Source organism: Mycoplasma sp. 1578d (assembly GCF_024582695.1).
Classification (GTDB): Bacteria; Bacillota_I; Bacilli_A; order Mycoplasmatales; family Metamycoplasmataceae; genus Mycoplasmopsis.
In genome coordinates, this window is record NZ_CP102081.1 from 1 (window position 1) to 230,686 (window position 230,686).

Annotated in this window: 217 protein-coding genes, 16 tRNA genes, 3 rRNA genes, 1 other RNA gene and 3 pseudogenes (1 of these 240 cut by a window edge); 159 read left to right on the forward strand and 81 right to left on the reverse strand. The window is 28.9% G+C overall.

Annotated elements, in window-relative coordinates; all coding sequences use genetic code 4:
• The first annotated feature begins 27 nt into the window (after window positions 1-27).
• The 7 genes from NPA11_RS00005 to ftsH all read left to right on the forward strand — a co-directional run bounded on the left by NPA11_RS00005 (window position 28) and on the right by ftsH (window position 8,673).
• Window positions 28-1,302: a DnaA ATPase domain-containing protein gene (locus tag NPA11_RS00005; RefSeq protein ID WP_257043559.1), complete on the forward strand. Its 1,275-nt coding sequence runs from the start codon at window positions 28-30 to the stop codon at window positions 1,300-1,302.
• Between the two features lie 133 nt (window positions 1,303-1,435).
• A complete protein-coding gene (locus NPA11_RS00010; protein WP_257043560.1) occupies window positions 1,436-2,551 on the forward strand; it encodes a DNA polymerase III subunit beta in 1,116 nt (371 codons plus the stop codon).
• 8 nt (window positions 2,552-2,559) lie between these two features.
• A complete protein-coding gene (locus NPA11_RS00015; protein WP_257043561.1) occupies window positions 2,560-2,775 on the forward strand; it encodes an RNA-binding S4 domain-containing protein in 216 nt (71 codons plus the stop codon).
• 61 nt (window positions 2,776-2,836) lie between these two features.
• Entirely contained in the window at window positions 2,837-5,056 is a 2,220-nt protein-coding gene (locus tag NPA11_RS00020) for an ATP-dependent RecD-like DNA helicase (RefSeq protein ID WP_257043562.1), read from the forward strand.
• Window positions 5,056-5,619 (forward strand): aminoacyl-tRNA hydrolase, encoded by a 564-nt coding sequence (gene pth, locus NPA11_RS00025; protein ID WP_257043563.1) that lies wholly within the window; start codon window positions 5,056-5,058, stop codon window positions 5,617-5,619. The genes NPA11_RS00020 and pth overlap by 1 nt, the downstream gene beginning before the upstream one ends.
• Window positions 5,606-6,478: a tRNA lysidine(34) synthetase TilS gene (gene tilS / locus NPA11_RS00030; RefSeq protein WP_257043564.1), complete on the forward strand. Its 873-nt coding sequence runs from the start codon at window positions 5,606-5,608 to the stop codon at window positions 6,476-6,478. Before pth ends, tilS begins: the two co-directional genes overlap by 14 nt.
• Before the next feature lie 86 nt (window positions 6,479-6,564).
• On the forward strand, window positions 6,565-8,673 hold the full coding sequence (ftsH, locus tag NPA11_RS00035) for an ATP-dependent zinc metalloprotease FtsH (protein ID WP_257043565.1): 2,109 nt from the start codon (window positions 6,565-6,567) through the stop codon (window positions 8,671-8,673).
• Window positions 8,674-8,759: 86 nt separating this feature from the next.
• On the opposite strand, the gene NPA11_RS00040 is transcribed toward ftsH, so the two are convergent.
• Window positions 8,760-9,707 (reverse strand): L-lactate dehydrogenase, encoded by a 948-nt coding sequence (locus tag NPA11_RS00040; protein ID WP_257043567.1) that lies wholly within the window; start codon window positions 9,705-9,707, stop codon window positions 8,760-8,762.
• A 183-nt stretch (window positions 9,708-9,890) separates the two neighbouring features.
• Here NPA11_RS00040 and NPA11_RS00045 point away from each other — a divergent pair, with 183 nt between their 5' ends.
• The 7 genes from NPA11_RS00045 to NPA11_RS00075 all read left to right on the forward strand — a co-directional run bounded on the left by NPA11_RS00045 (window position 9,891) and on the right by NPA11_RS00075 (window position 22,238).
• Window positions 9,891-17,729 (forward strand): ABC transporter permease, encoded by a 7,839-nt coding sequence (locus NPA11_RS00045; protein WP_257043568.1) that lies wholly within the window; start codon window positions 9,891-9,893, stop codon window positions 17,727-17,729.
• On the forward strand, window positions 17,729-18,685 hold the full coding sequence (locus NPA11_RS00050; RefSeq protein ID WP_257043570.1) for an ABC transporter ATP-binding protein: 957 nt from the start codon (window positions 17,729-17,731) through the stop codon (window positions 18,683-18,685). Before NPA11_RS00045 ends, NPA11_RS00050 begins: the two co-directional genes overlap by 1 nt.
• 282 nt (window positions 18,686-18,967) lie before the next feature.
• Window positions 18,968-19,504 (forward strand): tRNA (cytidine(34)-2'-O)-methyltransferase, encoded by a 537-nt coding sequence (locus tag NPA11_RS00055; protein WP_257043571.1) that lies wholly within the window; start codon window positions 18,968-18,970, stop codon window positions 19,502-19,504.
• Window positions 19,485-20,210, forward strand: coding sequence for an RNA methyltransferase (locus NPA11_RS00060; RefSeq protein ID WP_257043572.1), 726 nt, complete (start codon window positions 19,485-19,487; stop codon window positions 20,208-20,210). Before NPA11_RS00055 ends, NPA11_RS00060 begins: the two co-directional genes overlap by 20 nt.
• Window positions 20,211-20,212: 2 nt before the next feature.
• Window positions 20,213-20,470: a DivIVA domain-containing protein gene (locus NPA11_RS00065; RefSeq protein WP_257043573.1), complete on the forward strand. Its 258-nt coding sequence runs from the start codon at window positions 20,213-20,215 to the stop codon at window positions 20,468-20,470.
• Entirely contained in the window at window positions 20,463-21,320 is an 858-nt protein-coding gene (gene ylqF, locus NPA11_RS00070; protein WP_257043575.1) for a ribosome biogenesis GTPase YlqF, read from the forward strand. The genes NPA11_RS00065 and ylqF overlap by 8 nt, the downstream gene beginning before the upstream one ends.
• 111 nt (window positions 21,321-21,431) lie before the next feature.
• Window positions 21,432-22,238, forward strand: coding sequence for an HAD-IIB family hydrolase (locus NPA11_RS00075; protein ID WP_257043577.1), 807 nt, complete (start codon window positions 21,432-21,434; stop codon window positions 22,236-22,238).
• A gap of 22 nt (window positions 22,239-22,260) precedes the next feature.
• Here NPA11_RS00075 and NPA11_RS00080 read toward each other — a convergent pair whose 3' ends face one another.
• The gene (locus tag NPA11_RS00080; protein WP_257043579.1) at window positions 22,261-22,473 is read right to left on the reverse strand and encodes a TM2 domain-containing protein; all 213 of its coding nucleotides are present in this window, start codon (window positions 22,471-22,473) and stop codon (window positions 22,261-22,263) included.
• Between the two features lie 57 nt (window positions 22,474-22,530).
• Window positions 22,531-24,459: a DNA topoisomerase IV subunit B gene (gene parE / locus NPA11_RS00085; RefSeq protein ID WP_257043581.1), complete on the reverse strand. Its 1,929-nt coding sequence runs from the start codon at window positions 24,457-24,459 to the stop codon at window positions 22,531-22,533.
• 141 nt (window positions 24,460-24,600) lie between these two features.
• Between parE and NPA11_RS00090 the strand changes: the two genes are divergently transcribed.
• Entirely contained in the window at window positions 24,601-24,798 is a 198-nt protein-coding gene (locus NPA11_RS00090) for a hypothetical protein (protein WP_257043582.1), read from the forward strand.
• Between the two features lie 102 nt (window positions 24,799-24,900).
• Here NPA11_RS00090 and rplA read toward each other — a convergent pair whose 3' ends face one another.
• Both rplA and rplK read right to left on the reverse strand, forming a co-directional pair.
• On the reverse strand, window positions 24,901-25,596 hold the full coding sequence (gene rplA / locus NPA11_RS00095; protein ID WP_257043583.1) for a 50S ribosomal protein L1: 696 nt from the start codon (window positions 25,594-25,596) through the stop codon (window positions 24,901-24,903).
• Window positions 25,596-26,189 (reverse strand): 50S ribosomal protein L11, encoded by a 594-nt coding sequence (rplK, locus tag NPA11_RS00100; RefSeq protein ID WP_257043585.1) that lies wholly within the window; start codon window positions 26,187-26,189, stop codon window positions 25,596-25,598. The genes rplA and rplK overlap by 1 nt, the downstream gene beginning before the upstream one ends.
• A 267-nt stretch (window positions 26,190-26,456) precedes the next feature.
• On the opposite strand from rplK, the gene NPA11_RS00105 reads away from it, so the two are divergent.
• The 10 genes from NPA11_RS00105 (at window position 26,457) to NPA11_RS00150 (ending at window position 36,409) form a co-directional block, all read left to right on the forward strand.
• The gene (locus NPA11_RS00105; protein WP_257043586.1) at window positions 26,457-28,577 is read left to right on the forward strand and encodes a HinT-interacting membrane complex protein P80; all 2,121 of its coding nucleotides are present in this window, start codon (window positions 26,457-26,459) and stop codon (window positions 28,575-28,577) included.
• A complete protein-coding gene (locus NPA11_RS00110) occupies window positions 28,577-29,806 on the forward strand; it encodes a HinT-interacting membrane complex lipoprotein P60 (RefSeq protein WP_257043587.1) in 1,230 nt (409 codons plus the stop codon). Before NPA11_RS00105 ends, NPA11_RS00110 begins: the two co-directional genes overlap by 1 nt.
• A gap of 134 nt (window positions 29,807-29,940) precedes the next feature.
• Entirely contained in the window at window positions 29,941-30,306 is a 366-nt protein-coding gene (hinT, locus tag NPA11_RS00115; RefSeq protein WP_257043588.1) for a histidine triad protein HinT, read from the forward strand.
• Between the two features lie 62 nt (window positions 30,307-30,368).
• Window positions 30,369-30,800: a hypothetical protein gene (locus NPA11_RS00120; RefSeq protein WP_257043589.1), complete on the forward strand. Its 432-nt coding sequence runs from the start codon at window positions 30,369-30,371 to the stop codon at window positions 30,798-30,800.
• Window positions 30,801-30,809: 9 nt separating this feature from the next.
• Window positions 30,810-32,453, forward strand: a complete 1,644-nt coding sequence (locus tag NPA11_RS00125) for a NusA N-terminal domain-containing protein (RefSeq protein ID WP_257043590.1) — start codon at window positions 30,810-30,812, stop codon at window positions 32,451-32,453.
• Window positions 32,431-32,736 (forward strand): YlxR family protein, encoded by a 306-nt coding sequence (locus tag NPA11_RS00130; RefSeq protein WP_257043591.1) that lies wholly within the window; start codon window positions 32,431-32,433, stop codon window positions 32,734-32,736. The genes NPA11_RS00125 and NPA11_RS00130 overlap by 23 nt, the downstream gene beginning before the upstream one ends.
• A complete protein-coding gene (gene infB, locus NPA11_RS00135) occupies window positions 32,711-34,513 on the forward strand; it encodes a translation initiation factor IF-2 (RefSeq protein ID WP_257043592.1) in 1,803 nt (600 codons plus the stop codon). Before NPA11_RS00130 ends, infB begins: the two co-directional genes overlap by 26 nt.
• 20 nt (window positions 34,514-34,533) lie before the next feature.
• The gene (locus NPA11_RS00140; RefSeq protein ID WP_257043593.1) at window positions 34,534-35,043 is read left to right on the forward strand and encodes an adenine phosphoribosyltransferase; all 510 of its coding nucleotides are present in this window, start codon (window positions 34,534-34,536) and stop codon (window positions 35,041-35,043) included.
• A gap of 47 nt (window positions 35,044-35,090) precedes the next feature.
• The gene (locus NPA11_RS00145; RefSeq protein ID WP_257043594.1) at window positions 35,091-35,666 is read left to right on the forward strand and encodes a chromate transporter; all 576 of its coding nucleotides are present in this window, start codon (window positions 35,091-35,093) and stop codon (window positions 35,664-35,666) included.
• A complete protein-coding gene (locus NPA11_RS00150; RefSeq protein WP_257043595.1) occupies window positions 35,666-36,409 on the forward strand; it encodes a chromate transporter in 744 nt (247 codons plus the stop codon). The genes NPA11_RS00145 and NPA11_RS00150 overlap by 1 nt, the downstream gene beginning before the upstream one ends.
• 28 nt (window positions 36,410-36,437) lie before the next feature.
• On the opposite strand, the gene frr is transcribed toward NPA11_RS00150, so the two are convergent.
• Together frr and pyrH are read right to left on the reverse strand one after the other, a co-directional pair.
• Window positions 36,438-36,989, reverse strand: a complete 552-nt coding sequence (gene frr / locus NPA11_RS00155; RefSeq protein ID WP_257043596.1) for a ribosome recycling factor — start codon at window positions 36,987-36,989, stop codon at window positions 36,438-36,440.
• Window positions 36,989-37,705 carry a UMP kinase gene (pyrH, locus tag NPA11_RS00160; RefSeq protein ID WP_373457095.1) on the reverse strand — a complete coding sequence of 239 codons (717 nt, stop codon included), beginning with the start codon at window positions 37,703-37,705 and terminating at the stop codon, window positions 36,989-36,991. Before pyrH ends, frr begins: the two co-directional genes overlap by 1 nt.
• 158 nt (window positions 37,706-37,863) lie before the next feature.
• On the opposite strand from pyrH, the gene NPA11_RS00165 reads away from it, so the two are divergent.
• The 3 genes from NPA11_RS00165 to NPA11_RS00175 all read left to right on the forward strand — a co-directional run bounded on the left by NPA11_RS00165 (window position 37,864) and on the right by NPA11_RS00175 (window position 39,600).
• Window positions 37,864-38,763 carry a Cof-type HAD-IIB family hydrolase gene (locus tag NPA11_RS00165; protein ID WP_257043597.1) on the forward strand — a complete coding sequence of 300 codons (900 nt, stop codon included), beginning with the start codon at window positions 37,864-37,866 and terminating at the stop codon, window positions 38,761-38,763.
• Window positions 38,763-39,467, forward strand: coding sequence for a ribonuclease HIII (locus NPA11_RS00170; RefSeq protein ID WP_257043598.1), 705 nt, complete (start codon window positions 38,763-38,765; stop codon window positions 39,465-39,467). Before NPA11_RS00165 ends, NPA11_RS00170 begins: the two co-directional genes overlap by 1 nt.
• A gap of 57 nt (window positions 39,468-39,524) precedes the next feature.
• Window positions 39,525-39,600: transfer RNA gene (locus tag NPA11_RS00175), tRNA-Thr, on the forward strand.
• 42 nt (window positions 39,601-39,642) lie between these two features.
• Here the strand turns inward: NPA11_RS00175 and NPA11_RS00180 are convergent.
• The 6 genes from NPA11_RS00180 to NPA11_RS00205 form a co-directional block, all read right to left on the reverse strand.
• The gene (locus NPA11_RS00180; protein WP_257043599.1) at window positions 39,643-40,191 is read right to left on the reverse strand and encodes a hypothetical protein; all 549 of its coding nucleotides are present in this window, start codon (window positions 40,189-40,191) and stop codon (window positions 39,643-39,645) included.
• A gap of 27 nt (window positions 40,192-40,218) precedes the next feature.
• A complete protein-coding gene (locus NPA11_RS00185) occupies window positions 40,219-41,130 on the reverse strand; it encodes an alpha/beta hydrolase (RefSeq protein ID WP_257043600.1) in 912 nt (303 codons plus the stop codon).
• 60 nt (window positions 41,131-41,190) lie between these two features.
• Window positions 41,191-42,234, reverse strand: a complete 1,044-nt coding sequence (locus tag NPA11_RS00190; RefSeq protein WP_257043602.1) for an aminopeptidase P family protein — start codon at window positions 42,232-42,234, stop codon at window positions 41,191-41,193.
• Window positions 42,235-42,297: 63 nt separating this feature from the next.
• Window positions 42,298-43,677 (reverse strand): M17 family metallopeptidase, encoded by a 1,380-nt coding sequence (locus tag NPA11_RS00195; protein WP_257043603.1) that lies wholly within the window; start codon window positions 43,675-43,677, stop codon window positions 42,298-42,300.
• A 60-nt stretch (window positions 43,678-43,737) separates the two neighbouring features.
• Window positions 43,738-45,093 carry a M17 family metallopeptidase gene (locus tag NPA11_RS00200; RefSeq protein WP_257043604.1) on the reverse strand — a complete coding sequence of 452 codons (1,356 nt, stop codon included), beginning with the start codon at window positions 45,091-45,093 and terminating at the stop codon, window positions 43,738-43,740.
• Complete coding sequence (locus NPA11_RS00205) at window positions 45,094-45,477, reverse strand: YigZ family protein (RefSeq protein WP_257043605.1); 384 nt, start codon at window positions 45,475-45,477, stop codon at window positions 45,094-45,096.
• Between the two features lie 101 nt (window positions 45,478-45,578).
• Here NPA11_RS00205 and NPA11_RS00210 point away from each other — a divergent pair, with 101 nt between their 5' ends.
• Window positions 45,579-47,060 carry a DUF2130 domain-containing protein gene (locus tag NPA11_RS00210; protein ID WP_257043606.1) on the forward strand — a complete coding sequence of 494 codons (1,482 nt, stop codon included), beginning with the start codon at window positions 45,579-45,581 and terminating at the stop codon, window positions 47,058-47,060.
• Here the strand turns inward: NPA11_RS00210 and rsmA are convergent.
• From rsmA to mnmE, 3 genes are read right to left on the reverse strand one after another with little or no spacing between them, the layout of a single operon-like run.
• Window positions 47,050-47,838, reverse strand: coding sequence for a 16S rRNA (adenine(1518)-N(6)/adenine(1519)-N(6))-dimethyltransferase RsmA (gene rsmA / locus NPA11_RS00215; protein WP_257043607.1), 789 nt, complete (start codon window positions 47,836-47,838; stop codon window positions 47,050-47,052). The genes NPA11_RS00210 and rsmA overlap by 11 nt on opposite strands.
• Before the next feature lies 1 nt (window position 47,839).
• Window positions 47,840-48,631, reverse strand: a complete 792-nt coding sequence (locus NPA11_RS00220) for a TatD family hydrolase (protein ID WP_257043608.1) — start codon at window positions 48,629-48,631, stop codon at window positions 47,840-47,842.
• Between the two features lies 1 nt (window position 48,632).
• Window positions 48,633-49,985, reverse strand: a complete 1,353-nt coding sequence (mnmE, locus tag NPA11_RS00225; protein WP_257043609.1) for a tRNA uridine-5-carboxymethylaminomethyl(34) synthesis GTPase MnmE — start codon at window positions 49,983-49,985, stop codon at window positions 48,633-48,635.
• A gap of 211 nt (window positions 49,986-50,196) precedes the next feature.
• Between mnmE and NPA11_RS00230 the strand changes: the two genes are divergently transcribed.
• Window positions 50,197-50,742 carry a PQ-loop domain-containing transporter gene (locus NPA11_RS00230; protein WP_257043611.1) on the forward strand — a complete coding sequence of 182 codons (546 nt, stop codon included), beginning with the start codon at window positions 50,197-50,199 and terminating at the stop codon, window positions 50,740-50,742.
• A 133-nt stretch (window positions 50,743-50,875) separates the two neighbouring features.
• A tRNA-His gene (locus tag NPA11_RS00235) sits at window positions 50,876-50,951 on the forward strand.
• A gap of 29 nt (window positions 50,952-50,980) precedes the next feature.
• Here NPA11_RS00235 and NPA11_RS00240 read toward each other — a convergent pair.
• The 4 genes from NPA11_RS00240 to NPA11_RS00255 form a co-directional block, all read right to left on the reverse strand.
• The gene (locus NPA11_RS00240; RefSeq protein WP_257043613.1) at window positions 50,981-53,575 is read right to left on the reverse strand and encodes a DNA topoisomerase IV subunit A; all 2,595 of its coding nucleotides are present in this window, start codon (window positions 53,573-53,575) and stop codon (window positions 50,981-50,983) included.
• A 325-nt stretch (window positions 53,576-53,900) separates the two neighbouring features.
• Window positions 53,901-54,911 carry a hypothetical protein gene (locus NPA11_RS00245; RefSeq protein WP_257043614.1) on the reverse strand — a complete coding sequence of 337 codons (1,011 nt, stop codon included), beginning with the start codon at window positions 54,909-54,911 and terminating at the stop codon, window positions 53,901-53,903.
• A gap of 272 nt (window positions 54,912-55,183) precedes the next feature.
• Window positions 55,184-55,702: a hypothetical protein gene (locus NPA11_RS00250; protein ID WP_257043616.1), complete on the reverse strand. Its 519-nt coding sequence runs from the start codon at window positions 55,700-55,702 to the stop codon at window positions 55,184-55,186.
• 150 nt (window positions 55,703-55,852) lie between these two features.
• Window positions 55,853-56,284, reverse strand: a complete 432-nt coding sequence (locus NPA11_RS00255; RefSeq protein WP_257043617.1) for a hypothetical protein — start codon at window positions 56,282-56,284, stop codon at window positions 55,853-55,855.
• Window positions 56,285-56,669: 385 nt separating this feature from the next.
• Between NPA11_RS00255 and NPA11_RS00260 the strand changes: the two genes are divergently transcribed.
• Window positions 56,670-56,969: an HU family DNA-binding protein gene (locus tag NPA11_RS00260; protein WP_257043618.1), complete on the forward strand. Its 300-nt coding sequence runs from the start codon at window positions 56,670-56,672 to the stop codon at window positions 56,967-56,969.
• Here the strand turns inward: NPA11_RS00260 and recU are convergent.
• Window positions 56,966-57,451, reverse strand: coding sequence for a Holliday junction resolvase RecU (gene recU, locus NPA11_RS00265; RefSeq protein ID WP_257043620.1), 486 nt, complete (start codon window positions 57,449-57,451; stop codon window positions 56,966-56,968). The two genes, NPA11_RS00260 and recU, sit on opposite strands and share 4 nt — an antisense overlap.
• 50 nt (window positions 57,452-57,501) lie before the next feature.
• A complete protein-coding gene (serS, locus tag NPA11_RS00270; RefSeq protein WP_257043621.1) occupies window positions 57,502-58,767 on the reverse strand; it encodes a serine--tRNA ligase in 1,266 nt (421 codons plus the stop codon).
• A 195-nt stretch (window positions 58,768-58,962) separates the two neighbouring features.
• Here serS and rpmH point away from each other — a divergent pair, with 195 nt between their 5' ends.
• Genes rpmH through yidC form a run of 3 tightly spaced genes read left to right on the forward strand, consistent with a single transcriptional unit; the run spans window position 58,963 to window position 61,488 of the window.
• Window positions 58,963-59,109 (forward strand): 50S ribosomal protein L34, encoded by a 147-nt coding sequence (gene rpmH / locus NPA11_RS00275; RefSeq protein ID WP_036464075.1) that lies wholly within the window; start codon window positions 58,963-58,965, stop codon window positions 59,107-59,109.
• A gap of 5 nt (window positions 59,110-59,114) precedes the next feature.
• A complete protein-coding gene (gene rnpA, locus NPA11_RS00280) occupies window positions 59,115-59,447 on the forward strand; it encodes a ribonuclease P protein component (RefSeq protein WP_257043622.1) in 333 nt (110 codons plus the stop codon).
• Window positions 59,431-61,488 (forward strand): membrane protein insertase YidC, encoded by a 2,058-nt coding sequence (gene yidC, locus NPA11_RS00285; RefSeq protein WP_257043623.1) that lies wholly within the window; start codon window positions 59,431-59,433, stop codon window positions 61,486-61,488. The genes rnpA and yidC overlap by 17 nt, the downstream gene beginning before the upstream one ends.
• 47 nt (window positions 61,489-61,535) lie before the next feature.
• Here yidC and rrf read toward each other — a convergent pair.
• Window positions 61,536-61,641: ribosomal RNA gene (gene rrf / locus NPA11_RS00290) — 5S ribosomal RNA — on the reverse strand.
• Window positions 61,642-61,745: 104 nt separating this feature from the next.
• On the opposite strand from rrf, the gene NPA11_RS00295 reads away from it, so the two are divergent.
• The 3 genes from NPA11_RS00295 (at window position 61,746) to rpmG (ending at window position 64,359) form a co-directional block, all read left to right on the forward strand.
• A complete protein-coding gene (locus NPA11_RS00295) occupies window positions 61,746-62,387 on the forward strand; it encodes a DUF402 domain-containing protein (RefSeq protein WP_257043624.1) in 642 nt (213 codons plus the stop codon).
• A gap of 292 nt (window positions 62,388-62,679) precedes the next feature.
• Window positions 62,680-64,065 carry a hypothetical protein gene (locus tag NPA11_RS00300; protein ID WP_257043625.1) on the forward strand — a complete coding sequence of 462 codons (1,386 nt, stop codon included), beginning with the start codon at window positions 62,680-62,682 and terminating at the stop codon, window positions 64,063-64,065.
• A gap of 141 nt (window positions 64,066-64,206) precedes the next feature.
• Window positions 64,207-64,359, forward strand: coding sequence for a 50S ribosomal protein L33 (gene rpmG, locus NPA11_RS00305; RefSeq protein WP_257043626.1), 153 nt, complete (start codon window positions 64,207-64,209; stop codon window positions 64,357-64,359).
• Window positions 64,360-64,373: 14 nt separating this feature from the next.
• Here the strand turns inward: rpmG and NPA11_RS00310 are convergent, their stop codons facing one another.
• Window positions 64,374-65,186: a type III pantothenate kinase gene (locus NPA11_RS00310; RefSeq protein WP_257043627.1), complete on the reverse strand. Its 813-nt coding sequence runs from the start codon at window positions 65,184-65,186 to the stop codon at window positions 64,374-64,376.
• Window positions 65,174-66,307 carry a bifunctional phosphopantothenoylcysteine decarboxylase/phosphopantothenate--cysteine ligase CoaBC gene (coaBC, locus tag NPA11_RS00315; RefSeq protein ID WP_257043628.1) on the reverse strand — a complete coding sequence of 378 codons (1,134 nt, stop codon included), beginning with the start codon at window positions 66,305-66,307 and terminating at the stop codon, window positions 65,174-65,176. Before coaBC ends, NPA11_RS00310 begins: the two co-directional genes overlap by 13 nt.
• A gap of 228 nt (window positions 66,308-66,535) precedes the next feature.
• On the opposite strand from coaBC, the gene NPA11_RS00320 reads away from it, so the two are divergent.
• The 16 genes from NPA11_RS00320 to NPA11_RS00395 all read left to right on the forward strand — a co-directional run bounded on the left by NPA11_RS00320 (window position 66,536) and on the right by NPA11_RS00395 (window position 82,989).
• Window positions 66,536-67,018, forward strand: a complete 483-nt coding sequence (locus tag NPA11_RS00320; RefSeq protein ID WP_257043629.1) for a hypothetical protein — start codon at window positions 66,536-66,538, stop codon at window positions 67,016-67,018.
• A gap of 127 nt (window positions 67,019-67,145) precedes the next feature.
• Complete coding sequence (locus tag NPA11_RS00325; RefSeq protein ID WP_257043630.1) at window positions 67,146-67,289, forward strand: hypothetical protein; 144 nt, start codon at window positions 67,146-67,148, stop codon at window positions 67,287-67,289.
• Between the two features lie 30 nt (window positions 67,290-67,319).
• On the forward strand, window positions 67,320-68,999 hold the full coding sequence (locus tag NPA11_RS00330) for a class I SAM-dependent DNA methyltransferase (protein WP_257043632.1): 1,680 nt from the start codon (window positions 67,320-67,322) through the stop codon (window positions 68,997-68,999).
• Entirely contained in the window at window positions 68,980-69,507 is a 528-nt protein-coding gene (locus NPA11_RS00335) for a restriction endonuclease subunit S (RefSeq protein WP_257043633.1), read from the forward strand. The genes NPA11_RS00330 and NPA11_RS00335 overlap by 20 nt, the downstream gene beginning before the upstream one ends.
• 89 nt (window positions 69,508-69,596) lie before the next feature.
• Window positions 69,597-71,561, forward strand: a complete 1,965-nt coding sequence (locus NPA11_RS00340; RefSeq protein ID WP_373457099.1) for a DNA topoisomerase subunit B — start codon at window positions 69,597-69,599, stop codon at window positions 71,559-71,561.
• A gap of 235 nt (window positions 71,562-71,796) precedes the next feature.
• On the forward strand, window positions 71,797-72,678 hold the full coding sequence (locus NPA11_RS00345; protein WP_257043636.1) for a hypothetical protein: 882 nt from the start codon (window positions 71,797-71,799) through the stop codon (window positions 72,676-72,678).
• 164 nt (window positions 72,679-72,842) lie between these two features.
• Window positions 72,843-73,562: a S8 family serine peptidase gene (locus NPA11_RS00350; RefSeq protein WP_257043637.1), complete on the forward strand. Its 720-nt coding sequence runs from the start codon at window positions 72,843-72,845 to the stop codon at window positions 73,560-73,562.
• A complete protein-coding gene (locus NPA11_RS00355; protein WP_257043638.1) occupies window positions 73,555-73,698 on the forward strand; it encodes a hypothetical protein in 144 nt (47 codons plus the stop codon). The genes NPA11_RS00350 and NPA11_RS00355 overlap by 8 nt, the downstream gene beginning before the upstream one ends.
• Before the next feature lie 26 nt (window positions 73,699-73,724).
• On the forward strand, window positions 73,725-74,294 hold the full coding sequence (locus NPA11_RS00360; protein ID WP_257043640.1) for a hypothetical protein: 570 nt from the start codon (window positions 73,725-73,727) through the stop codon (window positions 74,292-74,294).
• A gap of 149 nt (window positions 74,295-74,443) precedes the next feature.
• Window positions 74,444-74,818, forward strand: coding sequence for a hypothetical protein (locus NPA11_RS00365; protein WP_257043641.1), 375 nt, complete (start codon window positions 74,444-74,446; stop codon window positions 74,816-74,818).
• Complete coding sequence (locus NPA11_RS00370) at window positions 74,745-75,338, forward strand: hypothetical protein (RefSeq protein ID WP_257043642.1); 594 nt, start codon at window positions 74,745-74,747, stop codon at window positions 75,336-75,338. The genes NPA11_RS00365 and NPA11_RS00370 overlap by 74 nt, the downstream gene beginning before the upstream one ends.
• Before the next feature lie 465 nt (window positions 75,339-75,803).
• A complete protein-coding gene (locus tag NPA11_RS00375; protein ID WP_257043644.1) occupies window positions 75,804-77,531 on the forward strand; it encodes a S8 family serine peptidase in 1,728 nt (575 codons plus the stop codon).
• Window positions 77,532-77,557: 26 nt separating this feature from the next.
• Window positions 77,558-77,683: a hypothetical protein gene (locus tag NPA11_RS00380; RefSeq protein WP_257043646.1), complete on the forward strand. Its 126-nt coding sequence runs from the start codon at window positions 77,558-77,560 to the stop codon at window positions 77,681-77,683.
• A gap of 113 nt (window positions 77,684-77,796) precedes the next feature.
• Entirely contained in the window at window positions 77,797-79,146 is a 1,350-nt protein-coding gene (locus NPA11_RS00385; protein WP_257043647.1) for a hypothetical protein, read from the forward strand.
• Between the two features lie 467 nt (window positions 79,147-79,613).
• A complete protein-coding gene (locus NPA11_RS00390; RefSeq protein WP_257043648.1) occupies window positions 79,614-81,620 on the forward strand; it encodes a S8 family serine peptidase in 2,007 nt (668 codons plus the stop codon).
• The gene (locus NPA11_RS00395) at window positions 81,607-82,989 is read left to right on the forward strand and encodes a hypothetical protein (protein WP_257043649.1); all 1,383 of its coding nucleotides are present in this window, start codon (window positions 81,607-81,609) and stop codon (window positions 82,987-82,989) included. Before NPA11_RS00390 ends, NPA11_RS00395 begins: the two co-directional genes overlap by 14 nt.
• Window positions 82,990-83,134: 145 nt before the next feature.
• Here the strand turns inward: NPA11_RS00395 and plsY are convergent, their stop codons facing one another.
• From plsY to NPA11_RS00415, 4 genes are all read right to left on the reverse strand, one after another.
• Window positions 83,135-83,812, reverse strand: a complete 678-nt coding sequence (gene plsY / locus NPA11_RS00400) for a glycerol-3-phosphate 1-O-acyltransferase PlsY (RefSeq protein ID WP_257043650.1) — start codon at window positions 83,810-83,812, stop codon at window positions 83,135-83,137.
• A gap of 38 nt (window positions 83,813-83,850) precedes the next feature.
• Entirely contained in the window at window positions 83,851-85,368 is a 1,518-nt protein-coding gene (gene gpmI / locus NPA11_RS00405; RefSeq protein ID WP_257043652.1) for a 2,3-bisphosphoglycerate-independent phosphoglycerate mutase, read from the reverse strand.
• An 87-nt stretch (window positions 85,369-85,455) separates the two neighbouring features.
• A complete protein-coding gene (rsmG, locus tag NPA11_RS00410) occupies window positions 85,456-86,142 on the reverse strand; it encodes a 16S rRNA (guanine(527)-N(7))-methyltransferase RsmG (RefSeq protein WP_257043653.1) in 687 nt (228 codons plus the stop codon).
• Complete coding sequence (locus tag NPA11_RS00415; protein WP_257043654.1) at window positions 86,132-87,106, reverse strand: ribose-phosphate pyrophosphokinase; 975 nt, start codon at window positions 87,104-87,106, stop codon at window positions 86,132-86,134. Before NPA11_RS00415 ends, rsmG begins: the two co-directional genes overlap by 11 nt.
• 132 nt (window positions 87,107-87,238) lie before the next feature.
• On the opposite strand from NPA11_RS00415, the gene NPA11_RS00420 reads away from it, so the two are divergent.
• Window positions 87,239-87,315: transfer RNA gene (locus NPA11_RS00420), tRNA-Arg, on the forward strand.
• Window positions 87,316-87,379: 64 nt separating this feature from the next.
• Here the strand turns inward: NPA11_RS00420 and NPA11_RS00425 are convergent.
• Window positions 87,380-87,853: a hypothetical protein gene (locus NPA11_RS00425; RefSeq protein WP_257043655.1), complete on the reverse strand. Its 474-nt coding sequence runs from the start codon at window positions 87,851-87,853 to the stop codon at window positions 87,380-87,382.
• Window positions 87,854-87,863: 10 nt separating this feature from the next.
• Window positions 87,864-88,247 (reverse strand): hypothetical protein, encoded by a 384-nt coding sequence (locus NPA11_RS00430; protein WP_257043656.1) that lies wholly within the window; start codon window positions 88,245-88,247, stop codon window positions 87,864-87,866.
• A gap of 217 nt (window positions 88,248-88,464) precedes the next feature.
• On the opposite strand from NPA11_RS00430, the gene NPA11_RS00435 reads away from it, so the two are divergent.
• From NPA11_RS00435 to NPA11_RS00460, 6 genes are all read left to right on the forward strand, one after another.
• The gene (locus NPA11_RS00435; RefSeq protein WP_257043657.1) at window positions 88,465-89,301 is read left to right on the forward strand and encodes a MurR/RpiR family transcriptional regulator; all 837 of its coding nucleotides are present in this window, start codon (window positions 88,465-88,467) and stop codon (window positions 89,299-89,301) included.
• 77 nt (window positions 89,302-89,378) lie between these two features.
• The gene (locus NPA11_RS00440; RefSeq protein WP_257043658.1) at window positions 89,379-91,391 is read left to right on the forward strand and encodes a fructose-specific PTS transporter subunit EIIC; all 2,013 of its coding nucleotides are present in this window, start codon (window positions 89,379-89,381) and stop codon (window positions 91,389-91,391) included.
• The gene (locus tag NPA11_RS00445; RefSeq protein WP_257043660.1) at window positions 91,369-91,647 is read left to right on the forward strand and encodes a hypothetical protein; all 279 of its coding nucleotides are present in this window, start codon (window positions 91,369-91,371) and stop codon (window positions 91,645-91,647) included. The genes NPA11_RS00440 and NPA11_RS00445 overlap by 23 nt, the downstream gene beginning before the upstream one ends.
• On the forward strand, window positions 91,640-92,545 hold the full coding sequence (locus NPA11_RS00450; RefSeq protein ID WP_257043661.1) for a type I phosphomannose isomerase catalytic subunit: 906 nt from the start codon (window positions 91,640-91,642) through the stop codon (window positions 92,543-92,545). Before NPA11_RS00445 ends, NPA11_RS00450 begins: the two co-directional genes overlap by 8 nt.
• Before the next feature lie 166 nt (window positions 92,546-92,711).
• A complete protein-coding gene (locus NPA11_RS00455; protein ID WP_257043662.1) occupies window positions 92,712-94,604 on the forward strand; it encodes a P68 family surface lipoprotein in 1,893 nt (630 codons plus the stop codon).
• A gap of 399 nt (window positions 94,605-95,003) precedes the next feature.
• The gene (locus tag NPA11_RS00460; RefSeq protein WP_257043663.1) at window positions 95,004-96,863 is read left to right on the forward strand and encodes a P68 family surface lipoprotein; all 1,860 of its coding nucleotides are present in this window, start codon (window positions 95,004-95,006) and stop codon (window positions 96,861-96,863) included.
• Window positions 96,864-96,922: 59 nt separating this feature from the next.
• Here the strand turns inward: NPA11_RS00460 and NPA11_RS00465 are convergent, their stop codons facing one another.
• The 7 genes from NPA11_RS00465 to rpsP form a co-directional block, all read right to left on the reverse strand.
• Window positions 96,923-97,735, reverse strand: a complete 813-nt coding sequence (locus NPA11_RS00465; RefSeq protein ID WP_257043664.1) for a glycerol transporter subunit C — start codon at window positions 97,733-97,735, stop codon at window positions 96,923-96,925.
• Window position 97,736: 1 nt separating this feature from the next.
• Window positions 97,737-98,684, reverse strand: coding sequence for a sugar ABC transporter permease (locus NPA11_RS00470; protein WP_257043665.1), 948 nt, complete (start codon window positions 98,682-98,684; stop codon window positions 97,737-97,739).
• On the reverse strand, window positions 98,665-99,843 hold the full coding sequence (locus NPA11_RS00475) for an ABC transporter ATP-binding protein (protein ID WP_257043666.1): 1,179 nt from the start codon (window positions 99,841-99,843) through the stop codon (window positions 98,665-98,667). The genes NPA11_RS00470 and NPA11_RS00475 overlap by 20 nt, the downstream gene beginning before the upstream one ends.
• Window positions 99,844-100,004: 161 nt before the next feature.
• Complete coding sequence (locus tag NPA11_RS00480; RefSeq protein ID WP_257043667.1) at window positions 100,005-101,063, reverse strand: hypothetical protein; 1,059 nt, start codon at window positions 101,061-101,063, stop codon at window positions 100,005-100,007.
• A 170-nt stretch (window positions 101,064-101,233) separates the two neighbouring features.
• Window positions 101,234-101,584 carry a 50S ribosomal protein L19 gene (rplS, locus tag NPA11_RS00485; RefSeq protein ID WP_257043668.1) on the reverse strand — a complete coding sequence of 117 codons (351 nt, stop codon included), beginning with the start codon at window positions 101,582-101,584 and terminating at the stop codon, window positions 101,234-101,236.
• Window positions 101,574-102,257 carry a tRNA (guanosine(37)-N1)-methyltransferase TrmD gene (gene trmD / locus NPA11_RS00490; RefSeq protein WP_257043669.1) on the reverse strand — a complete coding sequence of 228 codons (684 nt, stop codon included), beginning with the start codon at window positions 102,255-102,257 and terminating at the stop codon, window positions 101,574-101,576. The genes rplS and trmD overlap by 11 nt, the downstream gene beginning before the upstream one ends.
• A 3-nt stretch (window positions 102,258-102,260) precedes the next feature.
• Window positions 102,261-102,509 carry a 30S ribosomal protein S16 gene (rpsP, locus tag NPA11_RS00495; protein WP_257043670.1) on the reverse strand — a complete coding sequence of 83 codons (249 nt, stop codon included), beginning with the start codon at window positions 102,507-102,509 and terminating at the stop codon, window positions 102,261-102,263.
• A 106-nt stretch (window positions 102,510-102,615) separates the two neighbouring features.
• On the opposite strand from rpsP, the gene ffs reads away from it, so the two are divergent.
• The 4 genes from ffs to tsaD all read left to right on the forward strand — a co-directional run bounded on the left by ffs (window position 102,616) and on the right by tsaD (window position 104,666).
• Window positions 102,616-102,711, forward strand: an RNA gene (gene ffs / locus NPA11_RS00500) — signal recognition particle sRNA small type.
• A 53-nt stretch (window positions 102,712-102,764) separates the two neighbouring features.
• Window positions 102,765-103,169, forward strand: coding sequence for a tRNA (adenosine(37)-N6)-threonylcarbamoyltransferase complex ATPase subunit type 1 TsaE (gene tsaE, locus NPA11_RS00505; RefSeq protein WP_373457096.1), 405 nt, complete (start codon window positions 102,765-102,767; stop codon window positions 103,167-103,169).
• On the forward strand, window positions 103,169-103,729 hold the full coding sequence (tsaB, locus tag NPA11_RS00510; RefSeq protein ID WP_257043671.1) for a tRNA (adenosine(37)-N6)-threonylcarbamoyltransferase complex dimerization subunit type 1 TsaB: 561 nt from the start codon (window positions 103,169-103,171) through the stop codon (window positions 103,727-103,729). The genes tsaE and tsaB overlap by 1 nt, the downstream gene beginning before the upstream one ends.
• A 1-nt stretch (window position 103,730) precedes the next feature.
• Window positions 103,731-104,666, forward strand: coding sequence for a tRNA (adenosine(37)-N6)-threonylcarbamoyltransferase complex transferase subunit TsaD (gene tsaD, locus NPA11_RS00515; protein ID WP_257043672.1), 936 nt, complete (start codon window positions 103,731-103,733; stop codon window positions 104,664-104,666).
• A gap of 3 nt (window positions 104,667-104,669) precedes the next feature.
• Here the strand turns inward: tsaD and NPA11_RS00520 are convergent, their stop codons facing one another.
• The 3 genes from NPA11_RS00520 to NPA11_RS00530 form a co-directional block, all read right to left on the reverse strand.
• Window positions 104,670-105,470: an alpha/beta fold hydrolase gene (locus NPA11_RS00520; RefSeq protein WP_257043674.1), complete on the reverse strand. Its 801-nt coding sequence runs from the start codon at window positions 105,468-105,470 to the stop codon at window positions 104,670-104,672.
• A 1-nt stretch (window position 105,471) separates the two neighbouring features.
• Window positions 105,472-106,452 carry a lipoate--protein ligase gene (locus tag NPA11_RS00525; RefSeq protein ID WP_257043676.1) on the reverse strand — a complete coding sequence of 327 codons (981 nt, stop codon included), beginning with the start codon at window positions 106,450-106,452 and terminating at the stop codon, window positions 105,472-105,474.
• A 164-nt stretch (window positions 106,453-106,616) separates the two neighbouring features.
• A complete protein-coding gene (locus NPA11_RS00530; RefSeq protein WP_257043677.1) occupies window positions 106,617-107,597 on the reverse strand; it encodes a lipoate--protein ligase in 981 nt (326 codons plus the stop codon).
• 78 nt (window positions 107,598-107,675) lie between these two features.
• Between NPA11_RS00530 and dnaJ the strand changes: the two genes are divergently transcribed.
• The 3 genes from dnaJ to NPA11_RS00545 all read left to right on the forward strand — a co-directional run bounded on the left by dnaJ (window position 107,676) and on the right by NPA11_RS00545 (window position 110,079).
• A complete protein-coding gene (dnaJ, locus tag NPA11_RS00535) occupies window positions 107,676-108,788 on the forward strand; it encodes a molecular chaperone DnaJ (protein WP_257043678.1) in 1,113 nt (370 codons plus the stop codon).
• 60 nt (window positions 108,789-108,848) lie between these two features.
• Window positions 108,849-109,580 carry a triose-phosphate isomerase gene (gene tpiA, locus NPA11_RS00540; protein WP_257043679.1) on the forward strand — a complete coding sequence of 244 codons (732 nt, stop codon included), beginning with the start codon at window positions 108,849-108,851 and terminating at the stop codon, window positions 109,578-109,580.
• A gap of 328 nt (window positions 109,581-109,908) precedes the next feature.
• Window positions 109,909-110,079 carry a hypothetical protein gene (locus NPA11_RS00545; RefSeq protein ID WP_257043681.1) on the forward strand — a complete coding sequence of 57 codons (171 nt, stop codon included), beginning with the start codon at window positions 109,909-109,911 and terminating at the stop codon, window positions 110,077-110,079.
• 109 nt (window positions 110,080-110,188) lie between these two features.
• Here the strand turns inward: NPA11_RS00545 and NPA11_RS00550 are convergent, their stop codons facing one another.
• From NPA11_RS00550 to NPA11_RS00585, 8 genes are all read right to left on the reverse strand, one after another.
• Window positions 110,189-110,872, reverse strand: coding sequence for a GntR family transcriptional regulator (locus NPA11_RS00550; protein ID WP_257043684.1), 684 nt, complete (start codon window positions 110,870-110,872; stop codon window positions 110,189-110,191).
• Between the two features lie 72 nt (window positions 110,873-110,944).
• Window positions 110,945-111,145 (reverse strand): hypothetical protein, encoded by a 201-nt coding sequence (locus NPA11_RS00555; RefSeq protein WP_257043685.1) that lies wholly within the window; start codon window positions 111,143-111,145, stop codon window positions 110,945-110,947.
• A gap of 534 nt (window positions 111,146-111,679) precedes the next feature.
• Window positions 111,680-112,453 (reverse strand): hypothetical protein, encoded by a 774-nt coding sequence (locus NPA11_RS00560; protein ID WP_257043687.1) that lies wholly within the window; start codon window positions 112,451-112,453, stop codon window positions 111,680-111,682.
• 327 nt (window positions 112,454-112,780) lie between these two features.
• Window positions 112,781-113,335 carry a hypothetical protein gene (locus tag NPA11_RS00565; RefSeq protein ID WP_257043689.1) on the reverse strand — a complete coding sequence of 185 codons (555 nt, stop codon included), beginning with the start codon at window positions 113,333-113,335 and terminating at the stop codon, window positions 112,781-112,783.
• A gap of 221 nt (window positions 113,336-113,556) precedes the next feature.
• The gene (locus tag NPA11_RS00570; RefSeq protein ID WP_257043691.1) at window positions 113,557-114,423 is read right to left on the reverse strand and encodes an ROK family protein; all 867 of its coding nucleotides are present in this window, start codon (window positions 114,421-114,423) and stop codon (window positions 113,557-113,559) included.
• A 165-nt stretch (window positions 114,424-114,588) separates the two neighbouring features.
• Complete coding sequence (locus NPA11_RS00575) at window positions 114,589-115,263, reverse strand: hypothetical protein (protein WP_257043693.1); 675 nt, start codon at window positions 115,261-115,263, stop codon at window positions 114,589-114,591.
• Window positions 115,264-115,364: 101 nt separating this feature from the next.
• On the reverse strand, window positions 115,365-115,949 hold the full coding sequence (locus NPA11_RS00580) for a hypothetical protein (RefSeq protein WP_257043694.1): 585 nt from the start codon (window positions 115,947-115,949) through the stop codon (window positions 115,365-115,367).
• Window positions 115,950-116,103: 154 nt separating this feature from the next.
• The gene (locus tag NPA11_RS00585) at window positions 116,104-117,504 is read right to left on the reverse strand and encodes a hypothetical protein (protein ID WP_257043695.1); all 1,401 of its coding nucleotides are present in this window, start codon (window positions 117,502-117,504) and stop codon (window positions 116,104-116,106) included.
• Window positions 117,505-117,727: 223 nt separating this feature from the next.
• Between NPA11_RS00585 and NPA11_RS00590 the strand changes: the two genes are divergently transcribed.
• The 10 genes from NPA11_RS00590 (at window position 117,728) to NPA11_RS00635 (ending at window position 129,871) form a co-directional block, all read left to right on the forward strand.
• On the forward strand, window positions 117,728-118,684 hold the full coding sequence (locus NPA11_RS00590; protein WP_257043696.1) for a phosphate acetyltransferase: 957 nt from the start codon (window positions 117,728-117,730) through the stop codon (window positions 118,682-118,684).
• A 2-nt stretch (window positions 118,685-118,686) separates the two neighbouring features.
• Window positions 118,687-119,874, forward strand: a complete 1,188-nt coding sequence (locus NPA11_RS00595; protein ID WP_257043697.1) for an acetate/propionate family kinase — start codon at window positions 118,687-118,689, stop codon at window positions 119,872-119,874.
• The gene (gene coaD / locus NPA11_RS00600) at window positions 119,864-120,301 is read left to right on the forward strand and encodes a pantetheine-phosphate adenylyltransferase (RefSeq protein WP_257043698.1); all 438 of its coding nucleotides are present in this window, start codon (window positions 119,864-119,866) and stop codon (window positions 120,299-120,301) included. The genes NPA11_RS00595 and coaD overlap by 11 nt, the downstream gene beginning before the upstream one ends.
• Window positions 120,294-120,890, forward strand: a complete 597-nt coding sequence (gene yihA, locus NPA11_RS00605) for a ribosome biogenesis GTP-binding protein YihA/YsxC (RefSeq protein WP_257043700.1) — start codon at window positions 120,294-120,296, stop codon at window positions 120,888-120,890. Before coaD ends, yihA begins: the two co-directional genes overlap by 8 nt.
• Window positions 120,871-121,992 (forward strand): MAG1430 family protein, encoded by a 1,122-nt coding sequence (locus NPA11_RS00610; RefSeq protein WP_257043702.1) that lies wholly within the window; start codon window positions 120,871-120,873, stop codon window positions 121,990-121,992. Before yihA ends, NPA11_RS00610 begins: the two co-directional genes overlap by 20 nt.
• Before the next feature lie 161 nt (window positions 121,993-122,153).
• Entirely contained in the window at window positions 122,154-123,584 is a 1,431-nt protein-coding gene (gene pyk, locus NPA11_RS00615; RefSeq protein WP_257043703.1) for a pyruvate kinase, read from the forward strand.
• A 117-nt stretch (window positions 123,585-123,701) separates the two neighbouring features.
• Entirely contained in the window at window positions 123,702-125,204 is a 1,503-nt protein-coding gene (locus tag NPA11_RS00620; RefSeq protein ID WP_257043704.1) for a hypothetical protein, read from the forward strand.
• 180 nt (window positions 125,205-125,384) lie between these two features.
• Complete coding sequence (locus NPA11_RS00625) at window positions 125,385-126,764, forward strand: hypothetical protein (protein WP_257043705.1); 1,380 nt, start codon at window positions 125,385-125,387, stop codon at window positions 126,762-126,764.
• Between the two features lie 723 nt (window positions 126,765-127,487).
• Window positions 127,488-128,390, forward strand: coding sequence for a PT domain-containing protein (locus NPA11_RS00630; protein WP_257043706.1), 903 nt, complete (start codon window positions 127,488-127,490; stop codon window positions 128,388-128,390).
• A 377-nt stretch (window positions 128,391-128,767) separates the two neighbouring features.
• Complete coding sequence (locus NPA11_RS00635; RefSeq protein ID WP_257043707.1) at window positions 128,768-129,871, forward strand: hypothetical protein; 1,104 nt, start codon at window positions 128,768-128,770, stop codon at window positions 129,869-129,871.
• Between the two features lie 57 nt (window positions 129,872-129,928).
• On the opposite strand, the gene tig is transcribed toward NPA11_RS00635, so the two are convergent.
• From tig to gltX, 12 genes are all read right to left on the reverse strand, one after another.
• Window positions 129,929-131,254, reverse strand: coding sequence for a trigger factor (gene tig / locus NPA11_RS00640; RefSeq protein WP_257043708.1), 1,326 nt, complete (start codon window positions 131,252-131,254; stop codon window positions 129,929-129,931).
• Between the two features lie 79 nt (window positions 131,255-131,333).
• Window positions 131,334-132,479 carry a YihY/virulence factor BrkB family protein gene (locus tag NPA11_RS00645; RefSeq protein ID WP_257043709.1) on the reverse strand — a complete coding sequence of 382 codons (1,146 nt, stop codon included), beginning with the start codon at window positions 132,477-132,479 and terminating at the stop codon, window positions 131,334-131,336.
• Window positions 132,460-133,887 carry an Asp-tRNA(Asn)/Glu-tRNA(Gln) amidotransferase subunit GatB gene (gene gatB / locus NPA11_RS00650; RefSeq protein ID WP_257043710.1) on the reverse strand — a complete coding sequence of 476 codons (1,428 nt, stop codon included), beginning with the start codon at window positions 133,885-133,887 and terminating at the stop codon, window positions 132,460-132,462. Before gatB ends, NPA11_RS00645 begins: the two co-directional genes overlap by 20 nt.
• Window positions 133,880-135,199: an amidase family protein gene (locus NPA11_RS00655; protein WP_257043711.1), complete on the reverse strand. Its 1,320-nt coding sequence runs from the start codon at window positions 135,197-135,199 to the stop codon at window positions 133,880-133,882. Before NPA11_RS00655 ends, gatB begins: the two co-directional genes overlap by 8 nt.
• Window positions 135,199-135,501 carry an aspartyl/glutamyl-tRNA amidotransferase subunit C gene (locus NPA11_RS00660; protein ID WP_257043714.1) on the reverse strand — a complete coding sequence of 101 codons (303 nt, stop codon included), beginning with the start codon at window positions 135,499-135,501 and terminating at the stop codon, window positions 135,199-135,201. Before NPA11_RS00660 ends, NPA11_RS00655 begins: the two co-directional genes overlap by 1 nt.
• Window positions 135,502-135,508: 7 nt before the next feature.
• Window positions 135,509-136,357: an RluA family pseudouridine synthase gene (locus tag NPA11_RS00665; protein ID WP_257043715.1), complete on the reverse strand. Its 849-nt coding sequence runs from the start codon at window positions 136,355-136,357 to the stop codon at window positions 135,509-135,511.
• A 45-nt stretch (window positions 136,358-136,402) separates the two neighbouring features.
• Window positions 136,403-136,975, reverse strand: coding sequence for an SMC-Scp complex subunit ScpB (scpB, locus tag NPA11_RS00670; protein WP_257043716.1), 573 nt, complete (start codon window positions 136,973-136,975; stop codon window positions 136,403-136,405).
• The gene (locus NPA11_RS00675; RefSeq protein WP_257043717.1) at window positions 136,965-137,711 is read right to left on the reverse strand and encodes a segregation/condensation protein A; all 747 of its coding nucleotides are present in this window, start codon (window positions 137,709-137,711) and stop codon (window positions 136,965-136,967) included. Before NPA11_RS00675 ends, scpB begins: the two co-directional genes overlap by 11 nt.
• On the reverse strand, window positions 137,704-138,468 hold the full coding sequence (locus NPA11_RS00680; protein ID WP_257043718.1) for a 1-acyl-sn-glycerol-3-phosphate acyltransferase: 765 nt from the start codon (window positions 138,466-138,468) through the stop codon (window positions 137,704-137,706). Before NPA11_RS00680 ends, NPA11_RS00675 begins: the two co-directional genes overlap by 8 nt.
• Window positions 138,449-138,781 (reverse strand): holo-ACP synthase, encoded by a 333-nt coding sequence (locus NPA11_RS00685; protein WP_257043719.1) that lies wholly within the window; start codon window positions 138,779-138,781, stop codon window positions 138,449-138,451. The genes NPA11_RS00680 and NPA11_RS00685 overlap by 20 nt, the downstream gene beginning before the upstream one ends.
• Window positions 138,782-138,849: 68 nt before the next feature.
• Entirely contained in the window at window positions 138,850-139,257 is a 408-nt protein-coding gene (locus NPA11_RS00690) for a DUF1934 family protein (protein WP_257043720.1), read from the reverse strand.
• Entirely contained in the window at window positions 139,247-140,653 is a 1,407-nt protein-coding gene (gltX, locus tag NPA11_RS00695; protein ID WP_257043722.1) for a glutamate--tRNA ligase, read from the reverse strand. Before gltX ends, NPA11_RS00690 begins: the two co-directional genes overlap by 11 nt.
• Before the next feature lie 185 nt (window positions 140,654-140,838).
• Between gltX and NPA11_RS00700 the strand changes: the two genes are divergently transcribed.
• Window positions 140,839-142,179 carry a DUF2179 domain-containing protein gene (locus tag NPA11_RS00700; protein ID WP_257043723.1) on the forward strand — a complete coding sequence of 447 codons (1,341 nt, stop codon included), beginning with the start codon at window positions 140,839-140,841 and terminating at the stop codon, window positions 142,177-142,179.
• Window positions 142,180-142,203: 24 nt separating this feature from the next.
• Here NPA11_RS00700 and NPA11_RS00705 read toward each other — a convergent pair whose 3' ends face one another.
• The 6 genes from NPA11_RS00705 to NPA11_RS00730 all read right to left on the reverse strand — a co-directional run bounded on the left by NPA11_RS00705 (window position 142,204) and on the right by NPA11_RS00730 (window position 144,364).
• Entirely contained in the window at window positions 142,204-143,835 is a 1,632-nt protein-coding gene (locus NPA11_RS00705) for an MAG3240 family lipoprotein (protein WP_257043724.1), read from the reverse strand.
• A 78-nt stretch (window positions 143,836-143,913) separates the two neighbouring features.
• Window positions 143,914-143,997: transfer RNA gene (locus NPA11_RS00710), tRNA-Leu, on the reverse strand.
• A 54-nt stretch (window positions 143,998-144,051) separates the two neighbouring features.
• Window positions 144,052-144,127, reverse strand: a tRNA-Thr gene (locus NPA11_RS00715).
• Between the two features lies 1 nt (window position 144,128).
• A tRNA-Val gene (locus NPA11_RS00720) sits at window positions 144,129-144,204 on the reverse strand.
• A gap of 5 nt (window positions 144,205-144,209) precedes the next feature.
• Window positions 144,210-144,285: transfer RNA gene (locus NPA11_RS00725), tRNA-Glu, on the reverse strand.
• Window positions 144,286-144,289: 4 nt separating this feature from the next.
• A tRNA-Asn gene (locus NPA11_RS00730) sits at window positions 144,290-144,364 on the reverse strand.
• Between the two features lie 242 nt (window positions 144,365-144,606).
• Here NPA11_RS00730 and ptsP point away from each other — a divergent pair.
• The 3 genes from ptsP to NPA11_RS00745 all read left to right on the forward strand — a co-directional run bounded on the left by ptsP (window position 144,607) and on the right by NPA11_RS00745 (window position 147,668).
• Complete coding sequence (gene ptsP / locus NPA11_RS00735; protein ID WP_257043725.1) at window positions 144,607-146,310, forward strand: phosphoenolpyruvate--protein phosphotransferase; 1,704 nt, start codon at window positions 144,607-144,609, stop codon at window positions 146,308-146,310.
• 33 nt (window positions 146,311-146,343) lie between these two features.
• The gene (whiA, locus tag NPA11_RS00740) at window positions 146,344-147,240 is read left to right on the forward strand and encodes a DNA-binding protein WhiA (protein WP_257043727.1); all 897 of its coding nucleotides are present in this window, start codon (window positions 146,344-146,346) and stop codon (window positions 147,238-147,240) included.
• An 83-nt stretch (window positions 147,241-147,323) separates the two neighbouring features.
• Window positions 147,324-147,668: a hypothetical protein gene (locus tag NPA11_RS00745; protein WP_257043728.1), complete on the forward strand. Its 345-nt coding sequence runs from the start codon at window positions 147,324-147,326 to the stop codon at window positions 147,666-147,668.
• 105 nt (window positions 147,669-147,773) lie between these two features.
• Here NPA11_RS00745 and rpmB read toward each other — a convergent pair whose 3' ends face one another.
• Window positions 147,774-147,965 carry a 50S ribosomal protein L28 gene (gene rpmB, locus NPA11_RS00750; protein WP_257043729.1) on the reverse strand — a complete coding sequence of 64 codons (192 nt, stop codon included), beginning with the start codon at window positions 147,963-147,965 and terminating at the stop codon, window positions 147,774-147,776.
• A 226-nt stretch (window positions 147,966-148,191) separates the two neighbouring features.
• On the opposite strand from rpmB, the gene NPA11_RS00755 reads away from it, so the two are divergent.
• The 23 genes and pseudogenes from NPA11_RS00755 to rplO all read left to right on the forward strand — a co-directional run bounded on the left by NPA11_RS00755 (window position 148,192) and on the right by rplO (window position 160,731).
• Window positions 148,192-149,844: a ribonuclease J gene (locus NPA11_RS00755; protein ID WP_257043730.1), complete on the forward strand. Its 1,653-nt coding sequence runs from the start codon at window positions 148,192-148,194 to the stop codon at window positions 149,842-149,844.
• Window positions 149,845-149,855: 11 nt separating this feature from the next.
• Entirely contained in the window at window positions 149,856-150,923 is a 1,068-nt protein-coding gene (locus NPA11_RS00760) for a hypothetical protein (protein ID WP_257043731.1), read from the forward strand.
• Between the two features lie 9 nt (window positions 150,924-150,932).
• Window positions 150,933-151,280 (forward strand): thioredoxin family protein, encoded by a 348-nt coding sequence (locus tag NPA11_RS00765; RefSeq protein ID WP_257043733.1) that lies wholly within the window; start codon window positions 150,933-150,935, stop codon window positions 151,278-151,280.
• 223 nt (window positions 151,281-151,503) lie between these two features.
• Window positions 151,504-151,812 (forward strand): 30S ribosomal protein S10, encoded by a 309-nt coding sequence (gene rpsJ / locus NPA11_RS00770; RefSeq protein ID WP_257043735.1) that lies wholly within the window; start codon window positions 151,504-151,506, stop codon window positions 151,810-151,812.
• Window positions 151,813-151,831: 19 nt separating this feature from the next.
• A pseudogene (gene rplC, locus NPA11_RS00775) lies at window positions 151,832-152,455 on the forward strand (50S ribosomal protein L3); the annotation flags it as partial.
• A gap of 175 nt (window positions 152,456-152,630) precedes the next feature.
• Window positions 152,631-153,296 (forward strand): 50S ribosomal protein L4, encoded by a 666-nt coding sequence (rplD, locus tag NPA11_RS00780; RefSeq protein ID WP_257043737.1) that lies wholly within the window; start codon window positions 152,631-152,633, stop codon window positions 153,294-153,296.
• A complete protein-coding gene (gene rplW, locus NPA11_RS00785; protein ID WP_257043738.1) occupies window positions 153,296-153,760 on the forward strand; it encodes a 50S ribosomal protein L23 in 465 nt (154 codons plus the stop codon). The genes rplD and rplW overlap by 1 nt, the downstream gene beginning before the upstream one ends.
• Before the next feature lie 102 nt (window positions 153,761-153,862).
• The gene (gene rplB / locus NPA11_RS00790; protein ID WP_257043739.1) at window positions 153,863-154,708 is read left to right on the forward strand and encodes a 50S ribosomal protein L2; all 846 of its coding nucleotides are present in this window, start codon (window positions 153,863-153,865) and stop codon (window positions 154,706-154,708) included.
• Window positions 154,708-154,986 carry a 30S ribosomal protein S19 gene (rpsS, locus tag NPA11_RS00795; RefSeq protein WP_257043741.1) on the forward strand — a complete coding sequence of 93 codons (279 nt, stop codon included), beginning with the start codon at window positions 154,708-154,710 and terminating at the stop codon, window positions 154,984-154,986. Before rplB ends, rpsS begins: the two co-directional genes overlap by 1 nt.
• Window positions 154,986-155,324 carry a 50S ribosomal protein L22 gene (gene rplV, locus NPA11_RS00800; protein ID WP_257043742.1) on the forward strand — a complete coding sequence of 113 codons (339 nt, stop codon included), beginning with the start codon at window positions 154,986-154,988 and terminating at the stop codon, window positions 155,322-155,324. Before rpsS ends, rplV begins: the two co-directional genes overlap by 1 nt.
• Window positions 155,324-155,974: a 30S ribosomal protein S3 gene (rpsC, locus tag NPA11_RS00805; RefSeq protein WP_257043743.1), complete on the forward strand. Its 651-nt coding sequence runs from the start codon at window positions 155,324-155,326 to the stop codon at window positions 155,972-155,974. Before rplV ends, rpsC begins: the two co-directional genes overlap by 1 nt.
• Before the next feature lies 1 nt (window position 155,975).
• Window positions 155,976-156,401 carry a 50S ribosomal protein L16 gene (gene rplP / locus NPA11_RS00810; RefSeq protein WP_257043744.1) on the forward strand — a complete coding sequence of 142 codons (426 nt, stop codon included), beginning with the start codon at window positions 155,976-155,978 and terminating at the stop codon, window positions 156,399-156,401.
• Entirely contained in the window at window positions 156,401-156,592 is a 192-nt protein-coding gene (rpmC, locus tag NPA11_RS00815; RefSeq protein ID WP_257043745.1) for a 50S ribosomal protein L29, read from the forward strand. The genes rplP and rpmC overlap by 1 nt, the downstream gene beginning before the upstream one ends.
• The gene (gene rpsQ / locus NPA11_RS00820; protein ID WP_257043746.1) at window positions 156,592-156,861 is read left to right on the forward strand and encodes a 30S ribosomal protein S17; all 270 of its coding nucleotides are present in this window, start codon (window positions 156,592-156,594) and stop codon (window positions 156,859-156,861) included. Before rpmC ends, rpsQ begins: the two co-directional genes overlap by 1 nt.
• Entirely contained in the window at window positions 156,861-157,223 is a 363-nt protein-coding gene (rplN, locus tag NPA11_RS00825; RefSeq protein WP_257043748.1) for a 50S ribosomal protein L14, read from the forward strand. The genes rpsQ and rplN overlap by 1 nt, the downstream gene beginning before the upstream one ends.
• Before the next feature lie 13 nt (window positions 157,224-157,236).
• On the forward strand, window positions 157,237-157,566 hold the full coding sequence (gene rplX, locus NPA11_RS00830) for a 50S ribosomal protein L24 (RefSeq protein WP_257043749.1): 330 nt from the start codon (window positions 157,237-157,239) through the stop codon (window positions 157,564-157,566).
• A 2-nt stretch (window positions 157,567-157,568) separates the two neighbouring features.
• Window positions 157,569-158,114 (forward strand): 50S ribosomal protein L5, encoded by a 546-nt coding sequence (gene rplE / locus NPA11_RS00835; protein WP_257043750.1) that lies wholly within the window; start codon window positions 157,569-157,571, stop codon window positions 158,112-158,114.
• Entirely contained in the window at window positions 158,114-158,299 is a 186-nt protein-coding gene (locus NPA11_RS00840; protein WP_257043751.1) for a type Z 30S ribosomal protein S14, read from the forward strand. The genes rplE and NPA11_RS00840 overlap by 1 nt, the downstream gene beginning before the upstream one ends.
• 2 nt (window positions 158,300-158,301) lie before the next feature.
• Complete coding sequence (rpsH, locus tag NPA11_RS00845) at window positions 158,302-158,697, forward strand: 30S ribosomal protein S8 (protein WP_257043752.1); 396 nt, start codon at window positions 158,302-158,304, stop codon at window positions 158,695-158,697.
• Between the two features lie 12 nt (window positions 158,698-158,709).
• Window positions 158,710-159,249, forward strand: a complete 540-nt coding sequence (rplF, locus tag NPA11_RS00850; RefSeq protein WP_257043753.1) for a 50S ribosomal protein L6 — start codon at window positions 158,710-158,712, stop codon at window positions 159,247-159,249.
• A gap of 21 nt (window positions 159,250-159,270) precedes the next feature.
• On the forward strand, window positions 159,271-159,621 hold the full coding sequence (gene rplR / locus NPA11_RS00855) for a 50S ribosomal protein L18 (RefSeq protein ID WP_257043754.1): 351 nt from the start codon (window positions 159,271-159,273) through the stop codon (window positions 159,619-159,621).
• Between the two features lie 179 nt (window positions 159,622-159,800).
• A pseudogene (gene rpsE / locus NPA11_RS00860) lies at window positions 159,801-160,289 on the forward strand (30S ribosomal protein S5); the annotation flags it as partial.
• Window positions 160,290-160,296: 7 nt separating this feature from the next.
• Window positions 160,297-160,731 (forward strand): 50S ribosomal protein L15, encoded by a 435-nt coding sequence (gene rplO, locus NPA11_RS00865; RefSeq protein WP_373457101.1) that lies wholly within the window; start codon window positions 160,297-160,299, stop codon window positions 160,729-160,731.
• 100 nt (window positions 160,732-160,831) lie between these two features.
• Here the strand turns inward: rplO and NPA11_RS00870 are convergent, their stop codons facing one another.
• Window positions 160,832-161,734 (reverse strand): hypothetical protein, encoded by a 903-nt coding sequence (locus NPA11_RS00870; protein ID WP_257043757.1) that lies wholly within the window; start codon window positions 161,732-161,734, stop codon window positions 160,832-160,834.
• A gap of 8 nt (window positions 161,735-161,742) precedes the next feature.
• A complete protein-coding gene (locus NPA11_RS00875; RefSeq protein WP_257043758.1) occupies window positions 161,743-162,654 on the reverse strand; it encodes an RluA family pseudouridine synthase in 912 nt (303 codons plus the stop codon).
• Between the two features lie 209 nt (window positions 162,655-162,863).
• Between NPA11_RS00875 and NPA11_RS00880 the strand changes: the two genes are divergently transcribed.
• From NPA11_RS00880 to NPA11_RS00895, 4 genes are all read left to right on the forward strand, one after another.
• A complete protein-coding gene (locus tag NPA11_RS00880; protein WP_257043760.1) occupies window positions 162,864-167,597 on the forward strand; it encodes a DUF4011 domain-containing protein in 4,734 nt (1,577 codons plus the stop codon).
• Between the two features lie 166 nt (window positions 167,598-167,763).
• The gene (locus NPA11_RS00885) at window positions 167,764-168,735 is read left to right on the forward strand and encodes a bifunctional oligoribonuclease/PAP phosphatase NrnA (RefSeq protein ID WP_257043762.1); all 972 of its coding nucleotides are present in this window, start codon (window positions 167,764-167,766) and stop codon (window positions 168,733-168,735) included.
• Window positions 168,735-169,712: a bifunctional oligoribonuclease/PAP phosphatase NrnA gene (locus NPA11_RS00890; protein ID WP_257043763.1), complete on the forward strand. Its 978-nt coding sequence runs from the start codon at window positions 168,735-168,737 to the stop codon at window positions 169,710-169,712. The genes NPA11_RS00885 and NPA11_RS00890 overlap by 1 nt, the downstream gene beginning before the upstream one ends.
• Window positions 169,713-169,716: 4 nt before the next feature.
• Window positions 169,717-170,268 (forward strand): thymidine kinase, encoded by a 552-nt coding sequence (locus NPA11_RS00895; RefSeq protein ID WP_257043764.1) that lies wholly within the window; start codon window positions 169,717-169,719, stop codon window positions 170,266-170,268.
• Between the two features lie 44 nt (window positions 170,269-170,312).
• Here the strand turns inward: NPA11_RS00895 and era are convergent, their stop codons facing one another.
• The 5 genes from era to NPA11_RS00920 are packed head-to-tail and all read right to left on the reverse strand — an operon-like array spanning window position 170,313 to window position 174,449.
• Window positions 170,313-171,188 carry a GTPase Era gene (gene era, locus NPA11_RS00900; RefSeq protein WP_257043765.1) on the reverse strand — a complete coding sequence of 292 codons (876 nt, stop codon included), beginning with the start codon at window positions 171,186-171,188 and terminating at the stop codon, window positions 170,313-170,315.
• Complete coding sequence (cdd, locus tag NPA11_RS00905) at window positions 171,188-171,580, reverse strand: cytidine deaminase (protein WP_257043767.1); 393 nt, start codon at window positions 171,578-171,580, stop codon at window positions 171,188-171,190. Before cdd ends, era begins: the two co-directional genes overlap by 1 nt.
• A 2-nt stretch (window positions 171,581-171,582) precedes the next feature.
• The gene (ybeY, locus tag NPA11_RS00910) at window positions 171,583-172,047 is read right to left on the reverse strand and encodes an rRNA maturation RNase YbeY (protein ID WP_257043768.1); all 465 of its coding nucleotides are present in this window, start codon (window positions 172,045-172,047) and stop codon (window positions 171,583-171,585) included.
• A gap of 16 nt (window positions 172,048-172,063) precedes the next feature.
• Complete coding sequence (locus NPA11_RS00915) at window positions 172,064-172,408, reverse strand: MAG1140 family protein (RefSeq protein WP_257043770.1); 345 nt, start codon at window positions 172,406-172,408, stop codon at window positions 172,064-172,066.
• A 16-nt stretch (window positions 172,409-172,424) separates the two neighbouring features.
• Complete coding sequence (locus NPA11_RS00920) at window positions 172,425-174,449, reverse strand: Mbov_0121 family peptidase domain-containing ABC transporter (protein ID WP_257043772.1); 2,025 nt, start codon at window positions 174,447-174,449, stop codon at window positions 172,425-172,427.
• Window positions 174,450-174,571: 122 nt separating this feature from the next.
• Between NPA11_RS00920 and NPA11_RS00925 the strand changes: the two genes are divergently transcribed.
• Window positions 174,572-175,009: an RpiB/LacA/LacB family sugar-phosphate isomerase gene (locus NPA11_RS00925; RefSeq protein WP_257043773.1), complete on the forward strand. Its 438-nt coding sequence runs from the start codon at window positions 174,572-174,574 to the stop codon at window positions 175,007-175,009.
• Between the two features lie 96 nt (window positions 175,010-175,105).
• Window positions 175,106-175,591, forward strand: a complete 486-nt coding sequence (locus NPA11_RS00930; protein WP_257043774.1) for a hypothetical protein — start codon at window positions 175,106-175,108, stop codon at window positions 175,589-175,591.
• Between the two features lie 58 nt (window positions 175,592-175,649).
• On the opposite strand, the gene NPA11_RS00935 is transcribed toward NPA11_RS00930, so the two are convergent.
• Window positions 175,650-176,837, reverse strand: coding sequence for a phosphopentomutase (locus tag NPA11_RS00935; RefSeq protein ID WP_257043775.1), 1,188 nt, complete (start codon window positions 176,835-176,837; stop codon window positions 175,650-175,652).
• A 374-nt stretch (window positions 176,838-177,211) separates the two neighbouring features.
• Window positions 177,212-178,081 carry a DegV family protein gene (locus tag NPA11_RS00940; protein WP_257043776.1) on the reverse strand — a complete coding sequence of 290 codons (870 nt, stop codon included), beginning with the start codon at window positions 178,079-178,081 and terminating at the stop codon, window positions 177,212-177,214.
• 42 nt (window positions 178,082-178,123) lie between these two features.
• On the opposite strand from NPA11_RS00940, the gene tapR reads away from it, so the two are divergent.
• From tapR to tuf, 5 genes are all read left to right on the forward strand, one after another.
• Complete coding sequence (gene tapR / locus NPA11_RS00945; protein WP_257043777.1) at window positions 178,124-178,699, forward strand: TyrS-associated PheT N-terminal domain-related protein TapR; 576 nt, start codon at window positions 178,124-178,126, stop codon at window positions 178,697-178,699.
• Window position 178,700: 1 nt separating this feature from the next.
• Window positions 178,701-179,936, forward strand: a complete 1,236-nt coding sequence (gene tyrS, locus NPA11_RS00950; RefSeq protein WP_257043778.1) for a tyrosine--tRNA ligase — start codon at window positions 178,701-178,703, stop codon at window positions 179,934-179,936.
• Between the two features lie 88 nt (window positions 179,937-180,024).
• Window positions 180,025-181,386 carry a hypothetical protein gene (locus NPA11_RS00955; protein WP_257043779.1) on the forward strand — a complete coding sequence of 454 codons (1,362 nt, stop codon included), beginning with the start codon at window positions 180,025-180,027 and terminating at the stop codon, window positions 181,384-181,386.
• A 354-nt stretch (window positions 181,387-181,740) separates the two neighbouring features.
• Window positions 181,741-183,360 carry a CTP synthase gene (locus NPA11_RS00960; RefSeq protein WP_257043780.1) on the forward strand — a complete coding sequence of 540 codons (1,620 nt, stop codon included), beginning with the start codon at window positions 181,741-181,743 and terminating at the stop codon, window positions 183,358-183,360.
• Window positions 183,361-183,820: 460 nt separating this feature from the next.
• Entirely contained in the window at window positions 183,821-185,008 is a 1,188-nt protein-coding gene (gene tuf, locus NPA11_RS00965) for an elongation factor Tu (RefSeq protein WP_257043781.1), read from the forward strand.
• Window positions 185,009-185,065: 57 nt separating this feature from the next.
• Here the strand turns inward: tuf and ffh are convergent, their stop codons facing one another.
• The gene (gene ffh / locus NPA11_RS00970) at window positions 185,066-186,403 is read right to left on the reverse strand and encodes a signal recognition particle protein (RefSeq protein WP_257043782.1); all 1,338 of its coding nucleotides are present in this window, start codon (window positions 186,401-186,403) and stop codon (window positions 185,066-185,068) included.
• A 284-nt stretch (window positions 186,404-186,687) separates the two neighbouring features.
• The gene (locus tag NPA11_RS00975) at window positions 186,688-187,146 is read right to left on the reverse strand and encodes a hypothetical protein (protein ID WP_257043784.1); all 459 of its coding nucleotides are present in this window, start codon (window positions 187,144-187,146) and stop codon (window positions 186,688-186,690) included.
• A gap of 378 nt (window positions 187,147-187,524) precedes the next feature.
• Here NPA11_RS00975 and infC point away from each other — a divergent pair, with 378 nt between their 5' ends.
• The 10 genes from infC (at window position 187,525) to NPA11_RS01025 (ending at window position 196,396) form a co-directional block, all read left to right on the forward strand.
• Entirely contained in the window at window positions 187,525-188,103 is a 579-nt protein-coding gene (gene infC, locus NPA11_RS00980) for a translation initiation factor IF-3 (RefSeq protein WP_257043785.1), read from the forward strand.
• The gene (rpmI, locus tag NPA11_RS00985) at window positions 188,084-188,272 is read left to right on the forward strand and encodes a 50S ribosomal protein L35 (RefSeq protein ID WP_036434280.1); all 189 of its coding nucleotides are present in this window, start codon (window positions 188,084-188,086) and stop codon (window positions 188,270-188,272) included. Before infC ends, rpmI begins: the two co-directional genes overlap by 20 nt.
• A 68-nt stretch (window positions 188,273-188,340) precedes the next feature.
• A complete protein-coding gene (rplT, locus tag NPA11_RS00990) occupies window positions 188,341-188,688 on the forward strand; it encodes a 50S ribosomal protein L20 (RefSeq protein ID WP_257043786.1) in 348 nt (115 codons plus the stop codon).
• A 74-nt stretch (window positions 188,689-188,762) separates the two neighbouring features.
• Window positions 188,763-189,392 carry a thermonuclease family protein gene (locus tag NPA11_RS00995; protein WP_257043788.1) on the forward strand — a complete coding sequence of 210 codons (630 nt, stop codon included), beginning with the start codon at window positions 188,763-188,765 and terminating at the stop codon, window positions 189,390-189,392.
• Between the two features lie 69 nt (window positions 189,393-189,461).
• A complete protein-coding gene (locus NPA11_RS01000) occupies window positions 189,462-190,493 on the forward strand; it encodes an ECF transporter S component (RefSeq protein ID WP_257043789.1) in 1,032 nt (343 codons plus the stop codon).
• A gap of 5 nt (window positions 190,494-190,498) precedes the next feature.
• A complete protein-coding gene (locus NPA11_RS01005; RefSeq protein WP_257043790.1) occupies window positions 190,499-192,907 on the forward strand; it encodes an MAG1360 family OppF-related protein in 2,409 nt (802 codons plus the stop codon).
• Window positions 192,908-193,028: 121 nt separating this feature from the next.
• Window positions 193,029-193,733 carry a purine-nucleoside phosphorylase gene (deoD, locus tag NPA11_RS01010; RefSeq protein WP_257043791.1) on the forward strand — a complete coding sequence of 235 codons (705 nt, stop codon included), beginning with the start codon at window positions 193,029-193,031 and terminating at the stop codon, window positions 193,731-193,733.
• A 1-nt stretch (window position 193,734) separates the two neighbouring features.
• Entirely contained in the window at window positions 193,735-195,030 is a 1,296-nt protein-coding gene (locus NPA11_RS01015) for a pyrimidine-nucleoside phosphorylase (protein ID WP_257043792.1), read from the forward strand.
• A gap of 13 nt (window positions 195,031-195,043) precedes the next feature.
• A complete protein-coding gene (gene deoC, locus NPA11_RS01020; protein WP_257043793.1) occupies window positions 195,044-195,706 on the forward strand; it encodes a deoxyribose-phosphate aldolase in 663 nt (220 codons plus the stop codon).
• 90 nt (window positions 195,707-195,796) lie between these two features.
• Window positions 195,797-196,396 carry an FMN-dependent NADH-azoreductase gene (locus NPA11_RS01025; protein WP_306429073.1) on the forward strand — a complete coding sequence of 200 codons (600 nt, stop codon included), beginning with the start codon at window positions 195,797-195,799 and terminating at the stop codon, window positions 196,394-196,396.
• Window positions 196,397-196,565: 169 nt separating this feature from the next.
• Here the strand turns inward: NPA11_RS01025 and metK are convergent, their stop codons facing one another.
• Entirely contained in the window at window positions 196,566-197,717 is a 1,152-nt protein-coding gene (metK, locus tag NPA11_RS01030) for a methionine adenosyltransferase (RefSeq protein WP_257043794.1), read from the reverse strand.
• A gap of 294 nt (window positions 197,718-198,011) precedes the next feature.
• Here metK and NPA11_RS01035 point away from each other — a divergent pair, with 294 nt between their 5' ends.
• The 29 genes and pseudogenes from NPA11_RS01035 to rpmA all read left to right on the forward strand — a co-directional run bounded on the left by NPA11_RS01035 (window position 198,012) and on the right by rpmA (window position 224,944).
• On the forward strand, window positions 198,012-198,293 hold the full coding sequence (locus tag NPA11_RS01035) for a putative quinol monooxygenase (RefSeq protein WP_257043795.1): 282 nt from the start codon (window positions 198,012-198,014) through the stop codon (window positions 198,291-198,293).
• 247 nt (window positions 198,294-198,540) lie between these two features.
• The gene (locus tag NPA11_RS01040; protein WP_257043796.1) at window positions 198,541-200,895 is read left to right on the forward strand and encodes a P68 family surface lipoprotein; all 2,355 of its coding nucleotides are present in this window, start codon (window positions 198,541-198,543) and stop codon (window positions 200,893-200,895) included.
• A 73-nt stretch (window positions 200,896-200,968) separates the two neighbouring features.
• A complete protein-coding gene (locus NPA11_RS01045) occupies window positions 200,969-202,381 on the forward strand; it encodes a thermonuclease family protein (RefSeq protein ID WP_257043797.1) in 1,413 nt (470 codons plus the stop codon).
• Window positions 202,382-202,384: 3 nt separating this feature from the next.
• Entirely contained in the window at window positions 202,385-204,487 is a 2,103-nt protein-coding gene (locus NPA11_RS01050) for an ATP-binding cassette domain-containing protein (RefSeq protein WP_257043798.1), read from the forward strand.
• Window positions 204,474-205,493, forward strand: a complete 1,020-nt coding sequence (locus tag NPA11_RS01055; protein ID WP_257043799.1) for a carbohydrate ABC transporter permease — start codon at window positions 204,474-204,476, stop codon at window positions 205,491-205,493. Before NPA11_RS01050 ends, NPA11_RS01055 begins: the two co-directional genes overlap by 14 nt.
• The gene (locus tag NPA11_RS01060) at window positions 205,468-206,496 is read left to right on the forward strand and encodes a carbohydrate ABC transporter permease (RefSeq protein ID WP_257043800.1); all 1,029 of its coding nucleotides are present in this window, start codon (window positions 205,468-205,470) and stop codon (window positions 206,494-206,496) included. The genes NPA11_RS01055 and NPA11_RS01060 overlap by 26 nt, the downstream gene beginning before the upstream one ends.
• A gap of 62 nt (window positions 206,497-206,558) precedes the next feature.
• Window positions 206,559-206,771 (forward strand): hypothetical protein, encoded by a 213-nt coding sequence (locus tag NPA11_RS01065; protein ID WP_257043801.1) that lies wholly within the window; start codon window positions 206,559-206,561, stop codon window positions 206,769-206,771.
• A 3-nt stretch (window positions 206,772-206,774) separates the two neighbouring features.
• On the forward strand, window positions 206,775-208,520 hold the full coding sequence (locus tag NPA11_RS01070) for a hypothetical protein (RefSeq protein WP_257043802.1): 1,746 nt from the start codon (window positions 206,775-206,777) through the stop codon (window positions 208,518-208,520).
• A gap of 357 nt (window positions 208,521-208,877) precedes the next feature.
• Window positions 208,878-209,204: a hypothetical protein gene (locus tag NPA11_RS01075; RefSeq protein WP_257043803.1), complete on the forward strand. Its 327-nt coding sequence runs from the start codon at window positions 208,878-208,880 to the stop codon at window positions 209,202-209,204.
• A gap of 95 nt (window positions 209,205-209,299) precedes the next feature.
• Window positions 209,300-209,980 (forward strand): annotated as a pseudogene (locus NPA11_RS01080) (Mbov_0401 family ICE element transposase-like protein); the annotation flags it as partial.
• A gap of 567 nt (window positions 209,981-210,547) precedes the next feature.
• Window positions 210,548-211,354: a TIGR00282 family metallophosphoesterase gene (locus NPA11_RS01085; protein ID WP_257043805.1), complete on the forward strand. Its 807-nt coding sequence runs from the start codon at window positions 210,548-210,550 to the stop codon at window positions 211,352-211,354.
• Between the two features lie 126 nt (window positions 211,355-211,480).
• Window positions 211,481-212,987, forward strand: a 16S ribosomal RNA gene (locus NPA11_RS01090).
• 287 nt (window positions 212,988-213,274) lie between these two features.
• Window positions 213,275-216,155 (forward strand): 23S ribosomal RNA (locus NPA11_RS01095).
• Between the two features lie 301 nt (window positions 216,156-216,456).
• Window positions 216,457-216,533 (forward strand) — tRNA-Pro (locus tag NPA11_RS01100).
• A 5-nt stretch (window positions 216,534-216,538) separates the two neighbouring features.
• Window positions 216,539-216,615: transfer RNA gene (locus NPA11_RS01105), tRNA-Ala, on the forward strand.
• Between the two features lie 5 nt (window positions 216,616-216,620).
• Window positions 216,621-216,697 (forward strand) — tRNA-Met (locus NPA11_RS01110).
• 22 nt (window positions 216,698-216,719) lie between these two features.
• A tRNA-Ile gene (locus tag NPA11_RS01115) sits at window positions 216,720-216,795 on the forward strand.
• Window positions 216,796-216,798: 3 nt separating this feature from the next.
• Window positions 216,799-216,891: transfer RNA gene (locus NPA11_RS01120), tRNA-Ser, on the forward strand.
• Between the two features lie 25 nt (window positions 216,892-216,916).
• Window positions 216,917-216,992 (forward strand) — tRNA-Met (locus NPA11_RS01125).
• Between the two features lie 2 nt (window positions 216,993-216,994).
• Window positions 216,995-217,070, forward strand: a tRNA-Asp gene (locus NPA11_RS01130).
• A gap of 3 nt (window positions 217,071-217,073) precedes the next feature.
• Window positions 217,074-217,149, forward strand: a tRNA-Phe gene (locus NPA11_RS01135).
• Window positions 217,150-217,254: 105 nt separating this feature from the next.
• Complete coding sequence (locus NPA11_RS01140) at window positions 217,255-217,752, forward strand: hypothetical protein (protein ID WP_257043806.1); 498 nt, start codon at window positions 217,255-217,257, stop codon at window positions 217,750-217,752.
• 1 nt (window position 217,753) lies between these two features.
• Complete coding sequence (gene ileS / locus NPA11_RS01145) at window positions 217,754-220,435, forward strand: isoleucine--tRNA ligase (protein WP_373457097.1); 2,682 nt, start codon at window positions 217,754-217,756, stop codon at window positions 220,433-220,435.
• Complete coding sequence (locus NPA11_RS01150) at window positions 220,425-221,210, forward strand: signal peptidase II (protein WP_257043808.1); 786 nt, start codon at window positions 220,425-220,427, stop codon at window positions 221,208-221,210. Before ileS ends, NPA11_RS01150 begins: the two co-directional genes overlap by 11 nt.
• A gap of 66 nt (window positions 221,211-221,276) precedes the next feature.
• Complete coding sequence (locus tag NPA11_RS01155) at window positions 221,277-222,503, forward strand: DUF2179 domain-containing protein (protein WP_257043809.1); 1,227 nt, start codon at window positions 221,277-221,279, stop codon at window positions 222,501-222,503.
• A 108-nt stretch (window positions 222,504-222,611) separates the two neighbouring features.
• Window positions 222,612-223,925 carry a YitT family protein gene (locus NPA11_RS01160; protein ID WP_257043810.1) on the forward strand — a complete coding sequence of 438 codons (1,314 nt, stop codon included), beginning with the start codon at window positions 222,612-222,614 and terminating at the stop codon, window positions 223,923-223,925.
• 84 nt (window positions 223,926-224,009) lie between these two features.
• Window positions 224,010-224,261, forward strand: a complete 252-nt coding sequence (locus NPA11_RS01165; RefSeq protein ID WP_257043811.1) for a hypothetical protein — start codon at window positions 224,010-224,012, stop codon at window positions 224,259-224,261.
• Between the two features lie 103 nt (window positions 224,262-224,364).
• Window positions 224,365-224,664, forward strand: coding sequence for a 50S ribosomal protein L21 (rplU, locus tag NPA11_RS01170; protein WP_257043812.1), 300 nt, complete (start codon window positions 224,365-224,367; stop codon window positions 224,662-224,664).
• A gap of 10 nt (window positions 224,665-224,674) precedes the next feature.
• On the forward strand, window positions 224,675-224,944 hold the full coding sequence (gene rpmA, locus NPA11_RS01175; RefSeq protein ID WP_257043813.1) for a 50S ribosomal protein L27: 270 nt from the start codon (window positions 224,675-224,677) through the stop codon (window positions 224,942-224,944).
• 14 nt (window positions 224,945-224,958) lie between these two features.
• Here the strand turns inward: rpmA and NPA11_RS01180 are convergent, their stop codons facing one another.
• Entirely contained in the window at window positions 224,959-225,684 is a 726-nt protein-coding gene (locus tag NPA11_RS01180; RefSeq protein ID WP_257043814.1) for a hypothetical protein, read from the reverse strand.
• A gap of 168 nt (window positions 225,685-225,852) precedes the next feature.
• Between NPA11_RS01180 and NPA11_RS01185 the strand changes: the two genes are divergently transcribed.
• The 4 genes from NPA11_RS01185 to NPA11_RS01200 form a co-directional block, all read left to right on the forward strand.
• A complete protein-coding gene (locus NPA11_RS01185) occupies window positions 225,853-226,890 on the forward strand; it encodes an NAD(P)-dependent oxidoreductase (RefSeq protein ID WP_257043815.1) in 1,038 nt (345 codons plus the stop codon).
• 1 nt (window position 226,891) lies between these two features.
• Window positions 226,892-227,857, forward strand: a complete 966-nt coding sequence (locus NPA11_RS01190; RefSeq protein WP_257043816.1) for an aquaporin — start codon at window positions 226,892-226,894, stop codon at window positions 227,855-227,857.
• A gap of 102 nt (window positions 227,858-227,959) precedes the next feature.
• The gene (locus tag NPA11_RS01195) at window positions 227,960-228,649 is read left to right on the forward strand and encodes a nuclease-related domain-containing protein (protein WP_257043817.1); all 690 of its coding nucleotides are present in this window, start codon (window positions 227,960-227,962) and stop codon (window positions 228,647-228,649) included.
• A protein-coding gene (locus NPA11_RS01200; RefSeq protein ID WP_257043818.1) for a helix-hairpin-helix domain-containing protein crosses the window boundary here: on the forward strand, window positions 228,642-230,686 show its 5' portion. The gene runs 106 nt beyond the window's last position; 2,045 of the gene's 2,151 nt are visible here — the first part of the coding sequence; it begins with the start codon at window positions 228,642-228,644; its stop codon lies beyond the right edge, outside the window. The genes NPA11_RS01195 and NPA11_RS01200 overlap by 8 nt, the downstream gene beginning before the upstream one ends.

The following is a 230,686-nucleotide window of genomic DNA, read 5'->3' on the forward strand; positions in this document are numbered from 1 at the left end:
TTTTTTTGAAAAAATGAAAGTTATTAAATGTGAAAAAAACACATTATTTTTAGTAATTTATCATTAGAAAAGTATTATCTAGATAAATATAAAAACGAATGAACTCAAGCTCTAGATTCGTCAGTTAAAGATATTTTAGGTAATGAATATGTATGAGACTTTATTAACACAAATTTAGAAGACCATAAAAAGCACATTGAAGAAATAAAAGTTAATCAAAAAAGAATTAAAGAATCAATTAAAATTCAGATTCAAAACGAAGAAATTAATACTCATTTTACTTTTGAAAATTATATTCAAAGCGAATTTAATCAAGAAGCATTAGAAATTTTTAAAAAAATTGTTTATGAAGATACTGGTGTAAATATTTTATATTTATCTGGAAAATCAGGACTTGGAAAAACACATTTACTTTCAGCTTTAATTAATGAATTTAAGGCTTATAAAAAATCAAATACTTGTATTTATATTAGTCCATTTAACTTTTCTACTTATATTTCAAATTTAATCAAAGAAAACGATCAAGATAAGATTTCTAAAATTCTTAAATATTATTCAAACGTTCATTTAATTGTTTTTGATGATTTTCAAATTTTTGCTGAAGGTAAAAAAATAGCTACTAAGAATTTTTTATTTAATGTTATTGATAAGCGTATGATGTTAAATAAGCTCACTGTATTTGCTTCAGAATTTGAAATTAAAGACATTACTCCTCTTTTTGAAGAACGCTTAATTACTCGCTTGCGTTCAGGAATTCAAACAAAAATCCAAAAGCCAAATAAAAATGATTTTCGCAAGGTTTTTACTGAAATCTTAAACAAAGAAGAGGGATTAAACATTAATTTATTTGACGAAAAAAGCGTAAATTTTATTATTAATGGTCATTCGGACTCAATTCGGGGTCTGATTGGGGCTATTAGCAAATTAAAATTTTATAAAAAAGAAATTCTAAATTCTGATTATGTCTTTAATGTTGTTAAAAACGCCTTTAAAGACTTTGTGGCTCCTAATAAAAAAATTACGCCAGAAGAAATTATTGAGCGAGTATGCAAATATTACCAAATTCATTCTAGAGAAATTTATTCTAAAACTAGAAGAAGTAATGTTGTTATTGCTCGTCACATGATAATTAATTTAATAAAAATTATTTTAGATTATTCTTCAACTAAAATTGGTCAAATACTTAATAAAGATCATAGTACTATTTTAAATGCATTTAAAAAGTTTGAAACGCAAATAAAAGCAGATTCTTCAGTTAAAAGAACAATTGAAACTTTAAAGTTAGAAATAGAAAATAATTAGCAAGTTATCCACAGGAATACTTTATTAAAAAATGCATTTTTGACAATAAAATATGGTTAAAAAATAAGTTTTTATTAATTATCCACTTATTCACACAATATTATATTAATATATATTAATTCAAGGAGTTTTTATGAAATTCACAATACTAAAAAATAAAATCGAACCAATTGTAGAATTTTTGAGTTTGTATATTGATGCTTCAGATTCGTTTATGCCTTTTAGGTGCCTATTCTTTAATATAAATTCTGATTTTTTAACTATAACAGCACAATCAGCAACTATTTCAGCTCGTAAAAAAATTGATATTGAACAAAATAACATAAATCTAGAAGAGGTTGGAAAAGTTTTAATTAATGCATCTATACTTAAAAATATTATTAAGAAATTTAATAAATATGTAACTTTTAAAGTTAATGAAAATTCAATTGATATTTATGAAGGAACCACTAAATTTACTTTAACTAAAATTGATATTCATCAATATCCTCAAATTGATTTCAATAATCAAGATAATCGAACTGAGGTTAATTCAGCTCAACTTGAAAAAACTATCAATAATGCATCTATAGCCGCTAGTATTTCAAATGATAAACTTAACGCACTAGTTTATAAATGTATTAACGTAAGTAGCGATGGTGCTAATAGTATTCGTTTCGTATCAACAGATTCTTATCGATTAAGTACTGAAAGCATTAAGGTTTCTAAACCCGTTGAAATCAATTTAACAATTGATGCTCGGAATTTAAAGAGAATTGTTACCAAAGACGCTGATAGAAAAGTATTTATGTTTTTTAATCAAGGTAAATTCGGAATTTCATATACTGATACAGTAGTTCAAACATTAACCACTAATTTAAACTATATGGATATTTGAAACTTGTTTAATTTTGATGTTTCTCGAACAATTAAAATTGAAAAACAAGAATTTTTAAAATTAATTAGCAAAGCATTGTTTTATTCATCAGAAAAATCAAGAAGATTACAATTTACATTTAATCAAAATGAAGTTAAAGTAGTTTATGAAGTTCCTGAAATCGGAATTGGAGAAGCACAAACTTCCAATTACACTTTAGAAGGACCAAATATAGAAATTGATCTTGATTTTCAATATATAAAGGATGCTATTTCGGTTTTAGAAAATGGAATTATAAACATATTTATTAGCAAAAAAGAAGATCGTTTATTACTCATTTCAGAAAATAATAATTATAATAAGCAATTAATAACTCCATTAAGAAGAATTTAGGTGATAAGATGATAGTAAAAATTAAAGGCGACTCAATTAAGTTAAGTCAATTTCTCAAAAAGATCCACGAAACTCAAACCGGCGGACAAGCAAAATATTTTGTTAAAAATAATTCAATTAAAATTAATGGTGAAACCCCGCAAGGAAGATCTTCTAAAATAAAACCTGGCGATATTGTCTGAGTTAATGATACATTGATTAAAGTTGTTGCAGAAGAAGAGTAAATTTTAGCCATTTTTTTCAATTTATATTAAATTTTTAAATTTAATATAATATAAAAATATTATGAATTCAGAAAAATTAAGAGGGAATTTTACCAAGTTTATTAAAGGCGATAGAAATTCAAGTTGAGCTTTATTAACTTTTAAACCTGAAAATGGTGGTAAGGTGATAGTTTTATACGCACGAAATAATATTCCTCTTTTGTACGTACAATATGAAATAACTTTTAGAGATAATTCTAAAGGTGTTAGTGCTAATAAAATGCTAGAATCTTTTATTCCTATTGCAGTTAATAAAGAAATAAAATGAGAAGAATATTTTTGTAAAGTTTCGCATATTGGTAAAACTACAGCTCAAAAAATAAATAATAAATGATCAAAAGAGATTTTTAATTTAATTAAAGATGTTGATACTAATCAAAGAGAATTAAGAGAAATATTAAGTGATAAACAAATCAATGCTTTTGTAGAATATTATAAAGAAAACACAATTCAAATTGAATCTTTTTTGAATCTTAATTCACAAGATCAAATTAATGATCAAAAGTTTTTTTATTTATACAATATGGAGCTTTTTTATCAAAAAGTTTTAGCTTTAATACAGCCTTCAGTTCCGCTTTTAGAGTATTTTAAACTCAAATCTCCGTATGTTTTATATTTAATACACGAAATGGATCTCAAAGAGGTAGATCGTTTTGCTCTTTCACTTGATACTTTTTATAAAAATACCCAAAACCAGAACAGCATACAGCGTTTTGAAGCTTATGTTGATTTTTTATTAAAAGATCAAGAAAATAATAATTCAACTTTAATTAATATTGTTGATATAGCCAAAAATATTAGTGAAATTTTAAATCTGAAAAAAGAAGAAGTGATTGAAAAATTTAAATATTTAATTTCTCGAAAGAAAGTATATTTTAGACAAATTGGAGATATTTCGTATCTAACTAGAAATACTACATACGAAAACGAAAAGTTTATTATTGAAAAACTTAAAGAAATAAACGCTAAAGACCCAATGGAGTTAAATAGCAATATTTGTGAAGAGTTTAATATCTTAAGCAATGAACAAAAAAATGCTTTTTTAAATTTTTTAAATTTTAATATTTCAGTAGTTTCAGGCGGACCAGGAACAGGTAAAAGTTATTTGATTAAGTTTATTAATAAAATATTAAAACAAAATGGTTTAAAAAATCTTAGAGATTATTTTATAATTACTCCTACAGGTCGTGCAAGTAGTAGTATTTCGCTCAAAATCAACGAACAATGTAGAACAATCCACAGTATGCTTAAAATTGATAAGAATGAACGTGGAATTGATGATGAAACACTGAAAAATTTAGCTCATGTCAAAGTAGTTATTATTGATGAATTTTCAATGGTTAATATTAATATTTTTTCTAAATTACTATATGCATGCTCAAATTTAGAGAAAATTATTTTAATTGGAGATGTTGAACAATTACCTGCCATTGGCCCAGGGAATTTACTTGAAGAAATAATTGATTTTGAATTAGCGAATATTACTTATTTAGAAAAGAATTTTCGTACTGAATTTAAAGAAATTGTTGAACATTTTAACGCAATTAAATATAACCAATTACCAGTATTTAAGGATAAAGTGGTTGATCTTTTTCAATTTAATACTAATAATTATTTAGATGAAATTACTAAATTATATTTAAACGAGGTTAAAAAATATGATTTAGATAATGTTATTTTACTTACACCTTCATATAAAGGTGGTTTAGGGATTGTTAAACTTAATAACCACATCCAAAAACAACTCAATGATAATGGTGAAATTATTTATACTATTAAAAAATTTGATACTGAAATTAACTTTAAAATTAATGATCGAGTAATTCAACTCGAAAACCGGATTAATGATGATGTTTATAACGGGGATATTGGTTATATTAAAAAATTACTTATCAGCCCGAATAAAAAAGTTAAATTCATTGTTGTTGAATTTAAAAAGAATAATAACGTGATTAATGTTAAATATTCTGAAGAAGAATTTAAAAAACAAATTAATTTAGCTTATGCAATCACTATTCATAAATTTCAAGGTTCAGAAATTGATAGTGTTATTTTTGCTATTAATCCACAATATAAATTTATGATTACGAAAAAATTAGTTTATACAGCCACATCTCGTGCGATTAAACATTTAAGCATTGTTACCACACCAAATTGCGATTATTTAGAATTATTAACTCAAAACAGTAGCAATAAAAGAACTATATCAACCAATTTTAAATACATTTTACAAGGAGAATAATGAAATTAATTGTTGGATTAGGCAATCCTGGAATTGAGTATAAATATACTCGACATAATGCCGGTTTTTTAGTTATTGATCGTATATGCGAAAAACTCAAAATCAGTTTGAATAAAAATAAATTTAATGGTGAATTCATTAAATTAGATAATGTTGTAATCGCAAAGCCAATGACTTATATGAACAATTCTGGCGAGTTTGTATCGCAATTAGCTAATTATTATAATATTAATTCTGATGACATTTTAATTATTCATGATGAAAAAGATTTCCCGCTTGGAAAATCGAGTATTAAAGTTGGTGGCAGTGGCGGGAGCCACAATGGCGTATTAAGTGTAATTGATAAACTTAAAAACACTGATTTTAAACGAATGAAAATTGGGATTATGACTCCGTTTAAAGGTGAGTTAAAAAGCTTTGTATTAGGTAAATTCACTGAAGAGCAATTTTATATTTTAGATAATGTTATTGAAGTAGCTGCTGAAGCATGTATTTCGTATATGCAAAATGATATTTATACAATTATGAATAAATTTAATCAAAATAAAAATGAAGTTAAATAAAAAAATTATCATTGCTGTTTCAGGCGGCCCTGACAGCATGTTTTTATTAAATAAATATAAACATAAAAATCCAATTGTAGCTTTTGTTAACTACAATCAAAGGACAGATTCATCAAAAGATCAGCAAATTGTTGAAGAATATTGTGAAAAATACCATCTTGTTTTAGAAAAATTAATTTTACAAAAAGAAGATTATCAAAAGGGTAATTTTCAAAAATGAGCACGTGATATAAGATATGATTTTTTTGTTGAAATTTCAAAAAAATATGGAATTAATTTCTTATTAACCGCTCATCATAAAGATGATTTTTTAGAAACTTGTTTATTTCAAACTCAAAAACAAAAAATAGTTAATTATTGAGGAATTAAAAAATATTCTAAATTTAAAAATTTAAATATTTATCGTCCTTTAATTTTTAAATTAAATAAAAAATCAATTCTTAAATTTAATATTAAAAATAATATTCAATTTGCTAATGATTATACAAACGAAATTCCAAAATATAAACGGAATCAAATTCGATTAGAATTAAAAAATAAAAATTTATTGTATAAAGAATTTTTAATCACAAAATACAGGTTAAAAAATATATTTTTAATTTTTAAAAAGTATTCTATTAACAAGCAAATAAAGATTTGAAAAAATAATAATTATTCACAAGAGACATTTAAATTTATTAAAAAACAAAAACAAGTTCTCTATTTTTTAATAAACGAAAATTTTGACGATATTAAACTTTCTAACTCAAAATTACAATCTATTATTGATTTTATAAAATCAAAAAATAGAACTAGTGTTTATAAATTATCATCAGTAAGATATTTAAAAAAAATAAAGGGAAAAGTTATCTTTAATTAAGTTAAAAGTACGTTTATGCTATCGCTGAAAAAATCACATAAAAAAGTTTATAATTTTATTTATCTATTATAGAGAAAGGGGAATCTTTGCAAAATAACAAAAAGAGAAAAATTATTACTATAGCAATTATCGCTATTTTCTTGGCTATTGCTATTGGTTTAATAATTTTTTATATTACTAGTTTAAGTTCAAGACCAAATGAATGAAGTCTTAATGAATTAGATAAAAATATTAAACTTGCTGCCGCAAGTAGAAGTGATGATACATATTTTAAGGAAATTACAACCAATCCTTTTTCAAACACAATTACAGGTGTTTTTGTAGATCAAGGAAGTTCTAAATCTTTTATTACTTTCGGTAATAAAAATGATTTAACAGCTATTACAGGAGAAACAAAAGTTTTCCCTGATAGTATTTTTTATGGTAATTTTAAAAATGCACAAAACGAAATAATAGCTGTTGTTGGAAAAGCCCAATCTGTTGAAACTCCAAGACAAAATATTTTCGTTCAATTATTAATTTCAATGATTCCTTGAATCTTGATTATTATAATTTCATTCTTTATTTTTAGATCATTAAACAGAAGTATTTCAGGGCAATCAGGTGCATTTGGACAAGACAAAAGTCCTGCACAATTAATTAAATCAGATAAGAAATTCACTGACATTGCCGGAAACAAAGAACCAATTGAAGAAATTAAAGAAATTGTTGATTATCTAAAGAATCCTAAGAAATATGAAGAAGCAGGAGCAAGAATGCCAAGAGGAATTCTACTCGGAGGACCTCCAGGTACAGGAAAAACCTTATTAGCTAAAGCAACTGCTGGAGAAGCCTCAGTTCCTTTCTACTTTGTATCAGCATCTAATTTTGTTGAGTTATTTGTTGGTATGGGAGCTAAAAGAGTTCGTCAAGTAATTAATGAAGCAAGAAAACATTCACCCGCAATTATCTTTATCGATGAGCTTGATGCTATTGGACGTACTCGTGGAAGCGGGATAGGCGGTGGACACGACGAACGTGAGCAAACTTTAAACCAACTTTTAGTTGAAATGGATGGAATTAAGGAAAATTCAGGATTATTATTTGTCGCTGCAACCAACAGAACTGACATTTTAGACCCTGCTCTTACACGTCCAGGACGTTTTGATAGAATTATTACTGTTGGACTCCCTGACGTTAAAGAAAGAGAAGAAATTTTAAAATTACACGCTAAAGGTAAAAGATTTGATAAATCAATTAGCTTTGAAAAATTAGCTCGTAGAACCCCAGGTTTTAGTGGAGCTCAAATTGAGAACGTAATTAATGAATCTGTTTTACTTTCTGTGCGTGAAAATAGTAGTGTTATTACTACTGAAATTATTGATGAAGCAATTGACAGAGTTATGTCAGGTCCAGCCAAAAAATCAAGAACTATTACCAAAGAAGAATTAACTTTAGTTGCTTATCACGAAGCTGGACACGCAGTGGTTGGAATTAAAATTCCAGGCGGAAATAAAGTTCAAAAAATCACTATTATTCCTCGTGGAAATGCTGGTGGATATAACTTGATGATGCCTGAAAATGAAAAGTATAATTATACTAAACAAGAACTTTTAGCAACCATTGCAAGTTTTATGGGTGGTCGTTCTGCTGAAGAAATTAAATATGGAAGCAAACATATTACCACTGGTGCAAGTGATGATATTAAAAAAGCAACCTCAATTGCTCGTAGAATGGTGGTTGAGTTTGGGATGTCAGATCTTGGACCTATTAAATACCATGATGAAGAAGGAAATCCGTTCCTTGGAAAAACTTTAGCAAATGGTGGAGGAATTTCAAACCAGGTTAGTCACGAAATTGATCTTGAAGTGCGTAAAATCATTTTCCACGCTAAAGATTTAGCAACTAAAATCATTAATGAAAACCTTGAGTTATTAGAATTGATTAAAACTTTATTACTCGAACAAGAAACCATTATTGCTGAAGAGATTGAATATATCGCTAAACACATGGCTCTTCCACCTAAAAAACAAGCAAACAAAAAACAAAATGAAGACAATTTAGAATTAGATAGTTTAATTAATTTAGTTCAAAATGAAGATAAAAATTCATCAACTAATACAAACGAAAAGACAAATCATTCTGAAGTTAAATCTCAAAAAGAACAAGCACAAGAAGCTGAATTAATTGTAGAAAGTAAAGAAGACTCTAATTAAAGAGTTTTCTTTTTATATAAATTCAATGTGTTAAAAAGAAAAACGCATCTTTAAAAGGTGCGTTTTGATTATTTAATAACTATGATTTATTTAAATCCTAATTCTTTAAGAACTATTTCTGTATTTGTAGAAATAACTTCTGCTGATTTCGTTAATTTTTCATGTTCTTTTTCGCTCAATTTAGCTTCAAGAACTTTTTCAATTCCGTTTTTACCTAAAACACATGGTGTTCCAAAAACAATATCTTTAATTCCATATTGTCCTTGTAATAAAGCTCCAACTGGAAGAATAGCCTTTGTATCGTAAAGAACTTGTTTTAGAATGTTAGCAATACCATTTCCAATTCCATAGTATGTAGCACCCTTAGTTTCGATAATTCTGTAAGCTCTTTCTCTAACGTCTTGTTCAACTTGTTTCAATTCTTCTTCTACATTACCTGTTGAGAATTTTTCTAATTTAAATCCAGCGATTCTAGCTGATGAGATTACTGATACTGAAGAATCTCCATGTTCACCAATAACGTATGCTTGAACATCGTGTGATGAAACTCCATATTGTTGAGCAATAGCAAATTTAAGTCTTGATGTATCAAGAATAGTTCCTGATCCAATGATTTTGTTTTTCTCGAATCCGGTTGCATGGTGGTATACAGCAGTCATAATGTCAACAGGGTTTGAAGCAATAAGTGTAATTCCTTTAAATCCTGATTCTTTGACTGATGTACCAATGCTTTTCATAATTTGAGCATTTGAGCTAAGTAATTGTAATCTTGTTTCACCTACTTTTTGTGGTCTTCCAGCTGAAATGAAGATAAAGTCATAGTCTTTTAAGTCTTCATAACTTGCTTTAACAACTTTTACATTAATTGGTGCATTACCAATTGAATCTTGTAAATCAAGAACGTTTCCTTTTTGTAGTTTTTCATTTACGTCAATAATACCGAATTCACTACCAAGCCCTTGATTGAAGCAAGCATACATAAAGCTCATTCCGACTTGTCCTGAACCAATAATTGCAATTTTTAGATTTTTCATAGTTTGTACCCTTTCATAACTATATTGTTATAATTTAATTCTAATATGTTAATAAGTATTACCGTATTTTTTTCACAAAAAATCTAGGAAATGTGGAAATTTTTTCAAAAAGCGTTATAATTTATATTTACTTTTTAATTGTTTTTGCTATAAAATAAGTAAAGACAATTTAAGGAGGTTAAAATGTGAAATTTATTCAAAGAAGTTTTTCGTTCTCTTAAAAAGAATAAAGTAACCTTAATAGGTCTCACTATTTTAATTTTTCTTTCTTCAGGAATTTTTACTTTATTTCATGATATGAGCAAAGTGATGAAAGTTCAATATAATAAATATAAAACCCTTTCAAATGGACATGATTTAACTGTAGATTTAAATATTCCATCTTCAGGCACTTTTTTTAATGATGGTTATTATATTAATGGCCTTACTCAAGCTAACGGAGGAATTTATTATGATAAGCCCATTAACTACATTTCAGGTTCATACAGTTTAAGCCGAAATATTATTGTTACTGAGTTAATAAATGACAATTATATTTTGTTATCTAATTTTATTGGGCAAAATAGCGAGTTTTCAAATAAATACATTCGCAAAAATGATTTTATTAAATTTTATAATTCTCTTTTAGACCCTAATTTTTCACAACAAGGAATTATTTTAGATTATTCAGGTTCGAATAAACATTTTAAGATTAATCAAAATTATTCATTTAATACTTATACTAAAAATGGAAATGATTTTGAAATCTATAAAGTTGAATTAAAACCTAATAAAAATGTTAATTTTATCTTTGATAAAAATTATAAAATTTCAAATTTACTCAATTTAGAAAAAAGTGATAATAAAATTTATTTTTCACAATTACCAGTACTATACGTTAATTTAAAAACCAATCAACTCACTTTTGATTTTGTTAAAGGAAAACATTGAGAAGAGCAAGAACAATCTTATAAAATATTTGGAAATAAATTAGCTCGATTATTTGGTCTTGTTGCATTAAATGATAATGAATTTGTTTTTGTGCGTGATAATTTGATTAATTCAGTTTTAGTTAATTTTCCTACTGATGAAACTAATTTACAAGAACATTACAATACTAATTTAAATCAAACTTTTACATACAATCAATTATTTGGAAACGAAAATGCATCTATTGATGTTTCTCGTTCCTTCACATTTCAAGAAAATAAAGATTATTTAATTCCAAATAAATGAGCCGCAATAGAAAATGAAAAAACTTTTTATCAAAGAAAGTTATATACCACTACTTATGATGCAGAAAATAAGGATAAATGAAAAGGATCGTATAAAACTTTTATTTCAAATATCTTTGATGGTAATGATGAAAAATTAAAAACTAAATATAGTAGATTTGCATATTGAGACAAAAATATTGAACGTTTTGTCACTTATTTTGATGCCAATGGAAATCCACAAAAAAATCAATCTTTAATTAATAGTTCCACATTAACTATTTCAATGGAAGATGTTAATAAAATTAAACTACAATTAGCTCCAAAAAGTGAACAACCAGAAAAAGTTAATTTAGCTAATTTTATAACCAATCAAGAACAAACTATTGCACAAATTGAAGGTTTTGAACAAGTTGATAGCGAAGAATATAAAATCTTAACTTCAAAACTATATAAAGAAAATCTCATTAAAACTATTCGAGAAGGAGCTTTATCCATTACTAAGAAAAATATTACTGATAAAGTAATTGAATTAGTTGATAAAGATAAAAATAATGTTGGTTTAAGACAAACTACAACTGTTGATTCAGTTGATGATCAAGGTAAAAAAACTGTTTTACACTTTGTTAATATTGGAAATAACCAAAATCTAGTTAACGGAGTTGAACTTAATGTTGATAAATTGATTAATGAAAGTACTCATAAAACCGCCTTAACTCAAATATCAACTTCGATTGATAGTTTCTTTAAAACTAAACAAATTAACTCATTTATTGCTAAAGAAATTTTAAATAATTCCAAAGGAAATATTAGTCCTCTTCCTGAATATTTAATTCCAGATTATAGTTATAATACCGTCATCTATACAGATAAAAATAATGGTATTTCATCAACATTTAAAGCTAAGAAAACTTATCGTTTAACTAATTTAATTAAAGACGAAAATTCTAATTTATTAAATAATTTTAATGGTTATGGTGTAGCGATAACCAATGATTATAAAAACTTTATTTTACTTAAAGCGATTAATAATGATGACGGAACCTTTTCGCACTGAGTTAATGTTTCGCTTAAAGAAAATATAAATGGAATTTTAACTACTGAGCAACTTTATCAATACATGCTTAGTCAAAATTGAACCTTACGTTTAAGTTATGTTAATCCAAACGGTTGAGGAAGAATTGATCCACAATTTCCAAACATTGTATCACTTCCATTTTATTATAGAGGACCAAAATTTGATATTTTACAAGAAGCTTTAAACAAAAATTCATTAGCTTTAGCACTTGAGTATATTCAAAAAACACTATATGATTCAGATTTAATTAAAAAAGGTTTTATTTCCAAAGAAGAAATTTATGCTTTTATTGAAGGAGCAAATTACGCGATTAATCAAAATGATTTTGCACGAATTTTTTCTTCAGGAAACATTAATTTAATTATTGTTCCTAAAATGGCTTTAGATTTAGTCTATAGTTTATCACACAATCCAAAAGGTGATTTTTTATCAAGGATTCTGGATTCAGTTTTAAAACATTTAATCACTATTTTAGAGGAAAAAGGCACTTTAGAACAGCAAAAAGCTTATTTAAAAACTCAAATAGAGAATATTTATTCATTTACTAATGGACTTTTTGCTCTTGATTTAAATAAAATAATTGATCCAGTTAGTTTACTTGATTTTATTAAGGATCCCAAAGTCTTTTTACAAGCCTTAAGAGATATTATTTCAGGATTTGATTTTCGAACTTTTTCAGATAAAGTTAATGAATTCTTTAAAAAAGATTACAACAAAAAAGAGTTAAGAGACGGCGTTGAAAGAGAAAGAAAAATCAGTATTACTGAAATAATGGTTTGATTATTCGAAAGTTCAAATCAGAGTATTTTTAAAAATGCTGTTTATAAAATTTTAGATAATTTTAATACAAAAGCATTATTTGAATCGCCAAGTGGAATTAAAGCTCTTTTAAAATCGTTTATACCATCAGGTGATGCAAATATTAATGAAATTATTGAAAAAATAAATAATGTTAATAATCCACCAGATAAAAAATATTCTAACTTTATCGATGGAATAAAATTTTTTATAAATTCATTTGATTTAAATATCTTTTTAAAAACATTATCTCAAAATATCAAATTAAGTAATTTTGATCAAACATCACCTGTGATTAATAAAATTACCGGTCAAAATGAACTAGTTACTAAATATTATTTTGCTGGATCAGTCAATAATATTGATATTTATTATTCGTTCTTTAAATCATTTTTCAATGTTCCTAGTGCTGATAAAATTTTTAAAGAACAAATTATCAAAATGCTTAATTTATCAAGTAAAGGAACTTCGATTAAAATTTCAGATAAAAAATTCTTTAATGTTCCCACAAATGATAATGAAAAATTAGGATTTTTTGATTTATTAAACCTTAATTTTCAAGAATCAAGCAATTCATTAAGAATAATTGATCCAGTTCTTAATTCAATTAAAAACTTAAATGAATTAAAATACGATTCTTTAACTCAAGAACAAAAAGATGTTTTAGTTTCATTTTTAGGTTTAAAAGTTGATCAAAATCTTAATAAAGAAGAGCTTAAATCCTTTATTGAAAAATGAGAATCAATTCTTAGTTTATTAAAATTAAATACAACAGATTTAAAATATAAAAATAATTTAAGTATCGGATCACTTGCTTATTTCTTTAAAAACTATAACAATAATTTTAATTCAGCTCCTTTATATGGATTAATTAAAAAACTAATTGATCAAATATTAGCCAATAACCCATTAGATCAATACTCATATTCAAAATACGGTTTACCTCTATTTCGTGAATGATGAATCTTATATAAAGAATTAGCAAACGTTTCACATGAACGAAGAATTGAATTTTTAAACAAGTGATTAGAATTAGCTAATTCAAAAGAAGTAATTGATTCGTTTAATAATTTTGATTTATTTAAACCTAGTTCGCAAAATATTGCTTTAGCCAAAGAAACTAATTTTGGAATTTCACGATCACTAGCTAATCCAAATAAAATGAAAGATTTATTCTTTGATAAAGAAAGTGATCAATACAAAAATCCAAAATTAAATGAATTAATACAACAATATCCAGAATTTATAGATACAATTAAAAAACATGAGTTTGGTTGAACGGTTGCTTTTTCACAAATAGCAGCTTCAAATATGTATTTTGATTTAAGTGTATCTTCAATTGATGGTGTTCCATTAAAATACCATGCACTTCAATCAGTTGTTATTGACAACTTTATTAATGGATTTTTAAACAATTCATTAATCAAAGAAAATGTTAATAATATTGACAAAATTTTTAATTCATTAACAACCTTTTCAATTTCCTCAATCGGAATTCCTGATGTAGTACTTAATCCATTGTTAATTAGCTTTTATCCACAACTTTTGGTTTGATATTTAACAAATACTGATGATATTGATTTCTCATTATCAGAAAATATTAACTTAGCTTACTTTATAAAAAGTAAACTAATTAACTTTGAAGAAATTGCAAAATTACCAATTGATCAGTTTAAAAAATGAATTGAAAATTTTGCTATTGAAAGAACATATAACTCAACTATTGAAAGTGATTTCACCTTTGCAATTGCTATTGATGATGATTTCTTTACTTGATGAAAGAAAAATCAAGATTATATAGATGGCAAATATAATGTTTTTGGCATTAATTTAGTTAATTTTATTATTGCGTCAATGGATGCAATCACTGCACCAATTGTTCAAAATAATTTCTTAACCTTTAGTCAAAGTTCTTCATATGTAGTTAAAGCAAATTATGCTTGATTAGCTAAAAATAATAAGAAAATTTATACTGGATCAATTCCGCAAAATCCAACTTTAGTTCAAGACTTAATTAATAAACTAGACAAAGATTTTTTAATTGAGGTTAATGGCTCAAAATTCATTATTGTTGGAGATGATAGTTCATTTGATTATTTATATCCAGTTATTGATGAAAACAACTTACAAGTTGATACTCAAAATCAAGCCATTTTATACGTTAATGATAAAGGTTTTTCAAGAATTAGATATTCATACATTGGAAATACTCTTAAAGAATATTTAGTAGTAAAAAAACCAAACAATGCAGATTTAAAAGAATTGAAATCTCAAATCGATGAAACTATTCGCACCACAATTGATAACCCAAATAGAACAAATTGAACTTATTCAACTAGTGATTTAGACGGGCTAAATCCTGAACGATCAATAAGAATTTCAGCTATTGAAAAAATTATTAAATCTGTTTCAGCAATCTCGTTTCAATTATCATTTTTAATGATCTTTATTGTTTCAATTTCAATCATTTTTATTATTAAAAGATATGTATCAAACAAAAATAAAGTGCTTGGAATTTTAATTGCTCAAGGATATACTCAAATGCAAATTGCACTTTCAATGACAGCGTTTGCATTTATTACTTCATTAGTTGGTGGAATTTCAGGATACTTATTAGGATTTATTAATCAAGCTTTAGGACTAAAAATTATTTCTGCGTATTGAACTATTCCAATTGAAACACTTTCGTTCTCATTTACTTCATTTGCATTAACGGTTATTCTTCCAATGTTTGGAATGTCGTTATTAATTTTCATTATTACTATTTATTCACTCAGATGAAAAGCGATTGAATTAATGGGTGGAATTGCTGATTTATCAATCGGAAATCTACAACAAAGATATCAGAAATTATTTAGTAAAAATAATATTAAAACCAAGTTTTCAGCTTCATTAATTTTCAATAGTTTTTGAAAATTATCAGCCTTTGGATTTAGTATTATTCTCACAAGTATTGCAACAATTTTCCAATTTTCAACTCTAGGAGTATTTGAAAAATCAATTAATAAAACGTACCAAAATCGTGATTATTCATATAAATTAGATCTCATTACTCCAACCATTCAAGGTGGAGCATTAATGCCATTTGATAATGATGTGAAAAATAATTTATATGTTCCAATCGGAAATATTTCTGAGTTTAATCAAACTCAAAGTTCATATTTCCAAGTTGGACATTCAAACGCAATTAATATTGACGGTAAAAATGGGGATCCAAATGAGTTTGATGCACACGTGATTACTCAATTCTCTGTTAACCTTAAAATTGATGCAAATGTTTCACTAGATCCATGAACTTTGATTTATAATAATCTACCTGATTCGGTAAAAGCTAGAATTAATAAATTAAGAAATCAAATTGCTTTATTACTTGAAAAAACACAATCATTTGTTGTCTTTAACAAAGATAATACATTAAACCTTAAAGAAACAGCCAAAAGTAAAAAAGATTTCTTCCATTATGTTCCGAATATTCAAAACCCTGTAGATGGTAAATTCTATTATTTAAAATGAAATGAAGTTGAAAATCAATATGAAGATTTTGTGATTACTACTTCAAAATTTAGAGATGAATATCATGATTTTTTAGTTAATGCATATGCTAAAATTCCAAACGGAAGTGCAATAAATGATTATTTTGTTTCATTTTTTGGAATTTACTTTAACGATAAAAATGATGAACCATATACTTATGTTGATTCAAATTATAAAAATAGTCAAATTCGTCTTTATGGTTATATGCCAAACAGCACTCAACTTAAGTTAATTGATGAAAAAGGGATTAATTTACTCAAATTACTTAATGATAATTTTGAACAAAATAAAGAATTGCTCAATGAACCAATTCCGCTGGTAATTAATAATGTGGTTAAAGACAAATACAAACTTTCAATCGGAAGCCAAATTTCTATTCCAGTACTTAATACCACTGATCGTTATGAAGAAAAAATTAATGCAAAACTCAATGGCTTGACGTATATTGAAAATCCAAAAACATATACTTTTAAAGTCATTGGAATTAATCCAACCTTTATCAATAATGAGTTTATTATTCCTAAAAAAGCAGCCGATAAAATTACAGGATTAGACAAATTAAAAAATAATCCTAAATATGGGCCATTTAATGGAATTTTATCAAAAGATAAAATTCCACAACAATTACTTAATTCAGCAACAGTTTATTCATATTCAGGTTATGCTGGTGCTTTACAAAGTTTTGATACAAAATCATCAACTTTAGTCGATAAACAAAATATTTATGATGCTTTATTCGCAAGTAAAGCAACAAGTCCTAATGTGCCTTCAGAAGGATTGTTTAAAAAATGAGGATGAAGTGATGCAAAAATCGCCAAGTTTATAGATCCAAACTTTGATTCTAAAAACGCAAATGCACAAAAAATACAAGAAGTGTATGATAAAGGGAGAGCTTCTCCAGATGCTGCAATTGGAAAATTTGCTGAAATTTTTGACAATGTAGCTTATGTAGCGGCGGCTCAAGGATTAGATTCAAAAGATATTGAAGTCGGATTTACCACTACAATTGCTAAAACGGTACAAATTATAGTGACTTTTATTACCTTGCTAACCTTTATTGTGTCAATGATTATTCTAGTGATCGTATCAACTATTTTAATTAACGAAAACGAAAAGAATATTGCTATTTGAACAATTCTAGGATATTCACAAAAAGAAAAAGTTCGAATGTTCTTTGGAATCTATGTTCCGTTTATTCTTATTTCGATCTTATTATCAATTCCAATTACGTATGGATTAATTACTTTCTTTAGTGGATTTTTAACAAATGCGGCTTCAATTGCCATTCCACTAACTCTTTCACTATTTAGTGTTGGATTAACCTTTATTGTAATTTTTGTGGTATTTATGATTACTTCAATTATTTCGTGAAGAAATATTAATAAAATTAAAGCTATTGACTTATTGAAAGGTAAATAATGTTTTTTAAAAAGAAACCAGAACCCACAATTAATGAGCAAAGCAAAGAAAATGAAGACATTGTTCAAATCACTAAGAAAAATACAAATATCAAAATAAACAAGAAAAATGTTTTTGATATTTTAGACGGTGATAGTGAAAATAATAACTTTATTGTCGATCATTCGATTGCTCGTAAATTAACTCGTGCTACTAACACCAAACGACAAAAGGATGAGTTTAAAAACTTAAAAAATAGTCCTAATGCCATTATTGAAGTTAAAGACGTAAGTAAATATTATTTATCAGGAACTAATATTACAAGAGTATTAAAAAATATTTCATTAACCGTAAATCGTGGAGAATTCATTATGATTTATGGTAAATCCGGCGGCGGGAAGAGTACTTTATTAAACTTAATTAGTGGACTTGATCGTCCTTCAAAAGGACATGTAATTGTTTGTGATGTTAATTTACCTTATTTAAGCGATAATCAATTAACATTATTTAGAAGAGAGCACATTAGCTTTATTTTTCAAAACTATAATTTATTGCAAAATTTATCGGCTTATGACAATGTTGAAACAGGTGCTTATTTACAAAAAGATAAAGACAAGAAAATTGATATAGATCAATTATTCAGTGACTTTGATATGGATGATGTCAAATATAAATTTCCATCACAAATGTCAGGAGGTCAACAACAAAGAGTTTCAATTTTAAGAGCTTTAGCTAAAAATACTGAAATTATTTTTGCTGACGAACCTACTGGAGCTCTTGATGATAAAACCTCAGAAATTGTTTTAAGTTATTTATATGATATTAACAAAAAGCTCAATACAACCATAGTCATGGTTACTCATAATCCTTCAATTGCCCCAATTGCTGATCGAGTTGTTCATGTTGCTCATGGAAAAATTACAAAAATACTAACTAACAAAAATACTAAACATCCTAAGGATATAAAAATTGATTAGTAGATAAATAACAAAAAGAAATTTCAAATTTAAAAACCACAATTTCTAATATGTAATCCAAAAGCTAATAACAATATTAACTTAATTGGCTCATATTAATTGTGGTTTTTAAATTGAATTTATTATTCTCCTCAATGTTTTAAAATTCATTCTTCTACGATATTTTTTTAATTGAGAAACTCCTTTAAAAGGAACTTATAAATAATCCCAATTATTTTTATTTTTTAGTAAATGAAAAACATTCATATATTTATGAAAACACAAATGTTATATAATTAAAAAATGCTAAATGTTGTTTTATATCAACCAGAAATTTGTCCAAATACAGGAAATATTATTCGCACATGTTTTGCGATTAAAGCTAAATTACATATCATTAAACCGCTTGGATTTGACTTGCACCCAAAATGATTAAGAAGATATGGAGCAGGGAGAATGCTTTCAGATATTCAACACGAAGTACACGCTAATTATCAAGATTTTTATAATAAATATAAAGATAAAAATATCTTTTATATTACAAGATATGGACTTAAAACTTATTCAGATGTAGATTATCAAACTGAATTTAACAATAATAAAGAATTATGAATTATGTTCGGTCGTGAATCGACTGGAATTGACAAAGAAATTTTGAAAAATAATATTGAGAATTGTTTAAGAATTCCAATGGTCGATGCAATGAGATCAATTAATTTAGCAAATTGTGTAAGTATTGTTGGTTTTGAAATCATGAGACAGCTTGATTTTAAAGATTTGTCAAAATTTGAAATCGAAAAAGGGAAATATTTTCTAATTAATGGACATAATCAAAAGTAAAAATAATCCAAAAGTCAAGCAATTAGTAAGATTAAAACACAAAAAATATCGGAATCAAGAGCAAAGTTTTTTGATCGAAGGATATCATTTGGTTGAAGAAGCGTTAAAACATAATTTAGTAAATGAAATTATCGAAGAGCATCAATCTGCAAGATATAAGAATTCAATTTTAGTGTCACGTGAAATTATTGAACATTTATCTTTTACTCAAAATCCACAAAATATAGTGGCAAAATGTAAATTTATTCAACCTAAAAAGGAAATAAACAAAATTTTAGTTTTAAATAATTTACAAGATCCAGGCAATATTGGAACTATTTTAAGACTAGCAAAAGCATTTGACATTGATAGTGTAGCCATTGAAAATTTTGATTTTTATAACGATAAAATAATTCGTTCATCTCAAGGTGCTTTGTTTGACTTGAATGTTTTTAAAATTAACAATTCTGTTGATTTTTTAATTAATTTAAAAAATCAAGGATTTACAATCTATTCAACAGTTTTAAATCAAAATGCACAAAAATTGCAACAAGTTAACTTTAAAAATTCTAAAATAGCCATTGTTTTAGGAAACGAAGGACAAGGAATATCAAAACAAGTTCAAGATGTTTGTGATATTTCTGTTTATATACCAATAGCGTTTGAAAGCTTAAATGTAGCATGTTGTGCCGCTATTGTTTTGAACAAAATTTATAATAAAGGATAAAGATGGACAGAATAAATAAACTTATTGAAAAGATTGAAAACACCTCATTTCATTTATCACTTAAAGGATATAAAAGAGAAGAAGTTGATTTATTATTAAGTGAAATAGTCACTAACTTGAAAAACCAAATTATTGAAATTAATACAATTAACTTTAAAATCAAGGAATATAGTAAACAACTTGAGCAAGCTCTTGCAGAAAAAGAAGAATTTAAGTATGAACTTGAAAGATTAAAATCAGAACTGAGAAGAGATGAATAAAGACAAAATTAATGATAACTATAATTCTGTTATTCAATGATTCCCCGGTCATATGGCTAAAGGAATGAAAGAAATAAAAGAATCAGCCAATTTAGCTGATCTTTTTATCGTTGTTCTTGATGCTCGTTGTCCAATTAGTTCATATAATGAAGAGTTTGATCACATATCACCACAAAAACCAAGGTTATTTATAATAACAAAGAGCGATTTAATGGATAAAACTAAAAAAGATAAAATTAATAATCGATTTAAGGGTTCGAGAGTTTTATGGTTAGATTTGAGAAAAAAATCATCAAAACAAGTGATTTTAAATGCCGTCAAAAGCATAATGAAAGATAAAATTGCTAAAGACAAAGCTAAAGGATTACTTAAATCACGCTTAAAATCCTTTGTTGTAGGTATTCCTAATTGTGGTAAAAGTACTTTAATTAACTTAGTTTCATCAAAGGCAAGTCTTAAAGTTGCTAATTATCCAGGAGTTACAAGAACAAAGCAGTGAGTGGTTAATGGTGAATTTTTATTTATGGACACGCCCGGAATCTTATTGCCCAAATTTGAAGATCAAGAAGCTGCTATTAAATTAATTACAATTGGTTCGATTAAAGTTGAAAACTTTTTTTTAGAAACGCTCGCTTTTCAAATATATGGCCTAATTTCTAAATATTATCCCGACAAGATTCAGATACTTGGTCTAATTCCTTGTTTTGAAAATGCACAAATTTACGGACAATTAGTTGAATATGCATTTAAACAATCTTTATTAATTACTAAAGGCCAACCTGATTTAAATAAAGCCTATACCCAATTTATTAACTGAGCTAGAAATTTAATAGGAGTTACTTATGATTAAAAAAAGATCACAAGATCTTTTTTTAATTTTTTTTAAATTAGCAATACAATATATTGCTCTTTATCCATTTATTGATTCTTATACAATTTAAGCGTGTATAATTATACAGACATGAAAAAACCTAAAATTATTTTTATTGACTTAGATGATACATCTCTTGATGCTAAAACTAAAGGCAAAAAACATTTTAGTAAAGAAAATATTAATGCTATTAAGCAAGTTAATAAAAAAATTCCAATTGTAATTTCTACCGGAAGACCGAATAATCAAAACACTCGAAAAATTTTACAAGAAGCAGATTTAGACACATTTATCGCTTGAAATGGTGCTCAAATTGTAACTAATGACAATCAGATTCAAAGTTTTCAAATGAAAAGAAAAGTAGTTCAAGAACTCTTTGACCAAATTTATATCGAAAAGGTTTCGGTTATTTTTAATTCCGATCCCAAACGAATGGGTTTTGTACGGAACAAATTCTTTAGGTTTATTTTAAAATTAGGACATAATTCAGCCCGTCCTTATTCAGATTTTAGAAATGATTTTATTGCTTATAAAGCCTTAATTTGGGACCCTTCAAAACGTAAATTAGCAAAATTAGCTAAAAAATGAAGTTTAATGTTTGCTGGAGACTTAACAATTTCACTTAGTGGAAATAAAAATAATTTCCTTGAAATTACTGCGTTTAATGTTTCTAAAGGGTCAGCAGAAAAGCGTTTGTGTGAACAATTAGGAATTAATCCCAAAGATGCCATTCATATTGGCGATTCAATGAATGATGCTTCAACTAAACACATTGTTGGCAAAGTTGTAGCAATGAAAAATTCAGTTGAAGGATACAAAAAGATTGCAGATGAAGTTTTACCATATTCATACAAAAATGGGGGAATTGCAAAATATTTATCACAATTTATCAAATAAAAAAGTGCTTAGCACTTTTTTATTATCATCTTTTAATCATAAGTCATTGTTCGTCTTTCATTGTTCCAGTAATGGCTAAAATTAAATCAATCAGAATTCAAATACCCAAAAATGAAACAGTTGATAATTTTAAAATTCCTAGAAGAACTCTTCCTGCATAAAAGCGATCAATTCAAAAAACTCCTAAGAATAATGAAAGAATAATCAAAGTTGTTCTGCTTTTTGTGCTTATCATTTATTTTTTCTTTATCTTTTTGTTTATAGAAAATTTAGACAAAAATGTAGTATAAATCTAAATTTTTTGAATTTTCTCTAAAAAATCGTCATCATTTGTAAAGTCGATATTTTTATCAATTCAGTTTTTTCTGGATTGTGGATTTTCTCCCATTAAAGCACTAACTCTCCGTTCAGCAAGTGAAGCATCTTCAATTGTGGCACGAATTAAAGTACGGGTTTCAGGGTTCATAGTTGTTTCTCATAATTGATCGGCATTCATTTCACCAAGTCCTTTGTATCGCTGAATTTCAATGTTAGATTTAGATGCTTGCATAATTTCACTTAATTCATCATCATCTCATGCATACTGATATTTTTTAGTTGTTTTATTAGTAATTTTATACAAAGGTGGAAGTGCAAAATAAACCCTTCCATCTTCAATTAACGGCTTCATTAAACGATAGAAAAAAGTGAGTAAAAGGATTTGGATGTGTGATCCATCTGTATCAGCATCAGTCATAATAATGACTTTACCATATTGAGCTTTGGAAAGATCAAAATCTTTTCCAAAACCTGCACCAATTGTGTTAATAATGGTTCCAATTTCAGTGTTTTTTAAAATTTCTAAAAGTTTAGATTTTTCACAATTAATCACCTTACCACGAAGTGGCAAAATGGCCTGATATTGACGATTTCTTCCGCTTTTAGCACTACCCCCAGCTGAATCTCCCTCGACCAAAAACAATTCTTTTTCTTCTGGTTTTTTGCTTGTTGCTGGTGTTAGTTTATCGCTAAGGATAGTTTTTTCTTTTAAAACATTTTTACTTTTACGTGCTTCTAATCTGCGTTTACGTTCTTCCTGTCGAATTTCAAATGCACGTTTAATTTTGTCTAAAACTTTTTTAGCAACTTGTTTGTTTTCGGCGATTCATAATTCTAAATGTTTAGAAACAATTTCTTCAACAACAGATTTAGCATCAGGAGTTCCTAATTTATCTTTGGTTTGTCCAACAAATTCAAGAATTTTTTCAGGAATTTTAAGTGATAATATAACACTTAATCCTTCACGAATATCATCTCCATCAAATGAATTTTTTCCTTTTAAAACATTTTCTTTGTTTGCGAATTCGTTAAAAACTTTAGTGAAAGCAGTTTTTAAACCAGTTTCATGAGTTCCGCCATCACGAGTTTTAACATTATTAACAAAGCTTAAACAAAAATCATTATATGAATCAGTTCATTGGAACGCAAACTCAACTTCAATATCTCTTTTTTGATCTGAAAAATAAGCTACTGGAGTAGTTGATTCTTTGGAATCATTTAAAAATTCTAAAAAAGCTTTTAAACCATTTTGATATTCGTATTCTTCGTAAAAACCTGTGTTTTCGTCAGTTAATTTAATTCTTAAACCTGAAATTAAAAATGAACTTTCTTTTAAACGCTCGCTAATTGTATTCACGTTTAATTTTGAATTTTTAAAAAGTTTGTAATCTGGTCAAAATTGAACAATAGTTCCGTTGTGTTTTGATGTTCCAATTTCTTTAGTTCGGGTAATAATTTTATCTTGTTCAAATTCAGTTAAATATTGTAAACCATTTCGAGATACAATTACGCTCAATTTTGTTGATAAAGCATTGACCACACTAGAACCAACTCCATGTAAACCACCAGAAGTTTTATAAGCACCTTCTTGAAATTTTCCTCCAGCGTGAAGCTCAGTAAAGACTAATTCCACAGCAGTTCTATTTTCTCCCTTAACTTTATCTACAGGAATCCCGCGACCGTTATCACTAATCACAACTGAATAATCTTTTTTCAAGGTAACCGAAATTTCATTAGCATAACCTGCTAACGCTTCATCAATTGAGTTATCCACAATTTCTCAAACTAGATGATGTAAACCATTTACATCAGTTCCTCCAATGTACATTCCTGGTCGTTTTCGAACTGCTTGGAGTCCTTTTAGTTGTTGTATATCGCTGGCTGTATATTCGTTCTTAATCATTAAAATAATTATAATGTGTTAATAATAAAAAAAGCAAATAAATGCTGATAAACTGAACAATAAAAATTTATCTTTTTTTCAAAATCTAGTAAAATTATTTTGATACCCATAGTTATACATAGTATAGTTAGGAAACAAATTATGATCAAAAAAACAAAAAAAAGTACAAAACGAAAAATTCTGATTGCATTCCTTATAGTATTAATTATTTTGTTTCTTGCTACTGTTGCAGTTTGCTGTGCCTACATTGGTGATTTCTTAGTATATAAAGATACAGCTGATGATGGCAAATTGTTAACATATGCACAAAGAACTAGCGGAATTTTTGGTATTTGATAATTAAAATTTTTCAAATTAATAATTTAAAAATACAGATTTATTTCTGTATTTTTATAATTCTTTTTGAATTTAAAACAAACAAAAAATCAGGAAAACCTGATTTTATCTATCTAATTTAATTTTAACACTTGGACCCATTGATGCTGATACTGTTAAATTTAACATATATGTTCCTTTAACGGCGGCAGGTTTAAGTTTTTTAATTAAATTAATTAATGTTTTAGCGTTTTCAACAAGATGCTCAGTTGGCATACTTGCTTTTCCGATAAGAGAGTGAACAATTCCGGCTTTATCGGTACGATAATTAGCTTTCCCTTTTTTAAGTTCTTCAACAGCTTTTTCAGGTGTTGGAGTTACAGTACCAGTTTTAGGGTTTGGCATAAGTCCTTTAGGACCAAGTTTTTTCCCATATTTACCAAGAAGAGGCATCATTGTGGGGTCAGCAACCATAACATCAAAATCAAAATCATCTTCTTTAATTTTTTGTTCAAGAGCTTGACCGTCAACGACAATATCAGCTCCAGCCTCTTTAGCAAGTTTTTGTTTTTCAGGGTTGTTTGTAGCAACAAGTACTTTTACGGTTTTACCAGTTCCATTAGGAAGTAAAACAGCCCCACGAAGTTGCTGATCAGCTTTACGTACATCAAGGTTTAAGTTAAATGCAAGGTCAATTGAAGCGTCAAATTTAGCGTAAGAAGTTTTTTTAGCAAGTTCAATAGCTTGATCTAATTCGTAAGCAATATTGCGATCAAATGATTCACGAGCTGCTTTTAAGTTTTTTGATAATCTTTTAGCCATTAGTTGTCTCCTTGAGTTTCTGATGAAGTTTCTTCTTTGACTAATTCAACATTAATTGCTTGACCTTTAGTTTGGACAAGGTCTTGAGCAGCTGCATTTAATGATTCTTCTCTTGCTTTTGCAAGAGCATCAGCTTTAGCTTTTTGTTTAGCTTGTGCTTTGGCTTTAGCAACATCGTCTCATCCTTCGATTAAAACGCCCATCTGTCTTGCTGTTCCGGCGATAATTGCCATAGCTGATTCAACATCATCAGTGTTAAGATCTGGAAGCTTATATTCAGCAATTGCTTTTAAATCTTCTAGTTTAATTGTTGCGACGATTTGTGTTTTTGATTTTTGTGAACCAGATGAAATTTTAGCAGCTTGCTTAATTTTGTATGAAGCAGGGGCTGTAAAAAGTTTAAAATCAAATGATTTATCTTTGTACACTGTGATAAGTACAGGAACTGGTTCATCACCACGATCTCTAGTAGCATCGTTAAATGCTTTGGTAAATTCTGGCATATTTACACCAACTCCAGCAAGAGCAGGACCTGGTTTAGCTTTTCCGGCAGGAAATTGCAATTTAGCTTTTTTAAGAATTTCTTTTGCCATTTGTGTGTATCCTTTCGATATTGTGGTCTAGCGATAAAAATATCTCCCACTAGCAGAGGCAATAAGATATATTGCCTTTTAATTATAAATTAAAAATTATAAATCCAAAACAAAAAAGAAAGCATATAATTTTTGAGTTGTTTGTCAACAAATTTAGCTAAAAATCACTTTTTTCGCTTGATAATATAAGCCAGCAAAAAGGAGCTTTTCTGCTATAATTAGAACAAAACTATTTTAAGTATGTTTACTTTCTTATTTAGGAGAAAAATGGCCAAAAGACAAAAATCGTTTTTCGAGAAACTTTCAGAAATTAATGCAAAACACGAAGAAAAAAAAGCAAGTACAAAATCACAAAAACGAAAAAAATGAATGTTCATTACTCTTGGGCTTTTAGGAGCAGCAGTAATCACTTCAATTAGCGTTCCACTAGGAATTAGTGTTAATAAAGTTAATTATGTTGAGCCACTTTCAGATGATACTGTATTATTTAAATATGATAATTCTGGTAAAAAACAAGACTTAACAGTTGGACAAACTTTAGAACTAATCAAAGGAACCGATGATAAAACTACTCAAAAAATAGATCAACTTTATAAAGAAGCTGTTCTTTTTTGATACAACAAAGAAGTTGAAGCCTCAAAAGAGTACCAAAGAATTTGAAATTTATCACTTTATAATGGCGAAGCACAAAGAAATGATATTGCACTAAAAAGTTTTTCTGATATTAACAAGGATAATGAAAATAAATTAAAAGATCTAAAAAACCAAATCATTGCAGTTTATGGATTTAAAAACTGACAAAAACAATTTTCCGAAGAATTAAGTAAAAAAGAAGAGTATGGAAAAAGTGCAACTGAAGAAGAAGCACTTGAATTTTTAAATTTTAAAGTGATTGAAAGCGAAGCATTAAGACACTATAAAATTAAGCTTGATAAAAATGTTGCTTTAAGAGAAATCGAAAGAGTAGCAAGTATAGATATTCCTAAAGTTGACCAAAATGGGCAAGTGGTTGCTCAAAACGGATCTCAAGTAGTTTTAATTAAAAAAGGCGAAAAAATATTTAATTATTTCATTGCACAAGATGCTAACAATGTTAAAGAAGCTAATTACGCGGTTTCAAAAACTGATAATACAAGAATTGCAACAATTACTACTGAATCATATATTAACCAGTTTAAGTCAATTAAACCACTTATTGAGAAGTATTTTTCATTGAATAAACTCATTTTACCTACAATTTATAAATTACCAGGAAAAATTAATGCAAATCTTTCATTAGAATGACAATTTGACAAAAAAGACAAAGAAGCCTTAATCAATCTTGCAAAATATACAATTTTTAGCAAAGATAATTCATTTGAAATTAAATCAAATATTGATGTACTTAAAAGTTTTAAAGAAGCTAAAAATTACTTTATTCCAACTTCAGGAGAAAGCGTTCAAGATCTTAATAAATCAAGATCAGAAACTCAAAGTTTATTAGATGTTTTAACAGTTGATACCACTAATTTAGGATCGGCTGGAGTAACTACTTTTGCATCAGAATTATCAAAAAATATACCTTTAGTAGTCAGTCTTAAAACTGATAATTTACCAAGTATTTCATTAAGTGATCTCTTTACACCTGCATTTTCAAGTGATATAAAAAATAACATCCAAACACAATTGGACGAGATAAAAAAAATTACTAATAAAAATCAAGCTATTGCCAAATTGGATTCACTAAATAGATATATTGATTCATTATTTAATAATTTAAGCGATGCAGAATTTGCAAATATAATCAAAGAACAATTTAATAAACACATCAACTTACAAGTTAACAATGAAAATCTTTATTCATTTGCATATAATTTATCAGACCTACCAGGGGCTAAATTAATCGTTGATCCAAAAGGGACATATCTTGTTAGAAATGAAGTCATTGACAAATTAGATTTATTATTTACATATTTACAAAATGATTTATCTTCAATTGCTAATGGGAATAGTTCATTCTTTAAAATTGAAGACGCTTTAAACAAAGTATGAACTAAAAATGTTGTCCTTGCAGATACTCTTAATAACAAAGAATTTCAAGATTATTTATTAACTAAAACCAACAAATTCAGCGATAATAAGCAAAAATATACTCAAGATGATATTAATACACTGAAAGCCGAAAATAATTCAATTTTAGAAGGGATCCACGACCAAAACAAAACTGATTTAATTTCAACTCTTTCAAAATGACTCGATGAAAAATTAAGTGGAAATAGCTACAATTATGTGGTTGACCAAGGTTCTATTAAGAGAGTAATTAATCATAACCCATTTGAAACAGCAAACAAAAATGCATTAGATGAATTAACATCTTTTGTCGAAGAAATTACTAAAGGAGCTCAATAATGAAAAGAAGAAATTTGTTAAAACTGATTTTTTCTTCAGTGATTTTAGGATCGAGCACTAGTTTTACTGTTTCATGTGGAGCCACTGTTAATACTGAAGCTAGAAGTAAACAAGAAAATGAATTTAAAAATGCTAATTTAGAAAAAATAGCCGAAGGATTCTGGTTAAAAGCAACTTTATCAAAACTCTATTCTATTAGTGAAAGCACACTTTTAGCCAATTCAACTTTTTTAAATCAAACTTATAGTGCTTATAGAACTTACTTAAATAATTTACAAATTAGTGATCCATTTGTTTTATATAAATCATTAACTAAGTGAAAAAATGAAGCTTTATTTAATGAAAACGAACTTAAAATTTTAAATGACAAATCAAATGATTTATTTTTAGCTAACTCAACTCCTACATTAGAGCAATTTAAAGTTTTATTTAACAAAAATAAAACTGATGTTGAATTTAATATCAATAGACTTTTATTGGTTAAAAAATACTTTGAAATTAGTTCTGAAAATGATTTGAAAATTGTCAATAAAGACTCATATGATGCTAATAAAGAAAAATATGATCTAACTCAATTTAACTTAATTGATTATGTTTTAAAAACAAAAATCGCACAGATTTGAAAATATACATCAGATACTGCTAATGATATTTTCTCAAATGTTAGTCGAACTATTAGCAATATAAAAGACTATAATGATCTACTCAAGAATAAAAAAGAAGCTTTAAAGGTAGCGACATCAGATTTACTATTTAACAATGGTGATTTTGAAAAAAGTTTAGGCGGATATGAGGGATTAAGCTCTTCGTTAAACGATTATTTTCTTAATACAGGAATCACATTTTTACTAGAACAAAATAATTCATCTAATTTATCAGGATTTTATGATTTAACCAATAATAAATTAGTAAGTGTTGATAATAAAGGGCAATTAAGCGAAACCATTAAGGTTACTAATGATAATAAAAAAATTAAAGTCACATACTTAAATGTGATCGCACCAATTGCAAAAACAGTAACTCAAGGAGTTAAAGAAGTTAAAATTCTAAGTTTTGATAAAACCCCATATTTTGCCAAATTTGATACACTCAAAATTTATTTGGCTATTTTTGGTGGAGAAAATATCTATAAAACCGCTAAAAAAGCGTTTATAGATTTAGGAAATAAAATTTCGTTAGAAAACGATATTATTAAAGATAAATTAAAAGGTTTGGATTTTATTAAATAATAAACAAAAATAAAAATATTATTAATTTTTCAGATAAGTACATATATTTGGTTAATATTTTACTGATAAAAACCAGATTTAATAAAAATCACTAAGAAAATGGTATCATTAAAGAAAATTGAAAGGATTAAATTTTGTCAAATAGAAGCGTTTTTTCAAAAATTATAGCCAGAGAAATTCCTGCGGAATTTTTATATGAAGATGATGTAGTCGTTGCAATTAAAGATGCATTTCCATGTCGAAAAGGGCACTTTTTAGTTATTCCTCGTTCAGAAGAACAAAACATGTTACTTAATGACGAAAAAACTTACTTACATGCAATGAAAGTTGCTAGAAAACTAGCACAAGAATTAGTGGTTGACAAAGGAATTGGAAGCTTTAAATTAATTGTTAATACCGGTGAAAATTCTGGACAAACTGTCTTCCACACTCACATTCACATTATTCCATTTGAAGAAAAATTTGATGCTCAAAAAAACAGATTTATGTGCTATAATTAAGGTATCTTCAAATTATATATAAGAAGTTGCTGACGCAACTTTTTGTGTTTTTAAGGGGCAATATGGATTATTTAAAAGTTTTGAAAGAACAATTTAACGACCAGATTTTATCAGCAAAAGTTAGTGAAGAATCTTTTGGTAAAACGCTAAAAATTGAAGTGAATGCAAGCGATTTAGATTTAGTAGTTCAATATACTCGAGATATTGAAAGTTATTTAGAGCAAATTAATGCCTATCCAAGTGACCTCAACATTGAAGTGCTTTCTAAAGGAGAAGATTTAAATTTAAATTTAGCAAATTTAAATCTTTATCTTGATAAAATGGTTAAACTTAATTTTATTCAGCCGGTTGAAAAGGAACAAACAATGATCGGTAAAATAATCCAAGCTGATCCACAATCAATTCTTCTACAGTGAAATCAAAAAGGAAGAATTAGAAAGATCAAAATGCAAATATCAAATATTAAAAATGGGGAAATTTATATTAAATTTTAGGAGTTATAAATGGCAAAAAAAACTACATTCGAATTAACTGTCAATCACAAATGATATTTAATTGCTACAGGATATGCTAATAAACACCAAATTTCGCTTCCGGAAGTTTTGGAAATTTTTTCGTTTGAAACAACTAAAGCAATCAATAAAGATATTGATCCAGAAGCACAAATTGTTTTCACTTTAGACGAGAAAAACGAAGAAGTAATAATTAGTAATATTAATGGTGAAGTAGTTGAAAATGATTTTATTTTTGAAGATACTAAAGAGGCTTTAGATATTCAAAGAATTAGTTTTATTCCGCTTGCACAAGCCCGTAAAATCAATCCAAAAGTATCTGAAGGTGATAATTTTGCAATTTTATTTGATTTTGAAATCATTCCTGATAAGACTAAAGTAGCAATTAAAAATGGTTTTTATCAAAATTTCAAAATCACTGAAAAACAAAAAATTTATCAACGTTATTTACCGCTTGTTGGAAATAAACTTAAAGCTGAAGTGCTATCAAGAAATTCAAACGGATCATATAACTTACGTTTTGAAGATGGGGTTACAGCCTTTTTACCAGCTTCAAAAGTGAATAAATCTTTAGATATGAATTTAGGATCATATTTAGATGTGTATTTAGAACATGTTAATCCAGAAAATAGATTAAGCATTTGTGAAGTCACTACTGATTCACCAAATCGAATTAGAGATCTTGTTTTAAACGAAATTCCTGAAATTCAAGAAGGATTACTTCAAATTGTTAAGATCGAAAGAAATCCAGGTGTTCGTACTAAGATCTCGTTAAAAGCAACAGAAAGCTCAACAGGATTTGATCCATTTGGAAGTATTTTTGGAGAAGGTGCAAAGCGCATTCTTGCTATTTCACAAAAATTAAATGGTGAAAAAATTGAAATTATTAAATATTCAACAAACATTTATGAATATATCAAAAATGCTCTTTCTCCAGCTAAAGTTTTAGATGTAGTAGAAGATAAGAAAACATTTTATGCTATTGTTGATCAAGAAGAAATGAAAAACGCTATTGGTAAAGGTGGATCTAATATTGATTTAGCGATTAAAATTACTAATTCTAAAATTAAAATTTTAACCGTTGAAGAAGCTCATGAAAAAGAAATTGACTTTAATCCAAATCGCTTTTATGAAAAACATGAATTTGTTAGATCGACAAAACAAAATCCAAGAGATTCAAAAAGAAATAGATACTTTGAAGGCATTGAAATTAATATGAGCGAATTTTCTGATGATGTGGCTCAATTTAATGAAAATCAAAAAAATAATTCAAGTTTTTTTGGAACTAGCCAAAATAAACCAAAAAGCACAAATAACAAGCCAAAAACACTTGTAGAATCTGAATTAGATGATTTATTTAGTGAAGAAGCTCTTAGTTTTGATTTAGAGAATGACAATGATTATGATTTTGTTGATCAAATTGAATTTGGGGATTTTGATGATAAAGAACAATTAGAAGAAAGCGAAAATACCACCGATCCAAACAGTGAAAAACCAGTTGTTAAAGCTTATAAAAACGCTAAAGTTGAATTAAAAGATTTCAAGGTAGATAGCGATTTAGCTAATTATGGACTTGATTTAAATCTAAATATTGATCTTAGTGGTTTTGAAGATGAATGAGAAAAGAAAAAATAATAATTACACTCGAAAATGTATTGTCACAGGTCAGATTTTACCTGTTGAACAATTAACACGCTTTTCTCTTCGAAAAGAAAAACAAGAAATATTTCTTGATTTTGACAAAAATTTAAAAGGTCGTGGAGCATATTTTCAATTTTCTTTAGATAATTGAGAAAAGCTTAAAAAAAGCAAAGCTTTAAATAGAGTTTTTAGGTTTAATGTTTCAAATGATAATTATTTGAAAATAGAACAAGAACTGTTGGAGGTACTGAATGAACAAAAAAAACAACAGAATTAGTAATGTGCATGATGTTAAAGAACAATTAGTAACAACTAAAACTGAATTAAAAAATGGTGTATTCACATTTACAGGAAGAATGAGTATAGTTGACTTTGCCAATAAAGTTAAGAAAAATCCAAACGATATTATCAAGCGTTTCTTTATGCAAGGGAAAGCCAGAACACTTAACTATATTTTAGAAGAAGAAGAAATTGCCGAACTTTGCTTGGAATATGGATTTGACTTTAGTAAAGAAACAAATGTAGATGCAACTAATTTCCTTGATGAAGTTAGTTTCATTGATAAAGAAGAAGATTTAATTAAAAGAGCACCAATTATCACTGTTATGGGGCACGTTGACCACGGTAAAACGACATTAATTGACAAAATTAGAAATTCAAATATTGTCGGGTTTGAAAATAGTGGAATTACCCAACATACTGGAGCTTATCAAATTGAACACAAAGGAAATAAGATCACCTTTATTGATACTCCAGGTCATGAAGCCTTTACTCAAATGCGTGCTCGGGGTGCTAAAGTTACTGATATTGTTATTTTAGTTGTTGCCGCTGATGATGGAGTTATGCCACAAACTAAAGAGGCAATTAGTCATGCTAAAGCCGCTCGAGTACCGATAATTGTGTTTGTAAATAAAATGGACAAACCAAATAAAGATTTAGATCGCATCAAGGGTGAGTTAGCTGAAAATGAAGTGGTTATCGAAGAATATGGTGGAGATACCCAAATTGTTTATGGATCAGCTTTAAATGGACAAGGACTTGATGATTTGTTTGATCAAATTATGCTTTTAACTGAAATTTTAGATTTAAAAGCTAATCCAAAGCGTTATCCAATTGGAACTGTAATTGAATCACGTGTGGATAAAGGTGTTGGAGCTGTATCAACAATTATTGTTGAAAACGGAACTCTTTATAAAGGTGATTTTATCGTTGCAGGTTCAAAATACGGAAGAATTCGGATGTTATTAGATTCACACAAACAACCAACAGATAAAGTTGAACCAGGGGCTCCAGCCATTGTTTCAGGTCTTAATTATGCTCCTGATGCTGGCGATAAATTTATTGGGTTAAATGATGAAAAGTTTGCTAAAAAACTTGCTGAACAAAAAGCCGCTCATGATAAGTTGAGTGCATTAAGTTCAAAAGCAAACACTGATATGCTTGATGGTAAGAAAGTGTTTAATGTCATCATTAAATCTGATGTACACGGAACTAGTGAAGCGATCAAAAGTCAAATTAACCATTTAGAAAATGATGAAGCAATTATTCGCGTAATCTCTGCAGGTGCAGGAAATGTGAATGGAAGTGATTTATTACTTGCTAAAGCTTCAAATGCAATTATCTTTGTTTTTAATCTTAAACCAGCTCCTCCGATTAAACAATCAGCCAATAACCAAGGAATTACCATTGTTAATCACGATGTTATTTACAAAATTATTGAAGATTGCCAAAGCTTGCTCGATTCGGAAAAAACTCCAGTTTATGAAGAGCAAAAAATTGGTGAAGCTCACATTATTAAAGTGTTCTTTTATTCAAAAGTTGGAAAAATTGCTGGTTGCATTCAAGACAGTGGGATGGTACTAGCCGGAAGCAAAGTTAAAGTTTATCGCAAAGGAAAATTAATTCACGAAGGTGTTTTAGAAACCTTAAGACGTGAACTTAATGATGTAAAAGAAGTTCTCAAAGGAAAAGACTTTGGTTGTCATATCAAAGACTACAATGACATTGAGGAAGATGACGTTCTAGAGTTTTATCAAGATGTTAGAATTAATTAATTTTTTATTAAAGGTGTAAAATGGAACTAAAAAAATTTATCAAAGATGTTAAAGATTTTCCAAAAGAAGGAATTATCTTTAAAGACATTTCTCCACTACTTGCTAATGGAGAAGCTCTTAATTTTGCTATTCAAGAAATAGCAAAACATTGTCAAGATGCTGATATTATTGTCGGACCTGATGCTAGAGGATTTTTATTTGGGACTCCTACAGCAGCATTTTTAAAAAAACCATTTATTATGGTTCGTAAACCAAAAAAACTACCTGGAGAAGTAGTTTCAATTAGCTATGATCTTGAATACGGATCAAACGTATTAGAATTGCAAAAAGGATTTGTTAAACCAGGACAAAAAGCCGTTATTGTTGATGATGTTCTTGCAACTGGCGGGACCACAAAAGCAATTATCCAATTATTAAAAAATCAGGGTGCTGATGTTAAAAAAGTTATTGTTCTCTTAGAACTCACTTTCCTTAATGGACGTGAATTACTAGAAAAAGAAACCGAAGTTATTTCACTGATTAAAGTTTAATGGACAAATCTCACGACATAACAAAACCATCCATTTGGAAATTGGTTTTGTTTGTTTTAAAAATAACTTTTTTAGGATTTGGTGGCGGAAATGCCATGCTCCCAATTATTAAAAGTGAAGCCGTTGAGAAAAAAAGGTGATTAACAAACGCAGAATTTGATGAAATGGTTGTAATTAGCAATATGCTTCCCGGGCCTTCAACAACACAATGTTTATCTTATGTTGTGCGAAAATTCTATAATATATGAGTAACTTATTTATTAGTGCTCATTGCCGCACTTCCTCATATTTTATTTGCATTTTTAATCTTATTGATCTTAACTTATATTCCAAGACAATATATTTATGTAATTGGTGCCTGTGCCTTAATGCCAGTTATTGCTGGAGTGGTACTGATTGGATATAGATACGTTAAGAGAAGTCAAAACACACTTAAATTACCTGTTTGATTGTTAATTGCAATAGCCTCAACTGCTTACTGTTTATTTATCCCTTTTCCTTATAATTTACCTATTTTTACTTTTGGCATTTTATTTATTTGCACCTTTATTTATACTTTGATTGTGATGTATAAGCACAAAAAACGAAATAAAATGACTAAAAACTTAGGAGAACAAAAATAATGATCACAGCTTCATTAATAATTGTTTCTTTATTTTTAATTGCAGCTTTATCACTAACAGTTTTTGGTGGTGGAGCATTATTTATGCCTGTTTTTGAGTTTTTATGAAAATTCCTTGACTCAACTTTCGGGACAAATTTTGAAGATAAAATTAATTCATTTTTTGCTGCAGCTAACGCAACACCCGGAATTTTAGCGCCAAAATTTGCTGTATATACTGGATATATGCTTGGTGGAGATGATTGATTATACATTTTTATTTTTATTATATTAAGCTACTTTGTATTCATGTTTCCAGCAATTTCGCTCTTGTTAATTTTCCGAAAGATTATTCGCAAGAACAAAAACAAGTTATTTGTAAAAACATTCTTTAACTTCATGTTCCCTGTACTCATTGGAGTTATGATTTCGCTTGCTATTTCATTGTTTTTAAAAATTACTTTTCCGTTTTTTAAATTCAATTCAAGTAAAGCATATATTAGCACTGTTAGCACTGAATTACCATATGGCATGATTTGTAATAGTGAAAAACCAGATAAGGAATTAACGCCAGCTATGTTTTTTAGTGGTTGAAGGTTAATTTTACTGATAATTTATAGTACGATATCGATAACAATTTTTATTATCTTAATAAAGAGAGGGTGCCCAATTATCTATTTAATTTTTTCAAATATAATTATTGGGTTAATTATATTTGCACCTTGATTAGTGCATGAGTGTCCTGAAACCTTACCAACAGTATAAAAAAATAGCTCACGCTATTTTTTTGTTTTTATATCTTAAGAATTTGCTCTTCTTTTTCCTTAGTGAGTGCGTTAATTTTTTCAATTTGTTTATCAACAAATGATTGAACTTGATCTAAGTAGTTTTTTTGCATATCTTCAGATAATTCATCATCAGCTTTAATTTGTTTATTGATTTCTTGGCGAGCGTTCCGGACACCAACTTTGGCTTGTTCAGAAAATTTGCTTAAACTTTTAATAATTTCGTTTTTGCGTTGAGTTGTAAGTACAGGGAAATTTAATCTAACTTGATGTCCTTCATCAATAGGTGTAACCCCTAAATTCGCGTTCATAAGAGCTTTATTCACCTCTTTTACCGAAGTAATGTCATAAGGTTTAATTAATAATTGTTGCGCTTCAGGAACACTAATATTTGCTAATTCTTCTAAAGGTGTTGGAGTTCCGTAATATTCAACTCTAATTCCTTTAACAATTTGTGGGTTAGCTCTCCCAGTTGAAATCTTAGACATTTCAAAGCGATAGTGATGAATTGCTTTCTCACATTTTTCTTCTAAATCTAATAAATATAAGCCAATTTCCATTATTTAGTCACCTCTGTGTGAAGAATTTTGTTTTGCAACACTTTAATAATTGAATCTTTTTCAAGTAAATTAAATACAATTAAGTTAATGTTATTTTCTCTAGCCATACTTGTGGCTGTAAGATCCATTACTTGTAATTTTCTTTCGAGAATTTGATCGTATGTTATGGTTGGAAAATGTTTTGCATTTGGGTTTTTTCTTGGATCACTATCGTAAATTCCGTCAACCTTGTTTTTCCCCATTAAGATTACTTCAGCACCAATTTCAGATGCATAAAGTGTAGCGGCTGTATCTGTAGTAAAAAATGGACGTCCAGTTCCACCGACAAAAATGACTACTTCACCATCTTCAAGATATTTAATAGTTTTTTCATTAATGTAATTCTCAGCAACTTTAGGGTCAATGTTAATTGAACTTTGAATTCGTGCTTTTAAACCGACTTTTTCAAATCCACTTTGAAGAGCTAAACCATTCATAATAGTTGCTAACATCCCAATGTAATCAGCTCGATTTCTTGGAATTCCGTTTTTTTCAGCTGAAGTCCCTCTTCAAAAGTTTCCTCCGCCAATAACTACTGATATTTGAATACCTTGTTCATTAATATACTTTAATTGTTTTGCGATATCAGCGACTAATTCATAGTCAATTGCCAGATTTTTTTCTTTATTTGAAAAACCTTCTCCAGAAAGTTTTAATAATATTCTTTTGTATTTCATTAATTCTCCGAAACATAAATTAACTTACTCTTATTATATTTTAAAATAGCACTTTTAAAATAATATTCTTAATAAAGCTAATTTAATAATCTTTTGATTAGCTAAATTACATATTATACGTAAAAATGTTATAATTATGTCTCCAGAAAGGTAAAAAAATGACAAAAGAAAAATACCTATTCGCTATTGATTTAGACGGGACTACATTGCTTTCAAGTTCTACTGGTGAAATTCACGACCTCACTGTTAATGCAATTAAAAGAGCGATCAAAGAAGGACACATTGTTTGTATTTTAACAGGTAGACCTTGAAGAAGCACACAAATGATTTATGAAGAACTAGGACTCGATACAGTTGTAGGGAACTATAACGGAGCTCATATTCATCATCCCAAAGATGACAGCTTTATTCCTCATGTTAAATATTTAAATTTAAATGAGGCATTATATATTTTAGGTGATGAAGTAGTTACTAAAGAAATTAGTAATATTGCAATTGAAGGGCCCGATTGAGTTCAATTACAGCATCGAGATGAAGATCTTGAAAAAGTTTTCGGTTTTTCTTCAACTTCTAAATTAAAAATTGGATTAGATTTTCATAAAATTCCTTTAATGCCAACAGGAGTTATTTTTGACGTTAAACCTACAACTGAGGTTGAAAAATTAAGAAGATATTTAAAAGCTAGATACAGCGATTTAGCTGAATTTTCGTACTGATCAAAAGGTGAAGGTCTAACTCCTGTCTTTGATATGACTAATATAACTACAAATAAAGGTAAGGCTCTTAGCATGCTGATTCGTTATTATGATATCAAAGTTGAAAACACCATTGCTATTGGTGATGGATTTAATGATGTACCAATGTTTAAAATTGCTAATATTTCTGTAGCCATGGGAAATGCAACTAAAGAAGTTAAAAAACATGCCACTATTAAAATTTCTAAAATTAATAAACAAGGTGGAGTCGGTTACTATATTAACAAATTCTTAGATAATCCACTTGAAGAAATTGCTAAAAGCAATAAAGTTAAACAAAAAAGAGATGAAAACTGAGAATAATGAAGTATATTGAATTAGTTGACAAAAAACAAATTAAAGAGCTGGAAATAATTGGAATTGACGAAACAGGAGTTTCTGATTATTTTACTCCTTTGATTGCTTGCGCATTCTATTTACCGCGAAAATTGTACGCATGAGCCAAATCAATAGGAGTTGAGGATTCAAAGAAACTTTCTAAAAGCAAAATTATTCAAATTGGAAACGAATTAAAAAATAACAATCAATTAGCTTATTCAGTTTATCGTTTAAAACAAAGTACTTACAATAAACTTAACCAAAAATATAATACTAACGAACTGAAATTTTTCACTCATATGGGTGCCTTAAATAATTTAAATAAAAAAATATCTTTTACAGCTAAAAATGTATTGATTGATAAATATTCCACCACTAAATCAATCCTTAAATATCACAATACTTTTTTTGTTTTTGACAATTGAACTAACATTGAAGAAAAAGAAATAGATGTTTATTTAACTACCAAAGCCGAAAGTATTAGTTTATCAGTGGCCTGTGCGTCAATTATGGCACGTTATGAATTGATAAATTATATGGAGCAACAAAATAAGGAATGAAACTTTAGTTTTCCGTTGGGTGCAGGAACTAAAACCCAAGAATATGTTTATAAATTTGCTCAAATATTTGGCGAAGATAAACTCAACCAAGTGTGCAAAACCAATATGAAATTATCAATACGAGCATAATCTAAAATATTATTACTTATCAAATCGCTAATTTTGTGGTAAAATATTTTTACCAATGCCGTCATAGCTCAGCAGGCAGAGCACTTCCATGGTAAGGAAGGGGTCGCTGGTTCAAGTCCAGTTGATGGCACCATTTCATTTATTGTCCAAAAAACAACCATTGATTGGTTGTTTTTTATCTTTCTTTTTTAAAGTAATCATGAATTGGGAGAAAAAGATTATCATTAACCTTGATTACATCATAATATTTTAAATTAACATTTTTAATTTCTTTAATTTCAAGAGTTTGGTTTTGAAATGTAAGTCAACATAAATTGTCGATATTGTTAGTTTGTAGTTTAGATAATAATTGATCAAATAAATAAGGTTGATTGCTTTTTGAAATTAGTTTAATTTGCTTTTTAATTTTGGACGAATTGATAATTTTACTATTTGAATGAATAATCAGATTTAATTCGATTTCTTTTTGATCAATAATAATTTTAGGAAGTGGATTATTATCAAGGTTTTGTGTTACATATTTGATTTGATAATGATCGCAAGCGACAAGCTTAATAAAATCTTGTAAATATAAGTTAATTGATAGTTTGTCAAAATTATCATTATCTTTAAGAATATTGCAATAAGTTGAATAGTTTAACGAATAAACAAAGCCAATTTCTTTAGCAATTTGGTTAAATTTATTTAAAAGAGTTATCGCTTGATTTTTAGATATGTTTTGCATAAACAGCCTTATTAATTTAAATTTTACTTATTTTTGGAAGTAATTTTTAAGTTCTTTAACAATATTCTTTTCTCACATTGAATGACCGGCTTTATCAACAAAAATTAATTGAGTGTTAGGATGACTTTTAGCGAGTAATCATGCACCAATTGGTCTTGTATCAATGTCTTGGCGACCGTGAATAATAGTAATTGGTACGTGAGCAAAAAGATGGACATTATTTAAAATATAATTATCTTCTGGGAAAAAGCAATTATTCATAAAATAAAAAACTTCCATAATCGAAATTTGTTTATCAAAGATAGGATCAGGAAGAAAATCTTGATCTCTTTTTTCAATACTTACAAGAGCATCTTCTCAATGAGAAAATTCTTGATATCCTTGTTTTTTTAAATTCAAAGAATAATCACCTGTAAATAAATTAAAGTATTTTGAGATATTATTTCATCCAGGAATATCTTTAACAAAAGAGCTGAATCTTTCGTATTCTTGAGGATAAAAATCAGAAGCGCCCTTTTGATATAAAAAATCAATATCTTCCTGACGTCCTAAAAAGACACCTCTGAGAAGCATTTTAGATACATTTTGTGGGTATTTAATTGAATAAACTAGTGCTAAAGTTGTACCTCAACTTCCTCCAAAAAGCATTATTTTATCTAAATTTAATTTTTGTCTAATTAATTCTATATCTTCCACTAAATAAAAGGTATCGTTTTCTCTTAATTCGGCAAAAGGCAGACTTTTATTTGTCCCTCTTTGATCAATTAAAACCATAAAATATTTATTCAAAGGAATTAAATCTTGTAATTTTTTAACATTAAAACTACCGCCTGGACCACCATGAATTACAAAAATAGGCTCATTTTTTGAATCTCCAAAAGTTTGATAATGCACTTTGTGTAGCCCAGCGTCTAAGAAAAAAGAGTTTGAATTATTCATATAAGATATTTTACTTTTTTATAATAAAAAACAACGCCTTACGTTGTTTTGACATTTAAATTATTTTTCGTTTGGTCTTGAAAAGACGTACCTTCCTGTTTCAGTGACTAGAACATCATCTTCAATTCTAGCCCCACCAATTCCTTCTAAATAAATTCCAGGTTCAACAGTGATAATCATTCCAGGTTCAAGAATATGATCTGAACGAGATGAAACACTTGGAAATTCGTGTACATCAATTCCTAAACCATGTCCTGTTCCGTGTAAAAAGTAATCCCCATAACCTTTTGAAGTAATGTAATCACGACAAATTTTATCAATTTCGCTAGCTTTAATTCCGGGTTTCACGCTTTTTCTTCCTAAATAAGAAGCTTCTTCAACGATTTGTAAAATTTCTAGCATTTTAGGATTTGCTTTACTTTTATCCCCTAAAATTGTGGTTCTTGTAATGTCTGCTGTATATCCTTTGTATAAAGCCCCAAAGTCCACTTTAAGCAATGAATTATTTTCAATTAGTTTATCAGTAGGGTGATGGTGTGGTTCGGCAGATGAAGCCCCTGAAGCAATAATTTCATCAAAACCTTCTTTATCAGCACCATGTTTTTTCATTAAAAAGTTAAGCATAGCAGCTGCTTGTTTTTCAGTCATACCTGGTTTAACTCATTTAATAAATTCATCATATGCACTTAAGGTAATATCAATTACTTTTTGCATTTTTTCAATTTCTTCATGACTTTTAACAATTCTTAAATCTTGTGCATCAATTCAATGAACTTTTTCAGGCTTAACTAAGTTCATAATTCTGTTTTCTCAATTTTTAACAAGATAATTATTTTCTAAAACAATTGATTTAAATTTTTTCTTGTTAAATCATTTTTGCAATACAGTCCCAGTCATTAAAACAACTTCCACATTTTTCGAGTGTTTTTGGCAGTATTCAATATAGCGAGAATCAACAAATAGTGTTGCCTTATCTTTTTCAATTACAATCAATCCATCAGTTGTTTGAACACCTGCGTATCATAATCTAGTTTGTGGTGCTTCTGAAATCAAAGCATCAACTTGTAATGTTTGAAACATTTTATCTAATCTTTTTCTATCCACGATTTTCCTTTGTTTATTTCTTTTTAAAAAAAGCACAATTTTGTGCTTTCAAAAATTTAATTATTATTTTTTTGAATTTAAAGCTAATTCAATAAGTGTTCTAACCATTACACCAGTAGGTTTTGGTCCAATGTTAGCTGTTCCAGCAATATCAAGGTGAACATATTCAACATCTTCAGTAAATTCTTTTAAGAACATAGCTGCTGAAGAGCTTCCTCCACCTGCACCACTAAGATCAGTGTTTTTAAGGTCGGCCACTTCAGATTTTTTAATTTCTTTAGCAAAAGCCTCATCTAAAGGCATTCTTCATACTTGTTCTTTTGCTGTTTTAGCTGCAGCTTTAATCTCTTCTCAAGCTTCGTCACTTGTTGATCAAACTCCTGTGTATGTATGTCCTAATGAAACTAAAATAGCTCCAGTTAATGTTGCTACATCTACAAGTCTGGTTGCTTTAAGGTTTCTTACAGCATATGTTAACCCATCAGCCATGACAAGTCTTCCTTCAGCATCAGTGTTATTAATTTCAACAGTTTTACCATTCATTGAAGTCCATACTGAATCTGGAAGCGAAGCATCTCCGTTAATTCTGTTATCAGTAATGCACATAATAGCCGCTACATTTGTTTTTGGTTTTAATTGAGCAATTGCTTTTAACGCACTAGCAACAATTACTGACCCTGACATGTCAAATTTCATATCAAGCATTGAACGACTTGGTTTAAGTGAATAACCACCTGAGTCAAAAGTAATTCCTTTACCCACATAAACAGTTTTTTCGTTTGATTCTGGATTTCCGTTGTATTCAATTACAACTACTCTTGGTTCATATACACTTCCACGGTTAACCGAAAGTAAAAGCCCCATTTTATGTTCTTGAATTTCTTTTTTATTCAAAACAGTAACTTTTAAATTATCGTATTGTTTTAAATCTTTTTCAATTACATCAGCAAGAAATTCAGAGTTCAAAATATTTGGTGGTGTAATTTGCAAGTTTCTAGCAAAGTTAACTGCTTCAGTTACAATTGCATATTTTTCAAAAACTTTTTTATATGAATCTTCGTTAGCGTACATTAATAGTGAAGTTTTGAATTCAGGCTCTTTTTTACCTGTTTTAGCATTGTAAAGGTCTGCCTTATAATAGTTATGTGCTAAACTAAATGCTTTAACTAAACATGGCTCGCATACTTTTCCTTTGATAAAGGTGTCTAAGGCAATTTGAACATCTCTACGTTGTGAAGCAAAAAAGTTTTTAGCAAAGTCATATACTACGTCAAATTTATAATCTTTTTCTTCTCCTAAATAAACAAGAGCTTCGTTTTTATCTAAGTATTCGGTTACAACTCCATTTTTTTCAATTAAAGTTGATGGATATTCATCCCCTTTAAAAACAGCTTTTAACAACAAGTCATTATTTCTTTCTTTATCAATTTGTTGAATTTTCATTATTATTCCTTTCTGACTTTATACTGGTTATATATATTTTACCTTTTTGAAAATTAAACGTTATAAGTTTTTAGCAAATTCAATCAGTGTCGAAACCAAAACACCTTGTGGTTCCCCATTAATATCAGCAGTGCCTGCAACATCACAATGGATAAAATCTACATCCTTAACAAATTCTTTTAAGAACATAGCCGCTTGTGAAGAATCTTGTTTTACTTTTGAACTTCAGTTCATTAAATCAGCTACTTTTGATGACTTATTTCCTTTGTCAAAATCTTTATGCATTGGCATTCTTCAAACTTTTTCTTTCGCTCGATGAGCTGATTTTAAAAATATTTCAACCTTATGATCAGATTGGCTAAAAATTCCAGTGTATATATTTGATAGCGAAGTTAAAATAGCTCCTGTTAGAGTTGCTACACTCACAATTGTTGTGGATTTTAGTATATCTGCAGCATAATAAAGACCATCAGCAAGAACTAATCTACCTTCAGCATCTGTATCAGCAACTTCAACTCATTTTCCACTCATTGATTGATATACGTTTTCTGGAAGCGAAGCATCTCCGTTAATTCTATTATCAGTAATACACATAATTGCTGAAACGTTTTTTGGTAGTTTTAATTGAGCAATTGCTTTGACTGCATAAGCAGCAATCACAGAACCAGACATATCATATTTCATTCCTTCCATATGATATCCTTTAGTATTAACACCACCAGTATCAAAAGTAATTCCTTTACCCACATAAACAGTTTTTTCGTTTGATTCTGGATTTCCGTTGTATTCAATTATTACAACTCTAGGTTCGTGTGTACTTCCTTTATTGACTGAAAGCAATAAACCCATATTAAGTTGTTTAATTTCTTTTTTAGTTAAAACTTTAATTTTTAAGTTTTCAATTCCTGAGAAATCTGAAGCGACAAAAGACGCAAGCATCTCGCTGTTGAGAAAATTTTCCGGTGTAATTTGCAAGTTTCTTGTTGATGTAATTGCATTAGCAATAATGGTTAATTCTTGTAAATAAGGATCGTTTTTGTTTTGCACTAGAAGAGAAATTTGTTTTTCTTGATCATGTTCTTTTAATTTATGTGTTTTTTTAAATAATTTAGCGCTCCCAAATTCAATTGATAAAAGTGCTAAGCGCAAAGCTTCTTTCTCAGAAAATTGTGGATATAAAGAAGATACTTGTAACACATAATTGCGATTAATTTTACTTGGAAGTTCTCTTAATAATTCTTCAACTTGGTAATATGAAGAATACCCTTTTTCTATAAATAAATATGCACAATTATTTGCTAAATCTTCAGTAATAAAACCGTGTTTTTTGCTCACCAATTCTGGGTGAGCGTGATGTTCAAACACAACTTTTAGAACTATCTGTTGTTGACTTAATTTTTCTTGGATTTTAATCATTTATACCTCTTTTGTATTATCTTTAATGAATAATTCTAGTGAAAGCTTTGCACTTTCACGATATGCTCGAGTGAGACCACCTGCACCTAATTTGATTCCTCCAAAATATCTCACAGTAACTACAAGTATATTATTAAGTTTTTTAACTTTTAATAACTCATAAATTGGTCTTCCAGCAGTATTTTTCGGTTCTCCATCATCACTAAAACCGGCATTTTCAGTTCCGTTTTCTAAAAATAAATAAGCATGACAAATATGACGAGCTTTTTTATGTTCTTTAGCAACTTTTTCCAGAAAATTTTTAACTTCATTTTTTGAAGAAATGCGAAAAATATATGAATAAAAAGAAGATTTCTTTACTAAAAGTTCACTCTCATAATTCATATTAATATTATAGTTATTTTATGGAATATTCCACAATTGTTCCATTTTAATAATAAACATTAAATAATGTTATTATTTATTTAAATACATGAGGTGATTAAATGAGCAAAAAATTAGAAATTGAAATTAAAAATGCTGAAAAATTACAATTTATTATTAAAAATGACGGTCAAGCTGGCGATTATATTGACCTGCGTGATATTTTAAATAAAGATTTTACTAATATTCATTCTTTTAAATCTGAATTAGTTGAAAAACTTAAACAAATGTACAAAGAAGATTTTTTAACTGAATATGAAAATAGAAAAAAACAAGAACAAGCAATACATGAAAAACTACTCCAAGAGAAATTCAATAGTGATTTAGAAAATCAAAAGCTCAAAGCAATTCAAGAAGTTAAAAACGAGTTTAACCAAAAATTGAGCGAAAAAGAACAACAATTAACTCAATTAAAAGCTGATCTAGAAATTGAAAAGAGAAATATTAATATATTTAAAGACAACTTTAAACTTGAGTTAGAAAATAGAAAGAACCAAGAATTTCAAAAACTAGAACAAGAATATAACAAGAGTTTAATTCAAAAAGATCAAGAATTTATTAAATTAAAAAGCGAATTAGAAAATGAGAGAAAAAATTCTCAAGAGCAAATTAATCTTATTGTCGAAAATAAAGTGGGAATAGCTAAAAACAATTTAATTGAAGAATATAAAGAAAAGCTTAATACAGAATTAAAAGATAAAGAAATCCAAATTTCTTCACTTGAACGGCAATTAAATGATTATTCGAAAATGTCAACTAAAATGATTGGTGAAGATTTAGAAAATAAAGTTGAAGATCGTCTTAGAGAAATGTTTGGTACTTTTAAAGAATTTGTAAAGTTTGGAAAAATCACAAAAGCTAAATCTAACAAGGATTCTGATGAAACTTCATTAGACGGAAAGAAAACTAAAGCTGATTTTTATGTTGAATTTTTAAGCAAAGAAACTCGAGAATCAATAGGTAAAGTTATTATTGAGTGTAAATCTCAAGAAGCAGAAAAAGGAACCACTAAAAACTCAGATCACTTTAAAAAACTAGAAAAAGATAGATATAAAGAAAATGCACATTTTGCATTATTAGTAACTAATTTAGAATCTAAAAAAGAATTTTTTGTTTATACACCTGATGAAGATGATTATCAACAAATACTTGTATTAAGATTTCCATTTTTAGGAGCTGTTCTTTCACTGCTTTATTCATATTTTGAAAAACTAGAAAGAAGCAAAATAAGTGAAGAATCAGTCCAAAATGCCAAAGAATTTTTTATAGGAATTGAAAACATCAAAAAAATGTTTATTGAGTCTCTTAAAGGGTTGAGATGCAGACAGGAAGAAATTTTTAAAACTATATCAAACCTAAGAGCACAAACAGATAAACTGGAAGATCTTATTGATAAAATGATTAGAATAGATCTTAAAAAAATTCATAAAAGTTTAACATCTCAACAACAGCTTCCTTCAGAATATTTACCTTCTAATTCTGTCAAATTAATTGATGAAGAAGATGAAATCATTGAATTATCATACGAAAAACTTATTGATTAATTTCTTGGTTTAATTTTTCAAATATTTGAACAATTTGATTGATATCTAGTTGCTGAATTCGCACATTTTCCGGCAGGTTTAATTGTTGAAAAACATTTAAAATATACTCTTTAATATACACTTTTGATAAAGCAAATAATAGTTTTTTTCTTCGATTCGCAAAACAAGTTTTAAAAAAATCTTTAATTTGTTGTCATTGAATTTGTGATATATCTTGTCTAAAAACAAGTGAAACAACCGCTGAATCTACGCTTGGTGTAGGAGAAAAAGATGACGCTTTAACAATAAATTCATTTTTCACATTTGCTAAATATTGACAAGAAATAGACAATTTAGAATATTCAGGTGTATTTTTTTGAGCTGACATTCTTAACGCAACTTCTTTTTGTACCATTAATAAAACACCTTTAAATTGATTTTTATAATCAAAAATTTTAAATAATATATCAGTAGTAATGTAATAAGGAATATTAGCGATAATATAGGCATTTTGAAATTGACTTAAATTTGCTTGTAAAAAATCTTGATTAATGATTTTTAAATTTGGTTCATTTTGAAATTGTTTGTTTAAAACAGCAACCATATCTGGATCGATTTCATAGCAAGTAACCTTACTTGCTTTTTTAATTAATTCTTTTGTTAAAGCACCCCTTCCAGGTCCAATTTCTAAAACATGACTATTTTCAAAATTAAAAACACCAACAATTTTGTTGATGATATTTTGATCTTTTAAAAAATTTTGACCAAAGCGTTTCTTTGCATATATTACTTTTTTCATATTATTTTAGTTTGAATAACTCTCTTAGATTTTGATTTACACGATTAACAAACTTATCCATACCAACTTTTTTTAATCCAGCAATATAATAAGCAACAAAAAGAACTGTGTTTGGTTCATTTGTTTGTCCTGTGTATGGATGCACACGTAAATACGGAGAATCTGTTTCAGTTAATATTTTATTTATTGGTAAATATTCAACTACTTCTCTTGTATCACTAGCACTGCCATAAGTTACTATTCCACTAAATGAAAAATAGCAATCTAATTTTTCAAACTTTTTAGCTCAATCTAAATTACCAGCAAAAGTATGAAGCATTGCTTTAACCTTATATTTTTCAAGAATGTTAAATACATCTTCATATGCCTTTCATGATCCTTTTTTATCACGAATGTGTACAATTACTGGCAAATTATGTTCTTTGGCAATTATCACTTGTTCTTCAAAAGCTTGTTTTTGAAGTTCATGTGAAGCAACGTTATCATAAAAATAATCAAGACCAATTTCACCAATTGCGACAATATCATTTTTTAATAATGGTTTAATTAATTCAATATCACTTATATTGTGTAAATCTTCTGGATGAATACCCACTGCAGGCTTAATTATTGAATGTTTTTTAGCTAATTCAAGTACCTTATAATTTTCTTCCCTATGACCACCATTAACAATCATAAATTCAATATTATGAACTTGAGCTTGAGCAATAATTTCATCAATCACTCAATCTGGATAATATTTATTTGTTAAGTGGTTATGAGCATCAACAAACTTGTTTTTCTTTTTTGACATATTATTTTCCCAAACAAAAGCTTTTAAACATCACGTCTAAAAGATCTTCTTTATTGACATTTCCCTTGATATTTTGTAGGGATTCTCAAGCATCATATAAATCAACAATAATTACATCAAAGGTCATTCCAGCCTCAATAGTTTCAATAGCATTTCCAATGCTACCTAGCGCTTGCTTAATTAATGAAATTTGACGTGTATTTGAAAGGATCCTTTCGTCTAACACGTTAATATTATCAAAGTGTTTTATCAATTCATTTTCAAGCTGCTCGATTTGATTATTTTTTGCTGAAATAGAAACTGCTTGCTCATTAATTGGAATATTTAAGTCAGATTTATTAATAACTTTAACATAAGTTTTGTTGTATTTTTGAGCTTCTTGGTAGATAAGTTCGTCAAATTGATTGTTTTCTTGGGTTGGATCAAAAACATGGATAACTAAGTCAGCTTTTTGAATTTGTTCAAACGATTTAGCAATTCCAATTGCTTCTACAGTTTCTTTAGATTCTCTAATACCAGCTGTATCAACTAATTTAAAAAGCATTCCTTGAATTTGATAAGAAGCTTCAATTGTGTCTCGAGTAGTGCCAGCAATATCGGTGACAATTGCTTTATCTTCTGAAAGTAAAGCGTTTAAAATACTGCTTTTTCCAACGTTAGGCTTACCAACAAGAGCAACCTTAACACCTTCAAAAATGTATCGAGCACTTTCTGATAAAGTTACAATTTCTTGTAACTGGACTTTTAGTTTGTTTAAACTATCAAGCATAATTTTATCATCAATATTTTCTAAATCTAAATATTCAGGATAATCAATATTAACTTCACTAAGCCCAATTAAGTATGAGATATCTGCAATGAATTTATCGATTAATCCGCTGGTTTTACCGGTAAATTTGTTAATTGAGGCCTTTGTTTGTAATGTGGTTTGAGCAAAAATAAGTTCATGAATTGCTTCAGCCTTAACTAAATCAATTTTTCCATTTAAAAAAGCTCTTCGAGTAAACTCGCCTCTTTCAGCAAGACGAGCACCATTTTTTAATAATGTTTCAAGAACTTGATTTGTTGTTACTATTCCACCGTGACAATTAATTTCAATAAGAGGTTCCCCACAATAGTTGTTGTAAATAATTTGACCATTTTTTTCTTTGCCGACAAATCACATTATCAAAACTTCATCGATCATTTCAGACCCGTCAAAAATAAAACCATAAGTAATTTCATGGTCTTTTCCCTGTTTACCTTTAAAAATCTTAGAAACAATTTCAACAGCATCTGGTCCAGCCACACGAACTATGGAAATAGGTTGGTTTACATAAGAACCAGAAGAAATAGCGGCAATGTTATCATACATATAATTAAAATTTTACATTTTAAAAAAATAAACTAATTTATTTTGTTAAAATTCCAATTGTATGTTAGATACAGCGATAGAATTTTTTGCGTGGTTCACGATTGTTTTTACTATATCACTATCAATTCCACAGCTAGTAAAATTATTAAGAGAAAAGAAAACAGGGAAGGTTAATTTTTATTCATTTTGGATTCTTCATATCGGAATCTTAATGTGAACGCTTTTTGGTGTCTTTAGCGATATAAGTGCACCGTTTAAATTACGAAACGTAGTTATTGCCGATGGTGTTTCATTAATTATCAACGGAGTTATGACTTACTTACTTTATCATTTTTATGAATTTAAAAATGATGCATTAAAAAAGAGACTTTTAGCATTTGCAGGAGTTTTAGTAACCTGAATTATTGGAATTGCATTTATTAGTCTTTACTTTTCTGACTCAACATTCAGAATAACAGCAAATGAAGCAACTGTTTTTGGATTAATTGCACCTACATTCACAACTTTTGCTTTTTCTCCACAACTTTACACATCAATTAAAACTAAAAATTGAAAAGGTATTTCACCAATGCTCTTTATTCTATTTGAAACAAACAACTTTTGTTGAGTTGTCTTCTGAATATTATCAATTGTTAAATATGGATCAAACCCAGATTTAATTGGTGGTCTAATCTGACAAGTTGTTTCATTACTTTTATATGCATACCAATTAACAATGGTTATTAAATATAATTATTTTAAAACTCAAATAGCTTAATATTTCAAAAAGAACTTAAAAATAATTACTTACTAAGTTTTGTAACTTTTTTAAGTTCTTTTTTGTTTTGTTAATCAAATCATTAGCATTCATTTATCTATTTTTACTTTTATAGTATAATATTTTACGTCTGGCAAATGTGGTGAAGCGGTTAACACAGCGGGTTGTGGTCCCGTCATGCGCGAGTTCGAATCTCGTCATTTGCCCCATTTAATAAAAACAACCCTAAAGGTTGTTTTTATTTTTTAATTTTATTAAGTGTTTCATTTACTTTAGCGAGGAGCTTATCTAAATCATTTTCTAAATGATCTAGATTATCTTCAGTTAGACGAAATTCTTTTTGTTCTTGCTCAAGTGTTTCTGGAGCAAATAATTCTTGTGTATTAGTTTGAAGACTAACACTTTGATAATTCTTTTTAATGCGAACTTTGTATAAATCCGGAAGAGTAATTTCAATTAAATCAGGGTTAGCTTGTGAGAATGAGTATTTTTTAATTGGGTCTAAAAAAGTGTTTCCGTGAATATTTTTAATTAATAGCATATCTTTTTCTCGAGTTGGATAAATATCAGAAATTTTAAACACAGTATTTTTAATTTGATCTTTAAAAATAGCTTTTCCTTTAATGTTTTTAGGAACAAAAGGAATTTTTTTGCTACGCATTTTCTTTAAAAAGCCATCATCAGTGATAAAAGTAATTACATCATCACTGGCGGCAATAGTGAAATTATTTACTGTATCGCTAAGCGATAAATAAATTCCTTTATTTCCTTTTGCTTTAGTCCCATAAAGTCCTAAATCATTTTCAGAGTATTTACTTGATAAACCGCTGTGAGTAATGATAATAATATCTTTAGTTCCATTACTTAAGCAAGCATTCACCACTATATCACCTTGAGCTAGAATAATGGCTGTATAAGTTTTATTTAAGCGTGATACTTGAAATTGTTTTAAAGGAGTCTTTTTAAACATTCCGTCTTTAGTTCCTAAAACTACAAAAATATTAGCATCTCAATCAGAAACTTCTATGATTGAAACAATTTCTTCATTTGGTTTAGTATCGACAAAATCAGTCAAGTGCATTCCTAGATCTTTTCACTTACATTCAAGGATTTGATAAATCGGAATAATAGCATAATTACCTAAATTTGTAATAATTAAAAATTGATTTAAAGTATTAGCTTTTTCATAATGAATTAAATAATCTTCTTCTTTGAGGACATAATTAGCAAAGTCATTAGCATCAGCCACACGTTGAGAAATTCGTTTTAAATACCCATGTTTTGAAATTCCAATGATAACTTCTTCTGATTTGATTAAGTCAGTTTTTTGGTAGTTAAATTCATATTCAGTTTCAAGAATGGTAGTTTTTCTTGGAGTAGCAAATTCTTTTTTAATTTCGAGTAATTGATTAATAATAAATTTATTAAAGTCTTTTTCATTTTCAAGTAAATTAGAAATTTTTGCAATTTGTTCTTCAAGCTCTGTTTTTTCTTGTAAAAAGGCTTCTTTATCAGTTTTACTCAAACGATAAAGTTTCATTTCGGCAATAGCATTAGCCTGATTGTATGTAAGATTAAAATTATCAATCAAGGCTTGAACAACTCCTGCTTTTGAACCTTCGGCTTTTCGAATGACGGCAATTACTGCATCAGTGATCTCGCTAACTTTAATAAATCCAAGGACCAATTCTAAACGAAGTTGATTTTTAGTGAGATCATATTGTAAAGTTTTGGTCTTAATATCTTTAACTTGGGTAATGTAACTATCAATTAACAGAGTTAAATTAGCTGTAACAGGTGAGCTGTTTAAAATAACTGTATTATTGTAGTTATAAAAAACTTGGAGACTGGTTTTTTGGTATAAATAGGAAATGATACTATTCTCATTAGCATCAGGTTCAAGAGTGATTAAAATACTAATTCCGTTACGATCTGATTGATCTTTGACTTCAATAAAACCATCAATTTGTTCATTTGAAGCTAGATTTTCAATCTCATAAACTAATGAAGATTTAACGACTCCAAAAGGAATTTGAGTAATTTCAATAAATTTATTTTTTCCTTTTTCAAAGACGTTGTATCGGCTAAATAAACGAATTTTTTCTTTATTATTTTTTCCTGTGTCAAGAGCTTCTAAAATTCCTTTATTACCATGAATAATTCCACCAGTTGGGAAATCTGGACCTAATACAATTTGTGATAATTCATTAAAAGTTAAGCTTGGTTTTTTGATTTTAGCAATACTTGCATCAATAATTTCGCCTAAATTATGAGGTGGCATTTCTGTGGCCATACCAATAGCAATTCCTTTTGTACCATTAACTAATAAGTTTGGTAAAATGCTTGGAAGTACTTCGGGTTCAATTTCTGAATCGTCAAAGTTAGGAGTAAAATTCACAGTGTTCTTTTTAATATCACCCAAAATATAATTAGCAACTTTGGCCATTTTGACTTCAGTATAACGCATAGCAGCGGCTGGATCATCATCAATTGAACCAACATTTCCGTGCATATCTAAAAGTGGAATGTTCATTTTTCATCATTGAGACATATTGACCATAGCTTCATATACCGATGAATCCCCGTGAGGATGATATTTACCAATAACATCTCCCACGATACGAGCTGATTTTTTGTATGTTTTATCATTGGTTAAACCCAATGAATTCATAGCGAACAAAATTCTTCTTTGCACTGGCTTAAGCCCATCTCGCACATCTGGAAGAGCACGTTGCTGAATAACGTATTTTGAATATCGACCAAATCCCTTTTCTAACAATTTATCAACAGAATTTTGAATAATTTTTTCTAGTTTTTTATTGATATTGCTCATATGTATTTTAATTTTACTTTAAAGATTTAAAAAACAAAAGCATTCAGAGAATGCTTGAGTATTTAATTTAAACTAATCATTGAATATTTGAGACTTGGTCATTGTCTAAATATTGACTTTAATAGTCTTTGGGTTAATGATGATTTTTGTTCTAAATTTTGTTGTTTTGAAGAAAACTTTTAATGATAAATTCAATTTATGAGTGGTTATTCTACATTACTGATAATAAATTTGGGAACTATTTGCATTATTTTTGTCAAGGAAAATAGTTAAATAAGATTTATTCTTTTTTATCTTTTTAATATATTCATTAAATTTATTTTGCTTACATATTGTTTTGTTGGTTTTTAGTAGTTTGATTATTATCGCTTTCTGTATTATCTTCTTGCTCATCTTCTGAATTATCAGCTTGATCACTTAATTTTAAATCAACTAAATAAGTTTGCCCGTTTAGTACATATTGCACGACAACATAACCGTCTTTAACAATAATTGGTTTAAGAACTTTGTTCTTATATTCAAAAGTTTCACCAAAAACTTTTATTGATTTAGTTGTACTTTTACCATCTGACTTTAATCCAGATAATTCAGGTGTATTGGCTGGAACGGTTAAAATTGCTTTATTTGATCCATATTGATTAAACGAATTTGTTGAAGGATGGAAATACAAATTAATATATTCTTTTTCAGAATTGTCAAGAGCATCAATGAGAGCGTTTTCATCAGCTATTTTGAACTCAATTTGATTTTTTGGCTCTGAATTTGAATCAGCGTTCTCTTGCTTTGTTGGTTCGTGTAGAGGAGTGGTTCGTGTAGCTCTTTCTTTTTCTTTTGTTAAATTATCATCTTGTTTTATTCCTTTTTCTTCCTTAATTTCAGCTATTGTTTTTTCGATATTGTTTTTAAGAGATCTAACATTCTTCTTAATTTGATCTGCAGTTACTGAAAAACCTTCTTTTGGGAATTGTGTGGATGTGAGAATAGATAATAATTCTTCAAGTTTCTTTTCATCTTTAGCTTTAATTTCCTTAGAAACAAGAGTGGTGAAATTTTTAGGGAAATATCTATAATAAGATTCGTGTAATTGTGTTCGTTCTTCATTAGTTAATACTTTTTTATTTAAAAAAGAAACAAGTGCTTGGAAATATTTTTTTAAATTTTCTTTTGAAGTATCTGGATTTTCGTATTTTTTAATTGATTCAACTGATTCGACAGTAGCATCAGATTCTTTTTTATTTGAATTATCTACAGATTGAGTATTTGAGCAAGATAATGACACAGCTAGCGGAACTGTGGTGGTTGTTAAAATAGTTAGTGTTTTAAAAATTTTCTTCATATATTCCTTAAACATTTTTTAATATTTTTTTAGTCTATAAAATTTTTTGTTAGGATTATTAATCTTTATTCAAACCCTTACAAAAAGTGAATTATTTTCATTAAATGATATTGACTTTTTAATTATATTTATATTGTCAAAAGCAATCAAGAAAAAAGCAATTTTATTTGAATAAAATTGCAAATATTTTTACATAAATTGAAAAGAATATAATAATTTAATATAAACCTTTTTAAGTTAGATTTATTCTCTAAATTAAAAAGGTTATTTATTTAATTTCCTCTTGGAGACTTATTTTCTTTTTCAACTTGATTTCCGGCTTGAATTATAGTGATTCTTTGATCAACTAAATTCTTTAAATCTTTTAAAGTTTTTATTAATTTCGGTTTAATTTGTGGCGAAATATCTTCCAATATATCAGACATATCAGAAAAATTTAAAATATTTTCGAGCTTTTTAAGTTGAACAGTACTTTTAGTTTTAAAGTCTTTTTCAATTATTTCATTAACGCTAGGTATAAAGTATTTATCAATCGATTTTTGTAGTTCTTTGACTTTTTGCTCATGCAAAGAGCTGTTTGTTGATAATTGAATAAAACCTTGCAAATATTTTCTTAAATTTTCTGGTGAAGGATTTGGGATTTCATAATTTTTGATTGAGTTATTGTTTGATGGCACTTGTGTGTCCGGATTTTTTGTTTTTTCATTTGGTTTATTCGCACATGAAAAAACCATACTTACAGGAATAACTGTAGTAAATGTGAGTGTTAATAGTTTATAAATTGTTTTCATAATTGCCCTAACAAGTTCTTTTTTATCGTATATAAAAGGTCTTTTTTGAAATTAATTTATCTAATTATATTGCTATTAAAAAGTTATCTAGTAAAATTGAATTTTTCAAATTTACTAAAAACTTCAATTTTATCCAGAAAAGTTAATTATTTAGTTTTTTCCTTCAAGCAAAGAAATTGAATTGTTAAGTAAACTAATATTTTGATTAATTTTTATTTCAATTAAATTTTTTGACAATTCAGGTGCATTAGAAGGAATTTGTATTGTTTTAAAAATGTCCAAGATGCTCTTAAGTTTATTAATATCTCTAGTGTTTATTGCTTTTGTAATATCATTAGCAAGGAATTTAGCAAAATAAGCATCATATGATCGATCCAGTTCTTCTCTTTTTTGGAACGACAAGTTTTCTTGAGTTAAAAGTCTTATATATGCATTTAAATATCTTTTTAAATCATTTGTTGAAGGATTTGGTTTTTCGTAATCTTTAATTGAATTACTTTCTTGTTCTTGACAAGATAAAACAAGAAAAGTAGGGGTTGTGATAACCGATAAAATAGTGAATGATCTCAATAACTTCTTCATATAAATTCCTTATCATGTTGATTTGCTTATGTTTTTATGTTAAATAAAAACTTAATTTTTGAACTTTTTCTCTCTCATTGATATTTTTTGACAATTTTTTAGAGATAATAAATTAAATTTATTTTTTTTATATGCTAAATAGGTGGAAATTATTAATTTTTTAGTTCTTATTATTTACAAATTATATTTTATTAAGATTTCTTATTTAATAAAAAGCAAAAATTCTTAAAAAATATGATTATTTTCTTAGATTAAGATCGTTTTATAATGGATAAAAAGGCTTGTAAAAATATTTTTATCCACAAAATAAAGCTTTTTAGTTAATAATTTGTCTAAAGTCTATATAATTAACTATATAAATTACTGATAATTTTAAGGAGACAATATGACCAAAAAAGAATTTATTGCCGCAGTTGCAGAAAAAATTGAAGTTACTCCTAAAGAAGTGGATAAAGTTTTTGATGCAATGGTTTTTGTTTTGAAAGAACAATTAATCACTGAAGACAAAATTCAATTATCACAATTAGGCATTTTCTCTACAGCCATTAAACGTCCACGTAAAATTTATAATAAATTTTCTAAAGAAGAACAAGAAAGCGATGTTAAATTTGTAGACATCCCACAAAGACGTGTTATTAAATACAAACCATCAAAATACTTACGTGAATTAATCGACTTTAACTAGTCAATAAAATTTAAATAACCAGGAAATTCTAAGGTTAGTTCTTTAGAATTGTCTTTTAATCAACTGATATTCACCGATTTTACGTTATCAAAGGCCTTTTGTAATGCATCAAAAGGTATTTTAAAAAATAAATTGTAATTAGACATATATAAAATCACAAACGCAACCCCATTCAATTTATTTATTTGCGATAAGTATAAAAATTGGTGTTCTTTAATCTGGTTTAGATAAAAATAATCTCCTTCACAAGTTTTGGCTTCAAAGCAAATGAAGCGACCCTTTGAATTTATTCCAATATAATCAACAGTACTCTTACCAATAATTTGGACTGAATAAGCTTTTAATTTATTATGGGCTCTTTCAATAGTTCTAAATTTGTATGGTAAGAGTTTCTTTTCGATAAAAGCAATTTGATTAATGGCTAAGAATTCAATCGTGTTATTGATAATTTCTTCAAGCAACATTCCTTTGTTTTTGTTCATATCTTAGTAATAAGATTTTTGCATAAAAATAAAAAAATAAAGCAAAAGCTTTATTTAATTATATTCATACCCATGTAAGGAATTAGAACTTGCGGAACAGAAATGGTATTATCTTCATTTTGATAAATTTCCAGAATGGCCGCAATAACACGATCTACAGCTAGAGCTGATCCATTCATTGTATGGGCATATTGGGTTGAACCTTGATCGTCTTTATAGCGAATCATAGCTCTTCGAGCTTGAAAATCGCCCATATAACTCACCGAAGAAACCTCACGATAACGTTGTTCACTTGGTAACCATAATTCTAAGTCAATAGTTTTTCTTGATCCAAATCCCATATCCCCAGTACATAAAAGCAATTCACGATATGGAATTTGTAACTGTTCAAGCACGTCTTTTGCGTCTTCTAGCATTAAATTAAATTCTTTTATAGCATCTTGAGCAGTGGTAATTTTAACTAATTCAACTTTTTTGAATTGATGTTGACGAATAATTCCTTTAGTATCCTTGCCTGAACTACCAGCTTCACTTCTAAAACATTCTGTGTATGCAGTTACTTTAAACGGGTTGCTTAAATCAACAATTTCATTATTATAATAATTGGTTAAGGTCACTTCAGCAGTAGGAATTAAATAAAAATCATCCTTATTTAATTTGAATAAATCATCTTCAAATTTTGGCAATTGACCAGTTCCGTATAAGGCTTTAGATTTCACTAAAACAGGAGTTGTTAATTCACTATATCCCTTTGAATTGTGTAGATCCAGCATAAAAGAAATTAATGCACGGACAAGTTTAGCACCTGCATTTTTATACATAATAAAGCGTGATCCCGAGAGTTTAACAGCTCGTTCAATATCTAAAATATCTAATTTTTTAGCTATTTCATAATGCGGTAACTTTTGTTTAACTAATCCACGACCTAAATTTGCATGTTCGGACAAAATTACATTATCTTGCTCATCTTTCCCAAAGGGAATTTCATCAAGAGGCAGATTTGGAATTTCAAGTGCTAATTTTTGAATTTGTTCATTTAAAGAATCTACTTGTTGATTTAGTAAGGTCTCTTTCTCTTTAATTTGAGCAATTATTGTTTTTAATTCTGCCAATTTTTCAGGGTTATTTTTGTATTTTCCAAAATCTTTTGATAACTTACCAAGTTCAGCTTTTTGGCTCTGAGCTTGAAACATTAGGCTTCCGCGTTTTTTCGCTAATTCTAAATATTGATCAAAAATCGAAAGATTAAAACCTCTTTTTTTAAGTAATTCTCTAGTTTTTTCAGGGTTCTTTAACACATATTTTATATCTAACATATAGCCTCATTTTGTGATTAAAATTATACACTTTTTGTTTTAAAATTAAAGCAAAAGTATCACTATACAAGATAATTTATGGACTTTTATCAGCGAAAAATGAGCAAAAAAGTAGTTAAAATATCTATAAAGGCTTTTTTGACCTATTTGCTATAATATATATACGTCTATTTTATGTATTAATAAGGAGGAATTATGAGCAAGAGAACATACCAGCCAAACAAACGTAAACACGCTAAAGTTCATGGTTTTAGAGCTAGAATGAAAACAGCAAATGGTAGAAAAGTATTAGCTCGAAGAAGAGCTAAAGGTAGAAAATATTTAACAGTTTCAGATAAATAATTAAAATGAAAAAAGAAAATCGACTAAAGAAAAATTGAGAGTTCAATGAAATCATGGCACTCAAGCAACAATTTTTGAATAAATATATCATTGTTTATTATCAAAAATCAGATTTTTTAAAAGTTGGTTTAACAGTCCCGAAAAAATTTGCTATCGCAGTAAAACGGAACTATTATAAAAGACAATTAAGGGCTATTTTACAAAATATTTCTATTCAAGAATTTAAATATAAATTTGTAATTATAGTTCGCAAAGAATTTTTAAGTGCATCCTTTCAAGACAAAGAAAGAGCGATTAAAGATTTATTCGAAAAGTTTAAAAATGGAAAGATCAGATAAATTTAATTATTTTTTACAAAATAAAGATCCTGGCGAAAGAAGAAAAAAACTCCTTAAAAGAAGTTGAAAATGACTCAAAATTATTACAGTTATAATTGTTTTAGGATTCACATTAACAGGGTGTATTCAGTCATTTGTAATTAAGCAATCAACCAATGTCGGAGCTGGACTTGAATTTACTAGTTCAAAAGATAAAATAGGACCTAAAGTTACAGTTCTCGAAGAACAAAAAGAAACTTTAGAATTACCTTCTTCAGGCGAAAATTCTGAAACAACCAAAATAAATATCAATACCTATAAACAAAATACCAACGCAAACCCATATATTTCAAATCAAACAGTTTTAGATCAAGTTAAAAAACAATTAAACGGACAAGACGGAGAAAAGGGTTATTTCGGAAGAGATAATACTTATTCATCAGGTATTGTTTTAAATAAAGATAAAGATACTATTTATCATAATCAAAACAATAATTATTTAGTCGCTGCAATTAGTGCTCGAAGTGATATTAAACGTGAATTACCTGACTATAATTTTGTTAATGAAATTAAAGATATTTACTTTTTTAATTTTTATAGTAAAGAAAATAACAAAATAGAATTTTTAAAATATCTTAAACCAAATAAATCAGAATCTGAAAAAACAGAACTCACATCTAATGCAAAAGATGCAATTAATAATGGAGTTATTTCTGTTGGATGAGTTTCTGGTTTATCAAAACTTGATCCATACACTGAGACCAAAATTTCGAGCATAAACGGTGAGAACAAATTTGAACAGCAAGAAAAACTTTTAATCAAAAAGTTTAATAGAGATGTTCTTCAAATGTTTTACAATAAAACTTTTGCTCCTGATTCAGATTTTGTTAAACAATTAGGAAAAGATCCTTCTTTATTCTTAAAAGAAAAAATTGATCAAGCACAAATTAATGCACAAGCTAAAAAACCAGTTTTATTTACCTTAACTCCAAAACAAGAAGTTTTAATTCAAGAATACATTAAATTAATGGGTTCGTGATTTTCACAAACTGGTTATACTTTACAAGATAAAACTGCGTTTGATCCAAAAGAAGAAGCTCAAAATTCGGACCAAAATGCCAAAGCTACAAGTGCAAATTCTAACGAAAACAAAACAGCTGAAAAACCACAAGATCCAAGAACATATTTATACGACCAAAATCTAATTCAAATTGATAATAATGTAAATCGACTTACATTTCAAGATCCATTACCTTTACTAAATATTTCTACATGAGGTAAGGCTTGAAAATATGGTCCATTTTATGGGATCTTTGTTTATCCAACTTCGGCAGTTATCAATGCACTTTCTGAATGAATTGGAATTTTAAATGGCTGAGGAACTATTATTGTTATCTTCCTTGTGACTTTTATTATTAGAGGAGCAGTATTTGCTTTAACCTTTAAATCAACAGCTAAAATGTCTGTACAAGAAGAATTAAAAAGCAAAAGAGCTATTATTGAAGCTAAATATGCAGATTTTGAGAATAATAAAGCAATGAAAGCTCGAAAAGCTCAAGAACTCCAAGCATTAAATAAAAAGTATAACATTTCCTTTTTAGATACTATTGGTGCTCAAATTTTAACTTTACCAATCTTTATTACAATGTGAAGGGCAATTCAAATTATTCCTTCAATTAAATCAACTGAATGATTAGGAATTAATTTCAGTTCAACATCATATACTAAAGTTGGTGAAGGAGAATTTATTTACTTATTAGTGCTGGTAATTGCAGTATTAATTCAATTAATTTCTTCAGTACTTCCGATGTTATTGAACAAGAAAAGATATAAAGAAAGAACTTCGCTCAAAGAGCAACAAGCACTCAAAAAACAAGAAAGAACACAAAGAATTATGATCATTGTGTTTACTGTGTTTGTTATTCTCTTTTCAGCAGGGGTGCAAATTTATTGAATTTTCACCGGATTATTTACAATCATTCAAACGCTAGTGATGTGAAGAGTTAAGAAAACACAATGATTTAAAGATCGTTTCTCATTAAAAGCACTGGCAAGGCAATAAAAAATAACCGCAAGGTTATTTTTGTTTCTTTAAAAAAACAAATAAAAAAACAGCAACCCCCTATTTTTGCATCTCTGCTATCTTCGGCACTAACGGGCTTAACTACTGAGTTCGGAATGGGTTCAGGTGATCCCCGTTGCTATAATCACTGTTTTATAATTATAACAGAAAAAAGTGTTTCATAAACATTTTTTCAAAATTTATTTTACCGATATTAGTATAATTTAAATATAACTATTTAAAAGAAAAGAACAAGTATGGAACGAGAATTTAAAAATTTAAAAGTAGGACAAATAATTAATGTCCAAGGTTATAAATTTAATGGATTTTTATATCGTCAATGAAATTCAGCTAAAGTTATTTTTAATAATTCTAGACACATTGTGCTATTCTTGCACAGAACCAAAGTTAGCGATTATAACAAAAAGATTAATTATTGAAGATACAGCGAAAACGCGTTATGGTTTTTTCCTAAAAATTCATATTTTAATGCAATTTTATTGCTTAAAAGAAATTCTAAGATTTATCATTATATAAATTTGGCTTCTAAACCTGTTTTTGAAGATGAGACTATTAAATTTATTGATTTTGATCTAGATATTAAATGTTATCCAGGCAAAGATATTCAGCTTGTTGATAGAGACGAATTCTTAAAAAATAGTGTTCTGATGAAATATCCTGTTCAATTTAAAAAAACTGTTTTTGACGAAATAACCCGTGTTTTTGAATTATATGCCAATTATAAATATTTCTTTAACCCACAAATTCTCGGATATTATGTTGACATTCTTTACAAAGACAAATTAATCGAAAAAAAGTTTTATGATAATTTCATCAAAACAAACGTTCAAGAATATAGTGATGAGTTCAGTATGTTTTCAGATTTAATGAAAAAATAAAAGCATTTAAAATACAAAAGAACAGGAAAATTAACATCCTGTCCTTTTCTTTATAATCTTTAATAATTTGTTGCAATAATAATAAAAAATAATAAACAAAGCCTGAATTAAGTGAATTTACATACCTTAACATAAACATGTGTGCAAGCTGTTTTTCTCAATTTATTGCATTTTTCAGTTTGCTTTTTTTTTTTTTTTTTTTTTGTAAATTGTATAACTTAATATACTTAAAGAGATATGAATTTTCTTTTAAGTTTTTAAGGGACTATTAAATAGATTTAAAAGGAGAAAAATGAAAAGAAAAGCAAAAAGATTAATATCTACATTTTCAATTACTGCACCATTGTTAACATTAATCACTACATCTTGTTCAATTAGTATTTTTCCAAGTAAAAGCTACTTAGAAAGTATGAGATACAAAACACCTTATTTTATCGATTTAATTAGAATGGAACAACAAGATCAAGGAATAAAAACTAATAATAGTATTATCTTTGATCAATTTGTTGAAAGCTTATATGAAAAAGCTTTATCTTGAGACCGAAAAGACCAAGAGAAAAGAACAGAAAACTATAGAAAATACATCAGATACGATTTTTTAAAAGATAACAAACAATTAATAAAGTCAGTTGAAGATTTTTCAAGTCATATTATTAATAAAATTAATTCATTATATGAAGATCTTAAACTTCCTAAAACTCTTTCTGATGAACAAATTAAAAAAATCTTTGAATCTGATTTTTTAAACGGACAAAGTATTGAAAATATCTTAAAAAACAGTAATATTTTAATTTTGCAATCAAATGATGATCGCTCCCCTATTGGTTTGAGCTATTCTCTTAAAGAACAAAAACAAAATCATATAAATATTTTACGAATCAACCCATGGATAATTAAGCAAACTGGTGGTTATCTCCAATCAACTGATCTTAGATCTGAAAAACCTGTTTTTAGTGTTATTTTACTTTCAAAAAATCAAGACTTCAAAATTAAATATACAACTAAATCAGAAAACAATCAATTATTAAGTGATTTATATTATAAATATGGTTACAAAGCAGACCAATTTTATGATTGATATTTTGGGCCAGATATCTCGCAAGCAATAAATAAAATACAAAACGAACAAGGAATTTTGTATAAGGAAAATTTACTTTTAAATAATTTAACTGATGAATCTTTAAGTGATTTACCCTTAAATTCTAAGGTATATACTATAAAAACCACTAATGATTTTAATGAATTCATTACTAGTACAATTCAACAAGTTGCTCAAAAACTTAAAACCTCTTTAACTAAAGAACAAGTAATTGATAATTTTGAAAAAAATTATTTAAATGGTCAAAAATTAGAAAACGTACTAAAAGGTTCTGATATTCTCGTGCAACGAGCAATTGAAAAACCAAGCATGTTGTCATTAAACGACCCCGATCAATTGGTTAAATTAGCTAGTTCTAATTCATCAAAAATACAATTAGCTTTTATTAATGAAAGAGAATTTAATTTTAATTTAACAGGCAAATCTCAATCACCTGATAAAAAATCAATGGTTTTTTATCAGGTTCTAACAGTTCCAAAAGGGGCTCAAGTAGAGATTAAAGATAAATTAAACTTTAAAGAAACAAATGACTTTTTATTACTCCACAAAAATTTATACTCAAATAAAGAAGTAGGATAGATTTAATATTTAAGAGTTGTCTTAAATTAAAAAATAATTTTTATACTCAATCTAATTTTTTTAATATAATAAAAAGTACACGATTTTATTTTTAAAAAATTAAAATTAAAATCAGTTTCTATATTTATTTTAAGGAGTAATATGGCCAGAGAAGTTTACACATTAGCATGTACTGAGTGTAAAATGGAAAATTACATTTCAAAGAAAAACAAAAAAAATCATCCCGAAAGAGTAGAATTATCAAAACACTGCTCAAAATGCAACAAACACACAAATCACAAAGAGAAAAAGTAAATTCCAGAAGGAATTTACTTTTTATTAATTGCATTTAAGTATCCTAGAGCAACCATTGCTTGACAAACATGAATTTTGAGATGTGGAAATAATCGATTGATTTGCTCTTGCAAATTTTGGATAAGATTAATATCTCCCCCAGTAATAAAAATATTGTTTATAAGTTTATTTTCAACATTTTGATTTAAAAATAAGTGTGCGATAATATACCCTAAAAAAGTTCGATATGTTCCACTGTTCACCGAGTTTAAAGTATTTAGACCCATTTGTAAATTAAAGGCAATTGGATAATTTCAAGTTGCATTTCCAGATGCAGATTTTTTCAAATGTTGCTGTAATTTGTGAAAGGAAAAACCAATACCAGGAGCAATCGAAACACCAGTGATAGTTTTGTTAAGGATTTCAATAGCCACTGAAGCACTTCCAAACATAAACACAAAACTATTTTTAGTAAATGTATTAGCATACCCAGCACATGAGAGGATATCTAATCCAACTTTTTCTTTCCTTGTAAGGGTTTGCACATTCAAATCATAACTATGATCAATGATTTTAATGTTTTGGAGATTAAAAGTATTATTTAAAATATTTTTTAGACTCTGAGCAAATATAATTGAAGCACTTCCAATATAAATTTTTGACTTTGGTTCTTGTAAATTTTTAAGCTGTTTTTTAAGTGAATTTATAAGCTTACTTTGGTTCTTTTTAATTAAATATTGTGAAGATCCGATAATTATTTCTGGTTGAAGTGCTTGATTAGTTTGTGTATTAAAAAGATTCATTTTGATATTAGTATTACCAATATCAAAAATAACTATTTTTTTCATAATTGTCCCAATAATTGATCAATTTTTATAGCTAAATCATACTTGTCTAAATGAAGAAATTCACTTGTGTGTCCATTTTTAAGAATAATATATCCACTACTCTGATCGCTTGCTAAAGTTTGAGCATTGTTAATAATAATAGCATCCAAGTTTTTGGAAATGAGTTTTTTCTTTCCGTTTTCTAAGATATTTTCCGATTCTAGAGCATAACCAATCTTAATTTTTTCTGGATATTTAAGAGCAATATCTTTTAATACATCTTTCCCAATGGTGTATTCAAAATAAATTTGCTCATTCTTTTTAATTTTTTGTTCACGAGTTTTAAAAATTAAATCACTTACAGCACAAAGGGAGATAAAACAATCATTTTGCTGAATATATTCATCAACAGCAGTGTAGTATTCTTGTAGAGTTTGAATGTTAATGATTTGTACATGAGCAGGAATTTGATTGTTTAAATGTTCCAAATTCCCACTAATAACGGTCAAATCGTATTTTTGAGCTAGAATTTGGATTAAAGCTAATCCACTTTTTCCGCTTGAAGGAACGCAAACAACTCGAACTGGATCAAGATTAACTCTAGTATATCCAAAAGTTAATAAAACCTTCTTTTTAGGTCTATTTTCAAGAAAATCAATTAACTGTTCTGGTTCGATTGCTCGACCAATACCTGTGTCTCCATCTTTAAGTTTTCCATAATTTGGACCGATAAATGTTGCCCCGAGTTGTTTAAGTTTTGCTAAATTAGCTTGTAAAAAGTCATTTTGATACATTTTAGTATTCATAGCCGGAGCAAAAATTAATTTATTAAAACTTACAAGACTTAAAACAGTGGTAATAAAACTATCAGCTATCCCACTAGCAACTTTTCCAATAGTATTAAAAGTAGCTGGATAAACAATTATTCTATCAGCTCATTTCACAATATCTACATGAACAGAATTATTCTTTTGATACCAATTATTTGCTAAGCAATTTTCTAGCATAAATTGAGGAACAAAATTACGTGCAGAAGGCGAAAGGGCATATTGAACCTTGTGCTTTTGTTTTCTTAAAAGCTCAATAAGTTGTGGAGATTTAATCGCAGCAATGCTCCCTGTAATTAGTAATAAGACTTTCATAAATGCATTATAATTATAAACAATATGTCCATATTGCAAATATTTAATAAAACGAAGAACCACAAATTCAAGAACTTTCTTGATAAAACAAGAGTTTTCAATTCGATTTCGTTTGTAGTTTACTTAGCTATTTGACTTTGCTTATTCGTTTTATTAACATTTACACGCACTGGGCTTATTCCACTAGGGCCAGTGAGCATTAATTTAAATACAATTTTATTAATTCTAATGGGAATTCATTTAGGTTTTAAAGGAGCTATTTTTGGCGGTTTGTTTTTAGGTTTTTGTTCATTTTTCGGAGCCATGACTTTTGGTTCGATTTTGTTTATTTATCCATTAATATCGATTTTGCCTCGCTTTGTGCTTGGATTTATTGTGTATTGATTGTGTTATCAAGCCCGGAAAATGATTGATTATGCAAGCAAGAAAAGGAAAAAGAATTTATGAGTGATTAAATTAACTTGTTATTTTTTAGTTGGTGCTTTAAGTGCTTTAGCAAATACAGTGTTTGTTACATTTGGATTATTTTTACACAAATTAATTTTTGGACTTGAAAGCATAGGATCGTTTGAAATATGAATTGGATTAATTTGAATTCAAGCAATTTTTGAGCTTTTATCAATTGGTCTTTTATGTTTAATAATGTCTAGTTTTTTATATTCGCTTTCATCAAGAAAAATATCGTTTTATTCTCAAAAAATTAAATGATAAACAGACAAAAAACAGTAAATAAAGCTTTTTAAATTTCTTAAAAAGCTTTATTTTTATTTATTCTTAGTTAAAATGTGGATATAAAAAACTATAATTCCTTTAATACAATATATACTGTTTTTATTAATTGATTAGTGATAAAAAATCATCTCGAAAAACAGCAAAATTATCAGGAAGTAAAATAAAAATGAGCTTTAGAACAGAAGATCAAATTAGTGATCAAGCTAAATTAATTTTAGGGTTTGATGATAATGAAGAAAATGTGCAATAGGGCACAGGTTAATTAACAACTTTTAATCAATTGGGTTTTAAATCAATTGATAAAAAACCTGATGGATGATATTTACCAAACAACACAAATAATGTTGCTATAGTACTTGAGATAAAATCAGAAAATAGTAATATAAATAAAGAAAGTCATAAAAAACAACTCTTCGCAAATATTGATATTATTTCAACAAAATACAAAAAAACAATAGGCATCTTGTATAACGGCAAAGAAATTCTTGTGTATAAAAATAAAGAACTGATAGGATGTGTAAACACTTTACAAAATAAAAAATATTATTTAAATTTATTCAAAGAAGATCGCATTGACAAAAATAAAATATATTCAATTACACGAAAAATTAATAATCTATTACATTTTCAGTTTGGTATTAAAAATTTATACTATAGAATGATTTTTACTGCTGCAGCATTAGTAGCTGAGAGATTCGGTGGCAGATTAGAAGATATAAAAAATAATGGATTTGGTCCATTTAGAAATAAAATTTATGACACTCTTAATAAATCGCTAGAAAAACACAAAAAACAAAACATCAAAATTGATGTTTTGTTAGAAGTGTATAATCAAATTAAGATAAACATTGTGGAAACTCAAGAGTTTATAGATTTATTTATAGATTGTATTGTTGAAATATCTTCTTCGATTAATTCTGACAATTGAAACGGAGAAGATGTAATGGGAATTTTCTTCAACGAATTCAATAGATACAAAAACAAAAGCGAAAATGGTCAGATTTTCACTCCTGAACACATTACATCGTTTATGTACGATTTAATAGAAGTTAGTTGAAAAGATAAAGTTCTAGATGCAACTTGCGGTAGTGGAGCATTTCTTGTTAAATCTATGTCTAATATGATTCGAGAAGTCGGAGGGATACAAACAAAAGAAGCAGAAGAAATAAAATCTAAGAAATTATTTGGAATAGAATTAGATAGAGAAATTTTTGCTTTAGCTTGTGCCAACATGCTTATACATAAAGACGGGAAAACTAATTTAGAAAATCTAGATACAAGAACAGAAGAAGCTTGTGAGTGGATAAAAAGTAAAAAAATCACTAAAGTCTTAATGAATCCGCCATTTGAGAGAAAATATGGCTGCAAAAAAATCGTACAAAACGTTTTAAATAATGTTCCTTTAGGAACTATGTGTGCTTTTATCTTACCTGATAAGAAGCTAGAAAAAGAAAAAATGTATGGTTTACTCAAAGAACATACACTAGAAATGATAATTAAGCTTCCTGTAAATCTCTTTGATGCAGGTATTACAACTAGTATCTTTGTCTTTAAAACAGGTATAGCTCAAGGTGATAAAAAGATTTTTTCTTTTTATATAAAAGATGATGGATTAGAAAGAGTTAAAAACCAAGGAAGACATGATATAAAAAACAAATGAAATAATATTAAAAAGTATTGATTAAATGTGGCTAGAACAAAAGAAGATACAGAATATAATACTCATCAATGACTTGAACCAAATGAAATGAAACTTTCTTATCAACTTGAAAGACCCGAATTTGAAATATATGAAGACAATTTTAAAAAGACAATTATTGATTACATAACATACGAGCAAGAAGTGGATATAAAAGAATTTAATGATAAGTTATTAAAAGAAGTTTTATATAACTCGGATTTACAAAGTGATAAACTAACTTTAAAATTAGGTTTTGAAAATGAAAAAGATAAATACTAATCAATGAAAAGAATTTTGTGTAGGAGAATTATTTAAAATCCACAGAATAGAAAAAACATGAACAATTGGTGAAGTCATAGAAGTAGAAAAAGGAATTCCATATATAACTAGAAAAAAATTTAATAACGGAATTAAATTTAGAGTTGAAAAAACAAATAATATGAAGCTAAATCCTGAAGGAGTGATATCTTTTGGTGCAGAAAATACAACCTTTTTTTATCAAAAAGAACCTTTCATAACAGGAAATAATATGTTTTTAATTGATACAAGAGAATTAAGTGAAAAAGCGTGTTTATTTTTAATTTCTTGTTTGCAAACTCTTGCAAGGTGATACTCATATAATGATGGACTAAATGCTGAAGCGTTAAGTAAAGAAAAAATAAAATTACCCGTTAATGATAAAAACACTCCAGATTGAGAATATATGGAAAAATATATTTTGAAATTAGAAGGCAAATTAGAAAAAATGGTCAATTTAATTAATTACTTAGAGAATAAAGATTATTAGAAATTTTTACACAATTTAAACTTAAACAGATATATTTTTATGTAAACACAGCTCCTTATTTTGTTCATTTTGGTATAATTTAAATAATTATTATAAGGAGCAAAATGGAAGCAAAAAAACACAATTATGATGCAAGTAATATTAAGTTTTTGGAAGGTTTAGAACACGTTAGAAAACGTCCTGGAATGTATATTGGAACTACATCAAAAACCGGACTTCACCACATGATTTGAGAGATTGTTGATAACTCAGTTGATGAGTGTATGGCCGGATTCGCAACTCGAATTGAAATTACTATTACTAACGATGAGCACATTATTGTTGAAGACAATGGTCGGGGAATTCCAGTTGGTATTCACGAACGTTTTAACATTAGTGCTTTAGAAGTGGTTTTAACTAAATTAAATGCTGGTGGGAAGTTTGAGTCAAATGCATATAAAGTGTCAGGAGGATTGCACGGAGTTGGTGCCAGTGTAGTTAATGCCTTGAGCGATTCAATGAAAGCCTGAGTTAAAAGAGACGGCAAACTTTACTATGCTGAATTTGCTAATGGTGGAAACACTGTTCAACACACTCATGTTATTGATGAGGTTCCACAAGGAATTACTGGAACTAAAATTGAATTTCATCCAGATTATTCAGTCATGGAAAAAGTGCCTTTTGATAAAGAATTAATTATTGACCATGCTAAACAAATTGCTCACTTAAATAAAGGACTTTTTGTCTCGGTTACTGATCATCGAGACAATTCGTATCAAGAATTTCAATATGATAATGGAATTATCGATTATGTTAAAGAACTAAATGAAGGACAAACCCCAATTAATAATGAAATTATTTATGCTTCAGGGGATTTTTTAGTTAATTCAGATAACAATAGCAATCCAGTAAATATTGGAGTTGAAGTTGCTTGTCAATATTTGCACAATTTTTACAGAAGCAATATCATTTCATATACTAACAATATTTCAACCCACGAAGGCGGGACCCATGTTTTAGGGTTTTACGATTCTTTAATTAGAATTGTCAATAATTATGCAATTGAAAAAGGTTATGTTAAAACTGATGCTGAAAAATTTGCTCGTGAAGATTTAATTGAAGGATTAACAGCAATTATTTCAATTAAACACCCTGATCCACAATTTGAAGGACAAACCAAAGGTAAGTTAGGTTCTAAGGACGCTCGTCAAGCTGTTAATAGAATTTTTTCTCAAGTTTTTGAAAGATTACTGATTGAAAACCCTGATTTAGCAAAGAAAATTATTGATAATGCTATTTTAGCTCGTAAAGGAAGATTAGCTTCAAATGCTGCCCGTGATAGTGCACGTAGAAAAAGTGCTTTTGATAATGGAGGCTTACCAGGAAAATTAAGCGATTGTTCAAGTAAAAACGCTGAAATTAGTGAACTTTATATTGTCGAGGGGAACTCAGCTGGGGGTAGTGCTAAAATGGGTCGTGATCGAACTATTCAAGCAATTTTACCACTTAGAGGTAAAGTAATTAATGTTGAAAAAGCTCGTCAAGAAAGAGTTTTTGAAAATGAAGAGATTATGTCGCTCATTACTGCTCTAGGAACTGGGCTCGGTGATACATTTAATATTAATAAACTCAGATACCATAAAATTATTATCATGACTGATGCTGATGTTGATGGATCACACATTCGTACCTTACTTTTAACCTTTTTCTACCGTTATTTCCGTGAATTAATTGAATATGGATTTGTATACATTGCTCAACCCCCTCTTTATAAAGTGCAACAAAATAAAATTGTTGAATATGCTTACAATGATGCTCAAAAAGACCAAATTATGAGCAAATTAAATCCAACACAAAAAATCAACATTCAACGTTATAAAGGACTTGGAGAAATGGATCCAGCTCAACTTTGAGAAACCACTATGAATCCAGAGAATCGAAAAATGCTCCAAGTGCAAATTAAAGATGCACTCAAAGCCGATAAAGCATTCACTACTTTAATGGGTGAATTAGTTGAGCCAAGAAGAAGATTTATCGAAACCAATGCTAAATATGTCAAAAATATTGACTTATAATTTTAAGTAAAAATCAAACCAACTATTGGTTTGATTTTTTGCTATTTTTGATCAAAATATGGAAACTTATTGCGAACTTTTTAAATAGATAATACTTTATAATATAATAAAAATAACATTAAGATCAAGCATTTTATCATCATTTAGTAAAAGCGTTTAAAATTAAGCTATTTAAGGTTCTTAAAATTATCTTTATATGCTTTTTTTATTTAATCGTAAAAATAAAAGGATAAAAATGAAAATAAAATATAAACGACTAATCAATGCATCAGCTATTTTAACTTTAGGAGCCATTGCTTCAGTATCAATAATTTATGCAAATAAAACTAGCATTAAAAAAGAATGGTATGATGGAATTAAAAATGCAAAATTTGAAGTTAGATATGCCTTTTCTCAAAATCAATCGACAAATTCAGGTATTCAAAATGTTAATAATGACTTTGAATTAAAGCTATTGTTAAACCATAAATATGATAATTTAAATGATTTATCAAATTCAGAATATTTAGAAAAACAAAATCTAAATTTTATTAATCTAATTAAAGAAAAGAATATAAAATTTAAAGATTTTATAGTGAGTAAAGAAACACCAATTGTCTGATTTTACTTTAACAATGAAAGTGATAGAGAAAAATTTGTAAAAAAATTGCAAGAAAACGAAAATATTTACAAATTTATCTTATACAAAAATAATTATTCTGACACTGGAAAACAATTGAGTCATTATAACTCATACAATAATAATTTTAGTTATAAAATCAATGATGATTTAACTAAATACGATATTTTGAACAAGGACGATGTTTTTAGAACAGTTAATTTTACTCAGCAAAGAGATCGTGACATAAAATCAACAAATTTAAATTCATATTCAGTAGGTGTTTTAGAACTTGACAATACCTTTTTACCATCAGAAACCAATAATTTTAATTATAATGGAGTTGATATTTTAAACGATAATGCACAAATAGATGATCACTCAATTATGGTTTCTTCTATTGTAAGTGGAGACGAAGGTATTGATACCCAATCAAAACTCTATTTTTCTCAATATAATAATAACAAAGAAGGTATATGACAAGAAAGGTTTGAAGAACTTGTAAAAAATAAAAAATAAAAGGGAAGTTTGACATTTCAGGGGATTTTTAAATTTTAAATAAATTTACGGTATATATCCCTAAAGTTAGATAATAAAAAACTAACTTAAATTAAAACTTTGACGTTTATTCCTTTAAAAGTATTTGTTAAAATTCTTGAAATTGCAGTAGAAATACCAATTAAATGATTGCGTGGAAAGTTATTAATCATAGTTATGGAGCTTCAAACGATATAAAAAATAGATTTTATATAGAAAAAGCCTATATAGTTGACTATATTTCAAGAAAATATGGTGTTGTTAATGTTTTTGCGGCAGGAAATGAGAAAAATAATGGGGTAGATCCCGAAACCCAAATCGAACATGGTTGAATAAATTTAAAAGCACTATCATATAATTCTATTGTTGTTGGTGCCCTTAATGAAAATTATAATAAAGATGTTCGCAATAACAAAATAGCAGGTTATTCAAACTATAAACTTGACGAATCTGTAGAAGATTTAGCCAAACCTTTTATAGTTGCTCCTGGTGCTTATTGATTTAAAGGTTTCAAAGAAATTCAAGATGGAACAAGTTTAGCAGCACCTGTTGTAACAGGTCTTATATCAACATTATTAAGAATTAGACCATATTTAGATAATGATGATTACAGACTTGCTTCAATTAAAAGTATTTTAAGTGCTTCTGCAGTTTCAACCAATGACACTGAGCAAACAAAAAAATCAAATGGTTTTAGTAATAAATATGGTGCAGGTATTCCTGACTTTGAAAAAATGAAAGAGGCGACTAATAATTTAAAAAATTTTAGTGTCAATTTTAACGATAAACGTGATATAGTTGGTGAGTCAAAAGTTTTTATGTTTATTCAGGAAAACAATAAAAGCTTCGCTTTCTTGATTGTTTAATGCTGGATTACTTGATAAAAAGGATGAACCAACTTATAATGCTAATGTAAATTGATGATGATTTTTAGGGCCTATTGGTGGTATGGTTGCTAATATAGTTGAAGCTGATAGATTAAAAGAGAAGTTAAGAGTTTAACCAAAACACATCGTGATATTGATTGATTGAAACAAGAAGAAGTTTTAAAAAGACAAAACTCTAAATTTTCTGATTATGATTTATTGCTACAAAAATATGAAGATGGCGAAGGTTGAGAAACTGTAGAAAGCTCTATCTCAGGAGAATCTAATGATGAATTATTAGAATATAAAGTTACTGAAAGTGGTTCATATAGACTTATTGTAAAAAATACAAATCTGCTTTATTTAATAATTCAGCACCTGATAAAGGAGCATTTACGTATGTCATTAACTAACAAATTATTAAAAATTGTTTTAATTGGTGTACCGGCATTATCAATGATTACTACATCTTGTTCAATTAGTATCTTTCCAAAGAAAAATAAAGATTATTTAGAAAGTTTACACCTTAAAACCCCTTATTTTATTAATTTAATCAGAATGAAACAGCAAGATCAGGGAATCGAAATTAATAATAGTATTATTTTTGATCAATTTGTTGAAAGTTTGTACGAAAAAGCTTTCTCTAGAAACCAAGAAGAAAAAGAAGAGAAAAACACGAAAACTTTAAGAAATACTTTCGATACGAATTTTTCGAAAATAAAGAATTATTAATAAAATCAGGTGAAGATTTTTCAAATAATATTATTAACAAGATCAACTCATTATATCGAGAACTTAAACTTGATAAAACTCTTTCTGATGCACAAATTAAAAAAATCTTTGAAGCTGATTTTTTAAAGAGTCAAAGTCTTGAGAATGTTTTGAAAAACAACAATATTCTAATTTTACAATCATTTGACGATCGCTCTTCTATTGGTTTGGAATACGCTCTCAAAGAAGAAAGGAAAAATCATATAAATATTTTATCAATCAGCCCATTAGAAATTAAGCAAAAAGCTAGTTATTCTATAACTACTGACATTAAACCTTATAGAAGCGTTTTTAATGTTATTTTACTCCCTAAAGATAAAGAATTTAAAATTAAAATGACAACTGAATCAGAAAACAATCAATTATTAAGTGATTTATACCGTGAATATAATTTAAAAGCAGAGCAGTTTTATGACTGATACCATAGGTGGATATGTTTTGGGTGCGATAAGCAAGATACAAAACAAACAAGGAATTATATATAAACAAAATTTACTTTTAAATAATTTAACCGATGAATCTATAAAAGACTTGCCTTTAGATTCTGGATTAAAGATTATAAAAGACCCCAATCATTTTAATGAATTTATTATTGAGCCAATTCAAAAAGTCGCTCAAAAACTAAACAGCACTTTAACTAATGAAGCAATCATCAATGATTTTGAGACAAATTATTTAAGTGGTAAAAAATTAGATAATGTACTCAAGAATTCTGATATTATAGTACAAAGAACAATCCAAAAAGGGAATATTTTATCATTAAATAATCCAGATCGATTAGTTAAATTGCCAAGCTCTAGCTCATTAAAAATAAATTTAACTTTTATAAATAATAGAGAGTTAGAATTTAATTTTATAGATAAATTAGAGATAAAAAATCGCAACCGTGATAAAACACCCAAAATTTATTATCAGGTTCTTATAGTTCCAAAGGGTAATCAAGTAGAAATTAAAGATAAATTAAACTTTAAAGAAACAAATGATTTTTTATTACTAAACAAATAACTAATTTAATAAAATTAAAATCAAAAACTCAAAACTAAACATGCTTCCAAGATTTGGAAGCATTTTTTTCTAAATGAAAGTACTAATTCAGCCCTCAAATTTGAATCAATTCATTAAAAATTTCTATGAAAAACAAATTAACTATTAAAAGTTAAAAATTATATGAAGATTTTATTTTAATGATTCGAAACTTATAACTGATAACAATTGAAAAATCGTTTATTCACATTTAATTGATATAAATAGTTTTCAAAATTTCTGACAATTCTTTTTAAATATTTTTAACTAAAATATGGGAATTTATTGCAAAAATCTTGAATAGTTAAAATTTTATATATAATAAAAATAGCTTTAAGATTAACTTTTACTATTAAATAGTAAAAGCGTATAAATTAGTTCTTTTTACTATTTTAAAATTATCTTTATATCTGTTCTTTTAATAAATGAAAAACTCAAAGGATAAATATGAAAAGAAAATATAAAAGACTAATCAATCTATCAGCTATTTTTACTTTAGGAGCTATTGCTTCAGTATCAATAATTTATGCAAATAAAACTAACATTAAAAAAGAATGATATGACGGACTTGAAAATGCAAAATTTGAAGTTAGAGATCCGTTTTTTCAACAGCAATCGACAAATTCAAGTGTTCAAAAGATTAATAATGACTTTGAACTAAAGTTATTACTAAACCATAAATATGATAATTTAAATGATTTATCAAATTCAGAATATTTAGAAAAACAAAATCTAAATTTTATTAATCTAATTAAAGAAAAGAATATAAAATTTAAAGATTTTATAGTGAGTAAAGAAACACCAATTGTCTGATTTTACTTTAACAATGAAAGTGATAGAGAAAAATTTGTAAAAAAATTGCAAGAAAACGAAAATATTTACAAATTTATCTTATACAAAAATAATTATTCTGACACTGGAAAACAATTGAGTCATTATAACTCATACAATAATAATTTTAGTTATAAAATCAATGATGATTTAACTAAATACGATATTTTGAACAAGGACGATGTTTTTAGAACAGTTAATTTTACTCAGCAAAGAGATCGTGACATAAAATCAACAAATTTAAATTCATATTCAGTAGGTGTTTTAGAACTTTACAATACCTTTTTACCATCAGAAACCAATAATTTTGATTATAATGGAGTTGATATTTTAAACGATAATGCACAAATAGATGATCACTCAATTATGGTTTCTTCTATTGTAAGTGGAGACGAAGGTATTGATACCCAATCAAAACTCTATTTTTCTCAATATAATAATAACAAAGAAGGTATATGACAAGAAAGGTTTGAAGAACTTGTAAAAAATAAAAAAATAAAAGTTATTAATCATAGTTATGGAGCTTCAAACGATATAAAAAATAGATTTTATATAGAAAAAGCCTATATAGTTGACTATATTTCAAGAAAATATGGTGTTGTTAATGTTTTTGCGGCAGGAAATGAGAAAAATAATGGGGTAGATCCCGAAACCCAAATCGAACATGGTTGAATAAATTTAAAAGCACTATCATATAATTCTATTGTTGTTGGTGCCCTTAATGAAAATTATAATAAAGATGTTCGCAATAACAAAATAGCAGGTTATTCAAACTATAAACTTGACGAATCTGTAGAAGATTTAGCCAAACCTTTTATAGTTGCTCCTGGTGCTTATTGATTTAAAGGTTTCAAAGAAATTCAAGATGGAACAAGTTTAGCAGCACCTGTTGTAACAGGTCTTATATCAACATTATTAAGAATTAGACCATATTTAGATAATGATGATTACAGACTTGCTTCAATTAAAAGTATTTTAAGTGCTTCTGCAGTTTCAACCAATGACACTGAGCAAACAAAAAAATCAAATGGTTTTAGTAATAAATATGGTGCAGGTATTCCTGACTTTGAAAAAATGAAAGAGGCGACTGATAATTTAAAAAATTTTAGTGTCAATTTTAACGATAAACGTGATATAGTTGGTGAGTCAAAAAGTTTTTATGTTTATTCAGGGAAAACAATAAAAGCTTCGCTTTCTTGATTGTTTAATGCTGGATTACTTGATAAAAAGGATGAACCAACTTATAATGCTAATGTAAATTGATGATGATTTTTAGGGCCTATTGGTGGTATGGTTGCTAATATAGTTGAAGCTGATAGATTAAAAGAGAAGTTAAGAGTTTAACCAAAACACATCGTGATATTGATTGATTGAAACAAGAAGAAGTTTTAAAAAGACAAAATTCTAGATTTTCTGATTATGATTTATTGTTACAAAAATATGAAGATGGTGGAGGTTGAAAAACTGTCAAAAGTTCTAGTTCAGTAAAAGTCTAATGATGAATTATTAGAATATAAAGTTACTGAAAGCGATTCATATAGACTTATTGTAAAAAAATACAAATCTGCTTTATTTAATAATTCAGCACCTGATAGAGGAGCGTTTACATATGTCATTAATGAGTAAATTATTAAAAACCGTTTTAATTGGGGTACCAGTATTCTCAATGATTACTACATCTTGTGCATTTAGTTTTTCGTCAAATAAAGATTATTTAGAAAGCGTATACCTTAAAACACCTTATTTTATTAATTTGATCAGAATGAAACAACAAGATCAAGGAATCAAAACTAATAATAGCATTATCTTTGATCAATTTGTTGAAAGTTTGCATGATAAATATTCTAATTTAGATACACCAGAGAACAGAAGGAAATATCGTAATTACAACTTTTTAAAAGATAATAAACTATTAATAAGTTCAAAACAAGATTTTTCAAATCATATTATTAACAAGATCAATTCTTTATATCAAGAGCTTAAACTTGACAAAACTCTTTCCGATACACAAATTACAAAAATATTTGAAGCTGATTTTTTAAATAGCCAAAGTATTGAGAACGTTTTAAAAAACAATAATATTTTAATTTTGCAATCAGGAGATGATCGCTCTCCTATTGGTTTGAAATATGCTCTCAAAGAAGAAAGAAGAAATCAGATAAATATTTTATTAATCGATCCATTTGAAATTAAGCAAAAAGGTGATTATGAGAAAAATGCTGTCATTAAACCTTATAGAAGCGTTTTTAATGTTATTTTATTCCCTAAAGATAAAGAATTCAGACTTAAAAGGACAACTGAATCAGAAAACAATCAATTATTAAGTGATTTATACCGTGAATATAATTTAAAAGCAGAGCAGTTTTATGACTGATACCATGGTGGATATGTTTTGGGTGCGATAAGCAAGATACAAAACAAACAAGGAATTATATATAAACAAAATTTACTTTTAAATAATTTAAACGATGAATCTATAAAAGACTTGTCTTTAGATTCTGGATTAAAGATTATAAAAGACCCCAATCATTTTAATGAATTTATTATTGAGCCAATTCAAAAAGTTGCTCAAAAATTAAACAGCACTTTAACTAATGAAGCAATCATCAATGATTTTGAGATAAATTATTTAAGTGGTAAAAAATTAAATGATGTACTTAAAAATTCTGATTTTATAGTACAAAGAACAATCCAAAAAGGGAATATTTTATCATTAAATAATCCAGATCGATTAGTTAAATTGCCAAGCTCTAGCTCATTAAAAATAAATTTAACTTTTATAAATAATAGAGAGTTAGAATTTAATTTTATAGATAAATTAGAGATAAAAAATCGCAACCGTGATAAAACACCCAAAATTTATTATCAGGTTCTTATAGTTCCAAAGGGTACTCAAGTAGAAATTAAAGATAAATTAAACTTTAAAGAAACAAATGATTTTTTATTACTAAACAAATAACTAATTTAATAAAATTAAAATCAAAAACTCAAAACTAAACATGCTTCCAAGATTTGGAAGCATTTTTTTTCTAAATGAAAGTACTAATTCAGCCCTCAAATTTGAATCAATTCATTAAAAATTTCTATGAAAAACAAATTAACTATTAAAAGTTAAAAATTATATGAAGATTTTATTTTAATGATTCGAAACTTATAACTGATAACAATTGAAAAATCGTTTATTCACATTTAATTGATATAAATAGTTTTCAAAATTTCTGACAATTCTTTTTTAAATATTTTTAACTAAAATATGGGAATTTATTGCAAAAATCTTGAATAGTTAAAATTTTATATATAATAAAAATAGCTTTAAGATTAACTTTTACTATTAAATAGTAAAAGCGTATAAATTAGTTCTTTTTACTATTTTAAAATTATCTTTATATCTGTTCTTTTAATAAATGAAAAACTCAAAGGATAAATATGAAAAGAAAATATAAAAGACTAATCAATCTATCAGCTATTTTTACTTTAGGAGCTATTGCTTCAGTATCAATAATTTATGCAAATAAAACTAGCATTAAAAAAGAATGATATGACGGACTTGAAAATGCAAAATTTGAAGTTAGAGATCCGTTTTTTCAACAGCAATCGACAAATTCAAGTGTTCAAAAGATTAATAATGACTTTGAACTAAAGTTATTACTAAACCATAAATATGATAGTTTAGATGAGTTATCAAATTCAGAATATTTGGAAAAACAAAACTTAAATTTTGTTAATGTAATTAAAACACAGAAAATAAAATTTAAAGATTTTATAGTAAGTAAAGAAACACCAATTGTCTGATTTTACTTTGACAATGAAAGTGATAGAGAAAAATTTGTAAAAAAATTGCAAGAAAATGAAAATATTTACAAATTTATTTTATACAAAAATAATTTTTCGCATGAGATAAAACAATCCAGTTATTCAAATTCATATCATGATAATTTTTCTTATAATTCTGATAGAGATTTAACTAAATATGACATCTTAAATAAAAATGATGTTTTTAGAACAGTTAATTTTACTGAACAAAGAGATCGTGATTTAAAATTAACAATTGGAAATTCACATTCAGTAGGTGTTTTAGAATTTGATGGTGGCTTTATACCATCTATAACTACTAACAATTTTGATAATAATGATATTAAAATTTTAGACAGAAATTCAGCAACAGATGATCATTCCATTATAGTTTCTTCTGTTGCAAGTGGTGATGAAGGTATTGATACTCAGTCAAAACTTTATTTTTCTCAATGAGAAAAAGATGGTGTATGACAGCAAAGATTCGAAGAGCTTGTGAGAGATAATCATGTAAAAATTATTAATCATAGTTATGGATACGGACTAGAATATGATTGAGAACACAGATTTTACGATGAAAAAAGTTATATAGTTGACTATCTTTCAAGAAAATATGGTGTTGTTAATGTTTTTGCCTCAGGAAATGAAAACGGTGAATATTATAATGGCAAAGAACGTGGTTGAATAAATAGTTGAGCATTATCATATAATTCTATTGTTGTTGGCGCTCTTAATAAGATATATAGAAATGATGTGCGTGATAACAAAATAGCTGACTATTCAAATTATAAACTTGATAAAGATAAATCTGTAGTTGGTTTAGCTAAGCCTTTTGTAGTTGCTCCTGGGGCTTATTGATTCAAAGGTTTTAGCAAAATTAAAGAAGGTACAAGTTTAGCAGCTCCCGTTATTACTGGTCTTATATCAACATTATTAAGAATTAGACCATATTTAGATAATGACGATTACAGACTTGCTTCAATTAAAAGTATTTTAAGTGCTTCTGCAGTTTCAACCAATGACACTGAGCAAACAAAAAAATCAAATGGTTTTAGTGATAAATATGGTTCAGGTATTCCTGACTTTGAAAAAATGAAAGAGGCGACTGATAATTTAAAACATTTTAGTGTGTATTTTAATGACAAACGTGATATAGTTGGTGAGTCAAAAAGTTTTTATGTTTATTCAGGAAAAACAATAAAAGCTTCACTTTCTTGATTATTTAATGCTGGATTACTTGATAAAAAGGATGAACCAACTTATAATGCTAATGTAAATTGATGATGATTTTTAGGGCCTATTGGTGGTATGGTTGCTAATATAGTTGAAGCTGATAGATTAAAAAGAGAAGTTAAGAGTTTAACCAAAACACATCGTGATATTGATTGATTGAAACAAGAAGAAGTTTTAAAAAGACAAAACTCTAAATTTTCTGATTATGATTTATTGCTACAAAAATATGAAGATGGCGAAGGTTGAGAAACTGTAGAAAGCTCTATCTCAGGAGAATCTAATGATGAATTATTAGAATATAAAGTTACTGAAAGTGGTTCATATAGACTTATTGTAAAAAAATACAAATCTGCTTTATTTAATAATTCAGCACCTGATAAAGGAGCATTTACGTATGTCATTAACTAACAAATTATTAAAAATTGTTTTAATTGGTGTACCGGCATTATCAATGATTACTACATCTTGTTCAATTAGTATCTTTCCAAAGAAAAATAAAGATTACTTAGAAAGCTCACCCCTTAAAACCCCTTATTTTATTAATTTAATCAGAATGAAACAACAAGATCAGGGAATCAAAATCAATAACAGCATTATTTTTGACCAATTTATTTCAAGTATGAATGAAAAAGCTTCCGATCCAACAGAAAATGACGAGATTAGAAAAAAATATCATTGGTACATTTTTCTAAAAAATCAAAACCTGTTAATACGTTCAAGTGAAGATTTTTCAAATCATATTATTAAGCAAATTCATTCGTTATATCAAGATCTTAAATTTACTCAAATTCTATCTGATAATCAGATTACAAAAATCTTTGAAGATGATTTTTTAAATGGTCAACGCCTTGAGGATGTTTTAAAAAACAATAATATTTTAATGCTTGAAACAATTGATGATCGCTCCCCTATCGGTTTACATTACTTTCTTAAAGAAGAAAAAGAGAATCATACAAATATTTTATCAATCAGGCCATGATTAAATAAATACAATGAAAAATATTATGTTGATTTAGATTATAGACCCCCAAAGCATATTTTTAATGTTATTTTACTCCCTAAAGATAAAAAATTTAAAATTAAAATGACAACCAAATCAGAAAACGATCAATTATTAAGTGATTTATACCGTGAATATAATTTAAAAGCAGAGCAGTTTTATGACTGATACTATGGTTGAAATGTTTTGAGTATAATAAATAAGATTCAAAAGAAACAAGGAATTATATATAAACAAAATTTAATTTTAAATAATTTAACTGAAGAATCTGTAAAAGACTCGTCTTTAGATTCTGAATTAAAGATTATAAAAGACCCCAATCATTTTAATGAGTTTATTACTTTACCAATGCAAAAAGTAGCTCAAAAAGTAGGAGCGACTTTAACCAATGAAACAATAATTAGTGATTTTGAGACAAATTATTTAAATGGACAAAAATTAGATAATGTACTCAAGCATTCTGACATTATAATAAAGCGAAATATTCAAGAATTCAACATATCCCCATTAATTTTTCAACCAGACAAATTGATAAAACTATCAAATTATGGTTCGTCAAAAATAAATTTAGGTTTTATTAATGAAAGAGAAATTAATTTTAATTTACCACTTGATGAGTACGAAAGAGCATGCTGTTCTTTAGATAAAAAACCCAAAATTTATTATCAGGTTCTTCTAGTTCCAAAGGGTACTCAAGTAGAAATTAAAGATAAATTAAACTTTAAGGAAACAAACGACTTTTTATTACTAAACAAGAAATTATATCTAAATAAATAGTCAAATAAATACGTAATAAAACAAAGAACCCTAAGTTAGATTTAAATAATCTAACTTAGGGTTCTTTACACAAAATAAGTAAAGTCATTTTAAAATTAAATAAACATTAATTTGGATGAAATTTTCAAGAGTAGAACTAATTTGATTATTTAATTTTAGATTCAGTTCCTTTAAGCAATCTTTTAATATTAGTGTGGTGCATTATAATCAATAATATAAGTGGGATTGTTTCAATAATTGAGTTTATTCATCAATAAGGATTACTTTGTCCTCTTGTAAAAGCTAATGCTCCATTACTAATTCAAGGAATATAGAGCAATGCAATCATGATAATTGCTGTGCTAATGCTTGCCAGTGAAACCATTTTTTTTCAATATAATAGCGAAAAGAAAATTAATGCAGCAATAAAAAAGAGGGTGATATTGATTGAAATAAGCAACCCAACCGATGAAGCAACTGCTTTACCGCCCTTAAATTGAAAAAAGACCGGAAAAACGTGGCCAAAAATATTACCTACTCCAGCTAGGACCGGAAAGAAAACAATGGTTGGATAAGTATTGGACCAAGCAAATGAAATAAAGTAAGCAAAATAAATCGCAAAAATTGTTTTAAAAATATCAATGATTAAAACAATTAAAGCAAATTTTTTACCATAGGCTCGGAGCGAGTTGGTTGCTCCTGCATTTTTTGAATAATGATTACGTACGTCATCTTTTTTATATCGTTTGCTTAATATAATTGAACTATTGAGCGAACCCCACAAATAGCCAATTAAAAAGGTTGATAAATTAGCAATAATTGAATAAAAAATAATAGTACCCATATTTATTTAAAATTATAACAGAATAAAAAATGCTCATTTTATGAGCAATTACATTTTTTAAGAAGTGATTCTTCGTCCATTTGTGGGGCTTTTTCAATCCCAAGGTAATCTAAAATAGTTGGAGTAATATTTGCTAATTTACCATCTTTAAGCTTAAGTGATTTATCAGTGGAAATCAGCATAACTGGACTACTAGTGTGTTTGGTTGCAGGATTCCTGTTTTCATCTTCAGTAATTTCAGCGTTTCCGTGATCAGCGGTAATAAAGACAGTCACATTATTTTTTTCAGCAAATTCAATTACCCGATTAATTTGTTGATCTAAAATTTCAACTGCTTTAATTGTTGATTTTAGGTTTCCGGTGTGCCCGACCATGTCTGGATTAGCATAATTCATAATGGTTACATCAAAATTAAGAGCATTTTCAATTAGAGCATCAGTAATTTCTTTAGCTGACATTTGTGGAGCATCAGCATATGATTCCACTTTAAGCGAAGGAACCATGATTCGATGTGAATTTTTAAATTCAATATCTTTTCCGCCATCCATAAAGTAGGTAACATGAGCATATTTTTGTGTTTCAGCAAGTCTAAGCTGGGTTTTATTGTTTTGCTCAAGCACTTTTCCAATCGGAGTATCAATTTCCATTTCAGAAAAAGCTACAATAGTTTCAATCCCTTCGTATTTCATCATTGAAACAAATTTATCAATTTTAATTTTAGTAGTAGGTTCTACAGTGTAAAGCGGAGAACCGATAAATAAGTGAGTTAATTGACGAGCACGGTCAGGACGGAAGTTAAAGAAAATAATACTATCATTATCCTTAACAAAATATTTTTTATCAATAGTGCGATTATATGCAGGAACAAAGAATTCGTCAGTGATATCTTGATCATAACTTTGTTGAATGTATTCTTGAATGTTCTCAAACGAATTTTCTGATTTACCTAAAAGAGCATGATAACCTTTTTGAACGCGATCAAACATTTTATCACGATCCATTGAGTAAAAACGCCCAGCGATAGAAGCAATTTTATATCCGTATTGTTCTGTTAGTTTAATTAATTGTTCAAGTGAGTTGTTAATTGAAGCAGGAGCTACATCTCTTCCGTCCCCAAAAACGTGGACAGAAACATCTTTTACACCATTAAGATATGCTGATTTTAAAATTTCAAATAAATGTGAATCTAAAGAGTGAACTCCACCATTTGAAAGTAGACCCATAATGTGCAATGTTGCATTGTTTTTTTTAACGCTTTCAAATGCTTGCACAAATGCCTTATTAGTTTTAAATTTACCTTCAGCTAATTCCTTAGCAATTAGCGATAATCCAGTGTAAACAATAGTTCCAGCTCCAATATTCAAGTGCCCAACTTCTGAGTTACCCATTTGTCCTTTAGGCAAACCAACAAATTCTCCCGAAGCTTGTATCAATGAGTTTGGATATTCTTTAAATAATCGATCAAAAGTAGGAGTTTTAGCTAATGCAAACCCATTTCCTTGAGTTTCTTTTCTTAATCCTAAACCATCAATAACAATTAAAATAGTTTTCTTCATCTCTCTCCTTAATATTTAGTTTATTATACCTTTTTCTTCCTATTTTAGGGGCTTAAAATGTTTTTATAAAAAGATTAAATTCACAAATTAATCTTTTGTGAATTTAATAATGTCTTTTCATTTGTAAGGAAATTGTTTTGGTGTGCTTCTTTTTTTAATAATTTCAATCACTGTATTTTGTTTATTATTTAAAAGATTTGGCAATTGAAATAAATTCACATTTATGGTTAATAGTTTGAAAATATTTCTGGCTTGTTCAAGTTCTTCTTGATATTTTTGGCTCTTAATTAAAGCCATTTTCCCGTTAACTTTAACTAAATGAAAAGCACACATGAGCATAGTTGCTACACTTCCTACTGCTCGTGCAGTAACTATGTCAAAAGCATTTTTTTCAAGAGTCTCTTCAGCACGATAGTTGTAAACTTTAACATTTTTTAAATTTAATGTTTCAATTACTAAATTTAAAAAGCTCACTCTTTTTTGTAAAGGTTCATAAATTGTGAACATTTGGTTTGGCGAGACAATTGCATAAGGCAGCGAAGGAAATCCAACCCCAGCTCCAATATCTAGAATTTGTTCATGCTTTTGATTTATGATTGAATCCATAAAAATTAGTGATTCATAAATACCTTCTTCTCAGAGTTTGTTTCCTGAAAACCCAGTTAAATTCATGACTTTATTTTTTTGTTCAATCAACTCAACATACTGAGCTAATTTTTCAAAATCTCAATTATTTTTTTGACACAGATCAAAAGTCGTTTGTTTAGCTTGCACGTAGTTCTTCTTTCATTGATAGATAAACCTCTGACACGCTAGTTGCTGAATATTGCGCTTTAATAACTTTAGCTAAAAAATCTCCCAGAGAAACAATTTTTAGTTTTTTGTATTTAGATGCTAATTCACTATTATCAATACTGTCGGTAATGATCACTTGTTTAATCGCATCATTATTTTCAAAAATTTCAAATCCTTTACTGAATAATCCATGAGTAGCGGCTATTACAATATCTTTAGCTCCGTTTTGTTTAAGTGCTTCAGCGGCTTTAATTATAGTCCCGCCTGTATCAATAATATCATCAATAATCACGGCATTTTGATCATTAATATCACCAATTATTCCCATGATTTCACTTTGATTCACTCCGGTTCTACGTTTATCAATCACGCAAATTTTGGCAGTATCATCAATAATTTCAGCCAACTTTCTTGCTCTTACAGTTCCTCCGTGATCTGGTGATACAACTGTAAAATCTTTATTATATGTTTTTAATGCTTGAGCAATTGTGTATTGAGCACGTAAATCATCAAGCGGTATATCAAAAAATCCTTGAATTGATGGATTGTGTAAGTCAATGCAAATTAATTTAGTTGCTCCTGAAACTTGGAGTAAATTAGCCACTAATTTAGCTCCAATTGGTTGACGACCACTTGCTTTACGGTCTTGGCGGGCGTATCCGTAGTAACTTAAACATACAGTGATGGTTCGAGCACTAGCTCTTTTAAGCGAGTCGATAAATAAAAGTAATTGCATAATGTTATCATTAACAGGACGACCTGTGTTAGCGATAATAAATACATCTCGCCCGCGCACTGTTTGTTCTGAAACGATCATGTTTTCGCCATCTGCATATGTCGTTTTTTGAATTTTAGTTAAAGGAATTTTTATAATTTTTGAAATTTTTTCAGCTAGTTGAATTGAATTGTCCATTCCGAATAGAATAATATTTTTCTTTTCCATTGTTCCTCTTGAGTAGTTTATAATATTGAATATCTTAATTATATTCTTTATTACCTTAAATCTCGTAAAATAAGGGTTATAAATAATCTTTTTACTTTTAATTTTTGTGAAATATTATAAAATTATTCTAGTGGTCGCGTAGCTCAGCTGGATAGAGCACAAGCCTTCTAAGCTTGTTGTCACAGGTTCGAATCCTGTCGTGATCGCCATTTTTTTATTTTAATAATACAAAAAACAAAAATAGTAAAAACTATTTTTGTTTTTTAACTGCAATTATTGGGTTGATTTATTTAAATTATTTAATTTAGTTGCCTCTTTATTTGCATTACTAATTACCATTATGTAAAGTGCAATTGATATAAATGGCACAAAAATTGAAATTATACCTAAGATTAATAATTTGTTATATTTTTCATATTCAAAAAAATCATTTTGAAAAAAGCTACTTTTAATATCGTAAATATTAAACATTATTATAATACGCAATACTAGAGATATTAAACCAAGAATAAATATAAAAATACCAGGGATTATATAATATAGCATAGCTTCGAATATTAAGGGATACTCCTCATTGTCTAATCCTGTTTCTAATCCACTCCGTGTTTCTAAATAATTTCATATTTCTGTTTGTATCTTTACATATACTACAACAAAAAATATAAAAAGTATAAAATTGACGAAATAAAAAATAGTATTTATGATTGACAATATCTTAGCTTTTTTAAGTTTTTGAGAAATATTCATTATATTCCTTTTAATTCATTTGATTTAATGTTTGTGTTGTGGTTTTAATAGTTTTGATATACAAAGCAATTGAGTATCCAGGTAAAAGATATCCTTTAAAACCCAATTTTGATAATTTTTGATATTTTTCAAGTTGCTCAACATCATTTATACTTGAGTAAAAAAATATAATATCTTTAATAGTTGATAAAAGTTTTAAATAGAGCAAATGTGAAGTCATTGCAAGCGGTAAAACCAGTATTGTTGCAATAATCAATAATGTAAAATTTAATGAAAGAATAAGCACAACTAAAGCAGCGATTAAAAATCCAAAGTAAATTAATATAACAAATGCCAAGCCCAATAAAATTTTTGATAATTGTTTGGCTTTTTTAAGTTTTTGAGAAATATCCATTTTGTCCTTAATATTGTTTTAATATGCTTATTATACACAATTCTTAAGCACTATAGATGAGCAACTCTAATTTTAGTAATATTTTTATTATCTTAAAATTAAGAGAAAACCATTTATTAGGTAAAGGTTTTATTATAAATTAGTTTAAAATCTTGTTCTTAGTTATATTAAATTAGATCATTATGGAATTTTGTAAAATTAATTCTAGGTAGTAATTATGAAAGACACTGCATACACATTTTTTAATCAAAAGCAATTAGATAAGTTAACTAAAACTGAACTAATTTTAATCAACTTTGCTCAAAAGCATCCAGAAAAGTTTTATCAATGCTCAATTAAACAACTTTCAAATAATACTGGAATTTCTTTATCAATAATTAGCAAGGTTGCAAAAAAGTTAGATTTTGATTCATTAAAAGATATGCAGTTTTATGTGTATCATAATTTTTTAAACACTGATTTAAAGGTTTTGGAAAACATTAATTATAAAAAGCTTATTTTAAAGCAATTATTTTTATTTTATAAGGAAAGCATTTCCCAAACATCACATTTATTGAACTTAAATGAAATTAACCAAACAATTGAAAATATTTTATCCCATGAACGTATTTATTTATACGGAGCAGGTTCTTCATATTTAGCCGCATCAGAATTAGCAACAAATATGCAAAAATTAGGAATCAATTCAATTAGTTTTAACGATTTTCATTCACTCCTTTTAATCACCACACAAATTGATATTAATAATAAATTTGTGATCTTGTTTTCAAAAAGTTGCAACACGAGAGAAATTAAATTTATTATTAATTTATTTATCAAAAACAAGATCAAATTTTGTTTAATTACCTCAAATAAACAAGCAAAAGAAAAATATGAAAATGTAATTTTGTATTCAACTATTGAGCAAAGTAAGCGATTTATTTCAATTTCATCCAAAATAAATCAACAGTTTATTGGAGATTTAATCTTCTTGATTCTTCAACATGAAAAAGTTAAAAATTATAATGATAAGCTTGCTTTTAACCTTGATATTTTAGAACAATGAAACAAATAATTTTGTAGCTATTAAACAATTTAGCGAAATTATTTTCTTTTATCAAAATATAAAAATACTCATTATAGAATTCAAGTATGAAAGAATATGAAGTATTTAAAAGTGATTATGTGTTTATAGAAAATAATTTGAATAGCATTGATGAGGTTTTTGCTTTTGTTGCTAAACAAGCAAAAGACTTAAAAATTTCTCAATCAGAAAACAATGTTATAAATGCATTAAAAGAACGCGAATCACAATTTTCTACTGGGTTAGAAAAGGGATTTGCAATCCCGCATGCTCAGAGCAAAGCAATCGAAAAACCAAGTTTGTTTTTTATTAAAACAAACGGACAAATAGAATGAAATACCTTTGATAAGTCAAAGGTCAATTATATATTTGTTATCTTAATTCCAGACCAAAACAAAGAAACCTTGCACATGGATATATTAACCAAAGTTTCCACGATTTTATTGGATAGCAATGTGGTGAATAAACTTACTCAAGATGTATCAAAAGATGAAATATATCAAATCATAAGTAGTTTCTTAAACAATAAAACTTTAAATAATACCAATGTTTCAAGTAGTAAAAAAGTGGTTGGGATTACTTCTTGTGCCGTAGGAATTGCCCATACTTATTTATCTGCTGAAACACTTAATAATAAATTAATACAACTTGGATATAGTCCTAAAATTGAAACACGAGGTTCGGTTGGAATTCAAAACAAACTCAGTTCACAAGATATTGATCAAGCCAAATTTGTTATTATTGCTTCAGATGTGCAAATACCATTAGATGATTTTGATGGTAAAAAAGTTTATGTTACATCAACCAAAGAAGCAATTCACAATCCAAGTGAAGTTATCCAAAAAGCACAAAATGCAAGTATTTATCAATCAAATAAAGTCAAAACAACTTTAACCAACCAAACCCAGCAAGGTGTACTAAGACACATTGTTAATGGGATTTCATACATGATTCCTTATGTAATTTTTGGTGGAATTATGATTGCTCTTTCGCTAGGTCTTGGAAAGAGTATTTATGGAAATAATACCGCTGCTCCCAAAGGTGATTTTCTTTGATGAATTTTAGAAATTGGAGTAGTTTCATTTACTTTAATGATCGGGGTATTGGGTGCGTATATCGCATACTCCATTGCTGGTCGTGCTGCCTTAATGCCTGCATTTGTAGTCTCATTTATTGCAAATAAAAGTGATTTATTCTTTAGTATTGGTGGAATTTCTGCTGTTACCCCGATGGGATTTATTGGAAGTATTTTATTCGGACTTATTATTGGTTATACAGTCAAATGAATTACTAATTTTAAAATTCAAAAATCAGTAAATGCTCTCATCCCAATGTTTGTTGTTCCAATTGGGGTCGCATTGTTTTACTCTCTTTTAGTTATTTTTATCATTGGGGCACCAATTGGTTGAGTCATGGATAAATTTATCGCCGCACTGCAAGGTATTTTTGTTGATAATTCGAATATTGGAATCTTTGTTTCATTGCTTTTAGGAATTTTATTTGGTGCAATGGCTGGTTTTGATATGGGAGGACCAATTAACAAAGTTGCATTTTTAACTTCTACTGCATTAGTTTCGCAAAAAATCTTCCAACCAATGGGGATGGTTGGAGCAGCGATCCCAGTTGCACCTTTAGGTATGGGATTGGCAACATTGATTTTTAGAAAGAAATTTAATAATAATGAAAAATCTTTAGGTGCTTCAGCTATTTTCATGGGATTTATCGGAATTTCAGAAGGAGCAATCCCGTTTGCTGTAGTAGATCCTAAACGTGTGATTACAGCTAATGTAGTTGGTTCAGCAATAGCTGGTGGTTTAGCTGGGTTATTAAGTGTTACTAATGCAGCTGCTCATGGTGGGCCAATAGTTGCAATTTTAGGTGCAGTTGGATCACAAGCTCATGGAACTGGGTTAGGAATTTTGTTCTTCTTTGTTAGTATAATTGTTGGGACAATTATTACTGCTCTAATTTATGGTTTTTGAAAAGACAATGATCTTAAAAAATCACCAAAACTAGCGTTAATTTTAGAGAAAATCAATTTCTTTAAGAAAGGAAAACATGACAACCAAAAAACTCTCTAAGGGTAAATTATCAAAGGATATGATAATTTTAATTACATTATTAACAGTTGCTATTAGTTTATTAATAACAGGAATAGTTTTGGTTGTTTTAGGAAGTGGTGATTATCTAAAATTTGTTGAAAATAGCTCAGCACAAATTCAAATTTCTCAATTTATTTATGGCCTTTTTTCTTTAATTTTGTCAGTTCTGTTATTTATTTTAACTGGATTATTTGCAAATTCACGATTTAATAAAAAACTCAATAAAAATGAATAAAATAATATTTTTAAAACCATATTTTAAAAAAACCCTATGAGCAAATGACAACATTAAAAAAATGTATCACTTGCAAAATAATGTTGGTGAAGCTTGACTTATTTCTACAATAAATAAACATGAATCAATAGTTAAAGGCAGTGAGCAAAAATTTAGTGATTTTATTAAAGAAAACCCAAGTTTCTTTAATTTAACAAAAGAGCGAGTTCAGACATTTGTTTATCCGAATTTAACTAAATTTTTAGATGCTAAGTTGCCATTAAGCATTCAAGTGCACCCAGATGATGAATATGCACAAAAATTAGGAAGTTTAGGTAAAAATGAGTGCTGATATGTGTTAAAAAATAGCCAAGAACCATTTATTTTAGGCACTAATACTACTGATATTAGGATAATTGAACAAAATATAAATACTAAAAATATTGAGCAATATTTAAACAAAGTTCCATTGCAAGTAAATGATTTTGTTTCAATTGAAAGCGGTTTAGTACATGGTATACCAGCTGATACTTTAGTTTTTGAATTACAACAATCTAGCGATATAACCTATCGATTGTACGATTATGAGCGTGTCGATGAATTGGGCCAAAAAAGACAAATACACATTAAAGAATCTTTAGAAACCATTAAATTAAATTTAAAACCCAAGGTTCAAAAACAATTAACGAATGGTTTTTACCAAACTAAAAACTTTAATCTAACCAAGCTTGAATTAAACAATCAAGAACTGAAGGTTTCCACTCATCTAGCAAAACATTGTGTAGAAATAGTGATCTATCAGGGAGAAGGTTTTATTAATTCTATAAAGATAAAAGCTGGTGATGTACTCATAGTCAGCAAACAAGCACTAAATTTTAAATTAAAAGGACAAATAAAATTATTTTTAAATTATTTGTAAAACCCAAACAAACCCAAAAGATAACGAAATTCTCTTTTGGGTTTTTATCTATTTTTTAATTGAAATTATTTTGTTTTATTATAAAATTTTATTTTGTCAACAAACGCATTTTAGAAAATGTGTTTTTTTAGTTATAAATATTTTAATTCTTCTATAATATAATAATATGAATAAAATTAGAAGAATAAAATCTTTGACATCTATTCTTGCTCTATCATCAGCAGGTGTGCTAGCAGCAAGTTGTCAATCAAATCAAGTTAATACAGTTAATTATCCAACAGACAAGGCTGCTTCGGATAATAAAATTGTGCTCGCAACAGCACAATCAGAAGTTTATCCATTAACAATGGCATTAAAAAGTCTAGTTCCACTTTATAATGAGCAAATGAAGAATGAACCAGGATTTGTAAAAGTTGAATTTCAACCTTCAGAGATAACAAAAGTTGATTCTGAACTTGGTTTAACTAGCCAAAATGAAAATTACATTAAATCAAATTCTGACAAATTAGCCAATTTATTGTTAGGGAACCAAACCACAGCTTACGTAATTAATAAATATGGAAAAATATTAGATACTAGTTCAGTTTTATCTCCGAGTGATTTCCCAGAAAAAATTCTTAAAGCACACAATCAATTAGTAGGAGAACAATTATCAAATAACAAAATATACAATTTACCTTTTGACATTTCAGACACAAACGGATTTAGTGTAAATATAGACTTATTAAATAAAGCATTAGATTTAGCTAAAGAAGCCGGTGCTACAGTTGATAAAACCGGAAAATTTTTCGAATACCTTGAAGCACAAAAAGATAAAGGCAATAAAATTCCAGAAAGTTCAGCCATTAATTTTTTAAAAGTTAAACCAGATAGCTTAAAAGGTTACACAATTAACGAGAAAACTTTTAAAGGTTTAAATGGTCTATTCGAATTTGCTAGAAAATTAAAATCAGCATTAGAAGTTGATCAAGCAAAAGTTCAAGCATACGGTGATAAGAAAATTATGAATTTACAAGTATTTTCAATTGATTATCAACAAGATGAGTTTCTTAAATCTCTTAACAACCAACTAAAAACTAAAAAATTATGAGAATTAGAAAAAACTAATGGTAAATTTGATTTTTCAAAAGTTAAATATAACATTAAAAATGATCAGCAAATCCAAAAAGTGTTTAAAGATACTTTTGATCAATTTGTAAAAGAGAATTCATCAACCGTTGTGCAACAAGCTACCGGTGGTAGCAAAAATCCAACATTATTTAGAGACGTAAAATACGAAAACAATGTTTCTACTGATGGTGAATGAGCTTCTTGACACATGAGACAATATCAAACCATTTTTGCTGTTGTTGCTTCTGTTGGTTTACCACAATCAATCGATTCACCAATATCTCGTGGTATTAAATTATTTAAAGGTCAAGATCCTAAAAATTGAACAACCGCAGATGATGTTTTCTTACAAGAACAAATCACAAAAAATAATGCCGATGATACATTCTCGACATATATCGAAGGTGGTTCAACTTTAATACCGGTATCAGTTGATAATAATGGTAAAGAAGACAAAGGGACTTTATTGTTTTTAAAATGATTATATAAACAAAATGTTAATTATAATGGTGAAAAAATCGCTGTTAAGGATTTATTAACCAGAAAATCAGCATACTTTATTCCAACAAAAGACGTTACAGATAGAGGTCTTCAATTCTATACTGATTCAGAAAAACAATTCAAAGATAAAATTGCTAAAAACAAACAAGAATTAGAAAAACTAACTGACAAGGATTCTAAAAAAGAAGAATTACAAAAAGGAATTAATCAGTTAACAATTAATAGTTTATACAATCAGTCTGGCTCTGTATCGGTTAAATCAATGCTTGATTTCTTAAAAAACACTAACGAAGATATATTGAACTTACCACAAAATGAAAAAACCAGCGAAATTATTAGTACAATTACTAGATTATTATTAGATTCGACCTTAGATAATAATCCACAAAAAGTAACTGGAGAAGTTGCCTTGCAAAAAGTGTTAGAGATTATTGATAAAAAAAGTTAATTTAAAAATTAGAACTGCTCAAACTAGGACAGGAAAATTGGACATTCTGTCCTTTTATTTATCATTATTTAGAGTAATACATCATATGAAACAATTTACTCTCGGACAATCATTAAGCAATTATTAAAATATTTTGAATATCATAAAAAATCTAAAAATTTGGAAATTATAAAAAAACAGAACAAAACTTATTAAAGTAGCTCAGATTGAATGTTTTAAAAATTCGTACATAGAGCAATCTCGATTTGTGTAAACCGAATTTAAAAAATTCAGAATTTAATTTGAATTTCTTGATTTTAGTTATAGAATTTTATTTTATCAGCAAACGCATTTAATAATGTGTTTTTTAGTTTAACATTATTGTATCTATTTTTTAATATAGTTCTATAATTTAAAAATATGAATAAAATTAAAAGAATAAAATTTTTAACTTCTGTTTTAGCTGTATCATCAGCAACTTCAATACTGGCAGCAAGTTGTCAAGCGAATCAATCAAATTATCCAACAGATAAGGCGGCGTTGGATAAAAAAATCGTTCTTGCTGCATCACAAACACAAAAATGACCATTAATCATTGCTTTAAATGAACTTATACCACTTTATAATGAGCAAATGAAAAATGATCCAGACTTTTTAAAAGTAGAGTTACAAACCAGAGAAATAACTGGAGCCCAAAATGAATTAGACTTAACCAACAAGTATGAAAATTACATTAAATCAAATTCTGAAAAGGTGGCTAATTTATTATTAGGAAATCAAACTACAGCTTATGTCATTAATAAATACGGTAAGCTTTTAGACACAACTTCAGTTTTATCTCCACACGATTTTCCTACAAAATTACTTAAAGCACACACACAGCTAGTAGGAGAAGATTTAACTAAAACCAAAATCTACAACTTACCGTTTAATGTGTCAGATACAAACGGATTTCTTGTTAATATAGATTTATTAAATAAAGCATTAGATTTGGCACAGCAAGCCGGTGCTACAGTCGATAAAACTGGAGAGCTTTTCAAAACTCTTGAAGCACAAAAAGACAAAGGAAGTAAAATTCCTGACAATTCAGCTATTAACTTTTTAAAAGTTAAACCAAATAGCTTAAAAGGATATACTATTAATGAAAAAACCTTTAAAGGGTTAAATGGTCTATTCGAATTTGCTAGAAAACTAAAATCAGCATTAGAAATTGATCATGCAAAAGTAGAAGCTTATGGTAAAAAAATCAATAGATTAAACATATTTGCCATCGATTATCAAGAGGACGAATTCTTTAAATCAATTAACAACCAATTAAAAGGTAAGCAGTTATGAGAATTAGAAAAAAATAATGGCCAATATGACTTTTCAAAGGTTAAATATAATATCAAGGACGATCCAAAAGTTCAAGAAGTTTTTAAAAAGACTTTTGACCAATTTGTTCAAAATAATTCATCAGACGTTGTACAAGAAGGAATGACCGGCGGCGATCCAGTACTATTTAAAGATATAAAATTCAATGACAATGTTAATGAATGAGCTCCTGGTACTATTAGAAACTACAACACCATTTTTGCAATCGCTGTATTAGTTGGTTTTGAACGGGCAGTTAATTCACCAACATCTCGTGATTTTTATTCTACAGAAGACCCAAAAACTTGAGCAACTAGAGATGATGTTCTTTTAAAAGAGCAAATTACCAAAAATAATGCTGATGATACATTTTCAACATATTTTGAAGGTGGTTCGACTCTAATTCCTGTTTCGGTAGATAACAATGGCAAAGAAGACAAAGCAACCTTATTATTTTTAAAATGATTATACAAACAAAAAGTAGATCTTAATGGAGAAAAAATAGCTCCAACAGATTTAATAACCAGAAAATCAGCATACTTTATTCCAACAAAAGAGATTGTTGATCGCGGTGTTGGATTTTATAATGATGTAATAAAAAAATTCCAAGAAAAAATTGCAGAAAACAAAGCCAAAATTGAAAAAAATGATCCCCAAAAAGAACAATTACAAAAAGAAAATGATACTTTAGAAACATATACTAACAATACTTATTCTGGTGCTGCATCATTTAAATCATTTTTTGATTTTTATAAAGATAATAACGAAGATATATTAAATTTACCAAAAAGCGAAAAAACCACCAAAATTATTAAAAAAATCGAGAGTTTATTACTTGAATCAAATTTAGATAAAAATCCTAACAAAAAAATAAACGGTGAAATGGCTTTACAAGAAGTGCTTAAAATTATTAATGATAAAAGTTAATTAAAAAAGCAATTAATAACAAAAAAGGACGCCGGGTCCTTTTTTGTTCAACTTTAATTCTAGATTGACTTTACAATTTTTTTTGAAAAAATAAAATAAACAATTAAAGGAAGAGCTACAACTATTAAAGCCCCTGCAGATTGAATATTTTGAAAATATCCACCAGCTGGACTAGCTCCAATTTGTCTAAATCAAATTCCAACAGTATTGGTTTGAGTACCGCTTAATAGATAATTTGGTCATAGAAAATCATTTCACACTGACACAAACGAAAAAACAATTAACAATAAGTATATTTCTTTCATTTCTTTTCAATAGATCAAATACATTTTTTGTCACACGGTTAAATTATCTACCAAAGCAACTTTATGATATTTTTTCTTACTTTTTTCAAAATGGATAGATAAGTTATACATAAAAAAATACGAGAAAATTGAATTTGTCACTAAAGAGAGTGGAGTAAGTGAATTTGCTAAATGCAAATCATTTAATAATTTATCGAGCGAAAAATAAATTGTAAATTCAGGAATAAACGAAAAAAATAAAACAATAATTCAAACAGTTTTTGTAATTTTCTTTCTCAATTTGGATAATCCAATTACAAACAATGAATAAGTCACAAGGCGAATAATAATCAAAGCCAGCGAACTTTCTAAGGATATTAAAATTGCATTTCAAAACAATTTATCTCCAAAAAAACTAAAATTTCTAAATTCAAATTCTTTGAAATATAGAAAATAATTTTTGTTTGTGACGGCTGAATTTGACATAAAAGCCAATAAAATAAGCATATAAAGCGGAAATAAAATTATCATAATTACAAGTAAAACAAATGCAATTATTAAGATATCCTTGATGATTTTTTTATACATTTTATCTCCTTTGTTTTTTATTAAGAATTTTTTTAACTGACATCTTTACGATAAAAAAACCAAATCAAGTAACAATAAATAAAAATAATAAATATAAAATTGTTATCACACTAGCTGCATATGCTTTGTTAGCATCAACGGTTAAAGCACCTCCAAAAGGTCTAGTTAATTGAAAAACATAACTAGCCAATGTGTGTCCTTGAGTTGATACTACCTTACTTTCTTCCATAATTGCTCCAGGGAACATTAAAAATGAAAACACTAAATTAGTATAAGTCACCAAAATAAAAGATTTACTAAATTCTTGATAATATAAATATTTTAATTTATCAAAAAAACTTAAATTATCAACTTTGATTAATTTTCGGTATTTTTCGTTAATTCGACTAAAAATAAAACTAAAAATGACTATATTAAATGGCATTGATCTTCAAAGTTGAAAGATTAAAAAATAAAATTTAATACTAAGTCGATCACTCCCATAAATAAAACTTTTATTCGAGTGAAACAGACGAAAGAATAAATTCTCTTGACCAAAAAGCAAAATAAATGCCAAACCAACAGTAAAACTAGAAATAAAGAATTGCGAGTAAATTAACTTTAAAAAGAAATTTTTACTTCTTCTTAAAGTCAGAGCACTGATTGAATATGCGATTGTAATTGAGAATAATAAAGAAAAGAAAGTTGGCACAAAAAATAAAAACGTAGAGTTAGAGATTGCTATTTGAAAATTTGGATCAATAAACACTCTTTGATAATTATTGATTCCGTATTGATAAATAAATTTTTTAGTTTGGCTTGGAAAAGTGATAAAGGATTCGCTAATAGTATTAATGATTGGATAGATATAAAAAATAAAAACAATTACAAATAATGGAAGTATATAAAGGGATGCGATTCCATATTGTCTTGCTTTTTGTTTATCTCATTTAAATTGCAATTTCTTCATTTTTAAATCTCAATATTTTTTGTTGATCTATTTTAATATCTACCAAATCACCCACACTTAGTTTGTTATTAGTACTTAGTGATGTATAAGTTGAATCGCAATCACTCACTTTATAAATTGTTAAATCACCAATATTTTCCTTATGGATAATTGTCAACTCACTAGAATAGCCCTTTGCTTTACTAATATAAATATCACGTGGTTTAATAAAAGACTTACTATCTTTATCTTGAGATATTAAATTAAGTTCAGGCGAGCAAAAAAAGTTGGCTACAAAAAAGGTCGCAGGACGGTCCAATACATTGTCTTTTGTGTCAAATTGCTCAATTTTACCATTTCTCATTACCAAAATATAATCGCTAAGTTTGAGTGCATCGTTTTGGTCATGAGTTACTAAGATAATTGATAAATTAAACTCGCGTTTAATTTTAGCAATTCATTCAATTGTTTTTTCTTTAATTTTGACATCCAAGGCCGAAAAAGGCTCGTCCATTAAAATTAATTCTGATTTTTTCACAATAGCTTTAGCAATTAAAACTCTTTGTTTTTGTCCTCCCGAGATGTTTTGAGCTTTATTGTTAAGAATTTCAGTGATTTCTACTTTTTTAGCTATGAAATCCAAATCCTTTTTAAAAAAATGTTTTAGTCGTAATTCTTTTACAAACTCTTTAAAAAAATTCAAGTTTGTAAATAAATAAAACCAAAATAACAAAAATCAAACCCACAAAAAGATTTGTTTTTCTTTTTTAGGATCAAGATTATTTAAATATTTATTTACTTGTTTTGTTATGTATGTAGATTTTTTAATTTTTAAGTCTTTTCAATTTTGTAAAAATTCGCTCCGTTTTTCCTTGCGTCAAACGAACGAATTTTTAGCACTTAAATAAATGTTTTGAAAAACACTAATCTCTTCATATAAGAGGTTATCTTGTAAAATATACCCAATATCAGCAGTTGTGATATTTTTATATAATTCTATTTTTGAATCCTTTGCAATTTCTATTTTAGAAAGCAAATTTAACAGAGTGGTCTTTCCAGCACCAGAAGGGCCCACCAATGAAATTATTTTATTTTTAGGTAACCTTAATTCAGGGATGTTTAAGATAATTTTTTTATCTTTTTTCAAAACTACATTTTTAATAGTTGCAATTTCATTCACAATTATTATTTTATCAAAATGTTGAATTATGAAATTATAAAAGAGAATTAATGACTAGACAAGCCAACATAGCATTAAAAATGCACCTCAAGAAAATTTGAGATGCAATAAATAATTTATTTTTTACTTATCAGAATTTTATTCTGATTTAAAGGATGATTTTATTTAGTTTTAATGTTTAATAATTGTTTAGTAATATCTCAGAATAATTCACGCGAAACTTTGGTGTTTGGTTTAAACTTATTAAAAGTCTCATAATATCAATTTAGTTTTGTTTCTAATTCTTGAAAATTCTTTTCATCTCCATCAAAAAACATGTCAGGTTTTAATTGATCAAAAAAGTCGGTCACTTCTTTTACTTGTTCTTGAAAGTCACCTTGATTATATTTATTAATTTCTTTTCAAAGTTCAACTAAATTTAAATTCGAAACCGCTCCAATAAATTGATCATTATTAGGAACTGAAAAACGAATAATTTGTAATAACTTGTCTTCAATACTTAAATCAGAACCATTTTCAGGTTTTAAATGGTACATTTTTAAAAATATATTATCAAATGACTTAAAGTCTAACGGATTTTTTAATTTAATCGATTCATCGTCATCAAGGTCTTGATTAAGTTTATCAACAATCTCTTTTAGATTAAGATTATTTTTATTTGATTCATAGATTTTTTCTAATATTTTTGAAAAATTCTCAGTGTTTTCATCAAGAGTTGTTTTTGTAGCTAACTGTGTTAATGGGGACACGTCTTGTATTTTAAAAGCACTTGTCAAAAAGTCGCCTAAAAGTTTAACAATTTTATCTTTTAAATTATTGTTTTGATCTAAAATAAACTGAACATTTTCTTGTTTATGTTCATTATAATATTTATGATTTTCTTGTGCAGGTGTTAAAGGCTCTTGAGTTTTATTTTGATTATTTATCTCATTTTTAGGTGCAGTTGGAGCTGAAGAGGTTTTATTTTTGTCTGTGTTTTCGCTATCATTATCAATATTATTATTATTTGTAGTGTTGTTTCCAGGTGTTGTTTCATTTTTAGGCATTGGATTATCGCCAGAATTATTTTTTGGAGCTTCAACTTTGGTTTCTTTATTTTTGTCTTTTTCGGTTTCTGTATTTGGTTTTGGGCTTGTTGTTTGTTGTGTTGTTGAACAAGAAATTAATGTAAGCGGAGTGAGCGATAATAAGCTTGTTAAGTAAAATTTATTTAATTTCATATAATGTCCTTCTTTCTATATATTTTAATTATATTACTAATTAAGTATATAAAGTTTATCAGATTAAATTTCAAAACGCAAACCTATTTATTTTATAAAACTAATATTGCAATAAATTGCATGTAGAAATTAAAAAATCGTCCGAAAGGACGAGATCTGTTTGCTTAATTTTATCTTTTAATTTCTTTAAGACGAGCACTTTTTCCAGTACGGTTTCTCATAAAGTAAAGTCTATGTCTTCTTACTTTATTTGAACGAACTACTTCAATACTTGCAATTAAAGGTGAGTTAAGAGGAAATGTTCTTTCCACTCCAACACCGTATGAAATTTTTCTAACTGTAAATGTTTCACGAGTTCCCGATTCTTTTTTAGAGATAACTAAACCTTCAAAAATCTGAATACGTTCTTTTTCACCTTCACGAATCCGAACGTGAACTTTAACATTGTCTCCAGTTTGAAAGTCAACTAAATCTGTACGTAATTGTTTTTCTTCAACAAGCTCTATTAATTTATTTCTCATGTTTAATCCTTTCGATAATATCAGGTCGATTTTTGAGCGTTTTTTCTCATTGAGCCTGATCTTTTCATTTTTGTATCTCGCTATGATTTCCGTTAAAAAGTACTTGAGGAACTTTCATTCCTTTATACTCTCTTGGGCGAGTATATTGTGGATAATCCAATAAACCTATTCCTTGAAATGAATCGTTTTGGTGCGATTGTTCATTAATCACGCCATCAACTAGTCGAGTGATTGAATCGGCCATAACCATGGCTGGGAGCTCTCCGCCAGTGAGGACATAATCTCCAATTGATAGTTCAATATCAACTAGTTCTACAACTCTTTCATCAAACCCTTCATATCTTCCGCAAATAAATGTAATTTGTTCATGACGTGAAAGTTCTTGAGCAATTTGTTGATTAAAAACTTTACCTTGAGGCGAAACTAAAATTTTATATCCGCCCTGATTTTGTAGCGATTCAAGAGCCAGGTCAATTGGCTCAATTTGCAAGAGCAACCCATGACCACCACCATAAATTTCATCGTCAACCTTATGGTGTTTGTTTTTGCTAAAGGCTCTAAAATCAATAACATTAATCTCAATTAAGTTTTTGGCAATTGCTTTATTAATGATACTTTCAGAGATAAAAGGCTCAAAATACTTTGGGAATAGAGTTAAAAAATTAATTTTCATTGCTTATTTTTTAAGTTCAGCTGTTAGCTTGTTAGCTCTAAAAAGATTTGAAACAGTTTCAGTAGTTTTGGCACCTTTAGCAAGTCATGCTGCAGTTGCCTCTTTATTTAATACAAGTTCTTTGGTAGAAGGATTGTAGTGACCTAAAGCTTCGATAAATCTCCCATCACGTGGAGCACGTGCATCAGCAGCAACAATTTTGTAGACAGGTCTAAATTTGCTTCCCATGCGTCTAAGTCTAATTTTTACCATAGATTACCTCCTTTACTGTCAAGCACTTTTGCTTGACACTTTTAACTAAGTAAGTTAATTATAAACTAAAAATATAAAAGCGAAAATATTTTGATTTTGATATAATAAATAAGCCGTTAAAACAATAACCCACTAACCTGGTCAGGACAGAAATGGAGCAGCCAAATGAGGAAGTGTTGTGTTTGACGGTTTTTTATTTGCATAAAAAACACTATTAAAGCAGAAATTGGTACAATAATATTTATAAAGGAATATATGGGACAAGAAAAAAGTTTATACTATAAAATGGATCAACAAGAAAGTGTTAATTTATTTATAGATTTAATTTTTCCACATATCCAAGAATGTAAAATGGTTTTATTACAAGGCGATTTAGGTGCAGGTAAAACCACTATTGTTAAGTATATAGCTCAAAAACTCCGAATTAAAGACAATATCACTAGTCCGAGTTTTTCATACATGAAAACATATCCTGGCTTAGTCCATATTGATTTGTACAATTATAAGGGCGATCTGGATGAATTTGAGGATTATTTTGAAGATAATATTGTTGCAATTGAATGATCAAACTTAAAGAAATTAGCATATCAGCAATATGTTTTAATTGACATTAAATTTAACAATGATAAAAGAGATTATCAATCTTGGGTGGTGAAATAATGAATGTTTTTCTTGATACAGTCGCAAGTGATTTAGTGATTATTTTGTTTGATGATTCTTTTCAAGTTCACGATTATATTCACATTATTGGCGTTAAAAAGAAAGTAGAATTACTTACAGAGCAATTTGATAGTTTGCTAAACAAGCATAATCTAAAATATAAAAATATTGAGAAATTTTATATTAATAAAGGACCTGGATTTTTTACTGGAGTACGTATTGCTTTAGTTTTTGCTCGTACTATTGCATTATGAACCGGCGCTAAAATTTATACTACTAATTCATTTTTGATTTTAAATAAACAAATTACAAAAGAGACCTTTGTTCTAGATGCAAGCGGAGGTAAAAAATACTTATTAGCTCAAAAAATGATAACAAACGGAAATCCTAATTACATTCAAAACAGCATTAAGGTTGAAAAAAGCGATCAACAAGTTGATCAAATTAATTATCAATTAATAATTGATAATTTTGTAATCTATCAAGATATTTTTACACAAGAAAAATTACTGGATATTACTCCACTATATATAAAAATGCCCCAGATTGGAGAAGTATAAAATGACCATTTTAGGAATTGAAACTTCACATGATGATACATCAATTGCCGTTTTAAGAGATGGTCAGGTTCTTGATATGTGAACCATTTCTCAAATTGATATTTTTAAAAAATTCGGCGGTACTATCCCTGAATTAGCTTCCCGTGAGCATGTTAAAAACATTTCGCTGATCCAAAAATTAATCATGGAGAAATATTCTCAAAGTGATTTTGATTATGTTGCTTATACTAAAGAACCAGGATTAATAGGAACCTTACAAATTGGGTATTTATTTGCTTTTGCTACAGCTAAAACTTTTAATGTTCCCCTCATTCCAGTCAATCATTTGCATGGGCATTTTTTATCAGCTACATTAACCAATCAAATTACTTATCCAGCACTTTGCTTACTAGTATCTGGTGGTCATACTCAATTAATTTATGCGACTTCACATTCAGAGATTGAAATTATTGGTGAAACTTTAGATGATGCAGTAGGAGAAGTTTTTGACAAAGTTTCTTCTCGGCTTGGAATTGGTTTTCCTGGTGGTCCATTGATTGATAAGATTTTCCAACAATATAAGGGTGAATACATTGGTTTCACCATTCCAAAAACAAAAAATGAATTCGATTTTTCATTTAGTGGAATTAAAACCCAAGTTCTTAATTATCTTAATAAGCTAAAAATGAATAAAAAAGAAATTAATACTCAACAAATTGCTGCTAGTTTTCAACGCATTGCCATTGAATATTTAATTCAAAAAACTAATTGAGCTCTCAGTAAATACAAAACTTCCTCATTAGTGCTTGGTGGAGGAGTTTCGGCTAATTCATATCTTAGAGAAGAATTTGTTAAACTTCATCCAAATACCATTATTCCATCAATGAAATATACTACTGATAACGGAGCAATGATTGCTCAAGTCGCTTATTTAAATTTAACAAAAAATAGGTTATAAAACCTATTTTTTAACTAAATGATTAAGCTCATCGATAACTTCTTGAGGTCTTTCAGTGATAATTGCATGTCCAGTTTTCTCAAGAATTTTAGTTGGAAAGTTATATTTCTTTTCAATCATTTCCATTTGTTCTACAGGGGTAAATTTATCTGGATCTCCACTTAATACAGATACATTGGTAGCGTTTGCATATAAATTAGCTACAATTGTTGATAAATATTCTTCGTTTCTAATTTGGTTAGTGACCATGTATTGGAATTTGATTTTCTTATTAGCATAACCCTCTGGACTTCCTTGACATAAGTATTTAGCTACTGCTGAAACTTTTGGAGTTTTTTCATAAAATAGATTTTCACATGCTTGAATGCAACCTGCTTCATCATCTGGAAGTAATCCATTAAGTACAGTTCCTTTGGTTTTATTTAAAGATAAAAATTCATTAAACGGTGCTAAAAGCAAGGTTCCCTTAACTCTTGGTTCTTTATTTAAATATAAAGCGCTTGCCGATCCAAGTGAATGAGACACAAGATAAATATCTGTTTCGTTTTTTAGCACAGTATCTAAAAATTTTTTAACTAAATCAAAATATTGTTCTAAAGTGATATCTTTTGCTGATGAACTATCTCCGCAACCCGGAAAGTCTAAGGCGGCAAATCTAAAATCTCGTTTTAACCTTAATAAAGGTAAAAATGTTTTATATGTACCGCCAAAACCATGGAAAAATAAAACAAGTGGTTTATCTAAATCATTTTCGTTTTCATAGTGATAAGCTATTTCAAAATTGTTAATTGTTACTTTGTTCATATTACTCAAAAATTAATCCTAAAATTTCTTCCTTTTTAATTCCGCCAAAATAATCGTTTAGATTAATTTGGTCTAATATTTTTTCAAATTCTTCTTTCTTAAATTCAATTCCTTTAAATAGACCAATAACATCACTTATTTCTCTTAAACTTAAAAAATCGCCTTGGAACATGATGTCATCAACTCTATTTTCAGAAACATTCAACTTAACACTTAAAATACCTTTGTCAAATTTTTTTGCATTTTCAGCCTTAAATTGTGGATTTTTACCATAAATTCATTCATCCGAAGAGCGATATGCAATGAGTTTTTGAAGATCTTTGCCATATTTATCTAGGGGAATTTGACCTAATGTGGCTCCGAAATTATCGACAAAATATTGAATTAAGCCATCAATAAATTCGTGCACGCTTAGTGAATAATTTAACTCATGAGAAATATTAGTCACTCTTTGACGAACTGATTGAATTCCTTTAGATTCCATTTTAAGTTTAGAAGGATTTAATGCATTTGATAACTTAGTTAAATCAACATTAAACAAGAGAGTTCCGTGAGAAACAATTCTATTTCCTTTGATAAATTGTGCATTTCCACTAATTTTAGCTCCATTACACAATAAATCATTTCGTCCATGAAATTGAGCATTTAGCCCAAGTGAGTTTAAGTAACCAATGATTGGATTAAGGAAGTTTTCATAATTATTAGTTTCATCATTATCTTTGATAAAACTAAAACTAATATTTCCAAGATCTTCATAAACCGCCCCACCACCACTTACACGACGAGCTAATTCGATTTTATTTTTCTCAATATAATCACGTTTAATTTCTTGATGAGCGTTTTGATTTCTTCCAATGATTACAGCATTTTCTTGTTGGTATAAATATAAAATATCTCCTGTTTGTTCTGGATCTGCAACAATTAATTCTTCAATTGATAAATTAACATATGCAGAATAGCTTTTGCTAAAGTAAATCTTCATGCTTATTCAATTATATTAAATTAGCAATTTATTATTTAAATTAAGCAACAAATATAATTTTGTATGATCAAGATGTTTTAAATTTAAAATATCCTTATTACTCAGAATTAAAAAACACAAAAGATGTTAAAAATTGTGTCTTTTGTGTTTTGTTCTAATAATAATTATTCAAAAATTAAGTCTAGAATTTCTTCTTTTTTAATTCCACCAAAATAAATATTTAAGTCAATTTTATCTAACACTTGTGCAAATTTTTCTCTTTTGAATTCAATTCCTTTGAACATGTGAATAACATCAGTCATTTCTTTTAAACTTAAGAAATCACCTTCGAATAAAATATCATCAATTTTATTTTCAGAAACATTTAATTTAACACTTAAAATTCCATTGTCAAATTTTTTAGCAGCTTCAGCGTGGAATTTTGGGTTTTTACCATAAATTCATTCTTCTGACGAACGAAGTTTTACTAGTTGATCAAGATCTTTTTGGTATTTATCAAAAGGAATCTCTTCAAGTTTAGCACCAAAATGTTCAACAAAGTATTTTACCAATCCATCAATAAATTGTTGGGCATTTATTGAATAATTTAACTCATGAGCAATGTTAGTCACTCTTTGACGAGCTGATTGAATTCCTTTAGATTCCATTTTAAGTTTAGAAGGATTTAATGCATTTGATAATTTAGTTAAATCAACATCAAATAATAAAGTCCCGTGAGATGAAATTCTATTTCCTTTGATAAATTGTGCATTTCCACTAATTTTAGCCCCATTACATAATAAGTCATTACGTCCTTTAAATTGAGCATCTAAACCAAGCGATCTTAAATATCCAATGATCGGGGTTAAGAAAAGCTCATAACCACTATTGTTTTCTTTATCAGTAATAAACGCAAAATTAACGTTTCCACGGTCGTGATAAACAGCCCCCCCTCCACTCATTCGGCGAGCTAATTCAATTTTATTTTCATTAATATAATCACGTTTAATTTCTTGGTGAGCGTTTTGATTTCTTCCGATAATTACAGCGTTTTCGTTTTGATATAACAATAAGATATCTTCGGTTTCTTGAGGATCGCTAACAATTAATTCTTCAAGAGGCAAATTTGCATATGCAGAGTAGTTTTTGCTTACATATATTTTCATGTCTTAATTATATTAAAAATTAAAACCAAATAAATAAATTTAGCAGTTTAGATAAAATTGTGCTAAAATTAAAACATTATGGCAGAAAAAAGAGATTATTATGAAGTTTTAGGAGTTTCAAAAGGAGCGAGTGCTCAGGAAATTAAAAGTGCTTATCGTAAATTAGCGATGAAGTATCACCCAGATAAATCTAAAGAAGCTGATTCAGAAAAGAAAATGCAAGAAATTAACGAAGCTTATGAAGTACTTTCAAATGAACAAAAAAGAAAAAACTATGATCAATTTGGCCACGCTGGGGCTAATGCTCAAGGATTTGGTGGCGGTCAAGGGTTTTCTGATTTTGAATCATTTGGGGGATTTGGAGATTTTTTTCAAGATCTTTTTGGTTCATTTTCAGGTTCGTCGCGAAGAAACTCAAATATACCACGCAAAGGTGAAGACAAGTCAGCGTTATTTGAAATTTCGTTTTTAGATTCATATAATGGATATTCAGGAACCAGAAAATTCACAAAACATGAACTTTGTTTATTCTGTAATGGAAGCGGAGCTGATTCAAATGAAGGAGTTAAAACATGTCCTACTTGTGGTGGTCAAGGGCATGTTCAAAAACGAATCAACAGTATTTTCGGAGCACAAATAGTATCAAGTGAATGTCGTGCTTGTTCAGGAACAGGGAAAATAATTGTAAAACCTTGTTCACAATGTAAAGGGCACAAGTATATTAAAACTCAAAAAGAAATCAAAATTAATATTCCAGCCGGAGTTAACAATGGAGTGCTATTTAAATGTGCTGGATTTGGTCATCCAGGATACAATGGTGGTCCATCAGGAGATTTATATTTAAAAATTCACGTTAATCCACATAAATATTTCTTAAGATCAGGAGATGATCTGATTTTGGATTTTCCCGTTTCTTTTGCAGATATTTTACAAGAAAAAATTGTTGAAGTACCTACTCCAAATGGAGTACAAAAAATTCAATTGAAAAAATCATATCTTGAACCTAAAACAATTTCAATTCAAGGTCTAGGATTTAAACACGGAAACAGAACAGGAAGCATGAAATTGAACTTGAAAATAGTAATTCCGGATTATTCTTCAAGACAAAGAAAAGAAATTAATAAGATTTTAGAAAATATTGAAGATACAGTAAATAAAGATTTTGTCAAAATGGTTAGAAAAGCAAGTTAAAAGAACATAAAAATGTTCTTTTTTAATATAATTAAATGGAATTTCATTAAGGAGAATTAAATGAAAAAAACAGTTATTATCGGTAATTGAAAAATGAATAAAACTGCAACTCAAACTCAAGAATTTTTAAATCAATTATCAATTCATTTAAAAGAAAACGAAAACAAAATTTTAAGTAATTTAGATTATGCTATTGCTGCACCTTTTACCAATTTATCAGTTTTTAGCGGGAATAAAACAAATTTAAAAATAGCAGCTCAAGATGTATCAGAACATATAAGTGGTGCTTTTACAGGTGAAATTTCAGCTGATATGCTTAAAGATTTAAATGTTTCTTATGTAGTTATTGGACATTCAGAGAGAAGAATGTATCATAAAGAAAGTGATCAACTTGTTAACGCAAAAGCTAAGATTGCATTAGAAAAAGGTATTATTCCTGTTATTTGTGTTGGAGAAACTTTAGAACAATATGAACAGGGTATCACTAAGGATATTATCAAAAATCAAATTCAAAACTCACTTGCAGACTTAGATTTATCAAAAATTATTGTAGCATATGAACCAATTTGAGCCATTGGAACTGGGAAAGTTGCAACTCCACAAGTTGCTCAAGAAGTTTGTGAGTTTATTCGTTTAATCACTAGCCCAGATTTAATTATTCAATATGGCGGAAGTGTATCACCAAGTAATATCCAAGATCTTCATTCGCAAAAGGATATTAATGGATTTTTAGTTGGTGGAGCTTCACTTGAAGCAAGCAGTTTTGTTAAGTTATTAACCTTAGGTAAATAAATATATAGACTTTGAAAAGTGGTTTACAATAAATCACTTTTTATTTCTTTAAAATTTCAAAAAATAACTGAAAAATTTTTCTAAAAATATTTTTAAGTTATATAATAATTGTGATGTAAAAATAAAGGCAATTTTAATCAAAAATATCAAAAAATGCCATTTTTTATATCAAATTCTAAAGAATTGGTTAAAATTGAAAAAAATTAACCACTCCAAAAATCATCAAATTTAGAGTTAATTTTTTTAGTTTAATAACTAATTCTAAAAATAGGTATTTTTTTAGTGTAAATTTATCTATTCTACTTACAATCAAACAAGGAGGATTAAAATGTCACACTGCGGATGCAAAGAAAAAGAACAAAAAGAAATGATGAAAGAAAAAGAATCTTGTCCAAAAATGGGTCAATGCTCAAAAGAAATGTCATGTGATAAAGGAACTTGCCCTAAAAAAGACATGGAAAAAGAATCATCATGTTCAACCGGTACATGCTCAAAATAAATTAAAAAATAGCAAATGAATGCTATTTAATTAACTTTAGTTTACAACAACAGGCTATAAAGCCTGTTTTTTTAATATTATCAAATTATAGTATTTTTATAAGGAATTCTTACGAAATTTTGTTTACAGCTCCAAATTCTTGGTGGAAAAATTGAAAGTGATCTGGGTGAACATATAAAGTACCAGCAATAGAAATAGATTCAGTATCATATCCGTAAAAATTAATTGCAACTAATTTCTCAAAACCAAATTTATTAACATTTTGATATTCTAAGAAATAAATAATATTATTAAGCATTTTATTATTTAATAAAATGTCAGTAATTGATTCGTTTAAGTTGATTTCAGGGACAATTTTAAACAAATCACTTGAAACATATGTAATTCCCTCAGCGATTTTAATCCCATCTTTAAAATACTCTTTTTCAAAAACACGATAACCATTGAGAAATATAATATTTTTAGTTTCAAATCATTTTGGCGATTCTGCTTTACTTGTAATTTCAACGCCTATTTGCTGATCACACTTAAGCATGTATGAAAGTGGCTTAATTAAATTATGAAAGTTTTCAGCAACGAAATGACCACGTTTATTAATTGAATAAACAGCCCCTAAGGCCGCTAATTTATTATAAGCACTCACCACCACACCACGTGAACATTCAAAGCGATTCATTAGTGCGTGTTCAGACGGCATAACTTTGTTAACTGGAATCTTTTTACTTTTAATTAATTCAAGCAAATAATCAATAATTTCCTGTGTTTTACTAATATCGTTTTTTGCGTATTTCATTTTTTAATTATATTAAAAAATACTCATTTATAGCAAAAATGTGGATAAAAGAAAAACAAGAAAAATCTTGTTTTAACTCTTATAGTATTTTTCCAATTCTAAAAAATACTTAATATTTTCTTTATATTCAGGATTATAAAATTCTTCATTTTGATAATTAGAATACACAAGCATTAAATAATGAACAGCCCGAGCTTTTTCTCTATCACCATTAAATTGACCTGATAATATATCACGGTTAAGAAGGATACTTTGCTTATTGTTATTAAACAAAGTTTTGGTTTTATCGTGAGCATAGTAGGTATATGTTTCAAAATCTGTATGAATATCTTAAAGACGATAATTTATTATTTCTTCACCTTCTCAAATACTTGTTCTATGTGATACGTTTATTTCTTGCAAATTCATTTTAGGTCAAATAATTTAGCTTCTGTATTAACTATAAGCTGTTGAGCTAAGTTTTTCACCTGTTTTATTTGTGTATTTCTTGAGATAATAAGACAAATTCAACGAGAAAATCAAATCACTCAAATATCAAAACCAATTCAGTTTATAGGTTGTATATAAAGGCATTCAATCATAAATAAAACAAGCAATTATAAAAGCCAAAACAAAGAAAAATCAAATCAACAACTGAAGATTTAAATATAAAATAGTTTTATTTCTTTTTTTAATTAATAATTCGATATTATCAAGTGGTTGAGTGAATAGCGAATTAACAGGAATGTTCTGCTTAATACTAAAATCAATTTTTTCAAAGCTATTTTGAGCATATCACTATCTAACTTTCTTAGTCAAGTAAAAAAGTTAATAATTATATACAGAAGGAAAATAAGAAAATTTAAAAATCCTGAAAAAATAAGTAAATAATCTTGAATTACCATAATTTTGCATCATATCTTTATGATCAAAGACAAAATACGGAGCTTTAAAATTATCAAGATCATAAATATACAGATACATAATTGATTTTGCCTGTTTTCCTAAATGCTCTCTGATAGTATATTCATTCAATATCATGGTTTTGACTTTTTTAGTAAAAATTTGCTTAGTTATAATGATAAAAGGAAGCCCTGTAAAATCATCTTTAGGGAATTTTTGTCTTGCTTCTGCTTTAATTTTTTTAAGGCTCAAATTACTTGCTGTTGATATATTTTTTTCTATTTGTTTACTTTTGAAAATAAATATTATTAAAAAAGGGATTCATCATAAATTAAGCATTGGTAAAAATATAGGAATTAAAAGACTGAGAAAAGCTTCTATACTAGGATAATCTATTTTTATTACAGTTAAGAGACAAATAGATAAAATAAAAATACACAATTGGAATGTTAATTCAAAATATACAATCCTTTTATTCCTTTTTATTTTCTTTATAAAATACAAAATACTTTGTGTAAATTTTTCATCTAATGTTCATTTATTAGCATTAATTTTTAATTTAAGAATTAAAAGATCAATTAAATTGATTAAAAATTTTAATCTAAGAAACAAAGGAAATACTAATTGAAAAGAATAATACATCAAAGAAGCAAAAACAATGGAAATAATATAAATTAAAATTCACTCGGTAGAAAACATATATCAACTTTTTTACCCTAAATTATCTAATTTGGTATCATTTTTAATTGTTCGGATATAAAATCCTTTTTTCTATCATAAACTTTTTGGAGATTTCAAGCTCTTAATTCTGAATCTGTATATTCAATTATTTTATTTAATTTTTTGTTAAAATTTTTTCAAGCCGGCTTATTTTATTTATTGAGCCAATATATCCAAATAATAAGTTTTTCATCTTATTAATATTCCTTTCTTTTTATATTTTTAATTGTATTTTATACAAATCAAAAAGACGAAGATTTTTCGTCTTTTTGATTTAATAATTAATTTATTTTAGAGTCAAAAATATTAATTTTCTTGCCCTAATAATCTGTTCATTTGTTCATAAATATATTCACGCTGCTCAGGTTGTAATTCTAATATATTTAAGTTTTGTTCAGCTCCAGCCACTACAAAATACAACATTTGCAAAGCTTTATCTGGAAAATTTTGAATTATTTCAATAATATCTATTTCAATATCATTCATTTTTATTATTTTAATTTTGTTAAAAGTTTTCTCTTTTTGTTTATGTTCATAGAAAGGAATTAACTTGCTATTATCAAATTTAATATTTTTAATCATTTGCTCAAATAATTCAATCTTGCTCTTAGAAGTATAATCTTTGAATGCAGAAAAATAAAAGAAAGGTAAAGTTGCAGCACCTCCAAAAAGGAAGTAGAATCCACTAGTCTTAACTCTTATATTCTCCAGAGTAAATGGAAATTTCAAGGCCAGAAAGATGGTTATAGACGAAATAAACTGTAAACACACCAAAGCTGTATTGATTATTATAAATCAAACAACTCTTTTATTAATTATATGGATATTATTTTTTACATCTTGATAAGCAATTAAAAACACTTGATTTAGAGATATATCTCCATTTTTAGCATTAAAATTATTAAATCTATTTGAAACCAATTCAAAGATTTTTTTGTGTATTACATTTTTTCTGCTTTTTTTAATTCAAAAAGAAAAATTAACAAATATAAGAATTAATAAGAAAAGACTAATTCCAAAACTAATATACGATCAAATAAACTGAGCATCTGTTATAGGTTCAAAATCTTCTAATACCATAATTAAATTAGCTCATTTAAACCAAACAGAGCTAAATCCTCCCCTAATTGATCAATTTTATAGTCTAACACTTGTGCTTGAGATGCTCACATTAATTGTTTTGCATTGGCAAATGCTTGTTCTATAATAAATGGAGCATTGACGCTGATTGGTCCAGAAAACACAATTAAATTTGGATTGATAAATGCTACACTGGTGGCAATAACTTTGGTTAATGTAAATATTGCATTATCAATAATTTCTTGGGCATAAGTTAAGCCATTGTGATAATCTTGCAAAATTTCTTTAGCACTAGTTTGATAACCTTTTTGTTGAGCTTGCAAAGCCCAGCCACTTCCTGATAAATAGATTTCACTTGCATATGGAGATAAATGAAAAGCAGGTTGAGCTTGCGGTCCTAAAGGTAGTTTAGCGAGTTCTTGAGCTTGAAAATTATATCCAGAAACAATTTTATGATCAATAACTAAACCACCACCAAAACCTGTACTTAGCGTAAAAAACTGAGTATAAGTTCCAACTTTGTTATATCGATAATGAGCTCCAAGACCAGCAGCATTAGCATCGTTTTGAAAAACAATCTTTTCAAGCGATAAATTATTGAGCATATGTTGCTTGACATTCAGATTTGCTCAATTTGGTAAATTTGGAGTTTCTAAAATAATTCCGTTTTGATAATCTGCTGGACCAGGCAAACACAAAGCTAAAGCTTGGATTTTGAATTTTTGAGCAAGAGCAATAATCCTGTTTAATGTCTCAAAAGCATTCTCTGGATTAGTTGCAAATTTATCTTTAAAAATGATTTGATTATTTTCAATTATAGCGAATCTTGTGTTTGTTCCACCAATATCAACCACTGCTTTTTCAAACATATTTCTCCTTAAAATCTAATGAATACCAAATTGTTCTATAAAAATTTCATCTTATTTTATAAATATTAAACCAAGAGATATAAACAGACAAAAATCACAAAATCATGAAATATAACGATTATATTTACTTAGGGCACTTACTTTAATATATATTTTAATTATCTTTTATTTTTGATAATATTTTTCAAGATCTAAAAAATACTTAATATTTTCTTTATATTCAGGGTTGTAAAATTTTTGATTTTTGTCATTAGAATATACAATCAATAAATAATGAACCGCTCTTGCTTTAAGTTTATTACCATTAAATAAACTTGATAAAATGTCTCGATTTAATCAAAAACTTCATCTGGCTTTTAATGTTTTTGAAAAATAAATGTAAGATAATTCTATGTTTTGATCAATTCCTGAGGAATAATAATTTCTGCCTTGACAATTTTTAAATATATCATTGTGATTAAAAACTGTAAAGTTTGTTAATTCTGATTCAATGGCAAATAATTTTGAATCATTATCAATTATCAATGAATTAGCCAATTTTTTAATTTTAATTAATTTCACATTTCTAAAATATATATAAATAACCACAAACGAAACAGAAACAATTCAAGCAGATCAAAAAACCCACCCTGTTACCTTATTTTCGTATTCAAGAAGATTATAAAAATCAGTAATTAATAAAAACAAAAAAAGAAATCCAATCCAAAAAACAGAGGGTAAACTACACATGATTATCTTTTTATTTCCTTTTTGAATTAAAGAGTCAACATCCTTAATTGCTTGATAAAACAACTTATGCACCCTTAAATTGTTTTTTAAAATAAATTTTATTTTCTGCATAACAATATTTATGACGTCATTTTCTGCTCTTCTGACTCAAAAACCTTTAAATAAATATAAAGAAATCAAAAGAAAAACAAAATTAGAAACACACAAAAAAATTATCATTTTGCCTCGTAATATTTCTGGATCATTTTTTGATTATCAAACACAAAATATGGTGCTTTAAAATTATCAAGATCATAAATATAAAGATACATAATCGATTTGGATTGTTTTCCCAAAACCGATTTAATAACTCCCTCATCAATAATTATTGTTTTATTTTTTCTATTAAAGACGGTTTCAGTTGACAAAACAAAAACATTATTTCTAATTATAGGTTTAAAATTTTTTTGTCTGCGTTCTGATTTTTCAAAACTAAAATCAGAAATAACATATCTTTTCACATATTTTTTAAATTGTTCTACCTTACCAATGAATATCATTAAAAAGACAATTCATCAACCAGTAAGTACTATAAAATTCAAAGGTACAAAAATATGAACCATTAATATGAATTCAAAATCGAGTATACTTCCGATAATCCAAAAAGCAAAAGAGCCCACAAAAACAAAAATATGAAAAAACAATTCAAAAAGTGCTAATTTCTTATTATAGTTATTTTTGGCTATAAGGTCTAAAACACCATTTTTAAAATTTTCATCTGAAATTCATTTGTTAGAATTTAATTTTATTTTTTGCATTGTTATATCAGAAATATTAATCAGAAAAGTCCATCTGGGTAGATAGATATGAATTAAATAAAAGTAGTATGCAACTAAATATATATTGGGAAGTATAATAGCTAGACAAGTATAAACAATTGTTGATGAACTTACGTAATTGAACATTTTAGATTTATCCTAAATTATCTGCTTTTATTTTATTTCTGATTTTTCTAATATAATCCCCTCTTTTACGGTCGTGAACTCTTTGAAGACCTCAATCCCTTAATTGCCTATCGTTATACGCAAGCATTTGAGAAATGGTTTTTTCTTCTCCTGTTTCAAGGTTTTTGAAAACTAAATTTTTTCCACCTCTTCCACCTTTTCAGTAATAATTTGTTTGTGGAGTTTCGTGTATAACAACTCATTTATATTCTTTTAAATGTTCTAATCTACTTCTTATACCATCTAAATTACTTTTTATTTCTTGTTCTTCTTTATTTATTTCTTTGATTTTATCATTAATATTATGTAATTCAATGGCACTTAAGGCTATTTCAGCTATATCATTTGAAACGGAAAAGAGTGCAAAACCTTTTGAAAAAGCACTTGCCTCACGATAACCCAATTTGTTAAAAAATTTTTTATCACTGGCTAGAGTTTTGGCAATACCAAAAACGCCATTTTTAATTGATATTGTATTTCATAAATAATTGTGAATATTTTTTAAAGCATCTCCTACATTTTCAGAATTAGTGGTTAAAGATCTATAAAAATTCACTTTTTCTTCAGCGGCTGAAATGTTTTTACTAATTGTCGAAATTTGAATACTGAGTGCAATAGAAGTAGCTGCAGTTGCAAACGAAGCAAAACTTAAAAGAGGAACTACAAAAGAGAAAATTGTGCAAAAAACCGAAGCAATTCCTACACCAATACTAGCGGCAACTAAACGATATTTTTGATCGAGTCAATATTTTAAATTATTCTCTAATTCGTTTTTTAGTTTAATAGCACTAGCGGCACTCTTTTTTAAATTGCTGTATTCAACCGAAAAGTTTTTGGAGTTTTCGATCCCAGGAATAATATTAACTGCATATTTTTTTTGCTCGTTTAAGGTAACTCTTTTAAGTACTTTATCAATTTTTTTACCTTCGAATTGTTTATAAAAAACAGCTTTTTTTGCATCATCAGCTATTTTTTTTAATTCTTTTCTTAGTTTTTCGAGTTGTTCATTTGTAATATCTGTAAATATTCTGCTTCCATACTCTTCGTCATTTATAATTCCTTCGTCCAATAATTTATCAAAAAATACTTTCTTAAATTCACGTACATCACTTTTTGTTAATATTTCATTAAAATTAATAGATAAGAGTTTTTTGTTTGTTATTATTTTCGCGATTCTTTCTATCGCTTGATTGTGTGTTAACAGCAAATCTTTTGCAAATTTAAATGCAAATTTTTTATGAGCATCTTGCTCTTTAAATTTATCAGGTAGTTTAGTTCAAATTCTATGATCAATATTGGTAGAAAGAATAGAAGAAATCTGAGCAACATTTGAAATAGGCTCCCCGATTTTGAAATAAATGTTTTTCATTTTGCACTCCTTATATAATTTTTTGATTTTACTTAATAAATATTCTAATTTAAATATTTAGAAATTGATTTTTATTTTAATCTCTTAACTTGGTAATCAAGAGTTAATTTTTATGATTTGAAGTTATTTTAAACACTCCCTAAACAACTTTATAACGTTTTTTAACGTATATTTCAAGAAAAATATAAAATAAATAGTATATATATTTAACAAAGGAGTAATTGTGAATTTTGAATTAGCATTACAACAAAAAACTCAAAATTTAAGTAGTGTAAAAACCATTGTTTTAATTGATGGAGATGACCCAAGAATGGTTAGTGCTGCACGTGAATTACAAAAATTTTCAAACATTAAAACCATTTTATTAGTTGAAAACAATCAACATAAAGTTGATGGGCTTGAATTTATTAATATTTTCCAAGACCAAGAAAAATTAGAATTATTAACTAATAAATATCTTGAATTAAGAAAAGGAAAAGAAACCCTTGAGCAAGCTCAAAAAGCTTTAGAAACTCGTCCTTTTTATGCAATGATGCTCTTAGCATTAGATGAGGCCCATGGAGTTGTAGGTGGATTAAAATATGCTACCGCAGATATTTTAAGAGCCGCATTTAAAGCGATTGGTCCAAAACTAGGAACTAAAACCATTTCATCAGCTATGATTATGCACAAAGATGAAAGTAATTTTATTTTCTCAGACATTTCAGTTAACGTTAAACCAAACGCTGAACAATTAGCTGAAATTGGATTAAATGCTCAAGAGTTTGCTCAACAAATGGGATTTGATTCTAAAGTTGCTTTTCTGTCATTTTCAACCAGTTTTTCAGCTAAAACACCTGAATCAGAATTAGTGAAAGAAGCGACTGATTTATTTAATCAAAAATCAAACAATCAGGCAATTGGAGAAATTCAACTTGATGCAGCGATTGATTTAGAAATTAGAAAAAGTAAATATAAAGATGCAAGTTATTCAGAAAAAGCTAATGTTTTAATCTTTCCAGATTTAAATGCCGGAAATATTGGATACAAACTAGTGCAAAGATTTGCTGGTTATGGAGCCATTGGACCAGTTGTAGTTGGAACTAAAAAACCAGTTAATGATTTATCAAGAGGTTCAACTGTAAGTGATGTCGTTAATACCGTACTTATCACCGCATTGCAAAGTGAAGGGAACAAATAAACATGAACAAAATTTTAGTTATTAATGCCGGAAGTAGTTCGATAAAAATGAGTCTGTTTGAAAAAGACACATTAAATGTTATTGCCACAGGTTTAGCTGAAAGAATTACTTTGCCACAAGGTAACATTACTATTAAAACTGACCAAAAACACGAAAAAGAAGTTTCAATGCCTAACCATGAAGTGGCTGTTGAAGAAGTATATAAATTAATGCATGAAATTAATTTAATTAAAGATAAAAACGAAATTGAATACATTGGATTTAGAGTGGTACAGGGTGGAGAATTCTTTAGCAAATCATCAAAAATTGATGATAAGGCAATTGAAATTATCGACCATTGCTCAATGTATGCGCCTCTTCACAATCCTGGAGCTGTTCAAGCAATGAATGGATTTAAAAAAGTGTTTCCTAATGCCAAATTAAGCGCTAATTTTGACACAGCTTTCCATACCACTATTGATAAAGTTAATTCAACTTATCCAATTCCTAAAACTTTAACCGAACAATACAAAATTAAACGTTATGGAGCTCACGGAATTAGCCATCGCTTTATTACCTTAAAATTACAAGAGATTTTAAATAAAGATAAGGTTACTTTTATTAACTTGCACATTGGAAACGGAGCTTCACTTTGTGCTGTGAAAGATTCGCAATCATTTGACACAAGTATGGGATTAACCCCGCTAGCTGGAATTATGATGGGAACTCGTTCAGGTGATATTGATCCATCAATTCACGAATTTGTGATGAAACAAAACAAAATGAGTATTTCAGAATTTACTAATATGCTCAACAAAGAGAGTGGATTATTAGGAGTATCTGGAATTTCTTCGGATATGCGTGATGTGACTGAAAAAGCATCTCAAGGAAACCAAGATGCACAATTTGCCATTGATTTATACACTCAAAAAATTGCTGATTATACCTCAATATACTTTAACAAATTAGGCGGAAAAATTGATGCACTTGTTTTTACAGCTGGAATAGGTGAAAACTCAGCATTGATTAGAGAAAAAGTGTTAAGTAAATTACACTTTAGAAATATTTCTTTAGACAAGGAAATTAATCAAGGGAAAATTGGTGAATATCAATTAATTACTACACCACAAAGTGAAGTTCCTGTTTATGTAATTCGTACAAACGAAGAGCTTTTAATTGCTCAAGATGCATTAAAACTATATGAAAACTAGAATTGCCATTTATCCTGGCTCGTTTGACCCGATTCATACCGGACATATTCAAATTTTAAAAAAAGCTCTTTTATTATTTGATAAAGTCTATGTGATTGTTAGCGTTAATCCAGATAAAAGCAATCAAAGCGATATTAATCAAAGATTTGAGCACACTAAACAAAAAATAGCTAAATTTAAAAACGTTGAAGTACTAGTTAATGCCAATCAATTAACTGCTATTTTTGCTAAAAAACTCAAAGCTAAATTTATCATTCGCAGTGCCCGCAATATTAAAGATTTTAATTATGAAATTGAATTAGCAGCTGGGAATAAATTTTTAAATAATGAATTAGAAACAGTTTTAATTATTCCTAATTATAAAAGCGTTAAATATTCATCCACATTAATCAGACATAGAGAGAGAATGAACAAAGAACATGTTTAAATTTATTAAATCTTCATCTAATCAAACAAATTGGTATGAACATGCAAATGGTGAAGTAGCATTTTGAGGTCGTTCAAACGTCGGTAAAAGTAGTTTAATTAATGCCTTAACTAATAATTCTAAATTAGCTAAAGTTTCAAAAACCCCCGGTCGTACTCAATTAATTAATTTTTTCGAAAACGAACACGGAGCTGTTTTTGTTGATTTACCTGGATATGGATATGCCAAAATTTCACATCAACAAAAAGAGCAAATGATGTTGATGATTGAGCAATATTTAATAAATCGTAAAAACTTGCAAAATTTATTCTTGCTCATTGATGCCCGTCATGGATTAACTAAAATTGATTTGCAAATAATTAATTTTTTAAACATTCATAAAATTAATTTTACAATTGTATATACCAAAGTAGACAAGCTGAAACAATCAGAAAAAAGTAAACTAATTAAAAATAACAAAGAATGAACTAAAACTTATCAATTTGAAAATACATATTTTGTCTCAAGTCAAACCAAATTCGCAATTGCTGATTTAATTAATTTTATCAACAGTATTTTAGGAGCAGAAAATGAAAAAAACATCTGATAAAATCAAATTTTGATTGCTCGGTTCCACCACAGCTGGTTTATTAATCACTACTATTGCTGTTTCGGCTGTTATTACTCAAAGATCAAGCAATGTTAACAAAGATCATATTTTGGATGATTTTGTATTTAAATCTTCAAATGCAGTTAAGGAGCAATTTGCTTCACATTATGCAACTCAAAATCAAACTGGTGATGTTCAAATTTCCAAAAAATACTGAGCAGAACAATTGTTTTTTGACACGATCCCTAATCAAAATGATATTGACAAAAGAGATTTTAATTTAATTGATAAAAAATCAACCTTACTTAATGCTTTTAGAGATAAGTATGTAATTAGTTTTGAATCTTATGCTAATGATGTTGAAGGTGAATTATATTTAAAAGTTACTTTAGCTGATTTTATTTCTAAAATTGGAACTAGACAAAACACAGAAAAAATCTTTACTTTAAAAGGATTTAAAAAAGCTACTTTTGATAATCAAAAAAACTTTTTATACACTAATTCTGCACAAATTAATATGGATGGATTATTAAGTTTTAATTCTTTCTCACAAATTAGTGATCAATATAAAAAAGATAATGAGCAAGACAAAAGTAATTTAATTAAGTCAATTATTAATTATGATCTGCCAATTTCAACATCAATTGATTATTCAAAAAGCCAAATTGAATTTAAAGATGATCAAATTAAAATCAAACCATATTTAGTGGCAAAAGTTAATTTTGCTTCTGCTGATAAATTGAATAATACCACCACTTTATCATCATCAAGTGAACAAATTTTCGGTATCGAAAAAACTTTAAATTTTAAAAATTATTTTGATTTTAAAAGTGCTTGAGGATCAAAAATAACCCTTAGTGGGACAAGTCAAAAATTATCTGAACTAACAATTGATCAGATCAAAAGATCTTTTGATCTGAAAACACTAAGTTTTAGAGATATTAAACTAGACAATGTTCCTAGCACATACACATACAAAATTTCTCAAGATATTGTTGAAAAAGATAATCAATATATTTTTAAATATTTCATCAATTCTTCAAATCAAGAATTAGCTTATGTAGGTGAGTTGAAAATTAATAAAAACGAATTTAAAAATTAGTGCTTTTTTGGCACTATTTTTTAACGCAAGAGTCAAGTAAAAAATATGGAAACTTTACCATTTTTTAAGGCTAAAATTAAATTTTTTAAATTGGCCCAAAAATTCAATTGATAAATTGGTAAAATTTAAAATGTTAAATATACGTAAATAATGGAGTAAAAATGAATGTAAAAAAACGAACAAAATTAGTTGCCACAATTGGTCCTTCAAGCGATAATTATGAGATTTTGCGCTCTTTAATCGAGAATGGAGTGACCTGTGTAAGAGCTAATTTTTCACACGGTAGCCATGAAGAACAATTTAATAAATTTGAACTCACCAAAAAAGTATCACAAGATTTAAAAGTTCCTTTATCACTTATGCTTGATACTAAAGGTCCTGAAATTAGATTAGGAAAAATGAAAGATGGAGCCCAGTTAATTCAAGCAGACTCAATAGTTACTATTTATACCACTCAAGATAAATATGAACATTTTGAAGGAACTCAAACTGAGATTACTGTTGCTTATGACATGTCTAAGGACTTAAAACATGGAAATCAAGTTTTACTTGATGATGGGAAATTATCCACTGTAGTTGTTGAGGTTGGACAAGGATTTGTTAAAGTTAGAGCCGAAAATAATCATGTCCTTAAAACTAATAAACGTATCAATCTTCCAGGAGTAGAATTTAGCTTACCATTCCTTGCTCAAAAAGATATTGATGATGTTATCTTTGGAATTAAAAACGGAATTAATTATGTGGCCGCTTCATTTGTTAATTCAGCAAAAAACGTGCTTGAACTTAGAAAAGTTCTTGACGATAATAACGGGAAACACATTCAAATTATTTCTAAAATTGAATCATATCTTGGAGTAAAAAATATTGATGAAATTATTAAATACTCAGATGGAATCATGGTTGCACGTGGTGATTTAGGGCTTGAAATTCCTTATTACGATGTTCCTTATTATCAAAAAAGAATCATTCGAAAATGTCGTGAAACTGGTAAACCAGTAATTGTAGCAACTCAAATGCTTGATTCAATGGAAAAAATTCCACACCCAACTCGTGCTGAAGTTACTGATGTTTACTATGCTGTGGAACTTGGGGCTGATTCAACCATGCTTTCAGGGGAAAGTGCCAATGGTTCATTCCCGCTTGAAGCTGTTAAAACCATGACAGCAATTAGTAAAAAAGCTGAAAACGAATTTTACTCAAGACAATATTATGACAAGCAACTTGATATGAACCTTAAAAATTCAGATGCTAATGACGTAAGAACCCTGATTGCTTACTCAATAGCTAATCGTACTAAAAGTGGTGATTATAAGTTTGTAATAGTTCTTTCAAAAACCGGAACTTTAATTAAACAAGTTGCTAAATTTAGACCAAATTCAACTGTTGTGGGAATTGTTGATGATGAATTATTAATCAATGGATTTGGTATATATTCTGGCGTTTACGTATCATTAGAATCAAAGAGATTATTCAACGAAGTTAGAGCCGATCATAAAAATGGTCAAATGGCACTATTACCTTTTAGCGTGAAAAAAGGTGATAAATACCTTGTGGTTGAAAATACCAAAATCACTGAACACGTTTACGATTAATGATTTTAAAATTATCTAGATAGAATTAATAATTCTATCTATTTTTTATGAAAAATTTGTGGAAATGTGGAAATTTATCCACATATATTTGAGCGAATAGTTATATAATTTAAAATTATGAGAAGAAATAAATTATTAAAAAGTCTTTTTGTACTTGGGACCCCTGTTGCGTTAATGCTTGCTTCAGTTTCATGTTCTAATTCAACAACTAGTACACCAGCGCCAAAACCACCAGCAGATAAAAAACCAGGACAAGAACAACCAAAAGAACCTATTAAAACTACCACAGATCCAAAACCAAGTACTCCTGAAAAAGAAAAACCTATAACCCCACCATCGACTAACCCCACTAAAGAAAAACCTACTACACCTTCAGCTTCAAAAGATTCTGAGAAAAAACCAGAAAAACCTACTTCAGAACCTTCAAAACCAGCAGATTCTAAAAAAGATGACACTACCACCAATCCTGCCCCAATTGACCCAACTCCTACACCAGTAACACCACCTGCAAACACTCCAAGCACAGGCAAAGATGAAACTCAAGCAAAATCAACTGTACATCCTTTATCTGAAAAGTTTGAAAAAGAACTTTCAGAAGTAACACTTTACAAAAAAGTTTCAACTGATGAAGACTTTAATAGATATTTTACAAATATTAAAAAACCTATTGAAAATTCACATTTTACTAGCAACTACACAGAATCAGATTTCCTTGCTGACGTTTGAATTTTACAAAATGCATTTTCGCAAGTAAGGGATTTAGTTAAAGTTCTAAAAGAAAATAATGATGCTAATTTAGAAAAATACATCAATAGAGAAAAAACAAGATTTAACACAATTTTCAAAGAAGTAGATAGAGCAGGTAAAAAGGTTGTTAGACTTGATGTTAGCTGATTAAATTCTATTGCCAAAACAGTAACTGATAAATTAACTAACTCTATTCCTGGATTTATACATGCTATAGGAATAGGTTTTATTCCGAGTGATTTAAATAAAAAACAAAATGCTACTAATTCTCCAAAGTCTTCAACAAGTTCAGGAGAAAACGCTGTACGACAATGATTAAGTAAGCTTGATCAAAAAAGTAAGGCTTCTAGACCCGAAACATTATTAGACACTATTAGTAAAGAAATTCCTAATCTAAGTCTTTATGACAAAATGAAAGATACAGAAAGTTTTAAAAAATATTTTGAAAACCTTAAAAAGCCGTTACCAAATAAAAACTTAAATAATTCATATACTAGAGAAGAATTAAATGCAGATATTTACATTTTAGAAGATGCTTATTCTCAAGTAAAAGAATTAATTAATGTTGTACAAGAAGATGATGATAAAAAACTACTTGAATTTATAAACAAAAACTTAGCTACACAAAATTCAATTTTTATTAAAGAAAACAATGATGTAAAACTTAATGTTAAAAGATTGAATGATCTTTATAAGACAATAACTTCAAAATTAAATAACTCACTTTCTATTATTCACTTTCCAGGATTTGGTTTTTATGAAGAAGATAAAAATTCTCAATCTAATAATATCGATGAAAGTAAATATAAACAAAAACTTCAAGAGAAACTTCAAAAAATAGCTGACGAAGCAAAAAAAACTACAAAAAAATAGAAAGCAATGCAAACAGGACCTAATTGGGCCTGTTTTTTAAATATACAAACAGAATTTACTAAATCTCATTAGTATAAAAAATATACAGATTTAAACTATCATAAAATCATTTACATGATTAGTTAAATGCGGATAAGAAAAAATATAACTTTTTAATATAAAGTTATATAATCTTGACTTATGAAAAGAAATAGAAAAATCAAGATTTTATTGATGTTAGGTGTCCCTACAAGTTTTGTGATTGGCGCTGTATCATGTTCAAAAACACCAGACAAAACACCAGACAAAACACCAGACAAAACACCAGAACCAGAAGGAAGTGAAAAAACTCCTAAAACCCCTATTTCTGAAACGCAAGAATCAACTAAAAAACCAACGGAAAATACATCGGGTTCATCATCTAATTCGCTAAATGATTCAAAAGACGCCCACAAAACTCCATCTACAAATACTCCAACTAAAGGTAAAGAAGATGCTCAAACAACAATTACTTTACAACCTTTAACTAAAAAATTCAAAGAAGATCTTGCTAAATTAACTCTTTATAGCAAAGTTTCAACACAAGATGATTTTGATAGATACTTTACAAATGTTAGAAAACCATTAGATAATACAAATATAAAAGTTAATGGTGATTACACTTGAAATGATTTCCTTGCTGACGTTTGAATTGTACAAAATGAATATTCACAAGTTTTAAATTTAGCTAAAAAAGTTAATGAAAATAATGATCAAGAATTAGAAAAATACCTTCAAAGTCAGAAAAATATATTAAATACAATTTTTAAAGAAACAAATATTGGGCACAAAAAAATGGTGGAACTTGATGTAGATTGATTGAATGATAATACCAAAAAATTAACTGATAAATTAAATAATTCAATTCCTGATTTTGTTATCCTTCCAGGAATAGGATACCAAGCAGGTTCACAAAGTAGTTTTAAAACAAATGATGGATATGCTAGTTCTTTTAGTTTAGAAAAATATCTTAAAAGAATTGAACAAGACCTAAACGCAACAAGACCTAGAACCTTAGCCGAAAAACTTAATAAAGAGATTCTATCGTTAAGTCTCTACGATAGAGCAACAGATTCTAAACATCCAAACAGTCTAGATGAGTTTTTTGAAAACATTAAAAAACCTTTACCAAATAGTAATTTAGATAGCAAATATACCAAAGAAGATTTACGAGTAGATATTTACATTTTACAAAATGCTTATTCTCAAGTTAAAGAGTTGATTAAAATATTAGAAACAAAAGACAATAAGAAATTACTTAAATTTGTTGATGAAGAAACAAGAAAAACTAATGCAATTTTAAAAAAAGAAAACAATGAGGTTATACTTGAAGTAAAAAGATTAAACGATCTTTATACAACAATACAAGAAAAATTAAGAAATTCGGTTCCAATTACTAGTTTCTTCCCTGGTTTCGGTGGATTTGCACCGGTTTCAAACACAGCCTCTTTAAATATTGATCCACAAAAATATCAAGAAAAACTTAATACTAAATTATCTCAAATAGATAAAGAAAATCACATAGAAAACAAAAATAAATAACAAAATATAATAAAATGCATCCTAAAAAGTTAGATAACAGACTAACTTAAGGGTGCATTTTAAAATTAAGTAGCGACACAATAATAAAGTTATGTATTAGAATTTTATTGAGAAAGTTTAGCCGTACTTGATTTCTCGAGAAACTTATAATATAAATAACATAAAACAGAATCTATTTAAAATAGGGAATGTTTTTTTAAATTTTTGAATATTTATTAATTAATCTAAAGCTTATCGGGCGAGCTTTTCATTTTTCATATAGACTGACATTATTCATTTATCATAAAAAATGATAAACTTTATTCTCTGAGATTTTCTCTGTTTTCAAAGAAAAATTTAGTAATAATTTCTTATATTTTTAATTTTTGTGTTGTGTTGATTTAATTAATTCTAAATTAGTTAAATGTGAATTTTTTATAACCCACTTCTTTTTTATTTTTATATTGTTATTTTCAATTTTAATTATTTGATTCACAGAGACTTTATTTTAAACAATTTTTTGTTTTTAATCTCCCATTACTCTTACTTTTTGGGTGATTTGCCTTTTTGCTATAAATAATTTCAGGTTAAATAAATATTAAAAATATTTATTTAACCTTAGCAATATAAAAATTTATTCACATTGAAAAATTAATTAAATAGATAGAGGAAAAATATAACTTTTTAATATAAAGTTATATAATCTTGGCTTATGAAAAAATAGAAAAATGAAAGATTTTATTTATGTTAGGTGTCCCTGCAAGTTTTGTGATTGGTGCTGTATCTTGTTCAAAACCAACAGAAAAACCAACAGAAAAACCAACAGAAAAACCAACAGAAAAACCAACAGAAAAACCAACAGAAAAACCAACAGAAAAACCAACAGAAAAACCAACAGAAAAACCAACAGAAAAACCAACAGAAAAACCAACAGAAAAACCAACAGAAAAACCAACAGAAAAACCAACAGAAGGTAGTGTAAATAATACTTCTAGCCCTTCTATACAAAGTTCAAATCAATCTTCAAATGAAAAATCAAAAACCAATTTAAAAGACAACACTCAAAATTCACTCTCAAGCACTTCGACTACAGGAGAAAACAACGCTCAAAAAACTGCTATTTCAAATTCTTTATTTGAAAAATTAGAAAAAGAAGTTGCTAATTTAAGTCTTTATAATAGAATAAAAGATACAACACATCCACTTAAAGAATACTTCACAAACATTAAACAACCTTTACCAAATGCAAATCTAACTACTTCATACACTAGAGAAGATTTATTTGTTGACATTTGAGTTTTACAAAATGCTTATTCTCAAGTAGAAGAATTAGTAAAAATTTTAAAAGATAAAGATAATAATAAATTAACCACCTTTAATAATCGTCAAGAAACAAAACTTAATGCAATTCTAAAAAAAGATGGAAATGATTTTAAACTTGATACAGAGAGATTAAATACACTATACAATACCATTAAACAAAAATTAAATAATTCGGCCCCTTTACATAATTTCTTCCCTGGATTTGGAAGTTTACCAGAACCAAATGCAGAAATGTATAAAATTGAACCAGGTAAATTCTTAGACAAACTAGATGCTAAATTAGCCGAATTAGAAAAAACCAACAAAGACGCAACTAAAAAATAAACTATTGTATTTTCGAAATAAAAGTTTAAAATTATTGATTATAAAAAACTAAAGAATAGCAAAAATGATAAGCAATCAATAAGTATGACAACAAATTTAAATTATAGAATCGCTTATCATTTTTTTATTTTTTTGTCTATATATTTCAATAATTAAAAATATTCAAAATTAACAATTTTCTTAAAATTATAGTTTCTAAAATAACCTTATAAATCGTAAAATTGGTGAAAATATATACCGCATTTAAAAGATCAGAAAATTTTTATCTACATTTTCAGCATATAAAATGTTTTTTACGTGAGTAAATTACAAACATGAAAAAAATTCACTTTTTCATATATATATATATATATATATATATCAATATAATTTATTCTATGAAAAGAAATAGAATATTAAAAAACTTATTTATGTTAGGAACTCCTGCATCTTTATTGATTGCTACTGTTTCATGTTCAAGTTCAACAACACAACAAACAACAAGCCCAAAACCAGTAGAAAATAATACAAAACCAGCTGCTAAAACTACCGAAGAAACTAAAGCTCTAACACCTGTAACTGAGCAATCTGGAAAACCTACTCCAGAAAAAGCTCCAACACCTAATCCTACAACAACTAATAAAAAAACCGAAGGAACAAGTGCACAAACTGGTTCGTCATCAACCCCAGTTCCAGCGACTTCGCAACCTTCAACAACACAAAAACAAGGTGAAAGCTCGACAACTTCTTCAAATACAAAAGTTTCAAAAGATAATGCAAGCACTTCAACCACAAGACAACCCACTTCAACAACATCAACAAGTACACCTTCAAGTCCTGCTTCTACAACCACCCCAGCAACTCCAGCACCTAGTGCTCCAACTACTTCTAAAACTGTTGTAAACACATTAACTAAAGAAATGGAAGAAGAAGTTAATAAACTTGATCTTCTTAAGAGAGTAAACACAGACGCAGATTTTAAATCATATTTCCTAAGTCTTAGAAAACCTAAACCAAATAACAATATAACCAAAACATACACCAGAGAAGATTTTCTTGCTGATGTTTGAATTCTGCAAAACGCTTTTGCACAAGTATTAGAATTAGAAAAGGCACTTAAAGCAAATGATGATGAAGTGTTGAATAAATTTATCGCTGATACAAAAGATAGATTAAATTCAATCTTTAAAGAAGCAAAAGATAAAGACAATAAAGCAAAAGTAAGTCTTGATACTGAAAGAATTAATAATCTTTATAAAACCGTAAGTTTAAAATTAACCAACTCAATTCCTAACTTTGTACTTATTCCAGGATTTGGATTTATCTCAGGTTCATTTAATAATGGCACAAACCCACAAGCTGAACCAACAGAAAAAGCTGAAGTTGAAAAAATCGATGTAAATAAATTAGCACATAAAATTGTTCAAAAATTAGAAAGCGAAAAAAATTCTAAAGCATCTTCTTCTTCTGCTGTTGCTCCTGCAAAACCTGCAAGTAAATAAGCTTATTAACGATAATAAAAAGAACCAAGTTTTGGTTCTTTTTTGTGGTGATGAGGATTATTTTAATAAGTTTGAATATTCTTTTTCTAATGAAGGAATTGATTTTTCATCAACAACCTTTAAAATTGCTTCAAAGTATCTTTTTACTCATAGATTTTGTTTCTTTTGTTCATCAGTAACAAAAGGCACTTTATATTGTATGTCTTTAATTTCTTCATCAGTTACTTCTGCAGGACTATAGTTGGTTAATAAAAATTGATTTGCAAGTTCCAATTTGACTTCTTTTTCGGCGGCTTGTTCAAGCTCAACTTTAATTTTTTCCTCGGTTGATTTAACAAGTTTTAAGTATTCGTGTTTTTTAACCCCATAGTTTTTAAGTGAGTCGTTAAAGTTTTTTTCTAAGGTTTTGTATTTTTGATTAATCAATACGGGAGATACTTTTAAAGCTTCTTGGCTAGTTAATTGTTCAAGCACTTGTTTCATAAAGTTATCTAGAGTGTTTGAAAATGATTTTAATTCTTCACGTTTCTTGAAAAATTCTTTTAATTCTTCAACTGTTTTAGCCTCTTCAAAGTTAAGTTTTTTGACAAACTCATCATCTACTTGAATATGTTTTGCTCTTGAAAATGAATTAATTTTGACCTTGAAAAGTGCTTGCTTACTTCTGAAATCTTCAACATAATAATCAGCAGGGAACATGACTTTAACATCAACGCTTTCACCAGCTTGCTTACCGATTAATTGATCTTCAAAACCAGGAATAAATGATTTTGAACCAAGTTTGAGTTCATAACCTTGTGCTTCTCCGCCTTCAAATGGCTCATCATCAATAAATCCTTTAAAATCAATATTCACAATATCTTCAAGTTGTGTAGTTTCTTTTGATTCATCTTCTGGAAGATGCACAATTGTTTCTGCATAAGGTGCTGTTAGTTCTTGCATTCCTTTTTCTACATCTTGATCAGTAACTGGGTTAAAGGTTAATTTAGCTTTAACACTTTTTAAACTTAATGTGTTTAAATCTGGTAATAATGTGTATTTGTAAGATAAAACAAAGTTTTTATCTTGATCATTGTTTACATCAAGTTCAGGGGCAACAGGGAGAATCATCACTTTATTTTCTTTAGCAAATTCTTGAGCTTTTTTCAACACTTCAGCGTATTTACTTTGAACAAAAGAATCCAGTGTTTGTGAGTGCACAGCTCCTTTGTTAACGGCTTGTTCAAGTTTGTTTAATGGAGCTTTTCCAGCTCTAAAACCTGGAATTTTTACTTTGCTTAAAGCTACTTTGTAGTTTTTATCAAACTCTTTGTCATATTGCTCTTTTTCAATAACAACTGAGACTAAAAGTTCTTGATTTTTCTTATTTAATTTTGTTTCCATATATGAAATCATCTCCTTTTATGTAGGTTAGTTTAAATATTAAATATATTTTACCTTATTTTGTGGTTTAAGCTTGAAATTAGTAGATGTAAAAGATCTTATAGCCACGATTATAGGTTTTTTGATTATGAAACATTTTGTAATATGCTTGGTTAAATAAAATTCCAAAAAACATTAAATTAACAAATCAGGTAATGAAAAATGCTAACGTTAAGACAAAACCAATACTTCCATAACGATCATAATTGAGTGTTTTATTAATTCAAAAAGAAAAAATCAGCACAAAAACAAGGTTAGGAATGGTTGAGAAAATAGCTCCACGCAAGATATGATTAATTTTAATTTGAAAACTTGGAGAAAACTTAAATAAAGCAATAAAAAGAGCTAATAGAAAGAAAAATGTTCAAAAGACAAAAAAGATTTTTGATAAATGAGGTGATTTCTTTTGTGATAAGTTAAAGTCTCCAGTGACAATTGATTCGGTAAAGGTTTGTAAATTTGAAAATGCTCATAGCAAACAGCTAACCATTAGCACTAAAGCAAAGCCTTTGGCTCTGTTCCCTAAATACGAACCCACTTTCTTGTGATCGTACATATAATTAACTGCAACCACTAATTTTCCGTATCCATTTGAAGCAAAGAGTAAAGTAGTGACAAAGAACAAAGTATGAGTAAGAATAGTTGAATAATCAAGAGTACTGAATAAATCAATTGAACCGACATAATTTGGAACATCTGGAAAAAAACTTCCCAAAGTTCCGTTGATAAAACGTTCCTTAAAAACCACTTGAGCAGGAGTATTGCCATAAACAATAAATCCAAGCAAGAGGTTTAAATTAAAAATAATATAAATGACTGGAATAAACGAAATTAGAAAATAGAATGCAATTGTTAGTCAAGTGAAATTAAAATCTTTTGAAATAAATTTAACAAAAACAATATCCACTACACCACGTCTTTTTCGGTGAAGTGCATTAATTTCATGAATGGCTTCAAAACTATGTTTTTGACCAGAAGTTAAAAATTTTAAATATCTAAAACCGGGAAAGGTTAAGAATCAAGCAAAAATTGAGATGATTAATTTTAAAATAAAATCAAACCACAAGCCCAGATATTTATAAGGATCATCTCAAATTAAATTGATTGATCAAGTGATATATTTGCGTCTTTTATATTTAAAAGACAGCAATTTTCTATATGGATTTTTAGTGTTTAAACTTTTCATCTAAAATCTCTTTTGCTAGTTGATCACTTAAGATTGGGTTGACTTGTCCGCCAGTGGTTTTCATTAAATTACCTAACACAAATTTCAGCACTCTTTCAGGACGAGTAGGATATTCAGTCACAAGTTGATCATTATCTTGAATAATTTGTTCAAGAATTTGTGTGATCTGTGCTGGATCTGAAATTTGTTTAAGATTATATTTTTCAAGCAGGTCATCAAGAGAATCATTTTGATAATTAGATAAAAAAGGAATTAATTTTTTTAATGACTTACCTGAAATAATTTGTTGATCTAGTAATTTCAAAGCTTGATTAATGTGTTCTGGTTTGATATTTAGTTGAGTGGGATGGAGCTCTTTAGAATTAGCTAGAGAGACAATTTCTGCAAAGAAAACTTTTGACAGCTTTTCTTTGTCTGGATAATTAATTGAATCAAAATATTTGGCTAATTCAATATCATCAACTAATCTTTGAACATAGATATCTTGAATTTGTGCATTTAAATACCTTTGTTCTTTTTCTAAAGGCAATTCAGGAACAAGGACTGAGTTAACAAATTCTTTTGAAAGTTTAATAAAGGGAATATTTGGTTCAGGAAAGTATTTATATTCGACTGTTCCTGTTTTAGTACGCATGACCACATTGGTATTATCTTGGTCGTTAAATCTTTTTGTTTGTTGCAAAATAGTTTCGTTTGTAAGTAATTTTTGTGTTTGTAACTTAATTTCATATTCAATTGCTTTTTTAACATTTGAAAGTGAATTCATGTTTTTAATTTCGACCTTAGTTCCAAACACTTTACTTCCATAAGGTCTCAGTGAAATATTAATATCAGCTCGTAATGATCCTTCCTCAAGTTTTCCATCAGATATTTCAAGGGCATTAACAGTTTTACGGATCATATCAATATATCCAGCGGCCTCATCAGCATTTCGCATTACTGGATATGTTACTATTTCAATTAATGGAGTTCCAGCTCGATTGTAGTCAAGTTTGGTTCCTTCATGATCGTGAATTTGTTTAGCTGTATCTTCTTCTAAATGGATACGTTCAATCAAAATTTCTTTTAATCCATTTGGGGTTTTGATTGTAATTTTCCCATTTTTTCCAATTGGCCTAAAAAACTGAGTGATTTGATATCCTTTTGGCAAATCAGGATAAAAGTAATTTTTACGGTCAAAGTGGAGTTCATCATCAATTTCCATGTTTAGTGCCTTAGCAAAAGCAAGAGCAAATTTAACCGCTTGCTTATTGACCATTGGCAAAGTACCAGGGTATCCTAAATCGATTTGATTAGCACAAGTATTTGGAGAAAGGTTAAAATCTACTTTAGCTGGAGAGAACATTTTGGTTTGAGTTTTAAGTTCAATATGAATTTCAATTCCAATAATTGTTTCAAAATTATTCATTTGTTTCTCCTAACATTTTTTTAATATATAAAGAATGATTTAATAATTTATTATCCTCGTACAAACCTGCATCAATAGTTAAATTAAATGGCATTGCATTTTTAGTCCCAAGCGGAATTGATAGTGATGGATTCCCAGCCAAATTTGCACCAGTCAGAACATAATCCATAACATCATATGACTTTTTATCCTTAATTAATGGAGCAATTGAAGCAAATGAAGGGTAAATAACCACATCGCCCATTTGATGAAGTGATTTTAAATAATCTCTAATCACTCTACGAACTTTCATTGCTTTAATAAAAATTTCTTCTTGATTTTCACTATATAAGAAGTAACTTCCCAACACCAAACGCTCGCTGACCATAATTCCAAAGTTTTGACTTCTGGTTTTGGTCATAATTTCAATATAATCTTGCCCATTAACTTTATTTCCAAAAATAATTCCGGTTAAATTAGCTAAATTTGAAGAAGCTTCAGAAAAACTAATCACTTGATAAACAGGTTTAATGCATCTGAGAATATCTAAATTTGGTTTAACTAATTCAACTTGAATGTTTTGTTTTTTAAGTTTATTAATTAATTTATCAAAAGCCTTATTAACTTCAGGGTCACAAAATTCAGAAAAGTCTAAAGCCACAATTTTTGACGGTTTTGTTTCTACAAGTTCATTTAATTTCACTTCCACTGTAGTCATATCTTTAGGATCAATACCGTATAAAGTTTTAGAAACTAAATAAATATCATTAACATTATGAGCAAAATAAGCTATAGTATCAAGTGAGGAAGCATAAGCAAATAATCCATAACGAGAAATAGCTCCGTATGAAGGTTTGAAACCAATAATCCCATTATATGAAGCTGGAAGTCTAACGCTATCTCCTGTATCACTTCCTATTGCAAATGAAATATTTTTACTGAAAGTAGCAACCGAACCAGATGAACTACCTCCTGATAATCTTGTATGGTCTTTTGGATTGGTAATTAAACCAAAAGCACTATATGTTCCAGTTCCACCTAATGCTAGTTCATCATTGTTAACAGTGGCTACCAATAAAGCTCCATTATTTAATATTTTTTCAACAATTGTTGCATTATATGAAGGTTGAAAATTTTCTAGAATTTTTGAAGAAGAACGAACAAATCCAGTTTTAGTTGCATAAACATCTTTAAGGGTAAAAACAGCATTATCAAGCAAACCAGTTCCTAATTTTTCTTTTTCAAAAACTTTTATTACTGCATTATTTGTGTCTTGTCGCAATTCTTGAGAAGCTTTTTGAAAGTCTCCTAAAACTTTTAATTTGAGATTCATTATTTCACCACCTTTGAAGTAATGATAAAATCTTGGTCTTTATCTTTAGCATTTTTTAAAATGTCTTCTTTTGAAATCGAAAAACTATTATCAACATAATCCTCTCTTAAAAAATCGATAAGAGGAGTTTCATTAATATGTGAAAGTGGAGCTACATTATCTAGGTTTATTTTGTCAAATTTTTTCAATTCATTTTGAATATTGTTTCAATTTTCAATAATGTTATCTAAAACTTGTTCGGTTGGTTCGATCATTAATGAAGAAACAATTTCTTTTAATTGTTCTTTGGTGATTTGTTTCATAGTTCTCCTATCATTTAATTGGTGATCAAAATTCTTTATTATTTAAATAGCTTAATTCACCAGATAACCCTTGTAATTTTAAATATCAAGAATGAAGCATTAATCGTTCAGCTTTTTTACCGCCGTATTTTTTATCTCCATAAATTGGAGCATTTAGGTATTTTAAGGTTAATCTAATTTGATGCTTACGGCCAGTAATGATTTGAGCTATTTTTCGGTTTCCTTCAAAATAAAACTGAGTCACACCCTCTTTAGAATTATCTTTAGGTTTAGGTGAAATCTTAGTTTTTTGAGCTTGATCATCTTTATAAAAATAAAGTTTAATTCGTTGATTGTTTGGGGTAAAATCAGATAAAAATTGATATTTTTTAATGAATTTATGGTGTGTTTGATTTAGTATTTTTACACTCAGATAATTTTTACCATAAAGGATAATTCCACTTGTATCTTTATCTAACCTTCCAACATGACTAGGGGTAAAACTGTCAATTTTCTGAAAATTTAAGTATCCTAAAACTTGATTATCAAGAGAATTTTCTTCTCCGTGAACAGCAATCCCATTTGGCTTATTAATAATTAAAATATTTTCATCTTCATAAAGAATATCTAATTGATTATTAAATATTTTTATATTTGATTCATCTGTTTCTTGTGGATCAAAAATTCCATAAACAGTAATAACATCGCCTTGATTAACCTTATAATTTTTATCAATTTTGCGATTGCCATTCACTTTGATATCTTTCTTACGAAATATTTTTTCAATTTTACTTAGTGGTAAATTAGGGAAATATTTTTGTAAAATTTTAAAAACGCTTCTGGTGGAATCGTTTTTTGTAGCAATAATTTCAATCATTTTACCTCCTTTTCTCGATTAATAAAATAAAAAAAGCGCCCGAGATTAATCTTCTCTTTGGCTTGTAAATAAATCAAAATCAGAATGCTCACTTTCTAAATCGTCAACATAATTAAAATCATTCATTTTTGGTAAATCACGCATAGTTTTAATACGGAAGTGATCAAAAAATTTATTAGTTACTCCATAAAGCACAGGATTTCCAGGGGTTGGTGAAATTCCAACTTCTTCAATAATTCCTTTTACTAAAAGAGTATTGACTACTTGATCTGAAGCTAGCCCTCTAATTTTATTAATTTGGCCTTTGGTAATTGGTTGTTTATAAGCAATTATTCCAGCAACTTCAATAGCTGAATTTGACAATCTTTGTTTTTTAACTACGTTAACCATTTTTGCAACATAATCTTTGACGGTTTCACGAGTAGCTAGTTTATAAACTTCATTAAAAGAAACAACTTTAAGCCCTCTATCTTGCGAATTAAAATCTTTATGAAAATCGTCCATAACTTTTTTAGCCTCAGCAATTGTGTTTAAAGAGAAAATTTCTTTAACTTGTTCAAGAGTTAAGCCATCATCCCCTTGAATATATAATAAAGCTTCTAGTATTTTATTTTTCATTAAATTCACTTCCTTTTTTAATCACAATATTACCAAATTGATGTTCTTGGATAATAATTAATTGTTGTTGCCTTGCTAAGTCTAAAAGAGCAAGCAAAGTAATTACAAAATGTCCAATAGTTGGTTGATTAAAGACCATTTCAAAAGTTACTGTTTCATTGTTCGCGAGCAATTTTTTAATAAATCCAAATTGATCAGCAGGAGTTAATTTTATTGTTTCAAGGGTGGTGTGACGCAATTCTTGTGCATATCTTCTTTCAAACATTCTTTGCAACACAGTTATTAGTTTAATTGGGTTTGAATAGCCATCTAAACGAGAATCATCTGAATCGACAACAAAATCTTCAATATTACTTGGCTTTTTAATAAAGATTTCTTCACGTTGAACCCTAAAGGTTTTGAGTGCTTCTTTGACTTCTTTAAATTGTTGATATTCAACTAATTGATTAATCAGACTTTCTTTTTCTTGTTGAACTTCTTCAACTTGATCAGGTTCTTTTAAGACCATTTTGGCCTTTAAATCAATTAAAGTAGCAGCCATTAGGAGATAATCACCAGCAATATCAATTTCATTTTCTTTAAGTTGATTGATAATTTGTAAATATTGAGTCGCCAACTCAGAAACATCAACATCAAAAATACTCATTTTTTTATCTTTAATTAGAGCAAGTAAAAGGTCTAATGGGCCATCGAATTGATTAATCTTGAAAGTATATTCTTGGACACTATTATTCATATTTCTTCATTTCTTCTTGAATGAGATTTTTGACTCTTTGAGCTAAGGCTTTAGCGTCTTGAGTTAAATAATTTGCTGGCTTGAGCGGTTTTAAAAATGAGACAGTAATTTTTAATCTTCCAACTCTCTTTTTATTTTGGGCATTTAGTGAATTAATGATCGCCACAGGCACAATGGTTAGATAATTACTTGCAGTAATTTTAAAAGCTCCTGATTTAAATTCGCCTAGTTTTGGGGTTTGAACTCTAGTTCCTTCAGGAAAGACCACTCCAATAGTTTTGTTAATTCGAATAAATTCACCAAATTCGTTGAGTTTTTGAAAAGATTCTCTAAAATTTTCTCGGTCAATTACTGTTGAATCAGTTAGTTTGAGTATTCGTTTAACAAGAAACTTTTCATCTAATTCTTTTTTAGCTAAAAAGTTAACAATTCGATTTTTGCTCCCTTGCTCATAATCTTGTTTTTCAAGTGCTGCTAAAAGAGCAACAGGATCCATGCTTGATTTATGATTAGCTGCTAATAATGTTCCGCCACTTTTAGGTATATTTTCAAAACCAATAATTTCTAAATCTATATTGTTAACTTTTAAGAGTTTTTTGGACAATTTAAGTAAATAATCATTCCGAGCTTGAGCACTTAATGATTGGTCATCCTTTTTGTATTTACGATACATTGACGAGATTTTTCTAATTCTGTGCAGTCATGCAATAGATGTAAAAATTTTCTTTAATGTTCGATTAATTGCGATTTTCTTCATACTTATCCTCATTTTTAACAACCATAGCAATTACAAAATCATCTTCATGTGAAATGCTAATGCTAAAATTGTTAAAAGTTCATTTATTATTAACTTTAGTTAAATTAATTTTGGAAAATTGACTATAGCTATTATCGCTTTTGAAGATAGCTTCTTTAATTGCTCAGCTTCTAGCCAAAAATAATGCTTGATGCTCAGAAGAAGTGTTTTGATAATCAATTAATTCCTGCTTAGATAAAATTTTTTGTATAAGCGAGAATTTTGCGTCCTTAAAACGTGAAATCTTAGCTATATCCACTCCTATATTAAGCATATTTTTATTATATAAAAAAAACACATTTTTCTGTGAAATGAGACGTAAAAAGTGCTAATATAGCACTTTTAGTTCTCGAGAGTTAAATAAATCTTAAAATTTCCAAAAACTTCCTTCTTGTCTGATTGTTTTTGGAACAATTCATATTCAAAAAAGTATTGTTTACCATAATCAAATTCGTGTTTGATAATTTGAGTGTAAAAATCCATTTCTCTTCCAATTCCTTCAGGAGTTTGTAACTCAAAAACATTTAATGCACTTTGATTAGGATCTAAAATAATGTATAGAGTTGTCGGGCCGGCAAAAATATTGATTCTTTGATTTGAAATTTCAATTCGATTAGCAATATTATTACTTGGTTCATAAAAAGACAAGACTTGAAATTCCCCTTCTTTTGTTAATTCGACTGGGGCACTAAATTCAATTTCTTTTTCATTATTATTTTGAAATACAATAGATTTAAATTTAATTTTCATATTGTGCTAACCTTTTAAAAATTATTTCTTTGCCAAATAAGTAAATAGCTTTAGCTAATTCTGGTCCGTGTTCAGAATTAGTAGTTGCAATTCTAATTGGCATAAATAATTTTTTACCTTTTAATTTTAATAATTGTGAAGTCTGATCAATAGTTTGTTGAATATTTTCAACACTAAATTCGTTTGTATTATTTTTAAGGAGCTTAAAGAAAGTATTAATTAATGTCAATTGTTCATTATCAAAGGCCTTCTTTTGAACTTGAGGATTTGAATAATTGATTAAATAGGATTTTAATTCACTTAAAGTTGAACAACTTTCTTTAAAAGTATTGACAAAAAGAATTAATCATTCATTTGACTGGTCATTTGAATTTAAATAATTAATAAGCTCTGAATTATTTAATTGCTTTAAATATTGTTTTGAAAACCAGTTCATTTTACTAATATCAAATTTGCTTGGAGATTTAGAAAGTCTTTGTGGATCGAATTTTTCAATTAGCTCTTCTTGGTTCATTAATTCACTTGCATCAGCAGAAGTTCAGCCTAAAAGTGCTAGGAAATTAAAAATACCTTGTGGAATATAACCTTCATTTTTATAATCTTGAATAAATTGTTTGAGCGAAGTATCTCTTTTTGAAAGTTTTTTCCCTTCCATATTTGTAATAATAGTTAAGTGCCCAAATTGAGGTGCGTCTCAGTTTAAATATTGGTAAATTACTAATTGTTTTGGAGTATTTCCAATATGCTCTTCTCCACGTAAAACATGGGTAATTTCCATATCGTGGTCATCTACGACCACTGCAAAGTTATAAGTAGGATATCCATCAGATTTAAAAATAACTCAATCAGCTATTTCATTTGAATCAAATTCAATTAGTCCCCTAACAATATCATTCCAAGCAAGCTTTTGATTTTTAGGCATTTTTAAACGAATTGAATATTGCCCAGCAGCTTCTCTTGCTTGTTTTTCCTGCTCGCTAATTTGCAATCATTGAGAATTGTATCTAAAAGATGCAAATCCTTTTTTGTCTGATTCTTCTTTTTGTTGATCAAGTTCTTGTGCTGTATCATAAGCTTTATAAGCTAAACCTTTGTCAATTAATAATTGTGCAATCTCTTTATACCTGTTTAATTTTTCGCTTTGTCTATAGGCAACATATTTATGGTTTGGTTTTATAGGACTTTCATCAGGGACAATTCCAAGTCATTGTAAATTGTTTAATTGAGACTCTTCTCCTCCTTGAACATTTCTTTTGACATCTGTATCTTCAAGGCGAAAGATAAAATCTCCGTTAAAATGTTTTGCGAATAAATAGTTAAAAAGAGCAGTTCTAGCCCCACCAATGTGTAAATAACCTGTAGGACTTGGAGCGTATCTGGTTCTGATTTTTTTCATATATCTCCTTAAAAACATAAAGTATATTAATTATATAATAACTTATTTTTTATGATTAAGGCAATTATGAAAATGGTAAAATTTTCATATTTTTCAATTTATTTTTTAAATAAAGCTAAAAAAGTGGTGTAATTATAGAATATCCATTTTGCGAAATGGTTTTTAATTTTTATAAAGGGGGTCCCTTGTTTTTTAATAAAAAAGATCAAGATCAGAATTTACAAGAACCTCAAGTTATTGAAAAAGCTAACACAGTTTATAAAAAAACTAGAATGTCAAATTTTGGTTTAAAGTTAAATTATTTTTATTCATATTTACCGATGTGAAAACTAATTACCACCACAGCAATTACTGCAATTATTTTTGGGGTAATTAGTGTATTTTTTGTTAAAAATGTCGGAATTTATAATTTTGGATTGGCTGCTTTTGGGCAAGCCATTGCTCGTCTTATTATTGTTAAAATCGCCGGAACAGTTTCTCCTATTTTATCAAACGCGATTGACCAGCTTGTTTTCTGATTAGCTTACATTATATTAAGTATCCCGATTTTTGTGTTAGGATATCGAAAAATCGGAAAATTATTTGGTGATTTAACAGTGATTTTTCTGGTTGTTTCTTCACTTGTTTCATTCTCAATTGGTTTTATTGATGGAGCTAATGAAGTTTATTTAATTGGTGATTTTGGTAATCAAAATGTTAAAGATCTAATTAATGAAATATCAAATCAAAAAATTCAAACTTTTTCGTCTAATCCTGATTTAGGCGAACAAATAGCAAAAATTCAAAGCACTAAAGATAGTTTATTAAAATTATCTCCACTTCTTCCTCTTAGTTGACAAGAAGGTGGTAACATTATAGCTTTAATAATTATTGCTGTCGGTTATGGAGTAATTTTAGCTTGAATTTTCGCATTAATTCAAATAATTGGCGGAACTGCTGGAGTAACAGGAATTATCGGAGAGTGATATTCAAATAAAACTCAAAAATCATTCGGAGTAATTTCGGGTTATTTAAATATCATTATTATTTTTATTTCTGTGGCTATAGGTTCTTGATTACCTGGATCTTTATATATTCAGAAGATATTAAAATTTTCTGACGGAGTCTCATTATCAAGTAAAGCACTTGAGACAATCAATGTGTTAAAAACAAGAGCTTGAAGTTTTGAATTTTATTTATCCCCTAATTTTATCGCTACATTTATTACAAACATAGCTTATATTATTGTTTTAAATAAAATTTATCCTAAATTTAAACTTGTTAAAGTCGAAATCTTTTCGAAAAAATTCGAACTACTTCAATCAAAAATCTCAAACGATCGGAAAATTGTTATTAAACTAACTTCTTTTGTGGCTCAATCTGGCAAAGATGAAGAATTTACACACATTCTCAAAACAGTTACTTTATTTAGACAAGTACCAAGAATATTGAAAAAGATTCATCAATACGATTCTGATGCTTTTGTGGCTATTTCAGAGGTTTCAAGTATTGATGGTTATATTTATTTACCGACTGAAAAGTTTTAAAATAAAAAATGGCTGAGCCATTTTTTATTTGTAAAATTGTGGATATATGTTCAGATCTAATGAACCAGTGTTATTAAATTGATCTATATCAGAATAATCAAACCCTTTTAAACCGCCAATTTTAATGTTGTTTATTGTCAATATTTTTTTATTCTGTTTTAAATCAATGACATCAAGTCTTAAGTTAACTTGTCCTAAAACTTGTGGATTAGTTTGGATTTTATTAATTTCTAAATAGAGCGGTGAATAACCTTGTGAGTTTTCAAAATCAAATAAATATGAATTTAACACAACAGCAACTTGAGCAATAATTCACTCAAGTGGATTTTGTCTCAACAGAATATCGTTAAATTGATCAGGTTCAAAATCTTGCATTTTGTTTCCATTTCAAATGCTTGCATTGTCTTTATTGATGTATAAAAAGTAATTAAATATTTTTTGTAAATTTGTATTAATAAAATTTTCCAGTCTTAATGATGAATTAATTTTCATTTGATTGTTAACTGCAAATTGACCAAATGTATTTAAAGAATAATCAAAATTTTTATCATAATTAAGATTATTACTTGTGTAATATCCGCTTAAAACGTGGTGATGTTTACTAAAATCAAGTGAATATCATTTATATGATTTTTGATTATCATGCACAACAATAGGTACAATTAGTGAAGAATTATTCAAAGGTAAATGATCAGGGATTTGTAATGATTTTTCAAAATTAATCATAAGTTTGCTATTTAAATTAGGAGAAGAAATATTAATATAATCTTTTAAGTACTTAAGTAAAACCAAAAGACCTTTTGAAGAAATTTTTCTCAAAATGGAAACATTTTCAATAATGGTTTCAAAAGAATCAATTAATAGTGGATTGTTTTTGAAAAAAAGATCGACATCATTAAATTGTTCATTTAACAAAACTTGATTATCATTAATAAATAAATTAAAGTTTCTGTTTCATGTTTTTCTTTGATTTAAATCTCTAAAATTAGGGAGAAAAAATTTAACTTGCTTTCATTTTGAATATAAATCTTGATTTTGCTGATTTTTGAGCGAGATTGAAATTGTTTGATCGTTATTAAGCAAAATTCTAGCAAAAGTAAAATTTTCAATGTCAAAAGCTCTTAAATAAAAAGTTAAAATTTTTTCTAAATATTGAATTTGTTCATTGTTTTGAAAAAAAGCTTGCTCTCTAATATTATCAGAACTAATTCAATTCGGAAGAATTGATTTAAATAAATTTTTATTAGCAAAAATATCAAAAATAGCGTATTGAAGATTCGGAAAGAATGGAGAATTATTAAAAAGATCTTTTTTGATTGAATTCAAAGAACTTGCCGAAGAAAAAACTCTTAATTCTTGGATATTAATGCCATTAGTTTGATAAAGCAATTCAAGATTATTGCTCAATTTTTTTAAAAAAAGATTTTCCTTTTGAGCTTTTAAATTATCAATTTGTTCATTGTTTTGTCCGGTATTATTTTTGGTAAAAAATAAATTATTTTGAATTAAATAATCAAGTTGAGACTTGTTATAAATTCAATCAAAGAGTTTTTGATCATATTTTCTAGGTTCGTTTTTAGGGTTTGAACATGAAATGCTAAAAAACACAACATTACTTATCATTCAATTAGCAAAAAAGATCTTTTTAAATTTCATATATTCCTTTTTAGTAATATTATAACAATAAACATACTTTTGTAAATAAAGCATAAAAAAAGATGCCTAAGCATCATATGGTGCGCGAGGAGGGACTCGAACCCTCATGCCGGAGGCACTAGAGCCTAAATCTAGCGTGTCTGCCAATTTCACCACCCGCGCACAGATAAAAGTAGAAAAGGTCTAAAAAGCTTAAAAAAAAGGCATTTGATTGCCTGGTGCCGTCTATAGGACTCGAACCTACGACCTACTGATTACAAGTCAGTTGCTCTCCCAACTGAGCTAAGACGGCATGGTGGAGAATAAGGGACTCGAACCCATGACATTCGCCTTGTAAGGGCGACGCTCTCCCAACTGAGCTAATTCTCCATAAATGGCAGTCTGTACGGGGATCGAACCCGTGCATGCATGGATGAAAACCATGTGTGTTAACCTCTTCACCAACAGACCATAATGGCGCCGATTATTGGGATTGAACCAACGACCAACTGGTTAACAGCCAGCTGCTCTACCGCTGAGCTAAATCGGCAAGTGTGTTTAGCTTTTTAATTATAACAAGAATTTTAATTTTTGTAAATAATTAATCAAGAATTCACATTGTACACAACTTTAGTTGTTTCGTTGCTTAATAATATTAACATAAAAAATAAAAAGTTCAAATATTTTTCTTTTTTATGTAATAAAAAAATTAAAATTAAAGATATTTATATTAATCACATTTATAATATTAATAACATAATACTTTGAGATAAGTAATTAACAGGAGACAAAATGACAATAAAAGGTATTGGTGCTTCACAAGGTGTTGCTATAGCTAAAGTTTTTAAAATTGAAGAAATCAAGCTTAGTTATGAAAAATCAACAACAGATCCACAATTATCACTTAAAAAATATAATGATGCAAAAAATGCAGTAATTAAAAAAATTACAAAATCAAAAGAACTTGCTAAAGACCCTGAGCATGTAGGGATTTTTGAAGCTCACTTAAATTTTGTAACTGATGAATATGCTGTAAGTAGCATTAATGATCTGATTCAAAATCAAAAATATTCAGCTGAATATGCAATTGAAAGTTTTTATAAAGAATTTGCTAATATGCTCGCTGGTTTAGATGAATACATGAGAGAAAGAGTGGCTGATGTTTATGATGTTTCAAAAAAACTTATTCAGTCAATTTTAGGAATCCAAGAAAGTGATTTAACCCAAATTCACGAAGAAGTAATTATTGTTGCTGAAGATCTGTCACCTTCACAAACCGTTCAATTAGACAAAAAATTCGTTAAAGGATTTGTTACTAATATTGGTGGAACAACATCACATACAGCTATTATGGCACGAAGCTTAGGAATTCCTTCAGTAGTAGGAACTAATGTGATTATGGACAAGGCTTATAGTGGAGATATTTTAGCTTTAAATGGTAGTGATGGAATTGTTATAGTAAATCCAACCCAAGAAGAAATTGAACATTTTAAGCAAGAGGAAGAAAAATATAAACTTTATCTTGAACGTTTAACCAAATTAAAAGGACAACCTTCAGTTACAGTTGATGGGCACCACATTGAAATAGCTGCTAATATTGGTACCCCTAAAGATTTAGATTCAGTATTAAGTAATGATGCTGAAGGAGTGGGATTATTTAGATCAGAATTTTTATACATGGATAATGATAATTGACCTTCTGAAGAAGAACAATTCCAAGCTTATAAAACCGTTGTTGAAGGAATGAAAGGGAAAAGAGTTGTTATTCGTACTCTTGATATTGGTGGCGATAAAACTCTCAAATACTTTAAATTTCCAAGTGAATTAAACCCATTTTTAGGATATCGTGCCATTAGATTTTGCTTACAAAATCCTGAAATTTTCAAAACTCAGCTGAGAGCATTAATTCGAGCTAGCGAATTTGGTAATGTTGCGATTATGTTCCCAATGATTACTAATGTTAAAGAGTTTTTAGATGCAAAAGAAATGTACTTACAAGCATATGAAGAAGTGTATGCAAACAACAAAAACATTGCCCCAAAAGATAAAATTCAAGTCGGATTAATGATGGAAACTCCAGCAGCAGCTGTTTTATCAGATCAATTCTGTAAATATGCAGATTTTGTGTCAATTGGTACAAATGACTTAATTCAATATTCAATGGCCGCTGATCGTATGAACGAAAATATTTCATATTTATATCAACCATTAAGTCCTTCAATTTTAAGACTCATTAAAATGATTATCGACGGAGCACACAAGCACGGTAAATGAGCCGGAATGTGTGGAGAAATGGCCGGAGATCCAAAAGCACTTCCTCTTTTATTAGGTCTTGGACTTGATGAATTCTCAATGTCAGCTTCAAGTGTGCTTAAAAGTCGAGAACTTGCAAGAAACTTAAGCTACCAAGAAATGAAGCAATTAGCTAATAAAGCTCTTGAATTAGACACTGAAAGTAAAGTCATTGAATTATTAGAACAAACATTGAACAAATAGGCTTAAAGCCTATTTTGTTTTATAATTTAAATTATGAAAGATAGTTTCACTACTCAGATTAAAAAAGAGATTATTACAGGTAAAAAAAATAAGGATCTTGATCCTTTTTTGCTCGGTTTTTTGCTTGTATTTGCTCATTTAAATCAACCAAGTAAGGAAATTGAAGTTAAATTTACACATCAAGAATTTAAAAAAGAAATTATTAAAATGCTTTCAAAACTTAAAATTCCATACTTTCAAGCTCAAAATTCAACTAAAAAAATTATGGTTAATACAGACGATTCATTTTTTAATAAAAACCTTTATAGCATAGACTTACTTCGTTTTCAAGATTTATCTGAATTTTTTGCTGGAGTGTTCTTTGCTGGTGGAACTATTTCGAATATTGATTCTAAATCTTATTTTTTATATCTAAGTGCCCAAAACAAGCAGAATCTCATGAATATTTTACAAATTCTCAATTTGTATGAATTTAATTTTAAATATCAATTTAAAAACAAAAAGCACACCATTTATGTACGGAGCATTGATAAAATTATTGAATTTTTATCGGCAATTCAAGCCAAAAAAGCTTATTTTAAATATTTAGATTTAAAAATTAAGCGTGATATGCAAAATATGATTAATCGCATCAATAATCTAGATTTTGCTAACTTAAAAAAAGTCGCTACAAGTTCAATTAACTATGTTGAGTTGATTAATTATGTTTATCAACATAATTTAGAACACAAATTCAACGAAAACGAATTAGTGTTTCATCGCTTACGCTTAGAAAATCCAGGTTTATCTTTGCAATATATTGTCCAAATTTTAGAGAATGAACACAATATTTTTATCACCAAGGCCGGTTTAAATCATTGGAATCGTAAACTAAAAAAAATTGTTCAAGAGCACAAAGAATTAGTTAAAGAAAATTTAAAAAGTAAATAATAGTGTTAATTAAATTTGTTATAATTTTTAATATTTAGTATAATTAACTATGTACTGAAACAACCTCATGTTAGGAGCTGTTTATGAATGAAAAATTAGAAAAATACAATAATGCTTACGCTCATTATAGTAAGCAAAAAGTTAAAAACAAAATTATGGACAAATCTGTAAGATTTAGTCTTATTAGAAAACTCAAAAACTTAGGATTTGGATTAATTCTTGAAAATGAAGAAGTACAATACGAAACAAAAGAGTGAAGCAAATTAACCAAAATCTTGTTAATTATCTTCTGTTTACTTTCACTTATTGCTCTTTCTGTTTTTATTGCATATCTATCTGATTTCTTCATTTACAAAGACACTGAGTTTGACGGTCTATTATTAACAAAAGCACAAAGATTCCACGGAATTTTGTGAAGACACTTTTAAACTAATAATTTACAAAACAAAAAGCAGTTTTTATCTGCTTTTTGTTTTGTAATGTTAATAATTAAAAAATAAAATCAGCTGATCAGACTGATTTATAATAATGAATTATACTAAACCTTTGTTTTTAAGGGTTTTAATAGTTTTAGCTGAAACTCTAAGAGTTTGTTTGCGTCCACCAATGGTTACTTTGATTTTTTGCAAGTTCACGTTAAACTTACGTTTTGAAGCATTCATTGCGTGCGAACGGGTATTTCCTGACATAGGACCTTTACCAGTGAGGACATCTCTTCTTGCCATAATTTTCCTTTCTAATTAGCTAATTATATACGGTTTAAATAAGTAAGAAAATTATACTAAAAAACCAGAAATATCCAACAAATTCATTAAATGCACATATTTAGATAATTTTCAGTGTTATTTTGGCCAATTAATGAGCTATTATTGTCTTTTTGCTATAATTAAAAAATACAAATAATTTTGTTATTTTATCGTTCAATTTCATAATTTTTGCACAAGGAGAAAAATGCAACAAGTCAATATATTTGCCCTGGGCGGGCAAGATGAAAATGGAAAAAATTGCTATGTTTTTGAGCACAATAGCAACATTTTCATTGTTAACTCTGGGGTAAAAATCCCAATCAATTCTAGCAATGGAGTAGATGCTTTAATTCCGGATTTTAGTTATTTAGAAAAACATAAACAAAAAATTAAAGGTGTTTTTATTACTGATATTAAAAATGAAAGTTTTAGCGCATTGCCTTGATTAGTAATGAAAATTCCTGGCATTAAAATTTATACCAGTGCATTTAATAAAATCATTATTATTGATCGTTTGAAAAAATATAAAATCGATGACAAAAGCTATCAAATTCAGGTTATTAATAGTGACCTTAAGTTTGAGGATCTAACCATTAGACCAATAAAAGTTGCTGGAAGTATTCCTGAATCCCTAGGCTATAACTTTATTACTCCAACTGGTTCATATTTATTTATGTTTAATTTTATTGAAGGGAAATTGGGGTTATACGGAAATTTAAGCTTTAAAGAACTTGAGAAACAGCTTTCAAATCAAACCATAAATGCACTTATTTGCGATGCAGGACGAAGCAACGGAAAAGGAAGAGCCATTGAACGATTAGAACTTCCTAGTTTTATCAAGGAAGTGTTTCACAAAGCAGGGCCAGAAGAAAGAATTATTGTCGGAGCTTATGATGAAGATATGGTGCAACTTCAACAAATCCTTAATATGGCTTTAATTACTAAAAGACCTGTGTGTGCATATGGAAAAACTTATGGTCAATTTATTTATTTAATTAGTAAAATTTCAAAAGATTTTCCACTTCCTGAAATGTTTGATTATCGTCAAATTAATAAATATAAAAATTCTATTGTTTTAGTTACTGGTTCAATTGAACGTTTATTCCTAAGATTTGTGCGTATAACCGCCAAAAGAGATGTTTATTTAAAACTTAAAAGCACAGATAATGTTATTATGATGGCTCATCCTGTTAACGGACTTGAATCATTTGCAGCAGCCACATTAGATGAAATTGCCAAAATTACATCTAAAATTTATGACATTTCAGAAAGTCAATTTTATAAACATCATCCAAGTAAACAAGATATTGCTAATTTAGTTAGAGCACTCAAACCTAAATATTTATTACCTGCTCAAGGTTTATATCGTTATTTAGTTGATGTAGCTAATTTTATTTCTAGTGATGAAAATCTTTCTAAACACACTAAAACAATTGTGTTGTTAAATGGTAGAATTGCACATTTTACCGATGAAAAACTTTTTAGTCAAAATGGAAAAATTAGCGAAATTGGAGATACTATCATTGATGGTTTTGGGATTGGCGATATATCTTCAGAAGTAATCGCTGAACGTGAATCTCTTGGCCGTGAAGGGGTAATTATTGTTAATTTACTTTATTCACCCAAACAAAAACGAATTAATAGTCAATTATTTATTGATTATATTGGTGTGATTGATGATAAAGACAAACCCGAGATTAATGAATTAATTAAGAGTGTTTTAATTAATGTGATTGAAACGAAAGAATTTACTTCATTGAAAGATTTAAACGAAAAGATTCGTAAAGCTATTCGTAAGAAAATTTACAAAATCACCGAAAAAGATCCAATGGTGGTTTTGGGGATCAATAATATATAAAAAATAAAATTATGACAAAACACGAAATTAACAATTATTTAAATTTATCTAAAGTTGAAAAGGGTGTCAATAAAATAATTTTTATTACAACTTTTAAACGAAAAATCGCATTAATACTACTTCCATTAATTAGTGCTCTTTTTCTTATTTGCACAATTATCGCTTTAATTGTTAATAATACAATTTTTAAAATTATTTATAAGTATTCATTTAATATTGCTTTTGGGAATTTAGTTTTTATTATTCCTTTTTTAATTTTAATTTTATGAATTTTACTATTACTTGAACGTAAACACACCCAAGATACTTATGCTTGGTTTAATAAAACTCGGAAAATTTCGTATCAAACATTTAAAAAAATGATCTTTAAAATTTTATGATACCTTTTGATTGTTCTTGCTCTGGGTGATCATTTAATTTGATATTTTGTGAATGGCACTTATTCAGAATTTGAGTTCAAATATACTGCTCAAAGTGCTAAAATTTTATTTGAAAGTGGTTTTTGAAACAGTGTGGCTTTAAGCAACATTTCTCAATTTAATTTCAAGCATATTGGATTTATTTTTGAATGAATTTTTAATTTATTTTATTTAATTAGCTTTTCATCAATTATTACTTTTATTTCTTTATTTGTGTTAATTGGTCTTTTTTGATTTGATATTTATCATATTTCAATTATTAAAAGACCTATTAGAAAGCTACTGAAATTAACTCTTAAAGACTATATTCAAAAAGTTCAAACTGACACTGAAATTATTTGCGATACACCGAATTTTGAACGCTATGTCAATTTTTTATTCAAAGCATGTAAAGCATTCAAAATTCAATATTGAAATTTGTCCACCCGCGAGGTTGAAAAATTAATTTGTGATGAATTAGAAGAGCGCGAAATGGATAATCTTAATTTTGCTGACTCAATCACAGAAACTGAGCAAGAGGAATTTGTCCCTGAGTCAATCCAACCGATCCAAGAGCAAGAAACAAATCAAACTAATATTGCAAATCTACCACACTCAAAACTATTATTTAATACCCAAGAATTTGAATTTGATCCAGATGATGATCAAACAAATAAATAAGGAGAACAAATGAAACTATTACCTTGAAAACAAGCTGAAAAATTAATTAACGGCAACAAATCAAATAATCTTCTTTTTCTAGCCTTTACTGTTCAATGGTGCGGAGATTGTAAAATGATGAAACCAGTGATTAGTCGAATTGCTTCAAAATATGAATCATTTAAGCAAATTACTTTTGTTGAAGTGGATGCTGAAGAAGCTAATTTACTAAGAGACCCAAATACTAAATGAGAAGTTCTTAAAGTACCAACCTTTATTTTGCTTAAAGGAACCGAAATCGTTGAAAAAGGATATGAATATATTCCTGAAGAAATTTTAATCGACTGAATTGAAAAGAGAATCAATTCTACTTATTAATATAATTTAATCGGCTTTTTAGGGTAGCAATACCTATGATATGCCAAAATACGGGGCAATTTTAAAAAACCCTGTTTTTTTACTTATCTTTTTTATCTTTTGCCTTATAATTAAAAAGCAACTATAAACTATGAACTATAAGGTTGTTAATGAGCCATAAGTTGTCAAGGACTCATTAAGTTTTTATAGGGAGTTAAGTTCAAAAAAGAACAAAGGAGACAACATGAATAAATTAAACATCAAGGTAAAAGGATTTGATCATGCTCTTGTCGATAGTGCCGCTAAGAAAGTGTATCACACAGCTAAAGCGGCCAATCTTAAAGTCAGTGGTCCAATTCCTCTTCCTACTAAAAGAGATGAAATTACAATTCTTAGATCAGTTCACGTTAATAAAAAATCACGTGAACAGTTTGAAAGCAGAACTCACCAAAGACTAATTGTCGTTGATGAAGCTACCCAAGAATTTACTGATAAATTAAACAGACTTGAGCTTCCTTATGGTGTTGCAGTTCAAGTAAAAGTTTCAAAATAAATTAATTTAAGGAGAACATATGAAAGGAATCTTAGGCCGTAAAGTTGGAATGACTCAGATTTACACTGACCAAGGATATTCAATTCCAGTCACTGTAATCGAAGTTCAACCAAATGTTGTATCTAAAGTCTTGACCCAAGAAAAAGACGGTTACGTGGCTACTCAACTTGCTACAGTTGATAAAAAACCATCACGTGTTAATAAACCTGATACTGGTCAATTTAAAAAAGCTAATACAACACCTAAGCGCTACGTAAAAGAAGTTCGTAATATGTCAGGTTATGAACTTGGACAAACAGTATCAGCTGACATTTTCCAAGCTGGAGAACTTGTTGATGTAACAGGAACTTCAAAAGGAAAAGGATTTGCTGGAACTATTAAAAGACATAACCAACACATTGGTCCTAAATCACACGGGGGTGGAGGTGGAAGTCAGCCTGTTAGACAAACCGGATCACTTGGAGATATTTCAGGGAACCGTGTTTACAAAGGAATGACTATGCCTGGGCACCTTGGACACGTTAAAACCACTGTTCAAAACCTTGAAGTGGTGAAAGTGGACGTGGAAAATGGATTACTTTTAATTAAAGGATCAATTCCAGGACCAAAAAAATCACTTGTTGTTGTTAAACAAGCAGCTAAAGGATTACCAAACAAAGAAGCTATTAAACTTGTTGATATTAAAGAAGTTCTATTGATGAACGAATTAGTTGAAAAAGCAAAAAAATACCACATTGAAGTTACCGTTGGGATGCATTCAAATGAGCTTGCACAATTAATCGCTGATGCTGAAGCTAAAGAAGAAGGAGAAAAATAAGATGGCTCAAACAAAATCTAAAGCTAAAGTTTCTTCTACTCCAGTAGCAGTTGCCAGTGATACAAAAATGGAAAAAGTGCAATTTCAAGCAAAGCTTCCAGCAAGCTTATTTGCCAGCGAAAAAATTTATGAACAAGCTATTTTTGACACTATTCTTTCAGAAAGAGCTTCACGTAGACAAGGAACTCACCAAGTTAAAAACCGTGCTGAAGTTTCTGGTTCAGGGAAAAAACCTTGAAGACAAAAAGGAACCGGTCGAGCACGTCATAGCTCAATGCGTTCACCAATTTGAGTCGGTGGAGGAAGAGCGTTTGGTCCTCAATCAGAGAAAAATTACTCACTTAAAGTTAATAAAAAAGTGAGATACAATGCTTTTATTTCGGCACTTACTTTACTTGCACAAGATAAAGCAGTGCTTGTAGATGATTTAAAATTACAAACCATTTCAACTAAAGCATTAAACATTAAACTTAAAGAATTAAAATTAGCTCACTTAAAACATGTATTAGTTGTTACTGAAGATTACAATGTGTTTAAATCAGCGAACAACTTACCTAATGTTCAAACTTCAAAAGCTCATTCACTTAGTGTTGAAGCACTTGTTGGAGCCGATGTGATGATTATTTCACACGAAAGTTTATCAATTTTAGAAGGGAAGGCTAGATAATGGAATTAACAAAAGTTCTTCAAGCTCCTGTGTTAACTGAAAAAACATATCAACAAATGTCAAATGGAGTTTATACCTTTAAAGCTGATTATCACGCAAATAAATTTCAAATTGCTAATGCAGTTGAGAAAATTTTCAAAGTTAAAGTTGAAAAAGTTAACACTATTAAAGTTGATAAAAAACCCAAAAACGTAGGACGTTTCCACGGATTTACCAATAGATATAAAAAAGCTATGGTAACTCTAGCTCTTGGACAAGAAATTAACTTCTTCCCTAATGAAGATGTTAATCCAACCAAAGAAAAAGAGCAAAAAGATAAAGAAGAGAAAAAAACATTAGCTTCAGACGTAGAAAGACGTGTAGCAGCTAAACTTGCTTCGAAAAAACAAACAACAATGAAAAGTAAAGTAAAAACAACTAGCTCTAAACCAACAATGCACCGTAAAGTTGGTGGCGGAGAATAATTTTGCTTTCTTAAAAACCACATAAATAATGAGACAAAGCGGAAATATGCTTGCTTAAAAGAAAGATCCGCAACTATTTTTAAGCAAAGGAGAAAAGACATTATGGCTATTAAATATCATAAGCCAACTACTAATGGTAGAAGAAACATGTCTTCTCTTGATTTTAAACAAAATTTATCTGGTCACGCACCTGAAAAATCACTCCTTGTGATTTTAAAAAATAATGCAGGTCGTAATAACCAGGGTAAAATTACTGTTCGACATCACGGAGGACGTGTTAAAAGATTCTACAGAATTGTAGACTTTAAACGTAATAAAGATAATATTCCAGCTATGGTTAAAACAATTGAATATGATCCAAACAGATCAGCAAACATTTGTTTACTTGCATATGCAGATGGAGAAAAAAGATACATTATTGCACCTAAAGGAATTAAATTAGGGCAAAAAGTGATTTCAGGAGAAAATGTTGATATTGTTGTTGGTAATGCCTTACCATTAGCAAATATTCCTGATGGTACATTTGTACACAACATTGAAATGCAACCAGGTGGCGGAGCAATCATTGCTCGTTCAGCTGGAACTGCTGCCCAAATTCTTGGGAAAGATGACAATGGAAAATACGTTGTATTAAAACTTAAATCAGGTGAAACACGTCGTATTTTAGCTCGTTGTCGTGCAACAATTGGTACTGTTGGAAACGAAGAACATTTACTAGTTAATGTCGGAAAAGCCGGAATTAACAGACATAAAGGAATTAGACCTACCGTTCGTGGTTCAGTTATGAACCCTGTGGATCACCCACATGGGGGAGGGGAAGGGAAACAACCTGTTGGGCGTAAAGCTCCTCTTACCCCTTGAGGTAAAAAAGCTCTTGGAGTGAAAACTAGAAAAACTAAGAAATCTTCAAATAAACTGATTATAAGAAGAAGAAAGGATGCTAAATAATGGCACGTAGTCTGAAAAAAGGTCCATTCGCTGATGACCATTTACTCAAAAAAGTAGATGCCATTCTTGAAGGAAAAGCACCTAAAAAACCAATCAAAACATGATCGAGACGTTCAACTATCTTCCCAAGTTTTGTTGGTTTGACTTTTGCAGTACACAATGGAAAAGTATTTAATGAAGTATATGTAACCGATGATATGGTCGGGCACAAACTTGGAGAATTTTCACCAACCAGAACATTCTCAGGTCATGGTGCAGATAAAGGTAAGAAAAAATAATGCAACAAGCCAAAGCACACGTTAAACTACAAAGAGTTAGTGTTTCAAAAGCTAAACTTGTCGCTAACCTTTTCCGTGGGAAAGATGTGAAAATAGCACTTTCTTTATTACACAATACTTCAAAAAAATCTGCTCGTATTTTCATTAAATTACTTAACTCAGCGATTGCAAACGCTACCAATAACCATGGAATGGACGCATCAAAATTATTCGTTAAAGAAGTTTATGTTAATGAAGGTCAAACTTTAAAAAGATTTCAACCAAGAAGCCAAGGTCGAGCTTATCCAATTTTTAAACGTACATCAAACTTATCAATTGTTTTAGAGGAGAGAAACTAATGGGACAAAAGGTCAATCCAAATGGATTCCGTTTCGGAATTACCAAAGCACACAATTCAATCTGATTTGCTGAAAAAGCACAATTTGGAACCAAATTAGTTGAAGATGCTAAAATCTATAAGTTTTTTGATAAATATGTACGTGAATACCAAATTGGTAAAGTAAATGTTCAAAGAAACCAAAAAAATAGAGTTAATGTTGTTTTACATTCTGCTAAACCTGGAGTAATTTTAGGTTCAGAAGGAAAAAACATTCAAGAATTAACTCTTAAACTGAAAAAATATTTAAAAAACAAACACCTTGATGTTAATTTACAAGTTATTGAGCTTAAAAACCCAGATCTTAATGCTAGATTACTTGCTGAAATGATCGCTCAAAAGCTTGAAAACCGTGAAAGATTCCGTACCGCTCAAAAAATTGCTATTCGTAGTGCAATGCGTAATGGAGCTAAAGGAATTAAAACTGCCGTTTCAGGTCGTTTAAATGGTGTTGACATGGCTCGTACTGAAGGATATTCAGAAGGAGAAATGAAACTTCACACTCTTAGACAAAACGTTGATTATGCTACTGCTACAGCTCGTACCACTTATGGAGCAATTGGAGTTAAAGTTTGGGTTTCATTAGGTGAAATTTTGGAAGGAGATAAATAAAATGCTTCAACCAAAAAGAACCAAATATAGAAAACCATTTCTAGTAAAACACGATAAACGTAGAGCTACTAAAGGAAACACTGTTGCTTTTGGAGAATTTGGTCTTCAAGCTGTAACTAGTGCTTGAGTTGATGCTCGTCAAATTGAATCAGCCCGTATTGCCGCTACTAGACATATGGGTCGTGAAGGAAGCGTTATCATTCGGATCTTCCCACATTTCTCAAAAACCTCTAAACCAATTGGGGTTCGGATGGGATCAGGGAAAGGTGCACCTGAAAAATGATATACTGCTGTTAAAGTTGATACTGTTATGTTTGAAGTATCAGGAGTGTCAGAAGAAATTGCTCGTGAAGCTTTAAGACTTGCTGGACACAAATTACCTGTGAAATGAAAAATTATTACAAGAGAACATGAAGGGAATAACTAATGCTATATAAAGATTTATTAAACAAATCAGTTGCAGAACTCCGAACAATAGTGAGAGATCTTAAAGCTGAACTTTGAACATTAAGATTCCAAAACACCACCGGTTCTCTTGATCAAACCCATAAAATTAATCTTATTAAAAAAGATATTGCTAGAGCACTCACAGCCTTAAGTGAAAAAGGAGCTAAATAATGATTGAAAGAAATACAAGAAAAACATTAGTTGGTACAGTCGTTTCAGCTCACAAAACACCTAAAACTATTATTGTTGCTGTTGACACTTATAAAAAGCACCCACTTTATTCAAAACGTTTCAAATCAACTAAACGTTTTGCTGTCCATGATGAAAATCACCTTGCTAAATTAAACGATTCAGTTGTGATTATGGAAACACGTCCACTTTCAAAAACTAAACACTTTCGACTTGTTTCAATTAAACAGTCTAACGAAGGGAGCAAATAATGCTATTAGAACTATCTAGAGCAAATGTTGCTGATAATTCAGGAGCCAAAGAAGTCGGAATTTTCAGAATTCTTGGTTCAAATAAAAAAGTGGCCAAAATTGGTGATGTGGTGATGTGTTCAGTGAAAAAAGCCATTCCTAATGGTGGAGTTAAACAAAAACAAGTAGTTAAAGCAGTAGTCGTGCGCTCACGTTATGGGATTTCGAGAGAAAATGGATCATACATTCGGTTTGATGAAAATGCTGTAGTACTTTTAAAAGAAGATGGAACTCCAAGAGGAACACGTGTTTTTGGGCCAGTGGCTCGTGAAATTCGTGAAAAATATCCAAAAATTGTTTCTCTTGCACCTGAAGTTTTATAATTAAGGAATTTTTATGAAAGTTAAATTCAAGAAAAACGACGAAGTTATTGTAATTGCAGGGAAAGAAAAAGGGAAAACTGGAACCATTTTAAAAGTATTACACGACAAAAACGCAGTTATTGTTAAAGACCTTAACATTGTTACCAAACATAACAAACCTTCACAACAAAACCAAGATGGAACTATTACCACTAAAGAAGCTCCAATTCATGCTTCAAATGTAGCATATCTTGTTAAAAAAGAAACTAAAGACAAACCAGCTCAATATAGCAAACTTGGTTACAAATTTACCAAGGAAGGTAAAAAAGTTAGAGTAGTTAGAAAAACTAAGAAGGAAATTTAATTATGCTCAAGAATGTTTATTTAGAAAAAGCAGTTCCTGCACTTAAAGAAAAATTTAATTACTCTTCACCAATGCAAGTTCCACGAATTGAAAAAGTGGTACTTAATATGACAGCTGGAAAAGAAGTTTCAAACTCAAAAGCGATTGAAGAAGTTTTAAATGAACTTACTTTAATTGCTGGACAAAAACCATTTCAAACCAAAGCTAAAAAATCAAACGCTTCATGAAAACTTCGTGAAGGAATGCCTATGGGAGGAAAAGTTACCCTTCGTAGAGAGCGTATGTGAGAATTTTTAGACAAACTTATCAACGTTGCAATGCCACGTATTCGTGATTTCCGTGGTGCAAATCCTAAATCATTTGATGGTAGAGGTACCTTTGCTTTAGGAATTAAAGAAGAAATCATTTTCCCAGAAATTGAATTTGACAAAATCCGTCGGATCAAAGGACTTGATGTGATTATTGTCACCACCGCAAAAACTAATAAAGAAGCTAGAACATTACTTGAATTAATTGGTGTTCCATTTGAGAAAAAAGGAGATAAATAATGGCTAGAAAAGCACTTATTGAAAAAGCAAAACGCCACCCTAAATTCTCATCTCGTGCATATACACGTTGCGAATTATGTGGTCGTCCACATGCGGTTTTAAGAAAATACAAAGTATGTCGTATCTGCTTTAGAAACCTTGCACACGAAGGTAAAATCCCAGGTATGAAGAAAGCGAGCTGATAATTATGTTTATTACAGATCCAATTTCAGATTTAATCGTGCGTATTAAAAACGCTAACGCAAGAAAGCATAAAACCGTAGAAATTCCATTCTCAAATAAAAAAGAAGCAATTGTCAAATTAATTCAATCAGAAGGTTACATTCATTCTTATTCAGTTGAAGGTGAAGGAATTAACAAAAAAATAGTTCTTGCCCTTAAATATAAAGGTTCTCAATCAGCAATTATTGGAATTAAAAGAGTTTCAAAACCTGGACTTAAAGTTTATGTTAAATCTTCAGAAATTCCTACTGTTTTATCAGGATATGGAACAGTGATTATGTCTACTTCAAAAGGACTAATGACTGGAAAAGAAGCTAAGAAAGAAAATGTTGGTGGCGAAGTCGTTGCCTACATTTGATAGAAGGGAAGTGTTATGTCACGTGTTGGAAATCGTATCTTAACAATTCCTGCTGGAACTAGTGTTACTGTTGATGGGACTAAAGTAACCGTTTCAGGAAAATTAGGAACTCTTAGTAGAGAATTTAGTTCAAAAATTGCTGTTTCAGTTCAAGACAACCAAGTCACCACAGTTCGAGCAAACGAAGAAAAAACTACTAAACAATTACACGGAACCACCAATGCTCATATTGCCAATATGATTACTGGTGTTTCACAAGGTTTTACCAAAGAACTTGAAATTAAAGGAGTTGGGTATAAAGCTGCATTAAAAGGAACTCAATTAGTTATTTCGGCTGGATACAGTCATGAAGTGACCTTAGAAGTTCCTGCAAATGTCAAGGCTACTTTAGCTAAACCAACTGAAATTACCTTGTTTGGAATTGATAAACAAAGCGTAACTTCATTTGCTGCTATTGTGCGTAGTGTGCGTAAACCAAGTGTGTATTCAGGTAAAGGAATTTCATACAAAGGTGAAAAAATTAGACGTAAAGAAGGGAAAACTTCTTCTAAATAAGAAGCAAGTTAGGTGAATAATATGGCAAAATTATCAAGAAATAAAGCTCGCAAAGCTAAACACATTCGTATTCGTCAAACACTTAGCGGAACTTCAGATAAACCACGTTTAAGCGTCTATAAATCACACCAAAACTTTTATGCACAATTAATTGATGATTCAAAAGGAGTTACACTAACTAGTGTTTCAACCCTTAAAGATTCAAACTATTCTGGAAACATTCAAGCTGCTAAAGAACTTGGAGCTAAAATGGGTCAAGCTGTTCTAGCTCTTGGAATTAAAGAACTTGTTTTTGACCGCTCAGGTTATCTGTACCATGGAAGAGTCAAAGCATTTGCTGAAGCCGTTCGCGAAAAAGGAGTTAAATTCTAATGGAAAATCAAAAACAAGCAACCAAACCAGTTGTTGGTACTAAAGAAGTTAAATCACCACACCCAAGACCTGCTAAACCAGCAACACCTCCAGTTGAAGAAAGAAGAAACTTTCGAAATCCCAAAACTAAAACCGACAAACGTCCTAACAGAGATGATCGTCCAAGAAGAACCCGTGGATTTGAACAGCCAGTTTCTGAATATTCAGAAAAAGTTATTGATATAGCTAGAGTTACCAAAGTTGTTAAAGGTGGAAGAAGATTTAGCTTTAGTGCCTTTGTAGTAGTTGGAAACAAAAAAGGTAGTGTTGGATTAGGACACGGAAAAGCTAATGAAGTTCCTGATGCAATTAAAAAAGCCATTAAAGACGCTCAAAATAACCTTATTGATGTGCCACTTGTTAATGGAACTGTTCCACATGAAATTCAAGCTAAATTCCTTGCTTCAAGAGTAATGCTTAAACCTGCTTCAAAAGGAAAAGGGTTGATCGCTTCAGGGACAGTGCGTGCAGTTACTGAATTAGCTGGATATACTGATATTGTGACTAAAACATATGGTTCACGTTCAAAAGCAAACACTGTTAAAGCAACTCTAAAAGCTCTATCACAACTTAGAACAGTTGAGCAAATTGCTGAAATTAGAAATAAAGATGTAAAGGACTTAATCTAATATGTCAATTAAATTACATACATTAAAAGCAACCGAAGGTTCACGGAAAGAAAAACACCGTAAAGGTCGTGGACATGCGGCTGGAAAAGGAAAACAAGCTGGTAAAGGGCAATCAGGACAAAACAAACGTAAAGGACACAGATTAGGATTTGAAGGGGGTCAAACTCCTTGATTCCGTAGAATCGGAAAACGTGGATTTACTAACGTTAACCATTTAGAATTCCAAGTAGTTAACTTAAAAGATTTAGAAGCTAAATATCAAGATGGTCAAGAAGTAACTATTGAATCATTATTTGCAAACAACCTTATTAAAAGAACCTTGCCAATTAAAGTGTTAGGGAATGGAACCTTAACTAAAAAATTAATTGTTCGTGTTCATCGAGTTTCAAAATCAGCTCAAGAAGCAATTATTGCTGCTGGCGGACAAGTCCAAGAACTATAATCACATTCAATTTCATTAAACACAGCTTACTGTGTTTTTTATTTTTGCTTGAGAATACAAAAATACATCTCATTAATGAGATGTATTAAAAATGATGTCTTTATTTATTTGTGTTGTTTTTTCGGGTATAATTGTAAATTTTTTCAGCTAGTTCTTCTTTTGAAAGTTCAATATAACCGTAAATTCCTAACAATTGAGCCAGCTTATGCAATTGTTCTGTTTTCAGATCAAGAAGCTTTTTAATTTCTCTTTCCTTTTCTAATTCTGTAGCACTTTTTTGGGCTTTTGTTTGGGCATTATTATATTCTTGATCAGGCTGATTGTAATCAGCTTCTTGTTCGTTAGTTTGATTAAAAGGGAAGTTAAATCCAAACGGATTTTGTTGTGAGAATTTTGAAAATTGCTCAAACATTTTTTTTCTTTGTTCAAGATGGAAGGCAAAAGCAAATGCTCTTTTAATCAAATATAAATGACGCGAAACCGCAATAATAACAATAATCGAAAATAAGAAATTAGTAATAAATAATGCTAAAACAGCAACAAAAGGATATTGAGTAGCAATGCCCCCTAAATAAGAAAATTTAATAGTTCAACCAAACGATCATCACATTGAAATACAAATAACTATGTTACTGGTAAACAATCGCATAAAGTTTTGCTCTTTATAACTTTGATACACTGAGCGTACAAAGAGAACATTTGCAATGAAAAAGAATAAACTAGGTCATATTGTCGATATAAATAAATTGTTTCACTCTGCCATAGCAGCGACATTTATATTAATATTACTATTTTGTGGATTTGCACTTTGAATTTCTAAAAATTTATTAACAATATCAGCTTTAAAAACTAGTAATAAAATATTTATAGTCACATTTAATAAGAACAAAACAAAGATTGCAATCCCATTGGAAATGACAAATCTTTTAAATTCATTTTCTTTGTTTCACAATTCTTTTATTGTTTTAAGAGTTTTGAAACTTGTGTCGTAAATACCAAACATTTTTCCCCTTAACTGAACAGCTGATTAAAATCAAAATCAGCTATATCAAACTCCTTTGGAGGTTTTGCGTACAATACAATTTTCTCTTTTGTAATCGGATGAATAAATGATAATTTATAAGCGTGTAAACGTTGATTAAAATCATCAACTTTTTTTCCATACAAAGGATCTCCATAAACTGGATTTTTAATATATGCTAAATGAACCCTAATTTGATGTGTTCTTCCAGTTTCTAATGTACATTTTACCAATGTTTTCGGCATATTATCAATGTAAAAAGTATTCAGCATTTCTACATGAGTAATCGCCTCTTTAGCATTATTATTAGTTACGCACATAAGCTGACGATTTTTTACATTTCTTCCAATTGGTAAATTTAATTTTAATTTCCGGTCTTCTAAAATTCCGTCAATAATAGCTACATATTCTCGGCTAATATCGTGTTTTTTAAAATGATCAGATAATAGTTTATGAATTTGATTATTTTTAGCAATAATTAGCAATCCACTAGTATCTTTGTCAATTCGATGGACAATTCCAGGTCTGAGCAATCCATTAGCATTAGATAAATTATTTTTAAAATGATAAAGCAATCCATTTACTAAGGTTTGATTTAAATGACCTGGTGCTGGATGAACAATGAGACCTGATGGTTTGTTAATCACAAACAAATGCTCATCTTCATAAACAATATCTATATCCATTTTTTGTGGTTCGAGTTTAATTTCTTTTTCTAATAACTTAACTATTTTAATTTCTTGTCCTGGTCGCACAATGTACTTTGGTTTAATTACATTGCTTTGGTTCACATAAACAGCTCTTTGTTGAATTAGTTCTTTAATATCATTTCGCGATATCTCTGTGTGATCACAAATATACTTATCAATTCTTTCTTTATATTCAACTTTAAGAAATATCATGTTATTTAAATTATACTTTTTTTACAAAATAAAAAAGTAAATTTAGCAAAATATTCATTTATTTGCTAATTTAATTTATTCATATTTTATGGTCATTTATTAATTGCAACTTAAAATTTATCTAAAAAAATAAACTTTCTAAATGATGGATGTTCCTTATTAATTTATAATTAAAATAATATTATAAATTTATCAAGCAAGGAGATAAGGTGACTCAAAAAGAACGTAAGAGTATTTTAAAAAATATTGAAGTTTGAAAAAATAGACTGCTTGATTTAAGCATGAAAAATCAATCAATCAATTATCGAAAGACAAAATCGCAAACTGTAGAAATACTCAGTCCAAGTGTGGAAGTTTTTTTAAACAGGTTTTATGGGCTGAAAAATTTACAATTTGCCAATTTATTTGGTAATGTTGTTGATGATTTTGAAGAAGAAAACGGACCAAAAAAAGTTAAAGGAAAGCGTGTTTCCTTTGGAATTGAATTAGAACAAAAAGATAAATATTTTAAAAATGAAATCTTTCCATTAATAACTGCTTTCCAAAAAAAATATAAAGGTAATTATTTATGTTCAAACCTTTATGACACTGTTCAAAATCGAAATCTTTCAAATTTGATGAAAAAATCAAATTTGTTTAAGGAAGAAAACGGTATTAACGTTTTATATTTTGCTGTAGGTTTTTTAGAATGATATGAAAACAAAGAATCTGATGATAAGCATTTAGCACCAATCTTATTTGTGCCGGTTGAACTTTCAAAAGATGCGTACAATTCACCTTATAAAGTTAACTTTCTTGATGATGAATTCCTACTTAATGAATCGTTTATTCAAAAATTAATTAATGATTATAGCGTTAATTTAAACTATAAATTTGAAGCAGATAAGTCAAATTATGAGCTTTTTGTTGACTATAAAAATTTTATTCTTGAACAAGTTAAAAAAATTAATGATAAAAGATGAAAAATTATTGAAGAAATTGATTTAGGAATTTTTTCATTCTCAAGAATTAATATGGTCAAAGATCTTGAAGAAAACACTGAAAAAGTAATTAATAATCAATTTGTTAAATTGATTTCAGGTCTTAAAGATCCAGTTCAAAACATTAAATTTACCGAAAAAGACATTGATGATGTGGTTAATCCGGCTGAATACTTTCATACTTATAATGCCGATTCATCACAAGAGATAGCTATTCAAGCTGCTATTAGTGGAAAAAGCTTTGTCCTTCAAGGTCCTCCAGGCACAGGAAAATCACAAACCATTACAAATATTATCACTGAGTTGATTGCTAGGGATAAAAAAGTACTTTTTGTCGCTGAGAAACAAGCTGCTCTTGAAGTGGTTTATAATAATTTAAAAAGAATTGGACTTAATGATTATGTTTTACCAATTCACAATACTAAATTAGATAAAAAAATTGTTCTGCACGAACTTGCTTCGACACTAGAAAAAGGACAACATAACATCTCAATTGAAGATACTTTTCATAAAGATGCAGTTAATAAATTTAACGTTTCTCATCAAGAGTTGTTAAATTATCCGCAAGGATTACAAAATATTTTTCAACCAATTAATAAATCAATTTATCAACTTTATGGAGCTTATTTTAAATATGCTAAACATCCTGAAATTATATTTGATATTCAGGATGTGGAAAAAGTTTCTGAACAAGAATTACTAAAAAGAAGAAAACTGATTGATTCATTCCACAACGCCTTAAATATTAACGATTTTGACATTTCCAAAAATGATTGATACGGATTAATTTATGAAGAAATGTCTCTCAAGCAAAGAGAAAAAACAGTCGAAAATCTTATCCAATTCAGAAACACTTTGCATGAAGCCATTAATTTTGCTAATCAATATCCATTTTTAAGAATTAAAAAAGATATTATCTTAAAAAGCATAGAAATTTATCAACAAACTCTTGAGCACTTAACTAAAATTTCTTCAATTAACTCAACGATTATGTCAAATCCTAATATTGAAGTAGATGTTGAGCATTACAATTCATTAGTTAAAATTCGTGGACAAATTGAAGAGCTTAAATCAAGAATCAAACACAAGTATAATCTTGAAGTAATTAACTTGGATGCGGTTAATTATAAAAATCAACTCTCTTTCTTTAACACTGGTTCAAAACGTTTCTTTTATCCAGGATATAAAAAGATTAAAAATCGTATTTATGCCTATAAACTAACAGATGAAAAGCTCACATATGCTGAATTACTTAACCTTTTCAATATTATTGAAGAAATTCAAGAAAAAGAAAAAGAATTTACTGATATTAGCAAACTTGTTAGTTATAGAGTACCATTAAATGAATTTGCATTTTTAAAAAATACTTATGAGCATATTGATTGATTTAATACTTTTAAACAACTAAGCCACTCTTTAGAATGAGATTCAAAATATATTTATCATCTTTTTGCATTTGCTTTAATCCAAAAAGACCAAGCAAGAGAACTATCTGCACAATTTAATGAGATTTTTAATAAATTGCAAAAACATATTCATATCTTTAGACAAGATTTTAACACTGAATTCTTTGATATTGATGGATATACTTTTGATAAATTAGATAAAAAACTTGATAAAGCAATTCATAATAATGAACATTTAACTACAATTTTAGAGTTTAATCGTGTTTATAAATTAATGAAACAAAATCATCTTCAAGAATACGCTGATGCATTGATTCAAAGAAATATTAAACAGGATTACTTTGCAATTTATTTAAGAAGATTTTATTTATTACTTATTGATAAATATCAAGCCGAATTATTCCCTGACTTTAACGGTGAGGTCATGGATTCAATCCGTAAAACCTTTGCTCAATCAGATGCAATTATTCAGTCAATGGCTAAAACTAAAGTGGAAATGTCAATTATTGAAAAAATCCCAAATTACAATAGTATTGAAGGGCTGAATTCAGAGGTTTCAATTTTAAGAACTGAAGCAAACAAATCAAGAAGAATCATGCCATTTAGATTATTGTTTGACAAAATCCCAACTTTAATCACTAAACTTAAACCATGTTTAATGATGTCACCACTTTCAGTGTCTTCATTACTTAAAAATTCAAACTTAGAATTTGATGTAGTTATTTTTGATGAGGCCTCGCAGGTTCGTCCTGAAAATGCAATCGGAGCTTTATCAAGAGCTTCTCAATTCATTATTTCAGGAGATAAGGAACAACTTCCGCCTACAGATTTCTTTGCTCACTTTGATGAAGATGATTCATTAGATGATAATTCTTGAGATACTACTGCTTTTGATTCAATTCTTGAAGTTGCTAATATTGTATTACCAACAATTAAACTTAAATGACACTACCGTAGTAAGTTTGATGAATTAATTCACCCTTCAAACAAAGAAATTTATAATGAATTAATTACCTTCCCCGCTTCAAAAATCCCATCTAAATTTGAAGGAGTCTCACACGAGCATGTTCGTGGTCAATTTATTGACTCGGTCAACCAGGTTGAAGCTGATAAAGTCGTAGAACTTGTTATTGAAATCATTCGAAAATACGGTACCAGAAGAACTGTGGGGGTTGTTACCTTCAACACCCAACAAAGAGATTTGATTGAACGGAAAATTAACTTACTCAGACGGAAAACTAATGAATTTGAACATTTCTTTAATGCTTGAGAAATTGAAAAATTCTTTGTTAAAAACATTGAAACTGTACAAGGGGATGAAAGAGATATTATTATTCTTTCAGTTGGTTATGGACCTAACGCTAAAGGAATTATGACTATGAATTTTGGTCCATTGAACCAACAGAATGGATATCGTCGGTTAAATGTTGCCGTAACTCGTGCAAAAACAGCTGTTATTGTTGTTTCATCATTCCTAGAAAATGATATTGATTTATCAAGAACCAACTCACGTGGAGCTAAATTCTTGAAAAATTACATTCGTTATGCTGCTTCAGCAAACAAACATATTGAGGAAACTAACCAATATGTCTCTGAATTTGACTCTCCATTTGAAGATGATGTTTATAACGAATTAAAAGAACGAGGATATAATGTGGTTAAAAGAATTGGATCTTCAGGATATAAAATTGATTTAGCGATTTTAGATCCAAAAAAACCAGGACATTACATTTTAGGAATTGAGTGTGATGGTTCGGTTTATAAAACATCTCGTTCAAGTCGTGATCGTGAAATTCTTAGACAAAGAGTTCTTGAAGGACGTAAGTGAAATATTTACCGAATCTGATCAACAGATTGATATAAAAATAAAACCAAACAAGTTGAAAGATTGACCAAATTTATTGAGCATTTAACAAATAATAAAACCACTAGAACAAACTCAAACACAAGTGATATGGATGCATTGAAAATTAATGTCCCAGTGGAAATTAAGCAAAAAGCAATTGAAAAAATTCAATTCAATCCTTATCCAAATTATGAACAATTATTTGACAAAATTCAAAAATCAAATTCAGAAAGCAAAACTGATTTTGTATGAGCTTTAATTAGCGAATTACATCCAATTCACTATGATGAATTGAAAAAATTCATTCCACGTATGTTTGGGAGAAAAACCTTTACTGCTGCTCTTAAAGAAGAGCTTGATGCTATTTTAAATGAATTATCTCAAAAATACTTTATTGACTTTGAAGCAGATTTTATTGTAGCAAAAGATCAAATTATTGAATTTAGAGAACACCAAAAAAACTCATCTAAACGTGATTTTGCACGGATTCACCTAAATGAAGTTGAACACTTTTTATCAACTTTTATTGTAGCAACTAAAAACTTGAGCTTAAATGATATTATGATGACTTTTAGTAAATATTGTGGATTTACAACCATTACCCCTGTTTCAAAAGATCTCATTTTAAGAGCAATAGATAATTTAATTAATAATGGCTTAATCCAAGTTAATGATGATATTCTTTACCTTCAAGAACAAAGCATGCTTTAATTTAAACACTAAGCAATTATTGAATGTAATTGCTTAGTGTTTTTAGCTTGAATATGTAATTTTTTGCAAATAATACCAAGATTTTTACCTTTATAAGAAAGCATAATTCTATAAATAGTAAAATTAAATTATTATATAAACTAGCTTGGTAGGAGGAGAAGACAAAATGCTTATAGGAAATTCAAAAGTTGCCAAAGAAGCAATTGAAAAATATGATTCAATTATCATTTTTCATCATATACGACCAGATGGCGATTGTTTAGGATCGCAACACGGCTTAGCTGAGTTAATTAAAACTAATTACCCAGAAAAGAAAGTATATTGTGTGGGTGATAATGTTGGAGTCTTAGACTTTATGAAATATCACTTTACTGACTCATCTCAAATTGATTTTACTAATTCACTCGGAGTCGTTGTTGATGCTTCGTCAGGTGATCGAATCGAAAATGCTGAGTTGTTGTATCAAAATAAAACTACAGCAAAATTACGGATTGATCATCACCCAAATGATAGTGATATTCAATATGATTATCTTTGAGTTGACGAACATTATGTTGCAGCTGCTGAAATGATTGCAATGTTGGCATATGAATCAAATTGGAAGGTATCACTTAAAGCCAGTGAGTACATTTATTTAGGGATTAATACAGATTCAGGAAGATTTTTATATCCTGATACTAGTGCAAGAACACACACATTAGTAGCTTTTTTAATGGAAAATGGATTTCATCCACAACCGATTTTAAAAGAACTTTCAAAAAGAACTTTTAAAGGGATTAAATTTATTGGAGAATTACTTAGTGGCTTTAAGAAATACGGAAGAGTTCTTTATTTTGAAGCTACTGATCAAGTTTTACAAAAACATGAATTTAGTTCGCTTGAAGCTTCAATGTATGTTAATGAATTGGCTAATATTGAAGATAACTCTTGTTGAGCATTATTTATTCAATTAGAGGACGGAAAAGTACGTGGTCGTTTAAGATCAAACGGCCCACTTGTAAATAAAGTCGCTAAAGAATTCAATGGGGGCGGACATGATAATGCTGCCGGAATTACTTTAGATTCTTGAAATCAAGTTCAAGATGTTTTAGATAGATTAAATCAAGAAATTATTACATATGAAAGTGAGACAAAATAATGCAAATCGGTTCATTAAAACAAGCAGTTGAACAATTATTAAAATATGATTCAATCGTGATCTTTCATCACATTCAACCTGATGGTGATTGCTTAGGTTCGCAACACGGACTCGGGGAATTACTTAGAACTAATTTTCCGAACAAACAAATTTATTGTGTTGGAGATGAAAATGGTTTATTTCCATTCTTAAATATCCAAATGGATCCAAACCCTAGTGATGAAATTTTAAAAAAATCACTAGCAGTTATTGTAGATGCTAATTATAAAGATCGCATTCATACTAGAGAATTACTTGATAAAGAAATTTTTGCTCACGTTTTAAGGATTGATCACCATCCAAATGACGATGATTTAGGTGACAATGTAACTAGATGAGTAGACAGTTCATATATTGCTGCTGACGAAATGATTGCCGAGATAGCTTATGAAACAAAATGAAAAATAAGCAAACAGGCAGCTCGTTTCTTGTATCTTGGGATGGTGACTGATTCAGGAAGATTTTTATTTAGTAATACTAGTGCAAGAACCTTAAAATTAGCTTCATATTTATATGAAAATGGTTTAGATGCAGATTTTATGCACTTAAATATGTATAAAACTTCGATTGAAGAAATTAAATTTAATGCTTGATTAACATCAACTCTAAAAACACGTGATGGAGTTGCGTATCTTCAAAATTCTTATCAAGACACTATTCAAAGAGGGAGAACACCTGAAAAATCAGTTCGTCCGAATTTAATTTCTAATATTGACGGATTTCCAATTTGAGCACAATTTATCGAAGAAAAAGATGGAAAAGTTAGAGTCGAATTAAGATCAAACGGCCCAGTTGTTAGAAATGTTGCACTCAAATGGGGTGGTGGAGGCCATCTAAAAGCCTCTGGTTGTGTTTTAGATTCAGTTAATGATATTGAATCAGTTATTGATGATTGTGCACTAGAAGTTCAAAAATACTTACAACAAGAAAGTAATTAGTTTGATGTATTGAAAAGACACTAAGGGTTCACTTGAAGTTATTACTGGACCAATGTTTGCTGGAAAAAGTGCTGAATTAATTAAAAGATTAACAATTTTAAAAATAGCACAAGTAAAATTTTTAGTTTTTAAACCAGATTTTGATACACGTTTTGGAAACGATGTAATTGTTAGCCGAACTGGTTCAAATGTTAAAGCCATATCAATCGCTAGAGCAAATGATATTTGAAAATATTGAGACGATCAAATCAAAGCGATTGCTTTTGATGAAGTTCACTTTTTTGATGAAGGAATTTTTGAAGTAGTGGAAAAACTAATTTCAAAAGGTGTAAGAGTTATTGTTTCAGGTCTTGATATGGATTTTGCTGGGAAAAGTTTTTTAATAACCTCTGAACTCTTAGCTCAAGCTGATTATGTTTCTAAATTAAAAGCAGTATGTATGAAGTGTTTTGAACAAGCATCACTTTCTTATCGTAAAGTCAAATCAAAAGAAAGACATCTTTTAGGCGATTCTGAATACGAAGCAAGATGTCGCCAATGTCATAAAGTAGAATAATTTAAAAGTCTATGAAAAATACACGAAATTTTTCTTCGTGTATTTTATTTATAACCAAATTTAGCTAATTCTTTTTCATTGTTATTTCACTTATCAGCAATTTTAACTTTTAAATTTAAAATAACTTTACTTTGGAATTGATGCATCATTTTGTAGCGTGCACTTTGACCAATTTGCTTAATTTTTGTTCCTTTAGCACCAATTACCATTCCCTTTTGTGATGCTTTTTTAACATAAATAACAGCTTCAATTTGAATTAAATCTTCTAAATCTTCAAATTCATTTATTTCTACTGCAATTGAATGTGGAAGCTCTTCATAAAGAGAATTAATAGCAGATTCACGAATAATTTCTTTCGCTAAAAATCGCATGCTTTTATCAGTGATATAATCAATGTCATATTGAGCTTGACCTTCATAAGCATATGGTTTAATTACATCGATTAAAGAATTAATTGATTTGAAGTCGTTTTTTGATGTAGAAAGAATATGTTCAAAATTATATTCCTGAACCTCTTTAATTTTTTCTGCTAATAATTGTGGATTTTTTCTAATTTTATCAATTTTAGTGATAACAGCAATTTTGTGTTTAACCTTAGCGATTTTTTCTAAAATCATTTTATCGCCAGTCCCGATTTTTTCATCAGCTGGAGCTAAAAATAAGAGCACATCAATATCTTTAGTGGTGTTATAAGCATTTTTATTTAAAATTTCACCTAGTTTATTTTCAGGTTTATGAATTCCGGGTGTATCGGTAAAAATAATTTGATATTCATCATCAGTATAAATACCAGTTATTTGATCTCTTGTGGTTTGAGCTACATTAGTTACAATGGCCACATCATACCCGACAATAGCATTAATTAATGTACTTTTACCCACATTTGGACGCCCTATAATTGAAACAAAACAAATTTTCATTATTTAATATCGCTTTCTAAAATACTATAAGGAACCAATTCAGCAACTGTATTAACTCTAACTTGAGTTGTATCATTCGAATATTGATACACTTTAGCTTCAGGAATCATAAATTCAGTCATTACTTGCCTGCATCCAGCACACGGACTAATAATTCCCTCTTTTTTACTGATAATATGGATTTCCTTGAATGTTCCAACTTTTGCTCCATATGCAACTGATCCAAATAATGCACTTCTTTCTGCACAAATTCCAGATGGATACGCAGCATTTTCAACATTAACTCCATAATATTCATTTCCATCCTGGTCAATTGCACAAGCTGCAACTTGAAAGTTTGAATATGGTGCGTATGCTCTTTTCAATAATTCTTTTAATTTTTTAATATCCATTTTTACTCTCTACCAATTTTTAATGGTTTAAAAATTTTATCCACAATTTTATTCATTTTAATTCTCTCTTCTTCTACTTCGTGATCATATCCAGCTAAATGAACTAAACCATGGGTAAATAAATAGCAAAATTCTCTTTTAATTGAGTGATTAAATTCAATTGCTTGTTCAACCATTCTATCATAGCAAATAATTAATTCTCCTAATAAAACGAAGGGTAATTGGTCATAAAGAGAGCGATCATAATGTCCGAAAGAGAGAATATCAGTTACATAATCTTTATTGCGGTATTCTTTATTTAAGAGCTTAATTTTTCTTTTAGACACAACTTTAACGTCTAAAAGTATCTGTTTGTTAATTTTAAAGAATTTAGCAAAATTTTTAACTATTTCTTTCATTTCGTGATCAAAATCAATATCGTGTCTAGTTCTATTATCGAAAGAAATTTCATGAATGATTTTATTCATGATTAAAATTATAAACTTATTTAGGTAAAATGTGCTTTAAAATATATTCTAAAAATGTTGTTTTTCCTGAATTATAGGTGCAATAAATTTCAAGAATATTATTCTCTTTCATTTGTAAAAGCAAAGATGGAGAAATTATTTTTATTTGATTCTCATCCAAAACATAAGTAAAGGAATAAGTTGATATTTGATTTTTAATTTGAACATTCAATTCTGGTTGTTTGACTATTTCATCCGATTTAATACCATTGAGAAAAATATCATCATATTCCCTACGAAGATAAACTTTTTTGTAAGAATTAATTTGGTAAGTTAAAGCAATATAACACATAAAAGCAAAAACAATCAATAATAAAAGCATCAAGCAAATAATAAAGTTATATTGAGACGTGGTTCTTTTCAAGATGCACCTCTTTTGCATTATCGAAAATAAATTTATTATTATGGCTAGTTTCAATTACAAGTGAATTATCAAGCTTCTTGTTTAAATAATTTTTAATTTCATTAAAAAAAGATTCGCTCAAATTGTCAAAAGCTTCATCAAAAAGATAAAGAAGATATGGGTGCTCGATTATTTTTAAAAAATTAACCACTTGGATTTCTCCACTAGAAAGCTCGTTAAATCTTTTGTTTTGAAGTGTACTAATTTTATTAATTAGATCATTTGATAATTCTTGAGAAAATTCATTGATATTTGAAAAATTAACATATTCACTGACAAAAGATTGAGATAAATTATTCTTATGACCAATATATATAATGTTATTTTTTAAATCAAAGTCATTAAAAATATCTTTTTGAATATTATTGATTTTAATTATTCCATTACTTGGTTTCAAGTTTCCGCTTAAGATTGCAAAAAGAGTCGTTTTACCAATTCCGTTCATTCCCTTTAAATGTGTGTTTTGATCAATTACTAGACGTTGCACATTTAATGCACTATAATTTTGTTCATACTGGTAATCAACATAAGATAATTCAATTTTTCTAATATTATTAAATTGGTTTTGTTGAGTTTGAACAATGATTTCTTGCTTTTGTTTAAAGAATCTAAGCAATATTTTTGCTGTTTTGTATTTAATGTGCAAATTAAATAAAGGCCAAAAATTTTGTGTTGATTTGGTTAATAAACTAGCTGCTGTTAGTGTAAAAATTAAATCTACCAAAGTAATAGCACCTTTTCAAATTTGAAAAGATCCTAAAAATAAAACTACAAAAGGACCTAGCATCTCGATAATTGATGATATTGAAAAAACACTTTCAGATACATAATTAGTTTTTAAATAATTTTCTTGCATGTTAGAAAATTGTTTTTGAATATTTTTGTAAAGTTTATTTTGAATTTGAGAAATATTAATTGAATTAACATAATTGTAATATTCTTCTATATTGGATGTAAGAGCAATGTTTTGCTCTAAAATCTTCTTATATGAATCGTTGTATCAATTTTGCATAAATAAACTAATTAAAAAGTTAATTAAGCAATAAATAATTAAAGCATAAAGCAAGACAAAGTTAATTGTATATATCATTAAACCACCAATAATTAAATACAAACCATTTACAATAATTGAAGATAAAAATGAACTTTTATAATCTCAAATTGTGTCTATAGCTATAATTCTGTTTAAAAATTCACTTGAATTTAATTTAGTGATTTCTTTGGAATATTGTGATTTTAAATTTTTTAAAAGATCTAATTTTTGTTGATTGGAATACTCAGTAACTTTAGTTAAAGTTCATTTATTTGTTAGATATTTAAATGTTTGTTGTGTGATTAAAATTCATAAAACAAATCCAGCACAAAAATATAAATATATTTCTAAATTGTATGGAATAATCTCAGAAAAAATATATTTAGTCATTAATGGAATAAGCAAAATAACAAACAATTCTAAAAGTTTACTTAAAAAATGCATTATTTGCATTTTGATAGCATTAAAATTAACTTTTTCATGAGTAAAATTTTTTATTTGCTCTTTTTGGTCAGTATTTGGTTGGTTTAAGCTTGAAAAAGCTACAATGATATTTAAAAAGATTTTTTGAAATTCTTCTAAGCTTATTTTACCTTTTCCATAAGCCGGATCAATATACCAAATTTGTGAATTAGTACATTTTTCAATAATAATCATATGCTGATTATTATTTTGATTGATAATAGTTGCAAATGGGAATTGATCACTTGAGAGTTTTTTAAGCGTATCAAGATCACAGTTAAAAACTTCAATACTTAAAGAATATTGATTAATTAATCTTTTCAAGCTCTCAAGTGAAATCCCATTATTTTGATAAATTGCATTAATTTTCAGTTCATCAAGAGGGACTTTTTGACCATGAATTAGCTCAATAAAATACTGAGCAACTACTAATGAACAATCTTTTGAATCTCTTTGATATTGCATTTCTTTTATGAAATAAATAAATTTAAAAAAATTATTAAAAAAAGAAAATAACAGTGTTTGTACAGATTAGTAATTTAACTTAAAAAAGTTTATAATTCTATTATTACAATAAAGAGGTTATTATGAAAAAAGTAGTTGCTTTTGCAAGCGATCATGCTGGATTTAAGCTGAAACAAGAATTAATTGAATACCTTAAATCACTCGGCTATGAAATAGTTGATTTAGGACCAAAAACAGACCAAAATCCAGTTAGTTATGCAACTCAAGGAAAAGAACTTGCAGAGTATATTGATAATAAAAAACCAGATTTTGGTATTGGAATTTGTGGAACAGGCTTAGGAATTTCGTATGCATTAAATCGACACAAGCACATTCGAGCTGCTCGTGTGACCTCGGTTGAAGATGCTAAACTTGCTAAACTTCACAATAATGCTAATGTTTTGGTTTTTGGCGGACGCCAAATTTCCACAAAAAAAGCTCAAAAAATCATTGATGAATTTATTGCAACTGAATACGAAGGTGGTAGACATCAACAAAGAATTGACGAGTTAGATATGTAATTTTAGAATAATCTTTTTGACAAATTCAACAGAAAAACTCTCAAGTTTGCTATAATAGAGATACCATTATAAATTTTTAATTTAGTTAGGAAAAATATGAAAAGAAAATTAGCTTTAATCTTATCGGTTTTTGGTGGAGTAATTACACCTTTATCACTTGCTGTTTCATGTTCTAATAGTTCAACAATTGTTGAACCTAAAGTTGATGCAAAACAAGAAGAAAAAACCGAAGAACCTAAAAAACCTTCTCCAGAAGAAGTTGCTAAATTATCTTTACTTAAAGAAACTGTTTCAACCAATGAAAAATTATTAAGAATGTCAGAGAACGTACTTGTTATTTCAAAAGACAAAATTAAAGACAAACTCGCAACCGAAGCTTCAGTTGATGATGTTTATCTTGAATTTGGAAAATTGTATTATGATTATGCAAAACAAGTTGATAAAAAAGTTATCCTTGTTTCTTCTGAAGGAACCCAAGCTAAATTCTCAGTTCGCCTTTCTAAAACTCTTTCAAATGGAAAAATTGTTTCTGTAGCTAGAGAAGTAACAGTTCCTGGATATAAAGAAGAAGTGACTCAATAAAATGTTAATAATTAAAAAAACATTCTTGAAAAGAATGTTTTTTTGTGCTTAAATCAATTTAAACAAGTTTATCAAAAATATCATCACCAGTTTCAAGGACAACATCGGCTCCAAAATTACGAGCTACAATGTTTCCAAGAGTCCCAAGCCCATTAAATGTATCTAAAACTTTTGGAGCGGTAAATGATTTTGAATAAATAGTTGCTGGAAGATATTCTCTAGTATGATTAAATCCAGGATAAAGTGGATCGTTTCCATGATCACTAGTAATGATTAATAAATCATCTTTTTTTAAAACGTTAATAAGTTTAGCTAGTTTCACATCTAAATCAGCGATATTTTGAGCAAATCCGTGGACATCACGTCTATGACCATAGTGCGAATCAAATTGAACTAAATTAGTAAAAACGAATTTATTTTCACTTTCTTCCATAGCTAGTTCAATGGTTTTATCCATTCCAATTGCATCACTCCCACTTGGGATGTGTCTAGAAATTCCTTGCCCTACAAAAATATCATTAATTTTACCTACAGAAACAACCTCAACCCCCTTATCAATTAAATTATTTAAAATTAATTTAGGTGGCTTGTTTGCATAGTCATGACGATTGTAGGTGCGAGTATAATTACCAGCCTCACCGACATATGGACGAGCAATAATTCTTCCGACATTTCACTCAGGTTTTGATGAACAAATGGCTCTAGCTGCTTGAGCATATTTGTATAATTTATCTAGACCAGTTCACTCTTCGTGAGCACAAATTTGAAGCACTGAATCCATTGATGTGTACACAATTATCGAGCCATTTGTTTTTTCTTCGTGTGCTAGTTCATTAATAATTTCAGTTCCACTAGCCGCTTTATTTCCGATAATTTTACGGCCATCAAAAGCCTTTTCTAGTTCATTGATTAACTCTTTCGGAAATCCAGTTTCGGTAAAGGTCGGAAATGGAACTAAAGTTTTAATTCCCATTATTTCTCAGTGACCAGCCAAGGTGTCTTTAGCATTAGAAACTTCTTGAACCTTTGCCATATAAGCGAGCGGATTTTTAACATGATAATTTCCTTGTAAATCAGTAATATTACCAATTCCAAGTTTTTTCCATGTGTTGATTTTAAATTCTTCGGCCATTGATGCAGAACGGATAGTGTTTGCTCCAGCATCGCCAAAAGCTTTCTGATCACGATCCGGACCAATTCCTAGTCCATCTGTAATTATCATGAAAATTCTTTTAAACTTTTGCATTAAATCTCCTTTAGCAAAATTTCATATTTTAATTTTAAACATTTTTAAACAAAAAAGTTAAAAAACAAACAAATGCTTGTATAATTTTATCGCTGTTTATTGCTAAAGCGATAGGCAGCAAAAGAAAATTAAGTTTGTTTTTTTAGGTTTAAAAACTAAAATTTATTTAAACTCGCAACAATTTTAATTCGTTAGTCGTTATTTTCAAAAAACACATTTTTTATTTTTAAAAATCATTCATAAATTATTTAATTATATTTATGTTAATATCGCCCTTCTTTGTTAGTGATTTTTATAAAATATTCATATTTGCCCTAAAATTGTGTCTTTTGATAAAATCAATAGTCAAAAAGCAGCTACAGCTGCTTTTCTTTTTACTCAAATAAACTTCTTTGTTTATTTGAAAGTTTACTATGTTTAATAATTACTATAGCTTCTGGTCCGGTGTGAATAGAAATTACTGGGGGAATATATGATATTAATGGATTAATTTGATAATTTTCTTTAACATATTCAATATATTTATCAATTTCAGGATTTTGTGAATGTAAAATGATTAAATCTAAGTTCTTTAGTTCCTGTTTATGTAAATTTGCTAATTTATTTTCAATACAATTAAGAATTGTTTTTGAAAATACCCGACCAATTCCCTCTTTTTCTAATTTACCATTTTCAAATTTAATCATAGGAATAATTTTTAATAAATTAGCAACAGCAGCTGCTCCAGGAGTTAAGCGTCCACCTTTGACTAAAAAATTATTATACTTAGGAATTAATGTTACTGAATATTGGCAAGGATTATTTTCAATTTTCTTAATTGCCTCATTTAACGAAACTCCAGAGTCAATTAAATGTTCAAATTCAATGACTTTTAAGCTAATTAATTGTGCAACATCAAGTGAGTTAATGACATAGACATTTTTAAAATTATTTGAAAAATTTACTAAATTTTGATATTCACCTGATAATTTTTCTGAAAGTGGAAAAACCACTACTGCATCAAATGTATTTGAAAGTTGTTCAAATAAATTCAAAACATATCCAATGTTTGTCGAACTTGTTTTAGCTCCACTTGAATTTTTAGAAAATTTGTCAAACAAGTTTTCACTAGTGAGGTCAATTCCGTCAAGATAATTTTTATTATCAATTTGAATATTTAACGGAAGATAAAATCAACCTCGATTTTTGGCTTGTTTTTCAGTCAGTCCACAAGATGAACTTATAACAATAGCTATCTTTTTCATATGTTTAATTATTATAAGATATTTAATGTAAAATATAATAATATGATTTTAGTGCATAAATTAAGCGATCAATTTAGTAATTGTGCGATTTTAACAATTGATACAAGCATCAAACCAACCAAGCAAATTAAAAGCGATAATTATCTCTTTTTTGTTGATGAGAATAATAAAGTTAATTCAATTAATGTGTTTAATAATGAATCATTACTTAATTCAAGTAATAAAGCTTTTTTTGCTTTAGATGAACAAGAAAGTTTAAAAATCAAAAAAATAGCTCATGATTTAAATTTACAAATTAATGATGGAAAAAAGTTTGTTTATGCTCAAATAATCAAACGTAATGTTCACCCCAAAAGTGATAAATTATTTGTTTTAACTTTATTTGACAATTCTAAAGAATTTCAAGTGGTCACTAATACACTTGATTCAATTCAAGGAAAAATTGTAGCTGTAGCACTTCCTGGTTCAATTAATGCAAACGGATTAGAAATTTTAGATGGCTCAATGTTGGATGTAAAAAGTAATGGCATGCTTATTGGATATGCTAGTTTGGGATTGCAAGACCAAGGTTTAGTTTTTGGTGATGAGAAAAATATCGGAGAGGAAGTTATATTTTAAAATGAATATTATTGAAGAATTTAAAAAACGTGGTGTTTTTAAACAAATTTCAAATTATGAAAAATTTCTTAATCTCCCCAAAAATAGTGGAGTTTATGTTGGTTTTGACCCCACAGCAGATAGTTTACATTTAGGAAATTATATTCAAATTATTAACTTACTCAGATTTAAAAAATACGGATATGAAATTATTGCAGTTTTAGGTGGGGCTACAGGAATGATTGGAGATCCATCATTTAAAGAAGCAGAAAGAATCTTACTTAATGAGCAGCAAATTAATCATAATAAGTCTAAAATTAAACAACAACTTGAGAAATTTGGCTTTAAAGTAGTTGATAATTATGATTTTTATAAAAACATGACCATAATTGATTTTTTAAGAGATATTGGAAAACTAGTGAATATTGCATATATTATGTCTAAAGATTCAATTGCATCACGGATTGAAAAAGGACTAAGTTTTACTGAATTTTCATATCAATTAATACAAGGTTGAGACTTTGTTCAACTTTATAAAGATTTCAATGTTAAAATCCAATTTGGCGGCTCAGATCAATGAGGTAATATTACAACTGGTCTTGATATGATCTCAACTCTATTTGGTTCACAACATCAAGCAATTGCATTAACTTCTCAACTTTTAACTGATCAAAATGGAAATAAATTTGGAAAATCGACCGGTGGAGGGAATAATTGATTAGCCAAAGAGAAAACCAAACCATATGATTTATATCAATTTTTACTTAACCAACCCGATTCACAAGTTGAAAAGCTACTGAAATGATTAACTTTTATTCAAATTCAAGAAATTGAAGATATCATGAAAAAGCATTTTGAGCAACCATCATTAAAATTGGCTCAAAAAAGATTAGCTTATGAAGTCATTAAAGATATTCATAGCGAACAAGATGCTAAAAATAGTCTTAATATTAGTGAAATCTTGTTTAACAAAAATCTTGATTTAAACAAATTTACTCTTAATGATATTAAAGGAATTGAGAATGAACTTAAAACTCTTGCAATTCCAGTTAATACTAATTTAGTTGAATTTTTAATTGACAATCAAATTTTAAAATCTAAGCGTGAAGCTAATGAATTTATCCAATTTAAATCGTTAAGAGTTAATTTGCAATCAATCACTCAAGAATTTTTAGTCAATTCAGAATTTTTTGAGAACCAATACGCTTTTCTTAATGTAGGTAAAAAACAATTTTATTTAATTAAAATAGTCAAATAAAACCCGCACTTTTTTGCGAGTTTTATTTTTTATTGACAAAAATAGGTATATAATTAACATATTACCAATTAGTAATATAAGGAGAAAAATGACAAAAAAAGTCAAGTGATTATCGCTTGGTCCAATCTCGATAGCACCTATTTTTGTGGCTATGAGTTGCAATACCCAAGCTGAACCAAAAGACAATAATGTACAAGATAGTGATTTTAGATCAAATGATTTAACAAAATTAACTTCAAAAATTTCACAAGCTAAAATTAATTCATTGCCAGAAAATGACAAAAATACTGTTAATTCATTAGTTGAATTATTTAAAGCTAATAACGAATTAATTGATAAATATGATCAAATCACAACAAAAGGTCCAGACGCATTAAATGGTAAATTTGGGCAAATATTTAAATTAATTGATGGAAAAGATAATAATTTATCAATTGTTGCTATTGCAAACAAAATTGCCTTAAAAATTAAAGCAACAGCTAAAGAAGGGAAAGAAGAATTAAGTAAAATTAACAAGTTGTTTGAGCACGTTGTTTTCAACAAGTTAGAAGATTTAACTGCTGATTTAAGAGAAGTCTTTAAAGACTATTCAAAAACCAAAATGCAAGAAAATTCAGTGAAATTAGTACAATACATTCTTCAAAAATCAAATAATAAATCAGATATTAAATACCTTGATGAAGAAGCGTTACCTTCAAACCAATATTTAGATAATGTACTTAATTCGCTTAATCAAGAAGTCACAAATATATATTTTGATGATAAATACTTTAATCAAACACAAAAAAATAGAACAATAGATTCAATCTTGGAAAAAGATTTTTCTTCATCTGAATCAACTGATGAACATAACCATGAGCATGCATCTAAAAATAAAATTGAATCTAATATGTTATTAGTTCAAATTAATGAATACAAAAAAAGCGACTCTTTTTCAGATAAGCTTAAAAATCTTACTAAAAAATTAGAAACTCAAATTCATGAAGATATTAATCTTCCAGTTGATCCCGAAACCATTGATTCTGAAGAAGAAATCATGAAAAAACACTCACATAATCACAAACATGATCACGATCATGGGCACAGTCACGAAACTGATGAAGAAAGCCATTCACACTCACATGCTTTAGCTAATTTAATGTACGATTTTTACCAATCTGTTCAAATTTTAGTTAAAAAAGTTAAAGTTAGTGAATTAGTTGAACAATTAAATAAATATAATCAAACTTTAGATAATGATCACAAAATTGATCAAGAAATTACAGCATTATCAAATTCTTTAGAAAATCTGAAAAAAGAATTTTCAACTTCAGTAGTCGAAAGTGCAAATGAGTTCTTTAAATCAACCGTTTTGCAAACAGACAAAATACACAATTTGATTATTAAAAGTTCTAAACTAGCTAATGTAACAATTAGAAACACAAAAACCAAATTGGCAAACGAAGAATAAAAATCTAACAAAAACAAAGAATGGCAAGCAAATCAAAGCTTGCTTTTTCTTATGAATTATGAAATATTTTCCAAAAAATATTTTTCTTAAGATTTTTTTGTTCTAATGATAAATATTTCCTTTTATAATTATTATAAAAATCAGCAGATTTTTTATTTATATATTTAATTTCATTGAGTTGACTTTTTAACTATAAACTGCTTTATTATTCGTTTGAATAGATAGCAAAGAAAAAGGTAAAAGTTTAAACTTTTGTTCTTATTTAAGAAAATTTATTTATTTTTCAGACATATTATGAAATTACTTATTTAAATCATTTTAAAACTTATCAAACACAGAAAGGACATTTTATATATGTCTAAAACTAAGATTATTGCGCTAACAGGTGGAGTTTTTTCATCCTTAGGAAAAGGATTAGTTTTAGCCTCGATTGGCCGGATTTTACATACTCAAAAATTTAAAGTAGCTACTCTAAAGCTTGATCCTTATTTAAATATTGACCCTGGGACTATGTCTCCAGTGCAACACGGAGAGATTTTTGTCACCCATGATGGAATGGAAGCAGATTTGGATTTAGGACATTATGAACGTTTTTTAGATTATCCAATCTCAAAAACTTCTTCTTTATCAGCTGGTCAAATTTATCAACAAGTTCTAACTAAAGAACGTGCTGGTGATTACTTAGGTAAAACAATCCAAATCGTTCCACATTTAACCAATGAAATTCACGAAAGGATCAATCAAATTATTGATAGTGATCCTGATTTAGATTTCTTGCTTATTGAGCTTGGAGGTACTGTTGGGGATATTGAATCATTACCATTTATTGAAGCATTACGTTCATATAAGTTCCATGATTCCACACGACAAATTTGTTTTATCCACGTTTCTCCGTTGATTAGATTAAATATTGGAAACGAAATTAAAACCAAACCAACTCAACATTCAGTTATGAAATTAAGAGAACACGGAATTATTCCTAATGTTCTAATTTTGCGTACCAGTTATCCATTTGATCAACAATTACATGAAAAAATTGCTTTATATTGCAACATTGATAATGATAAAATTTTCTATTCACAAGATGTTGACAATATTTATCTATTACCTCAATTGCTGTATGAGCAAAAAATTCACACTAAAATCTTTGAATTTTTTAAATTAGATGATCCAAGAACTAAGAATGATTTATCATCATGACTAACTTTTACTGATAGCATTGTTAAACTTAAAAAATCAACCTATAATGTGGCTCTTGTCGGAAAATACGTGCAATTAGCAGATTCATACCTATCAATTATTGAATCATTTAATCTTGCTAGTTATCATTTAGGAATTGATCTTAAATTAACTTTAATTGACGCAACTAAAATTAAATCTTATAAGCAAGCACAAGAAATGCTTGGTTCTTATGATGGAATTTGTGTTCCGTATGGATTTGGAAGTAGAGGAATTGAAGGCAAAATGTTTGCCATTCAATACGCAAGGGAACATCAAGTTCCATTTTTAGGAATTTGTTTAGGAATGCAGTTAGCTGTAATTGAATATGCTCGAAATGTGTTAAAGCTTACCAAAGCTAATTCAATGGAGTTTGATGTACAAACCCCAGATCCGCTTTTTACTATTCAACCAACCTTTCATAACACCAATCGTTTAGGAGGAACTTTATCTTTAGGAAGTTCTCAAGTTGCTATTAAACCTAATACCTTAGCATATGAAGTTTATCAATCATTAAATATTGTTGAACGTTATCGTCATAGATATGACTTTAATCCACAATATTTAGATAAATTCAATGACGGAAACTTTGTTTTTTCAGGGGTAAATAGTGCTGGAGCTGAATCTTTAATCGAGTTAAAAAACCATCCATTTTTTATCGCTTGTCAATTCCACCCTGAATTTTTATCTAAACCACTTAAACCACACCCATTATTTGTTGGTTTATTAAGTGCATTAATGAAAAAGAACCAATAATTACAATAAAAGTTAAAATGTTATATGAAAACACTCTTAAATTAATGTGCATTTTAAGTTGATTTTTTATCTAACTTTTCGCGTGTATTTTAAAATAAGAGTGTTTTTGTTTTTAAATGAAACAAAATTGTTTTACATTATATTAATTTTTTGCTTATCTTTATTTATCTTTTTTCATAATCTACACAAAAACAGGATATTTAGAATAATATAATTAATTTATCAATGATAATTAACTCTGAAACTTTATCTATATGATGTTCTGAATTTTTCTTTAATATGGTAAAATTTAAATGCTAATTTCAAACGGACAGGTTCTAGTTGAAAGACTAGACTATGGTGGTTTTAGCGCTAAAACAATCGTAATTTGACAACACGTTTATTTTGAAAAAACATATTACGAAAATTATTTATATAATCATAAAATTTTATTAACAAATAAAATAGAAAGGATATTATTATGGCAAAAATAGAGTTTGATCGTAGTAAAGAACACGTTAATGTTGGTACTATTGGACACGTTGACCACGGTAAAACTACATTAACAGCTGCGATTGCAACTGTTTTATCTAAGAAAGGGCTTTCAGAAGCACGTGATTATGCTTCTATTGATAATGCACCTGAAGAAAGAGCACGTGGAATTACTATTAACACTGCTCACATTGAATACGAAACTGAAAAACGTCACTATGCACACGTAGACTGTCCTGGACACGCCGATTATGTTAAAAACATGATTACAGGAGCTGCTCAAATGGACGGAGCTATCTTAGTTGTTGCTGCAACAGATGGTCCTATGCCTCAAACACGTGAACACATTCTTTTATCAAAACAAGTTGGTGTTCCTCGTATCGTTGTTTTCTTAAACAAATGCGATATGCTTGAAGGTGATGAAGAAATGATTGAGCTTGTTGAACTTGAAATTCGTGGACTTCTTTCAGATTATGGATTTGATGGAGACAATGCACCTATCATTCGTGGATCAGCACTTAAAGCACTTGAAGGTGATGCAAAATACGAAGAAAAAATTATGGAACTTATGGATGCTGTAGATACTTATATCGAAACTCCTGTTAAAGAATTTGAAAAACCATTCTTAATGGCTGTTGAAGACGTATTTACCATTACCGGACGTGGAACTGTTGCTACTGGACGTGTAGAACGTGGAAAATTAACACTTAACGAAGAAGTTGAAATCGTTGGGCTTAAAGCTACTAAAAAAACAGTTGTTACTGGAATTGAAATGTTCCGTAAAAACCTTAAAGAAGCTATGGCCGGAGATAATGCAGGTCTTTTACTTCGTGGAGTAAACCGTGATGATGTTGAACGTGGACAAGTTCTTGCTAAACCAGGATCAATCGTTCCTCACACTGAATTTGAAGCTGCAATCTACGTACTTAAAAAAGAAGAAGGTGGACGTCACACTCCATTCTTTAAAAACTATAAACCACAATTCTACTTCCGTACAACTGATGTTACTGGAGGAGTAGAATTTGAGCCTGGACGTGAAATGGTTATGCCTGGAGAAAACGTTAACCTTAAAGTTAAACTTATTGCTCCTATTGCCGTTGAAGAGGGAACTAAATTCTCTATTCGTGAAGGTGGACGTACTGTTGGTGCAGGATCAGTTACCAAAATTCTTAAATAATAATTCAACCAAAAAAAGGAACAGTACTAACTGTTCCTTTTTGCATGCTGTAATTGATTAAAATAATCCACCAAAACTACCAGATTTTAATTTTGAACGCATCTCGCTCATTCGTTTAGACATAGCATCAAAATCCGAAAGCAATTTATTAAACTCTTGAGCACTTCTTCCACTTCCTTTGAGGATACGTTCCTTACGAGAAGCGTTTCGAAGCAATTTAGGATTATTACGCTCTTGAGCAGTCATTGAATTCATTAAAATTTTATACACTTCAAGCTTTTTTTCAGCTCCTTCAATATCTTCCTCTCTAACTTTATTAGCAAATTGACCTGGGAGCATTTTGAGAATTTTTGAAAATTTACCTAATTTTTTAATTTCATTGATTTGATCGAGCAAATCATTTAAATTAAAGTTTCCTTTAAACATTCGTTCAATCATATTGCTTGCTTTATCAACATCAATTGAACTTTCAACTTTTTCAATCAAGCTGAGCACATCACCCATTCCTAAAATCCGATCAGCCATTCGATCAGGATAGAATAAATCTAAGTTAGAAACCTTTTCTCCAGTACCGATAAATCTAATTGGAAGGTTAAGAACTTGTCTTAGTGAAAGTGCAGCACCTCCACGAGCATCTGAGTCTAGTTTAGTAATAATTGAACCAGTTAACTTTAAGTGTTCGTTAAAAGTTGAAGCCACATTAATAATATCTTGTCCTGATAGTGCATCAGCCACAAAAAAGATTTCGCTTGGAGAAGCGATTTTTTTCACCTCCACTAATTCTTGCATTAATTTTTCATCAATTGATAAACGTCCAGCGGTATCAATAATAATCAGATCGTTTTGATTGTTTCTAGCGTGCTCAAGTGCATTAGTCACAATTTGTGCCACCGGTGTGCTAGTTCCTTGCTCAAAATAATCCACATCAATACTTTTAGCTAAAGTGAGTAATTGTTCAACAGCCGCTGGCCGATAAATATCAGCAGCGACTACGAGTGGTTTTTGAACATACTTTTTCTTTCTTAAAAAGAAAGCTAATTTGGCACTTGCAGTAGTTTTCCCTGAACCTTGTAGTCCGCACATCATGATAATGTAAGGTTTTTTATTAATTTGAATTTCAGTGACTTTATCACCTAATATATGCAATAATTCTTGGTGAAAGATTTTTACCATTGTTTGGTATGAATTTAATTTACCAATCACTTCGCCCTGATTTAGAGCTTTTTCTTTAACATTATTAATAAATTCTTTTACTACTTTTAAGTTAACATCAGCTTCAAGGAGCGACATTTTAACTTCGCGAATTACTTCTAAAACATCTTGCTCATTGAGTTGAACTTTTTTTGATATTTTTGCTAAACTTTTTTGTAATCTTTTCTCTAAAAAATTAGTCATGTTCTAATTATACTTTAATAAATGAGCTTAAAAATAGCTTTTCAAATGAGTTAATTTGCCTATTTTTTAAAATTTGCTAAAATATATTTAATAATTTAACATGACATTATAAACAAATTCAAAAGGAAATAATATGCGTAAAGTTGTTAGAAGAAAAAACAAAGAACGTGCTGAAAAACGTGCACACAAGCTTGTTCTTGAATTGGCTCGTGATAAAAGAAGAGCTCAAAGAGCCCAAGAAACAAACTAAAAGCGTTTTTATTAATTATAAAAAGCAAACAAGATTAATTCTCTTGTTTGCTTTTTAACTCTTGAATGATTTGCTCAATTTGATTTAAATCAGCATTAATAATTTGTTGATTATATGTTTCTTGCAGTTGTTGTGAACTCTTTAAAACGATTTGTTGAGCTTGATTTTTCAAACTAATTAGTAATTTAACTATATTTAATAAAGATTTAAATCTTTGTTCAGGTGTTTGTGATAAATGATCTGTATCACCCAATTTAATTGAGTTTAAAATTGACATATATTTTTCTTTTAAACTTAAAGAAAACAAACTTGAATTATTGATTAAATTTTCAATATTTTGATTATTATATTTAATAAATTGTTCATGTGTTTGTGAACCTGAGATACGAGAATTTTCTTTTCTCAATATAACAGTATAAGAAATTATCCCTGAAATTAAAGCCCCAGTAAATAAAACCAAACCAGCTACAGGAAGAATTTTTTTAAATTTCATAATTTATATTATAAATTAATAAATTATTTATCAAACTTTTACCACAATGTTAGCTTATAAAAATTTACGGGCATTATTTTTTCTTTGATATTTGTAGATTTAATCATAAAAAATCCATTTTGAATATTTAATTAGTTTTTTTAATAAAACTGGTAAAATAAAAAGGCAATAAACATTTTAATTGCAGAAAGTAGAATTCACTTCTCACCTGATGGCCAATAGCCTTGGGTTTTGCTACAATTAAATGTATCAACAAATAATCAAAAGTTTTTTGATACCTTTTTTAGTAGAGAAGTGGGGAAACCACTTTTATTTTATTTTTAAGGAGTAATTATTCAAAGTCAAAGAAAACAAAAAAGACCTACCGCTGAACACTACGTGGATCGTGCCATTCCATTTAAACAAGTATTTTTAATTGGCTCAAATGGAGAACAATTAGGTGTTCATTATACAGTAGACGCTATTGAAAAAGCGAAAGACGAACGTAAAAACTTAGTTTTAATTGCGACCGAGCCAAAGCCTATTGCTAGAATTTTAGACTATGGAAAATTCAAATACGACCGTAAGAAGAAGCAAAAAGAAGTCAAAGAAAAGCAAACCAATGTTCAAAATCGCGAAGTTCGTCTCACTCCTTTTATTGGTGATAACGATTTAATGGTTAAGAGCCGAAAAGCTCGTGAATTCCTGCTTAAAGGGGATCGTATTAAAGTATCACTCAAACTAAGAGGACGTGAAATCGGAAGAAAAGATTTAGGATTTGCAACTTTAGATAAGTTTTTTAAAACCCTTGAAGATATTGCTGAAATCACTAAAGAAGCTAAATTAGTTAACGATCGTTTCTTAGACATGAATCTCCAACCAAATAAACAAAAAATCGCTAAATATCTTAAAGAATTAAATTCTAAACAGCAAAATGAAGCTAAAGAAGGAGAAAATAATGCCAAAGATGAAAACTAAAAGTGCTCTTAAAAAGCGTATTAAAGTCACTGGGACTGGTAAAGTTTTAAGAGAACAAGCTTACCGTTCACATTTAGCACAAAATAAATCAACAAAACAAAAACGTCATGCAAGAAAATCAGTTCTAATGTCAAAAAGCGACCTTAAGAGATTTAAACAAATGTTCTAATTTTGATTGTTTTATTTATTTTTAATCACATATGAATTTAAAAAATCATACACAGAAAGGAAATAATTATGGCAAGAGTTAAAGGCGGAACAGTTACAAGAGCAAGACGTAAAAAATGATTAAAGTTAGCTAAAGGATACTTTGGGCACAAATCAATTGGTTATAAAGTCGCTAAGCAAGCGGTTGTGAAATCATGAACATACGCTTTTAGAGATCGTAAACAAGTAAAAAGAAACTTTAGAAAATTATGAATTGCACGGATAAATGCTGCAACTAGAATGCACGGAATGAGCTATTCACAATTTATTAATGGATTGAAAAAAGCAAATGTTACCATTAATCGTAAAATGCTTTCAGAACTAGCGATTAATCAACCAGATACATTCAAAACATTAGTTGATTTAGCAAAAAACTAAGCAAATAATTAAGACAAAGCACGTATTTGTGCTTTTTTTCTTAAATTTAGAGTTATTTTATTATTATTTAATAAATGTGAAGAATAATTATCCTGCTTAAAATCTTGTTTTTAACTCTCTTGAGCGTTTCGTGTGCTAGTGCAAACGTTTATCTTACACCTAAGAATCAAGTTTCTATCCCTTTAAATAAGAATAACAATCTTGAAAAAGGTAAGGTATTACAAATTTATGACGGAGATACTATTTTAGTTCAAACCGATCGTTCAACTATGTCGCTTCGTTTTTATGGAATTGACACACCTGAAACTTTTAAACCAGGCAAAGATGAAAAATTATCTTTATATGAAGACTTTTACGCACAAAAATCAACTAAATATTTACAGAGTTTAATTTCGATCAATCAAGAAATTTACTTTACTCAGCAAGCAATTGATAAATATAATCGAACCATTGCTATCCTTTTTACCAATTCAGAACAAAGCCATATTAAGCAATCAATTAATTTTAAACTTGTTGAACAAGGATGAGCTCGAGTTGCCTACATTTGTTATAGCAAATGCCATGAATATAATGTTAAAAATGATTATCAAAAAGAGTTTTTAACTGATATTTTGCAAGCTCAAAGCAATGCTAAATTCAATAAAAGAGGAATTTGAGCTCAGCAAGAAGCACTTGTATTCCACAAGAAATGAACTCAAAAATAATCTTGTAAGTAAGATTATTTGTTCAGTGATACCTTGTATTTTTACAAAAATAGAATAAAATTTATAATAATGTTAAAAGACAAACTTTCTTTCTTTAATAAGCCTAAGGGGTATTACAATTGATTTGGACCAAAGTTCCGTGATCTTGGTCTTTTCCAACGTTGAACTATCAAGAAAATGGTTGTTGTAGCAATGCTAATTGCTATTTCAGTTGCCTTTACCATCATTTCTTCACAAATTGTTCCGGTTGCTTCAATTCCGAGTTTTAAAATTGCTTTTATCGGTTTACCGGTTAAAATTACTGGATTTATATTCGGGCCAATTATCGGATTCTTTGTTGGCTTAATTGCTGATTTATTATCGCTTTTATTTGTGCCCCCAGTGACCTATCATATCTTATACACACTAGCCACTGCTATGAATGGTTTAATTGCAGGAATTGTGGGTTGATTCTTTATTCGGTTTTTAAATTATGCTTTTAATAAAGAAATTAAAGCTCGTAATTATGAGTACAAAATTTGACGTTTAAGCCTGAAACTGAATTTAGCTATTAGCACAAAAAACACTAAACAAATTCAACAAATTTCAGCTAAAATTATTAAATTTCGTAATTTAAGAGACTTTGTTATGCGTTATGGGATCATTGAAAGATTACAAACTATTTATATGATCATTTCAACCATTATTATCATAAGTATTATTATTTCAATAATTGCAATCGGATTGCAAATTCCTGATGCATCATTTAAAGACATTCCAGTAATTAAAGGAAAAGCTCCTGTTCTTACTTTTATGATTACCGGTTATACAGTGATGTGCTTATTTGTAATTATTGGCAGATATTACATTAGTGCAGCTAAATATTTTGTTTTTGCTCCAATAATTGTTTTTTCATCAATTTTAGAATTTGTCAATCTTCCAATTTTAGCTTTAGCTGATTCGCTTGGATTAGGAAACGGAACTAATGAATTGTTATTCTGAATTATCAGTCGAACTGTTTTTAGTCCCATTAAAATTTGATTTAATATTTTTGTTATTTATTTTTCTTATTCAGTAATTTATAAATTAGTCAACAAGAATAAAGATAACACTTACAATTAGAAAATATGAGAAAAGAAAATTTACTTTTAACAATTTGAAATATGTTTGATTATTCTACTCAAAACGGTAAAAACCGTTTTTTAAATATACCACGGATTGATGTGTACGAGAATATTCCGGCTGCTTTTTATATTGATTCGGCTTATAATAACTTTTCTTATTCATTTTTTTGAGAAAATTTTATTCAAAAAAATAATAATACCGTTTCATTATGGTTTGAAGATGCCCAAAATAAAGGCAAACAAGTAATACTTAAAAAAGAAGAAATTAAAAAGTATGTTAGTTGCTTTAAACTAAAAAACATCATTCAAGAACAAGATAATCATTTACCCATTTATAAAATTTGAAAAGATTGTCTCAAAGAGCACAATACCGATCAAATCGCTAAAACAGATTTAAAAAAGATTTTTACTTTATTTGAAATACCAATTAAGAACGCTTTTTACAGTATTTTATTCCAAAAATCTGAATTTATCATTAACCTTAACACAGAATTGGTTCGAACTATGCAATTTTTAGAAAATAGCATTCACACTAAAGGAGGAGTTTTTTCAAAGGATGATTTATTGGGATTAATTGAAAACTTCAATAAAAAAATCATTCTAATTCAAAACGATTTATTTAATCAATATTTTGAAATTTTTGATGAATTAATTGCACATTTAAATATTTATTCGCAAAGCGGAATACTTGAAAATGGAGCTCATCAGCAAAGAGAAATCAAAGAATATAAAATTCAACTTAATTATTTAAATAATGTTTCTCAATCTTCAATTCAAAAAGTACATAATGATATAAAAATTAGAGATACTTCATTTGAAATTGATTTTTATAAAGAATATAAAAATATTGTGTCTTCGCAAGGAATTAACCAAATTCAAGTGATTAAAAAGCACTGAAAAAATCAGCTTTTAACTTTAAAAAATCATCCTAAAAGATCCAGCTCCGACACTTTTGCTAAAACACATTTATACCGTAATTATTTTTACATAAAATCAGTTTTAAAGTTATGGAATATGCATCAAAACAAAATTAAATATGCTTCAATTGAGCAAATTGCACAACTTGATAAAGCGATTATGAATGAACGTTTATTTTTCAATGTTGTAAGTAAGAAGAATATTTATCATGCTTCATTGCTTAAAAAATACTTTACTTATAAAATTATTGAAGAGGATTTTCACAAGATTGCTCAATACATTTATCAGGCATCAGAAAACCGCCAGACACAAATTCAAGATAAAATTAACAATTTACAGAGAAAATTATCTAAACTAACAAAAGAACATTTTGAGCAAAGCCCACTTAAGCGAAATGTGGCTAAAATTAAGTCACTAGAAGAAAAAATCAAGTTGGCTGAAGCCGATTTACAATGAAACAACTTATCAGAATTAAAACTTTACAAAAGTAAACTTAAAACTAAAAATTTAAAAATCAAACAACTTAGTGTTAGTGTAAAAAAAACACTTAAAACTGCCCTTTCTTTTTTTAAACATATTAGTGATCTAATTCGCCTTCATCGAGATAAAAATGATATTTTAATTGATGATGAATATATTAATTTTGAAAACTTTTTCACACAATACATAGATTTAGAAATATTTAATGACTTCATTGTTTTGCTCAGCAATTTTAGCTTAAATAAAAATAAAGATACTAATAAATTTGTTAATTATTTCTTAGGGGTTTCTAAATTTGTTAAATCAATCAATTACTTATCAATTAATAGTATTAACTTGTTTTATCCATTTAAAGAACTCAACTTTTTAGAAGTAGCTAAATTAGAACTGGTTAAATATTATCTAAACCAAAGTAAAGTAATCTTTATTGAAGATGACCCAGAGATTAAAAACCACAATATTAAAAATGAGTTTTTTAGAGTTTTTAAGAATATTGCTTACGAAAATGATATTAACTATATTTTTCTATCTCAAGATACTAAATTTTTATTTGAAAATTTTGAACATATCCACATTTTTTACAACAATACAGCAATTGAAGGAGGTGAACTTAAAAATGTTTTAAGCAATCCACTTCATCCATTAACTCAAAAAATTCTTAACAAAAAAGCAACAAAAAACGCTTCATTAAACAATGTTTTAGAAGATTATATTTTTAATGAATTAATTACTCCTGATCGGAATAATTATCACTATATTTATAGTAAATATGGGAATTATAAAAAATGAAAAAATTCCCAAATTGAAGTTCAAAAAAATTTCTTAAACTATAATGATCAACCTTTAGATCTTAATTTGGATAAATTTGTCGAAATCAATTTATCAAGCTTTTTTCAAAACACAGAATTTGAGCTAACAAACATTACTAAACTCAAACCGCTAATGCGAAAAATTTTACCAAGTGATTTTAAAAAAACTACTCCAGAATCGTCTGCAAATGAAAATTCATTTTAATACCAAATAATTTGGCATTTTTTCATTTAATCTAATAAAGATTTAAAACTGGTAAAATTTAAAGTAGAATCTATTTAATATCAATAGATATGCCGCAATTTAAAATAACAAAGGAGCAACAATGACACCACACATTAATGCTAAAAAAGGAGAAATAGCCAAGTTAGTAATTATGCCGGGCGATCCCAAGAGAGCTGAATTTATTGCTCAAAACTATTTAGACCCAGATTATAAACTAGTTAATTCAGTAAGAAACATGTTCATGTTTACTGGGACCTACAAAGGAAGACCTGTCACTATAGCCGGAAGTGGAATGGGATGTCCTTCGATCGGAATTTATTCATACGAATTATTCAAATTTTATGATGTCGATACCATTATTAGAGTTGGTTCAGCCGGTTCATATCTTAAAGAATTAGGATTATACGAACTTGTACTAGCCACTGAAGCGTATGCAGATTCAGATGCATTTAGAAGAATGGCACTTGGAAAAGAAGGAAATGTTGCCTACCCATCACGCAAGATTAATACTCAAATTCAAAAAATCGCTCAAAATTTAGACATTAAATTAAATTTAGGAAGAGTTCATTCTTCAGATGTATTTTATTCATCAGTGCCATTAAATAAACGAATCGAACAAACTAAATCAATTTGTGTTGAAATGGAATCATATGCACTTTTTAATAATGCTGAATTAACCGGCAAAAAAGCCGCTTGCTTATTAACTATTTCAGATAATTTAATTACCAAAGAAGAAACAAGTACGAGCGAACGCCAAACAGCATTTACTAAAATGATGGAGATTGCTTTAAATTTAGCAAAATAAAATGCGTGTAGTTGATTTAATTGATAAAAAACGACTTAACAAAGAATTAACCGAAGAAGAGATTAAGTTTTTAATTAACTCATATGTACAAGGAATTGTTCCAGATTATCAAATGAGCGCCTTTCTAATGGCTATTGTCTTTAATTCAATGAGCACTAAAGAAATTGCTCAAATGACTAAATACATGCTTTATTCAGGTAAAATTATTGACTTAAGCTCAATTCCAGGGATTAAGGTTGATAAACATTCTACGGGTGGTATTGGTGATAAAACCACTTTAGCAGTTGCTCCGATTATTGCGTCATTAGGAGTTCCAGTTGCTAAAATGTCTGGTCGTGGACTTGGACATACAGGCGGAACAATTGATAAGCTCGAATCAATTCCTGGTTTTCATATCGAACTAAGCGAACAAGCATTTTTAAAGCAAGTCAAAGACTATTCAATTGCAATTATTGGTCAAAGTGAACAATTAGTTCCTGCTGATAAAAAACTCTATGCTCTTAGAGATGTTACAGCAACAGTTGAATCCATCCCGCTAATTGCTTCAAGTATTATGAGTAAAAAACTTGCTACTGGAGCGGACGCAATTTTACTTGACGTAAAATGTGGGAATGGGGCATTTATGAAAGATCTAGACTCGGCCCGTAAACTTGCTCAAACTATGATTGACATTGGAAAGGAACTAAATGTTGATGTTCGGGCCGAAATTACTAATATGTCCCGTCCAATTGGTTGTGAAATTGGAAATAAAAATGAAGTTCTTGAAGCTATAAGAACTTTGCAAGGAAATGGCCCAAGTGATTTTGTTGAATTAGTGTATTCTTCATGTACGACCATTTTATTACAATCTAAAGTCACTGATAATTATCAAAATGCACAAAAAATGGTTCAAGAAGTTATTACTAATGGTAAAGCATTAGAAAAATTTTACCAATTTATTGCTCTTCAAGGTGGAAATGTTCAATCTTTAAAAGACCCATTATTTTGAAATCCAAAATACAAATTAAAAGTTAAAGCTGAGCAAGAAGGATATTTAGAAATTTTTAATGCTCTAACTTTTGGAATTGTTTCAATGAAGCTTGGAGCAGGTCGAGCTACAAAAGAAGCAAGTATTGATTTTGAAGCCGGAATTACTTTGAATAAAAAAACCAATGAATTTGTTCAAGTTGGAGATGTACTTTTTACGCTATATTCTTCTAATCCAATTAATTTAGAATTACTTGAAGAACTAAAATTTGGATATAAATTTAATGCTCAACCAGTTCAAAATAAAATAATTTTAGAAAAACTGCAATAAATAAAGGAAAAATATGAATTACAACAAAATGATTGACCACACTTTTTTAAAACCCGAAGCAACTAGTAAGGATATTGATAAACTAATTGCAGAAGCTCAAGAATATGAATTTAAAACTGTTTGTGTTAATTCTTCATATGTTAAATACGTTAAAGAAAAATTAGCAAACTCAAAGATTGGAATTACTGCAGTAGTTGGGTTTCCGCTCGGAGCTATGATTACTCAAGCTAAAGCATTTGAAGCCAAACTTTCTATTGATCATGGAGCTAGCGAAATTGATATGGTTATGAACATAGGCCGTTTTAAAGAAGGTGAATATGAATATGTTTTAAATGATATTAAAAAAGTTAAAGAAGCATGCGGCAATAAAGTACTTAAAGTAATTATTGAAACCGCTTTACTCAGTACAAACGAGATTAAAAAAGCTACTGAAATTGTCCTTAAATCAGGAGCTGAATTTATCAAAACTTCTACTGGATTTAGTTATCGTGGTGCTAATCTTGAAGATGTCCAAATCATGAAAAGTGTTGCCGGAGATAAATTATTAATCAAAGCTGCTGGTGGAATTAGTAATATGAACGATCTTATTGCTATGTACAATGCTGGAGCGTCTCGTTTTGGAACCTCACGGTCAGTGGCAATTATTAAAGGACAAAGCGACAAATCAGGGTATTAAAATTGTTAAAATTTCGCATTTTTAATTAACTTTTTAAAATATTTGTTGATAAAGTTATAATTATAACAACAATAAATAAGGAGCGTAATTATGGCAAAAGTTTTATTTTTAGAAGGGAACCTTAGCAAAAGTGAAGTTTCATACTCTTCACAAATGCTTTATGAGTTTAAAAATCAATATGCACTATCTCACCCACAAGATGAGTTAGAAATGATTAACTTAAATGACACTGAATTTGCAAAAAATTTCTTACACTTAGATAATTTTTCAGCTTTTTGAACTGAAGTAAACGCTGATAAATGGATTAGTAAATTAAAAGAAATTGATAAATTAGTCATTTCATGTTCAATGACCAATTTTGGACCAAATTCCGTGGTAAAAAACTTTATTGATGGAATTGCATTGGCTGATAAAACCTTCTCATACAAATATTCAAAAAAAGGCGAAGCCATTGGATTACTTGATCATCTTTCAGTAATGATTGTTGCATCTCAAGGAGCACCAAGAGATTGGTATTTATGAGGAAGTCACATTGAATGATTAAAAGGAACATGAAAATTCCTTGGAGCTCATACCGTTGATACCATTGAAATTGCTGGAACTAAAATTGAACCAATTAAAAGTTTAAAACCAGCTGAGTATGCTTTGAGTCAAAAAGATCAATTAATGATTAAAGCAAAAAGTTTTTAATTAATATACATAAGAAAAATCCTCTCAAAAAGAGGATTTTTCTTATGTTCCAGAGCTAGAGTATTATTAAAAGATTTAACCTTATAAAAGGTTTTAAATTTTCTATAGTTTTAAGTGATTCAAAGTGTAAAAATAATGTTTAATTTCTTTTTCTGAAACTATTTTGAAGTTATTTTGTTTGGTGTCTTGCAATAAATTCTTTTAATTGTTCTACTCTATCTAAACGTTCTCAAGTAAAATCAACTTCATCACGTCCAAAATGGCCATAATATGAAGTTTCAAAGAATTTTGGTTTTCTTAAATCAAGTGCATTGATAATACCTTTAGGAGTTAAATCGAATAATTGTTCAACTGCTTGTTCAATTAAATTCACATCAACCTTATTTGTCCCAAAACATTCAACCATAATTGAGACAACTTGAGCCAGACCAATTGAATATGCAATTTGAATTTCAACCCGATCAGCTAAACCAGCAGCAACAATGTTTTTAGCAATTCAACGAGCAGCATAAGCCCCTGAACGATCCATTTTAGTAGCATCTTTACCTGAAAACGCCCCACCACCATGACGAGCAGCTCCGCCGTAAGTATCCACGATAATTTTTCTTCCGGTTAATCCAGTATCTCCTAATGGACCACCGATAACAAAATTCCCTGTTGGATTGATTAATAATTTATCAGGAAGAGCTAAATTGTATTTTTGAACAGCTTCAGCAAGAACGCAATTCTTAATAAAATCTTCAAATTGTTCTTTATTATATTTAGCTGAATGCTGAACACTGAATAAAATAGTATCAATCTTTGTTTGCTGTGGATTGGTGTAATCTAAAGTCACTTGTGATTTCATATCGGCTTTAGCTCATTTGAATTTTCCGTTCACACGATATTTATCAGCAATTTTAACGATTTCATTAGCGAGCATAATGGCCAACGGCATGTATTGCGGGGTTTCGTTAGTAGCATAACCAAACATAATTCCCTGATCACCGGCCCCAAGTTCTTGTCCGTTTTGCTCACCAAGTTCTACCCCTTGGTTAATATCACTTGATTGTTCTTTAATATCTACAATAATGCTGGTTTTGTATGAATAATATCCTAACTCACGCAAAAGATTTTTTGCTATTTCAATCACGTCAATATCAACATTAGATTTGACCTCACCAGCAATAACAATCATATTTCCCGATGCTAAAGTTTCAATAGCAACTTTAGCATGCGGATCTAAGGTTAAATATGAATCTAAAATGGCATCAGAAATTTGATCACACACTTTATCTGGGTGACCTCTTCCTACTGATTCGCTAGTAAATAATTTTTTCATAAAATCTCCTTTTTAAAATATATTTAAATTAGCAGGAGAGTATAAGAAGAAAGCATGTTGGATTTCTCCCTGACTATCCACCTTACTTAAAAGGTTGGCAACGGTCAAAGCTGTCAAGCTACCGTATTCTGTATGCTAATTTAGAATTTAATTATAACACCAAAACCGGCTTATTAACAAAATGTTTTTATTAAAATTAGTTCAAAATTAGACTTAAATTTTGATAAAATAAAGAAGGCATTGAATGCTATAAATTATTATCTAAGAGAAAACATCGACATAAAAGGAGATTTAATGATCTTTGCTAAGGCAACTCTTTATCAAGTCAAAGAGGAAAAACTTAAAGGTTTTATTGATTATATTTACATCCTAACCAAGAAGACTCGTATGTTATCAAATAATTTGTCTTTTGAATATGGATTTAACGGCAAGGATATTATTCTTTTTGAAAGATGAACCAGTTCGCAAGAATACCAGAATCATATTAAGACTGCTGAATATTCAAAAGAATTGTCAAGTTTGGAAAAAATGTCAAAAGATGTTGTTGTTCTTTACCAAATGGACACATTATCATAATAGCTAGCGTCACTTAGAAAGTGAATCATTTTGCTAGCTATTTTTTATAAAAATAAGAATTTTTACTTTATTTTTAAAATGCACCTCAAGCAATGTTCTAAAAAAGGCCGAAAATGTGGAAATTTCTGAAACAAAGGCCACAATTTAAGTTATTAAAAAATAAATTTGATAAAATGAATGTGTAAAAGAATAGTCTAGAAAAAACATAAGTACAAAGACACAAAAAACACAAATCAAGGAGAAAATAATGACTTCAAAATTTAAAAAACTTATATTAGGAGCATCTTCTGTTCTTGCCAGTTCAAGTTTTATGCTTTCAGCAGGATGTTCATCATCTAGCTCAGAAAGTTCGCCATCAAATCCTAATACAGGGACAACTGATCCAGGTTCTTCAACCGATGTTTCGCCAGAACACAATCAAAGAATACTTAACTCAGAACTTGGTCCTAATCCAGATTCAAACAAACGTTACACTTCTGATGTACAACCCAAAATCAAAATTGGGGTAACTTGATCTGAAAGTCAAGTACAGTTTAGTGCTCTTAAGTCAGTTATTGATGAATACAACAAATTAGTAAAAGCAAAATCTAATGATATTGCACCCGGAGCAAAAGAAGTAGAAATTAAAAAACTAGGTTCAGGATATGACTCTGGACCTGAAAAAATACTTCAAGATCTTAAAGCTCAAAACAAAAGCGAATTTTATAATTTAGTATTAAATTATCCTAACGTAGCCTCAAAATTAGCTAATTTTAATATGCTTTTAAGTTTTAACGATGCAGACCCAGCATTTGATACTGATATTTCTGAATTTTCAAAAGGTTTTCAAAAACCAAACAACGAAATTGAATACGTTAGAAATCAATCAACATATGTTCTTCCATTTGCAAAAAGTACACATGCTTTTGCTATAAATGCACCTGTGCTTAGCTATTTAATTGAAGAAATGAAAAAAGCTGGAGCTAAAATCGCAACCGATAAAGACACAACAGAGTTTATAGAACAAGTTAACAAATTAGGGAAAGATGACAGAAGCGGTGTTATCAAAAAATGAGGAACTGCAAGACAGGGAGTTAAAGTTGATTTAGAAATTTCAAAAGCAACATTTGAAAACTACAAAGATCTTTTTGAATTTGCTAGACAAGCTCAAAAATTATTTACAGAATCATACAACAATGGTAAAGCTATATCTGAAAAACCACACGTTTTTGGCATTACAGATCCTATATCATTTTTTGAAGTATCAGTTTATTCACATGTTAATGGTAAAGACGAAGAAAGCATTTCATATACTACAACAAATGATGGAGTAGTGACAGCTAGATTTGATGCATTAAAAGGTGATGGAACAGCTCATTCAATAGGTGGTGAAATTTATAATGATCTTGAAAGCGCAGTAAAAACCGGAGCAGTTAAAATATTCCCTAAAGGACAATATCCATCAAACCAACAAACCCAACATTTAGTTGCTTTCTCAAATGGTTCAACATCAGGATATACTCATAACTTTATTAAAGAAGGTGAAAAAATTTACGACAGAGGTATTGCACAAATTAAGGATGATTTATCAAAAAATAATGGAACATTACTTACTATAGATAAAAACAATCTAAGAAGTGATGTGGTTGCAAAATTTGGTAAATATGGAAATTCACTTTATAAATCTACCTACACACCAAATGAAAGTGATGGATTTAATTTAGTATTTGCAAGCGCAGATGATGAAAAAGCATTTACTGATGCGACTAAAGATAGAAATGGTGTTCCAAATGACCTTCTTATAAGAATTTCTAACTACAACAAGGATAAAAAAGATTTCCAAGATCTAGTAAAAGAAGCAAAAGAAAATAGTATTTTTGCCGGAATTGCTAAAACCGCAAGTACAAAACCAGAAGAAGCTGCACAATTCCTTTTACTTTACATTAAAGATGCAGTTGATGTAAAACAAAAAACTATAAAAGTTCCAGTAGATCCAAAAAATAAAGACGGAGAAAAAAAAGACCAAACTGTTCTTGATAAAGTGTCATTTAAAGGTAATGCATTTAATGACTTTATTACTAAATATAAATTTGTTTTAGAATCTAAAGAAGATCAATTAAACGAAAATGAATTAATTACCTTAAGACCACCACTAAAATGAACTAGAGAAGACAAATTAAATGTTGTTTTTGGACAAGGTCCTTCTCTTTTTGGGATTCATACAAATGCAGAAGATGATCGTGCAACCAAAGCATTTGTTAAATGATTAACATCAAGTAAAAAATACTTATTTGGCGAAGGAGCTAAAAAAGAGAAAAAAGAGTTAACTCCTTCCGAATATTTCGACAAACAGTCTGGATATATAACTGCAAATAAAGACTTTGTGAACATTGATGCAAGTATTTTTGGTAAAAATAAATTTACTCAAATGGCCGTTAATTTATTCAAAGATGGTATAACAAAAGAAGGTTTTACTATTTTTGAAGAACCTGCTTCAGATAAATCAGAAACATTTAGAAAATCAGTTATCTCTGCTTTTGATTTATTACAAAATTCAGCCGAAAATAGTGATACTCCACAAAGCTATCAAGATTTTATTAGTAAAATTAATTTCCCACAATAATACGTCTTTATTAATTCGTTAAAAAATAAAATTTATGCATATAAATTTTATTTTTTATAAAACAGGAAAAATTATGAAAATTTTAAAAAAAATATCTTATTCTTTATTTTGTGCTTTAGCAACAACAGCTTCAATTTCTGCGTTAGTTTCATGTTCATATACCTTGGGGAATTTACCAAATTTTCGTGAAGGTAGTCTTGATTACTCGTTTAAATTTGTTTCAAAGCCAAATAGATATGTTCTTTTATGAAATGAAGAAAAATTAGATCAATATGCAAAACAAGGTTCTGAGAATCGAAAAGACAAAAGGCAATATGAGTCTCGAAGAAGGACTGCATACATTCGCGCTTGAAGAGATGCTTTTGATCAATATCAAAAAGATCTTCGAAATAGAGTTATCAGCAAATTATCTCCAAATCTTAGCGTTAAATCTCCTTTAAAAAATTTCTCAATTAGCCTTGAACAATTCGATAATATAACTCAAAGTATAGAGGAACCTTTTTTAGGAAGTAAAGCAATAATCAAGTTTAACGATTTTTCTTATGTAATTAATAATCAAGAATATTTACAATCTGAATTACCTATAGAAAAAGCGAACAAATTAATAAAAGAAATTCAGACAGCCAATAAACTACCAATTAAAGTTGCTTTGAACTATTCTGTATTAATTGATGGTAAGCAAATTGATAACTTTGACATCACAGTTACACATTTATTTGATACACAAATTACTAAGAAATTAGGAGATGTATACAATAATTTAAACATCAAATTAGCTGAATTTCCTAAAGTTAATATCGACTGAAATGCTAAAGAAATTGACAAAAAATATTTTGACGCAGAAATAGTAGCTGATGCTGACGGAGATACTTTTGTTGTTAAAGTTACCGATAAGCACAACACTGAAGGATTTAAAGTTGGAGATGAGTTAAGAATCAGACTCTCAGGGATTGATACTCCTGAAAAGGCTGTTAGTACAAAACTTGCTTCACCTTTTGAACAAACATTTGCACGCATTTCTTCTAAATTTGCTTCAAAGTTAATGAAAACTAAATTAAGCAACGGGACTGAAATTGGTAAAAAACTAAGAGTAGCATTTTATAGTGGCAGAGACTCTTATGACAGAGCTTTAGCAGACGTATTCTTTGGTGACAATTATGAATATTCATATAATTTATCAATTGTAGCTCAAGGGTACACTTTACCATATGTACAAGATGGTAATTGAGAAAACAAAATTACACAAAAAAATACTTACGAAAATCTCTTATTTCCACTAATTTATACTTATTTCAATAAAGCAATTGAAGAGAAAAAAGGATTTTTTGAATTCTTTAATGCACCAAGAGATGTTCAAATCTTTGTTTATCGAATGAAAGAAAATGGACAATGAAGACCTTTTTGATCAAAAACTGAACCAGATGCTTCTTCTGGTAGAGTGTTGGATTTTTTAAAAAACCCACTAAATAAGGAAAAGAAAAAATAAAATATGAAAATTATAAATAGAATCAAAGATTATATTGGTCTTTTGACTGTTAAAGATTCACAAGATTATCAACAAGTTCTAGACGAATATAAACAGGAATATTCAAGAATTGATCATGAAAAAATTCCAGCAATTGAACTCAAGAATCTTAATATTGATTTTGGAGAAACCTTAGCTGTTGATAATGTATCATTTAAAATTCCGGAAGGTAAATTAGTAACTCTTTTAGGACCAAGTGGAAGCGGAAAAACCACCACTCTAAATGCAATTGCTGGTCTTTTGACTGCTACATCAGGAAAAATTCTTTTCCGTGGTAAAGATGTTACCGATTTTACTCCACAAAAACGTAAAATTGGTTTTGTTTTTCAAAATTATGCTCTTTATCCACATATGAGTGTATACGCTAATATTGCATTTCCACTTAAAAATGATGCTGAATGACAATATAAAACATTCATGAAACGAATGAAAGCTCAAAACGATATTCGTTGCATTTATCTTAAAGCTTTAGGTGCTAGTGATCAAGAAATCAAAGAATTACAAGATGCATATATTGATTGAAGAATTGCACGAAAACAATCACGAGCTAAACTTGACGAAAAATATGCCAAATTAGTAGCTGAATATGAAAAAGCCAACACTGAGTATAAAGTTGCTCGTGTACATGAAACCTCTGAATTATCTCTACTATCAAAAAATGTGCTTAAAACTAACGAAAACATTCGTAAAGATACTAAAAATAAAATTAGAGAAATTAAAGAAAAATATAAATATGCACTTGCTAATAATGAATTAGTCGAATCAGAATTAATTCCTTCTCAAGTTTTTGAAAACTTTGATCAATCTCTTTTGCAATTTCAAAAGAACATAGACGAACATAAAGCAAAGGAACTTGAAGCACAATTACTTGAAGCACAATTACTTGAAGCAAATGTTAAACTTTTAAATGAAGATTTTAATAAAATCACTTTAAAACATCGAATTTTAATTGTTAAATTAGAAGAAAAAATTCTAAATTTAATTACTAGATATAACTATGAAGTTAAATCAAAGAAGATTTTAGAAAAGTATAAAGTTCTTAAAGAAGAAACAAATATTGCCAATAGACAAGCAAAAGCATTGTTTAAAAAATCGCTTAAAGAAGATGCTGAATATTTGAAATTACTAGATTTAAGCAAAAATCTCAGATATTATGCACAAAAACGTTTCTTTAATTTAGTAAATCAACTTGAAACTAAATATTCTTATAAAGAGAGTTTAAAACAAGAAAAAACATCAGGAAAAAGAATTTTATCTGAATCGGATATAGAAAGAGTTAAAGAATTAGCTAAAAATGATATCCCTTTACGTAAAGCAATTCATAACGAGGTTATGGAAGTAGCTAATCGGGTGGAGATTGTTAAAATTCTCCAGAAAAAACCAACTCGTCTTTCAGGTGGACAACAACAAAGAGTTTCAATTGCTCGTGCAATTGTTAAAAAACCACAAATTCTGCTTATGGACGAACCGCTTTCAAACCTTGATGCTAAATTAAGGATTTCAACACGCCAATGAATTAGACAAATACAGCAATCACTAGGAATCACTACTGTGTTTGTTACTCACGATCAAGAAGAAGCTATGTCAATTTCAGATATTATTGTTTGCATGTCTACAGCAAAAGTGCAACAATTAGGGTCGCCGATGGAACTTTATAATAAGCCAAAAAACCAATTTGTAGCACGCTTCTTAGGAATGCCAGAAATGGGATTACTCCCTTCAGAATATAAAGACGGGAAACTTTATGTGGCTTCAAAACACATTAAAGGAGTTTTCCTACCGAACAAAGACCAAGTCTCATTAAATGTTGGTGTTCGTTCAGAAGACTTTATAATTAAAACTGCAAAAGATAAATATGATTTTACTGGAACTATTTTAGTTAAAGAAAACTTTGGAAAAGAAAGTAAATTAGTTATTGAAATTAAAAACGTTGGTCAACTTAACTTTTTACTAGATAATAATTATGATTATCAAGTGGGTGATTTAATTTACTTTAATATCCCAGTGAAAAAACTTCATATTTTTGACGCTTTAACTGAGGAGAGATTAGAATATGAAATTAATTAATCCTCAATCAATTTCAAAAATTGCTCAAAAAATTCCATTTTCTTACAAATGAGCTTTAAAGAAAATGGCCTCATTAAAAGGAACATTATCATATTCAATTTTAGATCGTAAAACTAATATGGTGGTTCCACTTATGCTCTTATCTCCTGGAATTGTGCTTCTTTTAGCTTTTACTATTGTTCCGATGGTATTAAATATTTACGGTTCATTTACTGATGATAATGGTGATTTTACCATTCAAAACTATGTAACTGTTTTAACTGATTCTAAATTTGCATTTGGAGTGCGAAACTCATTTATTTATGGTATTTTCACACTCCCTATGATAATGATTATTTCGTTAGTTATCTCTTCAATTATCGCTAAGCTTTATCGCAAATATGCTCGAGGATTTTGACAAACAATATTCTTTATGCCATATGTTACTAACGGGGTTGCAATTTCACTTATGTTTGTTCAGCTTTTTAATCCAAACGGGTTGCTTAATTCGGTTTTAGGAGTTAAAACTGCTTGATTAAAATCAGGGGATGAAGGAACTTTTAATGCTTTAGTTGCTATTATGGTTAATGGTATTTGAAATGGATTGGCCTTTAATATTCTTATTTATACCACTGCAATGCTTTCGGTAGATAAAAACTTATATCGTTCAGCTTCAATTGATGGTTGTTCAGAAATTAAACAATTCTTCACAATTACTCTTCCATCAATTCGTGGAACTATTAACTTTATTGTCACTTTAGGAATTATTGGAGGACTTAAAGTATTCCCTTTAGCATTATTTCAAAACAAACCAGAAGATGCCTTTAATAATGGTGGAGCTTCAATTATGTTATATGTGTATTTACTCACTAAGCAAGGAAACTTAGCACTTTCAGGAGCTTCAAGTATTGCCTTGTTCATCATTGGAGTAACCTTTTCATCAATTATTCGTGGTGGGTTCTTATTAACACAAGTTACATTAAATAACTTAGGAGAAAGAAATGTTTGAGTTAAAACTAAGAGCTAAACAACATTTTATTAGTAAGAAACTTAACAAGAACCAAGAACGTGTCTCTTCTCAAGTGCGCGAAAAAAATCTTTATGCTGTGATTTTATCAAGCTTTCTTAAATTACTTGTGCTTACATTTTTTGGGGTTTTAATTATTTTCCCCTTTGTATTCATGATTTTAGTGTCGTTTATGAACGATAGAGAAGCAAACTCGCTTGATATTACATTTACTTTAATTCCTTCATTTTCAAAAGGAATTGGTTATGTTCCCAAAGAAGGACTTACCAATTTTGATCATTGAGCCGATATTGCTAAAAATACTTATTCTAGAGCACTTACAACCGGATATTGAAGTGCGTTTATCCTTACTTCAGCTAATGTGCTTGTCTCGGTTTTTTTAAAAGTATTTATTACATCGTTAATGGGATATGCTTTCTCAATTCGAAACTGAAAAGGAAAAGGAATACTGTGATTTATTTCACTTGCACTTCTTGTCCTTCCTGAAGTTGCACTTCTTTCAGGACAATACATTGTTATTTTAAAAACCGGATTATTTAAAAACTTCTTCTTATTTGTTATTGGTGTTGCCGCTCCTTTTGCGGCTAGCATCTTTAATACAGTAATGTATAAAAATGCTTTTGAAGCCATTCCAGGAAGAATTAAGGAAGTTTCGCTGATTGATGGTTCTTCAGGAGCTAAATACTTTTTCAAAATTGCTCTTCCAATGGTACTCCCAACTACTATTACCATTATTATTCTTACTTCACTTGTATCGTGAAATGCTTACTTGTGACCATTAGTTATTTCTAATATTGGTAGCAACGGATACGAAGTTATTTCGGTTTGATTATTTAAAGCTGGACTTGATCCTGAAGATCCTGACTCTGGTGCTAATATAGCAATTAATGTTAAATTAGCGGCTAGTATAATGGTTATTTTGCCAATGTTTGTAGTGTACTTATTTGCTAGAAAATGAATTATGAGAGCTGTATCAAGACAAGGATCAACAATTAAAGGGTAAATATGAAAAAATACAAACGAAAAATAGTTATTTGAATAATTTTAACAGTGTTTTCTTTAATTATGATCGGCGTGCTTTCTTATGTTATTAATTTTGCTCAAGGAACCCTAGATGCCACAGCAGGTGTTAATTTAGATAGAACAATTATATCGGCTTATAAAGTGGTTAAAGCTTATTCAATAGGAGGTTTGACATTCTTTTGTATTATTGTCGTGATTGGTTCGATCATTTCATATGCCGGACTTAAATCATGAAAATATTCAGAAATGTTTTAAAACATGAAAAAGAAAAATATTTTCAAAACCTTATTGGCAACACTTGCAATTAGTACGACCTCAGCTAGTGCTGTTTCATGCCTGTATGAATCGCATCCAACTGTTATCTATGCTAAATCATATGCATACAACAATCCCTTTCTTAATAAACCACGTATTGCTACAAAATATGGGAATAAATCACTAATTAATTTTGAAAATTCATTATTTAACAAAGCTAATTTAATTTTGTTTTTAGATAGAGTTAATTATACTTTTGAAGGTAACTATGATATTTCTAATAAAGAATTAGAAAAAATCATTAATAATGCAGTTGAGATTAAAAATGATCAATTTATTAAAAACCAAAAAGCAATTACACAAATTACTAATACAAATGCTCTCAAATATTTTAATCAACAATTTGACAAGCTTAACCAAAAGTTAAGCGAATATCAAAAAGGGAGCAATGCTAAAAAATTAACTGATTTATTGTCGTTGGATTTTTCAATTACTGATAAAAACAAAATTAAATATACTCAAGAAGAAAAAGAAATTTATAAACTATATGAATTATTAAAGGATTACAGATTCATTGATATCAGCGACCCAAATAAATTAGTAACCGAAGCAAAAGTTCGCGAAATAATTGAAAATTATTTCAAAGATACTCCATTTTACTCAGAGTATTTAAAAAACAAAACACTTCCATTAGACGATTCTCGTTCAATGATTAAAGTTGAAAAAAATGGTGAAGATATTGCAAATATTTCGTTTTCATATGTACGTAGCGGTTTAGTACCATTTAATTCTATTCCTTATAATCGTTTTATCGATTTTGCTAAAATAATAAAACCAGATTTTAGCGCAAGAGAACTAACAGATTCAAAAGATGCATACTTAAAAGTATTTGAATATATGAAAAAACAAAATTATATTGTTGATGATACAGCTAAAAGAGGAATGTCACTTGGATTTGGACCTTCGTTTTTACTTGAAGGAAAAAACCCTGAAGACGATAAACCATCTGATGAATTTAAAGTTTTTTCAAATCAGGCTAATATTATCGCTTTAACTCCTGAAGCCGAAAAACTAAGAAAGGAATTTTTAGCTGATCCAATCAAGTTCTTTGAATCGCATTTAGAGTTAATTAACTATAATTCACTTGTAACTATTTTAAGAAGAGTTCAAGGTCGAAAAAACAACATTGAAAAAAATAAAGACCCAAAACTTACAGCTCGTTTACAACAATTTTATAATAAAGATAAAAATGCAGCTCAACTTTTACAAAGCCAATTAGATAATTTTTTAGCTGCTTATAAAAAACTAAAACTTGATCAAGCTCAAAATGCTCCACAATCGCAAATTAATCAAGAACAAGCCCAAGTTGAAGAATTGAAAAAACCTTTTCTTAAGGATATTGAAAAGATAAGAAAAATTGTTCAAGATGGGATTGAAAAAGCTCGAACCAATATAAATCATTTTGTAGAGCTTTATGCTTATGCTTTATTTACCTTAGGAGATTATAAAGTTCAAATTATCAAGGGGACTCATCAATATCCTAAAGATACTCAACCGCGCGATACTTATTGATTAGAATTTTTTGATAAAAAAACTAATCAATGATACATGGTTGATCTTTACAAAGGATATTTATCATATCAAAAAGATTCGCCATTTACCTATAATCCAGAGCAAGAATTATTTACTAATTTACCAAGTGGATATACTATTGATCCAAGCTTTAAACAAATTGCTCATGTTAAATAATATAATTAAACCAAATTCATTGAATTTGGTTTTTTATTTAATTGTTTTGAATAAATATCTATATTTAAATGATAAATACTTTATTTCAATTTTGAGACTTGATTAAATTTAAATTATTTCCATATTCTTACTTTTTATGCATTCAAAATATAATTAAAAGAACATGAAAAAGTCTTTTAGAAAACAAACCATAAGTTCAAATCTAAACACTTAAAAAATATTTTTTATTTTTTTAAAAAGCGGAAAAATAATGTGTTTGTCTTTTGATATATTAATTTGGTAATTTTAGATTGAGTCCATTATTTTCAATAATGAACTCCCTGTTTGTTTATCTAGTGATAAATTTATAATATTTATATGAACACAGGATTAAATCATCAAATGGCTAAAGAGTTAATTGAAAATCATTTTTTTCAATTAGAAAAAGAGTTTGCTCATTCACAAGAACGCAAAGATAAAGGATGAAATATTTATCGTGTGAGACCTAGAATTATCAAAAGCATTTATGGACAATTAACATTAAAACGTTATTTATTCATTGATAAACAAAGAAATTTTCAACATTTTGATAATCCTTTTTATCAAATAACAAAACACAAAAATATTGATAATGAATTAAAAAATAAAGTGTTTTCAATGAAAATGCAAGGGAATTCTAATCGTCAAATTTTAAAGGATTTATAATGATAAAATCAATTTTGAACGTGTTCTAAACACAACAAAACGCTATATATTGAAGCAGATGATACATATGTTAATCTAAACTTAATAAACATAATACACAAAAAACAAGAGCAAGAATGATTGTTTTACATCAAGGATTAAATGAAAATAAGCACATTCTTAATAAAACCACATTAATAGAATTAGCTCAAACCAATTCAAAAACCAAGACAATTAGTAGGCAATTTATTGATAACATTAAAGCTAAAATTGAACAATTTTATGGTTCAGATTATGAACAAATTGTTGTCTATGGAGACGGTGCTAAATTTATTAAACGCTTAGCAAAAGCATTTAATGCTAAATACATTTTAGACAAATTTCACTTGCTGAGAAAGCTATTTTTACTATGTGGTTTTAATAAATACAACACAGAAAACAAGCGTTTGTTTATTGATTATTTAGTACAAAATAGCACCACTTTGTTTGCTAAAATTAGAGATTTATTACTTAATAATCAAGCACAAGAAGCGTTATTTTTACTTGAAAATGAGTTTGAAAATAGATGAAATTCACTTTCAAAACTAAAGCAAAATCAATATATGGACTTTATCAAATATATTAAAAATAATCGCCAATTTATCATTCATTACAATATTGGCTCACACACTGAGTCATTAATTTGTCATCAAATTAAGAAAAATGGAACAAAAAAATTCACTACATATGGCATTGAGACATTCAAAAAAATACTCATTTTTAATTTAAATGAACGTGAAAATTTACTCTTTATTTAATTTTAAAACTCCCATTTTTGATCACTTGAAAATACTCAAAAATACTAATTTTCTTCAAAATTGCAAAATTGCCATTTTTATTGATTTTTTCTAAAATGCAAAAAGTGGACCATTTTTACATAACAAAATAAGAAACTTTAATATACTATGTATATTACTTGTTTGGAATATTACATTTTGCATAAAGATTTTATGCACACTTAAATTTTTGCATAACAAATGACACAAAATTATGCAAAATTCTATTATACAAAGTATAATAGCACGAATAAGAGATGCCTGCGTTAAGCAGATTTGCATCACCTTATCGTGCTTTAAAGCATGCATGTGTACACGTGCGCGCGTTGCACTTAAATTTTGAACTTTGCATAACGTGTTTTTAGACATGTATTTTTAACATGAAAAACCCTGAATTTTTTTCTTAGCATGTTGTTGATTTGGCATAATTTTTATGCTTAAGAGATGTATATGCTCTTTACTGACAAATTTTGGATTCTATTCAATTTTATCTGTATTTATGACTTACTTAATTTCATTGTTTTTGAATAAGTTATAATTAAAATAACTATGGCAAAACTTAAAATACTATTTTTTGGCGATGTTTTTGGACAACCAGGAATCAATACTCTTCAAGCAACATTACCAGAATTAAAAGAGCAATATCAACCTGATTTTATTATCACGCAAGGAGAAAATGTTTCAGGTCGCAAGGGCCTGAATTTAAACGATTATCAAAAACTCAAAGAACTTGGAGTTAATGCAATCACGATGGGAAATCATGTTTGAGCTAATGAAGAAATTTTTTCTTTTATTGAGCACAGTGATATTATTCGACCCTTGAATATTAATCAAGGATACCCTGGTGTCGGAGCAAAAGTTTTTAAGATTAAAAACAAAAAACTTTTAATTATTTCCCTGATGGGAATTACGTTTAATCCTTTGTATGCACCTTGAAAACAAGAAACCGCTAATAATTTTTTTGATGCTTTTGATGCTGAAATTCAAAAGCATGAATATGATTATATCTTTGTTGATTTCCATGGTGAAACTACCAGTGAAAAGAATGTTTTTGGATTATATGCAGATGGAATTGCGCATGCAATCTGCGGAACCCATACCCATGTGCAAACTAGCGATGCTAGAAAATTACCTAAAGGAACACTATTTATCACTGATGTAGGAATGTGCGGGCCGCAAGATAGTGCCATTGGAGCTAATTATGAGCAAGTATATAATAATATGCGCTTTAACTCGAAACAACGTTTTCAAGTAAGTCCCAATCCAACTCAACTCAATGCTGTTCTTTTAACTTTAAACATTAATAAACAAAAAAATAAGATTAAAACTATCAATTTGAGAAATGTGTTAGCTTAGGCTAATTTTTTTATTTTTTTTCAAGAAAATGTTTTTGTAAAAAATTTTTATATGTATAATTAAAAAGCTACAACAACAAAAAAAGTTCTTTGAAAACTAGATATATAACAATACATGACAGTCAATTTTTTCGAGAGTTTGATCCTGGCTCAGGATGAACGCTGGCTGTGTGCCTAATACATGCATGTCGAGCGGAGTTTATTTATAAACTTAGCGGCGAATGGGTGAGTAACACGTACTTAACGTGCCCTTTAGATTGGAATAACGCTGAGAAATTAGCGCTAATGCCGGATACTTATTATTAACGCATGTTAGTAATATCAAAGGAGCGAATGCTTCACTAAAGGATCGGGGTGCGGAACATTAGCTAGTTGGTAAGGTAAAAGCTTACCAAGGCGATGATGTTTAGCGGGGTTGAGAGACTGAACCGCCACACTGGGACTGAGATACGGCCCAGACTCCTACGGGAGGCAGCAGTAGGGAATTTTCCACAATGAGCGAAAGCTTGATGGAGCGACACAGCGTGCAGGATGAAGGCCTTCGGGTTGTAAACTGCTGTTATAAGGGAAGAAAAAATAGTAGAGGAAATGCTATTATCTTGACGGTACCTTGTCAGAAAGCAACGGCTAACTATGTGCCAGCAGCCGCGGTAATACATAGGTTGCAAGCGTTATCCGGAATTATTGGGCGTAAAGCGTCTGTAGGTTGTTTATTAAGTCTGGCGTCAAAACTTGGGGCTCAACCCCAAATCGCGTTGGATACTGATAGACTAGAGTTATTTAGAGGTTAATGGAATTCCTTGTGAAGCGGTGGAATGCGTAGATATAAGGAAGAACACCAATATGGCGAAGGCAATTAACTGGGAATATACTGACACTGAGAGACGAAAGCGTGGGGAGCAAACAGGATTAGATACCCTGGTAGTCCACGCCGTAAACGATGATGATTAGCTGATGGACACCATTAGCGCAGCTAACGCATTAAATCATCCGCCTGAGTAGTATGCTCGCAAGAGTGAAACTTAAAGGAATTGACGGGGATCCGCACAAGCGGTGGAGCATGTGGTTTAATTTGAAGATACGCGTAGAACCTTACCCACTCTTGACATCTTTTGCAACGCTATAGAGATATAGTTGAGGTTAACAAAATGACAGATGGTGCATGGTTGTCGTCAGCTCGTGTCGTGAGATGTTCGGTTAAGTCCTGCAACGAGCGCAACCCTTATTCTTAGTTACATGATCTAAGGAGACTGCCCAGGTAACTGGGAGGAAGGTGGGGATGACGTCAAATCATCATGCCTCTTACGAGTGGGGCAACACACGTGCTACAATGGATAGTACAAAGAGAAGCAAGATGGCAACATGGAGCAAATCTCAAAAAACTATTCTCAGTTCGGATTGAAGTCTGCAACTCGACTTCATGAAGTCGGAATCGCTAGTAATCGTAGATCAGCTACGCTACGGTGAATACGTTCTCGGGTCTTGTACACACCGCCCGTCAAACCACGGGAGCTGGTAATGCCCGAAGTCGGTTTTGTTAACTACGGAGACAACCGCCTAAGGCAGGACTGGTGACTGGGGTTAAGTCGTAACAAGGTATCCCTACGAGAACGTGGGGATGGATCACCTCCTTTCTACGGAGTACAAAGATAATTCGTTCAACGAATTATTTACCTGAATAAGACTATTTTTAAATACCGTTATGTACATTGTCAATAGTCCAATGATATATCTAGTTTTGAGAGAGCTTACTCTCATATGTTCTTTGAAAACTGAATAGTAAAGATATTAATTAATATAACAACGACATCAAAAAAACATTTTTTAGTCAATTTGTTTTGTGATACCGAGTTGAGAATTATTAGCAATAATAATTTATTAAAATGTCTTTGAATACATCAACAATAGGAAAATACATAACTTTTAAATAAGTAAGAGTTTGTGGTGGATGCCTTGGGTCTGGAAGTCGATGAAGGACGTGATTACCTGCGAAAAGCCTCGTGGAGCTGGATATAAGCTACGATACGGGGATGTCCGAATGGGGAAACCTAATTAGAGTAAAGTCTAATTGCTAAGCAATGAATATATAGTTGCTTTTGACGAGAGACGTTGTGAACTGAAACATCTTAGTAGCAACAGGAAAAGAAAATAAACAATGATTCCACTAGTAGCGGCGAGCGAAAATGGAAGAGCCCAAACCAACATATGTTGGGGTTGTAGGACTATCTACATGAAGTTACAAAATTTTGTCATAGCAAAATTAGTTGGGAAACTAAAGCATAGAGGGTGAAACTCCCGTATGCGAAATGGCAAAATCTTCTGATAGCATCCTGAGTAGGGCGGGGCACGTGAAACCCTGTCTGAATCAGCCGGGACCATCCGGTAAGGCTAAATACTAACCAGACACCGATAGCGAACTAGTACCGTGAGGGAAAGGTGAAAAGAACCCGGGAGGGGAGTGAAAGAGATTCTGAAACCACTTATTTACAATTAGTCAGAGCCCGTTAATGGGTGATGGCGTACATCTTGCAGTATGGACCGGCGAGTTATGTTATCATGCGAGGTTAAGTGGACAAAAGCGGAGCCGTAGAGAAATCGAGTCTGAATAGGGCGCATTAGTATGATGACATATACCCGAAACCAGGTGATCTATTCATGAGCAGACTGAAGCTTGGCTAATCCCAAGTGGAGGGTCGAACCGTAGTACGCTGAAAAGTGCCCGGATGACTTGTGAATAGCGGAGAAATTCCAATCGAACTTGGAGATAGCTGGTTCTCCTCGAAATAGCTTTAGGGCTAGCGTGTGATGTTAAACTTTGGTGGTAGAGCACTGAATATGGAATGGCCGCGCCTAGCGGTACTGACTATAATCAAACTCCGAATACCATTGTGTATTATCATGCAGTCGGAACCGAGGTGCTAACGTCCCGGCTCGCGAGGGCAACAACCCAGATCGTCGGCTAAGGTCCCAAAATTGTGTTAAGTCAGAAAGGTTGTGGGGTTTCATAAACAACTAGGAGGTTGGCTTAGAAGCAGCCATCCTTTAAAGAGTGCGTAATAGCTCACTAGTCAAGAGACCCTGCGCCAATAATGTAACGGGAGTAAACACAATACCGAATCCACGGGTACATTTATGTACGTTAGAGGAGCGTTCTAAACGCAGTGAAGTCAGAGCGTGAGCACTGGTGGAGCGTTTAGAAGTGAGAATGCCGGTATGAGTAACGATTCGTAGTGAGAATCTACGACGCCTATTGGGAGAGGTTTCCGGGCAAGGTTCGTCCACCCAGGGTTAGTCAGGACCTAAGGAGAGGCTGAAAAGCGTATCTGATGGACAACAGGTTAATATTCCTGTACTTTCTGCAACAAGTGATGGAGTGACGGAGAAGGATAGCACTACCCATTAATGGATTTGGGGGTAAGCTTTAATTGGTGAACATAGTTAAATGCGTGTTCTATAACCAAAAGGAGTAATGCATAGACTCGTAAAAGAGTTTAATTGTGTGATTTCATGCTTCCTAGAAAAGCTTCTAAGCGTTATAAAGTTGCAGATACCTGTACCGAGAACGGACACACGTTCCCAAGATGAGTATTCTAAGGCGAGCGAGAAAACTAGTGTTAAGGAACTCTGCAAAATAACCCCGTAAGTTCGCGAGAAGGGGTGCCTATTTAATAGGCCACAGTAAATTGTGAGGGGCAACTGTTTATCAAAAACACAGCTCTCTGCTAAACCGCAAGGTGAAGTATAGGGGTGAAGCCTGCCCAGTGCCCGAAGGTTAAGCGGATGCGTTAGCTTAATGCAAAGCGTTGAAGTGAAGCCGGGTGAACGGCGGCCGTAACTATAACGGTCCTAAGGTAGCGAAATTCCTTGTCGGCTAAATACTGACCTGCACGAAAGGCGCAATGATCTCTCAACTGTCTCAACACTAGAACTCGGTGAAATTATGGTTCCAGTGAAAACGCTGGATACCCGCATCAAGACGAAAAGACCCCATGGAGCTTTACTACAACTTCGTATTGAAACTTGGCCTAACATGTGTAGGATAGGTGGGAGACAGTGAGATTAAAACGCTAGTTTTAATGGAGTCATCCTTGAAATACCACCCTTGGTATGTTGAGTTTCTAACCTGCTACTGTAATCCAGTAGGGGGACAGTGCGTGGTGGGTAGTTTGACTGGGGCGGTCGCCTCCTAAAAGGTAACGGAGGCGTTCAAAGGTACACTCAATATGGTCAGAAACCATATGTAGAGCGCAAAGGTAAAAGTGTGCTTGACTGCGAGACCTACAAGTCGAGCAGGTGCGAAAGCAGGACTTAGTGATCCGGCTGTACGTCATGGAACGGCAGTCGCTCAACGGATAAAAGTTACCCTGGGGATAACAGGCTTATCTTGCCCAAGAGATCACATCGACGGCAAGGTTTGGCACCTCGATGTCGGCTCATCGCATCCTGGAGCTGGAGTCGGTTCCAAGGGTTTGGCTGTTCGCCAATTAAAGCGGTACGCGAGCTGGGTTCAGAACGTCGTGAGACAGTTCGGTCCCTATCTGATGTGGGCGTTGGAATATTGATGAGAGCTGCTCTTAGTACGAGAGGACCGGAGTGGACGTACCGCTGGTGTTCCAGTTGTTTTGCCAAAAGCATAGCTGGGTAGCTAAGTACGGAAAGGATAACCGCTGAAAGCATCTAAGTGGGAAGCCTCCTCAAAGATAAGTATTCCCTTGAAATTCCTTATAGACTATGAGGTTGATAGGATGGAAGTGTAAGTGTAGTAATACATTCAGCTGACCATTACTAATAAATTTGCATACGCGTCATAGGACGCATTTTTTTATTTTTTTGAATAAAATATCTATATAATTTGTATCAAGGATAAATTTAATTCTACAATTTTAAGTTTATAATTTATTTATCCATAAAATGAACTTAAACAGAAAAATTATTTTTAAAATTCACTTCCAATAATTCTTCCAATAACAAGAAAAAACGCTAAATTTATATCTTTTATGCTATAATTAAAAAACAAGCAAAAAGCGAAATATTTTTTAATAAAAATCCTTTAAAAAATAAGATTTTTAGATATAATAAATATGCACTTATTAAGTGATAAGTGGAGAAGTAGCTCAGCTTGGCAGAGCGCTACGTTTGGGACGTAGTGGTCGCAGGTTCAAATCCTGTCTTCTTCACCATTTATGGGGGGTTAGCTCATTTGGCTAGAGCGCCTGCCTTGCACGCAGGAGGTGGTGGGTTCGAATCCCATACTCTCCACCATTTATGGCACTGTAGCTCAGTTGGTTAGAGCATCCGGTTCATACCCGGAAGGTCATGAGTTCGACTCTCATCGGTGCTACCAAATTAAACCAACGCTGTATTTTGGACCTATAGCTCAATGGTTAGAGCAACCGGCTCATAACCGGTCGGTTACAGGTTCGAGTCCTGTTGGGTCCACCAAGTGGGTGATTACCCAAGTCTGGCTGAAGGGACTAGTCTTGAAAACTAGCAGGGGCTTCACGGCCCGCGGGGGTTCGAATCCCTCATCACCCGCCACTTGTTCTTTGTTTAATTTTAATATCGCGGAGTGGAGCAGTTGGTAGCTCGTCGGGCTCATAACCCGAAGGTCATAGGTTCGAATCCTGTCTCCGCAACCAATGGTCCAGTGGTAAAGTGGTTAATACGCCTCCCTGTCACGGAGGAGAACGCGGGTTCGATCCCCGTCTGGACCGCCATTTGGCCCTGTAGCTCAGTTGGTAGAGCAACAGATTGAAGCTCTGTGTGTCGCTGGTTCGATTCCTGCCGGGGCCACCATTAAAAAACACTCTTTTTTGCTTGCTATTAACTTAGTAATTGAAAAAGAGTGTTTTTACTTTTTCTAGTATAATTTAAAGTAAAAATACAAATAAAGGAGGAATAGTGTCAAAAAACTTGAAAAAATGATTGTTTTTAATGAATAGTGCCATTATTCCTGCTTCTTCATTTTTACTGATTTCATGCACTGATCATCAACGTTTTCAAATTCAAGAACAAATTGCCAGTGCTTTAAATCAGGTACCTTATTTTCAAATTAGACCAATTATTAATACCCCAAGTAAGGATAGTGAATTAAATAATTACACTGCTGAAGCCCTTGATTGTATGTGTTTTATTCAAGGCAATTCATTCAAATATAATGGATATACTTATCGTTCAAAAGTCATTAGTGTTTTGCAAAATATTAATAGTGATATTGCTGAAATTAAAACTCAATGAACTATTGATGAATATCCAAATATTATTTCATATCCCAAAATCTTTAAAATTAGTGGTTTCAAACCAATTCCAATTAATCATAAACATTATGTAAGAAGTGATCAAATTCAAATCCCTAAACAAGAATGTTTAAACAAATATAATGGACAAACAGGAGCATAAAATGATCGATTATAAGAAAACTTTAAATATGCCAACAACTGCTTTTGAAATGAGAGCAAATTTAACCATCAAAGAACCTCAATATTGTCAATTTTGGCACGATAATCAGGTTTATCAAAAATTATTAAAACGTAATAAAAATAATCAAGCTTTCATTTTACACGATGGTCCACCATATGCAAATGGTGATTTACACTTAGGACATGCTCTCAATAAGATCTTAAAAGATATTATCGTCCGTTATAAAACAATGAGTGGATTTTACTCACCTTTTATCGCTGGTTGAGATACTCACGGATTGCCAATTGAGCACAGAATGCTCAATGAAGCTAATTTAAACCAACATGAGTTATCAATTGGAGAACTTAGAGCTAAAGCTGCTCAATATGCTTTAAGTCAAGTTGAGATTCAAAAAGAACAATTTAAACAACTTTCACTTTTAAGTGATCTAGAAGATATTTATATTACCCTAGATAAAAACTATGAGGCTAAACAATTAGAATTATTTAAAAAAATGGTTATGGATGGGTTAGTGTATAAAGGACTCAAACCTGTGTATTGGTCTCCTTCATCACAAAGTGCTCTTGCTGAAGCTGAAGTCGAATACCAAGATGTTGTTTCACCTTCAATTTATGTGGCTTTTGAAATTATCTCTTCTGATTTTGAATTAATTCAAGTTGGCGATCATGTCATTATTTGAACTACCACTCCATGAACCTTACTAGCTAATGCCGGTGTAGCTTTAGGGGAAAATATCGAATATGTACGTGTAGCTGTTGCGAATAATCATTACATCATTGCCAGTGATTTACTAAAATCAGTTGCTAATACATTAAAATGAGACAACTATCAAATAGTAAGCTCATTTCTCGGAAAACAAATTAGTAATGTACAATACAAAACACCAATTTTAGATAATGTTGCTCCATTAGTAATTGGGCACCATGTATCTACTGATGCAGGAACTGGATTAGTTCACATTGCTCCTTTATTCGGGGAAGATGACTTTTTAATTGGAAAAGAGAATAAACTTAACATGATCATGCACATTTCTGATGATGGGCATATTGAAAATACTCATACTAAGTTTGATGGAATGTTTTATAGTGATGCTAATAAAGCTATTTCAGAGTTTTTAGGGCACAAAATGCTTGCTTTTGCTCGTATGAAACATTCATATCCACACGATTGAAGAACCCACAAACCAATTATCTTCCGTGGAACCCCACAATGGTTTGTTTCAATTGATAAAATCAAAGATCAAATTATTGAACAAATCAACACTCAAATCAAATCATACCCAGATTGAGGTAAAAAACGCTTACTTTCAATGATTCGAAATCGTTCAGATTGAACTATTTCACGTCAACGATCATGGGGAGTACCAATTACTATTTTCTATGATGCCGATAAAAAACCAGTTTTAGATGAACAATTATTTGACCATGTTATTAATTTAGTTAAACAACACGGAACTGACGTGTGGTTTAATTGAACCACTGAAGAACTTTTACCTGAACAATACAAGGGCAAAAATTTTACCCGTGAAATGGACATTATGGATGTGTGGTTTGATTCAGGTGTTTCTTCGCTCGCGGTGAATATTGATAATCAAGCAATCCCATATGATGTTTATTTAGAAGGAAGCGACCAATATCGTGGTTGGTTTAATTCGTCAATTATTAATGCAGTTGCTTGAAACGGTAAAACCCCATATAAAAACTTAATTTCACACGGTTTTGTTCTTGATGCTAAGGGCGACAAAATGTCTAAATCTAAAGGGAATACTATTTCTCCAATGCAAGTTGTAACTCAATATGGTGCGGATATTTTACGTTTATGAGTAGCTAATAGTGAATATTCAAACGATGTCTCAATTTCAAAAGATATTTTGAATCAGAATAGTGAAATTTACCGTAAATTACGCAATACTATTCGCTTTTTACTAGCTAATTTACAAGGATATACTTTTGATCAAAACGTTGAATTAATTGGAATTCATTTATACATTTATGAGCAATTGAAAAAGATCAAAAACAAAGTATTAATTGCATATGATGAATATAAATTTATCAATGTTATTAAGTTAATTAACAATTATGTTGTTGAATTATCAGCTTTTTATCTTTCAATTATTAAAGATGTTTTATATGTCAAGCCACTTGATGATGAACAAAGAGCTATGACACTACATAATTTATATCTAATCACAGAATTTTTAATCACATCTCTTGCACCAATTCTACCAACAACAGCTGAAGAAGCATATCAATTTTTTCAAAAAGAAAACAAACATGAATCAGTCTTTTTTGAAATTTTTTTCACAAAACAAGACACCATTAATACCCCCATTCTTGAATTATTTAAAAATGAATTCTTCACTTTAAAAGATCAAGTAAATATTTTAATTGAACAAGCAATTCAAAACCAAGAGGTTAAACGTTCAAACGAACTTAAACTAATTCTTCCAAAAAATGTAAGTCAATTTATTACAAACCTTGATTTAAAAATGCTACTTCAAGTTGGAGATGTTGCTTTTGGTAATCAATTGAAAGTTGAAAAGTTTGATTCAATCAAATGTTTAAGATGCTGAAACCATTTTTACGCAAGTCAAATGAACGGAGACATTTGTTCTAGTTGTCACGAAATAGTTAAAAATTTAGGACTTGATAATGAATTATAAATCTATTGCCAAAAATTTTGTTAAATCAATTAAGACAAATCACAAATTCATTTGATATAACTTTGGTATTTTTCTAGGTGTTTTTGTTGCTTTATTATTAATTGATCAAATTACTAAAACCTTTCTTTTTGATCACGGAGATGTATTCAAAATGAATGCTAAGGGAGAAATTCCGCTTTTATTTCCGGATGGATCTGTAAGATTTGTCCGTCCAGAAAGTATTAATCCAGCCTCTCCTAACGAATGAACTAATTGAAAAATCATTGGATTTCGTAGTGTTTGGCACCACGGTGTAACCATTTTACCAAATCCAAATTTTAAAATAATTCAAGCTATTAGCGTACTAATTGTTATTTTAGGTTTAGTATTACCCTTTTTTACTAGTAAAAAATCTAGAATGACCTTTATTTGTTTAGGAATTATTGCTTCTGGTGCATTTGGAAATGCTTTAGATCGCTTTTTGTTTCTCAATCATGTTAAAGATATTTTCTACCTTCCTTGAGCTGATAAGGGAACCTTTAATTTTGCTGATGTTTGCATAATTTTAGGAATGATAATTCTTATTGTTTATTTATTTATTTCTTTTATTATTGACGTTTTTAAAGAAAGTAAGCAAGAAAAACAAGAAGAGATCGAAGAAAACAAATTAATTGTTCAAATCAGTGCCACTCAAAAAGAACTTAACTTATTAACTAATAAAAACATTAGACATAAACGTCGAAACAAAAAATTATTAATTTCGCGTCGAAAAATTAATATTTCTCGACATAAATAATCTTTTACATAGACTATCACTTTATAAAAATAATAAAAAATAGAAGGATAAAATTTAGAAAATAATATGAATGAAAATAATTTAAACGATCATTCATTAAGTAATTCGCAAATCCAGAATTACAAAATGCGTGAATATTTAATTAATTCAAAAACTGAAAAATTAACAATTAGTATCATTTTTCAACGTTATTGATGAAAAGTATTACTGGTTATTTTGTCATCATTTTTATTTATTTTTGCAGTACAAATCTTCTTTACTCGGGGAGATACAGTTCCAACTGGATTTAGTGGATTTCCAACTCTACTAATCATTTTATATCCTAAAGTTGGTCCATATTTTGCTTTAATCTTTTTTGCAACTAATTTACCTTTATTTGCTATTTTTTGAACCAAAATTAAAAAAAGTTTTTTATATTTAACTATGCTCTTTTTAATTTTTTCAATTTTAGCTAATATCATATTGAGCAATGATAAAGTATTTGAATTTATCACATCTGTGTTTAACTTTGTTCCAGATACACTCAAAACCCAAGATTTTTATGATCAAGCTGGAAATGTTAAAGGCAACTTAGCTCAAGCTTTTGAGCACTATGGAGTGCCAAAAGCCTTAAAAGATATTGATGCTTTTGTAAACAAATCATATGAAAACAAAGTAAATTTACTCAAATTACAATGATACAATGAAGGGAAAACCTGACCATTCTTCCTTTATTGTGCACTTGGAGCCTTATTTGTTGGTCTTTCGGCTACCTTAGCATGAATTGGAGGTGGATCAACAGCTGGAACTGATATTATTGCTTATTATTTTGTAACTAAAAGAAAAAAATCAGTTGGTGGAGCAATTGGTATTGTTGCAACCATTATGGGGATTATGTTCTTAGTTATTTGAGCATTTGTTCAACCAAATATTTCTTCTGCAGACCAAGCCAACTATCGAACAATTATTGGAGCTAGAGAATTAGCTACTTTCTTCTTTGTTTTAGTAGCTAGTGGAGTAATTCATATTGTATATCCAAAATACAAAAAAATGAAAATGGTGATTGTTTCAAGTGATCTTGACCAAATTGTGGCTTACTTTAGTACTATTGAATACTGACATAGTTACCAAATTATTGACTTTAAATCAGGATATGATGGCAAAACTAAATACAAAATTGAAACCGTCGTGCTTTTATTTGAAAGTAAAAATTTAATTAGCGATCTCAAAATAGTTGATCCTAATGCGTGAATTTCGCTTGCCCCTGTTAGTTCAATTTTCGGAAAATTTGATACTCAATTTGTTGATCAATAAAGATCTATTTAACCACAAAAGACTAGGTAAAAAAACTTTACCAGTCTTTTTTATTTATTTCATTTTTAATAACTTTTTAATATAATTGATTTTAACATTAATAATATTATGAATAATTTTACACACAAAAAACAGGCTTCAATCAGTCCAGATTTACCAAGTGATTATAAGGTCAATAATAACGAAAAATCTCAATGTAATTTAAGTTTATTAGATTACAAAATGGGCGAATATTTAATTGCACATCAAACAGTTAAATTAACGCTAGATGTGATTTTTAAACGTTATTGGTGAAGAGTTTTATTAGTGCTTGCATCAGCTTTTTTATTTAACTTTGCCATTCAAATTTTCTTATCTCGTGGAGATACAGTTCCTTCAGGATGAACTGGAATTCCTACCTTGCTTCAAATTTTAATTAAACAGCTTCGCCCATATTTTGCCTTAATCTTTTTAGCGGTTAACATTCCTTTATTTGTCATTTTTTGAAAAAAAGTCAAGAAGAGTTTTATTTATCTGACTTTGACCTTTATGATTTTGCAAATTTTAGCTAATTTAATTTTTACACAACCAGTTATTTATGAATTCATTACTTCGATTATTAACTTAGTGCCTGATGATTTAGATATTAATACTTTATATAACGCAGATCACACTGCATTTCATTCTAACATTAGCGAAGCAATCTCGCATTTAGGGATTGTTAGTGATAATCCTAAAGTTAGTGGAGCTTATTTTATTAAACCTGAACATTTACAAAATTGAATTAATAATCATTACAATGATAAAGTTGCATTATTAAAAATTCAATGATATAACGAAGGACGCACTTGACCATTTTTACTTTATTGTGCCTTAGGTGCTTTCTTTGTTGGAATAGCGGTTTCGCTTGCATGAAAAGCAGGAGGTTCAACTGGTGGAACTGATATTATTGCTTATTATTTTGTCACTAAAAGAAAAAGTTCTATTGGTGGTTTATTAAGCTTGTTTGGTATCATTACAGCTTCAATTTTCTTGCTTATTTGGGGATTTGTTCAACCCAATATTGCTGCAAAAAATCAAAAATACACTACTATTTTTGGAATTAGAGAATTATCAACTTTTACTTATATTTTAATTAGCAATATTGTCATTTCAATTATTTATCCAAAATATAAAAAACTCAAATTAGTTATTGTTTCGGATCAAATGGATAAAATTGTTCAATATTTTAATACTATTCATTACTGACATAGCTATCAAATTGTTGATTTTAAATCAGGATATGATGGAAAAATGAAGTTTAAAGTTGAAACAGTCGTACTTTTATTTGAAAGTAAAAACTTAATAAGCGATTTAAAATCTATTGATCCCAAAGCCTGAATTTCACTTATTCCAGTCGGGAATGTTGTTGGAAACTTTGATACACGATATGTTGAACAATAGTGGTCTAGTACTACTATTGTTTTGTTTTTCTCTTTTTTGATCAAATTCTTTAAAAGTTTATTACTACTTTGAAAGGAGAAAAACATGAAACTAAATCAATTAAGCAAAATCCCGCAAAGTGATTATGTAAACATTGTTCCAGGATTTGCAATTGCAGCTTTATTAAGTGCAATTCCGCTGATTATCAATTCAATTGCTCCCATTGTTGGCTTAATTAAATCATCATTTTCAATTAGTGGTGAAATTAAAGATAAAACTAATTCATATAAATGAGATAATTCTAAAACTATTGAAAAAGCAAGCCCAAATAGTTTGAATAAATACATTAGTTTTTAAAGTCTTATTGTATAATTGGAATGTTACTCTTAAGTAACCGTACTAAAAAGGTTTTAAGTGCATTTAGCCACCTTGAGGACGAGCCAACTTTGGAGGTATTTGCATGATCGCAATTATCGAAACAGGTGGTAAACAATTATTAGTTAAGGAAGGTCAAACCATCTTTGTTGAAAAACTAGAAGGTGAAGAAGGAACAACAGTTTCATTTGATAAAGTGTTGCTTGTTGATACCAAAATTGGTCAACCTTACGTAAAAAATGCAATCGTACAAGGCGTAATCGAGAAACAAGGTAAAGCAAAGAAAATCGTGGTATATCGTCACAATGCAAAGTCAACTCACAAAAGAAAACTTGGACACCGTCAACCATACACAAGAATTAAAATTACATCAATTCAAGGATAGGACTTAGAAAATGGCAAAAACAAAAGCCGGTGGTTCGACTAAGAACGGCCGTGATAGTCATAGTAAGAGACTCGGTGCTAAGTTAGGTGATGGACAATTTGCAAGTGCAGGTTCAATTATTTACCGTCAAAGAGGAACTAAAATTTTCCCAGGTGTAAATGTCGGACGTGGTGGAGACGATACTCTATTTACCAAAATTACAGGTTATGTAAAATACGAAAGCAAAAGAAACAGAAAATATGTTTCAGTTTACCCAGAAAAGCAAAACAAAATGTCATAATTGACATTTTGTTTTTATTCAAGATTCATACATTCACTAATCATAGTCACCAATTGAATCCCGTTTTTAATCAATTGATTGTTATATCCGTTGATTTTTTGAGATGGAAAGCAATAAACATCTTTATTTAAATTAGCAAAGCACGAAATTAAATTCTCGACTTTAGTATTGTTTTGAGTTGAAAAAATAATCAATCTTTGACACAAAGCAGCAATAAAAAGATTAGTAGTTTTAAAACTTGATCTTCGTGCATGGTCAAATAAAGGTGTTAGTGTGATATACAGTTCATTTTGAGAAATTTTATCTTGCTCTATTTTACTCAAATCGTTTTTTAATACGTAAATAATTTTAGCTCCAAGCTTTTTGAGTTTGTCAATAAAGGTTTTTTCGCTATTAAAATAATTAGTTACAATAACACAATTACGGACAATTTTTAAAATATTTGAGCTCATAAAATGATCGTTTTCTTCTTCACTCACTAAATAAACCTTTTGTTCATGTTTGAGTAAATCTAAATTTCCTTTGGTAAAAAATCCAACCGGTGGATACTTATAAAAAAGCAAATTATCTGGAAATAAGTCATCATACATATCGATAAAATTAATTTGATATTGTTGATATAAATTAGATATTTTTTCAATTTCAATATCTACATTTTTTAATGGTGAACGCATATTTTTGTAAATAGTGTAAGTATCGCTTTTGAATTTATGGGCAAAATATAATAATAATTTATTCATAGAACCTCATTAAAACAATAATCTTTTAGTTCAATTATTCAAATAATGTACAAAAGCGTCAATTTTACACTTTATCAGCTAATAAAAACGCCATATATTTGTAAATTTGGACTTATGCAGAATTTAATATAATTAACTATACTTAAAAGATAAGTATAAGGAGAAATCATGAAAATTGCATTTTTTGATGCAAAAGGAAAACGTAATCAATATTTAGACCAATTTAACAATAATCAACATGAATTTATATATTTTAAAGAAAACCTTACTTTAGATAATATTGACAAAGTGAAAGGATTTGATGCAATTGGTGGATCTGTCAATACTCGATTTAATAAAGAAGTGTTAGAACAATTGCATAAAAATGGAGTAAAATTCTTACTTCAAAGATCAATGGGATATGACAATGTTGACCTTGCTACAGCTAATAAATTAGGAATTGAGGTATTTCGTGTTCCTAATTATTCAGCAGAAAGCGTTGCTGAAATGGCCGTTTTAATGCTTCTAGCATTAAACCGTAATTTATTGATTGCTAATAAAAGAGTTTCAAATTATGATTTTACAATCAATGGACTACTTGGAAGTTGCGTTCATAATTCAACTGTCGGAGTGATTGGTAGTGGAAGAATTGGGCAAGCATTTATTAAAATTATAAAGGCAATAGGAGCAAGAATTTTAGTGTTTGATGAGCCGCTTCAAGCAAGCAATCCTGAATTAGCTCAAAAATTAGGATTTGAATTTGTCACTTTTGATCAAATGCTGAGTCAAAGTGATTTTATTTCACTCCATGCACCATTGCTCCCTTCAACTAAACACATTATTAATGCTCAATCAATAAATAAAATGAAAGACGGAGTAATTATTATTAATACTGCTCGTGGTGAAATGATTGACACTAGTGCAGTATTGGCTGGCCTAAAAAGTGGAAAAATTAAGGGATTGGCGTGTGATGTGCTTGAACGTGAACAAGGAAGATTCTTTCTTGACCGTTCAGCCGATAAAGCTGAGCTTGAAAAACTTGATCCAGAATGAAAAGAATTGATACAAATGGATAATGTACTTATCACACCACATTATGCTTATTTAACTGATGTAGCTCTAAGTCAAATTGCAAAAATTACTTTAGATAATGCTAATGCAGCTCAACGTGGAGACTTTACCAATGCATTAAAATTAATGCCAGATGGTAAAGTTCATAACGGCTAATATGAAATTTTTATTTTTCAAAAAGATTTTTTCCCACTTTAAACTTACACACAAACAAAAAGCCAATGCACTGCTCCCAATTGACATTTACACTTGAATTATCCATGGATTAAGTGAGTTTTTTGGAACTTTAATACTTAGTTTAGGACTTGCCGGATTAAGTATTAATGTTTCTGGTCATACTGTTGAAAAATGAGCTTTATTAAGTAATGGAATTGTTGGTTTTTTCACTGGATTTATTATTTTAGCTCTTTGTTTATTAATTTTCTTGCGTTGAAGTTGTGATCTTAATCCCATTGTAAGTATTACTCGATATTTAAAAGGATTACATAATGGATGATATACTTCATATAAAGTTTTTACCCAGTTTCTTGCTTCAATTGTGGCTGGAGCTATTATTTTCGTAATCGGATCTTCAATCAATCCTAATGGATTAGCAAACACTCCAATTGACGCTTATCAATCAGCTCAAAAAAACTTTTTAGTTGAAATTTCCACAATTAAACCCAGTCTAAATCTTGGGATTACAGTGATCTTTTTCACTGAATTATTGATGAGTTTAATTTTACTGTTTGGATATTTTTCACCCATAATTAAAGAAAAATATCGTGAATTTATGATTTTACTCCTTATCTCAATGTCTGTGTGACTTGGACTCTTGGGTGGATCAGTGGCAATGAATCCAGCAAGGGGATTAGCTCAGCAATTACCAACACTCTTTCTATATACTAACTCAAACATTGCGGCAGATAAAATTATCAATAGTGTTGCTATTGCAACAGTGACCATGATTTTAGCTAATTTATTATCAAGCGTGGTTTATGTCATACTACAAGGATTTAATAACCATTATTTCAATCCATTTCTTCATAAAATCATTAAATTTAAAAACCACCATTCTAAATCATTAATTTCCAATAATGATTTAAAGAAATTAACTAATTCGGATAAAGAGCAAAAAAGTTAAGCTTTAAAGAAGGTACAAACCTTCTTTTTTGGCACTTTGCTATAATATAAAAACAAGGAAATTATGAGCGAGCAGATCAAGAATATTTTTCAAGAAAATATAATGTCAACAACATCATTTAGCAATAGCCAAAAAGCTACAATTTGAGCTCTTGTAGTTATTTCGCTATTACTTTTATTTGTTTTGTCAATTTACTTTTGGCGTAAATATAAACAAAATAAACGTCAAACCATTGGACTTAAATTCGAAGAGCAAGTAGATAATTTAATCAAAGATCTCACTAAAAATAGTTCCTTTACTCATGTTAGTGGGGGAGTATATAGTTATAATTCAATCATGTATGAAATTGATGGCTTATTAGTTAGTGATTCGTTAATTGTAGTACTTGAGTATAAAGCTTTCAATGGAACTATGTCAGGTGATGGAGCAAGCGAACTTATTGAACTTAGTTCTAAAAACAACCGAAAAATGAAGTTTAAAAATCCAATCTTGCAAAACGAAAAACATATTCAACATATTTGAAACACGATTGGTCAAAAAGTACCTGCCGCTTCATTAATTGTCTTTCCTGATAATTTAAAGTTTAAAATTCATAACCTTGAAGAACATGTTATTTTAAGTAATTTATCAAACTTAAAAACTAATTTAGCCATGCTTGAACACACCGTTCAAAAATTAGCACCAGTCACAACCAAAAGCACCATTCTTTATGCTTTAAAAATGACCAAAACTAAAACAAGTGCTGAAAATGCAAAATTTAATCAAATCATCAATAAGGAGAAAAATGTCTAATTTTGAATCAGCTATACAAGTAGTAGCAAAGGAATTAAATATTACCCCAAATCAAGTTCAAATTGTTTTGGATATGCTTGCAAACGGAGACACAGTTGCTTTTATTTCCCGTTATCGTAAAGATGCCACTGGTGGACTCAGTGATGAACAAATTTATAAAATTGAAGATTTACATAAATACCAAAGTGAGCTATTTAAGCGTAAAGAAGCAATTTTAAAAATATTAGATGAAAAAAATCTCCTTAGTGAAGATTTAAAAAATAACATTCTTCAAGCTCAAAGCAAAGCTGAACTTGAAGCAATTTATCAACCTTACAAAGAAGGTAAAATCACTAAGGCTACTGAAGCAATTGCTTTAGGAATTGAGCCATTAGCCAAAAAAATTCTTTTCAATAAAAATGTCAATTTTTCTCCAGAAAAAGAAGCACAAAAATATTTAAGCGATAAAGTCACTTCAATTGAACAAGCACTACAATTAGCTCAATACATCATTGCTCAAATTTTTTCTGAAGATTTACAATTGCGTAAAAAGTTTAAAGAAAGAATCGCTAATTATGGTTCAATCACTACCGTTAAAAATCCCAAAAGCGAAGATGAGAATGAAACCTTTAAAATTTATTATGCCTATAAAGTTCCAATTAAATTTATTAAAAATCATAATGTCATGGCAATTAATCGTGGGGTGGATAATAAAATTCTCAAATTAAGTTTTGAATATAATCAAGAATTCTTATTAAACGATATTTTATGAAAATATGATCGAGCTAAAATTAATCGTCAAATTATTTTAATTGTAGCTCAAGATAGTTTGAAAAGATTAATTCTACCAAGCTTAGAACGTGAAATTTTTAATGATCTTTTCGCTAAAGCTGAAAGCAATTCAATCATTTTGTTCTCAAATTTAGTGGAGAAAATTTTAAATGGCCCTTCAGTTTCAGGGCATAATATTATCGCAATTGATCCGGCTTTTGCAAATGGATGCAAATTAGCTTGTTTAAATCAAAATGGTGAGCTTTTAGATGAAGTAGTTAAAATTTTTCCACCCTTTGCCGCTAAATTTACATCAGCAAGAAACGTAGAAAATGCTGAGAAAATCACTTTAAATTTGATCAAAAAACACAGCATTAGCATCATTGTAATTGGAAATGGAACTGCATCGCGTGAAACTGAAAAATTTATTAGTGATTTAATTGCTCAATATCAATTAAACATTAAATATGCAATTGTCTCTGAAGTTGGGGCTAGTGTATATTCAGCAAGTAAGAGTGCTCGTGAGGAATTTCCTGATTTAGACGAACAACAACGTAGTGCCATTAATATTGGACGTAAATATTTGGATCCGTTAAATGAACTGATTAAAATTGATCCTAAATCATTAGGAGTTGGTCAATATCAACATGATGTGGATCAAAAAGAACTCCAACATTATTTGGATTTTAAGGTGCAAAAAGTTGTTTCTTCAATTGGAGTTGATCTAAATACTGCCACAAAAGAAATTCTCACTTATGTCCCAGGTTTATCAAATAAACATGCTCAAAATATTATTGAATATAAAAAAGAAAATGGAATTTTTAATAATCGAAATGAGCTGAAAAAAGTCAAAGGAATTGGCTCTAAAACGTTTGAGCAAGCAATTGGATTCTTGCGAATTTTCAACTCAAAAGAATTTTTAGATAAAACTTTTATTCACCCAGAATCATATACTTTAGCTAAACAAATTATTAGTGATTATCAACTAGAACCAAATGAAAACGGAATTGATGTTTCGCATTTGAACATAAACGAATTAATCCAACGTTATTCAAGCAATGTGTATCAACTTGAACTCATTTTAAACGCCCTTAGTTCACCAACTAAACTCATTCGGAACTCAAAAGATGGTTTTGTATTAAAAGATACCATAATTAATGATGAAGATATTCAGCCTCAAATGCAAATTCAAGGAACTGTTTCTAATGTGACTGATTTTGGATTATTCTTATACATTGGAGTTAAAACTAGTTTATTTATTCACAGTTCTAAACTTAATTTGAATAA